Annotated in this window: 143 protein-coding genes, 5 tRNA genes, 2 rRNA genes, 1 other RNA gene, 2 pseudogenes and 1 riboswitch (1 of these 154 only partly in view); of the genes and pseudogenes, 21 read left to right on the top strand and 132 right to left on the bottom strand. The window is 43.8% G+C overall.

Translation table 11 applies throughout. The features are described from left to right. A protein-coding gene (locus tag HXT59_RS03290) for an InlB B-repeat-containing protein (RefSeq protein WP_421784096.1) crosses the window boundary here: on the bottom strand, positions 1–346 show its beginning. The gene continues 8,471 nt to the left of window position 1, outside the view; 346 of the gene's 8,817 nt are visible here — the first part of the coding sequence; the start codon lies at positions 344–346; the stop codon falls past the left edge of the window. A gap of 324 nt (positions 347–670) precedes the next feature. On the opposite strand from HXT59_RS03290, the gene ssrA reads away from it, so the two are divergent. Beyond that, positions 671–1,067: a transfer-messenger RNA gene (gene ssrA / locus HXT59_RS03285) on the top strand. Positions 1,068–1,134: 67 nt separating this feature from the next. Here the strand turns inward: ssrA and miaA are convergent. Next, complete coding sequence (gene miaA, locus HXT59_RS03280; RefSeq protein WP_421784094.1) at positions 1,135–2,148, bottom strand: tRNA (adenosine(37)-N6)-dimethylallyltransferase MiaA; 1,014 nt, start codon at positions 2,146–2,148, stop codon at positions 1,135–1,137. A 142-nt stretch (positions 2,149–2,290) separates the two neighbouring features. On the opposite strand from miaA, the gene HXT59_RS03275 reads away from it, so the two are divergent. After that, positions 2,291–3,100: a GTP pyrophosphokinase gene (locus HXT59_RS03275; protein ID WP_004108491.1), complete on the top strand. Its 810-nt coding sequence runs from the start codon at positions 2,291–2,293 to the stop codon at positions 3,098–3,100. A 184-nt stretch (positions 3,101–3,284) separates the two neighbouring features. Continuing rightward, positions 3,285–4,031 (top strand): Bax inhibitor-1/YccA family protein, encoded by a 747-nt coding sequence (locus HXT59_RS03270; protein ID WP_004108493.1) that lies wholly within the window; start codon positions 3,285–3,287, stop codon positions 4,029–4,031. 706 nt (positions 4,032–4,737) lie between these two features. Here the strand turns inward: HXT59_RS03270 and tuf are convergent. The 23 genes from tuf to HXT59_RS03155 all read right to left on the bottom strand — a co-directional run bounded on the left by tuf (position 4,738) and on the right by HXT59_RS03155 (position 34,830). Continuing rightward, positions 4,738–5,937 carry an elongation factor Tu gene (gene tuf, locus HXT59_RS03265; protein WP_004118785.1) on the bottom strand — a complete coding sequence of 400 codons (1,200 nt, stop codon included), beginning with the start codon at positions 5,935–5,937 and terminating at the stop codon, positions 4,738–4,740. Between the two features lie 168 nt (positions 5,938–6,105). Then, positions 6,106–8,235, bottom strand: a complete 2,130-nt coding sequence (fusA, locus tag HXT59_RS03260; protein WP_004107409.1) for an elongation factor G — start codon at positions 8,233–8,235, stop codon at positions 6,106–6,108. A gap of 42 nt (positions 8,236–8,277) precedes the next feature. Continuing rightward, positions 8,278–8,748 carry a 30S ribosomal protein S7 gene (rpsG, locus tag HXT59_RS03255; protein WP_012914396.1) on the bottom strand — a complete coding sequence of 157 codons (471 nt, stop codon included), beginning with the start codon at positions 8,746–8,748 and terminating at the stop codon, positions 8,278–8,280. A gap of 3 nt (positions 8,749–8,751) precedes the next feature. Then, complete coding sequence (rpsL, locus tag HXT59_RS03250; protein ID WP_003813881.1) at positions 8,752–9,123, bottom strand: 30S ribosomal protein S12; 372 nt, start codon at positions 9,121–9,123, stop codon at positions 8,752–8,754. Positions 9,124–9,390: 267 nt separating this feature from the next. Continuing rightward, positions 9,391–10,629 (bottom strand): cell division protein FtsQ/DivIB, encoded by a 1,239-nt coding sequence (locus HXT59_RS03245; RefSeq protein ID WP_004108502.1) that lies wholly within the window; start codon positions 10,627–10,629, stop codon positions 9,391–9,393. A 52-nt stretch (positions 10,630–10,681) separates the two neighbouring features. Continuing rightward, positions 10,682–12,244: a UDP-N-acetylmuramate--L-alanine ligase gene (gene murC / locus HXT59_RS03240; RefSeq protein ID WP_004108504.1), complete on the bottom strand. Its 1,563-nt coding sequence runs from the start codon at positions 12,242–12,244 to the stop codon at positions 10,682–10,684. Beyond that, on the bottom strand, positions 12,244–13,443 hold the full coding sequence (locus HXT59_RS03235) for a UDP-N-acetylglucosamine--N-acetylmuramyl-(pentapeptide) pyrophosphoryl-undecaprenol N-acetylglucosamine transferase (RefSeq protein WP_076003024.1): 1,200 nt from the start codon (positions 13,441–13,443) through the stop codon (positions 12,244–12,246). Before HXT59_RS03235 ends, murC begins: the two co-directional genes overlap by 1 nt. A gap of 50 nt (positions 13,444–13,493) precedes the next feature. Then, positions 13,494–14,705 (bottom strand): peptidoglycan glycosyltransferase FtsW, encoded by a 1,212-nt coding sequence (locus HXT59_RS03230; protein ID WP_233186349.1) that lies wholly within the window; start codon positions 14,703–14,705, stop codon positions 13,494–13,496. Positions 14,706–15,174: 469 nt separating this feature from the next. After that, the gene (gene murD, locus HXT59_RS03225) at positions 15,175–16,776 is read right to left on the bottom strand and encodes a UDP-N-acetylmuramoyl-L-alanine--D-glutamate ligase (RefSeq protein ID WP_102703203.1); all 1,602 of its coding nucleotides are present in this window, start codon (positions 16,774–16,776) and stop codon (positions 15,175–15,177) included. 24 nt (positions 16,777–16,800) lie between these two features. After that, positions 16,801–17,904: a phospho-N-acetylmuramoyl-pentapeptide-transferase gene (mraY, locus tag HXT59_RS03220; protein ID WP_004108513.1), complete on the bottom strand. Its 1,104-nt coding sequence runs from the start codon at positions 17,902–17,904 to the stop codon at positions 16,801–16,803. 78 nt (positions 17,905–17,982) lie between these two features. Further along, a complete protein-coding gene (locus HXT59_RS03215; protein ID WP_033888465.1) occupies positions 17,983–19,572 on the bottom strand; it encodes a UDP-N-acetylmuramoyl-tripeptide--D-alanyl-D-alanine ligase in 1,590 nt (529 codons plus the stop codon). Between the two features lie 91 nt (positions 19,573–19,663). Next, the gene (locus tag HXT59_RS03210; RefSeq protein WP_004108517.1) at positions 19,664–20,689 is read right to left on the bottom strand and encodes a hypothetical protein; all 1,026 of its coding nucleotides are present in this window, start codon (positions 20,687–20,689) and stop codon (positions 19,664–19,666) included. Between the two features lie 42 nt (positions 20,690–20,731). Beyond that, a complete protein-coding gene (locus HXT59_RS03205) occupies positions 20,732–22,573 on the bottom strand; it encodes a peptidoglycan D,D-transpeptidase FtsI family protein (protein ID WP_012914402.1) in 1,842 nt (613 codons plus the stop codon). Further along, on the bottom strand, positions 22,573–23,196 hold the full coding sequence (locus tag HXT59_RS03200; RefSeq protein WP_102703206.1) for a hypothetical protein: 624 nt from the start codon (positions 23,194–23,196) through the stop codon (positions 22,573–22,575). Before HXT59_RS03200 ends, HXT59_RS03205 begins: the two co-directional genes overlap by 1 nt. 1 nt (position 23,197) lies before the next feature. Beyond that, a complete protein-coding gene (gene rsmH / locus HXT59_RS03195; RefSeq protein ID WP_421784335.1) occupies positions 23,198–24,223 on the bottom strand; it encodes a 16S rRNA (cytosine(1402)-N(4))-methyltransferase RsmH in 1,026 nt (341 codons plus the stop codon). Between the two features lie 11 nt (positions 24,224–24,234). Continuing rightward, on the bottom strand, positions 24,235–25,047 hold the full coding sequence (gene mraZ / locus HXT59_RS03190) for a division/cell wall cluster transcriptional repressor MraZ (protein WP_004108525.1): 813 nt from the start codon (positions 25,045–25,047) through the stop codon (positions 24,235–24,237). Positions 25,048–25,594: 547 nt separating this feature from the next. After that, positions 25,595–26,932 (bottom strand): type I glutamate--ammonia ligase, encoded by a 1,338-nt coding sequence (glnA, locus tag HXT59_RS03185; RefSeq protein ID WP_004107357.1) that lies wholly within the window; start codon positions 26,930–26,932, stop codon positions 25,595–25,597. Between the two features lie 198 nt (positions 26,933–27,130). Further along, entirely contained in the window at positions 27,131–27,853 is a 723-nt protein-coding gene (locus HXT59_RS03180; RefSeq protein WP_004108527.1) for a hypothetical protein, read from the bottom strand. A gap of 82 nt (positions 27,854–27,935) precedes the next feature. Then, the gene (gene dnaE / locus HXT59_RS03175) at positions 27,936–31,502 is read right to left on the bottom strand and encodes a DNA polymerase III subunit alpha (RefSeq protein WP_012914404.1); all 3,567 of its coding nucleotides are present in this window, start codon (positions 31,500–31,502) and stop codon (positions 27,936–27,938) included. A 46-nt stretch (positions 31,503–31,548) separates the two neighbouring features. Further along, positions 31,549–32,487: an RluA family pseudouridine synthase gene (locus HXT59_RS03170; RefSeq protein ID WP_076003028.1), complete on the bottom strand. Its 939-nt coding sequence runs from the start codon at positions 32,485–32,487 to the stop codon at positions 31,549–31,551. Continuing rightward, on the bottom strand, positions 32,480–32,974 hold the full coding sequence (locus HXT59_RS03165; RefSeq protein WP_102703211.1) for a signal peptidase II: 495 nt from the start codon (positions 32,972–32,974) through the stop codon (positions 32,480–32,482). The genes HXT59_RS03170 and HXT59_RS03165 overlap by 8 nt, the downstream gene beginning before the upstream one ends. 96 nt (positions 32,975–33,070) lie before the next feature. Continuing rightward, a complete protein-coding gene (locus HXT59_RS03160) occupies positions 33,071–34,399 on the bottom strand; it encodes a DivIVA domain-containing protein (protein ID WP_103013822.1) in 1,329 nt (442 codons plus the stop codon). Positions 34,400–34,551: 152 nt separating this feature from the next. Next, positions 34,552–34,830: a YggT family protein gene (locus HXT59_RS03155; protein ID WP_012914408.1), complete on the bottom strand. Its 279-nt coding sequence runs from the start codon at positions 34,828–34,830 to the stop codon at positions 34,552–34,554. Positions 34,831–35,003: 173 nt separating this feature from the next. Between HXT59_RS03155 and galE the strand changes: the two genes are divergently transcribed. Next, positions 35,004–36,014 carry a UDP-glucose 4-epimerase GalE gene (gene galE / locus HXT59_RS03150; protein ID WP_004108540.1) on the top strand — a complete coding sequence of 337 codons (1,011 nt, stop codon included), beginning with the start codon at positions 35,004–35,006 and terminating at the stop codon, positions 36,012–36,014. Positions 36,015–36,062: 48 nt separating this feature from the next. Here galE and HXT59_RS03145 read toward each other — a convergent pair. The 6 genes from HXT59_RS03145 to nrdD all read right to left on the bottom strand — a co-directional run bounded on the left by HXT59_RS03145 (position 36,063) and on the right by nrdD (position 44,463). Beyond that, positions 36,063–36,135 (bottom strand) — tRNA-Phe (locus tag HXT59_RS03145). 43 nt (positions 36,136–36,178) lie between these two features. Next, positions 36,179–36,252: transfer RNA gene (locus HXT59_RS03140), tRNA-Asp, on the bottom strand. Between the two features lie 102 nt (positions 36,253–36,354). Beyond that, a complete protein-coding gene (locus tag HXT59_RS03135) occupies positions 36,355–38,406 on the bottom strand; it encodes an ABC transporter ATP-binding protein (RefSeq protein ID WP_004108541.1) in 2,052 nt (683 codons plus the stop codon). Between the two features lie 2 nt (positions 38,407–38,408). After that, positions 38,409–40,259 (bottom strand): ABC transporter ATP-binding protein, encoded by a 1,851-nt coding sequence (locus tag HXT59_RS03130; RefSeq protein ID WP_004108543.1) that lies wholly within the window; start codon positions 40,257–40,259, stop codon positions 38,409–38,411. Positions 40,260–41,117: 858 nt separating this feature from the next. Continuing rightward, positions 41,118–41,825 (bottom strand): anaerobic ribonucleoside-triphosphate reductase activating protein, encoded by a 708-nt coding sequence (gene nrdG / locus HXT59_RS03125; RefSeq protein ID WP_004108545.1) that lies wholly within the window; start codon positions 41,823–41,825, stop codon positions 41,118–41,120. A 220-nt stretch (positions 41,826–42,045) separates the two neighbouring features. Then, positions 42,046–44,463: an anaerobic ribonucleoside-triphosphate reductase gene (nrdD, locus tag HXT59_RS03120; RefSeq protein WP_004108547.1), complete on the bottom strand. Its 2,418-nt coding sequence runs from the start codon at positions 44,461–44,463 to the stop codon at positions 42,046–42,048. Positions 44,464–44,732: 269 nt separating this feature from the next. Here nrdD and HXT59_RS03115 point away from each other — a divergent pair, with 269 nt between their 5' ends. Further along, positions 44,733–45,155: a DUF3052 domain-containing protein gene (locus tag HXT59_RS03115; RefSeq protein ID WP_012914411.1), complete on the top strand. Its 423-nt coding sequence runs from the start codon at positions 44,733–44,735 to the stop codon at positions 45,153–45,155. A 380-nt stretch (positions 45,156–45,535) separates the two neighbouring features. Here the strand turns inward: HXT59_RS03115 and HXT59_RS03110 are convergent, their stop codons facing one another. From HXT59_RS03110 to HXT59_RS03055, 12 genes are all read right to left on the bottom strand, one after another. Beyond that, a complete protein-coding gene (locus HXT59_RS03110; protein ID WP_421784334.1) occupies positions 45,536–47,359 on the bottom strand; it encodes a DEAD/DEAH box helicase in 1,824 nt (607 codons plus the stop codon). A gap of 296 nt (positions 47,360–47,655) precedes the next feature. Next, the gene (gene ettA, locus HXT59_RS03105; RefSeq protein ID WP_004118724.1) at positions 47,656–49,332 is read right to left on the bottom strand and encodes an energy-dependent translational throttle protein EttA; all 1,677 of its coding nucleotides are present in this window, start codon (positions 49,330–49,332) and stop codon (positions 47,656–47,658) included. A 138-nt stretch (positions 49,333–49,470) separates the two neighbouring features. Further along, the gene (locus HXT59_RS03100) at positions 49,471–49,971 is read right to left on the bottom strand and encodes a DUF3180 domain-containing protein (protein WP_033888467.1); all 501 of its coding nucleotides are present in this window, start codon (positions 49,969–49,971) and stop codon (positions 49,471–49,473) included. Beyond that, positions 49,971–51,206: a hypothetical protein gene (locus HXT59_RS03095; RefSeq protein WP_012914414.1), complete on the bottom strand. Its 1,236-nt coding sequence runs from the start codon at positions 51,204–51,206 to the stop codon at positions 49,971–49,973. Before HXT59_RS03095 ends, HXT59_RS03100 begins: the two co-directional genes overlap by 1 nt. A 271-nt stretch (positions 51,207–51,477) precedes the next feature. Next, positions 51,478–53,787, bottom strand: coding sequence for an ATP-dependent zinc metalloprotease FtsH (gene ftsH, locus HXT59_RS03090; RefSeq protein WP_004108568.1), 2,310 nt, complete (start codon positions 53,785–53,787; stop codon positions 51,478–51,480). A gap of 61 nt (positions 53,788–53,848) precedes the next feature. Further along, positions 53,849–54,403 carry a hypoxanthine phosphoribosyltransferase gene (gene hpt / locus HXT59_RS03085; protein ID WP_033888468.1) on the bottom strand — a complete coding sequence of 185 codons (555 nt, stop codon included), beginning with the start codon at positions 54,401–54,403 and terminating at the stop codon, positions 53,849–53,851. Further along, a complete protein-coding gene (tilS, locus tag HXT59_RS03080) occupies positions 54,378–55,496 on the bottom strand; it encodes a tRNA lysidine(34) synthetase TilS (protein ID WP_004108574.1) in 1,119 nt (372 codons plus the stop codon). Before tilS ends, hpt begins: the two co-directional genes overlap by 26 nt. A 46-nt stretch (positions 55,497–55,542) precedes the next feature. Beyond that, positions 55,543–57,333 carry a D-alanyl-D-alanine carboxypeptidase gene (locus HXT59_RS03075; protein WP_004108576.1) on the bottom strand — a complete coding sequence of 597 codons (1,791 nt, stop codon included), beginning with the start codon at positions 57,331–57,333 and terminating at the stop codon, positions 55,543–55,545. Positions 57,334–57,407: 74 nt separating this feature from the next. Then, positions 57,408–59,060 carry a hypothetical protein gene (locus tag HXT59_RS03070; RefSeq protein WP_162863111.1) on the bottom strand — a complete coding sequence of 551 codons (1,653 nt, stop codon included), beginning with the start codon at positions 59,058–59,060 and terminating at the stop codon, positions 57,408–57,410. Positions 59,061–59,074: 14 nt separating this feature from the next. After that, on the bottom strand, positions 59,075–59,980 hold the full coding sequence (locus HXT59_RS03065) for an ABC transporter ATP-binding protein (RefSeq protein WP_116432019.1): 906 nt from the start codon (positions 59,978–59,980) through the stop codon (positions 59,075–59,077). 690 nt (positions 59,981–60,670) lie between these two features. After that, positions 60,671–61,897: a glycosyltransferase family 2 protein gene (locus HXT59_RS03060; protein WP_116432018.1), complete on the bottom strand. Its 1,227-nt coding sequence runs from the start codon at positions 61,895–61,897 to the stop codon at positions 60,671–60,673. Further along, positions 61,894–63,474, bottom strand: a complete 1,581-nt coding sequence (locus HXT59_RS03055; RefSeq protein ID WP_116431565.1) for an AI-2E family transporter — start codon at positions 63,472–63,474, stop codon at positions 61,894–61,896. The genes HXT59_RS03060 and HXT59_RS03055 overlap by 4 nt, the downstream gene beginning before the upstream one ends. Positions 63,475–63,745: 271 nt before the next feature. On the opposite strand from HXT59_RS03055, the gene glnA (HXT59_RS03050) reads away from it, so the two are divergent. Then, entirely contained in the window at positions 63,746–65,182 is a 1,437-nt protein-coding gene (glnA, locus tag HXT59_RS03050; RefSeq protein WP_004109385.1) for a type I glutamate--ammonia ligase, read from the top strand. 81 nt (positions 65,183–65,263) lie between these two features. Here glnA (HXT59_RS03050) and HXT59_RS03045 read toward each other — a convergent pair whose 3' ends face one another. The 16 genes from HXT59_RS03045 to HXT59_RS02970 all read right to left on the bottom strand — a co-directional run bounded on the left by HXT59_RS03045 (position 65,264) and on the right by HXT59_RS02970 (position 90,861). Further along, positions 65,264–65,905 carry an ABC transporter ATP-binding protein gene (locus HXT59_RS03045; RefSeq protein ID WP_415685116.1) on the bottom strand — a complete coding sequence of 214 codons (642 nt, stop codon included), beginning with the start codon at positions 65,903–65,905 and terminating at the stop codon, positions 65,264–65,266. Between the two features lie 120 nt (positions 65,906–66,025). Continuing rightward, on the bottom strand, positions 66,026–67,345 hold the full coding sequence (locus HXT59_RS03040) for an ABC transporter permease (RefSeq protein WP_421784089.1): 1,320 nt from the start codon (positions 67,343–67,345) through the stop codon (positions 66,026–66,028). A gap of 74 nt (positions 67,346–67,419) precedes the next feature. Further along, positions 67,420–68,790, bottom strand: a complete 1,371-nt coding sequence (locus HXT59_RS03035; protein WP_421784087.1) for an ABC transporter permease — start codon at positions 68,788–68,790, stop codon at positions 67,420–67,422. Between the two features lie 209 nt (positions 68,791–68,999). Further along, on the bottom strand, positions 69,000–69,290 hold the full coding sequence (locus HXT59_RS03030) for a hypothetical protein (RefSeq protein ID WP_004109367.1): 291 nt from the start codon (positions 69,288–69,290) through the stop codon (positions 69,000–69,002). Positions 69,291–69,402: 112 nt separating this feature from the next. Continuing rightward, entirely contained in the window at positions 69,403–69,810 is a 408-nt protein-coding gene (locus HXT59_RS03025; RefSeq protein WP_421784085.1) for a hypothetical protein, read from the bottom strand. Positions 69,811–70,282: 472 nt separating this feature from the next. Further along, entirely contained in the window at positions 70,283–70,705 is a 423-nt protein-coding gene (locus HXT59_RS03020) for a hypothetical protein (RefSeq protein ID WP_421784084.1), read from the bottom strand. A gap of 111 nt (positions 70,706–70,816) precedes the next feature. Then, the gene (locus HXT59_RS03015) at positions 70,817–71,260 is read right to left on the bottom strand and encodes a hypothetical protein (RefSeq protein WP_421784082.1); all 444 of its coding nucleotides are present in this window, start codon (positions 71,258–71,260) and stop codon (positions 70,817–70,819) included. Between the two features lie 130 nt (positions 71,261–71,390). Continuing rightward, positions 71,391–72,044, bottom strand: a complete 654-nt coding sequence (locus HXT59_RS03010; RefSeq protein WP_004107289.1) for a peptide deformylase — start codon at positions 72,042–72,044, stop codon at positions 71,391–71,393. 177 nt (positions 72,045–72,221) lie between these two features. Further along, positions 72,222–73,634, bottom strand: a complete 1,413-nt coding sequence (gene glmM, locus HXT59_RS03005) for a phosphoglucosamine mutase (protein ID WP_421777291.1) — start codon at positions 73,632–73,634, stop codon at positions 72,222–72,224. A gap of 337 nt (positions 73,635–73,971) precedes the next feature. Then, positions 73,972–76,587 carry an aminopeptidase N gene (gene pepN / locus HXT59_RS03000; protein ID WP_421784080.1) on the bottom strand — a complete coding sequence of 872 codons (2,616 nt, stop codon included), beginning with the start codon at positions 76,585–76,587 and terminating at the stop codon, positions 73,972–73,974. Between the two features lie 96 nt (positions 76,588–76,683). Then, positions 76,684–78,711, bottom strand: coding sequence for a ribonuclease J (locus tag HXT59_RS02995; RefSeq protein ID WP_102703229.1), 2,028 nt, complete (start codon positions 78,709–78,711; stop codon positions 76,684–76,686). A gap of 154 nt (positions 78,712–78,865) precedes the next feature. Beyond that, positions 78,866–80,260, bottom strand: coding sequence for an MFS transporter (locus HXT59_RS02990; protein ID WP_102703230.1), 1,395 nt, complete (start codon positions 80,258–80,260; stop codon positions 78,866–78,868). Between the two features lie 61 nt (positions 80,261–80,321). Further along, positions 80,322–81,008, bottom strand: a complete 687-nt coding sequence (locus HXT59_RS02985; RefSeq protein WP_102703231.1) for a GNAT family N-acetyltransferase — start codon at positions 81,006–81,008, stop codon at positions 80,322–80,324. A 181-nt stretch (positions 81,009–81,189) separates the two neighbouring features. Next, entirely contained in the window at positions 81,190–85,395 is a 4,206-nt protein-coding gene (locus HXT59_RS02980) for an ATP-dependent DNA helicase (protein ID WP_421784078.1), read from the bottom strand. A gap of 2 nt (positions 85,396–85,397) precedes the next feature. Then, a complete protein-coding gene (locus HXT59_RS02975) occupies positions 85,398–90,020 on the bottom strand; it encodes a PD-(D/E)XK nuclease family protein (protein WP_421784076.1) in 4,623 nt (1,540 codons plus the stop codon). Between the two features lie 43 nt (positions 90,021–90,063). Then, positions 90,064–90,861, bottom strand: coding sequence for a hypothetical protein (locus HXT59_RS02970; protein ID WP_421784074.1), 798 nt, complete (start codon positions 90,859–90,861; stop codon positions 90,064–90,066). A 348-nt stretch (positions 90,862–91,209) separates the two neighbouring features. Next, a riboswitch (TPP riboswitch) is annotated at positions 91,210–91,319 on the top strand. Here HXT59_RS02970 and thiM point away from each other — a divergent pair. Then, entirely contained in the window at positions 91,309–92,886 is a 1,578-nt protein-coding gene (thiM, locus tag HXT59_RS02965; RefSeq protein WP_033888471.1) for a hydroxyethylthiazole kinase, read from the top strand. Its footprint overlaps the riboswitch before it by 11 nt. A 94-nt stretch (positions 92,887–92,980) precedes the next feature. On the opposite strand, the gene thiD is transcribed toward thiM, so the two are convergent. The 5 genes from thiD to HXT59_RS02940 form a co-directional block, all read right to left on the bottom strand. Further along, entirely contained in the window at positions 92,981–93,934 is a 954-nt protein-coding gene (gene thiD / locus HXT59_RS02960) for a bifunctional hydroxymethylpyrimidine kinase/phosphomethylpyrimidine kinase (RefSeq protein WP_421784072.1), read from the bottom strand. Positions 93,935–94,203: 269 nt separating this feature from the next. After that, the gene (locus HXT59_RS02955) at positions 94,204–103,848 is read right to left on the bottom strand and encodes a hypothetical protein (RefSeq protein WP_421784070.1); all 9,645 of its coding nucleotides are present in this window, start codon (positions 103,846–103,848) and stop codon (positions 94,204–94,206) included. 111 nt (positions 103,849–103,959) lie between these two features. Beyond that, entirely contained in the window at positions 103,960–105,084 is a 1,125-nt protein-coding gene (locus HXT59_RS02950) for a class C sortase (protein WP_421784333.1), read from the bottom strand. A gap of 458 nt (positions 105,085–105,542) precedes the next feature. Next, positions 105,543–105,785: a hypothetical protein gene (locus HXT59_RS02945; protein ID WP_421784068.1), complete on the bottom strand. Its 243-nt coding sequence runs from the start codon at positions 105,783–105,785 to the stop codon at positions 105,543–105,545. Between the two features lie 139 nt (positions 105,786–105,924). Further along, the gene (locus tag HXT59_RS02940; protein ID WP_421784066.1) at positions 105,925–107,685 is read right to left on the bottom strand and encodes a SpaH/EbpB family LPXTG-anchored major pilin; all 1,761 of its coding nucleotides are present in this window, start codon (positions 107,683–107,685) and stop codon (positions 105,925–105,927) included. A gap of 363 nt (positions 107,686–108,048) precedes the next feature. Between HXT59_RS02940 and HXT59_RS02935 the strand changes: the two genes are divergently transcribed. Further along, complete coding sequence (locus HXT59_RS02935; protein ID WP_158245251.1) at positions 108,049–108,192, top strand: hypothetical protein; 144 nt, start codon at positions 108,049–108,051, stop codon at positions 108,190–108,192. A 231-nt stretch (positions 108,193–108,423) separates the two neighbouring features. Here the strand turns inward: HXT59_RS02935 and HXT59_RS02930 are convergent, their stop codons facing one another. From HXT59_RS02930 to rpoB, 5 genes are all read right to left on the bottom strand, one after another. Continuing rightward, on the bottom strand, positions 108,424–108,723 hold the full coding sequence (locus tag HXT59_RS02930) for a helix-turn-helix domain-containing protein (RefSeq protein ID WP_240318917.1): 300 nt from the start codon (positions 108,721–108,723) through the stop codon (positions 108,424–108,426). A 176-nt stretch (positions 108,724–108,899) separates the two neighbouring features. Further along, on the bottom strand, positions 108,900–109,256 hold the full coding sequence (locus HXT59_RS02925) for a type II toxin-antitoxin system RelE/ParE family toxin (protein ID WP_004109288.1): 357 nt from the start codon (positions 109,254–109,256) through the stop codon (positions 108,900–108,902). Positions 109,257–109,488: 232 nt separating this feature from the next. Beyond that, the gene (locus HXT59_RS02920; protein ID WP_421784064.1) at positions 109,489–110,523 is read right to left on the bottom strand and encodes an ORF6N domain-containing protein; all 1,035 of its coding nucleotides are present in this window, start codon (positions 110,521–110,523) and stop codon (positions 109,489–109,491) included. A 619-nt stretch (positions 110,524–111,142) separates the two neighbouring features. Then, positions 111,143–115,162 carry a DNA-directed RNA polymerase subunit beta' gene (locus HXT59_RS02915; protein ID WP_174182518.1) on the bottom strand — a complete coding sequence of 1,340 codons (4,020 nt, stop codon included), beginning with the start codon at positions 115,160–115,162 and terminating at the stop codon, positions 111,143–111,145. A 70-nt stretch (positions 115,163–115,232) separates the two neighbouring features. Continuing rightward, positions 115,233–118,781, bottom strand: coding sequence for a DNA-directed RNA polymerase subunit beta (gene rpoB / locus HXT59_RS02910; RefSeq protein ID WP_174182717.1), 3,549 nt, complete (start codon positions 118,779–118,781; stop codon positions 115,233–115,235). Positions 118,782–119,683: 902 nt separating this feature from the next. Between rpoB and HXT59_RS02905 the strand changes: the two genes are divergently transcribed. The 3 genes from HXT59_RS02905 (at position 119,684) to HXT59_RS02895 (ending at position 122,338) form a co-directional block, all read left to right on the top strand. Then, positions 119,684–120,385, top strand: a complete 702-nt coding sequence (locus tag HXT59_RS02905; RefSeq protein ID WP_004109264.1) for a tRNA (cytidine(34)-2'-O)-methyltransferase — start codon at positions 119,684–119,686, stop codon at positions 120,383–120,385. Positions 120,386–120,418: 33 nt separating this feature from the next. After that, entirely contained in the window at positions 120,419–121,414 is a 996-nt protein-coding gene (locus HXT59_RS02900) for an A/G-specific adenine glycosylase (RefSeq protein WP_421784062.1), read from the top strand. Positions 121,415–121,528: 114 nt separating this feature from the next. Then, positions 121,529–122,338: a peptide ABC transporter permease gene (locus HXT59_RS02895; protein WP_415693180.1), complete on the top strand. Its 810-nt coding sequence runs from the start codon at positions 121,529–121,531 to the stop codon at positions 122,336–122,338. 259 nt (positions 122,339–122,597) lie between these two features. Here HXT59_RS02895 and HXT59_RS02890 read toward each other — a convergent pair whose 3' ends face one another. From HXT59_RS02890 to HXT59_RS02875, 4 genes are all read right to left on the bottom strand, one after another. Next, complete coding sequence (locus HXT59_RS02890; RefSeq protein ID WP_174182516.1) at positions 122,598–123,962, bottom strand: DUF711 family protein; 1,365 nt, start codon at positions 123,960–123,962, stop codon at positions 122,598–122,600. A 38-nt stretch (positions 123,963–124,000) separates the two neighbouring features. After that, on the bottom strand, positions 124,001–124,339 hold the full coding sequence (locus tag HXT59_RS02885) for an ACT domain-containing protein (RefSeq protein ID WP_102155642.1): 339 nt from the start codon (positions 124,337–124,339) through the stop codon (positions 124,001–124,003). A gap of 131 nt (positions 124,340–124,470) precedes the next feature. After that, the gene (locus HXT59_RS02880) at positions 124,471–125,484 is read right to left on the bottom strand and encodes a ribose-phosphate diphosphokinase (RefSeq protein WP_012914450.1); all 1,014 of its coding nucleotides are present in this window, start codon (positions 125,482–125,484) and stop codon (positions 124,471–124,473) included. A gap of 117 nt (positions 125,485–125,601) precedes the next feature. Then, on the bottom strand, positions 125,602–126,678 hold the full coding sequence (locus HXT59_RS02875; RefSeq protein WP_415693179.1) for a DMT family transporter: 1,077 nt from the start codon (positions 126,676–126,678) through the stop codon (positions 125,602–125,604). A gap of 205 nt (positions 126,679–126,883) precedes the next feature. Between HXT59_RS02875 and rfbB the strand changes: the two genes are divergently transcribed. After that, the gene (rfbB, locus tag HXT59_RS02870) at positions 126,884–127,975 is read left to right on the top strand and encodes a dTDP-glucose 4,6-dehydratase (protein WP_421784059.1); all 1,092 of its coding nucleotides are present in this window, start codon (positions 126,884–126,886) and stop codon (positions 127,973–127,975) included. 133 nt (positions 127,976–128,108) lie between these two features. On the opposite strand, the gene HXT59_RS02865 is transcribed toward rfbB, so the two are convergent. From HXT59_RS02865 to HXT59_RS02815, 11 genes and pseudogenes are all read right to left on the bottom strand, one after another. Next, positions 128,109–128,193: transfer RNA gene (locus HXT59_RS02865), tRNA-Ser, on the bottom strand. Between the two features lie 276 nt (positions 128,194–128,469). Further along, a complete protein-coding gene (locus HXT59_RS02860; protein WP_421784057.1) occupies positions 128,470–129,711 on the bottom strand; it encodes a UDP-galactopyranose/dTDP-fucopyranose mutase family protein in 1,242 nt (413 codons plus the stop codon). Between the two features lie 106 nt (positions 129,712–129,817). Beyond that, positions 129,818–130,786 carry a glycosyltransferase family 2 protein gene (locus HXT59_RS02855; protein ID WP_004109239.1) on the bottom strand — a complete coding sequence of 323 codons (969 nt, stop codon included), beginning with the start codon at positions 130,784–130,786 and terminating at the stop codon, positions 129,818–129,820. Further along, complete coding sequence (locus HXT59_RS02850) at positions 130,786–132,525, bottom strand: glycosyltransferase (protein ID WP_421784055.1); 1,740 nt, start codon at positions 132,523–132,525, stop codon at positions 130,786–130,788. The genes HXT59_RS02855 and HXT59_RS02850 overlap by 1 nt, the downstream gene beginning before the upstream one ends. 77 nt (positions 132,526–132,602) lie before the next feature. Continuing rightward, positions 132,603–133,859: an ABC transporter ATP-binding protein gene (locus tag HXT59_RS02845; RefSeq protein ID WP_421784053.1), complete on the bottom strand. Its 1,257-nt coding sequence runs from the start codon at positions 133,857–133,859 to the stop codon at positions 132,603–132,605. Continuing rightward, complete coding sequence (locus tag HXT59_RS02840) at positions 133,859–134,713, bottom strand: ABC transporter permease (protein ID WP_421784051.1); 855 nt, start codon at positions 134,711–134,713, stop codon at positions 133,859–133,861. The genes HXT59_RS02845 and HXT59_RS02840 overlap by 1 nt, the downstream gene beginning before the upstream one ends. 14 nt (positions 134,714–134,727) lie before the next feature. Beyond that, complete coding sequence (locus tag HXT59_RS02835; protein WP_421777278.1) at positions 134,728–135,978, bottom strand: acyltransferase family protein; 1,251 nt, start codon at positions 135,976–135,978, stop codon at positions 134,728–134,730. 82 nt (positions 135,979–136,060) lie between these two features. Next, positions 136,061–138,364 carry a hypothetical protein gene (locus HXT59_RS02830; protein ID WP_248893512.1) on the bottom strand — a complete coding sequence of 768 codons (2,304 nt, stop codon included), beginning with the start codon at positions 138,362–138,364 and terminating at the stop codon, positions 136,061–136,063. Positions 138,365–138,448: 84 nt separating this feature from the next. Further along, complete coding sequence (locus HXT59_RS02825) at positions 138,449–139,603, bottom strand: LicD family protein (protein ID WP_421784048.1); 1,155 nt, start codon at positions 139,601–139,603, stop codon at positions 138,449–138,451. A gap of 100 nt (positions 139,604–139,703) precedes the next feature. Next, positions 139,704–140,642 (bottom strand): DMT family transporter, encoded by a 939-nt coding sequence (locus tag HXT59_RS02820; protein ID WP_421784046.1) that lies wholly within the window; start codon positions 140,640–140,642, stop codon positions 139,704–139,706. A 4-nt stretch (positions 140,643–140,646) separates the two neighbouring features. Continuing rightward, a pseudogene (locus HXT59_RS02815) lies at positions 140,647–142,506 on the bottom strand (phosphotransferase). A gap of 405 nt (positions 142,507–142,911) precedes the next feature. On the opposite strand from HXT59_RS02815, the gene HXT59_RS02810 reads away from it, so the two are divergent. Both HXT59_RS02810 and HXT59_RS02805 read left to right on the top strand, forming a co-directional pair. Next, positions 142,912–143,844 (top strand): glycosyltransferase family 2 protein, encoded by a 933-nt coding sequence (locus HXT59_RS02810; protein WP_012914461.1) that lies wholly within the window; start codon positions 142,912–142,914, stop codon positions 143,842–143,844. 93 nt (positions 143,845–143,937) lie between these two features. Then, complete coding sequence (locus HXT59_RS02805) at positions 143,938–146,034, top strand: hypothetical protein (RefSeq protein WP_415693095.1); 2,097 nt, start codon at positions 143,938–143,940, stop codon at positions 146,032–146,034. Here HXT59_RS02805 and HXT59_RS02800 read toward each other — a convergent pair. The 3 genes from HXT59_RS02800 to HXT59_RS02790 all read right to left on the bottom strand — a co-directional run bounded on the left by HXT59_RS02800 (position 146,020) and on the right by HXT59_RS02790 (position 148,846). Then, positions 146,020–148,032, bottom strand: coding sequence for a GH25 family lysozyme (locus tag HXT59_RS02800; RefSeq protein ID WP_415693096.1), 2,013 nt, complete (start codon positions 148,030–148,032; stop codon positions 146,020–146,022). The genes HXT59_RS02805 and HXT59_RS02800 overlap by 15 nt on opposite strands. A gap of 137 nt (positions 148,033–148,169) precedes the next feature. Further along, positions 148,170–148,243, bottom strand: a tRNA-Gly gene (locus tag HXT59_RS02795). 120 nt (positions 148,244–148,363) lie between these two features. Further along, a complete protein-coding gene (locus HXT59_RS02790; protein ID WP_004109204.1) occupies positions 148,364–148,846 on the bottom strand; it encodes a holo-ACP synthase in 483 nt (160 codons plus the stop codon). A gap of 560 nt (positions 148,847–149,406) precedes the next feature. Between HXT59_RS02790 and HXT59_RS02785 the strand changes: the two genes are divergently transcribed. After that, positions 149,407–158,604 carry a Rib/alpha-like domain-containing protein gene (locus HXT59_RS02785; protein WP_421784043.1) on the top strand — a complete coding sequence of 3,066 codons (9,198 nt, stop codon included), beginning with the start codon at positions 149,407–149,409 and terminating at the stop codon, positions 158,602–158,604. Positions 158,605–159,124: 520 nt separating this feature from the next. On the opposite strand, the gene HXT59_RS02780 is transcribed toward HXT59_RS02785, so the two are convergent. From HXT59_RS02780 to HXT59_RS02770, 3 genes are all read right to left on the bottom strand, one after another. Continuing rightward, positions 159,125–168,703 (bottom strand): fatty acid synthase subunit beta domain-containing protein, encoded by a 9,579-nt coding sequence (locus HXT59_RS02780; protein ID WP_421784041.1) that lies wholly within the window; start codon positions 168,701–168,703, stop codon positions 159,125–159,127. Positions 168,704–168,830: 127 nt separating this feature from the next. Continuing rightward, positions 168,831–170,477 carry an acyl-CoA carboxylase subunit beta gene (locus HXT59_RS02775; protein ID WP_004109195.1) on the bottom strand — a complete coding sequence of 549 codons (1,647 nt, stop codon included), beginning with the start codon at positions 170,475–170,477 and terminating at the stop codon, positions 168,831–168,833. Continuing rightward, entirely contained in the window at positions 170,474–172,387 is a 1,914-nt protein-coding gene (locus tag HXT59_RS02770; protein WP_004109191.1) for a biotin carboxylase N-terminal domain-containing protein, read from the bottom strand. The genes HXT59_RS02775 and HXT59_RS02770 overlap by 4 nt, the downstream gene beginning before the upstream one ends. A 205-nt stretch (positions 172,388–172,592) precedes the next feature. Between HXT59_RS02770 and HXT59_RS02765 the strand changes: the two genes are divergently transcribed. Next, positions 172,593–173,243 carry a biotin transporter BioY gene (locus tag HXT59_RS02765; protein WP_004109189.1) on the top strand — a complete coding sequence of 217 codons (651 nt, stop codon included), beginning with the start codon at positions 172,593–172,595 and terminating at the stop codon, positions 173,241–173,243. Positions 173,244–173,648: 405 nt separating this feature from the next. Here HXT59_RS02765 and HXT59_RS02760 read toward each other — a convergent pair whose 3' ends face one another. Continuing rightward, positions 173,649–174,551, bottom strand: a complete 903-nt coding sequence (locus HXT59_RS02760; RefSeq protein ID WP_421784039.1) for a biotin--[acetyl-CoA-carboxylase] ligase — start codon at positions 174,549–174,551, stop codon at positions 173,649–173,651. A gap of 102 nt (positions 174,552–174,653) precedes the next feature. Here HXT59_RS02760 and HXT59_RS02755 point away from each other — a divergent pair, with 102 nt between their 5' ends. Next, a complete protein-coding gene (locus HXT59_RS02755; protein WP_421784037.1) occupies positions 174,654–176,684 on the top strand; it encodes a DUF6020 family protein in 2,031 nt (676 codons plus the stop codon). A gap of 15 nt (positions 176,685–176,699) precedes the next feature. After that, on the top strand, positions 176,700–178,061 hold the full coding sequence (locus HXT59_RS02750; protein WP_004109186.1) for a PucR family transcriptional regulator: 1,362 nt from the start codon (positions 176,700–176,702) through the stop codon (positions 178,059–178,061). Between the two features lie 192 nt (positions 178,062–178,253). Here the strand turns inward: HXT59_RS02750 and HXT59_RS02745 are convergent, their stop codons facing one another. Next, on the bottom strand, positions 178,254–178,715 hold the full coding sequence (locus HXT59_RS02745) for a Panacea domain-containing protein (protein ID WP_012914471.1): 462 nt from the start codon (positions 178,713–178,715) through the stop codon (positions 178,254–178,256). Between the two features lie 46 nt (positions 178,716–178,761). On the opposite strand from HXT59_RS02745, the gene HXT59_RS02740 reads away from it, so the two are divergent. Both HXT59_RS02740 and HXT59_RS02735 read left to right on the top strand, forming a co-directional pair. Continuing rightward, complete coding sequence (locus HXT59_RS02740) at positions 178,762–179,235, top strand: RelA/SpoT domain-containing protein (RefSeq protein WP_219705471.1); 474 nt, start codon at positions 178,762–178,764, stop codon at positions 179,233–179,235. Positions 179,236–179,302: 67 nt separating this feature from the next. Then, a complete protein-coding gene (locus HXT59_RS02735) occupies positions 179,303–179,908 on the top strand; it encodes a hypothetical protein (RefSeq protein WP_012914472.1) in 606 nt (201 codons plus the stop codon). Between the two features lie 30 nt (positions 179,909–179,938). On the opposite strand, the gene HXT59_RS02730 is transcribed toward HXT59_RS02735, so the two are convergent. The 21 genes and pseudogenes from HXT59_RS02730 to HXT59_RS02630 all read right to left on the bottom strand — a co-directional run bounded on the left by HXT59_RS02730 (position 179,939) and on the right by HXT59_RS02630 (position 204,917). Continuing rightward, a complete protein-coding gene (locus HXT59_RS02730) occupies positions 179,939–180,445 on the bottom strand; it encodes a hypothetical protein (RefSeq protein WP_421784034.1) in 507 nt (168 codons plus the stop codon). A 475-nt stretch (positions 180,446–180,920) separates the two neighbouring features. Further along, positions 180,921–181,553, bottom strand: a complete 633-nt coding sequence (locus tag HXT59_RS02725) for a hypothetical protein (RefSeq protein ID WP_421784032.1) — start codon at positions 181,551–181,553, stop codon at positions 180,921–180,923. Positions 181,554–182,058: 505 nt separating this feature from the next. Beyond that, positions 182,059–182,667, bottom strand: coding sequence for a peptidase (locus HXT59_RS02720; protein ID WP_421784030.1), 609 nt, complete (start codon positions 182,665–182,667; stop codon positions 182,059–182,061). A gap of 858 nt (positions 182,668–183,525) precedes the next feature. Further along, positions 183,526–184,221: a 50S ribosomal protein L1 gene (rplA, locus tag HXT59_RS02715; protein WP_004106273.1), complete on the bottom strand. Its 696-nt coding sequence runs from the start codon at positions 184,219–184,221 to the stop codon at positions 183,526–183,528. A gap of 14 nt (positions 184,222–184,235) precedes the next feature. Further along, a complete protein-coding gene (gene rplK / locus HXT59_RS02710; protein WP_004118588.1) occupies positions 184,236–184,667 on the bottom strand; it encodes a 50S ribosomal protein L11 in 432 nt (143 codons plus the stop codon). A gap of 196 nt (positions 184,668–184,863) precedes the next feature. Then, complete coding sequence (locus HXT59_RS02705; protein ID WP_116440659.1) at positions 184,864–185,154, bottom strand: hypothetical protein; 291 nt, start codon at positions 185,152–185,154, stop codon at positions 184,864–184,866. A gap of 182 nt (positions 185,155–185,336) precedes the next feature. Then, positions 185,337–185,788, bottom strand: a pseudogene (locus tag HXT59_RS02700) (Panacea domain-containing protein). Between the two features lie 94 nt (positions 185,789–185,882). Beyond that, positions 185,883–186,902 (bottom strand): ORF6N domain-containing protein, encoded by a 1,020-nt coding sequence (locus tag HXT59_RS02695; protein ID WP_012914476.1) that lies wholly within the window; start codon positions 186,900–186,902, stop codon positions 185,883–185,885. Between the two features lie 346 nt (positions 186,903–187,248). Beyond that, on the bottom strand, positions 187,249–188,616 hold the full coding sequence (locus tag HXT59_RS02690) for an ATP-binding protein (protein ID WP_033888488.1): 1,368 nt from the start codon (positions 188,614–188,616) through the stop codon (positions 187,249–187,251). A gap of 186 nt (positions 188,617–188,802) precedes the next feature. Further along, positions 188,803–189,840: a class C sortase gene (locus HXT59_RS02685; protein ID WP_004109166.1), complete on the bottom strand. Its 1,038-nt coding sequence runs from the start codon at positions 189,838–189,840 to the stop codon at positions 188,803–188,805. A 153-nt stretch (positions 189,841–189,993) separates the two neighbouring features. Then, positions 189,994–191,838 carry a SpaH/EbpB family LPXTG-anchored major pilin gene (locus HXT59_RS02680; RefSeq protein ID WP_033888489.1) on the bottom strand — a complete coding sequence of 615 codons (1,845 nt, stop codon included), beginning with the start codon at positions 191,836–191,838 and terminating at the stop codon, positions 189,994–189,996. A gap of 245 nt (positions 191,839–192,083) precedes the next feature. Continuing rightward, a complete protein-coding gene (locus tag HXT59_RS02675; protein ID WP_421784027.1) occupies positions 192,084–194,567 on the bottom strand; it encodes a hypothetical protein in 2,484 nt (827 codons plus the stop codon). A gap of 395 nt (positions 194,568–194,962) precedes the next feature. Next, positions 194,963–195,859 (bottom strand): transcription termination/antitermination protein NusG, encoded by an 897-nt coding sequence (gene nusG / locus HXT59_RS02670; RefSeq protein ID WP_004109157.1) that lies wholly within the window; start codon positions 195,857–195,859, stop codon positions 194,963–194,965. Between the two features lie 41 nt (positions 195,860–195,900). Next, positions 195,901–196,128, bottom strand: a complete 228-nt coding sequence (gene secE / locus HXT59_RS02665; RefSeq protein ID WP_004106254.1) for a preprotein translocase subunit SecE — start codon at positions 196,126–196,128, stop codon at positions 195,901–195,903. A 36-nt stretch (positions 196,129–196,164) separates the two neighbouring features. Then, positions 196,165–196,240 (bottom strand) — tRNA-Trp (locus HXT59_RS02660). A gap of 158 nt (positions 196,241–196,398) precedes the next feature. Continuing rightward, positions 196,399–197,637: a pyridoxal phosphate-dependent aminotransferase gene (locus HXT59_RS02655; RefSeq protein WP_421784025.1), complete on the bottom strand. Its 1,239-nt coding sequence runs from the start codon at positions 197,635–197,637 to the stop codon at positions 196,399–196,401. Between the two features lie 229 nt (positions 197,638–197,866). Beyond that, positions 197,867–199,012 carry a glutamate 5-kinase gene (gene proB / locus HXT59_RS02650; protein WP_004109151.1) on the bottom strand — a complete coding sequence of 382 codons (1,146 nt, stop codon included), beginning with the start codon at positions 199,010–199,012 and terminating at the stop codon, positions 197,867–197,869. 25 nt (positions 199,013–199,037) lie between these two features. Further along, positions 199,038–200,720 (bottom strand): GTPase ObgE, encoded by a 1,683-nt coding sequence (obgE, locus tag HXT59_RS02645; protein WP_421784023.1) that lies wholly within the window; start codon positions 200,718–200,720, stop codon positions 199,038–199,040. 135 nt (positions 200,721–200,855) lie between these two features. After that, complete coding sequence (rpmA, locus tag HXT59_RS02640) at positions 200,856–201,107, bottom strand: 50S ribosomal protein L27 (protein ID WP_004106248.1); 252 nt, start codon at positions 201,105–201,107, stop codon at positions 200,856–200,858. Positions 201,108–201,140: 33 nt separating this feature from the next. After that, positions 201,141–201,449 (bottom strand): 50S ribosomal protein L21, encoded by a 309-nt coding sequence (rplU, locus tag HXT59_RS02635; protein ID WP_004111933.1) that lies wholly within the window; start codon positions 201,447–201,449, stop codon positions 201,141–201,143. 186 nt (positions 201,450–201,635) lie between these two features. Then, positions 201,636–204,917 (bottom strand): Rne/Rng family ribonuclease, encoded by a 3,282-nt coding sequence (locus tag HXT59_RS02630; RefSeq protein WP_421784021.1) that lies wholly within the window; start codon positions 204,915–204,917, stop codon positions 201,636–201,638. Between the two features lie 393 nt (positions 204,918–205,310). Here HXT59_RS02630 and HXT59_RS02625 point away from each other — a divergent pair, with 393 nt between their 5' ends. Next, complete coding sequence (locus HXT59_RS02625) at positions 205,311–206,252, top strand: AEC family transporter (protein WP_076003077.1); 942 nt, start codon at positions 205,311–205,313, stop codon at positions 206,250–206,252. Between the two features lie 47 nt (positions 206,253–206,299). Here HXT59_RS02625 and HXT59_RS02620 read toward each other — a convergent pair whose 3' ends face one another. The 19 genes from HXT59_RS02620 to HXT59_RS02530 all read right to left on the bottom strand — a co-directional run bounded on the left by HXT59_RS02620 (position 206,300) and on the right by HXT59_RS02530 (position 230,680). Next, a complete protein-coding gene (locus HXT59_RS02620) occupies positions 206,300–206,587 on the bottom strand; it encodes a toxin-antitoxin system antitoxin subunit (RefSeq protein WP_076003078.1) in 288 nt (95 codons plus the stop codon). 12 nt (positions 206,588–206,599) lie between these two features. Further along, positions 206,600–206,893 carry a hypothetical protein gene (locus tag HXT59_RS02615; protein WP_041160532.1) on the bottom strand — a complete coding sequence of 98 codons (294 nt, stop codon included), beginning with the start codon at positions 206,891–206,893 and terminating at the stop codon, positions 206,600–206,602. 330 nt (positions 206,894–207,223) lie between these two features. After that, positions 207,224–208,084, bottom strand: a complete 861-nt coding sequence (locus tag HXT59_RS02610; RefSeq protein ID WP_102155608.1) for a KilA-N domain-containing protein — start codon at positions 208,082–208,084, stop codon at positions 207,224–207,226. Between the two features lie 409 nt (positions 208,085–208,493). After that, positions 208,494–209,921 (bottom strand): Maf family nucleotide pyrophosphatase, encoded by a 1,428-nt coding sequence (locus HXT59_RS02605; protein ID WP_012914485.1) that lies wholly within the window; start codon positions 209,919–209,921, stop codon positions 208,494–208,496. A 33-nt stretch (positions 209,922–209,954) separates the two neighbouring features. After that, entirely contained in the window at positions 209,955–211,022 is a 1,068-nt protein-coding gene (thrB, locus tag HXT59_RS02600; protein WP_076003080.1) for a homoserine kinase, read from the bottom strand. Positions 211,023–211,041: 19 nt separating this feature from the next. Beyond that, positions 211,042–212,412 (bottom strand): homoserine dehydrogenase, encoded by a 1,371-nt coding sequence (locus HXT59_RS02595; protein WP_421784018.1) that lies wholly within the window; start codon positions 212,410–212,412, stop codon positions 211,042–211,044. 65 nt (positions 212,413–212,477) lie between these two features. Next, positions 212,478–213,479 carry a CPBP family intramembrane glutamic endopeptidase gene (locus HXT59_RS02590; protein WP_102703268.1) on the bottom strand — a complete coding sequence of 334 codons (1,002 nt, stop codon included), beginning with the start codon at positions 213,477–213,479 and terminating at the stop codon, positions 212,478–212,480. Between the two features lie 51 nt (positions 213,480–213,530). Next, entirely contained in the window at positions 213,531–214,673 is a 1,143-nt protein-coding gene (locus HXT59_RS02585; protein ID WP_116440651.1) for a D-alanine--D-alanine ligase family protein, read from the bottom strand. A 71-nt stretch (positions 214,674–214,744) separates the two neighbouring features. After that, positions 214,745–215,740, bottom strand: a complete 996-nt coding sequence (locus HXT59_RS02580; RefSeq protein WP_116440650.1) for an NAD(P)H-dependent glycerol-3-phosphate dehydrogenase — start codon at positions 215,738–215,740, stop codon at positions 214,745–214,747. Positions 215,741–215,881: 141 nt separating this feature from the next. Beyond that, the gene (locus HXT59_RS02575; RefSeq protein WP_064340516.1) at positions 215,882–216,766 is read right to left on the bottom strand and encodes a lysophospholipid acyltransferase family protein; all 885 of its coding nucleotides are present in this window, start codon (positions 216,764–216,766) and stop codon (positions 215,882–215,884) included. A 20-nt stretch (positions 216,767–216,786) separates the two neighbouring features. Beyond that, the gene (locus HXT59_RS02570) at positions 216,787–217,650 is read right to left on the bottom strand and encodes an anchored repeat-type ABC transporter permease subunit (RefSeq protein ID WP_064340515.1); all 864 of its coding nucleotides are present in this window, start codon (positions 217,648–217,650) and stop codon (positions 216,787–216,789) included. Then, positions 217,650–218,438: an anchored repeat-type ABC transporter ATP-binding subunit gene (locus tag HXT59_RS02565; protein WP_004109106.1), complete on the bottom strand. Its 789-nt coding sequence runs from the start codon at positions 218,436–218,438 to the stop codon at positions 217,650–217,652. Before HXT59_RS02565 ends, HXT59_RS02570 begins: the two co-directional genes overlap by 1 nt. A 20-nt stretch (positions 218,439–218,458) precedes the next feature. Further along, a complete protein-coding gene (locus HXT59_RS02560) occupies positions 218,459–220,207 on the bottom strand; it encodes an anchored repeat ABC transporter, substrate-binding protein (RefSeq protein ID WP_410309330.1) in 1,749 nt (582 codons plus the stop codon). Between the two features lie 18 nt (positions 220,208–220,225). After that, positions 220,226–222,379 carry a choice-of-anchor M domain-containing protein gene (locus HXT59_RS02555; protein WP_410309429.1) on the bottom strand — a complete coding sequence of 718 codons (2,154 nt, stop codon included), beginning with the start codon at positions 222,377–222,379 and terminating at the stop codon, positions 220,226–220,228. A 13-nt stretch (positions 222,380–222,392) separates the two neighbouring features. Beyond that, positions 222,393–223,592, bottom strand: coding sequence for a choice-of-anchor M domain-containing protein (locus HXT59_RS02550; protein ID WP_004109103.1), 1,200 nt, complete (start codon positions 223,590–223,592; stop codon positions 222,393–222,395). Between the two features lie 34 nt (positions 223,593–223,626). Continuing rightward, the gene (locus HXT59_RS02545) at positions 223,627–225,945 is read right to left on the bottom strand and encodes a choice-of-anchor M domain-containing protein (protein ID WP_421784016.1); all 2,319 of its coding nucleotides are present in this window, start codon (positions 225,943–225,945) and stop codon (positions 223,627–223,629) included. A 232-nt stretch (positions 225,946–226,177) separates the two neighbouring features. Continuing rightward, entirely contained in the window at positions 226,178–226,732 is a 555-nt protein-coding gene (locus tag HXT59_RS02540; protein WP_004118531.1) for a cysteine hydrolase family protein, read from the bottom strand. 593 nt (positions 226,733–227,325) lie between these two features. Continuing rightward, positions 227,326–227,442, bottom strand: a 5S ribosomal RNA gene (gene rrf, locus HXT59_RS02535). Between the two features lie 178 nt (positions 227,443–227,620). Then, positions 227,621–230,680: ribosomal RNA gene (locus HXT59_RS02530) — 23S ribosomal RNA — on the bottom strand. Positions 230,681–230,686 lie beyond the last annotated feature (6 nt).

Here is a 230,686-nt window from a genome sequence, read left to right as displayed (position 1 = left end):
CTTCACGCAACTTTTGCATTCGTGCATCATGGCGCGCAAGCTCTACAAACTTTTGAATTTGTGCACCCTTATTGAGTACGCCAGCACCCCACCGCTGCATATTCAATTCATCTACATCAGGCTTTACCTTTGCCCATTTTTGCGTCGTATTAGACGCATCGATAATATCTTTTTGAGTAGGCTGAAGCGCGGAAGCCACAACAGATGGAAGCATCATTGCCAAAGTTGAAGCAACAGCAACTCCAGCAACTCCCTTACGCAAAGCACGAGAACGCTTCACTGCATGAGCCTTACGAAGTGTTCTTCTTGGTGCCATATCACCATATAAATCTTTACGCTCTGCCATTATTTCTCCTCACTCCAACCATTTTCAAGTAAATCGCGCATACTTATAAATCTTCATATATATTATATATGAATACAGTATACGGGCATAAAATAAACATTTGTTATAATCTTTTATTCGTTACAAATCAACTACAACTCATATTTACACTTGGCAAATAAAATCACCTAACTAATAATATACTAATCAATACCCCCCCCCCAAAAAAAAATCATCCAAACGACTATGCCGTGAGGAATAAGTGCTCAAGCAGTTCGTCGCGTTAAAATATGATACAATGTAGAAACGTGTGCTCTAGAGCAACAATTGTTTGAAAAATCAAAAGGGGTCGATCGGTTTCGACGGCGATCTGTTCGCCGCGGGGAAGCGTGCCGAGAATGCGGAAGTCCACTCGTAAACGTCCTTTCGCAAAAGAATAAGTGCTAAATCTAATCGCACTGAGTTCGCTCTCGCTGCCTGAGCTTCGCGCCAGGATTAACCAGTGAGCAGCTGCTCCGTTCACCCACTCACGTCTTCGGAGTGGTGCTGAACGTCATGAGAAGACTTGCTTGAATTGCCGAGCTGCAGGGCAATTCAGGGACTTTTACTGTAGATATGCTCGCCATGAATTGTCTGCTATAACATGGGGGCAGAAAAACTGCCGTGCGGCCAGCAGACTACGCACGTAGAAGACCGAGGGTACGGTCACCGGACCGGGGTTCAATTCCCCGCGACTCCACAAACGCAATAACGCCACTGCTCACACAGTGGCGTTTTTGTAGTAAAACCCAATGTTTCCAAGATTTAAGTTAAGCTTCGAAAGCATCTCCGAGATGGTGCTGAGTAGCGTGCTCAGTAGCATCAGAACTATTGCAATCAAACTCCCCCGCATCCGCAGCATCAACAATCGCGAGCGCAGCTTCCGCAAGATCCGGTCGCAACGCGTCCAACCAGTGGATGCGAGCATCCCTACCAAACCAACCCATTTGTTTGCGTGCAAGTCGTCGAGTTTTTTGTGCAATATCCGCAAAAGCCTCATCCTCGCTCCACACGCCATCCAAATAATCCATAATCTGCTGGTAGCCAAGAGCACGAGATGCAGTCACACCCAATCGCCCTCGAATCGCGCGCACCTCATCCACAAAACCCTGCTCACGCATAATTTGCGTACGTAAATCCACGCGCTTATCTAAATCTTCACGACGCAAATCTAAGCCAATTTGCACGCAATCAATCACATACTTATACTTCGGAAGCGTTGCGGAATAAGGCTTTCCCGTAAGCTCAATCACTTCAAGCGCGCGAATTGTACGTCGCGGATTGCGCGCATCCATATGAGCCGCAGCAACCGGATCCTTTTGTTGCAACTCATCAAACAGCGCACTCGCTCCCTCTTTGCGCTCGCGCTCCTCCAAAGCTGCACGAATAGACTCATCCGTGCCTGGAAATGTAATATCATCCACAGCAGCACGAGCATACAATCCCGATCCTCCAACTAAAATCGGCCTCACACCACGCGATTGCAACTCACTAATACACTGTCTGGCCAAAACTTGAAATCGCGCAACCGTCATCGTTTCTTCAGGATCAATTATATCAAGCAAATGGTGTGGTACTTCCGCCTGCTCCTGCGCACTCGCCTTAGCCGTGCCAATATCCATGTAACGATACATTTGATACGCGTCTGCGTTGATGATTTCCGCACGAATCCTACGCTCAGCTAATTTTTTCGCAAGCGCAATACCAAGACTAGTTTTGCCTGAAGCCGTAGGACCAACCATTGAAATTACTTTAGGAATATTATCCTGCTTATTTTCAGACAAAATACACTCCTCGTCAAAATACTTTGCTAGATTTTGCTTGCGCTCAATTACCTAAGATATTTATATCACGCTTTGCAAAGAATATTACATTTACATACGCACTCCCAGACGTTTAGCAGTTTTTATAGTATTATTAAAAGACGTGATACTTGATCGCCATAACCGCGTAAACGCAGCAGAACTCTATGCGCGCCTTCATAGCAACGAAGCAGCTAATGAAAGCAGCAACGTTAGCAGCAATGTTGACAATACAAAAAACCAACAAAATTGCTCCCAATGCGGCAAAACTAATTCGCTTATGCTTCCTGAAGACCAAATCGACGAATTTGTAAACATGATGCAAATTTACGAAGGAGCAATGTACGAAATAAGTACAAAGCTCGAGATTCTAGATAGCGAATTTCAGGTGCGGTTCTCTCACGACCCAATTCATCACATGGAGCGTCGTCTTAAATCAGTACACTCAATTTTTGAGAAACTGCAAAGGCGTCATCTAGATATTTCCACACGCTCTATACGCGATAATCTTTTCGACGTAGCTGGAATTCGCGTAATTTGCAACTACTGCGACGATGTGTATTCTGTAGCGCAATATCTTTCTAAACAAACAGACATTCAAGTATTGCAAGTTAAGGATTATATTAAGAATCCAAAACCTAATGGATACCGCAGTTTGCACGTAATTTATGCAGTTCCTGTGTTCTTGTCTTCTGGAGCACACTACACGCCAGTTGAAGTGCAATTCCGAACTATTGCTATGGATTATTGGGCTAGTTTGGAGCACGCTTTAAGATACAAAGCCGGTTTGCCGGATGCAAAGTTGGCTGAGCACTCTCAAACTTTGCTCGATTGCGCGCATAGCTTGCAAAATATTGAAACACAAATGCAAGGTATTCACCGCGATATTAATGGTGCTCCTCAAGTTGAAGAAGCACCTAATAGTAAGGCATAATATAAATACGAAGCGCAAGCTTATGCCATATTAGGCGTAATCTTATGCAAGATTAAAACCAGCTTATTGTACGAACGTATAAATTATGCTGTATTTTTTTAGCATTTTCCCAGATGCTTTAATTATAATTATGTGAGAACGTTGTCTTGACAGCGTTTTATTTCATAGCTGTTAAGGAGAAATAATGACAAACTTTACTCAAGATTATTACAGAAGCGGTGCTCCTGAAGTTATTGACACTCAGGCAACATATGCTTTTGAAGAAGCAAAAAGAGTTTCAGTAGGACGCACTTATGGCGAAATGACGCTTGGATTGATTGTTACAACTCTTGTGGCACTGTTCACTCAGAGCGGTAATTTCTGGCTTAGATTTATGTTTGCAACCCGCGGATGGGGTTGGATAATGTTGGCAATTGCTCAGGTTGTGATAGCAGTTGTTCTTGGAACACGCTTAATGAAAATGAGTGAGACAACAGTACGAGTTTTGTTCTATGCTTATGCTGCTTTAACAGGATTTACTTTAAGCTCAGTCTTTCAAGTATTTAGCCTTGGATCTGTGGCATTAGTATTTGCTTTAACTGCAGGATTCTTCCTGTGCTTGACAATGCTTGCACTTACTACAAAAAAGGATTTGCTTAAAGCTGGTCCAATTTTAATGGTTGCATTACTTGTATTCGTTGTTGCGCAAATTATTATTTCGTTTATTGGGCAAGATACTGGAACAATGCGTCTTATGGCTGGAATTGGCATCGTTATTTTTGCAGGTTTAACAGCTTACGATGCTCAGCAAACTCGCGCATTACTTGCACAATATGAAAATCAGCCTGAAATGGTTAAGAAAGTATCTATTTTCTGCGCATTCCAGCTGTTCTTGGACTTCATTAACATGTTCATCTACTTGCTAGAGTTGCTTGGAGATAATAGAGATTAGCAATACTAAAACTAACATACGTGTGTTAGTTGCTTAGCTATTTAACCCTGCCAGATTAGTATTTGGCAGGGTTTTATTATGCTCTCTGTACTCCAAACGCGAACGCGTTAACAGTGCCGAGCGTTACTAACACCCATCTCTCACACACTTCTCAAATCACCTACCAGAGACACTAACGCAGAACACAAACTGCACCAGTGTCCCAAAACAAGCAAAATGAGACACTAACGCAGAACACAAACTGCACCAGTAACGAAAAAACAGTGGCGCTCACGTGGGTAACGCGCTCGCTTACGAAACTCGCGTTGGAAGTCCCCCGGACTTCCAACCTAAGCGAGTTTCCGCTCCGAGTTGCTTTCGCGCGCTAAATCGCAGCGCTCAAGCAGGTCGTCACGCCAACGTGAGCATCAAATCCCGCGATTGGAGCTCCAAACCCACCAAAACATTCCAAACAAGAGAACACTACCCCACTAATCTGCCCTGCCTTCGTCTTTATTGACGAAGGCAGACCTCGCTTGCGTTGAAAGCACACTGTGCTTTCAACCCTGAGCAAGCTCGGCGCTCTGAGTTGCTTTCGCGCGCTAAATCGCAGCGCTCAAGCAGGTCGTCGCGCTGATAAAACAAGCACATACAACAAAAGACCCCACGAGTTTCCTCGCGGGGTCTTTATTAAGCCTTAGCTAATATTTTTCAGTTAGAAAAAATACTAGGCAAGAATCTTGGTCACACGACCGGAACCAACGGTACGACCACCTTCACGAACTGCGAAGGTCAAGCCCTCTTCCATTGCGATTGCCTGGATCAACTCAACAGTGAAGGTTGCGTGATCGCCTGGCTGAACCATCTCAACGCCGTCTGGCAAGGTGATAACGCCGGTGACGTCGGTGGTGCGGAAGTAGAACTGTGGACGGTAGTTGGAGAAGAACGGCGAGTGACGGCCACCTTCGTCCTTGGTCAAGACGTAAACTTCGCCTTCGAACTTGGTGTGTGGGGTCACAGAACCTGGAGCAGCCACAACCTGACCACGCTCAACATCGGTACGGTTGATACCACGGAGAAGAAGACCAGTGTTATCGCCAGCCTCGGCCTCATCCATCTGCTTGTGGAAGGTCTCGATGGAGGTAACGGTGGTGGTCTGAGTTGGACGCAAACCAACGATCTCAACTGGGGTGTTGATTGGGAGCTTACCACGCTCAACACGACCGGTGACAACGGTACCACGACCGGAGATGGTGAACACATCTTCGATTGGCATCAAGAATGGCTTGTCAAGATCGTGAGTTGGGGTTGGGATGTACTCGTCAACAGCCTTCATGAGCTCCTTGACGGTCTCTACCCACTTCTCGTGATCTGGAGCGTCATCATGCAAAGCACCGTAAGCAGAGGTGCGGATGACTGGGCAGTCGCGATCGAAGCCGTTTTCTTCGAGGAGGTCACGAACCTCTTCTTCGACGAGGTCGATAAGTTCTGGATCATCAACCATATCGCACTTGTTCAAAGCAACGAGGATCTTCGGGACACCGACCTGCTTAGCGAGCAAAACGTGCTCACGGGTCTGAGCCATAGGACCATCGGTAGCAGCAACCACGAGGATTGCGCCATCCATCTGAGCAGCACCGGTGATCATGTTCTTCACGTAATCAGCGTGGCCTGGAGCGTCCACGTGAGCGTAGTGACGCTCAGCGGTCTGATACTCGATGTGTGCGATGTTAATGGTAATGCCGCGTTCCTTCTCTTCTGGAGCGGCATCAATCTGATCGAAGTCATACTGAGGGTTCAGATCTGGATACTCGCCATGCAGCACCTTAGAAATAGCCGCGGTCAAGGTAGTCTTACCGTGATCAACGTGACCAATGGTACCAATGTTAACATGCGGCTTAGTACGCTCGTACTTTTCCTTTGCCATGTGTTTGTCCTCCTGGACGTCTCGTAGTTTGCCTCACACATTTGTGAGAGGTCTTTCGCTACATATTACTGGGTTTCTGGGTTAGGTGCCACTTCGGTGCCAGAACCCAGTCAACGTAGGAAATTCTAGCGTTGACCGGGGACAGAAAACACCGAAGTAGCGTGCGCTTTATTCGCCGCGCTGAGCCTTAATAATCTCGTCCGAAACGGCCTTCGGGACCTCCGCGTAAGAGTCCATCTGCATGGTGAACATTGCGCGGCCCTGAGTCTTGGAACGAAGATCGCCAATGTAGCCGAACATTTCGCTCAGCGGCACCTTGGCGTCGATAACTTTCACGCCAGTGGCATCAGTCATAGACTGGATGTTACCGCGACGAGAGTTCAAATCGCCCATGACGTCGCCCATGTACTCTTCTGGAGTACGGACTTCGACAGCCATAATTGGTTCGAGAATTACCGGATTAGCCTTAGGAGCAGCTTCCTTGAAGCACATGGAACCTGCGATCTTGAAGGCCATTTCCGAAGAATCGACATCGTGAGTCTGACCGTCGGTGACGGTTGCCTTTACACCCACAACTGGGAAGCCAGCCAAAACGCCGGATTCCATAGCTTCCTGCACGCCTGCATCGATTGAAGGAATGAATTCCTTGGTGATGTGACCGCCGGTAACTTCGTTGACAAACTGGTAGGTTTCGCCAGATTCTGTGTCGAGAGGTTCGAAGTTCATCAAAACCTTTGCAAACTGACCAGAACCACCGGTCTGCTTCTTGTGAGTGTATTCCTGGTTCATAACAGCCTTACGAATCGTCTCACGGTAAGCAACCTGTGGCTTACCAACATTCGCTTCGACCTTGAACTCACGACGCATACGATCAACGATAATGTCAAGCTGAAGCTCGCCCATACCGGAAATCAAAGTCTGACCAGATTCCTCATCGGTCTTAACCTGGAATGTAGGATCCTCGTCAGAAAGCTTAGCCAAAGCCAAGCTCATCTTTTCCTGATCAGCCTTCGTCTTTGGCTCCACAGCAACCTCAATAACAGGATCTGGGAATGTCATGGATTCCAAAGAAATTGGGTTCTTTTCGTCGCACAAAGTATCACCAGTGCTGACGTTCTTCAAACCAACGAAGGTGTAGATGTTACCAGCTTCAGCTGAATCTACAGGATTTTCCTTATCAGCATGCATCTGGAAAATCTTACCAACGCGTTCCTTCTTGGACTTCGTGGAATCGTACACGGAATCGCCTGGCTTTACTTCGCCAGAGTAAACGCGCACAAACACGAGCTTGCCATAGAATGGATGGGTTGAAATCTTGAATACCAATGCTGCGAATGGATCTGTATTAACTGGCTTACGGTCAATTTCAACAGATTCGTCGCCTGGCTTGAAGCCCTTAATAGATGGAACATCTTCTGGGCTTGGGAGGAAGTCGACAACAGCATCCAGCATTGGCTGAACACCCTTATCCTTGAATGCAGAACCGCAAGTTACTGGGAATGCCTTACGCTCAATGGTAAGCTTACGGATACCAGCGCGCATTTCTTCTTCAGTAAGTTCGCCAGTTTCGAGGTACTTCTCAACCAGCTCATCGTCAGCTTCAGCAACCTGATCCATAAGTTCAGCACGATACTGTTCTGCACGTTCCTGCAAATCTTCAGGAATGTCAACGGTGTCATAGTGAGCACCCATATCGTCCTTAACGTCATTCCAGACGTAAGCCTTCATACGAATCAAGTCAACAACGCCAACGAAGTCGTTTTCAGCACCGATTGGAAGCTGAATAACGAGTGGAGTTGCACCGAGCTTCTCCTTGATGGTCTTGACGGAATAGTAGAAATCAGCGCCAAGCTTATCCATCTTATTGATGAAGCAGATACGTGGGACGCTATACTTATCAGCCTGACGCCACACGGTTTCAGACTGAGGTTCCACACCTTCCTTACCATCGAAAACTGCTACAGCACCATCGAGCACGCGAAGGGAACGTTCCACCTCAGCGGTGAAGTCCACGTGACCTGGGGTATCGATGATGTTGATCTGATAGCGGTCATCAACGTCATGAGTTTGACGCTTCCAGAAGCAGGTAGTTGCAGCAGACTGAATAGTAATACCGCGCTCCTGCTCCTGAGCCATGAAGTCCATGGTAGAAGCACCATCATGAGTTTCACCGATTTTGTAGTTCTTACCAGTGTAGTAAAGAATACGTTCGGTGGTAGTAGTCTTACCAGCATCAATGTGCGCCATGATGCCGATATTACGAACCATATTCAGGTCGTTAAGCACATCTTGTGCCATATTCTTATCCTTAGCTCTTTAAGATACCGATTATCTTGTGGATTACCAGCGATAGTGAGCAAAAGCCTTGTTTGCTTCTGCCATCTTGTGGGTATCCTCGCGGCGCTTCACGGAAGCACCCAAGCCATTGGAGGCATCGAGAATTTCGTTGGCCAAGCGCTCAGCCATAGTCTTTTCACGACGAGCGCGTGAGAAGTCAGTAAGCCAGCGGAGGGAAAGAGTGTTTGCGCGAGCAGGCTTAACTTCGACTGGAACCTGATAAGTTGCACCACCAACGCGGCGAGAACGAACCTCAAGATTTGGACGAATGTTATCAAGAGCGCGCTTCAATACAGAAACTGGCTCCTGCTCGGTCTTTGCCTTCACCTGCTCAAGAGCGGTGTAGACGATGTTTTCTGCGATGGACTTCTTACCATCGAGAAGGATTTTGTTAATCAACTGAGCCACGACGGTCGAGCCGTAGATTGGATCAGGAAGCAGTTGATGCTTTTTTGCAGGTCCTTTACGTGACATGTTTTACTTCGCCTTCTTTGCTCCATACAGGGAACGACCCTGCTTGCGGTCCTTGACACCCTGGGTATCTAATGCGCCACGCACGATGTGGTAACGCACACCTGGGAGATCCTTCACACGGCCACCACGCACGAGCACGATGGAGTGCTCCTGCAAGTTGTGACCTTCGCCTGGAATATAGGCGGTTACTTCAATACCAGAGCTGAGGCGCACACGAGCAACCTTACGAAGCGCGGAATTTGGCTTCTTAGGAGTGGTGGTGTATACACGGGTGCATACGCCACGACGCAGCGGGCTACCCTTCAAGGCCAAAGTCTTTGACTTTTTCGGCTTGGCCTGACGTCCTTTACGGACAAGTTGTTCAATCGTAGGCAACTTAAGTTCTCCGATTCATTGTTATCTTCTATTTGGTGAAAACCGCCACACTGCAGCACACCATAACCAAAGAATCGGTTAAAGAGTAAAAGCCACAGTCCACCGGCCCGATGGCCCTCGCGCCTCCAGCCACACATTACTGCGCGCTATCTTTGGCACTTGGGATATCCCAACCAACACGCCTATAACATAAGGCACGTTGTTGGCACACACAAATTGCTATTATACACCTAATCTTGACAATGCAATTAATAAAGTTTTAAAACCCTATTTAAGAATTGGACGCACAGGAGCAGACACATCTAAGCTGCGTTTATTGCCAATTTTACTAGGATCATCAATAATCTTGGCAACAATAGCTTTCTTTAACTCAATCTGAGACGAATTGCCCCATATGATAGTTTTTTTAACATCCCCTAATTCTGTTTCGACAGAATCTTGAGTTTTTGCACTAACTTTCGTAACTCTAGCTCGCAAAGATTCCGAAAGTGAACTAACAATTTTTACAGCTTCAAGTACCGCTCTATTATTCAAACTTCTTTGCACATTTGAAACTTCGATAACAGGTATTCCTTGCGTTGGAACTTGAGCTACGGCATTTAACACGCGACCTTTAGCGTCAACAGCAGTTAATTTATTGCTATCTCGAGTTTTGAGCATTGCTGCAGGACGTTGCGCATGTACAGAAACATGCAAACCATTAGGGAAATTCTTAGAAACTTTTGCTTCAGTTACACCAGGAATATCGTTAAGTTGGTTAATTACTTCTTGAGAAGAAACTAAAAATAGCGATTTACCAACCTGAGTTGACGCAATTGAAGCAATTTTTTGCTCACTCACCCACTCGTTAGAACCAGAAATACTTATATCGTTAGACTTAAGAAGAAAAACTGGCGAGAAGAATAAAAACCAAACAATCGCTGAAACAGAAGCAATCACTGCAAGAATTGCAAGAATTCGTTTAACAGTAAATTGCAAATAAGCAGATTTACGTTCTTTCAAACGCTCTCGAAAATTAATTATTCTAGGACGAGTAATCATTCCAAGAGAACCAGAAGTTTGACTTAAAGTTTTTCTTACAAAATCAAGCTTCGGCAAAAGTCTAGCGTCAACAAACTTACCTTGATGATTTTTTTCATTGATATCAGCTACTCGTATTTGCGATGTGTTTTGGCTGATTATATGCCTTTGAAAACGCTGGTCTTTGCGCAACGACGAAGCAGATCTAGGTTTAGAAATATGAATTTTTTCATCACGCGTTTTTTTGATACTAGATTTTTTTATATTAGATTTTCCGATATTAGATTTCGCACCACGAGCTACACCACTACGTAATTCATTATTAAGCAATTCAGCACTACGAGACGCACTGCTACGAGACGCAATGCTGCTGGATTTATTACTACGAGACTCTTCAGTACGCGCAATATTAAGACTTGAAACGGTACGACGATGCGAATTATTTGCATCAGCATCGTACGATTTGCTTGACCTCACGCGACCCATAATTACCTCTCGTAATAATCTATTTATATTTTAATCGCTTAATTTCAAAGCACTACAATGCTTCTAGCATAACAGACGTCATAGCAGTAATACTTCCTGCACCAACTGTAAGCAGCACATCACCAGATTTTGCACGCAAAGTCAGTTTCAACGCAGCTTCGCGCATATCGTCAACCGCTTCAATTTTTACATCAAGATTCTGCGATTTTGCAGCTTTAACAATAGTTTCAGCATTAATATTTGGAAAATCTTCCTGCTTTTCGCGAGCTGGGAAAATTCCTGTAACAATTACATCGTCTGCAAGAGCCAAAGATTTTGCAAACTCATTAGCAAAAGCCTGCGTTCTGGAGAACAAATGAGGCTGAAACAGCACGCGAAGAGTAGAAGAAGTGTACTTTCTTCGAGCAGCGCGCAATAATGCAGCTATTTCAGTTGGATGGTGAGCATAATCGTCCACAACTGTCACACCATCAACACATCCACGAATATCAAAACGACGAGACGCACCTCGGAAGCTTTCTGCACTACGAGCCGCATCTTCTGGATTCATACCGAGCAATACTGCAGCAACAATAGCTGCAGAAGCATTAAGCGCATTATGCAAACCTGGTATTAACAAGCTAACTTGCACCTTATTCGAACATTTAGCATGTTCATCCAAAATTTTTTCTGGCAATACAAGCGTAAACATTTCTCGACCACTTACAGCTTGCTCATTTTCATGCTCAATACTTGCGAACATAGCTAATTTTTGTACGCGCGAGCTGACTTTCATGCTCCAAGTATCCAAATTACCGTAAGCAATTGTTTTGTTTAAAATATTATCCGGCATAGCTTCAAGTACTTTTCTAGCACCTTCGTCTTCTGCACAAATTATTACGTTATTAATAGCATGACTTACGTGCTCAACAAATGCTTCTCTGTATCGTTCACTAGAGCCGTAATGATCCAAGTGATCTGCTTCAGCATTTGTTACGATTGCAATACTTGGGCTGTATTTTTCAAAACTTCCGTCAGATTCGTCAGCTTCAGCAACCATAACAATTCCATTGCCAGCATGACCACCGTCTAAAACTGTTCCGTCTGCGGCTTGAATAGATCCGCCGATTGCGTAGCTTGGATCAGCCAAATCGCCTGCTGCAGCCACAGTTAATATATGAGAAAGAAGTGAGCTAGTAGTTGTTTTACCATGCGCTCCAGCAACAGTCACGCCAGTTTTTGCAGATAATAATAACGCAAGAATATCGCTGCGATGAACAAGCTTTATGCCGCGCTCATGTGCTGCCATAATCTCCGGATTGCTCGGTTTAATAGCGCTTGAATACACGAGTACATCTGCATGCTCAACGTGTGAAGCACTTTGTCCAATTTCTACTTCAATACCTAATTCTTCCAAGCGTTGAGTGTGATCATTTGCTTCGCGATCACATCCACTTACGCTTACCCCCTCTTCATGCAACATTTCTGCCAGAACACTCATTCCAGCTCCACCAATACCAATAAAATGCACTCGACCTAATTTTGAAATTGTTTGCGAATCATCAAATGCTGATTTTACTGGGTTTAAATCAATATTATTATGAAATGAAGTTGTATTGCTATTAAGATTAGTCATTACTTTCTGCCTTCTTTTGCGATTTCAAGAATATGCTTCGCCATAACGTCTGCAGCATCACGAATACCATAATTCCAAGATTTAGTACGCATAGCTTGTAATTGCTTTTTGTTTTGCAATAAAGCTAATCCTTCATCTATAAACCACTTTGCATTGAAATCAGCATCATTTACCATTACTGCTCCCCCTGCATTTACTACAGGCTCAGCATTGAAACGCTGCTCGCCGTTGCCAATAGGCAATGGCACGTATACAGCAGGTAAGCCAAGTGCAGAAATTTCTGCAACCGTTCCAGCTCCTGCACGACATATAACTAAATCTGCACAAGCAAAAGCCCAATCAATACGCTCTAGATATTCTGCAATATGATAATCGCCACAGCCAGCATGCTCTGGTTTAATATCGTTTATTTGCGATTCGCCTACTTGCTTTGCAACTATATTTCGCACTTCTTCCGCTTTTGCGCGACCAGTTAAGTGAATTACTTGCGCATGTTTTAAAATATCTCCTGCTGCTGCAGCAACAGCTTGATTTATGCTTTTTGCACCCAAAGATCCGCCAGTAACAAGAATAATTGGACGTTTAGGGTCAACGCCAAGTTTTTGCGCACCTTCAACGCGAGCGGAATCATAATCTTTTTCTAATCTTTCACACAATTGAGAAATAGCAGGTCTAAGAGGTAAACCAACTCTTTCAACTTTGACACCTTTTCGTGTGCGCAAATCAGTATTCCCATAAACTGTTCCAACAGCATCAGCCCAACTTGCGCCCAAGCGATTTGCCATTCCAGATTTAGCATTCTGCTCGTGAATCACAATAGGAATATGCTGCGCATGAGCTTGAGAATATACTGGAGCAGAAGCATAGCCACCGAAGCCCACTACTATATCTGCTTTTCTAGCGGCTAGTATATTTCGCACTTTGCGTTTTTCGCGCATCCATCGAATTGGAAACTTAATTGCATCTAGATTTGGCTTACGCGGGAACGGCACTTTTTCTATAGTGTCAAGTTCGTACCCTGCATTCGGAACAAGACTTTTTTCCAAACCAACTTCTGTGCCAATTACACTAATTAACGCTTCAGGATTGAGCTTTTTAATAGCGTTTGCGACAGAAAGCAAAGGATTGACATGACCTGCAGTGCCCCCGCCTGCAAGAACAATATGCACTTCATGCTCAATAGCATTATCAAATTTCATTTCACTACCCTTGTTATAACTTTCATATTATAAAAAGTTGTAAATACTTACTACTTCGATATAGTAAGTTGCGGATTGGAACGCATAAGACCATCAGCTACGCCAATTGCGACCAAACACATAACAAGCGAAGAACCACCTGCGGACACAAACGGCATAGGCACTCCCATAACCGGAAGTATTTGCACAACAACAAGAATATTAACTAATCCTTGGCCTACAATCCACGTTGCAATACACATTAATGTGATTGAAATAAATTGCGATTTCGCTTTTAATGCTGAAGATAGTATGCACCAACCAATAATTACGTATAGCAAAATCACTGCTGCTGCAACCAAAAAGCCCATCTCTTCGCCAATAATAGCGAAAATAAAGTCATTGTGAGCGTAAGGCAAATAATTCCATTTTTCACGAGAGTTTCCGATGCCAACGCCTAATAGTCCACCAGAAGCCATTGCATATTGAGCGTGAATTGCTTGGAAACAAACGCCTTTAGCTGATTTTGCATCACATCCGTGCAAAGTAGCAAGAATACGTCGCATACGATTTTGGCTTGTTAAAACCAAAAGAGCAACCATTATGCAAGCAATAAATATGCTTCCAACAAGCCATTTTGTTGGGAATCCACCTAAGTAGAAAGCTATAAGTGCAATAAGAATAATAATTAAAGCAGTACCAAGATCCTTACCTGCAATAACAAGCAACAACGATACGCCAAGTCCTGCTGCTACAGGAATATACGCGCGCATTTGCACACGCTCATATGCTTGTTTTGCAGCAATCAAAGCTACTGGAAGCCAAATACATAATGCAAGTTTTGTAATTTCTGCAGGCTGCAAAGTCATAGGGCCGAAAGCAATCCAACCAGCATTACCATTAACTTCACGTCGTAAACCTGGAACAAATGTTAAGAACTGTGCAATAACAGAAATAATGTAAATAACAGCAACGTATCGTCTATAAACTGTAACTGGAAGTCGAGAAGCGAAAATATAGCCAATTAAGCCTAAAACGCAATACATTGTTTGGTTTACGCCTTGACCCCAAGGTGCAATTCCGTAGGTGATCATAGTTACTGAAGAACTAGAAAACACCATAAATAAGCCGAAAATCGACAGTATAACCACTGATACTCTCATGCCGTATAAGCACCACAGTGGGTTAGTTAAACTGCGCAAGCCAACGTATTTCTTTAATTCTGAATCTTGAGTTTTGCGCTCTAACGAGTTTTTTGAGTAGTCTTTTTTCGAGGAAAATATTCCAGATACAGTATGCGCTAATTTTGCGTATTTGATTGACTTTGCCGGCTTTGCTGTATTTGCTGGCTTTGCTGTATTTGCTGGCTTTACTGTATTTGCTGGTTTCGCTAGCTTTGCTGGTTTCGCTGGTTTCGCAGCTTTCGACTTCTTTACATCTTTTACAAATTTTACAGATTCATTTAAAGAAGAACCTACAGATTTGCCAACTTTAGTAACAGAACTACTTACGGACTTACTTACAGACTTTCCTACAGATTTGCCTAATTCCTTACCCGCTTTGCTTGCATACGCTCCTGCTTTGCTTACGGACTCGCCTACTTTACTTGCTGAAGTTCTAATAGATTTTTTAAAAGATTCAAATTTTTGCTTTTGGGAAGAATGAGAAGAATCTGAATCTGTTTCAATATGATCTTCCATAATAACTTCTGAGACTTTGCACGCTAATGAACGCAAAAACTTTTTAGGCTTATTACTGTTGAATACCATGATTATGCACCCATCGTTGAGATTCTTTAGCAAAACGATTGCCGCGATCGGCGTACGAAACAAATTGATCCATAGAGGCACAAGCAGGAGCAAGCAGAACAACATCACCAGGCTTAGCATAACGCCCAGCAGCTTCTACAGTTTGACGCATAACAGCCTCACCGAATGAAGAATCAGGATTTACAAGCGAAGTATTCTCAATATACTCACAAACTAAGTCATCAACGCAATCATATGATTTAGCGCAAGAACCATCTTGTGAAACAATAGTTACTGGAATGTGAGGAGCTGAACTGTGAAGAGCTTCAACAATTGGACGTTGATCTATTCCAATAACAACAACTGCTTTAATCACATGAAGTTGGTTTGCAATTAAATCTTCAAAATGACCACCTTTAGCTAAACCGCCAGCAATCCAAACAACCGAATTATTAGCAAAACTAGCTAAAGATGCACAAGCAGCATGAGCATTAGTTGCTTTAGAATCATCTACAAATCTAATACAATGCGAAGGATTTTCATCTTCAGACATCAAAGTCGCAACTGTTTGAATGCGATGACCTCCAGGAGCAAACTCGCGTAAAGCACGAACTGAAGAATCTACGTCACCAGTTAAACCTAAAGCTAACGCTAACGCAGTAAGAGCATCAGCTAATAAATGCGGATACACACTGCCATCAGGCTCGCACAGATGTTTTAGCTCACGCAATTCGACAATAGGTTTTAGAGTGCCTTTAGTTCCTCCAGCAACACCGCTGTTATCTACAATCCAACCATCTTTTACGCCAATTTCACCATCTTTAGGCTCTTCTAACGTAAAACCAATCTTTTTACAGCCATCAGCAACTTGTGCACAATCTGCCAATTTGCTTACACGCTCATCTTGAGCATTGTAAACCAAAGCTTTTTGCACATTATTAAATACTTTTGACTTGTCACGAGCGTACGCTTCCATGCCACCATGCCAATCTAAATGATCAGCAGCAATATTAGTAATAGCAGCACAATCAAGAGCTAAAGAATCAGTGAAATGCAATTGGAAAGAGCTTAATTCAACACATAAGGCATCATGCTCACATTCCAAAGCAGCATGTGACACAGACTTTCCAATATTTCCCACAGCTGGAGCATTTAATCCGCAAGCGGTTAGCATTGCAGAAGTCATTTCTGTAGTAGAAGTCTTACCATTTGTGCCAGTAACGCCAATCCAATAAGCAGGTTTATTCGTGCGCTGAGAAGGTACGCGCAAGCGCCATGCTAATTCAACTTCGCTCATTATTGGAATATTGCGCGATGCAGCTTCTTGCAAAAATGGCGTGCGAGGGTTAAATACTGGAGATGTAACAACAGCATCGATTTTAGACCAGTCTATTGCTGAAAAATCATGTATATCGGCATCAGGCTTATTTTCGTCTGCAGTCACAGGCTCAGATCCAACAGCGCACAAAACCTCAGCTGCGCCACGACCAGAAACTCCAAGACCTGCAACTAATACACGCTTAAAAGCAAATGCTTTATCGCTTGTGCACGACTTACAAGTAGATTCAGACGAAACAGATACTTCATTGCCATCGACAATATTCATATTGAAGCCTTCCAATTTTTGAAATTAAATAAGCAAGCCAGAATGCCCTGCCCAATCGGCGTAGAACATCATAAGTGCAGAAAGCACAAACATAAGCTCAATCATCCAGAATCGCACAACAACCTTAGTTTCCGTCCAGCCGAGCAATTCAAAATGATGATGAATAGGAGCCATTTTGAACACACGCTTATGCGTAGCTTTAAAGAATCCAACTTGAATAACGTCACTTGCAGCTTCCATTACAAATAATCCACCCAAAATCACAGCCAAAAACTCTGTGTGAGTTGCAATAGAAAGAGCTGCAAATAATCCGCCTAAAGCCAACGAACCAGTATCTCCCATAAATACTTGAGCAGGATTCGAATTAAACCACAAGAATCCAAAGCAAGCAACAGCAGCACAAACAGCAATAATAGTTAAATCGAGAGGATCAGAAACAGCGTAAGAGAATCCGAAATGACCGCCTCCGCGCACATGGTAGCTTTCCCAGAAAGCAATCAAAGCGTAACCAGCAAAAGCAATCATAGAAGATCCAGAAGCTAAACCATCAAGTCCATCAGTCAAGTTTACAGCGTTAGACCAAGCAGCAATAAGGAAATTAACCCAAACAATAAATACTACAATTCCTACACCGTTGCCGAGTATAGAAAAATCAAAAAATGGTTTTTCAATAAAACTCATTCCAGGTTGAGCGCTAGCAATACCAGATTGAGTTGGCAATAGCAATGACAAAAGCGCGTAAATACTTGCAAAAATAATTTGACCAGTAAACTTCGCATGTACAGAAAGACCAAGATTCTGCTTTTTACGAACCTTAGCAAAATCATCAATAAAGCCAAGCAAACCCATTGAAAGCATTGCAAACAGCACCAAAACAGCAGACCATGAAGGCGAGCGACCAACAGAAACATATCTATAAAGAGCAGAAGCAGCCCAACCTGCTACTACAGCAAAGTTAATAACAACACCGCCCATAGTTGGCGTACCGCGCTTTACTAAATGAGATTGTGGTCCATCTTGGCGAATGTACTGACCGTAGTGCAAACGATGCACTAAACGAATAAGCAAAGGCGTGCCAACAATCGTAACTACGAGCGACACCACAATTCCTACAATAAGCGCAATCACCGCTTAACCTCCGTTTACTGTTCCGTTTGCTATAATACTTAATTTATTAATTTCACACTTATATTGAGCATCGAGCAGTTAAATATTTGCCCAATGTTCAGCAAGCACACTCAAGCCTGAAGCATGAGAGCCTTTCAATAACACAACACTACTCGGATGCTCGGCCACAATTTTCCAAACAATATCATCAGCCTCATCCGCACTGTGCACAAAGTAGACTGCATCGTGAGAAGAAAGTAGTTTATTATTCCAAGAAGAACGTGCACCTTGAGCAATACAGTGAGCTAATTTATCTAAGTCAGAGTCCGTTTTTGAACCAACAGCAACAACTGCATCGACACTCGAATTTGCCACATATTCTCCAATATTTGTGTGCAATTCATCTTCGTTGCTGCCAAGCTCCAACATAGAACCAAGAACCGCTATACGGAAAGGTTTCGAAGATGCACTACAAGAATCATTTTCATAGGCGCACAAACCATCGATTCCTGCTTTCATAGAATCAGGATTTGCATTAAAGGAATCATCAATAAGTGTAAATTTCTCGTCATTCTTAGAAACTGTACTCAATTGCATGCGATGCGGGCTAATATGCGAAACTTTAGACAGCACAGAAGCAATATCATCTAAAGTCATTCCCAAATATCTAGCAACATTTGCTGCTGCAAGCGCATTCATAACATTATGCTCGCCTTGTATAGCAAGATGCACTTCAATATGATTCATTAGATCAGAAGAATTACTACGTTCAGTGGTAGTAAAAACTGCTTTACCAAAAGAATCTAACTTTATATTACTAGCTGAAAGTTGGTAGTCATCTTTACTAGCTGATTCCAGCAATCCGTTTTTAACATTTCTACCGAACCAGCGCACATGCTTATTTTCTACAAGACAAGACATTGCAGAAACTCGCTTATCGTCGGAATTTAATACTGCTATGCCATGTGGCAAAAGCCCACGCACAATCTCACTTTTTGCTTGCGCAATGCGCTCAACTGAGCCAAATTCACCTAAATGAGCCACACCAACTTTAAGCACTATTGCGAGATCCGGAGGAGCAATATGAGTTAAATTGGCAATTTCGCCAACATGATTAGCTCCCATTTCTGCTATTAAAAATCGAGTATTACTGCCAACTTGCAAAGCAGTAAGAGGCAAACCAATATTATTATTAAAAGATCCAACAGGAGCAACTGTTTCGCCTAGCGTGCTCAACAAAGCCTTCAACATATCTTTCGTTGTTGTTTTGCCAACGGAACCAGTAATACCAATAATAGTGAAAGGTTTGTTAAGATTGCGGCGAAGTTCCAAATTATGTTTAGCTAGCAAGCCCAGCGCTTCTATAGAATTATTCACAACTATTTGATTGAGATTAGTGCCTTCGACAACATGTTCAACAATAGCTACAACAGCTCCAGATTTTTCAGCATTCTTTACATAATCATGACCGTCAACATGTTCACCAACTATAGCTACGAACACAGAACCGTTACGGATTTGACGAGAATCACTAAAAACGGAATTTGCAACTAAATCTGTGTCACAACTATTAAACTCGTGTATTTCCCCATGAACAGCTTTAGCAATTTCGCTTATGCTCATAGGCATCATATCGGCATGATCTAAACTCTCAGCATTGCTGGCACACGAAGTTTCAACACAACTCATAACATCCTCCAAATTAGCCACATAATTAAAAGCTCTTAAACAAAACTCACGCAATTAATTTATTTGAAAACTCGAATGAAATCAGCATAATTCAGTGCAGTTCATGCGAAACTCGCAGCGCACTTTTAATAGTCCCACGACGAACACCAGCAGCTAACACCATTGCAATAGATAATGAAAGATGCCGCTGCACATCATTGCCACCAATTTGATCCGCTAATTCAGCTAATTCGTCAGACTCAGCCGATCTAGTAACACAATAAGCGTGCTCTCTTCCAGAAAAACCATAACGTTGACGCAACGCATAAAAACTCATGCCGGTTGCATATGCCGGGTAAAGCGGTGAAGAAGATGCCTTTGCACTAACTTTCACATTTGAGGCTGCATCTTTAGATTCAGAATTAGTATCAGAACTATCTTTAGACTTAGCATCAGATTGAGAATCAGACCCTGCGCCAGAATTGCTTTCATTCTGAGTTTGCTCAACGCCAAGAACATCAATACTGACGGATTGTAACGCGTTCTTAGCTAAAGTTGCAGAATTAAGTGCAATAACAACAGCTGCAGCACCATCTTCTGCACACACAGATAAAGCATGCTGTACATCTGCAATATTTAAAGGATATTGCAAAGACAATTCGCGCTGCAATGAAGTAGATCCAGCATCACTAATAACACCAACAGGATTACCTAACATATGCAAAAAATCAGCTAATCGCAAAACATTAGCATGGATCTCATCATCATCGTCACCAGCAATCGCAAATATTGCAACGCATGAAGAAGGATCTGCATTAATATCACAAGCAAGCTTGCCCAAAGCAACTGGATTAGCAGAAGAAACAAGCAAAGGCAGACCTAAATCTGCAGCCTCACCACGAAATTCTGGTGAAACTAATGCAGCATATGCCCCAGCATCACGTGCAGCTTCAAGCTGACGACGATCGATATGACCAATTGGCACAAATAATCCACCAGGACGCACATGACGCACATCATGAGCAATAGAAGTAATAGTTACCTCTGAAGCAAACGCAGGAACAACTTCAAAACCATAATTTTTTGCAGCAAAACCTAGCGTCACTCTAATTCTAGAGTATTCATCAACCGCACTCATTGCACACCCTACTTTATAGATAACAACATTGTAATGCGTACACTACCAATTCACAGGAACAGGATTTGTGCGTGGAGAAGAAGCTGGAATATCATACTTTTGCATTAAGAATTCTCCAATAGTTTTGAACAGTGGACCTGCAGTCATACCACCATAAATACCTTGTGGATCACGCAAAACAACTGTTATGACGAAGCGAGGATTATCCGCTGGTATAGCACCCGACCAGTCGCTGATTGTAGAGCTAAGTTTACCATCAGCGCCAGCAACTTCAGCTGTACCACTCTTTGCAGCAACACGATAACCATCGACACCAGCAAATCTGTGATAATGCTCACCAGAATTTTCCAAAGCATTCATCATTTGTGCAGCAACATTTTCATCCAAAACGCGCGTTCCTGCAGGACGAGGAGACTTCGTAACTCTACCATTAGAATCTATAACGGATTTAACTATTGACTGACGCAACCTAACGCCTTTATTTGCAATAGTTGCAATCGCATTAGTAAGCTGCAAAGCATTCACAGCATAACCCTGACCAAACAGAACGGTATCTTTCTTACGACCATCCCAAGCTTGAACGCTAGGAAGCAAGCCACAAGATTCTCCTTGCAAATTCAATCCCGAGTACTGACCAAGACCAAATTTATAAAGATACTCATAGCGTTTATCTATCGGATATTTTTCACCAGCCATAACCATACCGACGTTAGAAGATTCCGAAAGAATACCAGCTAATGTCCAACGCTCAACACCATGGCTAACAGCATCATGGAATGCTTGACCGTTCTTATTAAGAGTATTAGGAACAGCAAATTTATCAGTAAGCTTATGCGCACCAGTTTGTAACATTCCAGACATTGAGAAAGCTTTACCAATAGAACCAGGCTCAAAGGTTTGGCTTACAGCTCTAGAAACATTCACCTTAGCTTGCGTTGTTCCAGCTTTAATCTCATCAGTATCTTCCAAAGCAAGTATTTCGCCAGTACGAACATCTTGCACTATTGCAATACCCCAAGTTGCATGATATTTTTTCTTGCCATCAAGCAAAACTTTTTTAACATACCAATCGACATCGCTATCGATTGTGAGCTTAACATCACTTCCGTTGATTGCAGGCTTAGATTCAGTTACAGTACCAGGAATTTTCTCATTTCCTGCATTATTACCTTGATAACGCTGATATCCGTCCACGCCATTCAAAGTTGCATCTTTAGTAAATTCAAGACCAGTAACACCAACCTCACCTTTACGATCTTTAATATCTTTACGATTAACTTCATCGGCATTAGCAACAGCACCAATAACAGATCCAAGAATAGGTCCGCTTGAATATACTCGTTCACTACTGTTCTCTGCATAAATACACCCAGAAAGATTCAAATCGTCAATGGCACGTTTCATTGCAGGAGTCACGTTACGTTTCAATAAAACGTAACGACCAACGCCAGCCAGTTTTCCACCAAGTTCTACAGAACTCATGTGCAAAATCGGAGCAAGCAAACGGGCGACCGCCACAGCGCCCGTGCCTTCTACAGGCTTGCCATTAAGCATATGACAGTTATGCTCGGTTTGTTTTGTGCAAGGAGTCGGAACAAAAGCCTGAGCATTAAGTGGATCTCCAATAATATTAAATCGCTCAACACTTTGAGCCAACACAGCACCATTAGCATCAAGTATGCGCCCACGACGTGCAAGAATTGGTCGCACACGACTACGCTCAGCCTGAGCTGCTTGTGCAGTTGAGCGAGCATTAATAATCTGTATAAAACTTAGCTTTACTATTGCACCAACACCAATTAACGCAAAAACAATTGCAATTACGGTGCACTTACGCGCAAATATCTGCTGAGGAGCGAAACGTTGTTTGATTAAGTGGCGCATCAATGTTTCTCCTGTTTTGCTTTCTGTTGATATTGACGATTTTGTTGGTCTTGTTTTTGAGTTTTATTTGAGTTATTTGTTTGTTTTGAGTTATTAGTTTGTTTTGAGTTATCGGCTTGTTTTTCGTGCTTAGTTTTCTCAGAATGACTATGTTTTCGTTTTGCTGCATAATCACTCAAGTCAATAGAAATAGAACCTTGTTGCGGAACCATTCCCATTCGTTGCGCTCTTGCAGGAAGTTCAGATTCCAAAGTATCTAATTTCGCTTGACGAGCTTCCACATCCTGATGCAAACGAGAAATACGCATCTGTACTGCAGTTTGGTCGAAGGAAATCTCTGCCATTTGCGTACGCAAAAGAAGCGAAGTCAACAACGTAACAACCATAAAAATCACAATAATCATGCAATTCACAAGAGGTACTTTGCGCGTATTGCTCCATGTCATAACCTTGCTGAATCGTTCAAGCACAGCAGAAGATTTACGTTGAGATGGGTTAAACACCGAAGGAGCAGAATTATGTACGTATTCTTTACGAGTCGAATTATCTTTAGTACGACCAGCTGGAGCTGAAGCAGAAGACGCAGAAGAGCGCAAAACACGATTTTGCATGTTCAATACCATGTCAGCGACCTCCTTTTATAGCTTTACGACCAGCCGCCTCATCTTCAAGCCTTGGAATCCAACGCTCCGGGATAGGGCGGCATAATTCGACAGCGCGCAAACGAACTGAAGAAGATCTAGTGTTATGAACAATTTCTTCTTTAGAAGCTTTCATAGCTCCGCGAGTAAGAGCTTTAAAGAACGGCTGAGCATCATCAGGAATAACAGGCATGTTTGCAGGAACATCAACTGTTAATCCTTGATTCATAAAACGTTTTACAGCTGTATCTTCCAACGAATGATAAGATTCAACAACTAAGCGACCATGCTCACGAAGATGTAAAGCAATTTTAGGAAGAGTACGGCTCAATTTATCTAATTCACCGTTCACTTCAATACGCAAAGCTTGGAACACTCGTTTTGCTGGATTTCCAGTAGCGCGATGAGCTTTCGGAATTACAGAGTCAACTAAGCTAACCAACTGACCCGAAGTAGCAATAGGCTCCGTAGCACGAACTTCAACAATACGACGAGCAATAGGAGAAGCAAAACGTTCTTCACCATACTCTCGGAAAATTCTAGTTAATTCTCGAGAATCATAAGTAGCTAAAATCGTTGCGGCAGTAGTTGCTTGCGTCGTATCCATACGCATGTCAAGTGCTGTATCGTGAGAATAAGAAAAACCGCGATCAGTTTCGTCAATTTGCAAACTTGAAAGACCCAAATCCATAAAAGCAGCATCAATACGGTCAATGCTGTTTTCTTGTAGCACTTCATCAATCTCATCGAATGCTGCATGTGCAGGAATAAAACGATTCTCGAGACCTTCGCTGCGCATTCTTTGCGTTGCTAACGAAAGTGCTTCAGAATCACGATCAATACCAATAAGTGTTGCAAAAGGCGCAGCTTTAAGAAAAGCAGTCGCATGACCAGCAAGGCCTAAAGTGCAATCTACTACTATTGCGCCTTGGTGGTGCAAAGAAGGAGTAACTAAATCAACACAATCCTGCAATAATACCGGTGCGTGAATAGCTGTAATATCTTTCATAGCATCAGTCATCACATCACCGCCGGAAGTACATCGTCAGCAATATCTGCATAACCTTGCTCACGATCGGCAAGATATTCTTCCCAAGCAGACTTATTCCAAATCTCTGCACGCGTACCAACACCAATAACAACAATTTGATCGCCCAAATTGGCGTAATCTCTTAACATTGGCGGCACAACAATGCGTCCCTGCTTATCTGGCTCTTCATCAACAGCACCAGAAAGGAACACACGAAGATAATCGCGAGCTGACTTATTGCTCATAGATGTGCGCTGAATTTGCGTTGCCATACGCTGGAACTCAACCATAGGTAGCACGTAAACACAATGCTCCTGACCGCGAGCCATAACAAAACCAGTTCCGAGCTGAGAACGGAATTTTGCAGGAAGTGCAACACGACCTTTATCGTCAATTTTTGGAGTATAAGTGCCTAACAAAATAGGTGTTGCTGGATGAGTTGACACAGCTTCTTGATATTGAGAAGCATAAAAAGGTGCAACTGGCATAGCTGCAGCTTGTGCAGACGAATCAGCAGCGCCGGACGGAGTGGAGGTGAAAACCGGTGCTGGCATATATTGCTGCATTGCTGGCATAACAGTTGAAGGCATACCATAATAACCCTGAATTGACTGCTTAGACTGTACAGGTTGAACAGGCTGAACGTATTGCTGCTGAGACACTTGTGAATCTTGCATTTGCAGTGGCATCTGCGATTGCTGAGAAACATTTGAATCAGCAGCTTGTTGAGCCTGATTTATGGAATGCGAAGAGGAAGAATTGGCGTTATTGCGCGGTTGCTTATCAGCAGCACGACGTGCCATACTCCACCTCCTTAACTCAACATGTACTATGCCATTTACACGTTGTTCACCATTTTACCCCATTCCTCCCCAAAAATCCCCACTTTTTTACAAAATTTTTGATTTTTTTGAAGCAAACCACCAATAGAAAACAAAAGACCCTCACGCAGCGCGACGACCTGCCTGAGCGCTGCGATTTAGCGCGCGAAGGCAACTCGGAGCGCCGAGCTTGCTCAGAGTTGAAAGCACAGTGTGCTTTCACCGCAAGCGAGGTCTGCCTTCGTCTCGATTGACGAAGGCAGGGCAGAGTTACGTGGTTGCGCTTTAAAAACTAGGTTGTGGTTAGTGTGCGCGACGACCTGCCTGAGCGCTGACATTTAGCGCGAAGGCAACTCGGAGCGGAAACTCGCTAAAGTTGGAAGTCCAGTGGACTTCCAACGCGAGTTTCGTAAGCGAGCGCGTAATCCGCGCGAGCGCAATCTGCAGCAGTGTCCCGAAACATCAAACAAAAGGCCCTAACGCAGTACAGTTTCTGCGTTAAGGCCTCTAAAGTACAAAGTCACTCGCGTTACAAACGCGGCAAATACTTCTCAAGCTCAAAAGGCGTAACCTGACGACGGTACTCTTCCCACTCTTGATGCTTATTGCGCAAGAAGTACTCAAAAGCGTGTTCACCTAATACGCTTGCAACGAAGTCCGAGCGCTCCATAATCTTTAGTGCTTCATCCAAGGATTCCGGCAATGGCTGAATACCCATTGCTTGACGCTCAGCATCAGTAAGCTCCCAAACATCGTCGCTAGTTGGATCGCACAAAGTCATTTGCTTTTCAATACCATCCAAACCGGCAGCAAGAAGCACAGAGTAAGCAAGATACGGATTCGCCACAGGATCTAGCGCACGGAATTCCATTCGGCAAGAATTGCCTTTACCAGGCTTGTATTGCGGCACACGCAGAAGTGCAGAACGGTTGCTATGACCCCAGCAAACGTAGCTAGGAGCTTCCGCACCACCCCACAAACGCTTGTAAGAGTTCACATATTGATCAGTTACAGCGCAAATTTCTGAAGCATGATGCAAAATACCAGCCGCAAATTGACGCGCAATAAGAGACATATTAAATTCTTGACCTGCCTCATAAAAAGCGTTCGTGTCACCTTCGAACAAACTCAAATGCGTATGCATACCCGATCCAGGTTGATCAGTTAGCGGCTTTGGCATAAAGCTTGCATACATTCCGCGCTCAAGAGAAATTTCCTTAACTACAGTGCGGAAAGTCATAATATTGTCCGCGGTAGTAAGAGCATCTGCATAACGCAAGTCAATTTCGTTTTGACCAGGACCGCCCTCGTGATGCGAGTATTCTACAGAAATACCCATTTGCTCAAGCATACTAACTGCACTACGACGGAAATCCATAGCCGAACTTCTAGGAACGTGGTCAAAATAGCCACCCTCATCAATCGGCACAGGAGCTTTGGACCAATCATCTTGAGCTTCAAACAAATAAAACTCAATTTCCGGATGAACGTAGAAAGTAAATCCTTTTTCTTTCGCTTTTGCGAGCGCAGTCTTCAAAACGTGACGAGGGTCTCCCAGTGAAGGCTCTCCGTCTGGAGTTAGCACATCGCAGAACATGCGCGCTGTGCCTTCCGGACCTCCATGCCATGGAAGAATTTGGAACGTCGACGGATCCGGCTTCACAATCATATCGTCTTCTAGGACGCGAGTCATGCCTTCTATTGCTGAGCCGTCGAACCCTATTCCCTCTTCAAAAGCTGCTTCTAATTCAGCAGGGGCAATAGCAACGGATTTAAGCGTGCCTAAGACGTCCGTAAACCAGAGTCGAATAAAACGCACGTCTCGCTCTTCAACAGTACGTAGAGCAAACTCTTGTTGTCGATCCATAATAAACCCCTTGGGTATCATCCGGTTGTATGCATAGCCACGCACATATGCATATTCACGTGCAATTGTAGTGTATTATTTCGTATTGCGCTTCATATGTTGAGCTTATCTGCAATGAATTTACGTAATTGTAATGAAATTTCTACTTTCTAACGCAACTTCTTCAATTTAATATGCCAATTAATTGCTTAATTATTTTTACTTTCTTTTGCCATATTTTTGGAATAGCTCGTACGCGTTCGCATCGCTCAAATCGTCACTATTGAACATTTCTATATTTTGTTTCGAAATAGTTTCAACTGTTTCCATGCCAATAGCTAAATCTTCTACTGTACGCGACCACACAGCTAATGCCATAGGCGCAACTATTTCTTGCGGTTCGCAATTATATTCGTAAACTTTTGCAGTTAATTTATCAGCTCTATTTGTAATGAGCATAACATCCATTCCACGGAAGAAATCAACAAATTTTTGCACTGCTTCTTCCGGCTCATTGCCGTCCAAATTTTTTAATACTGCAACAGCACCTTGCTCTTCATCGAAGCATCGTGCTGAAACACTAGCCATTTTGCAAAAAGCAGCTAGTAACTGAGCAGGCTGCACATACGTAATCATTAACGCAACTTTTGCTTTATTTCCAAGCAAACCTTGCAAATCTTCTTCAAAATTAGCTTCTTCAATATTGCGCATAGCTTGATCAAGAAAATCATTTTCTTGATTATCGTCGCTTTTTTGGTTATTTTCTAAATTTTCGCTATTTAAATTTTCCTGCGACTCTTCTTTAAATTCACGTTCAAATCCAGCGAGCGCATTATCTAATTCCGCATCAGTAAAAGAAGTGCGCACAGAATCGTCATTGTTACGCTCACCATCATTTTTACGCTTATCGTCACTGTTACGCTCGTCACCGTTGTTTAACATATTCGTTATTTCCTCCTCTTTCAATGTAATTTCTTAAAGCATACCTAGTTTTATATTTTATCAAATCAGTAGTGCATATTTTCTACGCACTAGGCAAACAACTAGATCCAAAAACGATTTTCATTTCAGCAAACAAAGAAGTATCTCGCTTTACACGGAAACGATCTCCAAAAGTAAGAACTTGTGCCTTGCCAGTATCGTCGACAAGAGCCAAGCGCACTTCACAGCAGCCTGGATGTCGGCTCAAAATATTACTTAATTGCGCAACACGACCTTTATCTAGAACTTTACGAGGAATAACAACTGTTAAAGGTCTCTCATCCACTGATTCAAGAGTTGGTATTTCAAACTCTGTAGCACGCATGGAAACAGTTTCATCACGCACTTCAACTTGTCCACGAATACGCACAACTTGATCAATTGCAAGTTCTTGCGCTGAAGCTTCGTACACTTTGCCAAAGAACATGCATTGTATTGAACTTTCCATGTCTTCAACTGTGACAATCGCCCAAGCATTACCTTTTCGAGACACTCGCCTATCTACGCTCGTAACTAGGCCTGCAATAGTTACTTGCTGACCGTCGCTCATAGTTCTTGCTCTGTCGATCAGTTGAGCGATTGACATCTCACGTAAATCTGCCAAAACTGCAGACAATCCGCTTAGTGGATGATCAGAAACGTACAATCCAAGCATTTCTCGCTCAAAATTAAGCTTTGTCTTTTTATCCCACTCTTCAACATCAGGTACAGTAATTTGCATATCTCCCATACCGTTGTCGTCATCCGAGTCAGAAGACGAATCAAGATCAGCAAATAAATCAAACTGACCCTCTGCCTGCTTGCGCTTAAGCGCAATCACAGAATCAATTGCAGGATCACAAATTTGAAACAGCGCACGACGATTTGAATCAATAGAATCAAAAGCTCCAGCTTTAATAAGCGACTCTACTAAACGTCGATTAAGTGCACTAATAGGAACACGTTGTACAAAATCCATAAAGTTTACGAAACGTCCGCGCTCACCTTCACGCTCAGTAATAATATCGTTTACTGCTTTGTCTCCAACGTTACGAATAGCACCCAAACCAAAGCGCACAACATCTCCAACTGCAGAATACTCAAGAACAGACTCGTTTACATCAGGTTGCAAAACTTGAATACCCATGCGCCTTGCCTCGCCCAAGTACAGTGCAGTTTTGTCTTTATTCGTACGTTCGTTTTGAAGCAAAGCTGCCATAAATTCCACAGGATAATGCGTTTTTAGGTATGCAGTCCAGTAAGAAATCAAGCCATAAGCTGCAGAGTGAGCTTTATTAAACGCGTAACCAGAGAACGGAACCAAAACATCCCACACAGCTTGTGCAGCTTCTTCAGAATATCCGTGAGCTTTCATACCTTCAAAGAATGGCACCTGCTCTTTTGCCAGCACTTCCGGCTTTTTCTTGCCCATTGCTCGACGTAACACATCTGCTTTACCAAGACTGTATCCTGCTAAAATACGCGCTGCAGACTGCACCTGCTCCTGGTAAACAATCAAACCGTAAGTTTCGTCCAGAACTTCCTTTAACGGCTCAGCAACTTCTGGATGAATAGGGATAATATCTTGCAAACCATTCTTGCGCTTAGCATAATTCGTATGCGAATCCATATCCATAGGACCAGGCCTGTAAAGTGCAATCAAAGCCGAAATATCATTGAAATTATCCGGTTTCAAAGTACGTAGAAGCGCACGCATACCGTCGGAATCAAGCTGAAAAACGCCTAAAGTATCACCCCTAGAAAGCAGTTGATAAGTAGCTTTATCGTCTAACGGAATCTTAGTATAATCAATCGGATCCTTCCCATTATTTTCGATATTTCGCAAAGTATCGCGAATAACTGTCAAGTTGGAAAGACCCAAAAAGTCCATTTTTACAAGACCGAGCGTTTCACAAGTGTGATACTCAAAAGTTGTAGTAATAGTACCGTCAGTGCGCTCTAAAAGTGGCGAAGTGTTTGTGATTGGCTCCGAGCCCATGATTGTTGCACAAGCATGCACACCTGTTTGACGAATCAAACCTTCAATGCCCTTAGCTTCTTCCGTAATGCGATGAGTATCTGGATCCGTGTCGTACATTTCGCGAAACTCGCGCGCTTCAGCGTAACGCTTTGATTTTTCGTCGAAAATATCGTGCAAGCTCATATCTTTGCCGTTTTTAGCAGGAGGAAGAACCTTCGTAATTTTTTCGCCTACTGAAAACTCGTAGCCCATAATACGCGCAGAATCTTTAAGAGCTTGCTTCGTTTTAATAGTTCCGTAAATAACGCACTGAGCAACTTTATCTCTACCGTATTTTTCGCCCACGTATTCAAGAACTTTGGCCCTGCCATCCGGGTCAAAATCAACATCAATATCAGGCAAGGATACGCGCTCCGGGTTTAAGAAGCGTTCAAAAATCAGACCATGCTTCATAGGATCAAGCTCTGTGATGCCCATTGCGTACGCAACCATAGCGCCTGCAGCAGAACCACGACCAGGACCTACCATTACACCATGCGCTTTAGCCCAATTAATATAATCTGCAACAACTAAAAAGTATCCGCAGAATTGCATTTGGCAAATCACACCGCACTCGTAATCAGCCTGCTTTAAAACTTCCATTGGAATGTTGTTATTGTAACGACGCTCCAAACCTTCCTCGACTTTTTTAAGGAATAGCGAAGTCTCATCCCAACCTTCCGGGCAGTCAAATTGCGGCATAAAAGCGCCATCTTCGCCGTCGTCGAACATAACATTGCATCGACGAGCAATCTCAAGCGTGTTATCGCAAGCTTCTGGAAATTCTTTAAAAAGCTCACGCATTTGCTCAGCGGACTTCAAATAGTATCCTGAACCGTCAAACTTAAAACGGTCAGGATCGTCCAAGCGCGAGCCGGAATTAATGCAAAGCATAGCATCTTGCGCTTCACGATCTTCTTCATGAACGTAATGCAAATCGTTCGTTGCAAGAAGAGGTGCGTTAAGTTTTTTTGCAATTTCAAGCAAGTCTTTAGTTACGCGCGTTTCAATAGAAAGCCCGTGATTCATAAGCTCAATAAAGAAATTGTCACGCCCGAAAATATCTTGAAACTCTCCGGCTGCGCGTAAAGCCTCTTTGAACTGACCTAAACGAAGACGCGTCTGGATAATTCCAGAAGGACATCCTGAAGACGCAATTACACCTTTTGAGTAGGTTGAAAGCACGTCTTTATCCATACGTGGGTAGCGCATAACTCTACCCTCAAGATTCGCCACAGACGAAGCTTTAAGAAGATTTGTTAAGCCAGTATCGTTTTCCGCCCACAAAGTCATATGCGTAATTAAACCGCCGCCAGAAACGTCATCTGCACGCTGATCTTCCGTGCCCCAATGCACGCGACTTTTGTCTTGTCTTGCTGTTTCAGGAGTAACATACGCTTCTATGCCAATAATTGGCTTAATCCCAGCTTTTACAGCCGTACTCCACATTTCGTACGCGCCGTGCATGTTGCCATGATCCGTAATAGCTACAGCCGGCATGCCTAATTCTTTAGCGCGCGCTACTAAATCAGGTATTTTTGACGCACCATCTAGAAGTGAATAATGCGTGTGATTGTGCAAATGTACGAAGTTGGTTTCCGGCTGAGTCATAAAAGATATTCTATAAGCGAAAGTTGACTGAAAAAATGCAAAAACGTTACTTTAATAATGCTCGCATAGCTTCTAACGCGTGTTGCAAATCAAGAGGATAATGCGACTTAACCGTCACTGATTTACCTGTGCGAGGATGTGTAAAAGTAAGTTCCATAGAATGCAACCATTGACGTTGCAACCCAAGTTTTTGAGCCAAAACTGGGTTCGCTCCATACATTGAATCCCCAACCAAAGGGTGACCTATAGACGAAAAATGGACGCGTATTTGATGTGTACGACCAGTTTCCAAATTAACGCTTACTAACGTTGCTTGACTAAAACGCTCAAGCACATCCCAGTGCGTAACAGCAGGCTTGCCGTCAGAAGTAATAGTAAAACGAAAATCAGATACTTTTGCGCGACCTATAGGAGCATCAATAGTAGCTTTATCTTGCGCTAAATCTCCTTGAACAAGCGCATGATACGTTTTTTTAACGATATGCTTTGCAAACTGATTTTTCATTACTTCATAAGCAAAATCTGTTTTACAAACTAGCATTAATCCGCTTGTTCCAACGTCTAATCTGCTTACGATTCCTTTGCGCGATTCGTCGCACAGCGTTGTTTTTATATCTATTCCAACAGCTTCTAGGCATTCTGGAACTGTCGGCCCACTCCATCCCTTTGCTGCGTGAGAGACAACTCCAACAGGCTTATCTATTACAACAATATCGTCGTCGTTGTAAATAATTGGAATATTACATACAGAAGATTCATTATTTTGCTCTTCTTTTTGTTCTGCACTTTCTTTTTGATCGACAACAATCGTATCGCCATCTTGCAAAATGGAGGATTTTTGCGATTTTCTACCTAAGATTTTCGCTTGGTTACGCTCAATAAGAGATATCGCACTTGCACGCGAAACTCCCATTAGTTTTGATAAGCAAACATCAAATCTGCAGCCGGAAAACTGGCTTGTAACTTTAAAGCAAATATCACTCATCGGCATGCTCGAAAAGAGGAATCCCAATCAAAATAAGGCATACGACTGCGATTCCTGCAAACATAAGCTCAATATCTGCAACGTTCCCAACAGACCAACCGTAGTTTATAAAATCTACGACTTTGCCATTCAAAAAACCTTGAGCATATTGCGCTCTATCAATGAGGTTTCCAAAAGCTCCAGCAAACGCTAGAGCAAACGCAATAGTCCAATACAAAGATTTTGTGTGCTTAATAGCCGCTATCATGGCACCACAAGCAGCACAAGCTAATACGCTAATAACCCATGTAAAAGAAGAACCTAAGCCAAATGATGCTCCAGGATTTCGTACAAGAGTTAAAGAAAGCAAGTGCGGCACAAGCTCAATGTTTTTCCCGTCACTAAGCGTCGCCAAAGCCCAAAGTTTTGTTATGCGATCTAGCACAACACCAATAAAAACAATTAGTGCAAAAACGGCTACGCGAGTACGTAGCCGTTTCACACGCACATCCCTATGCGTCAATATTTATCCGATCTTTAGTAATTCAAATAGTATCGGCACAGTGCGCAACATTTTAAAATATCAGTTACGCACTGCTAAAAACTACTCTTGCTTACCAGATTCTTCACCCTGCTTGTTACCTAATGCAGCATAGGTATTTTCATCAGAAACTTGAGCAACCAACTGACCAAGGAAATCAGTCAAGCGAGTACGATATTCAGTTTCGAACTGCTTGAGACTCTGAATATTCCCTTCAATAACTTGAGTTTGCTTCTCAAGATTCTCACGTACCTGACGAGCATATGCATCAGCAGCTGTACGAGTTGTAGAATCATAGTCTGCAGCACGATGCTGTACTTCAGCTTCATACTGGTCAGCTTGATCGTGCGTCTGCTTAGAGTAATCATCAGCAGCTTGACGAACCTTACCAGAGTAAGCATCAGCTTCATTGTGAGCACGAGCAGCATAAGAATCAGCATCGCTGCGAGTACGAGTAGAGTAATCGTCAGCATCGGCATGAGTCTGCTTGCTGTACTCTTCAGCTTCAGAACGAGTACGTGCAGAATATTCATCCGCCTTAGCGACAGTTTCATTATAACGAGCTTGGCTCTCTTCAACAATTTGCTGAGCCTTAGCCTTGCCCTTATCTACATATTGATCATGCAATTGCATAGCAAGAGTCAACATTGCAGTTGCACGCTCTGGCTCAGAACCTTGTGCTTCTGCACCAGCACCAGCAATCTTTTGCAAGCTACCAGTTTCAGTATTTGGTTCCATTTTAGCAACCTGCTTTCGAAGCTGCTCTTCACGCTGACGAGACTCTTCCAACTGCTTGGAAAGTTCCTCAATCTTAGTGTTTTCTTGCTGAGTGACAACAAGCTGCTGGCGAACAGTTTCAAGCTCGCGACCCAAGTTTTCGCTACTTGCACGGAAGTCGTCACGCTCGCGAGTAACAGTTTCAAGCTCTTTTTGAACCTGCTTAGCATTGTCTGCTTGAGCAGTTTGAGCAGTTAACTGATCTACCTGCGCACCCAAACCATCTAACTGTTCCTTCAACTGCTGGTTTTGAGCAGTCAAAGCACGATTACTTTCTTCAGCTTCACGCAACTTAGTTGCAGTAGCTTCAAGTTGAGAAGCAGCTTCATTTGATTCACCCTGCTTCTTAGAAGCATCACGCAATGCCTCATTTTCTTTAGTTAAGGATTCTACCTTAGAAGTTAACTCAGCAATCTTCGTATTCAAACCCGCAACATCACGGCCAAGAGATTGCGTGGAAGCCCCTAGGCCCTGCACTGCCTGCTGACCGAGTGCTTCTATTGTTTCTGTAACCTGATCGAGAAACTCGTCGACCTCGTCAACGTCATAACCTCCCTTAAAACGTACAATTTGGAAGGTATGCTCTCGAATGTCCTTAGGCGTCAACAGAGTCATATGCTTTACACCTCGCTTTTTGGGCATAGCCCTTTGATATATATCTATTCGATGCTATCACGTCCGCAGAAAATTAGTGCGGTTAATACAAAAATTTATGCAACAAAACGCCGCTTTTATAAAAATTACGCGTTAAAAAACCATAAACTCATCTATAACCAAATTTGAAGAACGTATAGAGCAAAATATAAAAGCATATAACTTACGTCAATACTAATATTTCCACAACGAGTTGGCGGAATAAACTTGCGCAATACGCGTAATGGCGGTTCTGTTATGAAATAAATAATCCGTATTAGAAAATTAAAAGCACCTCTAGGACGCATACGAGGAACAAGCACAAATAACCAATCTGCAACCATTCGAATAATCATTATTATCAAATAAGCGCGTATAATCACACGTAATATAGATAACGCAACAAATATCATTCGAACATCACCTTACAAAATAATACAACTAACACATTCAAGTTAAGCATACGCTGCAGAATCAAAATGCGAGAATAACAGATGTTATGCAACAGATGCATATCATTAAACTTCAGTTTTACGAGATATAATCTCACTGATTGTATTGATATTATTCAAAAGGAAGGTCGACAATGACTGTTCTTGTTACAGGTGGATGCGGATACATTGGAGCACATGTAGTTCACGCTTTACATGAAACAAAGCAAAATGTCGTCGTCGTTGACGATTTAAGCTACGGAAAGCCTACAAGAATTGAAGGCGCACGTCTTTATGGTATGGATATCTCTTCTCCTGATGCAGGAAAGCGACTTGCGCAAATTATGAAAGATGAGCACGTCGATGCTGTAATTCACTTTGCTGCTAGAAAGCAAGTTGGAGAGTCCGTAGAAAAGCCACTTTGGTATTATCAACAGAATATTAACGGCATGCTTAATGTGCTTGAAGGCATGAAAGATAGCGGAGTTAAGAAGCTCGTATTTTCTTCTTCTGCAGCAACTTATGGAGTGCCTCCTGTTGAAGTTGTACCAGAAGATGTTGTGCCAATGTTGCCAATTAACCCTTATGGTCAAACCAAGCTTTTTGGCGAGTGGATGGCACGTGCTTGCGAGCACACATACGGAATTCGCTTCTGCGCACTGCGTTACTTCAACGTAGCTGGATGCGGTCCGGTGGAATTGGAAGATCCTGCGATTTTGAACTTAATCCCTATGCTTCTTGACAGACTACAGCGAGGAAAAGCACCTGCTATTTTTGGCGACGACTATCCTACTGCTGATGGCACTTGCATTCGCGACTATATTCACGTTTCTGATTTAGCAGACGCGCATATTGCGGCACTCACGTATTTGGATCGCGACGAGCGCAAGTACGATGCTTTTAACGTAGGAACTGGTAAGGGCACGTCTGTGCGCGAAATTGTTGACGAAGTGCGCAGAGTTACCGGTTTACCATTTAAAGAAACTGTTCTTGATCGCAGAGCTGGAGATCCTCCACAGCTTATTGGCAGCACGAAGCGAATTAACGAAGAAATGGGATGGCATGCTCGCTACGACGTTAAGGATATCGTAGAATCTGCTTGGGCAGCTTGGCAGGCAAATCCTGAGCATCATATTGATGTTGATTCGTGGAAGCAGCTTGACTAGCGAATAAAACAAAACGCGCGGCACAAATCGTGTCGCGCGTTTTTGTTGTGGCTCCGAGCGGGATCGATCCGCTGACCTAACGATTTTCAGTCGTTCGCTCTACCAACTGAGCTACAGAGCCATGACGAATAAAAAACCCGGCGAACCGGGTATTCTATTAATCGCGACCCCGGCCGGACTTGAACCGGTGACCTCCGCCGTGACAGGGCGGCGCTCTAACCAACTGAGCTACGGGGCCGTGGCTTTGTTCTCTCGAACAGCCGAGTCACTATCTTACAGAATCCTTAGCAAAATGCAAGTGCCGCGCGTGTTCGGCGTGTTGCCGCACAAAATCAAGCTATTATTCAAGCTCAACAGCTCCAGTGCAAAGCTGATAATACTCCCCACGTTTTGCCAATAATTCCTCATGTGAACCGCGCTCAATAATGCGACCGTGATCCAGCACCATAATCACATCAGCATTGCGCACTGTAGACAGTCTGTGAGCGATTACAAACACAGTACGCCTTTCCATCAAAGAATCCATTCCATGCTGAACTAACTCTTCAGTATGCGTGTCAATCGATGAAGTTGCTTCATCGAGAATCAACACAGGCGGATTTTCTACTGCAGCACGAGCAATAGAAATAAGCTGCTTCTGACCTTGAGAAAGCCCTTCACCACCATTGTTAAGCTGCGTATTGTATCCGTCAGGAAGATGAGAAATAAACGCGTCAGCATGAGCTAATTTTGCAGCTTGAATACAATCTTCGTCGCTAGCATCAAGATTTCCATAACGAATATTGTCCATTATTGTGCCTGTAAATAAATTCACATCTTGCAAAACAGTGCCAATAGCGTGGCGCAAATCCGTTTTGCAAATATCGCGCACGTCAATGCCATCATACAAAATTTGCCCATCATCGATGTCGTAAAAACGCGTAAGAAGGTTAGCAATAGTAGTTTTTCCAGCACCTGTAGCTCCAACAAGAGCAACTTTTTGACCAGGTTTTGCAAACCACGTAATATCGTGTAAAACAGGATGATTTTCTTTGTAACCAAACACAACATCCGTAAAACGCACGTCGCCTCGAAGCAAAGTATAGCGGCCATCCTTAGAAGTGCGAGCATCTCGCTTTGCATGGCACACAATCTCTTGAGCCATTTCACTTAAGTTTTGAGCGCGCTTTTTAGCTTTAGTACCATTATCTTGCTTTGATCTTTTCCAAGCCCAATAAATATTGCTTCCTTCAGATTGTTCATCTACTTCTTCAAGCACATCAAATGCTGATTTTTCTCCAAGATCTTCATCAGACTGAAGTACACGCACTTTAACTAATTGCACACTGCCAGAATCAAGTTCTGGCTTTTCATCAAGTAACTCAAAAATACGAGAAGCTCCTGCAAGAGCCATCATAAGTGCGTTAGCTTGCATTGTAATTTCGCCAATAGGGTTAATAAATGCGCGCGAAAGTGCCAGCAAAGATATAAGTGTACCCAATGTAAGAGTACTAGATCCAGCTAATCCCAGCGTTGGCAGACCTGCTGAAGCAGCCCACGCACCGAGTAAAGCAATTAATACATAAAGCAAATAGCTTGCATTACTAATAACAGGCATTACATTATTTGCATAAGAATTTGCACTTGCAGAAATTTTTTGCACTTTTTCTATGCAATTATCTAATTTTTCAATAGAATCTGCCTCATGATTAAAAATTTTAATCACTTTGCTGCCTGTTGCAGATTCTTCAACAAACTCATTTAGCTCACCTAATGCATGCTGGAATTGCTCAAATAGACTGCCAGATTTCTTTAGCATAAAACGCACTAAATAAAGCAATATTGCAGTAAATATAACTACAAAAACTGCAACCGGAAGCGATAGACACATAATAGATATAAACGCTGCCAAAATCGACATTAGCGCAGAAAAAGAGTCCGGAAATGCCCACGAAATTGCCTCACGAAGAACCTCAGTATCGTTTGTGTAACGGCTCATAATATCGCCGTAACCTTGAGAATCTAAGTAACGCAATGAAAGCTTCTGCTGATGCTTAAACATAGAATCTCGCAAATCACGCATAACACTTTCAGATATATTCGCAACAAGTCTGCTCCAAAGCCAAGAACAAAACACACCAACAGCGTAAACACTTGCCATCAGAATAATCATGCGAACAAGAGGCGTCCAATCCTGATTATGCTTACCGACAAGCGGAAGAATATACGAGTCCACAAGAGATTGCAAAAACACTGCACTTGCAGCTTGCACAATTGCGCTAACTATTATTGATGCAATAATTACGTAAATTTTAACTCGATACACCAGCACATAAGAGGCAAGTCTGCTAAGAGTTTCCCAACTAATAGCTGAATCATTTTTAGAAGAGTGAGCCGTTTTATTCTTAGCCATTGTTATTTAGCTCCTTCTTCTTTAGTTGCGCCAGTTATGCTACTTTTTTCTTGAGAAATCGCCATATTTCTGTAAAATTCACAAGACTTAAATAATTCATCATGCGAACCGTTAGCAACAACACGACCATCTTTAAGAACAACAATAATATCTGCATGTTCGATTGAAGATATGCGCTGAGCAACGATAATTTGCGTAGAATCAGGCATAAACTTTTTCAAGCCATCGCGAATTTTACTATCAGTTTTCATATCAACTGCACTCATCGAGTCGTCAAGGATTAAAATTTTCGGCTTCCTCAAAAGTGCGCGCGCAATGCACAAACGCTGTCGCTGACCACCGGAAACATTCTTACCGCCCTGATCAATATGCGTATTGTAGCCATCTGGTAAATCTTTAATAAACTCATCAGCACAAGCAATTTCGCAAGCTTGACGCAAATCATCATCGCTTGCTTCCGCTCTACCCCAGCGAAGATTTTCTGCAATTGTGCCACTAAACAAAATATTTTTTTGTAGAACAACGCCAACTTCTCCACGCAAACTAGAAGAATCATAATCGCGAATATCTTTTCCACCTACAAAAAGAGTGCCAGAAGTTACGTCATAAAGTCTTGCAATTAATTGCACTAAACTTGATTTTCCAGATCCCGTTGCACCAACAACACCAACAGTTGCTCCAGAAGGAATAGATATATTTATATCATGTAAAATTTCCTGTTCTGCTGGGGCAGATTCATCTGTATTATCTGATTGAGGATAGCGTAACGAAACATTTTCAAAACGCACAGAAGCGTCAGAAAGCTTTGTCAGCGGATGCTTGGAAACAACTTCAGTATTTCGAGATTGCAAAACATGTGAAATACGATGCATCGAAGCTCGAGCTGTTAACGACATTACAAAAACTGCAACTAAATTCGCTAAAGCAAACAAAATTTGCAAAGCATACACTACTAATGCAGCAAGATTTCCTGTTGTTAAACCAAAAGCAGGATTATTTCCCGAAGCCACAATTTCGTGCGAAGCCAACCACGCAATAAGTAGCATGCCAGAATAAAAACATAAGTTAAACAAAGGAATACTACAATTTAACACATACTCAGCTTTAATAAAATAATCATAGATTTTATGTGAAATACGCGTAAAACGACTTATTTCATAATCAGAACGCACATAAGACTTTACGACGCGAATATTATGCAAATTCTCGCCAACTCTATTATTCATCTCGTCAATCATTCGATAAATTCGAGAAAATGCTGGAGCAACTATACTAGCTCCAACAGCGCCAATTGCACCAATAATAGGCACGAATGAAAGAAAAACCCACGAGATAGCAGGGCTAATTGAAAAAGTAAACCACCAAGCAGTGATGATAATCATAACGCTGCGAACACCAGAGCGAATAATCATTTGGTAAGCAAATTGCACATTTGACACATCGCTAGTCATACGCGTAACAACAGTGCCGCTAGAAAACTTATCTAAATCAGAAAAACTTAAACTTTGTAAGCGTGAAAACATGTTGTGACGTAAATTTTTACCGAAACCAGCACTAGAATGCGCACAACAAATACCAGAAATAACGCCTGCAATCATTGCAATTGCAGCAAAAATAAGCAATTGCAAACCATAATATTGCACAGCTTCTTGAGAACGTGACATAATGCCAAAATCAATAAGATTTGACATTACTGTAGGAATCTCAATTTGCATAGCAGCTTCAACGAGAATAGTAACAACTGTTAAAACGCCAAGAAAACGGTACTTTTTTAAAGATAACAGAATCGTACGCAATGCGCGAGGAGAATTATTGCTAATTTTTCGTGAATTGTTCTTCGGCTTTTCTGCCATTGCATCCCTTCCCCTACATAACGTCATGTGTAGGTTTAATAATATCACTTCTTCAAATACATATTTGAATTATTGCGCATGGCGCATTTCCGTATTGAGTTACTTCATTACCAAATGCATAAATAGATGAATCTTTGACATAGTAGTATACAGACAAATCACATACGAAAAAGTGCTTCTACACATTCAAATTATAAACAACGATTGATTTCATCTTATAAAAAATTATATAATGAAAAGTGTATATTCGCATGTATAAAGAGGTACTGTCATGAATATAAAAAAGCTATTAATAGAATACTTACTTGCTCAGTAGCATTATCCATGTCTTTTTTACTATCATTGCAAGTTCAAGCCAACACCCAAGAAGAAACTTATGAGTAACACAAAGATAGTTGGCGCTGTAGCACAGCAGAAAGGCATTCGTGTCGACTTGCAGTGAGAATTTCCACATTAATATCAACAATTATGTGAGGAACAATATGAACAGCAAACACATAGTTCTACTGCCAATAACGCTGCTTTGTTATATTTCGTCAGCTATTTATTTCTTTAAACAATTGAAGGACTTAAAAGACGATAACACTTGTATTAATACTGTTAGTCTCACCATTCAAGCATTCGTCCTATTAATATTACTAATCTATCTTTTATATTTATGCAAAGAAAAAACATACCCAACTGTATATCGTTTAGTTACAGTATTTATGAGCATAGTTAGCATAATTCTTTTGACAGTTTGCAATACAGATGTTACTAGGTTAATTATATTTAGCTTAACATGTGTATATGTATGCATTCTTATAATCGTCCACAAACATTGTTAAATATATCGTATGAGTGGCGCATTCAATAGGATTACGAAGCGTCGCCTTCGCCTTGCGCGCGGTCTTTTCCGTAAATCGACGGAATAAAACGCTCCTGATCGTGAAGCTTTTCCCAGATTACAGGAGGATTTTGCGGATTTTCCAGAGACTTTGGCACATCGATAATTCGTTGATTACTAGAGCCACGAAATTGCAAAAGCGAATCGTGCAAATCTTTCATATAACGGCCGTCAACAAGAATATCAATGTAACGCAAAAGCTCAAGCTTATCAGGCGTCTCCCCTGGGCGCATAAGCTCTTCCCAAGTGTATCCAGTCCAACTCCAAATGTCTTTTGTATTGCCAAACTCTTTCCTAATACGCTTGCAAAGAGGCAGCAAAATGCCCGTATTAAGCAACGGCTCGCCGCCAAGAAGCGTTAAACCTTGCACATAAGGCTGCGCTAAATCTTCCATGATTTGATCTTCAAGCTTTTGAGTATAAGGATGACCTGCGCGAAAATCCCAAATCGACTCGTTATAGCACTCAACGCAATGGAACGGGCAGCCGGAAACGTAAAGCGAGCAACGAATTCCTTCGCCGTCTGTCATCAAAAAACGCTTATAATCGGCGATCATCCCCTGGCTCATGCGCTCACTAGACCACTGTCCTGCGCGAGGATTATTGGAAAGAGAGGTAGGAATCCACGGTCCACGATTCACATCTGCAGGCGCAAAATCGTGCAAACTCATGCGAGCCATATCCAACCCCCTTCCAAACCGAATAAACAACTAAAAAATAAACAACCAAATTTGCGAAAATAAAATAAATCCAGCCGTTAGAAAGTGCAATCACAAAATGCAATACATTTCTAACGGCCAGATTATCACCAAACAACAAACACAAGAAAAGCTATTGATTTAGCTAAATTATCTAGTCATACTTATTTTACTAAGTTTCAACATAGTAAATTAGCTAAGTTTATTTTGTTTCCTCATACCATTCACGAGACTCACCGTTGTTAAGAGTCACATGGCCAGTTTCGCCAGACATGTGCTTTACGCGGTGAGCGATTTCTTCGTGACGACCGTGAACCATTGGACGCTGAACAGGATTGCCCAAGTAACCGCAAGTACGCTTAGTCACATTGCACTTATCTGGGTCGCTGTTGCCGCACTCCGGGCAACGGAAGCCTTCTTTAGTCGGCTCAAAATCACCCTGGAATCCACAAACGAAGCAGTGATCGATTGGCGTATTCGTACCCAAGTAGCCGATGCCAATCTTGTAAGCGTAATCCCAAACAGCTTCCAAAGCCTTAGGATTTGCCTGCAAGCATGGGAACTCGCAGTAGTTAATAAAACCGCCGGAAGCAAGATACGGGAAGTCAACCTCGTAGCGAAGCTTCTCCATAGGAGTTGGCTGCAACCAAACCGGGTAATGGAAGGAATTAGTGTAGAAGTCGTGATCAGTTACGCCTTCAATGCGACCGAACTTCTGGCGATCCATGCGGTTAAAGCGGTCAGTCAAAGACTCAGCAGGAGTTGAGTAAACGGAATAATGGTAGCCTTCCGCCTTTGACCACTGCTGGCAAAGCTTATTCATGCGGCGAACCAAAGAAAGCGCAAATTCCTTGCCTTCCTCATTCCAGCTGTGATCTTGCATCCAATCCTTGCCGAAGAACACGGCCGTAGTTTCGTACAAACCAATGTAGCCAAGAGAAACAGTTGCGCGCTCATTACGGAACAACTGATCCACGCTTTCGTTAGCTTCCAAACGACCAAAAGCACCGTAACGGAACAGCGTTGGAGCATTTACAGGAGTTGCCTGCTTGCAACGCATAATACGGAATCGCAAAGCTTGGTGAGCTACTTCCATACGCTCGTCGAAAAGCTTCCAGAAGCGAGTCACATCGCCGTGAGATTCAAGAGCAATACGTGGCATGTTAACAGTTACAACGCCAAGATTCATACGGCCATCTTCAACGTCCTTGCCGGTCTTTGGATCAATCCAACCCTGAAGGAACGAACGGCAACCCATAGGAGCCTTGAAGGAGCCAGTAATCTTAACAATATTCTCGTAGAACACAACGTCTGGGTACATGCGCTTTGTAGAGCACTCAAGCGCAAGCTGCTTCAAATCGTAGTTCGGGTCGCCAGCGTCCGCGTTAACACCGTGCTTAATAGTAAACACAAGCTTAGGGAAGATTGCAGTATGACGATCTTTGCCGAGACCACGAATACGGTTAAGCAAAATAGCGCGCTGAATTTCACGAGCAAACCAAGAAGTACCCAAGCCAAAGCCAACAGTTACGAACGGAGTCTGACCGTTAGAAACGCGGTTAGAATTGATTTGATATTCCATTGTTTGCATAGCGTCGTAGATCGCCTTACGCGTCATAATCTTTGCGTAAACTTCACGGAGCTGATCCAACTCGCCCAAATTCTTATCAAAAGGAGTATCAGCAGGCAGTGGATCCCTGTCCAAGCAGTGGAGATTCTTAGGCTCCTGAGCCTTCAAGCCGTCAATCATATCTTTTGCGACTTGAATTGGCGTGGAATCAGGAATCATTGCGTGTGCCATAGCAAGATTCTTGTCGTAATCGCACTTAGCGTAAGGCTCAAGCATTTCGTCAGCGCGATTAACAGTCTGACCACCGTATTGCGCGCCAGCAATATCCTTAATAATTTGCGTAACCTGAGTTGCAGCAGTACCAATAGACTTTGGACTATCCATCATTGCATTACCAAGAGCAAATCCCTTAGCAAGCATATCGCCAAAATCAGGAAGCGAGCAGTTGCTCATGCAAGTAAATGGCGAATAATCAGCGTCATGGAAGTGAATATCACCCTTCATATGAGCGTTAGAAACTGCGTGAGGAAGCATAGAGAACGCAGAAGCTTTAGAAACAGCACCTGCAAGAAGATCACGCTGAGTTGCATAAACATTAGAATCCTTATTTGCGTTTTCACGAACAAGAGACTCATCACGATTTACAAGACGGTTAACAGCCTCGTTAATATCAGTAGCTTTAGCGCGGTCTATATCTCGGTTCAGTCGGTAGCTCGTGTAGCAACGAGCAACCTCATAAAGGTGATTTTCAATAAGACTATGCTCAACCAAGGTCTGAATATCTTCAATCTTCGCCGGGCCATTGTAACGATCTTGAATTTCAGCCTCAATATGATCAGAAATATTACGAATCAACTGCTCTTCTTGCGGACCGACTTCCTTGCCCAAATCCTTAAAAGCAGCCTTGATTGCCATAATGATATTCAGCGGATCAAAATCAACTACGCGACCATCGCGCTTTTCGACCTGCACGCGAGAAACTGGAATTTCAACTACATCATCCGTACAATTTTCTGCGCTTGTGACAGCAGTTTCTTCCAAAACCTGCATCGGTACAGACCTTTCTCAAACACTGTTCCTTCTAGCAAAATCTCTCGTTGCAAACATGGGAACTATTTCTAACAACTCGCTCTACTATAACCCAACTCATGCACAATATCTAGGGCAAGACGCAAAGATAACCACCTATATATAGTGATTTATGTCACAATCGCGATTTTTGCGGCGTGTCCTGGTGTGTCGTAATTGATAAACGATAAATTACTGAATACACGCCGTTAAATGTGCGCACTTCGTGACGCTTTGATATATTAAATCACGTGGAACAGATAGCTTTTCAGCATGCACAGGAATTCGGATTCCAACCAGGAGACATTGTCCAACAATGGCTCTGGGATGACGATGTTGACGAAACAATTTGCGAAAGCATCGAGAAACTTACCGGCGAAGAGTTGGTAGATGAGGATTACGACGCTGCTGTTGATGGTGTGATTATTTGGTGGCGCGACGGCGACGACGAAGATGAGCTCGCAGACACTATTATGGATGCCACAAATATGCTTGACAATGACGCTCCTATGTGGGTTCTTACTCCAAAACCAGGTCGCGAAGGTTCCCCAAGTTCTAGTACCGTTCAATCTGCAGCAAAAACAGCTGGCATGAACGCAGCCACTCCGTTAACCGTAAGCACTGACTGGAACGGCGTTCAACTGCGCGCATTTGGTAAAGGTCAATCTAAATAAGTATTTGCTAATTGGCTTAACTAGTTTAACCGACTGTTGACTTGCTTAACAGGCTGATTAACTGATTACTAAGTTGCTTATTGCTTGCCAACTTGCTACTTACTTTTGTAGTATTGCTGCTGTTTTGTCGAAAACACCAAACCAGTTGATGTTATGTATAAAACATAGGGCAATTCTGTCGAAAACACATAATCATTCGGCGAAATAGACAAAAATACAAGAATAACGCAAATAAAAAGCGCGAGGAGAAAAATATCACAGCCTTGCACCACAACAGACAAGAAAACTAAAGCGAAAACAAAAGCCGGAAAATCACTGGCGAATGTTATCAAAAGTAGTGAAAACGAAAACAAATGCTGTAAAACACACAGCATTTGTTTCTAAAACTCACGACCGAAGCGATGAACACGACTACCACGTTCGCCACGTTTACCGTGCCAACGACGTTCGCTGCGTTCACCGCGTTGCCCACGTACGCGCCCGCGTCCACCGCGTCCACGACCGCGACCTTTACGCTTCTGCTGCTCCGGCTCCGGCATACTCCAGCCTTCTTGAAGCTCGGCAGCTTCACCAACAATCTCATCTAGAACTGATGAAGAAGGACTCACATCCTCAGCTTTCGCATGAATTCCAGCCTTACGAAGCATCATATGAGCAGCGCGCTTCTGATTAGGAAGCACAAGAGTTACGACATCGCCTTCTTCACCAGCTCGAGCAGTGCGACCCGAACGATGCAAGAAAGACTTAGGATCCTCAGGAGGCTCAGTTTGCACAACTAATGCAACGTCGCTAATATCAATACCTCGCGCAGCAACGTCCGTAGCAACCAGCACGCGCACCAAGCCTTCAGCGAACACAGCCAAATGACGATCTCGCTGATTCTGCGACAAATTACCTTGCAAATCAACTGCAGGAATACCTTGCTGCACAAATTTTTTCGCCATATTCTTCGCTTGATATTTCGTGCGCGTAAAGAATATAGAACGTTTCTTTCCAGAAGCAAGCTTTCGCAAAACTTCGTATTTATCCCCTGCAGACACAGCAAAAATATGATGCGTCATAGTGTCAACTTGGCAATCAGCATCATCCACAGCATGAACAACAGCATTTGGAAGGAAACGCTCAACCAATGTAGAAACTTGCTTATCAAGCGTTGCAGAAAACAGCATGCGTTGACCATCTGGCGCAACTTGTTCAAGAAGTCTAGTAACAGCAGGAAGGAATCCCATATCCGCCATTTCATCTGCTTCATCAAGCACACTAACCATCACTTTTTCAAGCGTAAGTGCTCCCTGACGCAGCAAATCTTCCAAACGACCAGGGCAAGCAAGCACAATCTGCGCACCCTGCTTAAGTTGCGATACCTGACGCTGGTATCTCACACCTCCATACACTGTCACAGTACGCATGCCATAAGCTGTAGCAAGCGGCGCTATTACGTCATCAATTTGATGCACAAGCTCGCGAGTTGGAGCAAGAATTATTGCTCTAGGAGCAGGAATTTCACTAAACTCGCGTGACTTACGGTTTTTATCAGAATGAATTAAATCAACAAAATTCTCAGCTAAACGCGCAACAAGTGGAATAGAAAATGCTAATGTTTTACCACTTCCTGTGCGACCTCGCCCTAGGATATTTGCACCTTGTAATGAATCAGGAAGCGTTGCTTGCTGAATTGGGAATGCAGTAGTTTTCCCATCAGCACGCAACACTTCTACCAAGGGCTCTGGGACTCCAAGTTGCGCAAAAGTGACATCGTCACGGTAATTTTCACAAGATTCAATAGCAGAGTCTGGAATAATTGTTGCGTTATGAGAATCTTGATTTTGCTTTTTTGAAGTAGGACGCAAAGATATTGCAGAATTTTGTTTTGTATTATGAGATTTTGCAATATCATTTTTAACAACATTATTTTTATCAATATTATGCTTAGCAAAATTATTTTTAGCAAAATCTTGTTCAGCATCCGCAATAGCTACTTCTTCATAACGCAAAGCTTTTTCGCGCGCTTTTCGACGAGCTTTTTCTGCTTTGCGATTGCGCTCCCTGCGCGAATTGAACTCATGATTAGAACCGTGATTTTTATGACTACCCTGATATTCAAAAGGATTGCGTTTTTCAGCTGATTTCCTAGTATTTTTGACGTTCTTGGTATTCTTCGCGCCTCGCTTTTGGGCGAACGCAGCATGATGAGTATGCGGCACAATAGCCTTTCGTAAAATATGTGTATTCAAAATTTAAATTTCAAAACGTGAACTAATCGAGCCTAGCACACGCCTGGCACAATCACGGCAAATGTTGTCAAAAAAGCGCCAAGACGCTCGCACTATAAGTGCTCGCTTCTGAGCTTGCATGGAAAAAGTCCACTGGACTTTCCACGCAAGCTCACGCTCCGAGTTACTTTCGCACACTACGCTCCAAGCGCGAAAGCAGGTCGTCGCGCAAACGCCGGAAAAATCACCAGCAAATGTTTCCACCAAGAAATGAAAACAAAACTCAACTAGCGAGTGAGCTTACGGTGCAAGCGATGCGGACGAGCAGCTTCCTCACCCAAGCGCGCAATCTTATTTTCTTCGTAAGCTTGGAAGTTACCTTCGAACCAGTACCACTTTGCAGGATTCTCGTCGTCGCCTTCCCAAGCAAGAATATGCGTTGCAACTCGGTCGAGGAACCAGCGATCGTGCGAAACCACAACAGCGCAGCCTGGGAAATCAAGTAAAGCGTTTTCCAAGCTTTCCAAAGTCTCAACATCCAAATCGTTAGTAGGCTCATCGAGAAGAAGCAAGTTTCCACCCTGCTTAAGAGTCAAAGCCAAGTTCAAACGGTTACGCTCACCGCCGGAAAGCACACCAGTAAGCTTCTGCTGATCCGAACCTTTAAATCCAAAGCTTGCAACATATGCGCGAGTAGGAATCTCAACGCCTGCAACCTCAATAAAATCAAGTCCGCCGGAAACAGCTTCCCACAAGTTCTTATTAGGATCCAATCCTGCACGATTCTGATCCACGTAAGAAATCTTCACAGTATCGCCAACAATAAGCTCTCCGCCAGAAAGAGGCTCCAAGCCCACAATCGTCTTGAACAGCGTAGACTTACCAACGCCGTTTGGACCAATCACGCCAACAATACCGTTACGAGGCAGCGTAAACGACAAGTCGTCGATAAGTACACGGTCGCCAAAAGCCTTGTGAATATGCTTTGCTTCCAAAACTTGCGAGCCCAAACGTGGACCTGCTGGAATTTGAATTTCAGAGAAGTCAAGCTTCTTGGAATTACGTGCCTCTTGCTCCATTTGGTCGTAGCGTTCCAAACGAGCCTTGTTCTTAGCTTGGCGAGCTTTCGGCGAGCTACGCACCCAATCAAGCTCATTCTTCAAACGCTTAGCAAGCTTGGCATCCTTGGCACCCTGGATTTCCATACGCTTTGCTTTAGTTTCCAAATACGTTGAGTAATTTCCCTTATATGGATAAAGCTGACCACGGTCAACTTCGCAAATCCACTCCGCTACGTTATCCATAAAGTAGCGGTCGTGCGTAACAGCAATAACAGCACCCTCGTACTTGTGCAAGAACTGTTCAAGCCACAAAATAGATTCCGCATCCAAATGGTTAGTAGGCTCATCCAAAAGCAGCAAATCTGGAGCTTCAAGAAGAAGCTTACACAATGCAACTCGACGCCTTTCACCACCAGAGCACACAGAAACAGGCGAATCCGGATCTGGGCATTGCAAAGCATCCATAGCCTGCTCAAGCTGCGAATCCAAATCCCAACCGTTTGCAGCGTCAATTTCAGTCTGAAGCTTACCCATTTCTTCCATTAACGCATCAAAATCAGCGTCTGGATTAGCCATTTCTTCGCCGATTTGGTTAAAACGCGCCACTTTTTGCGCAATCTCACCAAAAGCCATCTTAATGTTTTCGCCAACCGTCTTAGTGTCATCAAGAGGTGGTTCCTGCTGCAAAATACCTACCGTATAGCCAGGAGTCAAAGAAGCTTCACCGTTGGTCACATTTTCCAAACCGGCCATAATTTTCAGCAGCGTCGACTTACCCATGCCGTTCGGACCCACAACACCAATTTTTGCGCCCGGAAGGAAGCTTAAAGTAACATCGTCGAGAATTACACGATCTCCGTACGATTTACGCGCCTTAATCATCTGATAGATAAATTCAGCCAAAGTAATATACCATCCTTACAAACGTTGAAATTCCAGCGTTTGTTGCAACTTGCGTAAAAAGCGTTTAATACTTTTACCTACTTAATTCAAGCAAGATGCAACTTACATAAAACTACGCAAACTAATAGCTAGCAAATACTAGCACGTTGCTGGCGTACGATTTGACTTATTGACAGACTCAGAATCATCTTCAGGCGGAATCTGGCAGAGCCACTCGCCCAAAATCCCAACGACCATATCAATAAAGCACACCAAGCCAGCAATAGAGCATTCACGCACAACAGAGTTATACAGAATTATTTCACTGTGTGGCAGACTCATTAACAACTGCCCAACGTACCAGCCAGACAAAATAGCACCTGCCATTCCCAATGCCTTAGACAGCATAAGAGCTGCAACAGCAAATTGAGAACTTACACGCTTCTTATTTTTATCTTTGTTAGCAACACTTTGATGAGTTTGCAACGCCATAACAAAAGTTATTAAGCCAGCAATCACCATAATTGCAACAACAACCCACGGAGCTCCTGCTAACGACATAGCACTAGACTCTGTTGACGACACTAGAAATGCGCCCAGCACAAAGCCAAACAGTAACCCTAGTACCAGATACCACCAAGGTGTGCGATACGCTTTCATTAACAACCATCCCCTATAAGCCATTGCTCTGAGTATACCCCAACAGTTTGAGCATCAAAAGCAAACGCTAATGAGTACGAAACTGAGTTGTCATCCAAAGCAGCATCCGACTCTATCTGCAGCCACGGCATAAGTTCAGGCGACTTAGGGTCAACCATCACCATTTCCGCTAGTTGTTGCGGCAATTTTTCTGCATCAACAGTTCTTGTATCAGCAGCAGAAGCACCATATGAACGCGTACCCAACACTCGCACAGTCACCTTATCTTTATACAAAGTAGCAACAGCGCGAAGCAAGCGAAGCAGTTCATACTCGTCACCGCCCGAAGACAGAATAAATACAGCCGCGTAATAATCACCTTCAAGCATATTGGCAACATATAGTGCCGATACGCCATCTACGCGAGATTCTCTATCCTGCTCAAGCATTGCAACTATTCTCAGCATAGCAGAACGCGTGTCTTGTTTCGCGACACCCTTCATAGAAATTACTGCAGTTGTCTGTAACGGAGTCGGACATATACGGAACAAAGGAGACTTAGTTTCTCTTTTAACAAGCTCACTGCCATAATTGACACTTTTAGATTCATCGACACAAGAGCACTCTGAATCTCCATTATTTTCATAATCATCCGCGAAAGAATTTGCGATATCAACGGCAGCTTTAGCAGCTGCAGCAGCGTCCTCGTCTTCTTTGCGCTGCTTTTCTTTTCTATCTTCCTCAATAAGAGAACGATAGTAATCTGCTATTTCGCCTTCCTCAAGATCGTCAACTGATACGCTTCCACTACGAACAGCAACATGCGCAAGAGAATCAGGAACTACATGCCGTTCCGAATAATTTAACTCTTCTCTAGAAACACTATTCAAAGTAACGCAAACATCGTCAACAGTGCTTTTCATGCCGTAATATTCGCTTCTTAAAGCAGCATGAACAGTAATATCAGCCTCACTGATTTGCCAAGTGTGCATAGCAGAATTTAAAACAGATTTAGCAATAAGTTCTAAAGCTATAGCAGGATGCTCCTCAATCTCGCTATCTTTTTCGCAACGTTTAAGCATAAAAGCAAGACGCTCAGCAATTTGAGGAATATCTATTGCGTTAGTCTCATCTCCGTCTAATGCATTACTCAAATTAACTTTTAAAACAGCATCTATGTAAATAGAAGAATATAATCCAATGACTATTGAGTCACCGCTTGGGCGAATACCCTTCAAACTTATGGTCGTATTCATAATTTCATCTTCTACTCTCTAATAAAAACAATTTAAAATTCCAATTATTCGTTTATTTATCTTTTACTCTTACCTATAATACGCAAAATTAATATCTCGATACATTGTACTCGATATAAATCAACATGCGTAATTTTTTGCATATAACACTAATTTTTATTATTAAATTCTTAGAAAAATAAAAATAAACGCTGACAGCAATAAATTATATTGTTATCAGCGTTTATTAATGATTGTATTTTATCTGCTTTTTAGCACTGTATTTACACTATTAAGCACCAAATTGAGTGCCGTCATTTTGATTAGTAGACGGATTAACTGGTGGCTTAACAGTTCCAATAACAGTTCGAGGAGCAGGTGCAGTAGTCTGAATAGACGTATCAACAGACATCTGATCAGACTGCTGGTTTTGTGAAGTTGCGTTATTGGAAGATTCAGAAAGTTCAGAAGCTTCACTCTGCTCATTCTTACCTTCAACGTTGCGCTTTAAACTTTCTGGAATTTCAACAGGAGGAAGATCAGAATCTGGTCTTCTATCGTCCGAAAGCCAAAGAGTACGCTCAGGAGCCTTACGAATCTTACTGAAGATTTCCTTAAGTTCCTTCTCGTTAAGAGTTTCCTTAGCGAGCAACTGACGAACCAGCTCATCTAATACGTCACGATTATTGTTAATAATCTCCCACGCTTCAGTATGAGCAGTTTCGATAAGCTTATGAACTTCTTCATCGATTACTTCAGCAGTACGATTCGAGAACTTACGAGGTTGCAAAGAATCGAGTGAACCGGAAGAATCTTCGTCAGTATCCATCCACTTAACAGCTCCAAGCTTCGCTGAGAAACCATATTCAACAACCATCTTACGAGCAATAGCAGTAGCTTTCTCAATGTCGTTAGAAGCACCAGTTGTTGGATCATGGAACACAACTTCCTCTGCTGTGCGTCCGCCCATAGCATATGCCATTTGATCCAGCAATTCGTTGCGAGACTGCGAGTAACGGTCGCTTGTTGGCATCACAGCAGTGTAGCCAAGTGCGTGACCTCGCGGCAAAATCGTTACTTTAGTAACAGGATCCGTGTGGTGCAACGCAGCAGCAACAAGCGCATGACCACCCTCATGGTAAGCAGTGTTACGCAATTCATCCAAAGCCATACCCTTAGACTTACGTCGAGGTCCTGCTTGAACACGATCAATTGCCTCATCAATAGCGCGATTATCGATATATTGAGCACCAGAGCGAGCGCAAAGCAACGCAGCTTCGTTAAGCACGTTAGCTAAGTCTGCACCAGTAAAACCAGGAGTGCGCACAGCAACCATATGAAGATCAACATCCGGCACAAAAGGCTTACCCTTAGCGTGAACCTTCAAAATTGCCTCGCGACCTTCCAAATCAGGAGCCTCAACAGCCACCTGACGGTCAAAACGACCAGGACGAAGAAGTGCGGAATCAAGCACATCTGGACGGTTTGTTGCGGCAATAATAATCAAATTAGTGTCGTTGTCGAAGCCGTCCATCTCAACAAGCAGCTGATTAAGTGTCTGCTCGCGCTCATCATGACCGCCAGTCATGCCACTTCCGCGGCGACGACCAACAGCATCAATCTCATCGATAAAGATGATGGCAGGAGCATTCTTCTTAGCTTCGTCAAAAAGTTCACGAACACGAGACGCGCCCAAGCCTACGAACATTTCCACGAAGTCAGAGCCAGCCATTGCATAGAACGGCACACCAGCTTCGCCTGCAATAGCACGAGCCAACAAAGTCTTACCAGTTCCTGGAGGACCATAAAGCAGCACACCGCGCGGAATGCGAGCACCCAAAGCCTTGTAGCGCGAAGGATCCTTCAAGAAGTCTTTAATCTCTTCAACTTCTTCAACAGCAGCTTGTTCGCCAGCAACGTCAGCAAACTTAGTTTTAGGAGTCTGACCTTCAAGCAGCTTGCCACGGCCACGTCCGCCACCCATGCCAAGCATACTTCCACCGGCACCGCCTATTCTGCTAAACATGAACCAAATCATGCCAAGGAAGAACAATATCGGAGCAAGCGAAGTAATCAAATACGAAATAATGCTAGATGACTGTAAGCTAGCAGTCCAGCCGTTAGAAGGCTTCGCCTTTTCGACTTCTTGTACAATTGACCTACCTTGTGCATACGCGTAGTAGAATTGCACATCCTTGCCAAAGTCACGCTTTTGCTTACTTCGTTTATCGAACTTCTTAAACGGACTATCAAGCGTAAGCTTAACTAACTGTTTATTGTCAATAATTTCCACATAACTTGCTTTATGAGATCGCACTAACTCAATACCATCCTGAGTATCGATAGTTTGCGATCCGTTATGAACAAACATTTGGAATCCGACAACTGAAAGCAACACAAGAAGCACAATCCACGTCCATGGCGACTGCCAGAAGGAACGACGATTGTTATGGTTGTTCTCGTTATTTTTATTATTCTTGCCCTGTTGACCGTTGTTTCGCTGATTCCTAGGGTTGCGTGGATTTAAAAACGGATTATTCCCGTTATTTCCACGCCCAGGACCGCCCATTGGGCCTTGCGGTGTCATAGGAGAAGCGCCCATGTAATAAGGCTCCTTTCAAACTCCTCAATTTATATAAAAATTCTGAATAGAATCTATAAAATCAAGCACCATACACTGATGGCTTTAATACCGCAATACTATTGAGATTGCGGTAGCGTTCGTCGTAGTCCATTCCGAAACCAACGACAAATGCATCAGGAATTTCAAAGCCCGAGTAGTCGATTTGTACGTCTACTTCGCGACGTGCAGGCTTACTGAGCAATGCAAAAACTTTTACACTTGCAGCACCACGACCTTTTAGCTCATCTACAAGCCAAGCTAGCGTGCGACCGGAATCAACAATGTCTTCTACAATAAGCACATCTCGACCACGCACATCAGTACTTAAATCTTCGCGAACAGTGATTTGTCCGCTAGTTTGAGTGCCACTGCCGTAACTAGACAAGCTCATAAAGTCCATTGATGCGTTAATGCTTAATTCTTGCGAAAATACAGCAAGAGTATTTACAGCACCTTTGAGAACTGCAACAAGCAAAACATTACTGTTTTTGTAATCTTCACTTACTTGTTTAGCGACTTCACGAATACGCTTCATAAGGTCTTCGTGGCTAATTAATTCATAGTCGATGTCATCTCGTATATCTGCAATTTGCATGTTCACTATCTTTGCATAAGCGAATGACGATATTGCGCGAGAGCCGAGTCGCTTCGTAATAATTTGGCAGCGAAAAAGGCTTCTGACCATGCCATTTTGTACATAGTTCGTCCACTGCCGATATGTGACTTGACGAGAAACGCAGACCAAGCTCGCTTAACGCACGCACTATAATTCGTTTACGAATTGATGGATGATATTGCGCTAACTTCTCAGCTTTTAACCTAACAGTTTTCGCATTTTTATCAAATTCCATCACTTGTGAACTAGCTTCGTCAACTTGAGAATTAATATAGTCAAGATCGTCTCTAGCTATTTCAGCTCCACGAGAAAGCAAAGTAACCATATTTGCATTAAAAAATCGCGAAATATAAGGCATTAACGTGTGTCTAACTCGAGATCTCAATGGATAATTTTCTGAAAGTTCCTCATTTTTCGAAATATCGTCACCATTTGTAGGATCATCCCACCATGAAATGCCTAAATCCTCGCAAATACCAGTAGTATCTTCTCTACTAAGCTTAATAAGAGGCCTTGCAAAAAGCACGTTTTGACGCAATGTCACTGCTTTCATGCCAGCAACTGCTTCTAAACCTGCAGAATCTTTTAGCCCCATCATTACAGTTTCTGCTTGATCATTTGCAGTATGAGCTAGAAGCACGGCTGCAGCTTGCTGCTTTTTAGCAACCTCAATAATTGCTTGATACCTAGCATTTCTAGCAGCAGACTCTTCGCCTTCTCCCGAATCTTCAACGTTCACAGATTGAATATACACGTACTTTTCATCTATTCCAGATTGCAAACAATGCTTAGCCGCAATATTAGCAATTTCAGTTGAGTGCGGCTGCAAATGGTGATCTACTATTACGACACCGCAACGAATACCCCTACTTGCGCACACAATCACGCTCAATGCTGTAAGTGCAAGAGAATCTCTACCTCCAGAGCACGCAATAAGAACCAAAGGAGCATCAACATCTGTCGCGTGATTGCCATGTTCGGAAAAACGCGCGTCTTGTGCGCATAATGAAAGTTCGTCAAAACAATGCTTGATTGCGCCAATTCCTGCGCGTATGCGAGAAGAATACACCATAGCTTCTAGTGTAGCGCGCCAATAACGCTAAATTGCAACTCATAAATCATAGTTTTGGCAATTCTGCCATAAACTTATTAATCGCTACGAACGCTCCCCAAATATCAGCTGGCTGGTTCGCAACAACAGCGAAAGTTAGCACTCCACCATTTTTCCTAGATACATTACCAACCATAGAAGTAACTTCACTTAAAGAACCAGTCTTTACGCGAAGCATGCCGGCAGAAGATTCATCCGCTAAACGCTTTCTTGCTGTTCCAACTAAACCAGGAAGAGACAATCCTTCAGCAGCTGCAGCACCTCCAGAATCGGCTTTAATATTAAGCACTTGTACTTGAGCTAGCGTTGTTGCGCGCAACCTTGATTTTGGAGACAAGCCTGAGCAATCAGACATGTGCAAACCACGTATATCGATATTGAGCTTGCGCAATCCCTCTTTTACTGCCTGAACTGCACCCTCCGGAGAGTTGGATTTGTGAGTTGCAAGCGCAGTCAAACGACCAAACTCTTCCGCCAATGTGTTGTCTGAAATACGAAGCGTATATGCCATTATTTCGTTTAATGGTGCAGAAGAAACTTGTGCAATTAAACGCGAATTAGATGATATTAACGATTGAGTTTCGCTTACTGGTATGACAAGATTTTCAGACTGTGCAGATTTATTTTCATTTTCAGAATCTTTATTGTTTTCAGAAGGATCATCTGCAGACGAGCCTGAACCGGATTTTTTTTCATCAGAAGCGGTTTTATTAGAATAATTACTTATAACTATTCCTTGTTTGCTTAATAATTTAGCAAAAACATGACCGACACTTAAAGCAGGATGAGGATCAGAAAGCGGAAAATCTGTCATAGCGTCAGCGTCAACACCTTGCACTGAAAGGTCACGCTGACGAGCATCATCTATAGCCAAAGATGACGTTTGAGCATAAAAGCGACGTTCAACATCTGTTTCATAAATCAAATCAGGAGCACGTTTTGCGCCAAACAATGAGTCATCAACAGCTAAAGAAACTGTGTGAATATTTTCAAGCTTCAACGCGTTGGCTGTTCTTCTCGCTAATGTCGTTAAACCTGCTCTGCCATTGACATGGTGCCAATCGTTTTCTCCAACACCAAGAAGCATGTCACCATTGCCGCGAAGCACAAGCTTTCTAGCATTCGTACTAGAAGCTCGTTCTGGTATACCGCCTGTTTTAGGCAACAAAAATACTTGAGTATCAAGAGTTGAACCCATGTCAAGAGTGCGAGAAGCTACGCTAGCAGTTAAAGTTTTAAGCGTTGACGCTGGCTCTCTTAAAGCATTTGGCTCATGTGAAGCAACTACTCGCCCATTAGCATCCATAATTACTGCTGAAGTGCTGCTGCTCATAGAAGCATCGGAAACCAACTCGTTAATAAGTTTTTGAGCTTGCGAATGATTTATTTCTTTACCATAAGTCACGCCTTTAGCTAGTGATTTAACTCGCAAAAGTGATTTAGGAGAAGAAACAGTTACAGCATAATGTTGTTTTCGCAACGTCAAAGGACCAGGAAGAATATCGTATACGTCAAGCAAAAAATAAGTAAAAATAATTGCTGCACTAACTATAACTGCTATAAATGCAATAAGCAATCGCCAACGAGAAGGATATTGGCTTCTTAAAACCATAGCAGCGTATTTACTTTTCTTCTGTGCGCTACTTGGTTTAATCTCACTGCTTGATTTAGATTCACTACTTAGTTTTTTTTCACTACTTGGTTTAGGCTCGATACTTTTGTTGGGTTCGCCGCTTTGCGCTGGCGTGCTCGCATTAGGAATATTTAAGGCATCGTTTAAGCCTTTATTACTTTCCATGCGAGCACACCTTTAAATCGATTGCAAATACCGCGCTTAACTATACATTGCGCTTGCAACAAAGCGTGCGTAAGTTACGCAGTAATAGACGCGAATCTGCGCAAGTTTTCTACAATGCGAATCATGCGCTTATCCATTACTTTGCCACCAAGAATCACGCCAACAACCAGCACAATCAAGCCGTTTACTACAAACAAAATGCTTGCAATCCACAGCAGTTGCGGCGCAAGAATCATAAACGCAATCGCAGCCGCAACCGAAGGAATCATGCAAACTACAGAAAGAAGCATAAAGCCTATAGCTGCAAAACTTCGCCCGCCAGCACTTCCTTGCGGCCTAGAAAATGGCTTTTCGATTGATGCCACAGGGTACATTGCAATGCACGAAGAAATTAAGCCAATGCCTATGGAAGCAAAAGCTATTCCAATTGGACAAAGAGTTTGGAACATAACTGCATTCACATTTTGCTGAACATTTGCTACAAAGAAAAGGAAAACGTAAACCCCTACTCCAATAATCGCAAAATAAACAGCGCAAATCACTGACCAAACTATTGCGTTCGCTAAGCGATCGTGCAAACCTTTTACTCCAATAATCGCATGCATAGTAAAAGCTGTGCCATCGTAAGCAATATTGTTTCCAACAACCATGCCCATAAGCAAAGCAGCATACATCATCCATCCAGAAACACCTAAGTTATCTGTTAGAGAATCAAATCCTTTAGCCTTAAAACTACTTCCTCCTGCAACTACCAGCATAAAAAGCGGCGCAATAAGCAAAAATAGCTGACGCATATCTCTTCTCATAACGCTAATAATTCGCGCAATAATCGCACCAACTGTGTTGTCTGGAACTGCTGCAAACAAGCCGATTCCCTTAGTTTTAACAACTGTTTTTTGCTCACCACGAAGCAACTTCGGCTCTAATTTTGCGCAAAATACAGAGATTGCAAAGCAAGCAGCAATCGTTACAACGCAAATAAGGAAGCGAATAGCAAGAGCAAGCCAATTGCCATTAATAGCATCAAGCGGCAAAGCCATAGCTGCACTTAATGGTGTAAAAGCGGACGCAGCACAGAAACTTGTGCCTAGCGCAATTCCATTTGGCGAAGGGCTATGCGTATTCATTGATGAAACAAAAATCATGTACGCTATAAAAATGGCAAAGTAAAAAATGTTTCTTGAACGCTTGTTTATTAAAATAGTATCTAAAATCTCAATAAGCATTTTGCTTAAAGACACGATTGTTGCAACGTAAAGCGGAGCTGCAATTACGCTGACTAAAACCGGCACAATTCCAAAGCTTCTGTACGCTAAAGACCACAAAGCAAGCGCGATTGTGCAGCTTACTGAAAGCGCTCCAAAAAGAGAGCCAAGAAGCATGCCAGCTTGCTGTTTTACGTAAGGAATGCCGTAAAGCGCAAAACTACGCGATTTTAGTGTTGTGTCGCTGCCAAACATAAACACGTTTATAAACAGCGTAAAAATTGACACAATCGACGCAACCATTATTGGAGCCAATTGGAATTCCTGCCAATTTTTAGTATCTGCAAGCATTCCTGGATTAATGTACTTGCCAGTTTCCCAGCCAGCAAAACCAAGAGCGCATATAAGCGCAAGTCCAAAAACAATTGCTATAGCAAAGCCAATTTTTTGCCAAATTGACTTTCGCATAACAGAAAAAGTAAGCGCCCAGCGAAGGCGAACCATGGTAAAAATCATAGACATTACGGTTTTCCCTTTTAAGCGTTGAGATTGGTGGAAGATGCAGGAGCGTTATCAGATTTGCCGCCGTTAAGCCAGTCGATGCGCGCAGCTGCGTGACGTCCGCCAACAAGCTCCATGAAGCGATCTTCAAGATTCTTGCCTTGAGCAACTTCTTCAAGAGAGCCAGCAGCCGCAACATGACCTTCGTTAATAATTGCCACGTGCGAGCACATTTTTTCAACCAATTCCATAACGTGCGAAGAAATAATCACCGTTCCGCCAGTAGAAACATACTCGGCGAGAATATCCTTCAAATTTGCGCTAGAAACAGGGTCCACTGCCTCAAAAGGCTCGTCCAACACAAGTACGCGAGGGCTGTGAATCATAGCTGTTGCAAGGCAAATTTTCTTCGTCATACCAGTTGAATAGTCCGAAACCATAGTGTTTGCGGCTTCTGTTAAGTCAAATGCAGAAAGCAAGTCGGTCGCGCGACGAACAGCCTCAGCGCGGCTCATCTCGCGAAGCATGCCAGCGTAAGTTAAAAGCTGAAGGCCAGTAATCGTCTTAAAAATCTCGTCGGCCTGAGGCATTAAACCGATTGCGCGCTTAGCACTATTTACGTCACTCCAAACGTCGTTGCCAAAAATCGAAGCTGAGCCAGCATCTGGCATAAGCAAGCCCGTAAGCATTTTAATCGTAGTGGTTTTGCCAGCACCGTTCGGGCCGACTAATCCATAGAAAGAGCCTGCTGGAATGCTCAACGAAAGATTATCTACAGCAACTTTCTTGCCAAAAGTCTTAACAAATCCGCTAATAGAAACCGCTGGAACATCTTCGTTAGTAGCGTCGTAAGTGTTTGCGCCAAAAACTGGAACGCTGCTAGCAAAAGTATTTCCGGACGGATACTCGGACGGATATTCAGACGGAATAGAATCTACCATAGAAACCTCGCAGTATACAGATAAACGCACGCATTGCACTACATTAATTGCGCAATCACACGCTTATATCAAGGCTTCTATTATCTCATACCCGCAATTTTTGCGCAATCGCAATGCCAGCACTATCCGCACGCTACCTTCATATTCGTGTGGTAGAGATTTGAGATTTTTCGCACTGATTGAATGTTTGCATGCTTATGAAGTTTTGCAGTTGTGCTCTGCAGACGTTGAGTATTTATTCATAGCGAACACTAGCATCATTGCTACTGCGCACGCCACACCAAACACCCCTACCACACTAAAAACAACTGTGGGTGAATTTACGAGTGAGGGGTGGTTGTTGCTTGGTCGAGCAATATAAAAGCGGAACGATAGTAATAATCTTGCTGACGAATACTATCTTTGAAAGAAAGTAACTAAAAAAACTAAACTTAACTGCGCAACCGCTAAGTCCAAATAAGGTATAAGAGCGGAGCGCTGTCCTCACGGCTAATCGCCGTTCGGCTGAGCTTGCACGGAAAGTCCACTGGACTTTCCGCCTGAGCAAGCTCACGCTCCGAATTGCTCTCGCGCGTACAATGCTACGCTCAAGCATGTCGTCGCGCTAGTAACACCCACCACTCACAGCCACTTCAGAAACACGCCAGTCAAACACCAGCCCAAAACTCGCACCACAATAAGCAAGAGCACTCAGCGACCAGTGTGCTGAATCGGCTTCCACTCGCTCTTTGAGAAAATAGCTTGGAACGCAATAGGCACGTACGAAAGCATAAAAATCGGGAAGCTAAGAGCGTACGCAAACAGCTCCTTATTCGTTGCACCAAGCTTATCGTGTTCAACTAAAATAGTGAGCGACACAAATATCATCATGCCTAAAACACTTGTAACAGTAGTTGTAATGAAGTTAATCATTGAATAGATTTGACTCATCCATGTTACAAATCCAAATGCAGCAAAAATAAACCCAAGTATTATTCTTGCAACAGCCAAAACCATAAATGGGAAAAGCATAAGCGTAAAATCAACCGACGAAAAATCTCTTTCGCGAATACCATGTCGAATAAGAGCTGCTCCATAGTAACGAAATACCTGCAAGAATCCCTTGCTCCAACGAAGACGCTGCCTCCAGCTCTGCCTAAACGACACAGGTTGTTCATCATACAATACTGCAGAACCGCAATATCCAACTTTGTCTCCGTGAAGAATAGCGTCCATAGTAAATTCAAGATCCTCAGTAAGAAGATGGAATTTCCATCCGCTATTTCTGTGCATAATCTCACGCGAGAACATGAATCCAGTTCCACCAGCATGGCAACTCGAACCGAATAGCATTCGAGAGTTGTTAGTAAATCGCGATTCTCGAATAAACCAAAGTGCAGAGCCAGAAGAAACCCAATTATCTGAAAGATTCACGGAATTACGATAGCTGGTTAAAATTTGATATCCTGCGTGGAAACCTTTATTCATTTCCTCAAAATAATGCGGATCAAGTTTATTGTCTGCATCGAAAACAAAGTATGCGTCATAAACTTTATCTGCACCAATTTTCATAATATGATCGAGAAGATAGCTGAGCGCATAACCTTTACCAATATGCTCTTTATCAAAACGTTCGACTACGTTGCATCCACAATTGCGACCAACTTGTGCAGTAGAATCAGTGCAATTATCTGCAACAAGCCAAATATCAATAAAATCTTGTCTATATGTTTGAGTTTGAATGCAATGAATAAGATTACCTATAACAGCTTCCTCATTGCGCGCAGAAATAAGCACAGCATAATGCTTATCCATTGGTGCTTCAGGAAAAACAATAGGCTTAGCGAATAAAGATGCAACAGCACAAACACCTTGATACACAACACCGCTTATGCCAATAAGTATTACTAGTACATCAAATATTGATAGAAGAATCATCGCTTCCATCCGCTCCGTGGATTATTTTTTACGTTACTTTTATTATTTTTTGTATTTTTTACTATTTTAGACTCGCCTACTTGCAATTTTGCTTTAGGAGAATCCTTATTTTCAGAATTTACTTTACGATTTGCAATATCTTTATTTACGGCATCTAATATTTCGCGCGAAATTGGCATTGTTGCCAATACGTCAGTTTGATCAGAATCGTTAGAAGAAACTTTGCTACCATTCGCATCGTCAGAGTCTGACACATAAGCTTGCTTATACCAATATAGAATATCCTCGTTCAGAGAAATGCGAGAGCTTGTGCCTTTCATTACACGATGAACACTTTCACTCATTGGATTCATGAACTTACGGCCAATCGCTTCAACGCAACGAACAATAATAGAAGTATGATCAGGGTGAGGATCGTTCATAAGCGGAGAAGAAACTAAACTATATTGCTTCGTGCATACTCTAAAAATTGCTTGCAAACTTGCAGTCACAGGCAAAGCCAAAAATGCTCCAAGAGCACCAAATACAGCGCCCATTACAAGAACTGAAATAAAAGCTACTGCAGGATTCAGATCCATAGTCTTCTCGGAAATCTTCGGCGAAATAACCATGTTCTCAATTTGCTGATAAATCGTAATAAAAATTAATGTTGCAACAGCCGCACCAAAACCATTGGAACCCCATGCAACCAAGATAGGCAAAGCTCCACCCAAATAGCCACCAATTGTAGGCACAAACTGCGAAACAATTCCGCAGAATAAGGATAGCGGAAGCCAATACGGTATATTCATCACAATAAGGAAAATTGCGGTACCCACTGCGTTAATCGCTGCCAAAATAATTCGCGAAAATAAGAAGCTCGAAATCTGCTCTTGAACAACTGACCAAATAAATAGGAAACGACGCTGAGATTGCGGATTCATCCAACGGCACATGCTACGACGCATAGCCGGACCTGCTGCAGAAATGTAATACGTAACCATAATAATGGTAAGTAAATCAAGCAGAACAGTCATCAATCCCCATGTTGTGTTAAGTGCTTGGCCAGCAAAATCAACAACCCAAGATGTTTGCACATGCTTCAAAATTTCCATGCCAAGCTGCTCAATATTAGGCATTTTAAAACCGGTATAGTGAAGCACAAAATTTGCAAATTGATTGTATAAATCAGGCAAGCCCATAACCATTGAAACAACCTGCTGAGCAAATAAATTACCAAACAAAGCAAGTAGCAAGCTAATTACAACAAGCAAGCCCGTTAGCGTAAAGCCAGAAGCAACTCCTCGCCTCCAACCATGCTTAATTAACCGAACAACAAGCGGTTCCATTGCGAGCGCAATAAAAATAGAAATCACAACATCGAAAACAATGAATGAAATGCTATTCCAAGCGAACCATAAGAAGATAGACACAAAAGTAATAATTGCAACGTAAATAAGTGCACGACCTAGCCAATCTGGCGGCCTTCTGTCATCGCCTTTGGCTGGGAAAAGTGAAGCTAAATCTAGCTTATTTTCACTTTCCTTAATATGCTCATGCATCTTATATTCATGCATTTCTTGCTCTTGGTAATTCATAGGTACTATTGTAACTGCGCGAACTGATGAATGCGAATTAGCGGCATGTAATGGTAACTATTTTTGTAATACTTAATAGTTACGCTATTTATTACTATTTATTACAATTTTCTACTATTTCCTACTAAACGATTGCAATTATGCGCATCTACGCAACTACACGTAACATTATGTAACACAAACGTAACGAGATATTCGAGTCGCTGAAATCCAAAATGGCATTCATAGTCATAAACTCATTACTGGGTTTTTTAAGAAAGGAATGGTGACCATGACCACTTTGCAAACTAAAGAAGATGCCGCAGCCCTTATTGAAAAGGAAGGCATTGAGTACGTATCCGTACGATTTACTGATTTAATTGGCGTTCAGCAGCACTTTACTGTTCCTGCTGACGAGTTCTTACACAGCGCTTTCACTGATGGAATGGCGTTCGATGGTTCTTCAATGCAAGGCTTCCAGGCTATTAACGAATCAGATATGAAGCTTATTCCAGATGTTGACACTGCTTATATTGACCCATTCCGTAAGCATAAGACTCTGAATGTTGCTTTCTCTATTGTTGACCCTGTAACAGATGAGCCATATTCTAGGGATCCTCGTCAAGTCGCTATTAAAGCAGAATCCTATTTGAAATCAACTGGCATTGCTGACACTGCAAGCTTTGCCCCTGAAGCTGAGTTCTTCATCTTTGACAAGGTGCGTTTTGCTAACGACATGCAGCGCTCCTTCTATGAGGTTGATTCTAACGAAGCTCCTTGGAATTCTGGCATCGACACTGAAGATGACGGTAGCAACAATATTGGTTTTAAGAATCGAGTAAAGCACGGCTACTTCCCTGTGCCACCAGTAGATCACAATCAGGATTTGCGCGATGACATGGTTTACAACTTGCAAAAAGTTGGTTTGATTCTTGAGCGTTCTCACCACGAAGTCGGCGGCGCAGGTCAGCAGGAAATCAACTACCGTTACAATACGCTTGTTCATGCTGGCGATGATTTGATGAAATACAAGTATGTGGTTCATGAAACTGCCGCTTTAGCTGGTAAGGCTGCAACATTTATGCCAAAGCCAATTGCTGGAGATAACGGCACTGGCATGCACTGCCATCAGTCGCTTTGGAAGGATGGCAAGCCATTGTTCTATGCGGAAACTGGCTACGCTCAACTTTCTGATATTGCACGTTGGTACATTGGCGGCTTGATTAAGCACGCTTCTTCTGTGCTTGCATTTACGAATCCTTCGCTTAACTCTTACCATCGCTTGGTTCCAGGATACGAAGCTCCAGTCAACTTGGTTTACTCTGCTCGTAACCGTTCTGCAGCTATTCGTATCCCTCTTGCTGGTACAGAACCTGCTGCTAAGCGTATTGAGTTCCGTGCACCGGATCCTTCATGCAACCCATTCTTAGCATTCTCCGCTCAGCTTATGGCAGGTTTGGATGGTGTTATTAACCATATTGAGCCTCCTGCCCCTGTTGATAAAGATTTGTACGAGCTTCCTCCAGAGGAGCATGACGGCATTAAGCAAGTTCCTTCTTCGCTTGGTGAAGCTTTGCAATCTTTGGAAGAGGATCACGACTTCCTTATGCAAGGCGACGTATTTACTAGCGACTTGATTGAAACTTGGCTGAATTTGAAGCATGAGGAAATGGATATGGCTCGCTTGGCTCCAACTCCACTCGAGTATGAGCTTTACTTCCACATCTAATTTGCAGCTAAGTTAAGATAAGCTAAGCTACTCTAACGAAAAAGCCGGCCCTACGATTTCGTGGGGTCGGCTTTTTGGCGCTCAAGCAGATTTTTGCGTTAGCTGTTTATTTTTTAGCACGTATTTTACATCAGCTTGAGAGGCGACCTTCGAATCATGAGTAACAACAATCACACATTTGCCATGCTCTCTAGCAGCATTTTTTAATATTGCAATAACTTCTTTAGTCGTTGCAGGGTCAAGACTTCCAGTAGGTTCATCAGCTAAAATTACCGGAGCAGAAGATACTAAAGCTCGTCCAATTGCAACACGCTGCTGTTGACCACCAGAAAGTTTAGTGACGTTACGATTTGCTTCTTCTTCAGTTAATCCAAGATCTATTAGCACTTGAACATCAGCATGTGAATTTACTAATCGCAAATTTTCTAATGGCGTCAAATAGTCAATAAGATTAAAATTCTGGAAAACAAGTGAAATATGTTTTTTGCGATGCTCAACATATCCTGTTTTTGCAATATTTTCACCGTTAAAAAGCACTTCGCCACTATACGGAGTATCTAATCCAGCTAAAAGTGAGAGCATAGTAGACTTTCCTGCTCCAGAAGCTCCCATAATACTGTACATTTTGCCAATTTCGAAATCTGCATTCACGTCATTTAGTACCGCAATATTTGCAGGTCCGTAAGTGTACTTCACATTTTTTAATTGCAATAAAGCCGACATAATAAGCTCCTTATTTTTACATAATTTAAATATGATTTATAAGATTTGTTTCATTTATACGATTGCGCTGTTTGTGATTGTGTTTTTAGTAGAAAATTCACATACGCAACTATATTTCTGCTAACTCATAGCACTTAGTATTTGCCGAGGCTTCTTTATTAATATTGGCAGCACTGCAACAAGTAATGCGACTATTGAAATAAGCAAACCAATAACAAAAGCAGCAAGAGTTTGCAACAATGGCAATACTGGCATACCATCCGCAATAAATGACGAATCAGCACTATGCAAAATCGCAGAACCAATAACGCCAGAAAAAGCAGCACCGAAGCCTAGCGAAATGACGAATGACACAATGTTGAGTATCGTTATTTCAACAAGCAATTGACTAACTATTATTGCTCTAGATAATCCAATAGACATAAGTACGCCAATCTCGTGCATACGTCCTCTAACCCAGAACACTAATACAAGTCCAAGCACTAAAATACCGACAAAACTTAGTGCCACAAAAATCATTCGCACAAGTTGTTGCACAGAGTTAACCGAGCTTATTACATCAGACAATTGCGAAGCATTCTGCTCTACATCCGCCCACTTGCCAGCAATACTTTTAGTCTCCCGTATTGCATTAGCTAATAAATCAGAACGCTCGACAACACAGCGCAAAACACCTCGCTTAGAAGAGCCAGCCAAAGACAACGCCGAACTTAAGTCAGTAAATATGCGATTTTCTGAAGTATCCGAAGGAAGTGCTCCTTTAGTTTGCAATTTGCCGGCAAAGATGCCAACAACACGAACTTTTACATTAAACCCCTGCTTAAGAATTATAGTAGAACCAATATTAAGATTATTCTTCTTAGCAAAATCACGATGCACTATTGCTCTACCAGAAGAACGATTAGTAATATGCTCACCCTGCTCTAAACGGTATAATCCCTCTTGAAAACCCTGAGACAATCGAGAATCTGTTGTGCCAGTAATTCCAGCAGCATGAGCCAAAACATCATCGTCTAGTCTTGGACCCTGCGCAGGAAGCACAAGTTGCTTTCCAACAGGCGTAGCTAAAACATCGCGCTCTTCCACTACAGTTTTTACGCCCGAAATCGCAGCAAATTTACGAATTTGACTAGAGTCAATTCCTTCATTCGCGGCCAAATCTTGTGGAATTGGAGAATTAGACGTAGCAACAGAATTAGAATTTGTATTACTTTGCTCTGGAAGAGTTTCACCTCGAGTTTTTGCTCGTACAGTAAAACCTAAACCAATACTGGATTGAATACGATCCCTAGCACCCTCAACAGAAGCACTGATACCAGCTTGTGAAACTAGCGCACTTAAAACAAGAGTCATAATCAGCACAATTATTGCGTTACGTCGAGGTTTGCGCAATATTGCAAGTTTCGCTCGAGCACATAAAGAAATTACTTCACCATTCATAATGTTACTCACTAACTTTTCAAATAACTTTCATACGACGAATTATGAAAACTATGCCGCCAAACAGCATAGTTTTACTTTTGCAATCCGAGGAGCTCACGAGGAGATTTGCATATAATTGGCAAATAAGACAACACAACTGCAATAACGATTACTGCACCAACAATTGTAGAAACTCCGATAAAACACTGAGCGTCTACTTGTACGCTAAGTGTTTCCAAAGTTTTTGTTGCCAAAGTTGATTCAAGATTTCCACCAGCTTGACCCATATTACTCAATTCACGGGCCGCTGATGATTGCACAGAGCCAAGAGCAACATTAGCCATCAACGGAGCTATAACTTTTGCAAAAAGGTAACCCACAATTAACGAAGGTATTGAAATAAGCACAATCTCAGCAAGATATTGACCAACTATAGATAATTTGCCAGTGCCAATTGCAACAAAAACACCAATTTCATTACGTCGCTCATTCATCCACAGCAAAAGCACTAATGCCAAAGCAATAATAGCGAATGATACAACAGCAATTGTTGTAACAGTCATTATTGAGCGCACTCCCTTTGCTGCTTTCAACAAACCAGAAACGAACTGATCGTCACGAGTTAGTTGATAGTTTTGCAAATCAATAGGCAATTTGGCAGCTTGCGCCATAATATTATCCGCATCCTCGCCGCGCTTTATTCTAAAACTTGCATCCTGATATATTTCTTTTCCAGGCTCATATTTGTATAATTCGCGAGTAGTTTGCAAATCCGTATACACGGTATTAGCTGTCAATTCCGCCCTAGTTGCGACTTGACGCTTATTTGCTCCGGCATAAATTCCAACAATACGAGTTTTTACTGTTGCTGTTGATTGTTGAATATTGTCAGCATCGTAAGGATTAGCGCGAAGCGTAAGAGTATCTCCTACATGTAATCCGTTAGCTTTAGCGAGATCTTCATGAATCAGTGATGCATGAACGTTATTAGCAATAAGATGCTTGCCTTTAGACATAGTTATTGCTTTTGTTTTAAAAGTATTTAAACCAGTAGAGTCATTCGTCCCTTCAATATTAACGGCATTTCCAAACTGCTGCTCGCGCTTTTGATCATAATCCTGAACGCCTGGAATTCTTGCCGCTTTAGCATTAACTAAATCCGCTGTTACATTTTGTCGAACAACGTAGGAAGCAATTCCATTTAATTTTGCAATTGCCTGTACATCTTTAGGTTTTACAGTTCCAGCTCCTCTAGGAGTTCCAGGGTTTATTTGAGGGTTATTTGCGAGCACAAAACTAGACTCTGCTTGCGCTTCAACTTTTTCTCCTTCTCTACCTGCAGCACTTGAAACTGCAGAAGTAGAAAATAACAATGTCGAAATAAGAAATACAATAATGAAAACTATCGCTGTTTTTATTCGTTTCCTCAGAATGTAGCGTATTGCACGAGAGATAAACGTCATCGACTACCTTTCTTCATTGAAAAATAACTTTATATAGTATGCGAACATACGATATGCCAGTATAGCATATACGCACTTATAATCGACATACGAAAAGCCGACCCTACGATTTTGCGGGGTCGGCTTTTTGTTACTAACACAGCATTCAGGCAGGTCGGAGTGCTGCACGAGTGTCCAAAGCGGCAACGAGTTTTATTTAATACTTATCCTTAGTAATATTGTTCTTGATATGTATTGTTCTCAAACTTAATATTTACGTCGTTGCCTTTGATTTTAAATGATCTGTTGATGTAGAATCTGCTTACAGAATTACCATCATGCCATTCGTCTTCGTTACTAGCCTGACGACGGAACTCTACAGTTTCTTCAAATCCTTCTGTAGAGAAACTTCCACTTTCTGGATCAATGGATGTAAGTTTAGGATATCCGTTAACACTTCTCTTAACATCTGAATATGAATAGTCGTAGGATGTAAAGAATCCTAAGTTCTTCTTACGCAAGGAGGTGCCAAAAACACAAATCTTTGCAGGGACTGCTGATCCATTTGATGCACTAATGCACTGCTTAATTTGCTTTTTAACAGCACTGGTAATTTTCTTCTCTAGCTTCTTGCTAGCACGTTAACTTTGATTTTTTAATCCTGTTTGGAATATCTAAATACATAATGTTTACACGAGGATACAGCTTATATGACTTAAATATAAGCCACTCAGTTTTAGGATAAGAGACTTGAAGCGACATTTTATTCTCTTTCCCATTAATTCTGTAGGAGACTACACTGGAATCAAAGCTAATGTTGGTAATTACTGGATTTTCAATACGATTTTTAGTTTTGCTGCTAACTTCATTAGTCAAAAGGATGCGAGAACCTTCTTGAATATCGTTAGGAGACCAGTCAACAAGTTTGCTTGCTTCTGTAAAGTTTCCGCTTTCCAGAGCGTTCACGTATTGTTTAATTGTAGCTTCTGGAGAATAAACATAGTTTTGAATTGCATAATATGCAGTACCAAGAGCTACCATTAAAAACTCCAATTATGATAAGGATGATTTTATTCTTTTTGCTCATCTTTACTGAAGCTATATTAGAGTTATTTGAAAAATTCGCGTTATTTACGTTATTTACGTTATTTGGCAAAACGGTGTTATTAGTTTGCGTCTGATACGTATTTACAGCAAACTGCTACGCTTGAGATTCATGCTGATTAAATTGCGCCATTGGCTGCTGTGTATTATCCTCTACTTTTGCGCCACAATTTGAGCACTACGTTGAGACACTATCTATAGGGCTTCCACATTGAGTGCAATTCATATTAACTCCTAATATTTCACAAAAGTGCTTAGCATATTATTCATACGCTAAGCACTTTTGAAATAAAATTTTTCCAAGTTATTTTTATTTTTAAGTTATTTTGCTAAACTGACGCAAATTTTACGAAAAACACTCTATTAAAAAGCTTTTATAGAATTATTTAATTAGATTAGCAAAATTCTTTTAGTGCAATAAAGCTCCGTATATTGCGGAAGAAATAGCACTTGTTACGATTCCCATAGTGACGCAGAATACGATAATAAGAATTATCGCAGCTACTAACACGTAAATAACCCACAACCATTCGCGATCTATCTTACGCGTGCATTCAGCGTGAGATACGAAGGAGAATGGAAGAAGCATTGTCAAGAATCCTGCAAAGATTTGCAAGAACACAGACGGAGTCGAAAGAGTAAGAATGCCAAGCAATGCTGCGCAAATCTGAATTGTTACAATCGGAACCATCTTCTGAGCGAACTGAACATGCAACTGGCTGGCAGACATTGGGTCACCAAACATCTTTGCACCAATCAAAGCCACAACGAATGTCATGTAAACGCTAATCATTGCTGCGAAGAAAGCGGCAATGAATACAGAAATAGGCATGGAAACTCGTGGAGCAGAAATAGAACGCTCCGACATTGACGAAAGTAAGTTAGTGCCAACTTTAGTAAAAGAGTTGAAAATGTTGGCACCAGATTGAACCGTGAAATAAGTTTAGATTGCAGATACAAGAGCGCTAATTACAAACACAAGCACAGCGTACAAGCTAGATACATGGTACTGCTGAGAAGGCTTCTTAATTGCGCTAATAAGCCAATGGAAGAAGTCCACCATCTGTTCAGAATTAATCTGATTCATTGGCTGAGTATAGTGAGGAGCACCTTGCATTGCTGGAGCCTGCTGCATCATCGGTTGAGCCGGTTGAGTTGGGTGAGTCATTTGCGGATTCTGCTGAACAAACATTGGCTGAGCTGGCTGCTGGGACACAGGTTGCATTGGCTGCATTGGTTGAGCCATTGGCTGAGCCTGAGACACAGGTTGTACAGGCTGAGCTACTGGTTGAGCTACTGGTTGAGCGGATTCAACATTATTACCGCAACCCTTACAGAACTTTGCGGAATCGTTGTTTGCTGTACCGCATTGAGAACAAACCTTCATTTGTCTCTCCTTTATTCAATGTAGTAAATACTCGCGTTTAAGCAGTAAATTACAAAAACACACATGAGTATTCTATTACTACTATTGAAATGCACAAAACGACACTGCAATAATTTTTAAAACTTTAAAATCATATTGCAAAACCGAGAGTGCGAGCAGCAGCTACAGGAACTGCTTCATCTGCCCAATAATCTTCAAGATTTTCGTCGGTAGAAAGTGAACGCATTTCCGCACGATCAATATAAAGTTCGCCGCGAAGATGATCAGTTTCGTGCTGGAAAATACGCGCAGGCCAACCATGCAAACGCTCGGAATGTTGTTTGCCGTCCTCATCCTGCCAAGTAGCCTGAATATCAAGCCAACGCTGACGTACAGCCTGATAGCCGGAAACACTTAAGCAACCTTCATAAAAACTACGAGTTTGCGTACCAATAGGCTCATAATGAGGATTAATAATAGCTCTAAACGGAAGCTCTGCAATGTCACGAGGATCGTCCTCATCATCACGAACATGATCTTCAATAACAGCAATAGCAAGACCAAGACCAATCTGTGGAGCAGCCAAACCTACGCCTGGAGCCTCCAGCATTGTGCTGTGCATAAGAGAAATAAGTTTTGTGAGAGTAGCACGTGTAAGCTGGCCGTCATATGCCACAGTGCGCTGGCGAAGAACAGGCTCACCTGCTTGCACAATCGGCAAAATGCCGTCTTCTGTAGCGGAATCAAGCAAGCGCTCAACAGCGCGACTGAGCTTAGTATCAACACTTGCGTGATGCGTAAACATAGGACTCCTTTTCACCGTTTTAAGTAACGCGCACAGTAACGCGAAAACATACAAAATCTATATGCTGCGAGCAGAATTTGAAAGCCGCACTAAAGATATAAGTGTATCAAAATTATTTGCGCACTGCTAGAGCCGACTGAAATGTAAGCAAATAGCAGGCGCAAAAAATAAGTAAGCTTATAGCTTCAGATTATCGACCACAACTTGAGCAAGACGAGCGCAAACCTCATCTGCCTGAGTTTGAGTTGCAGCCTCGCACATAACGCGCACAAGCGGCTCTGTGCCACTAGGACGCAAAAGCACGCGACCTGTATCTCCAAGAAGCTTCGATTCTTTCTCAACAGCTGCAAGCACAGCTGCGTTAGTTTTCGAAGCCATTTTATCTACATTTGGCACATTTACAAGAGCTTGCGGAAGCTGCGGGAAGTCTGCAGCCATTTGCGAAAGTTTCTTGCCTGAACGAACAACTTCACGGCACAAAGTCAAAGCAGTAAGCGTACCGTCACCGGTTGTTGCAAATTCGCGATTAATAACGTGACCAGACTGCTCGCCGCCGAGTGAATAATCATGCTTAAGCATTTCTTCAAGAACGTAGCGATCGCCGACGTTTGTTTGCACTGTTGAAATGCCCATATCTTTGAGCGCAAGCTTTAAGCCAAGATTGCTCATTACAGTTACAACAAGCGTATCGTGATTCAGCTTACCTTCAGCCTGCTTTGCGCGAGCAAGAATACCCATAATTTGATCGCCATTAACCATATTGCCGTTCTCGTCAACAGCTAAGCAGCGGTCGGCGTCACCGTCAAAAGCCACGCCTAAATCAGCCTTAGAAGCTTTAACCATGGCTTGCAGCTGCTCAGGATGAGTCGAGCCTGCGTGATCGTTAATATTGTAGCCGTCAGGAGAAGCGTTAATTACGATTACTTCCGCACCAGCGCGACGAAGAGCTTCAGGAGCAACAACAGAAGTAGCACCATTCGCGCAATCTGCTACAACACGTAAGCCTGCAAGAGGCTTTGGACGCGTAGTAGAACCATTGCTTAAAGGCGCAACAGCAGAAACTAAATGATCAATATACAAGTTAGTAGCTGTAGTAGTATCATGGCTGACTCGACCTACACCAGCACCAGTTGGACGCTCCCAATCTTGACCAAGCACAGTCTCAATCTCATCTTCCTTGCTATCTGGAAGCTTAAAACCTCCGCGCGCAAAGAATTTAATACCGTTATCTGGCATAGGATTATGCGACGCAGAAATAACAGCACCCATTTCAACGTTAAGCACGGAAGTGAGGAAAGCAACGCCAGGAGTTGGGATAATTCCAGCATCAATAACATCAAAACCGCCAGCACTCATGCCAGCAGCGAGAGCAGAAGCTAGAAAATCACCAGAAACACGCGTATCTCTGCCAATAAGCGCGCGACGGCGAGCGTGAGAGGAAGTCTCGCTTTCATTAGAGCTAGATGCAACCGGCGCGTGCTTATCCCCTAAAACGCGCACTGCAGCATCACCCAAATCTAACGCAAGTTGCGCTGTTAAATCTCGGTTCGCCAATCCACGCACACCGTCAGTACCAAACATTCTTGGCATAATAAAGCCTCTTTCACAAAAATCACTTCATCCTACGCGCAAGCAAACAACATCGCATACTAGCGCGTCACACACTGTTTGCCATCTTACTCGTAACATTACATAACGCGCTATAAAAAATTTCTCCGCACATGGTTGTGGTACAAAAGCCGGAAAAACTCCGGAAAATGTTCCACAAATTGGCCAACGCGCGCGCGGTTAACGCTCTCGCTGCTGAGCTTGCGTGGAAAGTCCACTGGACTTTCCACGCAAGCTCACGCGACGACCTGCTTTCGCGCGCACAATGCTGCGCGAAAGCAGATCGTCGCGCAAAACTCGCGCCACATTAATTAAGGCACTAGCGCAAGGAAGCGTTGTAATGCTGTACCTTAAGCGTGCGGCGAGAAGAATCAAGGCTGCCGAGCACCATGCGACGCAAAGCCTGATCCGCATCAGCATGAGCCTCAAGCCACTTTTCACCGTGCTTAACCAGCTCCTCAACCGGCGCATACACAGGATACAAGCCTTCGATCAAAGCTTCAGCCATGTGGAAGGTGCGGTTCTTCCAAATCCACTCAACTTCAGCAAAGTAGCGATCAACGTAAGGCTTAACCAAATCGCCTTTAGCAGTGCTTGCAAAGCCAGCAACCACAGCGCCCATTTGCATATTCGTCAAATCGAGATTACGCAAAGCCTGTTCAAAAGCCCAATCCTTAGCTTCTGCAGTTGAGCGAGCTGCACGAGCCTGGTAAGCGTATTCGCGATTCTCAGTCGTGTCGCGCTTTTGAAGTTCCGCGTCAATTCCAGCTTCGTCCAAAGCGTTCACACCTGCGAGCGCAATAAGAATGCTCCAGCGTAAGTCGTTGTCGATTCCCAAGCCTTCCAGATTCACGGAACCGTCAAGTAATCCGTTAGCTACGCGCAAGAACTCGGCATCTCCAACTTCGCCGTATCCAAGATAAGCCTTAACGAGCTGGAATTGCTCGTCGGAACCAGCCGAAGCTACCAAAGCCAACTGCCACAATTCGTGAGCAACATGTTTTGCAACTTCTGCTTGACGCTCTGGAACAACGTAGTGGCTTGCAGTTACTTTCACTTGACCAAGAGCATAGCGGAAAGTAGTTGATTCTCGCTCAGTTGCCAAAGCTTTAAGGCTGAGTTCCACAAAGCGTTCTGCTGGGAATTCTGCGTCGCGAGTCATATCCCACAATGCGAGCCAAATAAGCGAGCGAGTCAAAGAATCCTTGAAACGATACAAGTTTTCGGCAGCAAATTCAAGCGACTTTGCGTCAAAACGTAGCTTCGTGTAAGTTAAATCGTCGTCGTTTACAAGAATAAGCGCAGGCATTTTCTCGCCGCGCGCCTCAACAACTTCCGTCACTTCGCCGTCAACGTCAAGTTCGATTCGCTTTGTGCGCTTAATTTCACCAGTTGCTTCGTCTACATTGTAGAATCCAACAGCCAAACGGTGCGCGCGAAGAACAGGATGCTCAGCTGGCGCGCTCTGATGCAAACGCAAGGAAGCAATAGTGCCGTCACCTGCTTCTTCGACTTCAGTAGAAATCGTATTAATTCCAGCCTTTTCAAGCCATTGAGCACTCCAAGCCTTCAAATCGCGTCCGCTTGTAAGCTCTAACTCGTGCAACAAATCAGCCAAAGTTGCGTTGCTGTATGCATGCTTGCTCAAATAGTTGTGGATTCCTTCAAAGAACTTTTCGCGACCAACATACGCTACGAGTTGCTTCAATACAGAAGCACCCTTTGCATAAGTGATGCCGTCGAAGTTGACGGAAGTGTCATTCAAATCGTTGATTGGAGCCACGATTGGGTGCGTTGTTGGAAGCTGATCTTGATTAAGTGCCCAGCTTTTTTCGCCGGAATTGAAAGTGCTCCAAGCGTCGTGCCATTCAGTTGCTTCAGCAGTTGCAAGAGTAGAAGTGAATTCTGCGAAGGATTCGTTAAGCCACAAATCATTCCACCACTTCATGGTCACGTAGTCGCCGAACCACATGTGTGCAAGCTCATGCAAAACTGTTACAACGCGGCGCTCAGCATAAGCGTCCGTGACTTTGGATTCAAACACGTACTGGTCGCGAATCGTGACCATACCAATGTTTTCCATAGCTCCAGCGTTATATTCTGGAACGTAAATCTGATCGTACTTTGCGTACGGATACGGCACTCCCCAAGTCTTAGCGTAGAAAGCAAAACCTTTCTTCGTAATATCGAACAAGTAGTCAACGTCTTTTGCAAAAGCGTCTTTAAGTGCCTGACGGCAGTACATTGCCATTGGAACTACGCGACCGTCTTCATTGTTGTAAGTTGTGTGCCACTGCGCGTAAGGGCCTGCGCAGATAGCAGTTAAGTAGGAGCTCATCTTTGGAGTTGACTCGAATACCCAACGCTTCATGCCTTCTACAGCGCCATTTTCCAAAGTGCCTGCTTCAGTTTCGCGGCCTTCAATCGCAGTTTCGCTTTTAACTGGCATATTGGAAGTCACAATCCAACTTTCTGGAGCGTCCACCGTAAAGTCAAAAACAGCCTTTAAATCCGGCTGATCAAACACAGCATAAACGCGGCGAGCATCCGGCACTTCGAACTGAGTATACAAATAAACGTTTCCGTCGGAAGGATCCACGCTTCTGTGCAAACCTTCGCCCGTGTTGGAATACTGGCAGTTTGCTACAACTTCTACGGTATTATGCTCAAGCAAATTTGCAAGCTCAATTCGACTGTCTGCAAAAACTTTAGAAACGTCAAGAGCGGTACCGTTTAACACCACAGATTCTACGCTGTTTGCAATTAAATCGAGGAAGCTTGCGCTACCAGCTTTAGCATCGAACTCAATCTTCGTGCGCGAAGTAAAATCGCGTCCGCCTTTTCCTAAATCGAGCGCAACATCGTAGTGAATTGGCATTTGGATAGCGTCGAAACGCTCTTGAGCTTCTACGCGAGTCAGATTTGCTCCTGGCATATTTTGTACCTTCCTTATATTTTTCTTATTTTTGATTATATTTACGATTATTTTTAGCTATTTACAAATAATTGCGAATATTTTCTTTATTTTTGATTATTCTTGATTATTTTTTGCAATATCCGCAACTACCGGCACGAGCATAGGCTTCCTGCGCAAAGCGCGAGCAACCCAACTACCCAAAGTTCGTCGCATAATCTGCTGCAACTTATGAGTATCGTGCTCACCGCGCATCATCGCATCCTGCAACTGTTCAACAATTTGATGACGAACCTTCTCAAAATCAGCCTCGTCTTCAGCAACAGCATTCAAGAAAATCTTTGGACCAGAAACAACGTCAGCGTGCTCTGTATCAACTACAACAAAGCTCGATACGAAACCTTCCGTGCCCAAAATTCTGCGCTTTTCAAGCTCTTCATCTGTAAGCTCACCAACAGAATCACCATCAACATACACGTAACCGCATGGTACAGAACCAACAACTGCAGCATTGCCATGATACAAATCCACAACATCGCCGTCTTCAGCAAGCACAACGTTATTTGGTTCAACGCCAGTTTTTACTGCAATCAATCCGTTTGCAACCAAGTGACGATGCTCACCATGAATTGGCATGGCGCACTTTGGCTTCACAATGTTGTACAAGTACAGCAACTCGCCTTCATTGCAATGACCAGACACGTGAATTGCAGCGTTATCTTTGTTGATTACACGCGCACCCAACTGCACAAGCTTGTTAATAACCTTATAAACTTCGTGCTCATTTCCTGGAATAAGCGAACTTGCAAGAATAACAGTGTCGAACTCATTAACAGTAATATCTCGGTGATTGCCATCTGCAATACGCCCGAGTGCAGCCATAGGCTCGCCTTGTGAACCAGTGCACATGTATACGAGCTTGTCGTCTTGAACATCCTTGGCCTGCTTTAAGTCCACAACCGTGTTTTCAGGAATATGCAAGTAGCCTAAATCCGCAGCAATTGACATATTGCGAACCATCGAACGGCCAACGAACACAACTTTTCTGCCAAACTTGTGAGCTGCGTCAACCACTTGCTGCACGCGATGCACGTGGCTTGAGAAACTAGCAACAATAATCTTGCGCGTAGCTTCAGCAAAAGCGCGATCCAAAGCCGGACCAATCGAAGTTTCAGGCTTTACAAATCCTGGAACTTCAGCATTAGTGGAATCAGCCATAAGCAAATCTATGCCCTGCTCACCTAAGCGACCAAACTCAACTAAATCAGTAATACGATGGTCAAGAGGAAGCTGATCGAGCTTAATATCGCCAGTATCAATCAAAGTTCCAGCAGGCGTTTTAACACAAACAGCAAGCGCGTCCGGAATCGAGTGCGTCACCGTAATAAACTCAAGATTAAACGGACCTACTTTCATCTTATCGCGGCCTTCAACGCGAGTAAGTTTCGGCTCAATATGATGCTCCTGGCACTTTGCTTCAACAAAAGCCAAAGTAAGCTTAGAACCAATTAACGGAATGTCAGGACGCATTTTAAGAAGGTAAGGCACACCACCGATATGATCTTCGTGACCGTGCGTTAAAACCAATGCCTCAACTTTGTCTAAACGATCCTGAATGTAGTGAAAATCTGGGAGAATCAAATCAACGCCTGGCTGCTCTTCTTCTGGGAATAGCACACCGCAATCGATAAGCAAAATATGACCGTTATATTCAATTACGTTCATATTGCGGCCGATTTCACCCAAACCGCCAAGCGGTACGATTCGCATTGATCCTTTACGATACTTTGGCGGCGCAATAAGAGCACCTTCTCTTTGATCGTTAACTACAGGAGGAAGAACATTTCCTGTTCTACGAGTTGATGACTTTGCATTTTCTGTTTTAGTTTCTTTGTTGAATTTAGCTTTTTTAGTTGATTTAGTTTTAGCAGTTTTTACATCTTTAGTAGATACTGATTTAGTTGAAGTATCAGCAGACATTTTTTTATTCACTTTTTTCACCGACTGTCGAATTTGCTTAGACGACGCAGAAGATTCTTGGTTATTAAGAGAACGCATATTATCAGCGTCAGATTGCAACGCATCGCGTACTACTTCAGCAAGAATTTCCTCAGTACGTTCATCATATTCTATTTTCATATTCATCTCACTACATCTTGCGATATTGCGCACTTCTTTCTAGTGTACCGTTAGGACTCAACTCAGCTTTTGTCACTGAAGCGGCAGAAACTTTACGCAGCTGTAAAATTTCGGTCGGATTAAAGCGAGAAAACGGCAGAAACTTTACACACGTGCGCAGTTAATGTCGCTTTTTAAGCACCATTACAATAAACCAGCCAAGCGTGGCGATAGGTATAGCTGCCATTGTTGAGATCCATGGAACCATCATTCCGGCATGCGAATTCCACGAGTCGATTGCAGCTCCAGCAGCCATCGAGCCTAAAGAACAGCCAACAGCAGACGCAGTTGGTAGCCATGAAAGACCTTCCGTAAGCGATTCTTCAGGAACAGTTGCTTTCACAATAAGATTTCCAGTAGCAAAAATTGGCGAAACGCATAAGCCAGAAAGCACTTCAAAAACGCTCATAAACATAAGTCTGTCAATATTAAGACTCATAAGCATAAATCCGACAGTTAGAACAGTCAAAAATACAATCAGATGTGACCAATCAGAACCACGGAATTTATGCGATCCAAAAATAATCGCTCCCACAAGCGAACCACATGCAAACAATGCCAACTGCATACCAATGAAATGATCAAGCCCCTGAGCTTTCATTGCAGCTGTTACAGACACGTCAAATGCACTAAAACTCATATTAAATACAACAAACATGAGCACAAGCGGGATAATGCCGCGGTAAAGCAGCACGTTTTTACCGCGCTTTTTTGAGCGATGATTATGCAATTGCTTAAGACTAAATTTGTCTACAAATGAGCGTTTCGCTTCTTGCTTTTGAGATGCCACATAATCTTTGGAAATTTCATCTTCTTTTTGAGAAGCGATTAATACATCAACATCTTCAGCTGCAGCAGTTGGAACTTCCACTACTTTGAGCACAGCAGGTTGAGTATTTTTTAGAGAAAAGAACCAAGCTCCGCCCAATCCACTTGCAAATACTGGCACGAATAATTGCGAAACAGGGTGCACAGAAGTTGCTAACCACGCGGCTAAAATAGGTCCTAATATAAACACAATTTCATCGATACCAGATTCCAACGCATAAGCAACGTTTAATAAAGAATCGTCATCTTCTGCACGCAATGTATAAGCCCAACGAGTACGCACCAACGCGCCAAAAGCAAACTGAGTTACACCCATCACAATTGCTAACACAAAAAGCAAAACAAGAGGAACCTTAAATAAAGCTGCAAATGCAAAAGAAATCATAGCGATTACTTGTGCACTTAGCGCAATAACTCCAACTTTACGCTGACCAAAACGGTCAAAAAGCTTAGCATACACAGGAGTTACCGCAGCTTGTGCAAGCACATACGACGCAGACATTGCTCCAGCAATAGTCCAGTTGTTATACAAATGGTTTAATGCAAGAACAATCCCCAACGCAATCATAGACATTGGCAAACGCGCAATCGCGCCTGCTACACAAAACGCTTTAGCTCCATTAAATGAAAATAATCTAGAATATTGAGAAAATACCGATGCTTTCTTAGTTGCCGTTTGGGACGACATATATTTCTTTGCTCCTTTTTGTCAAGCAAGTCACGCAACGTTATACATTTGCATATTTTTATTAACGCGTTTTAGAACGAGCATTTGCTTGCTTTGAACGAACTCTCGGCTCACCTGAGTAAATATACAAGTCATCCACCAAAGATTTCACGTTCTTAGCTTCATAAGGATGATCCGAGCGCATAAAAGAAGCATCTCTTCTAAGCCCGTGATAATCATAAAAGCTTACGTCACACGCTGAATCAGTATGTAAATAGTAACGATTTACTCCGTTATTTCTTAGCATATGCATTGTTCGCTTCCACAAGCCTCCACCAACACCATGCCCACGAGCATCTGGAGAAACAAGGAAAAGCTCCAATTCCGCTTGAGTTAAATTATTGATATGAGATTTCGCTTCAAGTTTAGTTTCCAACGCGCGCATGCCGTACGCTTCTTCTAAAGCGAGAGCATAGTTTTTGTCACAATTTTCTTTCATTGTGGCTTCTTGCTCGCGAAGCATTCTCCCTACTTCTGGAAATAAAACAGGTGCGTCAAAAACTCGCGCCAAAAGCAGACCCATAAACTTACCATCTATTTCAGCAATAGTACCATGCGTTGAAGGTTCTAAGTAATGCAACACACATCTTCGAGAAAGACTTAACGAAGCATCTTTCCCAACTTTTTGCGCAATACCCCAAGTACGTTCATATTCTTTAACCATTGCATCAATATCACTGAGTTTTACAGAACGAAATTCAACAGTCATGATTCTTCCTTACTTCATACTCAAATCGATGTTGTGCGTATGCCCGCCCACACACACTGCACGAGGAATCTGCACGTTTTCGAAGTGATGCACGATGCGTTTCAATCGCGGCGCAAAATACGTTACAGCAAACAAAAATTGCAGCAAATAAATTGCGACAAAATGATTGCAATAGCAACATTTATGCGTCATCATCATCGAGGGAGATTAACGTGTCAGAGTGTAACTCGGCAAGGATCTCATCTTTCGTTTTTTGCTCGGCATGAATTTCCCGTTCACATTCATCCGATATGTTCACATAATAAAGGGTGGCATCGATAGCATCAAGCGGAACCTTAGTCATAAGAGACAAAAGCAGACGATACCAGTCAAGCTGGCCAAGTTTAAGCGCAATATCTTGCGGCTTGGTCGGTTTTCTACCAGTTTTCCAATCAACTATCGTGTACAATTTGCTTGGATCTTCTGGATTTAAACCACCTGCAAATATTGCGTCGATTTTGCCATTAATAATTTGATCGCCTAATTCTGGAACATGAGCTACAATCGGCTGCTCTGCTGCTATAGGACGGCGATGCGCCCATTTTGATGTTATTAAGCGCTGCTTCCATATCAACAATTTGCGCTCCGAAGATTTTGCATTTTGCGAAATATTCTCGCAAGTTTCAGCAACGTTCTCAACAGCATTCTCATCAACGTTTTCATCAACGTCATACTGAATAGAATTTTTATTCACGCAACCAGCTTTTACAAACTGTTCAGCCCAAGCATGAAAACGCGTTCCCAAATCAGAAGCAGGCGAAGAAACGCTAGGAATAGGGCGAATAATTGCCATCCATTCCTTCCGCAAACGCTTAGCATCCGCATCATTAAAATCTTCATTCGCGCGCGAATAATCATTACGAAACATAGCGCGTCTTTGCACAGCAGTCACATTGACATTTTCAACATTAGAAAGCTGCTCTGCTCTGTTTTTCAACTCTTGAATGTTGTGATACCAATCAATTTTCGGCATTAAATCTGCATCTTGTAGCAAAGCTTGAGCTTTGTAAAGCAAAGAATTATCTTTTGAAATACCAGAAATTTGATTACTCATTTTTGAATTTACAACGTCTTGCGCAGATTTTTGCAATACACTACGTATAGCTTCACTAGATGCACTCGGCCAAGATAATTGTTTCTCATTATCTTCAGTTGGAATAGTGCTTTCCTCGCTAAATAATTGCGCAAGTTGCGAAGCTGACTCCCCTACAACATAACCTACTTGATTTGAAGAATCTGAAACCTTAGCTGTGACCTGAACCGGAGATTCTTCAGATCCGCGCATTGAATCATACATTTCCTGCCAAAAAACAGAAGGTTTTTTAACTCTAGAAGTTGAAATATTTGAAGATTCATCTACAGAAGAAGCTGCACTATTGGCAAAATTTTCTTTATTCTCAACAACGCTCATAGCATTAGACTGGCTGCAAGTGAGCAATGCTGCGAATTTAGCACGCGTCAAAGCAACATACATAAGGTGACGCTCGTCAATATGCAAAGCGCGCCCACGCTCTTCGACTTGTGAAAGAGGCAATGTGCCAGTTTTCATCACAGCGTCATACACTTTGCTAGCTTCTGAAGGAATCGCTTCTACTGGAGCCTGCTCATGCTCATGGAATTTTTCTGCCAAATCAAACATTTCTCTAGCTCTTGATCCATAAACTTCTGCGTCGATATCGTCTACAGTTAACATATTTTTCAAAGATTTTTGAGGTTCCATGCTAGTTTCAAGATCAACATCGTGAGGGAATCTTGGCAATATGTTTGCATCCACTCTCATAGAAACAGGTACTTTTGCAGCAACTTCGAGCGTTGCGTATGCACTTTCCCTGTACACGCCACTTTGTTGCGTTGCTATTACGCGCAAATTATCGCCTTGATTACTTGGGAACGCGCCTTCATTAAGCCCAACTATCGCTACAGCAGGCCATTCCAAACCTTTCGATTGGTGAATAGTCATTAATACGACATCCGCAGCCTCATCCACTGAAGAAGGTTGATCGTTAATTTTGTCTATATTGAAAATCCAAGACATAAACCCATGCAAAGTAGGAGTTGTAAAATCGCTCATTTCTTGCAAATACGCGTCTGCTAGTAAACAAATAGAATCGACAGTAGAGTGCATATCGTCAAGAAGCGTTGCATTAGAGGAAGTATCATTCATAAGCGCACGAGATAGCGCAACGTCAATATCAACGTTAAGCGTTTCTACAGCAACGCGCATAATATCTTGCAAAGAACCAGATTGAGCACGTTGTATTGCATGAATCATTTGCCCTATTCTTAACACTGCTATATAAGCTTTAGAGCTTAAATTATTTTTTAGCTCAAAAAGCAAATTATTGTTATTGTTGTCGTTATTTTTTGCTTCTTCGCTTAGTTGCGTTTCGTATGCTTCAAGCAAAACATCCGCCACAAAAACTCCACCATGAATACTATTGGTTTGCGAAGCTTGAGATTGCTGTTCTCGAACAACTTGCGACCACTTAGAGCGAGGAGTTTCAGCGTTTACTAAACCTGCTTGCACTAAAGCACGAAAAACATATTCGATATTCTTTGATGTTGCAATATTAGCTATAGCAGCCAAATCGTCAGTATTAAGCGCAAAACGAGGAGTTGCAAGCAATCTCATCAAAGCTTGAGTATTTGTGTGATCTGCAACAACAGAAAGAAGAGCTAAAACATCTCGAATTTCTGGTTTTTCAAGCAATGCAGAATACCCAACAGTAAGAGTGCGTAAACCTGCTTTTTGTAATGCTTCTTCATATAACGGAATATTATTTTTGCTACGGAAAAGAACTGCAACTCGAGCAGATGCAGAATTAGTATCGTCGTTTTCAGATAGCGCATTATGTTTTACATATTTTACAAAACGCACAACGGCTTCTACTTCTTGATATTGCGTAGGCATATTTAACACACTAAAAGTACCTTTTGGTGCATTATCTAAGTATTGCAAGTTTTTCACTTCTACTTCTGTAGCAAGTGAACTACTATGGCGAAGCGCAGGCACTCGCAAAGGTTTCGTAATAGAATTTGCAGCTTTTAAAATAAGCTGCGAATTGCGTCGCGTTCTAGTAAGAGAAAACTCACTTGACTGGTCGATATTTAGTGCTTGCTCAAGCTTTCTGAAAGCTCCGGAACTAGCTCCTCTAAACGAGTAAATAGCTTGGAACGGATCACCTACTGCAGCAATATGCGTTTGTTGAGTAGTTAAAAAGTCTTGATTTTCGCTAGTTTTCGCAGCAACGCTAGCTTCTTCCACACCGTTAGTTTTTTTATGAAACAGCGTTGCAATCAGCATTGCTTGAGTTGTAGAAGTATCTTGATATTCATCAAGCAAAACTTGGCTGTATTGGCGGCGATACTGCTCTGCAATAGAAGGAAAATGCGTCACCAAACGGTATGCAGCAATAGTAAAATCGCTAAATTGCGCCATATTTGCGCGCTGCTTTGCTGCGTCAAAAGCCAAAACTAATTCAAGTAATACATTGCGCTTCTCAGCAGCTTCAAGCAAGTTATTACAAGATTCATAACACTTATTTTTTAATGTAATATTCAGGTATTCTACGTATTCTTTTCCGTAATTTTCGCACTTTTCGAAATATTTTTCATCTGAATCGTTTTTTCCGCGACGCAATTTAATAGAGCTAGGCTTTTTTGCAATTATTTCAGTAGTTTCAGCACAATTAATTGCTTTTTGCAAATGCTCAATCCAAGCGTTATTCCACTTTTGAATTTCTAAAACAGCTTTAGACGTGCTATCTATAGACTCTCCCCTGCTATTTATGCCAATCATCGAGCATGAAATATCTGCTGCGAGCGCAAGCACGTCGTCAATAAGCGCATCAAAACTATACCAAGACAGCACTTCCGCATGATTAGTAACATAATCGTTTACTAGCGGTTTTATTAATTCGCGCGCACCTGCATCGCTTAAAGGTTGCGTATTTTGATCAAATCCAACAAGCAAACCATATTGGCGCACAATTGACTGGAAAAAAGCATCGTATGTCATTACTTCTGGCTTCAAAAAGCCACTTGAAGATGCGGAATTTGCATTATTGATAAGCTTATTTATTTCGCTACTATGCTGACTTACAGCTTGAGCAACTCTTGCAAGCAGCTCAGAAGCTGCTTTATTAGTAAAAGTCAAACCCAAAATACTTTCAGGAGCAACTCCGCGCTCAATAAGGTCGATAACTCGACGAGTCATCGTATACGTTTTGCCGCTTCCAGCTCCTGCAACAATAATCATGTTCTTATTTGTTGGCGCTTGAATTGCTGCAGCTTGCTCCGCGCTATCGGTGTTCTTGCGAGTAAATTGCTTATTTGTTTTATCAATCATAACTACAACACCTCATATACAGTGTCTATACAACCTGCGCATGCTGGGCATACTTGTTTTCCGTTGCAATACTTTAAGTGTTCAGAAGTTGGGTGCGCAATAATCTTATGCGAACGAACTGCCGCAGCAGCATAGCAAACGCGCGAAATCATAGTAAGAGACCATTTTGCACTTTGGTTTAATGATGTAAACGACTGCCAAGCGCTTTCGCTTACATTTTCTGGACAATTCTTCGCAATATCGTCAAGATGCGGACAATCTAACAATCTTGCCATATTTTTGAATCCAACTCGTAACTCAAGCGGATTATTATTTAAAGCATTTTTTACGCAAAGCGGCGGCTGATACACGTTTTCAGCAACGTTATGATCTTGAGCAGGATAATCGTTCTTAGCAACGTGAAATAGAATACTTCGCGAAATAATCGGCGCATTCGACGCATCAATAAGAGGTTTCTCATCAGAAAAAAGTAAAGCAAGCTGGTAGCAAACTAGCTGCAAATCGTTAAAAACTTCGCTTGCTGTTAAAGGCTTTCCTGTTTTGTAGTCCAGTAAGCGAATATGCTCGGAACCATCTGAATTGATGCGCTTTTCCATGCGATCAATTCGACCGTGAATATGTACTTGCATATCTTCACTTGCGCCATCCGGCCATCCTCCAACTAAAGCACCCATCAATTCGTAGCAATCATGCGTAGTAACGGTTTGCAAATTTGCATTCTTAAAAGTATTGTTCAATACGCGAGCAATATCATTAAATCCAAAATGCGCGCTTGTTTGCAATTCGCAATACGCTTGTTGCAATCTACCTATGCTACTTTCTAAAGATTTTTCGCTTTTTGTAAGAGATTCTAATATGCCGTTTTCTGACTTTTTTGAGTTAAGCGCATATGTTGATTGATCGTAAGAAGTGACAAAATATTGCGCAATTGCATGTAACGCACGTTTAATATTCTTCTCACGCGCAAGAGCCGAATAATGCTCCTTACTATCTCGAATATCTGCAAGTTCAGGCGCAATACTTAGGTAATACTTTTCCATAAGATTTGCGATTGCGTTACTGCGGCGCACAAGCGGAGAGTAGGGAGAATAGTCGGCTGAATTATTCGCAACTTCGGCTGAATTATTCGCTGTTTCAGTTTCATCAACTTCAGTTTCATCAACTCCAGTTTCTGGCATATCGTAATGCTGATTTTCGCTTGCCCATCTTGCAGTTTCGTGAATGAGCGTGCCAAAATACGTTGCTGCACTGCCGGGTTGAGGACCTAAAAGCTGACGATTTAGCAATCCGCACACAGGGCATGCCCACAAACTATCTACAGCTGAAGGAGACAAGCTTACAACAGAACTAGCTTTTTTAGCAGAGCCAGCTTTTTCATTGTTTTTTTCATTGTCTTTTTCAACAGAAGATTTTTTATCAACATAGTCATCGACATCGCTCATAAAATCCCACTCAAAAGGATCAGCGCAAAATACTCCATTTTCTTTAAGTAATTGCAACGTTTGAGCAGCGTCAATAATCGCATTTCTAGACTTACTATTCTCACTATTGGAACTATTTGCAATATCGGGACTACTTGCATTACCTGCATTATCTGCACTACATGCACTATTGCCAAACTCTTCTTTCATAGAAGAAGCACGCAAAATTTGCGAACGAGCAGCACACACTAGTCCACGAGCATCCATATCTAAACCAGCAAAAGGTGTAGTAAATTCCGTAAAAGGCGTGCGCGAATTTTCATTATTGTAGTATCTTTCAGGCAAATAATAATAAAGAAAGTCGCTTGGCACAGCACTATCGCTATATTGCGCGCTTATATATAAACGCTCTGTTGCGCGCGTAATAGCTAACAAAAAACTGCGCTGTTCCGAAGCAAAAACTGCAGATTTATCATTATTCGAAAGAAGTGACGCATTCACAGTCAATTTAGAAGCAGAAATCTTAGAATGTAAAATAATATTCGCTAAACTTTCTGCGCCAAACATAGTGCTACGAGAAGCAAGATTTGGCCACACACGTTGTTGCAAAGTAGGCATCCACACAAGATTCCAATGTTTTCCAACAGAACCAGCAGGAGTAGTAAGCGTTACAGCATCTGGAACAGGTGCTACTTTAGCAAGAGAATCAGCTTCAATTTCCATGCCACGAACTTGAGCTATAAAATCTGCAATACTTACAACATTTTCTTGTCTAAAAGTATCGTCAAACGTATTCATTGAAGAAATATCAGAAGAAACATATGAAGAAACATAATCAAAAAGACGCATTGCAGCATCCAAGCGATCGTTAGCTCGATAACCTTCCGAATTATGCTGTAAAGACATACGCTGCCAACGCTCAGCAACATGACAAATATTCCAAGCCTCACCAAGAGCGTATTGAGCATTACTCAAATCAGGATTATTGCGCATACGAGAAGCGAGAATTTGCACGTTTTTCCACAGTTTTACAAAAGCTGCAACGTGCGGATTTCGAGGAGCCATATTCTGCAATATTTGCAACACTGTAGAATCATCATCTATAGAACGTGCAACATCTGCTACACAAAGCAAATAGCACGCATCGAGAGATAATGGCATAAGATCATTTGAACTGCCATCAATACGACTATTATCAACCAAAATTTGAGATTCAACGTACGCTTTGCTTTGCGCATCATGAAGCGAATTTTGCAACAAATCCCAGTTATGAACAAGATTTTGCAAAGGAGCATTAGATTCAAAGTTCTTGTTCTTTTCACCATTTTGCTCAATTAAAACAGCCGAAAGAGAAGAAAGAGAACGCATAAGCAAATCTACAGAATATAACTTCGCAGGTATTTCAACGTCTAAATCACCGTAAAATCCAGAATCACTTTTAGTAATCGCGGAAAGCGGACTATCCATAATATTCTGAACTCGCAAACGCACCCACGAAGCCAAATTTTGCAAACTTCTACCATGTTTTACTTGCTCAACAATTCCAGAAAAACCGTGCTGCGCAAATTGAGCAAGTTCAATAAGCGCAAATAAACCTTGCACAAATGGCTCATCTTTTAATGGGCGAGTCACTGACGAGTATCGCACAGGAACCCCAGAAGCGCGAAGCTGCTCGCCAAAAAGACGAACAGTAGAATTGTCGTGCGCAATTAACGCCATATCGCTCCACTTGCGCTTATTATTTACGTGAGATTGCTTCATTTGCCAAATAACAGCATCTAATTCCTCGCGCTGTGAACGATATAACGCTGTAAAAACAGTGTCGTCTGAGTTGAGATGAGAATTTTGGAGGGTTTCTATAGGCTCAATCGGTAAGGAGCCTACAAATTTTGGCATTTTCCAAGGGCGATTTGGGAGCGCAACATCTGTTTTATATTGCGAAGTAAGCGAAAGAGAAACGCGTGAAGCGAGCAATTCACGCATCGAAGGTGCTTGGGTATAATTTGCAAAAGTTGGATCTGCAGAATAATTTTTAGAAAAATCGGCAGAATCGTCGGAAGAATTTTCGCAAGAATCAGCAAAACCCGTATATTCTAAAGTTTGCTCAGCAGCATTCAACTCATCCAAAGCTGCAGAAATTGCATAATCCGGGTACGCTCCTCTAAACGATTGCACAGATTCATCCGGATTCGCAAGCAAAACTAAACGCGTGCCAATCTTCGACAAAGTCTCAATAAAACTCAAACCAGCCAAAGTAATATCTTGATAATCATCGACTACAAGAAGAGCTGGAATTTCAGAAGAGTTTACTAAACCATGCTCTCCTAATTCGCGCGCAGATTTTGCACCCTCAACCAACAGTTGCGAAGCGTCAAGTCGGAAAGAAGATTTATAAGTGTCGGCAATTATTTTTCGATATTCAGCTCGCAAAGCAAACGCCAAACGCCATTGAGTTAATCTACGTTTAATAAGCACAGACGTTTGTAAAATATCACTATTATTGGCGTAAGATTGCTCGTCACTAAGAGCGCGAAGAACTGAATTTTCGCTTTCAAAATCGCTAATACCAAGCTCATCTAAACGAGCGAGCATATCGCGCAATTGATGCATAAAAGCGTTGTTAATATCGAATCTATCTGCCAAAAATTCTGGAGACGAAGAAGTTGATTGAGCAACCGGAGTTACGGAAGGCGCAGAAGGCACTGAAGCGGCGGAAACTGCGCAAGTTAATGGAATAACCCATTGAGACGTTTCAAAATAATCCTTAAAAAGCGCGCATATATTGCAATCACCATTATCTCCACGCATAACATGCTCAATGTGTGCGCGCAAAACTTTACGAAGCAAAGAATCCTGCTCAGCACCATTTAGCAGCTTAGGCGAAGGATTATTCTTTAACTTACAGCAAGCAGAAATGATAGTAAAAGCTAAAGAAGCCAAAGTGCCAACTGGACGAGACTGCTTACTTACACCAATTTGGCGAATAATAATATTGTCAATTTTTGAAGCAAGAACACGATTTTGCACAGCCATCGCAGTAACATTATGCGACCAACGCTTATAGCCGGAAATTGCTGCGCGCACAGCAAACTGCGTTTTACCAGTATTCGGCGCACCATACACAAGCAACGCATTAGTCACATTGCCAGAAGAATTGCGTAACGTACCGTCAAATAATGCTTGTAATGCAGTATCCTCACTCATACGTTTAATTCTAGCAATTAGGCAATAGTGGCGCGCAACAATACTATTCTTTTAATATTGCACGAGCGCGAGCATCCTTAAGCGCAAGAAATACACTGCCGACACCAATAAAAATAAGAGTAAACACAATTAACAAATACGCAACTCCAACACCCAAAGTAGTGGCATTAAAAGTTTGCGGTGCGAAGCCGAACCAGCCGGCAGGAGCACCATAATTGAGGAAATTATAAGGCGCGCGCATTGCATGAACACCCCAACGAACACCAGCAAACTCGCTAAGCATAGCAGCATAAGCAACATAAGCAAGAGGCGGAACAGTAGAAACATACAAATGTGCGCGAGTAGAGCGGAAACGATAATCAAAAAACACAAAATCAGCGATTGCAAGAAGCGGCGCAACTGCGTGAACGCAAAGGCTGCTGCATCCGTTATTCATGTAAGCGCCAACGAAACCAAGCTTATTGGTAGGTGCTAAGAAACACAGGTACAAAGTGAATGTGACAGCAATTGAGATGGTCATCATGAATTTGAAAATGTACCAAGCGTTGGATTTTGAGTCGAACCATGCGCAAGATGCTGCGGAATCTTGCTGCGCTGCTGAATCTACAGAATTACGAGCACGCATAAACGCAGCTGTATCAAGCAAAAGCGATCCAGCAAGAGCTACGCAAATCATCAGGTTAGAAAGATTCGTAAAATAAGTGAAGGTCATCAAGCCTTCCCACGAAGCAGCCATACCATAAACAGATGCGATGATTGCAATCGCACGTATTGCTGTGCGCGTCGCGTATTCGCGCGCTGTGAGCGGAGTCTTTTGTTCTAGCATGGAATCGTTTGCCATGTTATCTCGCTTTCGTAACTTCTATAATCTACTTATTGTTTACTTATATTTATGTTTACCATACTTATGGTTACACAGTTGCAAGCGAAAATATGTAGAAGAAGTTGCAAAAATGCGGCGCGATTTTTGTAGATTCCTGCAAGTGCTGCGAAACGTCGGGAATTTTCCAGCAAATGCTCCACGAAACTACCAACCAGAGACACGAACGCAGAACACAAACTGCACCAGTGTCCCAAAACAAGCAAAATCAGACACTCACGCAGAAACCCATCTGCATCAGTGTCCCAAAACAAGCAAAATCAGACACTCACGCAGAAGAAAGTAAGTCACGAACAAAAGATATAGTCGAAGGATGGTTCGGAGTGCGCATTTGCCGCAAAATCGCGGGCGGCGCTGAGATTACATCCGTAAAACCTGATCTAGATAGTGCTAGCGAAGGGAAACATTATGACAACATGCAACACTGAAAAAACAACTAACTGCAACGAAGCAAACGAATACTGCACAAGCTCAACAACGCAAGTCGACACATGCTTCTCTGTACGCGCACGCCGCCGCATGTTTCTTAACGACGTGCGTCAATGCATCGAACGCGTGCGCACACAGCAGCCACTCACCCATTGCATCACGAACGTAATCGTGCAAGACATTACAGCCAACGCACTACTCGCTGCAGGAGCGTCGCCGATTATGGTAACCGACCCAGAAGAAGCGCATGCACTTGCGCAAATTGCCACAGGCGTGCTCATAAACGTTGGCACATTCCATCAGCCAGAAACTTCCGAATACATGCGCGCAGCTGTTGAAGGATGCGAAAAAGCCGATACTCCGTGGGTACTTGACCCGGTTGGAATCGGCGTTCCAGCACTTGCTCCACGCGCGCGCTTTATACACGAAATTATTAAGCACCACCCTACCGTAATTCGCGCAAACGCTTCCGAAATAATGGCACTTGCAGGCAAAGAAAGCAACGGCAAAGGTGTGGATTCTCACGATAACGTGAACGATGCTCTTCAAGCCGCGCGCGAATTAGCAAAAAAGTACGGCTCAGTAGTGGCAATTTCTGGCGAAAAAGACGCGATTTACGCTCACGGTTGCTTAGCTCGCGTAACCGGCGGACATAAAACTATGACTAAAGTAGTTGGAACCGGTTGCGCTTTGGGAGCGTTGGTTGCAGCATACGTTGGCGCAAACCCAGAACGTCCGCTCGCAGCAACTGTTGCAGCACACGTGCACGCAGCAGCGGCTGGAACTTGGGCAGCTCGTCAAACCACAGCTCCCGGCACTTTCCGCACACTGTGGATGGATGCGCTTTCAACTCTTAGCGTAAACGACATGTTTAGTTTGACAAATATTGAGTTTACGGTGGAGCCTGTTGATTGGACACTGTATTTGGTAACGGATCCGCGCATGGGAAATCGCCCGGAAGAAGAAGTTGCAGTAGAGTCAGTTGAAGGCGGAGTTACAGTTGTGCAATTGCGCGATAAGTATTCCGACGACGCTGAAATTTCAGCAAAGGCGAAGAAGTTGCGTCATGCGCTTATTGATTCTGAGCACGGCGATGTGCCTGTATTCATAGACGATCATGTTGATTGCGCAGCTCAGCTTGGTTTCAACTTGCACGTTGGGCAAAAGGATACGCCGTTTGTTGAGGCGCGAAAAGCGATGCCGGCAGAGTGGATGGTTGGGCTTTCTTGCGCTCGACCGGATTTGATGGAGAAAGCTTACCGCGAGTGCAAAGAAAATGACGTTCCGCTGCCGGATGTGATTGGCATTGGTGCAGCTTTTGAAACGCATACGAAAGCGCACGACGTGCCGCCGTTGGGAGTTGACGGAGTGAACGAAGTGGCGAAAGTTGCGCACTCTATGGGCGTAAAAACGTTGGCAATTGGCGGAATTCACGAGAACACAGTGTTCCCTATTCGAGGTCTTGAGCTTGACGGAGTTTGCACAGTGTCGGCGCTTATGTGCGCTGAGGATGCTGGGAAAGTTGCGCGCGAGCTTAAAAGCGTGATTACTGAGTAAATCGGACGCTCCGAGTTGCTTTCGCGCGCACTGTGCTGCGCTCAAGCATGTCGTCGCGCCAACGCGAGACAACGCTCGCACTATAAGCGCGCGCTCACGCAGTTTGCCGCAAGATTCGTACGGAGTGGTTTACAGGTCCATGACCGCGCTCGCCGCCGCGCCCAACATGTAATTCACTTCCAGCCGCAATCGCCTCTCGAAGCCACGCCGTTGACCATTCAAGTGCGCAAAGTACAGTATCGTGATCGCTCAAATTCTTTTCCTCGCGCAAAGCAAGCCCAATTTTCGTAGCAAGCGCAGAAGAAAGCGAGCAACCAGTTCCGTGAGTTGTGCTTGTTTCAACTCGTTCGCTTGGTACGTGCCGCGCGTCACCATCCGGGAAAACCGCAGTATTTCCAACGTCTTCGCTAGTTAAGTGCCCACCTTTTACGATTACAACAACACTGTTTTTTGCAGCCAACTTGCGCGCCTGGTTGCAAGCTTCCTCAAAGTTTTCCGCAACGCGCGATTCGCACAAAGCCGCCAATTCCGGCACGTTTGGCGTCACTACATCAACGCAGCTTATAAAGTTTCGCATCGCATTTTCAGCACTCGCCTCAAGCAAGCGCTTCCCGGAAGTTGATATCATCACCGGGTCTAGAACACTTACAGGAACCGGGTTATCGCACATCCAGTCTCGCAATGCTTCAATATATTCTGTGCATCCAAGCATGCCGATTTTTAGTGCGTCAACTGTAACGTCGTCGTACACGCATGAAAGTTGAGTGCGGAAAAAGCTTACTGGCGGCGTGAATACTTCGCGCACTTCGCACGTGTTTTGCGCAACCAAATTAGTTGGTATGCACATGCCATAACCGCCTGCCGCCATAATTGACTTGAGATCTGCCTGTATTCCGGCTCCACCTGTTGGGTCTGTGCCAGCTATGCTTAGCACGCGCGGAATGATTGGGTCTGATTGCTGCATAGGCGATTGCGAAAGCTGTATAGGCGATTGCGCGGACGATTGCGCATGCTGCAAGTCATGCTGTTTGCTTGATACTAGCGTCATACTTTTATTATATTGCGTCGCCGGCAAGTTTGGACTTACGCATGCTGCAACGCTCGCGCTAGTGCGCTCGCTTGCTAAACTCGCGTTGTAAGCACACTGTGCTTCCAACCTAAGCGAGTTTCCGCTCCGAGTTGCCTTCGCGCGCTACGCTTTAAGCGCTCAGGCAGATCGTCGCGCACGCAGAAAACGTACTGCGCGAGTGTCCGAAAAATGGTCAGCGAGCGCAAAAGGGGGACTTACATACCACTCAAGTAGTGCTCGCTTATTCATCACAGCCTAGGCCACTTGAACTTTGACTTGAGTTTGAAGAACGGCTTGCCGCTTCGAAGCACTTCTGCAGAAGCGTCGCAATGCTTGCTGTCAGTGAGTGCGCCGAATCCGTGACCACTAAGAACCGACCCAAGCCATCCGCGCCTACCGAACGCGCCGGATGCCAAGAACAACGCCAACAGCACGCCAAATATGAAGCTGAACCATATTGCAGCTTGACCGCCGCTGTAAGGCAGAGCAACCGGACGAACCAAGTAACCAAAGCTGAAGTATCCAACTAAGTGGCCTCTGTTACCGTTATCACCAAAGCCGTCGCTTTCATTGCTGGACTTATCTTTTGCACGTCCGTACAAAGCGTACTCAACTCCGTCACCGTCAGTCTTTAACTTCTTGAACGCCGCAGTATCCACGGAGCCATCTTTGCCCATTATTGACTTACAGCTGTCAAAATCAGTTGCGCCGCCAGCCTTCTTGACTTTGCATGCAACCAGGCTAAAGTTGCTGAGATCACCGAAACTGTCGTAATCGTCGTGGACATCCGCAAACAGAGTCTTTCCACTCTCCTTGCTTTGAGACTTCGAAACTTTTCCGTCCTTGTATTCTACAGGATTACCCTTAACCGTGAGCTTAGCGTAGTCCTTCTCCTCCATCGTTACAACGTAAGGATTATTAGCATCCGCGTGACCACTGAGAAGCGATCCTGCAGTTGCAGCAAAAGTTGGCTTAACGTTATCAACAGGCACCAGGTACACAGGCATTACGAATTCGTAGTTGGCATCGTTATTCCAGCCGCCTTCTTTGCCTCGCGTTTTATGAGTATCTCCAACCCAGCTATCGCCATATGTCATAATAACCGACAAACCATTATCTGGATTCTTAAGAACCTTATGACCAATTAAGTCAGATCCAATACTGCCAGACCTACCCCATGCGCCAATATTAGCGAAGTCGGTAAGCGAAAGACCAGTATTACTACTTTCAGACGTTACGCCAGAGCTATTAGGAATAGAATATCCACCGCCGGTACCACCCTTTGAAATCATATCTATGACGTTTACATACCAAGTTTCTTCAGTAGTACCACCATTGTCGTTATCAGCGCCGTTAGCAGCAGAAGCAGCACCAGACCTATGGTCTTCAGACGGATTATACGTATAGAAGTGCGTATTCCAATCAAAGCTGAAGCCGTTTCGACCTTTCTCACCATCAACCTTATCGCTACCTCTTACTTCTGGCAGCAAGGATGGCTGACAATCAGCAAACGCCCATTGACTTCCATCAACATAGTTTCCACACTCGTTTGCTGGGTGCAAAGTACTGTTACGCTTAAGCTTCAACGCATATTGCAAATCATTAAGCGTAAAGTTGCGCTTAGTTGAAGCATTATACAGATACAGAAGAGACTTCTTATCTTTCGAAAGAACGAATCCTGGATCATACGAACGCCCAGCTACGCGCAGAGCCTTACTATTATCTTTAGTTTCTTCGAAGCTGGTAGGCGCATCAGCTAAGTAGTCTGCAGCACCCTTACTATCGCCACCATGCTCACTATCTACGTTTTCAGGCGCGCGCAATCGCACAAATCGCGTAATCTTATTTTCTCGCGGATTTGGCACAAGCACGCGGCTTCTCCAGCCTCGAGTCATAACAGCCACGTCTTGTATATTTCCTACTTTGCGGTCACCATAATTAGGCGGATTCAAAGGCTTATGGTCATCGTCCATAGCACTATAGTCATACTTCCTAAAAGTCACCATAGTTCTACCAGGATCTAGCCTTGGATCCTCATTCGTAACGATTTCGCTATCGTTTTGAAGCCAAATTCCCTTCTTTGGTTCGCCCGCAAAGTTGTTTTCGCTGCGCAAATCCATTCGTATTGCGCGCTCCTCGTGACCGCTTAGCAGCATTGGGTGTATTTGCACTATTTGACGCTTCATAGTAACACCGAAGTACACGCAGTCGGACGGCTTCTTCAAACCAGACCAGTTGTCTGCGCTCCAGTAATCCGGACGGCATACTTCGCTAGGCTTTTCTTTTGCGTAAGCCATTGGCAGCACGTCAAGAGTATCTTCTGAACTAGCGTCGTCTTTGTAGGAGTTTTTATCTTTTGCAGCGCGACCTTTTGCATTTTTACCTTTTGCAGCACGCGTATTTCCGCTGTTTCTGCTATTTCCGCCGCTTCGATTACTTCCGCCGCTTCTTGCAGTCTTATTTCCGTCCCTATTAGGCGAATCATCGGAAAGATCTTCAGGGCTTCTAACACCAGGCATATACGTCCATGGGCCAACTTCAAGACGGCTGCGTGCTCGAACCACGCTTCCTGGAGCTAGGTAACCACTAGGGAATGTTATAACAGCATTACCCTTATCATCTTGATTAAGCGTTACTTCATTCGGCTTGGAAGTACCAGCGCATACACTCCACGATTTATCCCAGCACACGGAAATTGTTTTACCAATGCTGGTTTCCAAGTTAGTCTCATTTGAGTTTGCAGCAGAGCCAAAAAGACCATTACTAGTAACAGGCTTTTCAAGCTCTGAAGCAGGGTGATAGTAAACTACCATTCTTTTAGCTCCATAGCCTGATTTCACGACAACTTTATAATCGCGGTTTTGTGAAGAACCATCTTTGCTGAGCCAGTCATCATACTTTGCAAATTCATTGCTTCTACCATCGTACGCAACAACAGATGGTTTCACCATGTCTGTCCACGTAGCCTTAAAGCATCCAACAACAGTTTTTGCACTTTGCTTTCCAGCACTATCCGTAGTTTCAGCATACATTGTAAATACAGTTTGCTTATTTACACTTGGATTTTCTAAATCTGTGCTTCTGTATTTTTCAACAAACCTTCTAAGCAAATGTTTATTTGTAACGCTGTTACTAACAAACTTCACCATCGGACTAGAAGTTTTACCACTAGAATCCTGAATATTATTCGCTTGAATATACACATTCAGATTATTAACCAGCACTTTACTGTTTATACTATTCGGGCACAAAGTGACGTATTGCTTATTAAATATACCGCCATGTTTCCACTCTCTTGTGCATTTGCCAGATTCGTAAGCATTGAAATCATCGTCTAGTTTTAATGCTGCAGGTAAATTAATCGTTGCATTATCAGCTTCATACCAAGCTTTATTACCTGCATAAATTTTCTTATCAAGAGTAATAACATCATCATCAACTGTATTGCAGTTATTCACATCGCCGTTAATCATGCATTTTCCGTGAATATCCCATGGCTTACCGTCCCACTCCTGATAACTCTTCGCACTAATCGTCGGCTTCTCATTATCAACCGGCATAAACCACACGTTTATCACGTTCGTTGTGTTATCTGGCGTCTTACTAGGCTCACGAAGCAGAAGATCGTTCGTAACCTGACCATTATTCACATAAAGTTGCGCATGCATGAATGGCCTGTTATTTGCGTATCCCTCAGGCTTCGAAGTACCTTCACCGTACGCGTCGTAGTCGTTCATAGTGTCAACATCAATATTCTTAGTTATAATGTCGCCAATATTTTCGCCGTCTGCTTGACCGTTCAAATCTTCACCGCCAGGCATAAGGAAGTCCTTGTGAATAGCATATTCACTAACATACTTATCTTCGCCAGCATGCTGACTACCCTTATTTTCAATAAGCTTATCTGTAATATGTACTTCACTTCCGTTTTTCATATTTACAGAAGCATTGTAAGAGAATGAAGAAGAATCCATAATAAATTCTTTAGGCGTGTACTTCACTAAATTAAGCTTATTTCGCCACTGACACTTACCTTCTTGCGCAACACCGTTATGAGCAGCAATAGACGCAGCGCATGTATTGTCACGCACAGCGTAACCTAATCCACCAGCAACAGCCATAGGGTACGAACCATTCCATGCATCAAATTGCTTATTATCCGCCGCACTCATAGGAGTTAGCGAAGGCTGCGGCTTACTTTCCTCTTGCGTATTTATGTTCGGCGTACCTTTTACAAGCTTTAGCACATCCTGAAGGTTTAACGCCTTACCATTGCCGCCCTTACGGTATGAGTTTATGTTCCACTTGTACACAAAGTATTGCGTGCCAAACTTCTGATTTCCATGCAAGCCGTTTTGCAGCCCGTCAAATCCAGGATCGTTTCGCCCGTCAACACTTTTCTTGTTGTTGTCTACTAATCCCCACGTATAGTCCTTGCGCATATCAACGAAGCGCGTCACCTTATGCTCAATCGGGTTAAGCGTAGTCTCGTCATCAGCTTCCAACTTTTGGAAAGAAAGAGTCTTTATAGCGTACAGCATTTCGTTAAGTTTATGTTTCTCATCTAGCTTGCCAATACCAGTAACGCCATCTAAGCACAGCTTCCACTGATAATCCGTCTTCGATTCGCATGAATATTGAGGCTTATCGTCACCATAAGCATACTTTGCTTGAGTAGTTTTCGGCTTAAAGCCACTGTCGTACTGGTCGTAAGTATCGTACTTCTTTTGCCCTTTAACGCCAATTTCTTCCTTGCGGTAACCGAAAATTCGCTCGTTACGCTTATCGTGTCTCATCCAAGAAAGCATTGCCACGATTTCGTTATTATTAAGCTCAAACGGGTTCACTTGCACTAAGCCGTTTGGCCACGCAATATCGAGCGGAAGCGGGTCAGATTCTTCGTAATCCTGAAGATTGCCTGGCTCCATAAGCTTCCAAAGTTTATCTTGACGCCAATCTGGATTATTTTCCGGCACAGAGTAAGTGTCTACGTAAATTCTGGAACCAATTTCTGCAAAGTATTCCGGAATCGTAATATTTCCAGTTACAGGATCAAAAGTAATTTCGCATTTATCGCCGCCGTTAGCAGTGCAACCCTTGATATGATCTCCAAGCTTTGCTGTAAGAATGCGCTTACTAAATTCTTTACGCCAATCATCGTTACTTTTCGCAGTTTTTTTAGCAGAACGATCTTCTCCTTCAGCATCTCGATCCTGACCCTTAGATTCTTCTGACTTAGCATCTTCAGAATCCTTGACGTTCTTAGAGTCCTTGCTATCGTTACTGCCTTTATTATCTTTGCTTGCGCTACCGTTTTCTGCAGTATTAGCAGAATCACTCTGCTTGTTACCATCACTTACTTCAGGTTTTTGTACTTCAGATTTCTGAGTATTCGCATTTTTAGAAGAATCACCTTCGTTTAGCACAGCAAATCTTACTTTACTGCGCTTTCCAGGAGCATTGCGCTTCTTAGAATTCTTCTTAGAACTATTCTTAGCTGTCTTATTCTTAGAACTCTTCTTAGTATCCTTCTTAGTCGCTTTAGAAATCTTCAAAGAAGCAGGCTTGTTGCTAGTTTGAGGCTTATTAGCTTGCTCATCCTGCTCATCCTGCTGATTTTGGGTAGAGTTCTCCCTTGGTTTGGCATTATCAGTTTTTTCGCTATCAGCTTTAGCTTTATTGTCAACTTTCGCCTTACCGTCAGCCGACTTGCCGTCAGCCGACTTGCCGTCAGCTGCCTTGTCATCAACTGCATCTCTGTCCTCTAAAGCAGCTCTATCCTCAGCAGCTCTAGACCCATCCGGGCTTGCAGCATCATTATTGTGATTAAAAGTATTAACCTGATGCCAAAGATCAGTCTTCTTATTACCGTCTCGCTGAATAACAATGCCGTAGCAACTGCCATCATTTGGACACAGCTTATCGTAGTTATGATCCTTCCTAGGCTTTTCCTTACCGCGCGCCCAAATCCTAACCATAATCGAGCGCACGCGCTTATCTTCATCCCAAGGATTCACTCGCCCAACATAATGTCCATTCGGCTTCTTATCCCACCAAACGTTTGGCAAACCATAACCAGGAGATACAATAATCAGCTTAATTTTCTTTATTACGGAATTACCTGCAGCATCCCAACCATGGAATATCAAATCATGCACACCGTGATTTCTATTCTGATCGCCCACTAATACTGTAGGAGAACCATCATCTTTAGAATTTTTGCTGTTAGTAACCCAGCCAACTTGATCCGTCTTACTATCAAATTCACCATTTTTATGAATGAATTGATCGTAGCTTATTGTAGTAAAATCGCCGCAACCGCGAGTATCGCAATCATTCTTTTTGTCACGCGGAGTGGTAATCATATCGAAATCATTGCGCACAACAACTTTTTTACTATCAAAGAATCTCTTATTTTTATCGTTAGTAAAGTAGTCGGTAGCTTCCTGCGGCTTTACGCCAAGCAAAATCCTCTTATCGTCATGACCTTTAACCCAGAACTTAATTTTGCTATTAACAGGAATCTTCAAACCATCAGCTGGAGCATCAACAGGATTTCCATTATTCACGCTCACTTTTACATCCAACGTTGGCTTCTCGTAATCAACATACGGGAATACAACAGGTATAACAGTAGTCGAGTTATCCCAGAACGTAATCTTTACGTACTTTACAAACACGTAATTTGGCAAAACTTTAGGATTCTTGCCATCTTGCAGCTGAGCACTATACTTGTTGCGCATCCAAGTTCTGTAAATACGCTTGATTTTAGCCAAGACTTTGTCTTGCAAGTCTTTCTTTACAGGATCTCCAGGCTTCAACTCCTTACCGTCATCGCCCGTCTTAGGAGCATCTTTTACAAACCAAACATTACGCTTAGTAGCATTTTGCGCTTTAGGCCAGCATTCAGGCATGCTGTCTTCACGATCCTCACCCATAGCTGCACGATCGTTGTTTGCAGCGGAATTATCGTCACTATCTATGGATCTAAATGAAATAGAAGACCTAGACTGACCGTTAATTTTATCCTTGTATTCGTCAAGAATCTTAGAATGACCGCAAGGATTTACAACGCTAACAATAGGCACTTTAGCAGCAACGCTTAAATCAGCATCCTGAAGAGTGTTCGAGCGAGGCTCATCACCCCACTTATTCGTCCACTCAGCTTTATAAACAGCAAGATTCTTAAGCGGAGTATTAGAATCTCCATCCGGATTATTAGTCAAATAGTTAGCATCAAGCGGATAATCGTTTGTCTTAGAGCCCTTCTTCTGCTTTATGGAACCATACCTATGCCTTGAACCATACTCATCTTTATTAACAGGCGGGAACAAGTTAGGATCGAAAGCCATTACCTGCCTATACAAATCAGAACGCTTGCCAACAAAATTCACAAACCCAGCATTATTATCACGATTATCAATAATAAGAGGATTAGGAAGCGGCTGATCGTAAGAATAATACTTAGGAGTCTTGTTATTTTCGTCATATTCCTCAGTTTGCAAAGGCTTAAACACGTCTGCTTGCGTAATAACCATATACCACAAATCCTGAGTTTCACTCATATGATACGTTCTATCGTTATATCTAAGCTCAAGCTTATGCCTACCAGGCTCTGAATCCTTCGTATTATGGTCGTTCATACCTGGATTACGGAACCACTGATTGCCTCGAGCATAGCCGTTATTCGGGGAATAATAATCAGGCAATAAGCGTATATCTTGGTTCTCGTTCATAAGATATGAAGTTCCCAAAGGCTGATTTACTATTCCAAGCAACACACTAGAGAATGAAATATGCCTGTGCTCAAGATAATTACCACTGTCACTGTTATACGGTCCTAAACCAGTACCCTTAAGGAAGTGGTATCTAGGAGCCTGAATATCCATAATTCGCGGCGCACCATACCACTGCTGATGCATTACAGTGTACATGTAGAAGTTAGCGTCACGACCAAAATTAGTCATGGAATATTTACTGGCTTTAGTAACACCAAACGGGTCAGTAGCACCATAAAAACCTTTGCTCTGTCTCTTACCATAGTAAGATCCTGCAGCGTAGAAGAATGAAAAGTTTTCGCAACCCGTGCCATCACCCACGTTATTAGAAGAGCAATATGAGTTGTTTTTAGTCGTAGAAGTTGTAGTAGTGAAGTGAATCTTATACGTATAAGCAATCTCGCCAGACTTAATATTATTCACAAAACTAAATACGCGCTGCGTGTCATCTTTTATAGATCTATAAAGATTTTGCACGAGAGCAACATAAGCAGGACTATAGCCTCTGTTATAGCTTCCTTCAACTTTAGGAACAACTTTAAGATCGCCTTCATCCAAAGCACCATAGCTACTGGATCTAATGCAGTCCAAACCTTGACCATCACGGCACCAACCAATAGCGTCAGAACTACCCAAATCCTCAGTTGTTACAGCATCCGGAAGGATCCTAGAATAATTGCCATTCTTACTGTCGTCAGTGCCGCGCATCTTATTCCAAGCTGCGACTAAGTCATCTCCAGAATCAAAATCGTTACCGTCAGTTTTAATGCTGCATAAACCGTTAGGATTATCCCACGAGAATGAGCAGGTTTCGCGAGGAGGATTATTATTGCCTTGATTCTTCTTATACAAAGCAGTAGCTTCCCTGCCACTGTAAAGAACACGCTGAATATACTGCCTTCCGCCTTCGCTACCCTTGTCTAGAATCTGACCTTTTGGAATCGTAAAGTAATCAAGAGCAGCACCAGCGCCTTGAGTGCGGCCGCCAGCGTTAAAAATAATATCCCACACGAAGCCGCCACCGGAAAGCTTAGGGGTGCGCTTTACAAACACGAAATCTGCAGTGTCATCTATAGGCAAGTTAATTCTGTCGACGCCGGAACCCTTATAGTTAAAGGCCATGTTGCGTAAACGACCCATAATAAAAGTGCCCTTAGGATACGGAGTGAAGTAAGTTGCGCCGTAATGATCCGTGCCAGAAGGATCTTCAGGTACAGAACCGTTTTCGTAGTGGCCGCGAGGTCTCGTTGCTGCACTAGCAAATTGGTCGCTAGATTCCAAGTTGTATCCAAGGCTATTAACATCCAAATCGTGACCGTTCGTAGCGCGCAAACCAGCACCATCGCCGTCAGTAGTAATGCATGCGCCTAAAGCGTAATCCTTGTTACATCCAGGGCGATACACTTCGTAAGATTCACGAGCTGAGTAATTCTTAGCGTCGCGGTTTTGCGCTTTTGCTCTTTCTTCTTCTGCAGCGCGCTCAAAAAGTGACTTTGGTTGAGATCCGAACGGAGAACCAAATGGAGAATCAAATTGAGAAGCAAACGGAGAAGCAAACGGAGAAGCAAACGGCACGCCTGCGCCAGAGCCTGCAGAAGGATTAAAAGATCGAGAGAGTAGATTCCCTGAATCTACAGATCCTTGTGAATTGTCGAAACTCTGTAACGCAGAAGACTGAGATGATGCAGATAAGTCTGGATTAGAGTCTGGATTATTAGAATTAGAGTTAGAATCAGACTTTGGATCAGACTTTGTGGAATTATTTGCGGAATTATTAGCACTATCCAAAGCAACTGCGGTTTCAGCAGTAATGCAAATAGGTAGCAACATTGCTACCGAAAGAGAACAAACAAGAACAGTTTTAAGAGCAGTGGCAAAAGAGCTACTGAACGCACGATATGCAAAAACAGACTCGCGTTTAGATGAGCGTTTATTCACGCAATTAGCTATACGATCATCCAAACGATTAGACACACGACTAGCTAAACGCTCAGCCGCGCACTTAGCCACACGGTACATATTCTGAGTCGTACGTTTAGCTACACGAGTTGCGCATTGAGTCAATTGACCTATACGAACAAGAACGTTTAGCATAATCGTCCAAATACTCTTCATTGTTTCCACCTGTTTTGCATTGTTTTAAACTGCTTTGCGTCGCCCCCACGGCACCACAAGTTTGTTATTAAGTTTTTCTATTAAGTTTTGTTATTGCCTATAAGCAATCGCTCATAAACCAAGGATGCTTATAAGCCAGTCGAAAGTCTTTTCGCCGTGACCACTCCGCTTGCGTTTCTTGCGCAAACTAGACTTTTTGACTTTCGTCCGTTTTTTCGGACGATTTTTAATCGCCTTAGCTTCCTCGAGCACAAGATCCGCACTGCTTACCGTGCTAGTCGATGAGCTTTCTGCACTTATGTCGTCACTAGTAGCAGCAGACGCATCCGCAGCAGCATCGCTCTTTTCAGTTTTCTTTTTCTTCTTTACAGGCAAACCAGCCCACCAAATGTAGCCGCCAACAATACACAAGCTTCCAAAGCAAGCAACAATCCACCACGGGAATCGCGGCACATCAGGCTTTTTACCTCGAAGTGCTTTGTCTGCCGCAGGCGTTGGCACCACGCGTTCACCAGTAACCAAAATGCGCTGCGTGTTAATGCCAAGCGGCGTACAAGTAATCAGCGTCATCAAATCCTTACCAGGAACGGCTGCAATCTTCTTCGTCTCATCAGGGTTTACAACGATCTTGTCAACAACCTTGTAGGTAAGAATCTCGTCGAAAACCTCAATCGTAAAAGTATCACCTTTTCCAACTTCATCCAGCCTGGTGAACATTTCCGCACTTGCCAAACCGCGATGCCCAGTAATCACAGAGCGCGTCCCCTTGCCGCCAACCGGAAGCGAAGTTCCACGCAAATGACCAAGACCCTTAAGCAACGTGGCATCCTCTGTGCCGTGATACACAGGCAAATCAAGATCAATTTTTTTGATTCGCAAACGAGCCATCAACCCGTCGTCGTTCACTTTCAACTGATCCCAATAATCCTGACTAGCATCCGACGTTTCGCCATGCGAAGTTGGAATATTCGTATTCGCTTCGTAAATAGCACCCGACGAAAGCTTACTGTTATACTCACGAGCGCGGCGGAGCTGCTCATGCGGAGCAGGAACCGCGTGTGTAATAAGCTTCGCATACTCTGCAGCAACTTCCGACATGTGGTATTGGCTTAGCCACATGGCGGCGTGCGGGTAAATAAGCGACGCAAACGACGCAAGCAACAGCAAAGCAGGGACTATGCAGGACTTAGAGAAGTGCCAGTTTTTGGCGTTGTTGCGCGAGTTTATTTTCGATATTCTTTGGTATCGTCTATGAGTTTTGGCTGATGTTCTTGTTCTTTGGGCTTGACGAGACTGGAAAATTTGTGTTTGCGCAAGCTCCCGTCCTTCGTCGCTTTGGCTGTTAAAGGCTTTACTGTCTGCTTTGTTCTTAAAAGAACGTAGCTTCCTCAGTCCTCTTTTATTGCTGAACACAATTTTTCCAGCCTCTCAACATACTAAACAACAACACAAAACTCATAGACTCGTGCAAAAGTTACGCAACTGCGTGGTTTACTAAGTGCAACTAGAGTCGCACAATTAAGCTGCGGATGGGTTGGTGGTGAGTGTGTTTGATGTGATGTGCGCAGTAGCAATGACGCTAGTGTTCTTTAAGCAATAAATACTCAACGTCCGCAGAGCATTAATGTTAAAGTTCGCTAATCGATAAATAATCGCCGTTAGCAAAGCACTGGCGCAAAGCTACAGAAGCAACTTCAGCAGAGCAAAACTACAAAGCTACAAAACCACTTTTCGCAGAAGCACTGGCGCAAAGCTTCAGAATCTTCGTTTGCAAAGCAATGATGCAAAGCTTCGGGAACTTTGACGGAAAATATCCGGCGTTTGTTGTCGTTTTTGCTGTTTTTGACCACAAACGCCATGTAATTTTCCGGCAATTGTTGTCGTTTTTGCGTTGTTTGGGAACATTTGCCGGAGAATTTCTTGCGTTTGCGCTCCAACCTGACTGCGCAACTAATCCGCTCAAACCGGTTGCACAGCTTGTTTCGAAACCAAACTATGCAACCGGTTTGAGCAGATCAGCTGAACAATCATCCAAGCCACTCAGCCAACTAAGTCACTCAGCCAGCCGATTGAGTTTTACTCCTGTTCCTGCTCCTTGCGACGCTTCATCACAATGTAGAAGAGCGTGCCAGCGATGCCAACAATGCCGCAAACCGTCAAAATCACCAAGCCGCGAGCACCAGTCATAGGCAAGTTGCCAAGAATCTTGTCGAGAGAAGTAGACTTCTTGTTGTTAATCTTCAATGTGTTAGCTGAATTGTCAGCACCAGCAGTGAGATTCACACAATGAAGCTTGTTAGCAAGTTCAAATCCATCTGGAGCCTTAGTTTCAACTGCGCAATAAACGTGCGAAACATTAGCACCATTACCAACGAAGAAGGAGTCAGAAGCTTTACCTTTATCATCAGTTGCAGTCATTGTACGAACATGTCCGCCGGTCTTTACTAAATCACTTCCAGCAGCGTCAACTGTCTTACCTTTAAGGTCATCTACAGTTTTACCTGGAGCAGCTTCATAGACATTAAAGATTGCACCCTGCAAAGGTTTACCATTGTCCTTATTGTCGTTATCACTCAATCCAACCTTATCAATGGTGAGCTTAGCGAAATTAGTGGTATCTCCACCTTCGTGAGGATGATTTGGGTCTTCATCACATGGTTTTTGCTTAGTTGGAATACAGCCTGGAGTTTTACCTCCCTCGCCGGTTGCAACTCCATCCACATCAGTGTTTATGTAGTTCTTAATATTTCCAGGAGCAATAACTGTTGTTACAACTGTTGCTGTAAGTTTACCGCCAACTTTGGCAGAAGCCTTAGTTAAACCAGTTGTAGTTAGCTTAACGCGAATCCACTTAACGTTCTTGAGGTTCTCAGATTTAGCTAAGTTTACCTTATCTGGATTATTACCAATTGAAGAGTATCCTTCAACTTCATAATCCGTCGTCTCTAAAGTATCAGAGGCGTTGCCATCTTTATCAGTAACCTTCACATTCTTAACACTGCTATAGTTCAAGAAGTCTGTGTTAATCGGGTCAGTGAAGGAAACATTTGTATAGGTTTTGCCACCATCTTTAATAGCGGTGAGCGGGATGGAAATATCCCAACCCATAGTCGTCGTAGTGCCATCAATGAATGGCTTGTTTGGAGCAGTCTGAGCTTTCTTCTCTACCTTGCTGGTGCTAACGTCGTTTTTTGGATAAATCTTTAAATTGTAAATCCAAGTATGAGTCTGCGTATCTGGAAGAGGAACCGTTACAAGGAATGGGTTAACTTGCTTAGTAACCTTAATAGGTTTCCCATCTTTCTTAGGCGCACTATTAGCCAAGTCTTCTTCTACCAAGTACAAGCCGTACGTAGCACCAAGATTGAATGTTGTAGAACCATCTGTACCAGTCTCTTGTTCTACAACGTCAGCTTTTGCTTCAGAAGCCTTCAATCCTGCATCTTGCAAAGCCTTAGCAGCAGTCTTATTCTCAACATTTAAATCTTTGATAGCTGTCCAACCAGTTGTCTTGGACAAATCAATCTTGTTGCCATTAGTATCAACAATTGGAGTAATCTTGAACTTCACGCCTGAAATTGGTTTTTGTGCATCTGGAATTTTCTGCTCTTTACCATTATTCCTAACAGAACCCTCAGGACCTTCATACTTGTAAATGGTAATAGAGGTAGCCTGACCAGATTTAATATTCGCGGTATTTTCACCTTGAGTAGGAGTATTAGAAGCCGACTCACCACCAGCCCACGCTATGGATCCAGCGATGCAGCAGGTACCGAGCGTGCAGGAGGCAGCTACGAGTGCCACCGCGCGTTTTAACTTTGAAGCCTGTAGACGCATATTTCCTCTCTTCAATAAGTAAACTAATCGTCTTACATCTTTATTTAGGCTCAACAGCAGGTTACAAGCTAAACAAAAGGTTATGACATACTGACAATTATGTCGTTATGACATACTGACAATTGCATTGACGACAGCATCAGTGCAAACACACAGATGCGAACGCAGAAATACAACTGCAAACTTTCATCATTTAGCTATTCTTCGCAAATTGTGCGATAACGCTCAACCGTGAGTACATATAATATTAATCGATATTTAGACGAAAAATGAGATGTAGTATAACACAGTCAAATGTTTATGTTTCTGAGCATCTACCCCCCCCCCCGGTACAAAAATCGTTGAAAAACAACGGATTTGGGGGTGACAAATAACCAGCTCTTTTTGTTTTTTGCGTTTTTTATTTTTTCTCAAAACCCAAACCATCGGCGTGTCGCATTGCCCTTGCTTGAAGCTGCATTGCGTGCTTCAAGCAAGCTCAATGCGGTAGCGCTTGCTGAGGGTTGAAAGCACGGTGTGCTTTCAACGCAAGCGAGGTCTACCTTCGTCTCGATTGACGAAGGCAGGACAGGTTCGTGTGGCTGTGCTTTAGAAATTATGTTGTGCTTTACGCACAACCGCGCGCACGATTGTGCTTTCTTTATATTCCTAACGAAAAGTCAACCTGTCGGAATTTCCAACAAGTTCGTTTGGAAAGTACAAGGCAAGTTGAGCGCTAAATCGCAGCGCTAAAACACGTCAACGCGCATTCGGCACAAACTCAATCCTGCAAGTCGCATTCAAAGCATTTGCAATACGATTCAAAAGCGCAATAGTCGGATTCCTCGAACCATTTTCCAACCTGCTAATATCCGACTGACTTATACCCGTCTTCTCCGACAGCTCAGCCTGAGTCAAACCAGCCCTTTTTCTCGCCATCACAAGCGACATAGTCAAGTCTCTTTCCGGCTGAAGCGCATCATACTCTTTCTTGAACTCGGGATCCTTCATAAGCTCGTCCGTGAGTTCATGCAAATCATTCATTCGCGTTTCCTGCACTGCGCGCGCTCCCTGCACTGCGCGCATTCGCCGCAACTCTTGCTTTCTCTGCATTACTCGTGTTCCCCGCACTACGTGCATCTCCTGCACTGCGCACGATCGCAGCAACTCTTGCTTTCTCTGCATTACTCGCGTTCCTCGCACTACGCACGTTCCCTGCAACTCTTGCTTTTCCATCACAAGCCCATCTTTCTATTAAAATATTCAGCCCTTCTCTGCATAGCGACCAATATTTCACTACGCGGAGTTTTCTGCTGCTTTTTAACGAATCCGTTGGTGGCAACAATGATCTTATCCGCATCAAAAAAGTATAAAATACGCACTATGTTGCTACCTAAAATAGTGCGAAGCTCAAAAATATGGTTGCCAACATGCTTACTAAGCGGTTCCCTCGCATCGTTTCCCAACATCTCCAAGCGATGCAAATCAGAAACCACCTTCGCGCGCAACTTGACATCTAAACTTTTAATAAACTCGCGTACTGGCTTATCACCATCCTTATCACTGTAAAAAATCACATCAAACAATTCCACAACCCCCTGCTTATGTTATATATAGCATAATCGCTTGTATACATCTTGTCAAAACAAGCAACCAGAGACCATAACGCAGAAACAGTACTGCGCCAGTGTCCGAAGGTAGGCAAAATCAGACACTAACGCAGAACACACGCGCTCTCTAATTTGCAGTAATTAAAAAGACGATAGATTTTCGCTTCTACCGCCTTTTAAAGTTCATACAACTTCCTACTTTGCTCTTTGTGTATTAAATTTTCAAATTCTTATTGTTTAACATTCCAGCAAACATTGCATGATACATATCCTTCGACGATTCTTCTATCCTGGTAATACTTGATATTTTATTTCCCGCATCCTTTGATGATGCTCCACAAAGATAAAAGGCCTCATTTTCTGTCCCAAAGTCTATTGCAATATATCTATCATGGTATTTTTTATCGGATACCTTCAGATTCAGGTCTATATTAGGATAATCTTTTCTAAAATCATCTAAAATATTTTTTGTAAGCATATCTTTATTTCTTACATTATCGCTAAAAACTATGATTTGTATGTTATCTCTTGCAGCCCTTAAAAGTTCCAAAGTTTTAAGCCCTATATAGTTATCTATAACATAAATGCTTTTCTTTGCTGACTTATATATTTTTGTATAGGCAACATCTGCTTCTATCTTATCTCCATTCAGCAAAAGAAAATGCTTGTAGGTGTTACTATCTATAAAATTATCCATTACCTTTTTCAAATCTTCTTTTGTTGCCAAGGTGCTAATTTTATCGTTTATATTTGCTATTTCTTTTGAATGCTGCATTATATCATTTGTATTTTGACTTGTTTGCAATAACAGTTGCGTCATTTCTTTTGGACTAAGAAAGTCTCTATTTTCAACAATGAAGTCTTTCATCTGCTTAAACATTCGTATTAAAGCCTTGCTCTGTTTAACTGCCAGTTCTCCCCTTAATACAGTCATAAGCATATAGATGCCCTGTTCCGTAAAGGCGTAAGGTTTGTATTTAATATTACTGCCTCTGCCTTGCGCTTTGTTCAAGGTCGCAAAATGCGACCTTGAAAGTTCAGATACTTCCTCATCGGTTAATTGGAACATAAAATCGTCATCAAATTTTTCAATATTCCTTTTAACCTGTTCGTTAAATCTTTTTGTAGAATATCCATAAATCTCAGCTAAATCCGAATCAAGCATAACTTTTTGATTTCTTATATAGTAAATCTTACTTTTAAGTGTAGTTTCATCTATTATCACAATCTCTTTCTTCTCTTCTGCCATAATGCCCCAACATTATCTAAATATCTTTCCCAATACGCCACGTACTGCGTAACTTTTACTGCGTAACTTTTTTAAATCAACTGCGCCAGCAACAAATAAACAACATCGTGCGTAGATTTATTAGTTTTTGAGCTGAATTAATAGGTAGGATGCATCTATGCTCTATTTCAGCGTCTCTTATCATACGTATTGTTTCATTGTTAGTTTTAGGCATACTACTGAGATTATTTGAGGACACTATGCCTACGCAATAAATTTATAGCATTGTGGATAGAAGGTATTTAAGTACGATTCATGCGTTACTCGCGCAGCGCGACGACCTGCCTGAGCGCTGCGATTTAGCGCGCTAAGGCAACTCGGAGCGGAAACTCGCTCAAGCTGGAAGTCCAGTGGACTTCCAACGCGAGTTTCGTAGGCGAGTGCGTTACTCGCGCAGAACACGTACTGCAAGAAGAACGAAAAAACAGTAGAGAGCGTTACTCGCGCAGAACGCACACTGCAAGAAGAACGAAAAAACGGCATTATACGTTATTAACGCAGAAAGCATACTGTGCCAGTAACAAAATGGAGCTTCAAGCCCGAAAGCTTGAAGCTCCATTTTTATATCAGATTAGCGCAATCACTCAGCTTCGTCGCCGTAATCACCCTGACCACCCTGATCATCAAGGAAGTCATCTGGATTAAAGTCGTCGCCGAGCTTCATGTCACCAAAATCAATGTTGGAGAAGTCAACATCGCCCATATCGCTCTCACCGAAGTTCGAAGGCGTGCTATCTGCACCGCCCAAACCAAAGTTCGGATAAATAGAGTCGCGCACCTGAGGATCTGGCTCCACACTAGCATTGCGGTAACGTGCCAAACCGGTACCAGCTGGGATGAGCTTACCGATAATCACGTTCTCCTTCAAGCCCTTAAGGTCATCTTCCTTCTGGCTCAAGGCGGCCTCAGTAAGCACGCGCGTAGTCTCCTGGAACGATGCTGCAGAAAGCCAAGAATCCGTAGCCAACGAAGCCTTGGTAATACCCATAAGCTCTGGTCGACCAGCAGCAGGCTTGCCACCGTTCTTTACAGCAGCCAAGTTTGCCTCGCGGAACTTTGCTTGATCCACAAGCTCACCTGGAAGAAGATCCGTATCGCCAGAATCGATCACCGTAATACGGCGAAGCATCTGGTGCACAATAACTTCAATATGCTTATCGTGAATATCAACGCCCTGAGAACGGTAAACGTTGTGAACTTCTTCCACAATATTCACCTGAGCCGCACGCGGACCAAGGATTCGAAGAATCTTCTTAGGATCCACAGAACCTTCAATCAGCTGCGTACCAACGTCAACATGCTCGCCATCCTTTACCAGCATTGGCGCACGACGCGTCACTGGGTAAACGATTGGCTCAACGGTTGTGTCGTCTGGAGTCAAAGTCACCTGACGGCCATGGTCAGTATCCTCAACCTTCACAACGCCTGGGAACTCAGCGATTGGAGCCTCGCCCTTAGGAGTACGAGCCTCGAAAAGCTCCGTAACACGAGGAAGACCCTGAGTAATATCAGAAGCCGAAGCGACGCCACCAGAGTGGAAGGAACGAAGCGTAAGCTGCGTACCAGGCTCACCAATGGACTGTGCTGCCACAATACCAACAGCCTCACCAACATCCACAAGTCGGCTCGTAGCCAAGGACCAGCCGTAGCACTTTGCGCAAACGCCACGCTTGGATTCGCAAGTAAGCACAGAACGCGCCTTAACTTCCTCAACGCCGTGCGCAACCAAATCACGCAAAACATCCATAGAAAGCGCATCTCCACACTTTGCCAAAACTGTAGTGCCGTCAGCAGGATCGAGAACATCTGCAGCAAGCAAGCGCGAGTATGGACCGCCATCAGCAGCCTTAACAAGCGTCAAATTGCCGTTTTCGTCGCGATCAGCAATCTTCATCATAAGACCGCGCTTAGTGCCACAATCTTCTTCGCGAACGATTACTTCCTGCGAAACGTCCACAAGACGACGAGTCAAGTAGCCAGATTCTGCCGTACGAAGTGCGGTATCTGCCAGGCCCTTACGAGCACCGTGCTGGGAGATGAAGTACTCCAACACGGACAAGCCGTCGCGGTAGTTTGACTTAACAGGTCGAGGAATAATCTCGCCCTTAGGGTTTGCCACGAGGCCTCGCATACCAGCAATCTGGCGAATCTGCATCCAGTTACCACGTGCGCCTGACTGAACCATGATGTTCACGTTGTTGTCGTCGTGGAAGTTTTCGCGCATTGCGTCTGCAACCTTGTCGGTGCATTCAGTCCACAAGTTGATCAACTCTTGACGACGTTCTTCGTCGGTAAGAAGACCCATATCGTACTGGGAGTTGATTTTTGCAGCCTGATCCTCGTAATCTTGCGCGATTTGTTCGCGATTTGGAGGAAGCACAATGTCGGAGAATGCCATTGTTACGCCAGACCAAGGAGCACGAGTAAAGCCGAGATCCTTCAAAGCGTCGAGTGTTGCCGCAACTTGAGCTGTAGAATAGCGGGTTGCGATTTCGTCGACAATCTTAGAAAGTACGCCCTTTGGCACCTGCTCGTTTACGAACGGATAGTCGACTGGCAAAGTTCCGTTGAACAAAATGCGTCCGCAAGAAGTTGCAAACAGTACAGTTCCGTCCTTAAAACGCTCTTCGCGCACAACGTCCGGGCTGCCTGGCTCAGGGTCAACAACCTTAAGCTCAGCAGGCTCCCAATTCTTTGGCAATACGAAGTCTGCAGGAACTCGAATCAGCACCTTAGCTTGCATGTCAATCTCATGCTTGTCGAGAGCCATTTCAGCTTCAGCAAGCGAGGAGAAGATTCGGCCTTGACCCTTGGCTCCGTCAATTACGGTAGACAAGTAGTAAAGACCCAGAATCATATCCTGAGAAGGCATTGTAACGGTGTGACCGTCTGCTGGCTTCAAGATATTGTCGGAAGCCATCATCAAAGTGCGTGCTTCGGCTTGAGCTTCTGCAGAAAGCGGAAGATGCACTGCCATCTGGTCACCATCGAAGTCTGCGTTGAATGCTGCGCAGGCAAGTGGTGGCAGGTGGATTGCTTTACCTTCAACCAAAATTGGCTCGAATGCCTGAATACCCAAGCGGTGAAGTGTAGGTGCGCGGTTAAGAAGCACAGGATGCTCGGAAATAACTTCCTCCAAGACGCCCCAAACTTCGGAGTCGCCGCGATCTACCAAACGCTTTGCGCTCTTCATATTCTGAGCGAAGCCCTGATCTACCAAACGCTTAATAACGAACGGCTTAAACAGCTCCAATGCCATTGGCTTTGGCAAACCGCACTGATGCATGCGAAGGCTTGGGCCAACGACGATTACGGAACGGCCGGAGTAATCAACACGCTTACCGAGCAAGTTCTGACGGAATCGGCCTTGCTTACCCTTAAGCATGTCGGAAAGCGACTTTAATGGTCGGTTGGATGCGCCGGTTACTGGGCGTCCGCGGCGACCGTTGTCGAAGAGCGAATCGACTGCTTCCTGAAGCATGCGCTTTTCGTTATTAAGCATGATTTCAGGAGCACCGAGCTCAATAAGTCGCTTCAAACGGTTGTTACGGTTGATTACGCGACGGTACAAATCGTTTAAATCGGAAGTTGCAAAACGACCACCATCGAGCTGAACCATTGGTCGCAAATCTGGTGGGATTACTGGAATTACGTCCAAAACCATAGCTTCTGGCTTGTTTCCAGTAGTCAAGAATGCGTTTACAACCTTCAGTCGCTTCAAAGCGCGAGCCTTGCGCTGACCGGTTCCGTTGTCGATTTCTGCGCGAAGCTCCTCTGCGGCAGACTTCAAATCGAAGTCCTGCAAACGCTTCTTAATAGCTTCAGCACCCATGCAGCCTTCGAAGTAGTCGCCGTAGCGATCTTCCATCTCGCGCCACAAGTCAACGTCGCCTTCCATGTCTCCGGCACGCAAGCCCTTGAAGCGGTCGAATACTGCGTTCAAACGCTGAATCTGCTCGTCGTAACGAGTGCGAATAGCAGACATTTCGCGTTCTGCACTAGCGCGCAGCTTAGATTTTGCAGCACCTTTGCTTTCGCCAGATTCTTCCAGCTCGTGCAAGTCTTCTTCAACTTTCTTTGCGCGCGCTTCAATTTCGTTATCGCGGCGCTTGCGAAGGTTGCCGATTTCGGTATCGAATTCGTCTTGCAAATCTGGAAGATCTTGGTGACGCTGCTCTTCGTCGACTTTCGTAACCATGTAGGCTGCGAAGTAGATTACTTTTTCAAGATCCTTAGGTGCAATGTCGAGCAAGTAGCCCAAACGGCTTGGCACACCCTTGAAGAACCAAATGTGCGTTACCGGAGCTGCAAGCTCAATATGACCCATGCGTTCGCGGCGAACACGACTGCGGGTAACTTCTACGCCGCATCGCTCGCACACGATTCCCTTAAAGCGCACGCGCTTATATTTGCCGCACGCGCACTCCCAGTCGCGAGTTGGACCGAAAATCTGCTCACCGAACAGACCGTCCTTCTCTGGCTTTAGGGTACGGTAATTAATGGTTTCTGGCTTCTTTACTTCGCCGTGGCTCCAGCTACGGATATCTTCGGCGGTGGCCAGTCCAATCCTCAGTTTGTCAAATGCGTTGACGTCCAGCACTCTTATCGTCCTGTCTCATGAAATTGTTTTCTAATGTTTCTTAATTTCTTAAAGTGTGTTCGTTACCGAATCACTGGTATTCAGGTTCAACAGCAATCTGATCTTCCTTGGCGGACGAATCTGGTCGAGCGCCAATATTGAAGCCAAGATTGTCGGAAGATGAAACTGGGTCGTCCTCTTCATCCTTCATGTCGATTGCAACGCCTTCAGCGTTCAACACTTCAACATTAAGGGAAAGCGACTGCATTTCCTTAAGCAACACCTTGAAGGATTCAGGAATGCCAGCTGGTGGCAGGTTATCGCCCTTGACGATAGCACCATACACGCGCACGCGACCGTCGACGTCATCAGACTTCGTAGTCATCATTTCGTGCAATGTGTAAGCAGCACCATAAGCCTCGAGCGCCCACACTTCCATTTCGCCGAAGCGCTGACCGCCGAACTGAGCCTTACCACCCAACGGCTGCTGGGTAATCATGGAGTAAGGACCAGTGGAACGTGCGTGAATCTTATCATCAACCAAGTGATGCAGCTTCAAAATGTACATGTAGCCCACAGAAATTGGCTTCGGGAATGGCTCGCCAGTGCGACCGTCGAATAAGGTTGCCTTACCGTCGGAGCCAACAAGCTTGTCACCATCGCGATTTGCGAGTGTTGTAGAAAGCAAGCCCTTCAAAGTTTCTGGGCGCACGCCGTCGAATACTGGGGTTGCAACTGGAGTGCATGGATCGCCATGCTCAGCACCTTGCGGAACGTACTTCTTCCAAGCTGCTTCCAAATCTGGATCCAAGTTAATATCCCAGCCAGCGTGAGCAATCCAACCCAAGTGAAGCTCGAGCACCTGGCCTAAGTTCATTCGAGAAGGCACGCCCAACGGGTTAAGCATGATGTCAACTGGAGTACCATCAGCCAAGAATGGCATATCTTCTTCTGGCAAAATGCGGGAAATAACACCCTTGTTGCCGTGGCGGCCGGAAAGCTTATCACCTTGCGTAATCTTACGATGCTGAGCAATGTAAACGCGAATCATTTGGTTCACGCCGTTTGGAAGCTCGTCACCGTCGTCTTCAGCGTCTTCACGAGTGATTTCCTTAACTGCAATCACAGTACCAGTCTCGCCGTGTGGCACGCGCAAAGAAGTATCGCGCACTTCGCGGCTCTTTTCGCCGAAGATTGCGCGGAGCAAACGCTCTTCTGGAGTAAGCTCGGTTTCGCCCTTAGGAGTTACCTTACCAACCAAAATATCGCCGGCTTCAACTTCAGCACCGATGCGAATAATGCCGCGCTCGTCAAGATTTGCAATCGCATCTTCACCAACGTTTGGAAGATCGCGAGTAATCTCTTCGGAACCAAGCTTAGTTTCACGAGCGTCGATTTCGTACTCTTCAATATGAATAGAAGAAAGCGTATCATCTTGCACAAGACGCTGGGAAATAATCACAGCATCCTCGTAGTTGTAACCGTTCCAAGGCATGAATGCAACGAGCAAATTCTTACCCAATGCAAGTTCGCCCTTTTCGGTTGCAGGACCGTCTGCCAAAACAGTACCAGCTTCAACACGCTCGCCATCTTTAATAAGCGGCACTTGGTTGTAGCAAGTAGTCTGGTTAGAACGCTGGAACTTTGAAAGCTTGTAGCTGGACTGAGTTCCATCGTCGTTCATAACGCGAATAATATCTGCAGAAACGTAAGTTACTACGCCCGGCTTTTCAGCTAAGATTACGTCGCCAGAATCAACTGCTGCACGCCATTCAGAGCCGGTACCAACAAGTGGTCGCTCCGACTTAATAAGCGGCACAGCCTGACGCTGCATGTTCGTACCCATCAATGCGCGGTGACCTTCATCGTGCTCCAAGAATGGAATCAAGGAAGCACCAAGGGAAACCATCTGACGTGGGGAAACATCCATGTAATCTACAGTGCTTACAGGCACATCGACTGCTTCTTCTTCGTCCACGCGAGCAAGTGCTTGAGTGCCAACGAAGTTGCCGTTTTCGTCGAGTTCCTGGTTTGCTTGAGCAATAACGTGCTCGGCTTCGCGGTCTGCAGTCATGTATTCAACTTCGTTAGTTACGTGACCATTCACAACCTTGCGGTATGGGGTTTCGATGAAGCCGAATGGGTTGATGCGTCCGAAGGTTGCCAAAGAACCGATAAGACCGATGTTTGGACCTTCTGGGGATTCGATTGGGCACATACGTCCGAAGTGGGATGGGTGCACGTCTCGAACTTCCATAGAAGCGCGATCGCGAGAAAGACCACCAGGACCAAGTGCGGAAAGACGACGCTTGTTCGTAACTCCTGCCAAAGGATTGTTTTGATCCATAAACTGGCTGAGCTGGGAAGTTCCGAAGAATTCCTTAATAGTTGCGTTTACTGGACGAATGTTAATCAAGGACTGAGGAGTAATTGCCTCTGCATCCTGAGTTGTCATACGTTCGCGCACAACGCGCTCCATGCGGCTTAAGCCGGTACGAAGCTGATTCTGCACAAGCTCGCCAACCTGACGAATACGACGGTTGCCGAAATGATCGATATCGTCAACGTCAACGCGCAACTGCACGTCTTGACCGTCGCGCTTACCTGGGAAGGTCTTTTCGCCGGAATGCAACGTTACCAAGTACTTAATAGTTGCGATAATATCTTCGCGGTTCAAGCTACGATCGCTGTAATCTGCTTCAATACCGAGCTTGCGGTTGATCTTATAGCGACCAACGCGAGCCAAATCGTAACGCTTTGTGTTGAAGTAGAAGGAATCGAGAAGGTTGCGACCAGCTTCTGGAGTTGCAGTATCTGCAGGGCGAATCTTACGGTACAAATCGGTAAGTGCATCGTCTTGCGTTTCGATAGGCTCTTTTGCGAGCGCATCCAAAACAAGTGGGTATCCTTGGAAAGCATCGGCAATTTCGTCTTTCGTCATGCCAATAGCCATAAGGAATACGATTGCAGACTGCTTACGCTTGCGGTCAACGCGAACGCCTAAAACGTCACGCTTGTCGATCTCAAATTCCAGCCATGCACCACGGCTTGGAATAATCTTCGCACCGAAAACATCCTTGTCGGAAGTGCGATCCTGCGTGCGATCAAAATACACGCCTGGAGAGCGCACAAGCTGCGAAACAATTACTCGCTCGGTGCCGCCAATAATAAAAGTACCGTGTGGAGTTTGAAGTGGAAAATCACCCATGAAAACAGTTTGGCTCTTAATTTCACCAGTTTCGCCGTTTTCAAACTCAGCATTCACATAAAGTGGAGCAGAATAGGTGTAATCCTTTTCCTTGCACTCGAGCACAGTGTGGCGTGGCTCTTCAAAGTATGGATCAGAGAATGTGAGACTCATTGTCTCAGCAAAGTTCTCAATTGGGGAAATCTCCTGGAAGACTTCGTCGAGACCAGAAACATGAGGCACGGTGTGAGTTCCGTTTGCTTCATCTTCTGCAACGCGCTTCTTCCAGCGTTCAGAACCGATCAACCAATCAAAGCTGTCGGTTTGCACGCCGAGGAGGTATGGCACATCAATAGGCTCACAAATGGAGCCAAAATTCACACGATCTGACGCTTTATGCAACTTAATATCATGTTCGTCAGCACGTGCGATGACTTTCGTGGTGCTCGTCATAGCTTGTTCAGCAGCCAATGGACGTTCCTTTATCACTCGCTAGTTAACTATTTAATCTTTGAAAAACTAAAGAAAATCGCGGCAAACGAAACTGCCAAATAAGCAAGTTGCGATGCGCGGGCGCCTTCTTCGGTTCCATGAGCATGCCCGCTATATGACACACCTTACACAGAACCTCTACTTTACCAAAAACTAAAGACTTCCTTATTAATAAAAAAGTCCGCTCTAGCGCTTGCAATTTCTGGGATGCTTAATATTCTCTACTTCAGTGGAACGAATATTCGTGTGGTGAGATTTGAGATTTTTCGCACTGAGCGCGGCGAACGTCAGAGCCGCAGGCTGCTGATTCACCAAGCGAAGAAGAAAAATCGAAAAATCTCTGCGATAAGGCACGGTTATTAACGATTAAACACGCAGAGTTTGGGGGATTTCTCTACGAGCACTAAAAGAGGACTGCGCATTGACTTGCCGGAGCGCTTAAAGCGTAGCGCGCGGAGGCACTTCAATGCGGAAACTCGCTAAAGTTGGAAGTCCAGTGGACTTCCAACGCGAGTTTCGCAAGCGAGCGTAATAAAACGCGAGCTTATCGTTAAAAAAGTTTAAGAATAAAGCGCCCGAAAGAACGCTCACGCGCAAAGCGCGCTCGCTACTGAGCTTGCGTTGAAAGCACACCGTGCTTTCAACTTGAGCAAGCTCACGCTCCGAGTTGCTTTCGCGAGCACAATGCTGCGCTCAAGCATGTCGTCGCGCTAGTAACACCCACCACTCACAGCCACTTCAGAAACACACCAGCCAAACACCAGCTAAAACTCGCGCCACATTAAACTATACAAGTTGCGAGTAAACTAAATACGTTACGATTACGAAGTTACGTAAAGATACTTAAAAAGCTAAGGAATAGCATGAATAACAGCGAGAATACGCAAGAAGCAGCAGCCAAAACCAAAAAGCAAACCGAAGCACAAACCGAAGCACACAAAGCAGCAGCAAGCCGCGTAGAGCAAATGTACGAGTACGGCTACCGCAAATCAAATTATGGCCCAGACGAGCTTGTAACCGACGCTCACGGAAATCCAATTAGCGTTATGGACGCAATGCTCAGCGCCGACGACGCAGCGCGCGCAGAAACGCACACTCCTCACCTTTGCTTCTACTCCCCTCGTATTCCAGGAAATACAGGTTCCGCAATTCGACTTTGCGCTGTAACTGGCACTATTTTGCACTTGGTTGAGCCGCTTGGTTTTAATTTGCACGATACTAAATTACGTCGCGCAGGCTTGGATTATCACGATATGGCTCACGTTGTTTTGCACCCAAATTTTGAGAATTTAGTTGAGTCAATGCCAAATTCGCGAATTATTGCGTTTACTGCGAATGCTACGAAACTTTACACTGAAATTGAATATAAACCGAACGATATTCTGCTTTTTGGACCAGAACCAGGAGATATTCCTGATCCAATGGATGTTATGGCAGGCCCGCACGTGGCAGAGCAGGTGCGTCTTCCTATGCGCCCGTCACTTCGTAGTTTGAATCTTACAAATTGCGCTTCTATTGCAGTGTATGAAGCGTGGAGACAACTCGGTTTTACAGGCGGAAAGTAATCACAAAAGTATACGACGTTTACATAATTAAGCATGCAACAAGATTCACAATCTCTCCCCGAAGAACATCTCACCGAAGAAACTTCTCAGCCATTGCGCGAATTGGCAACACTTACGCGCGATAATGTTGCACTTTTTTGGCATAGTTGCGCACGCGATTTGCCTTGGAGGTTTGGGCACACTACCCCTTGGGGTGTGCTTGTGTGTGAAGTAATGAGCCAGCAAACGCAAATGAGCCGTGTTGTACCCTATTGGCTCACTTGGATGCAAACTTGGCCAGATGCACAATCACTAGCTCACGCTACGAGTGCTGAAATTATTACAGCTTGGGGTCGCCTCGGCTACCCTCGACGCGCGTTACGTTTACAATCTTGTGCTCAAGTTGTAGCAACAAGATATCGCAATAAGCTGCCATGCACCTATGAAGAACTTATTGCCTTGCCAGGTGTAGGCGATTACACAGCAAGTGCAATACTCAGCTTTGCTTATGGCAAGCACATTGCGGTGATTGATACAAATATTCGCCGCGTACTTATGCGCGCTTTTACTGGAACTGAATCGCATGGTGGCAGCACAACGCAATCTGACCGCGAGCTTGCTGCCGCAGTATTGCCAGAAGATAATCATGTTACTACTGCCACTGCTAACGCTACTAACACCACCAACACTACCTGCACTTCATCCGTTTGGAATCAGGCAATTATGGAAATTGGTGCTACCATTTGCACAGCACGATCTCCGCAATGCACTGCATGTCCTTTGCAAACATGGTGCCGTTTCAAAGCTGCTGGATTTCCAGGTCTTGGCCGCCATACCCGCCCCCAGCAGCATTTTGCCGGCACTAATCGGCAAGTGCGCGGCATTATTTTGCAGGCATTGCGTGAAGCACATAAAAAACAGCAGGTATTGCAACGTTGCGAGATCAACAATTTATGGTCGAATCAAACACAACTTGGCGAATGCATTGCTTCGCTCAATCATGACAGTCTTATCACTATATTGCCAGATGGCACTTTAGCACTACCTTAAGTAACTAACTCATTACGCTGCTTTTGTAACTCTTTAATTAACAGCTTAATTACTTTGTATGTGAGCCTACCTTGTGTAGTGAGTACAGTTCATCTCATCGACTTATGTATTACAATGGTAAATATGTCAATGCCAACTACGTCACCACGTGAGCCGCATCGCAATGCGAGCGCAACATCGGTTCGCAACCCGATGCGCAAACCCGTGCGTAAGACCGTACGTAACATGAGCGCAGCAAAACGAAGAATGTATCGTCGTCGCAGAATTGTTGTCGGTATTGCTTTGTTGCTTTTGATTATGTTGGCAATATTTTGTGTTATTAGCTTGAGCAAGGGTATTGCCGCTATTAGTAAAGCGATTGCTGGTCATGAAGTTACCATTGTTCGTCATTCAGTGCCAGACCCCCGTCCTGTTGGATTAACACCTCATTGCACTGATAAAGATATTCGTCTTGAGCTTTCTACTAAGTCACAAACTGTTCCTATGGGCGGTAGTGTTGAGTTGACAGAACGATTTGTGTACGAAGGAAACTCTTCTTGCCTTATTGACGCATCGGATATGAATGCTGTTCTAACTATTAATAGTAGTGAAGAAGTTACGCAAGGTAAGCAAGAAACTAAAGATAATAAAAAGAAAGATAATAAAGACAACAAAGACTTTAAAGACACAAGTAAGAGCGTTGACTACTTATCACATGCAGTATGGCGATCTGATAGTTGTGACACTGCATTAAAGCCGCTGCTTATGGCGAAGGGTGATCATTTCGAAAAGAAAATCACTTGGAATACCAATACTACCGTCGGAAAAGGCTGTGTTGCAGATGACGATTTACCGAAGGTGGATCGCGGCACATACGTTGCGCGGCTTGAGCATAAGCGCGTGCCAGGGCTTCACAGCGAGCCAGTGATCATTAATGTGCAGTAGGATTTATGCGTGCGACGACCTGCCTGAGCGCTGCGCTCGTTTTTGTGGACTTATGTGGGGTGTAAGTCCCCAATTGCGCGCATGTTCTCCGGCATTTGCGCTGACGACTGCACCAGTAACGAAAAAACGGTGACGCTCGCGCGGGTAACGCGCTCGCTACGAAACTCGCGTTGGAAGTCCCCCGGACTTCCAACTTAAGCGAGTTTCCGCTTTGAAGGAGCTTGAAATCCTGTGATTTCAAGCTCGGTCAAAGCGCACGCTAATTCTTGAAGCTGTGTACCGGGGCAGGAATACGTCCACCGCGAGTTACGAAAGCTTCGCAACTTGTTTGGTTTACTGGCACAATCGGCGCATATCCCATTAATCCGCCGAAGTTCGCCATTTCGCCTACACCTTTTCCAATTACTGGAATAATTCGCACAGCGGTAGTTTTTTGATTAATCATACCAATTGCAGATTCATCCGCGATCATGCCAGAAATCGTTGCAGCGGAAGTGTTTCCAGGAATTGCAATCATGTCAAGACCGACTGAGCAAACGCATGTCATTGCTTCAAGCTTTTCAATAGTCAAGCAGCCAGACTTTGCAGCAGCAATCATATTTGCATCTTCCGAAACGGGTATAAACGCTCCAGAAAGACCGCCAACATAGCTACTTGCCATAATGCCGCCCTTCTTAACTTGATCGTTTAACATAGCGAGCGCTGCAGTTGTGCCGGGAGCACCAACCTGATCCAAACCGATTTTCTCAAGCACTTCGCCAACAGAATCGCCAACTGCAGGAGTTGGAGCAAGCGACAAGTCTATAATTCCAAACGGCACACCAAGCCTACGAGAAGCCTCTTGCGCAACCAACTGACCTACACGAGTAATCTTAAACGCAGTGCGCTTAATAGTTTCGCATAGAAAAGCAAAGTCTTTTCCTCTAGCAGCATCGAGTGCACTCGAAACAACGCCAGGACCAGACACGCCAACATTAATCACAGCATCGCCTTCAGTTACACCATGGAAGCCGCCTGCCATGAACGGATTGTCGTCCGGAGCATTGCAAAAAGCCACGAATTTAACGCAACCGTAAGAATCGTTTTCAGCTGTAGCTTCAGCGATCTTTTTAATCGTGCGTCCGAGCAACTCTACGCAATCCATATCTATACCGGTTCGTGTTGAGCCAACGTTCACGGAAGAGCACACAATTTCTGTCTCACTTAAGGCTTGCGGAAGCGACTCAATAAGCATGCGGTCTGCTGCAGTCATCGACTTTGCTGGAAGCGCAGAATACCCACCAATTAAATCAACTCCAACAGTGTGTGCTGCTCTGTCTAATGCGTGCGCAATTTGCACAAAATCTTCAGGCTTTTTACAAGATGACGCTCCAACAAGCGAAATCGGAGTTACAGTAATTCGCTTGTTTACAATTGGAATTCCGTAGTCGCGCGAAATATCGTTGCCGGTTTTAACGAGATCTTTCGCAAGACGTGTGATTTTTGCTTCAACTTTACAACAAACGTCCTGCACGTTTTCGCAAGCGCAATCTAGTAGGTTAATTCCCATGGTGATTGTGCGAACGTCGAGCTGTTCTTGCTCAATCATCGAATTAGTTTCGCTTACTTCCATTAGGTTGAGCATTATGTACTTCCTTACGTTTACTTAGATTGCTACGGATTTTAGATTCTGTGCATTGCAGTAAAAATATTGCTACGCTGGCAGCGAATACGCACGCCAATTTCGTCTCCTAGCGTTTCTAATCCTGCAGCAAAATTGCCAAATTCGCAATCAACAGTAGACACGTCAACAATCATCATCATGTTGAAGAATCCGTCGACAATTGTTTGAGAAATATTCAAAATATTTACATTATGCTCGGCAGCATGTGAAGTAACTTTTGCAATAATACCAACGGTATCGCAGCCGACAACGGTAATAATCGCCCTGAAAGCATCAGATTGCAACGCTTCTTGCGATTCATTATTTTCTGCAACTGCTGTTGTGTTATTGGCGACCATATTTGCCTCCTGCCGTTTTGAACCCGTATGTTAATGCATAAAGTTTATGCATTAACGCGAATTATGCGGTTATTTGTTTTAATTTTACACATCATGCGTTTTTATGCGCTTTATGCGCTTTTATACATTTTTTATGCGTAAATATTATGCTGCTTCATATCTTCCGGAAGTGCGTTGCGAAGCGACACAAGCGATCCAGAGCGGAACACGGAACGAATGCCAGCAGCAAGAAGCGGCGCAATCGAAAGAACCGTCATATTATCAAGACGCTTCTCTTCAGGCACAGGAACTGTATCCGTCACAATGATCTCGCGAACTCCAGCAGCTTTCAAACGCTCAACAGCAGGTCCAGAAAGCAAAGCATGCGTTGCAACCAAAGTAACAGATTTTGCTCCAGCCTCACGCAAAGTACGTACAGCTTCGCAAATAGTGCCAGCAGTATCGATCATATCGTCTACAACAATGCAATCGCGTCCTTTAATCTCACCAATGATGCCGTGAGCTTCAGCATGGTTAGGGCGCGTAATATCGCGCGTTTTATGAATAAAAGCAAGAGGTAAATCTCCGAGTTTTGCAGCCCATTGCTCAGAGACTTTGATGCGACCAGCATCAGGAGACACAATAGTTGCATTATCGAGCTTCATAGAGTTTCGCACATAATCAATAAGCACAGGCATCGCAGTCAAATGGTCAACAGGCCCGTCAAAGAAACCCTGCTCCTGAGTTGCGTGCATGTCAACAGTCAAAATGCGCGTGGCACCAGCAGCGCGGAATAAGTCAAACATGAGTCGAGCAGTAATAGGCTCACGTCCCTGATGCTTCTTATCTTGGCGAGAATATCCAAAGAACGGTGCAACCACGTTAATACTGCGAGCAGATGCGCGTCGCAAAGAATCGACCATAAGCAGCTGTTCCATAATCCAATTATTAATAGGATTCGTGTGTGCCTGAAGCACAAACACATCCGAACCACGAACAGGCTGAGTAAAGCGCACATACATTTCGCCATTCGCAAAATCGTAGGCAGTAGTCTCAAGCACATCAATACCAAGATACTGTGCAGTCTCATTAGCAAGTTCTGGGTATGCGCGACCCGTAACTAACATCATCTGCTTTTTTGGATTGCCTTCAAGAATTGTTGACATAATTGCCTTCCCGTTTGCAAACTGGTGTTGCGCGACATAGTCGCTTTCTATTTTAGCAGCTTGTGCGCCTCGTACGACACAACAAGCGTTTTATTTTAGCGCGTTACTTTAAAATCATTAAGAACTACGCTTGCAAAGCAAAATCATCATTACGAAAATAAGCCCGAATCCCACAAAATCTGCCCATGAAAAAACAGCTCCAGTAAACATAACAGCAGTAATTGCAGCAGTAACAGGCTCGCTAGCTCCAAGCAAAGTGCCACGAACAGAACCTACTCGCATAATGCCCTCTAAGAACAGCCAATATGCTCCAAAAGTTCCAGCAATAACAGTAAAAGCAAAAAGCAGCATAGCGCGCAAATCTAATGCAGGCATCGTTTCCCACGGTCGCACAAACGGGAGCATAATACAACCAGAAATAATAAACGTAATGCCATTAACAGTCAGATTTCCCCATTTTGCAATCAATTTCACAGGCATAATAGCAAGCGCCGCTGTAGACGCAGCATCTGCAAGACCCCAAAGCAAACCCATAACAGGCAAAGATAGTGAAGAAAGATTACCACCTGTAGCCATTAAAGCAGTTCCTGCAAAAGCGAGCACAACTCCAATAGTTTCGCGCATAGTTGGCACGCGGCGAGTGTGGAAACACACATAAACCAAAACAAACAGTAAGTTAAGGCTTTGAAGCACAGTAGCAGTGCCAGAATTAGTCCAATCAATAGTACATAAATACGAAACTTGCGTAAGAAGAACGCACACAATTCCCGTAATAGCCATTGAAATCCACGTGCGACCAGTTTTCACAGCACCACTTAACTGCTTAGGAGTGCAAGCTGCAGCAGTAATGACAAATAATATGCCAGCAGCAATTTGACGAACGCAAGCGATTTGCAAAGGAGATACGCGATACGTCGACATGAGGATTTTCGAAACTGTTGCATTTGCACCCCAAAATGCGCCACCTAAAAGAGTTAAAAATATTCCTACAAGAATAGCGTTTGTAGAATGATTTAACGCTGGATTAGGTTTATTTGGAGTACCTTCGATTGCTTTTGCTGCAGATTTTGATGTGTCAAAAGTCTTTGAACCTGTTGATTGCAATTTTGAAGATTGTTGCTTTTTTGTTGAAGAGGAATCAATATTTGATGAATCCAAATCATGCGCACTGCTACGCCAAGAAAACTTAACCATTATTAGATTCACCTCGCATCCCCAAAACAAGCAAACATGCAGTAATTATTGCACATCTACTCAACTAATTTGCTGGTAAACAACACTTTAGAAAAACATACTCTACTTGCACACACGAAAGAAATGTATAGTATTAAAAAATTACAATTCAAAATGCGCATATTAAACAATAAAATCAACGCACTAGCCGTATGAAGGCGGTAACATGCATAACTACGCATCAAGCAGTAATACTTTTCAACCACACCACATTTTAGTTACTGGCGGCGCAGGCTTTATTGGATCTAATTTTGTGCATTACATAGCTAAACATCATACAACGGTTGCTGTTACGGTACTTGATTTGCTTACTTACGCTGGAAATATGGCAAATCTTTACGACTTACCTCAAGATTTTGCAAACAACCGATACGCTTTTATTCGCGGAGATATTCGAGACGAAAATATAGTTGATCAACTATTAGATCCGCATAATCCAATTAAAACTGCAGAAGGAACAACACTTCCTGCTATAGACGCAATCGTAAATTTTGCTGCAGAATCACACAACGATAATGCAATCGAGTTTTCTGACCCGTTTATAAGCACAAATATTTTAGGAACGCATACACTCATTAAATTTGCACACAAATATAATATTCGCTTCCATCAAGTAAGTACCGATGAAGTTTACGGAGATTTTCCTATTGGCAGCGTGCTTAAATTCGACGAGTCAAGCCCATATTGTCCATCTAGTCCATATTCTGCAAGCAAAGCTGCAGGCGACCTCTTGGTAAAAGCATGGTGTAGAACTTACGGTTTGCGCGCAACTATTTCGAATAGCAGCAATAATTACGGGCCACGACAGCATATTGAAAAGTTTATTCCTCGCCAAATTACAAACATTATGTGCAATATGCCAGCAAAATTGTACGGCGTAGGAGATTCGATACGCGATTGGATTCACGTTGAAGATAATTGCGACGCAATATGGCACGTTCTAACGCGTGGAACAATCGGTGAAACATATAATATTGGTGCCAACTGTGAAATTAACAACATAAATATTTTGCGGATTTTGATGCAGATAATGGGCGTGCCAGAAACAAATATAACGTATGTAAATCCCAGAATAGGCGAGGATAGGCGTTACGCACTAGATACTACGAAAATTCGAACACAATTAAAATGGGAGCCTAAACACGATAATTTGAAGCAAGAATTGCAAGAAACAATATCGTGGTACGACTCTCACGCTGATTTATGGAAGCCTATTAAAGCGCAAGTCGAGCAGCATTACACTGAATTAGGACACTGAATTTGGGTGACGAAATTGCGCTCGACGACCTGCCTGAGTGATTAGAGTGTAACATGCGCGACGTCGGGTAAGCGGCAATCGGGTTTTCGGCATGAAAAAAGGGCTTCTAGCGATTGGCTAGAAACCCTAGGCGCGGAGAATACGAGATTCGAACTCGTGAGGCTGTTACACCAACACGCTTTCCAAGCGTGCGCCATAGACCACTAGGCGAATTCTCCAAACTGCTAACTTAGCAATCAAACTGCTTGCCAAGCAAACAACTTAAATAGAATACCACGAATCGCGGATATTGCAAACTCGCGCGCGCCGACAACCTTTTGGGGACACTCGCGCAGATTGCGTTCTGCATTAGGGTCGAATTTTGCTTGTTTTGGGACACTCGCGCAGTCAGCAAACTGCATCCGTGTCCCTGATTGCCGTTTTAGCGCGCGCTCAGGTTACGTGCTTTCAGGTTACGCGCGCGGCGGCTAATCGCAAGAAGCCCACCAAACCACCTAAGCCAGCAACGGTGCTACTTGAGATTCGTAAGCGCGCAAAGCCATGTCGATTACGTTGTGCATGTCGTAATAGCTGTAAGTTCCCAAGCGACCGCCGAAAACTGTGCGAGGCTCAGCCGCAGCAAGCTCCGCATAGCGCGCGTACAAGGCTTTATCTGCATCAGTATTCACAGGATAGTAAGGCTCATCGTCGCGAGTTGCAGCGCGAGAATACTCCTGCCACACTACAGTTTCCCCAGCTTTCACGCTTTTGCCCGGCACGAAAGTTGCGCAATCGTCAGCATCGCCACTAGTCTCTCCACCAACTTCCTCGCGCTCTGGATTAAAGTTCTTAAACTCAATCGCGCGCGTAAACGGCACATCAGCATCCGAATAGTTCATGACTGGGCAGCCAAAGTGGTCGCTCTCCTCGTAACGCACTTCCTTAAAGTCCACAGTGCGCCACTTCAACTCGCCGAGCGCATAGTCAAAATACCTATCAACCGGACCGGTATAAACAACCGGCACTCCAGCCTCCGCCAACGCGCGCTTATTAAACGGCTGCGACTCGTCGAAAAAGTCTACACCAAGCGAAACGTGAATACGCGGATCGTCAATCATGCGCTGCATCCAAGCTGTGTAGCCGTCCGTTGGCAAGCCTTCCCAAGTGTCTTTAAAATAGCGATTATTGTAGTTAAATCGCACAGGCAAGCGTTTAATAATTCCAGCAGGAAGCTCGGAAGGATCCGTCTGCCACTGCTTTGCCGTGTAGTTTTTAATAAACGCTTCATAAAGCGGACGACCAATTAAGCTAATGCCCTTATCGTTCAAATTTTGCGGATCTTTGCCAGCCAACTCCCCCGCTTGGCTTGCAATCAAAGCCTTTGCTTCCTCTGGCGTGTAGTGCGCGTGGAAGAACTGGTTAATTGTACCCAAGTTGATTGGCAACGGGTAAACTTCGCCGTCATGAGTTGCATACACGCGATGCACGTAGTTAGTAAACGACGTAAAACGGTTCACATAATCCCACACGCGCTTATTGCTTGTGTGAAAAAGATGCGCACCGTACTTGTGAATTTCGATTCCTGTGCGCTCGTCAAAATACGAGTAAGCATTTCCACCGATGTGATTTCGAACGTCAATAATTTCAACGCGAGCGCCCGTATGCTCCACTGCTTGCTGAGCTACAGTTAAGCCGAACAATCCTGCTCCAACAACTACTAAATCTGGGTAAGTTGCTGATTTTGCTTTTTCGTACATTTTATTCCTTTATAAGATACGTCTATACGTCTATTTTGAAATTATGCTTTATATATTCCCGTTATTAAGCTATTCCAGTTATTAACCTAGCATTTCGCTTGTTGCGCTACTTATTTTTAGGAAAATCAACTTTTGGATTAAATCTAATCGCTTTTAGCATTTGACCAATCATTTTGCGGCGCAACTTTCTCTCAACATGCCCTCTTCGCATTTGACGAACTACATTTGCGCAGAAAAGCAAGTATTTTGCCTTACCTTCGTGATGCAAACGGTAAGATGCTTGATTACGCACGCCGTATGCGAATTTCCAAGCATTCTTTTTGTCAATCATTGTAAAGTTCACACCCTTGTTTGCTCCCATATCATGCATAATTACACTATCGAGAACCTGCACGCCCGGGCATACACGCGTAATACGAAGTGTATATTCGGCATCATCGAACCAAATAAAGTATTCTTTAAATGGCAATCCGTACTTTTCTATAACCCAACGAGGAATAAGCACCGACACAAACGAACAGCTTGTAACCATAACGAGATTGTTAAATCCTTTAGCAATAAGCCTTCCCCAATCCCACGTTGGTACTGGATTGTTCATTTCGCATATTGATCCATCAACAAACTTAACCATTGAGCAAGCATACGGAACATCCGCACCAAGCTCACCTACGGCAGCATTAAATCCATCTAGAAGCTTTTCCAAAGCTTGTGGCTGAGGGTAGCCATCGTCGTCAAAAATCCACACGAAATCTGCGCCAAGCTCGTAGCCTTTACGCATACCAGCACTAAAGCCACCTGCACCGCCAACGTTTTCTGGCAAATTTACAACAGTAAGATTTACTCGATTCCCCAAATGACCATTCGCAAAATCGCGAGTGTACTCTTGCAAATATTTATCTGTGCCATCAGTTGAAGCATTGTTAACAATGATTAGTTGATTTGGAAGTCGCGTTTGAGATTCTAACGAAGCCAATACGGTTTTTAGTTTCTCTAACCTGTTAAAAGTTACTACAACAGCCGCAACATTAACGCTATCTTTTGATTTATTAGCATTCACTACTTGAGCATTTGACATTACTTGCTCCATTCTTCAAATAACTTAGTAAATAACGTTTCTGCAGATTCGAGTTTTGCGAAATTGCGCAATTTTTCAACTTCTTCTTTTAACAATAATGAACGATATGAATCATTCTCCATAATCTTAAACAATTCCTTTACAGACGCTTTAACAAAACTAGAAGTCATTCTTGGCAATAACGCACTTTTTGCTATAACAGTTTTTTGCGATCCAACATCCGATGAAATTACTGGAACTCCATTAGAAAGCGCTTCAATAGTTGTAAGCGTAATACCCTCGTTTACAGAGCTAATAAGTAGCACGTCCGCATCATCATACGTTTTTTGAGCTGAAATTTTCATAGATCTGCGCTCAATAACGTTTTCGAGACCATACCTAGATATAAGTCCTGAAACAAATGTGTCTAATTCGCCATCTCCATGCAAAATAAAGTGGAATTTTCCTGGATATTTTTTGTTTAAAGCTTTTGCAACAAGAACAAACGCTTCTGGACGTTTTTGTCTTGCAATTCTTCCCACAAAAGCAACATTCAGAACATTTTTATTTTTTCTCGGCGATACGCAATCGTTTCCAATTCCAGCAGTAAGACCAATAAGTGGAGCGTCAACAATCTTGGAAGATTCAATACCATGCACATCATGTAACCAATTTTCAAGTTGTGGAGAAATAACATGGTGCAAATCAATCCACTTATCGTGTGTTACAGCTTCGTGCGGGTATCCTCCACAATTTATGTATTCAACAATATGCAACGAATCAATAATATGTGTTTCTGGGAAGAATTGTTTAACCCACCAAATATGGTCGTAAAGCCATTGGCAATGGTGTATTGCTATTGCTTTAATGTCAAATTGCTCAAACAAAGATCTTAAAAGTGGAACATCCGCCCAATATTCTCTAATTGGTGGAGTAAGTGGTAACACAAGAACATCATCACAGAAATCTTTTGTAATCCACGGCTGGTGACCGTCTCTATCTGTGATAACAATTGGCACAAAACCAGCTTTTTTAGCAAGTTTTATTGTTTCTACAGCCCATCTTTCTGCACCACCAGCTTGCAGCCAATGCAAACCTATAATAATAGCTTTTTTAGCTCCTTCAACTCTTTTAGCAGGAGAAATACAGTCCAATTTAGCATCTTTTATACTTGATAAATCCCAATTTTCTTGTTTTGCAATTTCTCTTTGGTGAGCATTTGCAACATAATCAAACTTCTTTTTATTCCAAGGACAATACTCTTCAACAGCTTTCTTCGAATCACACTCGCGTTTTTTGCGCATTACTTCCCTAACAATATCAAACATAGAAGGTGCGTGTAATTCACACTCTTTGTAAATGTGCTGCTTTAACGTATCAGAAGCCCAGTGAGACATCACATCATCGTCAGTTGCGTCATCTGGTGTCAGCAACAAATACCTAACGTCATTATCTTTAAATAGCTTGCCTTCATTCCAAAATTCTTTTGTGTATTCGCTATTAGTTTTAACAGTTGATTGAGCGCTAAAAGTTGCGATTGGTTTCAATCCTTCGTTTTTTGTACATGCACCGTCAAAAACTGAGAAATCAGCTAAACGAGGATACTGCCATTTTTGACCCATGTAAACTTGATATTGCAAAGTTCTAGACGGTGCAGTTAGTGAATGATAGTTTATAGCGCCCAAAATAAGCCTGCGTTGACGCTCGCTTAAGGATTCTATATAAGCTTTTGCATTAACATCTAGATTAAAGAAATTCATTACCAAAACACCCTTAATTTTAGCTTGTTTTTGTTATAAGTCTTTGTTAAACACGTGTAAGCTAACTACAAATAAAGCTAGCATTTATAATGCTTTAAGCAAGTGAAAGTCATTGCATTGTCATTTAAGAGCGCATACTCACGGTTTCGACTATCTCTTACAGCAAACATGCACGAATTACTGTCGTTAGTAAACGCAACCATATCTGTTAATTCAGGATCAGTTTTGCTTCTAGTACGAAGAGAGGCAACAAGCTTAAATTCGCCATTATTTAAGATTTTAAGAGGCACTTCAAATTCAACTTTTTGGCGTCCTATTCCTTCGAGCTCAATTTTATCTGCTCCAGAATCATACGTGATTCCTCCACGTTTTATGTCGTGCATTGCTACAGCTATAAAATATTTTCCAGGCTCATTGAATTCATATTCAATAGCAAAACGGAATTTTTCTTTACAATTAAGCAACTGCTTACTCAAAGGAACAATGCGCATAAATGGCACTCGCTCATTCAAGCCAACAGCATAACTATCTTCACTTTCTCCGCCATTTTGGCTAGAAAGATTTTCTAGAGTGTAACGATTTGCAACATCGTCTTTATCTCCGTTAACAATCACTTCGCCATTCTTAATAAGAACAGCTTTATTGCAATAACGCTTTACTGCGTTCATATCGTGCGTAACAAGAATAACTGTTTTGTTAGCATCTTTTTTGACTTTTGCAAAATATTCATCGCATTTTCTTTGAAAAGCTTCATCTCCAACTGCAAGAACTTCATCAAGTACGAGAATATCTCCCTGAGCTTGAATTGCAACTGAAAATGCAAGACGCACTTGCATACCAGAAGAGTAGTTTTTAAGCTTTTGATCCATAAACTCTTCAAGTTCTGCAAAATGCACTATATCGTCATACATTTTTTCGATTTGTGCGCGCGTAAAACCGAGTAGTGCTCCGTTTAAAAATACGTTTTCGCGACCGGTAAGCTCTGGATTAAACCCAACGCCCAACTCAATAAATGGCACTAATTTGCCATTTACGCTTATTCTGCCAGAATCTGGAACGTAGATTCCAGAAATAAGCTTAAGCAAAGTGGACTTTCCACTTCCATTGCGGCCAACTATGCCAAAGAAGTCGCCTTTGCGCACTGTAAAATTAATATCGCGCAGAACGTGCTGTTCTTTGTAGCCTTTGATACCACGCGTCCAATTAATAAACGCTTGTTTCAAACCGCTTGCTTGCTCAGTTGGTAGCTTAAAGTATTTGCCTACGTGTTCTACTGAAAGTACGACTGGTTGCAACTCTTCTTTTTCAGTATTTGTCAACTCAATCTCGCTCATTACATCACCTCAGCAAACTTACGATTGCACTTGCGGAACACTGCGACGCCGAGCACACACAAGATTACGGTTAATACTACCGGAACCATCATCAGCAAAGGAGACCCTACTAAATTCCACACAGTAGGCTGAGTAAGAGGTGCTACAAGATTGTGGCGCAAATCTTGAATACACTGTGCAATAGGGTTAAGTAACTGCACTTTTGCAATAACCGTTCCCCATCTTCCTAAAGAATTATTACCAATCACCATGCTTAGAGGGTAAATGATTGGCATTGCGTAAAACAGCACTTGTTGCACCACGTCCCACAAGTGCGCAATGTCGCGAAAATACACGTACATAGTTGCTAGCAGCAGCGTTACGCCTAATGCTAATGCGTACAACTGTATACAATTCAAAGGAACTAATAGCACCCACCACGTAAATTGCACGCCTGAGCAGATGGCGAAAATGATTACTACCACAAGATTTATTGCAAAACTGATTAACGCGCCAACAGTTGCCGAAACCACCACAATATAGTTAGGAAAATGGATTTTACGCAGCAAATCTCCACGGTCTACCACCGCACGTAAACCAATCGAAGTAGCCTCGCCAAAGAACTGCCATGCGCTAATGCCAAGCAAAAGCACAACTGGATAGGTGGGCGTGCCATCCGACATTCGCAAAAACTTTGCAAACACTGCATACATTACGCAAAACAGCATGAGCGGTCGCAAAACCGACCACGCAACTCCCAAGAAAGACCCTTGGTAGCGCAATTTGAAATCAGTTTTCACCAGCTCTTTAAGAACCACCCACGAATAGTGGTATCTTGCGCGCAACTTATCTACAATGTTTTTCACAAGATACATAGTTTATCAGTTACTTACTCCATTTTGGATTGCGAATCCGTTTTGTGCACAGAACATACGCAATTGGCGACATGCTCCAAAGTTAGCGCAATTCGGTTGGAAATTGGTTTGATAACGAGATCTATTACAACTGCAACAACTGAAAGTGCTGCGTACGTACAAATTAAAGTAATTGCGTAAAGTAGCACTATGAGTGCGCTTGAGGAAGTTGTAGGAAGCATCCACGCCACGAACGTCCACAACGCTATGAAAATAAACATGTGCTCGTGAAGAAGGTATACTCCGAAAGTTGCTTTGGAAACGCGCAAAATTACGGTTCTTGCTAGTCCTTTAATTCGCAGCATATTTATTCGGTGTACGAGAATGAAAATACACATTGCAATAATCATTGGCAGTATTCCAATGCCGCCGTGGACCTGCTGATCCCACGTAAGAACTCGCACAAACTTATTCCCGGACGAAGCAACATAGTCGAAAGCGAGCATAAGAACAGTAGATATTGCTACGCACGCACAAAGTCGCTTCGTAGTAAGTTTTTTTATTCCGCTACCGTACTGCGCAATAAAAGCTCCGGCTAAATATCCAAAAATTGCGTAAATAATATCGTTCCAAGTATAATTTTTGCCAAAATATAGCGGAATAAGTGAGATTGACGCAAGAAGTACCAGCAGCATAGCATGATTGCGCTGAGTCATGTGACTTATAAGAATGTTGATAAAAGGCATGAACATGAGCATGATTAAGTACGCGCTCATGAACCAATAGCTTCGGTAAGTAAATGGCGTCACATTCCATAACAGCGTGTAGACAAGTTCTTTTCCGTGAAGTAAGTTGCTCAAATTTTCCGGAAGTAAGCCAAAGCAGTCTGCTACGAAGGTTACTGCCAGCACGATAATGCAGTAGAAGAACATTTGCGCCCACGCTGCAAAAACGCGTCGGTAGCGGAAGGTTTTGCGACATAAAAAGTAGCCGGAAATAATAAAGAAGGTTGAGACACCAACTTGACCGTATTGTACGACTAAGAATTTAAGTGCTGAACGCAAGCCTGGAGCCGGCAAAAGTTCCATATTGAAACTGTGCTCGCGAATGTTCAAATGTATGATCATGTGGCAGGCCACAATCATAAGCATTGCAATAATTCGCAAGACTTCAACTTGCAGGTCTTTTTGTGTGCCATTTTGCAGGTCTTTGGTCGATTGTAATACCGCTTGAGCTTGTGCAGAAGACGCTACTTTTTGCGCTGATTGTTTCTGTTCTACTACCATATTTTCTTCTTCAAAATTTTTTTATTCAAATTATCTGAATTGTAATTTACTAATAGTAACCAAATTGCAACTGATTCGTCTGTTACGTAAGTGGCGAGAACCAGGATTCGATACTTCTGTATATACTCGGCCTAGTGCCTTGAAGGTCTGAGTATCGTCCGTTGGCAAGGAGGTTTAAGGAACACAAGCCCACGCTGGAAATCACCAGAATAATCAAAACTTTGTGCATTAACTTAAAGTTGGCTTTAGAAGGCGGCTCCTCGCCTGTTTCGTTGACGCAACCAGAAGGAACGTCAACCGTGTGCACGCAAGACGAGACTTTGTCTACAAGACTTGCAATCACCATAATTGCACACAACGCTAGCAGCCAGCCGAAATCACTAAAGTACCTGCTGGAAATTCCTACTACTTCCGCATCTAATACCATAAGCAGTATCGACAATGTTAAGCCGAGCGTAAAGAATCCAGCAAGCTGCTTTTTGCGTAATTGTTGCTTTACTACCGGGTACAGTACTACGGCTGCGCATACAGGAGAGTAAGCGAGTAGGCCGCCAAAGAATGGCTCCATAATGATTTGCCCGTGGAACATTGACGGCAGCACGGATTGTTCCATAAACGGAAAAACTGGCGTAATAGTAATAGGCTGGAACAGGTACATCCATACTCCCCATGGGATTCGCGCCCAAGAGTAGGAGCGGTGAACCATGTCAAAACCGGTGAGATTGTAGGTTGCACCAAAATCGAGTGGAGAACCGAAACGCGCGTAGTTGTACCAGCAGGCGGCTAAGCCTATAAGAATCATTGGTGCGATTACGCATATAGTATTGATTACGCTGCTTCGTTTGAAGGCAAAAAATAGACGGTACTTTACGATTTCTTCCTTAAAAAGTACGAAAGCAAACAGTGACGCCAGAATAAATTGCGGTCTACACCATAGGTTTAGTGCAATACATACTGCTCCCAGAATGAGTAGCGACTTCCGTAAGTACGGGGTTTCAGAAAGAGTATCTTGAGTAGTTCGCGCTTGTAGCCACAATCCCAGTCCTAAGCAGGTGAAACACAATGATGACAGCATAGGAAGCGAGTAGATTTGCGGCAGATACGCCTGAATTAGCACTCCGCTGGACATGAGCATAACGAGATGCGACAGCACAAGGAAGCCGAAGGATCGCTTTGGGAAGAAGCGTCGAAGTAATTGCACCATAAGATAGATAGAAGCAATTGCGAAAGCGACAGCAAAGAAGGCGACGGCGTAATCTGTGCGCAAATCGTGGCCGGTAAGTACTTTGAACGGCACAAAAAGTAACAGTGCAGGAAGTGCGCCGAAGTAAGTAAAGTAGTGGCTTCCGTGGAACGCATAATCCCAGTAAGTTGGTTGACCAGTTTTTATCGACATGGCGTAGCGCGCGCCTGCATCGTAAGGGTTGCTCATATTCGGCAGCCAGTCAGGAACCGGCAGATCCAAGTACAGGTGACCTTTGAGCAGACTGTTCGCGAGGTGATTGTACTGGTTGGCGTCACATATAAAGCCGCCGTTATTACACACACCAGCTGTAAACATGTGTTGAGTACCAGTAACTTTCGTTACTCCAATAAGTATTGCGCACTGCACTAGCATTAACGCAACAAGCCACAACTGCTGCTTGCGCACACGCAAATCAAGTGCTTCTTTATAAATGCGCGAACGCGGAGCCAACGCGTATATCGCGTAAGCAATCAGCAACAACATCACGACACGAATAAGTGAAATATGTAACGGTCTACGCTGGTTCAACGCAAGATTAGCAATTGTAAAAGAATCGCCTTTCTGAAGCTTCGTACTCAAACGCAAGCCCGCAACTTTATCAACCGCATGCACGCGCACATACTTCGTATCGTTCACATTCGACGTAACTGGCTGAGACGCAACTTGAATATAGGAAGTACTATTGCCGCCATCCAACACATACACAGCAATATCGAGTGTGCGAGTGTGAGGCGAGCGCGTATCGACGTAAATGTTATTTATTTGAGAAGGCTGAGCGTAATGCAATTGTATGTATTGATCGTTTTTGCCGGTAACTGTGTACACGTCGCCGTGACGCGTCAAACCTGCACCGGTTGAAACTCTCTGAACAGGAGTTGGCTTGAATCCTGACGATTCGATTGCCGGAAAGTTGAACCATACAAGTTCCAGCAGAAGCACAATAATAAGCGGCATAATTAGCGATATGCGTCGTAAAACAGAACGCGTAGCGCGAGCACAATCGCGACTGCACTGTATCGCACTGCTTATTGCACCACTTATTGTGCTACTTACTGCATTACCCGCCATCGTTACGTTTCTTTCTGCCGCCACATCATTTACAGCAGTCGCATTACCGTTACTATTGCTCGTATCGCCCATATGCACACCTGTTAATTCCTTCGTACTATTGCCATTCTTAACGTTACTGTTTTGTAGAGTTACCGTTTTGTAGCGTTACATAACTCACTCAAGTCTGCCACAATCGATCGCATACGGATTTGAACGAATATCCTGCTCGATTACATCGTCAGTATGGCTGCTATGCAACGATTCACAGTCGACATGACGGAAGTGCGTAATAATATCCGACGGCAGCTGATAAATATCACCATACACGCGTTCCAAAATATCTTCCGATAACTGCGGTATAGCAACAGAAAAATCTTCAAAAGTTGCCATTTTTACTGGAAACATTTCGGCACATCGTGCAATATACAAATTCTCAGCATCAACATTATCCAAACCGTACACCACGTTGCGCGCGCAAGACTTACTCACCACAAGCCCCTGGTTTACAGCCTTCTTTTGGAAACTCTGAAAAATCTGTTCAATCTCCGCAGTATATTCGCCGCCCTGCTCAACATAACCGCGGTCAAGCCATGTGTTGAAAAAAGTCTGCGAACGCAACTCTTGCTGCAAATCCTTACGCAAAGACACAAAACTCTGCTGCTGTTCAGGCGTCAAATCAGGCGCGTAATCGTAGAAGAAAATATCCAAAAAACAAGGATTACTATTATTCGCGTAACGGAACCGCAACTGACGGCAGCACACGTACGGATCGTACACGAGCACCGCACGGTAGCGCGCGCACAACGCGGCATCCTCGCGCAACATCGTTAACAGCTTATCGATATCCTCTCGCATCATACCCAAGTCAACATCGTCATCCCAAGGAATAAACCCACGATGACGTACGCAACCGAGCAGCGTACCAAAATCAGCCCAATACTGAAGATTATGCTGCTGCGCAATCTGCGCAAACTCGCTCAGCAGCGACGCGCAACCACGTTGTATAACGCGCATAGAACCTGTAGCTTTCGGCAAACTACGGAAGAAACGCTTATGCGCATCCACGCTACTTTCGCCATCTTTCCTATAGTTTGACCAAGCCATAATCGAAGACTGCTCACGATTCGTCAAAATCTCCGCACGCAACGACTTCTCAACGTTATACTGCCCAACCTCAAGATGAGCGCAGCGAGCGTCGACACATTCTTGCAATCGAGAAATTTGCGTTTGAATAATGCTCAGCTGCTCGCGCATTTCCACAATAGAGCGTTTTGACGAAGGGAGTCTGCCTATTATCCAACTCACTATGCGACGTAACTGCGAAACCATAAGTTCATTACTCCCTCATTATTTAAAAACATACTTGCTATAGCGTACTGCTATAAACTGTTGCCACAATGCAATACAGGTTTATCATACTCCGTTGCGATTATTTTTCGGAAGCCACCACTACCGTCCCCGCAATTATCACCACGCAACAAACCCACGCAATAAGCGGCGGAATCGTTTGAGAAAGTAACGCTGCTGCAATCATGCTCCACACCGCGTACGTAATATTTCCAGCCATAGCGCGCGTCGCACCAACCTGAGCAATACCGCGGTAGTAGCACAAGTAGGAAGCAGCACCAAGTAACGCTATAAATATAGCTAACGCAATAAAGCCGGCTGATTGCATAATCTTTACGCTAAAAACCGGCAGTATCGTACACAACGGCACAATGAGTAAGGCGTACGACAGTGCGGAAACAGTTTCGCGCACGTGCAGCATTACTTCGTCGTCCACGCTTTGCTTTCTGGTAGCCCACGCGCAAGCAACGGCTTCACTTCCCCAACCAATAACACTGAAAATAGCCGCAATCAAACCTAAGACTATGCTGCCTGGAGAGAAGACAGTTGCGGTTGAAGATTCCACGCAAGAACAGTAGCCAAGCACTCCTACCGCAATAAGCGTTACAGCAAAAGCACAATATTTCAACGCACTTAAGCGTTCGCGCAACACAATAGAAGAAAGCACTATGCCAAAAGCCGGGTACAGTGCGGAAATCGCAGCAGCATAACCGGCACCAATATTGCTTGCCGCAATAGCGTAACCGGTCATACCAATTGGGCCTCCAAGAAGCGAACTCAACACAATAGGCACAATCAATTTCGTACGTTTGCAAAGAGCAACAGTTTCGCGCAACTTTGAACGACAAGCCATATAAATCCACAATATTACAGCGCACACAACGTCGTGAACGCAAGCGCCCACAACGCCCACATACCATATTGCAGAAGGTGTTAAACCATGAACAGATAACGCAACCAATACCGCAAGCAAAGCAGTATCAAGTCCCCAAAGCAGTCCGCTTATTAAGGAATATTTCATAAAATCACACCTTTGCTACAGAGCCTGCAGACCCGTCACAACCAGCAGATTCAGAGGATTCAGCGGATACGGCACCATATTCGCTCGAAACGCGGTCGACATAACGTTTCGCATAACGGTAATACAAATAACGACAGTCACCTACAGGCTCCCCCTCAGCCTCTTTTACCAACGACCACAAATACCAACACCACCCCGCAAAACCAACGTACGCCATGCAATGACGACGCTCAGCACAAGTAGGATTGCGCTCAAAATACTCCACTAGAACCGCGTCAAATTCCTGCTTATTAAGTGCGTCAGACACGCACAACGTACCCAAATCCTGCGCATAATCCGACATCCCCGCATACTCCCAATCAATCAGATGGTAGCGTCCAGAAACATCCACAAGCACATTCGCACCCAATATATCGTTGTGCGCCAAGCAAATTTTTTGGCAAGCATCTTTACTCACGCACTCATGCAAACAATCAACCTTATGAAGCAAAGCGTCAGCACCCTCAGGCAACGCAACACGGCGAGCGCACAAATCGCGCAAATAACGCTGAGATTCCTCATAAAAATCGAACCGTCTACTCACCGTAGCGCCACTGTTGTGAAGCTTACGAATCAGACGCATACCTTCGCGCAAATCGCAAGAATCGTGAAAATCAGCGGTACGACAACCTTTCAAAAAATGCGAAATTTTCCAGCCGTACTTCGGATCATCAGCAACCAACGTACCGTCCAAACCAAGGCGCTGCGCCGCACTCAAAGCCTCATCCTCAGCCTGGCGATTCACCAACACATCCGTGCCAACCCCTGGATGACGGTACACATACTCGTTAGAACCAACCGTAAAATGGCAAGAAAGATTCGTCAAACCATTTTTCAACGGGTAAACGTCGCGAATATCCGACTTTTTGCAACCAAGCACCTTAACGATGCGGTCAAAAACTTCACTGTCAACATTTTCCAAAAACAGCGGATCAAACTCGCGAAGTTCATCTAACGAATCGAACTCGTGAATAATCGGCGGATCGTAGCGGCGCATGCACATATCAAGCTCATCTAAATGCTCAATCAAAATATCTTCCCACAGCTTGCCAGCAGTCTGCGGCAAATCATATTCCGCACGCAAAATTCGCACAAACTTAGCCGAAAATTCGCTGTCAAAATACACGTGACCAATCATGTACCACGCATCACTGCCACCAATAGTTACCGAAGTAATGCGATCGTGCGCACCTACACTCATACACCACTCTTTAGTGCGGCCCTGCTGATATTGCGCAGAATAGTAAGCCTTCCACACGTATGGTTCAAAAGGATTTTCGTCGAAATAATTGTCAGAAGAACAAATATACGTGTTACTTAAAAGGTGAGCAACAGCCATGATTGAACTGTTGTTGTTGCGCTCACGATATTCCTTATTTGGCACGATTTTTACGCAAAAATCGCTTTTAGTAAACTTGTCTTCCAAATAGAAGAAACGTTCCTGCTTGTAGCCAACCACCACGCTAATATCGTTAATTCCCGCCTCTTGTAATTGACGAATTTGTCGTTCAATAAGCACTTCGCCGCGCACAGTGAGTAAACCTTTTGGCAATTCGTACGAAATTGGGGAAAAGCGGGAGGAAAGGCCGGCTGCCATGATTACCGCATTGTGGACGCGATGCGGTTCGAGTGCGGTAAGACCTTTTGATGTAACTTCACCATTAACAACAAACCCATGCTAAATAGCATCGCGTAACGCACTATTGACTGTGCCTAATGAAAGCTTCGTATGCTCAGCTATAGTACGTTGATTACTTCCTGACAAACGTTGCAATGCTGATATTACAGCAAATTCGTTATGAGTTAATGCTGAATATGCTTCCATAACAGTGTCTCCATGCACTAATCGAGGTGCATAATGATGACTCTATACATTTTGTTGCATTAGTATAGTATGCACAAAGGTGTTCAAAAATAATTATTATTAGTTTATTTTGAACATTTGACACTATTTGCAGCATACACTTTTATATGTATTGCATGCCACCATAACTATTCTTAATACTCACATTCATTACATAACTTGAAAAAATTACATAACACTTGCCACACAGTATAGCAGACTATATGCGCAAGTACTACGCACAGTACTGCACACTGCCACATAAACGCAAATAGATTGTTGCACTACAATCCACAACAATAGGTAAGATAACAGTGATATGCACATAGTATAAGAACATTACTGCTCATTCCATGCGCACCATTCGCCATTATGAAGGGACATATTATGACTTCTGTCGCAGTGCTGCTGCCGTGCTATAACGAGGCAATCACCATTGAAAAAGTTGTTAAAGACTTTAAGGCGGCACTTCCAGAAGCAACGATATACGTGTACGACAACAACTCAACGGACAATACTGCAAAAATAGCCAAAGAAGCAGGTGCTGTAGTTCGCAAAGAACCTAGACAAGGCAAAGGCAATGTGATTCGTGCAATGTTCCAAGACATAGACGCAGATGTTTACGTAATGGCAGACGGCGACGACACATATCCCGCTGAAGCGGCACCAAACATGGTCGCCAAAGTTATTGAAGGCTACGACATGGTTATTGGCGACCGTCTAAGTTCTACGTATTTCCAAGAGAATAAGCGACCATTCCACAATTTTGGAAATCGTTTAGTTAGAGGCGCAATCAACACGCTTTTCCACGCAAAAGTAACTGATATTATGACAGGCTATCGCGCTTTTTCTTTTTCATTCGTAAAGACTTATCCTGTACTTTCGCGCGGATTTGAAGTTGAAACAGAAATGACTATTCATTCACTCAACAACAATATAAAACTGTACGAAATGCCAATTCAGTATCGTGACCGTCCAGAAGGATCAGTTAGCAAGCTAGACACAGTTGGAGACGGTATTCGAGTGCTTTCAACCATTTTTCACATGATTCGCGAATACAAACCAATGCCTTTCTTTGGAACACTTGGCGTAATAATAACACTGTGCGGAGTAGGAGCATGCATGCTTCCATTCATAGAATTTTGGCGCACACACCTAGTAACACGCTTCCCTACTCTAATTGGTGCTGTAATGCTAATTATTACAGGATTACTATTCTTTATTTCCGGAATTATTCTTGAGATTTTAGCCAAAAATGAGCGCAAACGTTTTATAGAACAAGTAAACCTTTTTGATTACATAAAAAGAAATAGAAAGTAGCAACCTGTGCGAGCCGTCATAAAAAACAATCTTAAACTAAAAACTTATTTGCCATATATAGTGTGCTTTGTTATAAGCGGACTAATAACACTAATGTTTTTTAGTAACTTATTTCAAGCATCCGAATTAGGATTTAAAACACAAAGCATAAATTTAAGCACAGTAAAAGAAGTAAAAGCTGAACAAGCAGAAGACTCTACAAACGCAAGCCGTGATGAAATATATGCAAAATACAAAAATGACGGCGTACATATATCTAAAAATGGCGCAGATGTAGAATTCACAAACTTAAACACGTACAGCAAAACATTAGAGATTTCGCTACAACAAACAAAACCAGTTTATTACGTAACTGGAAGCGTAGAATTAGAAGACTTTGGTGTAGCTCCTGGATACGCTTTAGCTAGCCAATTTAAAATAACAACAGGAAAATTTAATACGACTAAAGTACGTTTAGAAAGTCACGGAAAACTAAACAAAATAAAATTACACTTTAATGAAACGCCAAACGGAATCGTTGTTAAAAATATAACAATTAATCCAAAATACAAGTTGCACATAAACTATGGAAAATGGGCTATATTATTCGTTTTTGGATCCGCGATTATAACTATACGTAAGAAAAAATGGCACAAAATAGCCTATATTCAAGGAGATCGAGCTCAAACCATAATTTTTTGGGCTTTGTGCGCAATAGTAACCGGATTCTCACTGTATATTTGGCTCCGATTAAACACTTATAATCGAATACGCGTTCCACTCTCCTACGATAAATACGATTTTATAGACGGAAACCCATATACAGAGCAGTTAAAAGCCTGGAAACAAGGATCGCTATCTTTGCTACAAGACCCACCAAATGGCTTATTGCATTCAACAAACCCATTTAGCATTGGCAAAAGAATGCAATTAGTGCGCGAGGGAACTCCTGCAATATGGGATGTTGTGCTGCATAATGGCAAATATTATTGCTACTTTGGAATAGTACCGTTTATTTTAACTTATTTGCCGTTTAACGCTTTGTTCCCAGCTTGGATGCCGAGTGCAATAATGGTAACAACATTATTTGCAGCAATTACAATACCAGCATTATTTGCATTGTGGAAAGAAATAATAACATTCTTTGAAATACGAATAAACTACTGCTCAATGCTGCTTATAGGAGCAGCCTTACCATTTGGGTGCCTTGTTTTTTATCTGCAAGCATCTGCATCGATTTACTACATGCCTATGGTAAGCGCAATGCTATTTGGAACACTATTTGTGTATGCATCACTAAAAGCTGTAAGACTTAAAAACAGCGTTGCACAATACGCCCTATTTGCTTTAGCTGGATTAAGCTTAGCTTTGCAATGCGGTTGTAGACCAAATTCTTGCATTTCCACAGTTGCGTTTATAGCTCCACTGTTTATTGCTTTACTGCTTAACAACTCCAGAAGCGTAGTAAATAAAGTATCTGCAGCTTTAAGCTTCCTAACTCCTGCAATAGCTGGGTTTGCCGGAATCTTAGTATATAACTACTTGCGTTTTGGTTCATTCTTTAACTTTGGTAACAAAGAACAATTAACAAATTTTGACTTGCGATTTAATCGTATAGCATTTGACCCTCTAAAAATCAAAGACTTGTTAATAAACTTCTTTATAAAGCCACCAAGCATAGATACGGAATTCCCGTATATTACAATAAACAGCTCAAACATTTCGGATTATGGAAATAGTTTCTTTAATCACATGACATTTGGTCTGCTATCAATACCACTTATTTGGGGCATTTTCTTAATAAGACGCAAGTACATGCAAAAAATCGAATACATAATGTGCTTAAGCGGAATAACATTCTCGATTATGTTAATCTACGTAAACTACTGCTTAGGCGGCAGCCTTTACCGTTATTATTGCGATTCAATAATAATTCTTATGATTATTGCATCTATTGGTTTTGCTAGAAGAAATTGCTCAGCTAATCAAGATGCGCAGTTGCAATTAGATAAAGAAAATGCATGCAACAATATCGAATTGAATAGGAACCAAATGTCTACTCAAACTCTAATCGTTGCATGCACTACATTAACGATAGTATTAGGATTCTTGCTTGTATTTGCAAATCACACAGAAGCTGCGAATGAAATACAATACACGAATCCAGATGCTTTTATTGCATGGAGCCAAATGCTATCAGTGGGCTTCTAACACAACATTCTGGCACTTTTGATGCCATAAGCCATTGCCATCATTGTGTTCATCTTCAATAGGCGCGCCGACCTTCTTAAAGTCACCGCGCGCATAATAATCCTTGCGAAGATTGAACATGATAACGAACTTCTTGTCTGTGCCATGCGTCCAAACATCACCATTCTGGCAACGCTGACGCCACCAGCCAGCACCCAAATTCTCCTCATCAGCAACAGGAGCACCAAGCCAACCAGCACCGCGATGCCTATAGTAAGAATCACGAAGAGCAAACATGATAACAAACTTCTTATCCTTACCATGCGTCCAAACATCACCATTCTGACAACGCTGACGCCACCAGCCACCGCCCATGTTTTCCTCTTCGGCAACAGGAGCACCAAGCCAAGCAGCACCACGATGTCCTTGGTAAGAGTCGCGTAACTCAAACTGAATCACGTACTTAATGTCTCTGCCATGCGTCCAGACGTCGCCGTGCTGGCAGTGCTGACGCCACCAGCCTGCGCCCAAGTTTTCCTCGTCGGAAATAGGAGCGCCAAGTCGCGAATAGCTTCCGTGCTTATAGTAGGAGTCGCGCAATTCGTACTGGATTACATACTTCTTATCTCGGCCTTGCGTAAACACATCGCCGTGCTGGCAGTGCTGACGCCACCAGCCTGCGCCCAAGTTTTCCTCGTCGGAAATAGGAGCGCCTAGACGAGTGAATCCGCCATGCTTGTAGTAGGAGTCACGCAATTCGTACTGGATTACATACTTCTTATCTCGACCCTGCGTAAACACATCGCCGTGCTGGCAACGCTGACGCCACCAGCCAGCACCCATATTCTCCTCTTGCGCAACAGGAGCACCAAGGCGAGCGTAGCCACCGTGACCGTAGTAGGAGTCGCGCAATTCGTACTGAAGAATAAAGCTTTTATCTCCGTTGGTCCACAGATCACGGCGATTTGCCTTCTTGCTTACTTTCCAGCCGTCTCCAACATCTTGCGAAGAATTCGCACTGGTGTTGGTAATCGTATTACCAAACTCAGAAACACCATTGATTTCGCCGCCACCAGCCATGCCGAATGCGTTCAAATCGACGCGACCATCAATTCCGTCAACGCTGCCGTCGGAAGTGTACTGCCATCCGCGCAATGCTGTAGAAATAGGGAAGCCTACGCGAGAACCGTAGCTAGCAACCCAGCTTGTACGCTCGTGAATATACTGAGAATTTAATGGTCCTCTCAAATAATTTGCATAAGAGTAAACGCCGAGCTTATGGTAGCCTGCAGAAACTAACTGATTCCACCAGGAAGCAACAATATCCTGGTAAACGTATGGTGATGTTGGTGGTTTATGACCACTCCAGCTCCACTTTTCCAAATCGTAATAAACAGGATACGTTAAATCGTCAGGGCTTACTCCAGCACCCTTCAAAAGCTTCACAATATCGGCACCCTCAGCGGCACCATCTTCAGCTTTTTCAGCATAAGAGTACATGTAAATACCAAACGGAATACCAAGACGCTTACATTCGCTAATATTGCGCAAAGCTTGCTTATCGTAACCGTTATCCCAACCGTAGCTAATACGAATAATCGCACCATCTACGCCAGAAGATTTTACAGCTTCCCAATCAATTTCTTTTTGATGCTCAGAAACATCAATAACCGCCTTAGCGTTATTAACGAACACATCATCATTTCCATCAATAAAAGCCGTAGTGCCATCAGCATCACTCCAATGCGCACCATACTCATTATCAATAAACGAGCTTTGATACACAGTGCCAGAATGTGATTGAATAATAGGCTTAACAACACTTTTGGTATGCACATTGGTATGCACATTAGCACGCACATTTGCATGCACATGTTCAATCGATGAAGATTTTTGCGGCGCAACGACATTCATAGTGAAAGCAGTAGCAGCCGACACTAATCCAGCTAATACACGTACGATAATCTGTCCCACGAGTCCTCCAGACATGTTTTTTACGTGTCTCTCCGCTATTACCATAGCAATAGCACCCTAATAGCAAGCATAAATTCAATGAAAATGTGAAAATAATATGCAAAACATGTGATTTTCACAAAAAACTGAAATAAATAAACCATTAAAAAGAAAATTGCAAAACGTAAAGCAAAAATAAAAAATGGAGCGGACGACGGGAATCGGACCCGCGTAATCAGTTTGGAAGACTGAGACTCTACCATTGAGCTACGTCCGCAATTACGCACCATATTTGCACGAAATATTCACGCACAAATATCGACTCGTTCAAGTATACAGATGCTTGTGACATCGACACAAGTGCACAAAACATATTTTTCTTATAATGTAGCTTTTCTTATAAGACTTCAAGCATTACAACAGCTGATGCAAAAGCTGAATTATCGTCTAATAATCCGTCATGACTAAGCGAAATATGCCAACGAATATTATCTATGTGCTCACTACTATCTACACACTCGCTGGACGCACTGAAAAGCGATTTTACAAGTTGCGAATGCACATCTGAGCTGAGAATAATGCGTGGGCAACCATGGGAATCGTTAAGAATCTCAATACTCGCCCATGGCATGTTATCCAGAGTATATGGATAAGGGTTATTTATTGTGCATAACGCCTCGGACCACGCTTTAATCACAGCTTCTTTGCCAGCCCAGCGTGCTGCAATATGTAAAGCTCTCTCATCATTCTTCACTTGCGCACGAAGATCACATTGTCGAAGCTCTCGCACAGAAAACAGCGCACGCCAACCATTGCCATCCTGCATCTGTTCAGCAAACTGCGCAACGTTTACCAAGTCGTGCCCTATTCCTGCAATCATACGCACCTACTTTTAACACACATACCTACTTTTTATGTTCTACTCAAAAACACTATATAAAATCTTGTATAAAATATATTTAAATCAACAATCACTTACGCGCTTTTACTGCAGTAGCAAACGCCGAAAAAGTCACCGGCAAATGTTTTCCAAAACTACAAAACCGCAACAAACACCAGAAAATTACGCACGCGACAAATTGCTTAAGCATGTGCACAAGAAACGCTACAAGCGTGATTAATTCATATACGAATAAATTACTATAAAACGATAAACTTTTAGATAATTTTAAATAATTCGTCGTTATGACAATATTTTATACATAGAGCACCCCCCCCCCCGGCAGAAAATTTTAAAGTTGTTATATATCTAACAATAAAAAAATTATATAAACTTTAATAAAATACTGTATAATATTATGAATTATGTGTATGCGCATAAATATTTATGCCAGTATTCGTTATGAAAAAATAACGAATAAGTATAGAAAAAATGGACATAAGTTTAGAATAAAACGCACTCATAGAAGTAAAAGTTAAAACCAAAACAAGGGGAATACTATGGCAAATAACACTCGCAAAAAGCTCTCTAGCAAAAAAGCTACGAGCGCATTTGCAAACACATGCGCATATTACGCAGCAAAAACGAACGCAACTTCCGCGTCTGCTACCATGCGCAAGGTGTCATTGAGCACACTTGCCACAGTTCTTACTGCCGCCACTTGCTTAGGCGGTCAGCCAATCCTCGCATCCTCTAATATTCTTCTTCCTCCAACTACGGCAGCTTTTGCGCAAGAAGTGCGTAGCGCAGACACTACTACTCCTTGGTTGCACACGCCAAATATTCTTGAGTTCCAGAGGTATCGCTTTGCTAACAGCAATGGAAACACTGGTTCAACAGCCGATTTAGGTGAATACGATAACACCACCAAGAAATCGGATATGTACGCACATCTTGAAAAGAACGGAAACGACCAATACCTAGTCTTCGATGTGTTCTTTAACAACGATGGTAAATCTATGGTCACCCATTCTACACAACACCAATATATGTGGCAGATTCCTTATGCAATTGCAGATTTAAATAGTAACGGTTCTTACAAAGGTGACACATTAAGCAATGTTTCCTTTGATTTCTATAAACGCAATCAAGCTAATCCACAAATGACAAATGCTGTTCTTTCACGCGACATTAGCTTGTTCGAAAAAGATAATAGTAAATCATTTGTTACTGGTTTCTTAGGAAGAGATAATGATCACAATGGTTCTATCTATTTGTATACCTTAGGTATACGTATGGGAGCCAGCAACAGACAAGATTTGAATGCTACTTTCCACAACAATGCAGGCGACGGAGTCATTAGCAATGCTACAACACTGAAAGGTGTTTACAGTAAGTACAGTTATGGCATTGGTTTAAGAACCACAAACGTCAACTACGCAGTACACATGCATTGCAAAGTAAAATTACGTCAAGGAGTCACTCTTGAGGACATTCAAGATGCTTATACATTAGCAAATACGAGTAGTTATGGAACTACTACTAACTCCGCATATACATTTATTTCTGGTCGCGAGCGCTGGAGTGAACCAAATCTTAAGCGCACAAAAAGCGATAAAATCCCTCCAAAGCTGTATTTGAACGGCAAGGAGATTGGCGATAAAGACAACAACAGCATAACCGTATATCAGGGAGATATTCCTACAATCACTTTCGGCACATCAGATGACAGCGGAAAGGTTAATAGCTTCTCAGTTAACGGTCTTCCTAACGGTAAGGGCGATGTCACTGAAAACAGTAATGGCATGGAAGCAACTGAAGCTAAGCATCACAACCATGTTGTTAGTAGAATTAAGTTTGAATATAAGAACGGCAATACGCCAGCAAATACTGACTACACGGTTACTGTCTCTGCAACCGACGCTTCTGGAAACAAAGTAGAAAAGAAAGTTACAGTACATCTTAAGAACCTGAACCAGAAGTACAAAGAACCAACTGCTACACCAATTACTGTTGATTGGGGGCATAAGCTTACTGAAGATGATTTAAAACCTCACGTTACTGGCATTAAGGGCGGCGGTAAGCTTGTTTTTAATGACTTCCCACAAACCAACATTCCAAAAGAATACTTTAATGGAAAAGATACTCTCCAAAACAACGCATCTGCAAAAGTTGTATACTCCGACAATTCATATCATGTTGTTACGATTCCTGTAAACATTAGGAAACCACTCGCTTTGCAACACAAGAGCGAGCTGAAAGATCACGAAGTTAAAGTAAATGTTGGCGACACTCTTACTAAAACAGGAAACAAGGTTGACGCTAAGAAATATCTCGGCTTAACAGATAACGAAGTTAAAAATAAGAAAATCAAGAGCGCAGAGTGGGTTAATGGCGAACCTTCCACAGATGTTGCCGGAAAGAAAACTTACACTGCTAAAGTCACGTTTAACGACGGCAGTACTGCGGAAGAAAAGGTTACTTTTACAGTTAAGCCTAAGAAACCTACAATTGAGACTGATTTGACTGGTGTTGCAGGCGTAAAGGGCAAGGAAGTTGTAGTTGATGCTGGTCCTGGCACAGCTGGAAGCACTGTAACGCTTAAAGATAGCAAGGGCAATCAAATTGGAACTGGAAAAGTTGGCAACGATGGCAAAGTTACGATTACAGTTGCTAACGGCATTCCTGAAGGAAATATTACTGCAGTAACTACTACTGCAGATTCCGTAAGTTCTGAAGAAAGCGACGCTAAAAACGCTAGTAAAGACAATACTGCTCCAACACTTACTGGTCCTAATAGCGTTACAGTAAAAGTTGGCGAAGATCTTAAGATTAATCTTATTGCAAAAGATGATGTAAAGATTGAGTCTATTGACACAGCAACAGCAACTACAGCATTTTCTGGAACTGATTTCAATAAAATTATTGCTAACATGTCTCGTGCAAAAACTGCCTACACGAAGAATACTAATACAGAAAAAGAGTTTACGTACAGCTTCTCCGGCTTTAAGCCTGAAGAAGTTGGCACTTATACTCTTACGTTCTCCGCAACTGATGCTGCTGGTAACAAAGTAGAAAAAACTGTGGCTGTAAAAGTGGAGAAAAAAGAAGACATTAAGTCAAAGAATATTACTGTTGACTTAGGTCACCAGCTAGACGACAAAGATGCAAAGAAAGCTATTGCCAATAGTCGTAAGCTTCCAAAAGGAACTACGTTTGCTTGGGCAAAGAATGGCAAACCGGACACTTCCACTGTTGGCAAAGAAAAGCATGGAAACGTTATTGTAACTATTCCTACTAACGACAAAAATCACCCACGCGTTGAAACTGTTGACGTTAAGGTAACTGTTAGGGATAACGAAAGTCCTAAAGTTGCGATTCAGCAAAAGGACGAAGGTGGTACATATAACACCATTAATGGCACATATCCAGATGGTCCAAAACACGCACAAGTATTCACTATAACTACGTACCGCGGCGATAAGAACGATATTAAGATTACTTCAACAGACAACAGTGGCAACGTTACAACTCTTACTTTAACGCCTAAAACTCCAGGCGAGACAGAAAAAGCTCCTACTGGAACTGGCACAGATACAGATCCTAAGACTTTGATGCTTGATGGCACTACTCCGCTCAACACTGAGCCTATCACATATACACGTACCTTAATGGCGGTGGATCCTTCGGGCAATACTACTGAAGTTACTGTGAAGTTTATTGTTAAAACACAGTCCGAGAAATATGGTGAAGTTAAAAACAATCCTGTGACGTACAACATGAGCGACGGCACAAAGCATCCAGATCCTAAGAGCGGTATTAATGCAGATGATCTAAAGAAACTACCTAGCGACGCTACTTACTCTTGGATTAAGGAGCCTGATTGGAATAAGCCTGGCGAGCAGAAAGATGCTAAAGTTCGCATAACATTTAAGGATGGCTCAACTAAAGACGTTACTACAACCGTTACCGTTAAGGACAATATTGCGCCTGTTATTAACACACCTAGTACCAATAAGGCAAAGAGAGCAGATACCGATAAAACACCTGAATACTACCAGTTCAAGGTGCATAAGGGCAAGCAGTTCAGCATTGATATCAACGCTTATGACAACAGCGGAAAGATTAAGAGTGCGGAATTTGGTTCGGCTTTGCCTAAGGAAATAACTGGCAGCAAGATTAGTATCACTGATAAAGATAAGAATTCTGCGGAAAAGCCTGCAAAAATTACTATTACAGGTACTGCTAATCGCGCTAATAATACGAATCCTGATGCAAACAAGTGGTCTCGTGATCTTGTTGTTAAAGACGAAGCTGGCAATACGTCCAAGATAAAGGTTCAGATTTCCGTATACACGGATGCTGAAGAACACAATGCCACTGCCAAGCAAGTCGATAATCCTAAGGATAACAACGCAATTACCAACGCGATTACCATAACAAAATATGACAATCCAAATACGCCAATCAAAAAAGACGGCATAACATTTGATGTTGGCAATATTCCTACTAAGAATGGAAATTACACTATTCCTGTAACAATTCATTACCCAGATAAGTCAACAGAAAAAGTGGAAGTTCCTGTAAAAATTCAGAAAGATTCAAACGATTTTGAGCCTGAAGGCAAAACAATTGAAGTGTCTTGGCACTCTAGTGCGGAAGAATTGAAGAAAAAGGTTACGTCCTTTGGTGACAACAACGGTCTTAAGTGGAAAAGTACAACAAAACCCGACGATAAAAATAAGCCAACGGTAACTATCGTAAACAACAGTTCCGTTCCAAGCACCGATAAACCTGGCGAGAGCCAAGTACAAGTTAAGGTTACGTATTCGGATGGATCTAGTGACGTTGCAACAGTAACTGTTAAGGTGCTGAATCCACAAAGCGAAACTTATACGCCAGAAGGTCAAACGATTAAGGTTGACTACAGTAAGACGAAGAATAATGATATATCCAGCAAGATTACTGATATTGGCACTGGTAATGGCATTAAGCTAAAGAAGAATGGCGAAACTGCAGAGCTTACAAAGCTTCCAGATGGTGCAAGTATTGCTATTGATGACGAGGCTAAGACTGTTCCAGATGGCACTCAGCCTGGCGATTTCAATATTCCTGTAACCATTACATATAAGGATGGCTCTAAGAGCCATGCAACGGTAACCGTTAAGGTTGGCGAGCCTCAGAATAAGAAGTATGAGCCAAATAAGCCTGATGGGATCAACGTTGGATATGGTAAAACCAAACCTTCTGATGATGACATCATTGCTAAAGTCAAGTTTGACGATAACAACAAACCACCAACTGGTACAACAATTACTGTTGATAAAGATCAAACATCTATCGACACTAAGACTCCTGGAACCGTAAACGTTAAGGTTACTGTTAAGTATCCTGACGGTTCTGAGGATCACGTGGAAGTTCCTGTAACAGTTGGCAATCCAGATAACGAGACCTACAAGCCAAGTGCAGAAGCTATCAACAAGAAGCGCGGAGCGGAAGCACCTACTGCTGATGACATTAAGAATGCTGTAAAGATTCCTACGGTTGATGGTAAAACTCCAGATAAGAACAAAACAACAGTAGAACTTGTAGATTCAAAGGCTCCTCTTCCAACTACAGATAAGACTGGCACAACTAACGTACCCGTTAAGGTCACCTACCCAGATGGTTCCAGCACTGTTGTGCAAGTGCCTGTAGTAGTTACAGATACCGATGCCACTGCGAACACTCCTGCAGTTGACCCTGTGGAAGAGCCGTATGGCACCAGCAGAGACAAGACCAAGGAAGCTGTTAAGAAGGCTGTAACTGTTCCTGATTGGCCAAAAGATTCAAAGAAACAGCCAACAGTCACTATCACAAGCACCGATAAGGATATTCCAGACGGCAATACACCTGGCACCTATCATGTAAATGTAGATGTTCAATATCCTGACAAAACTGTTGATAAAGTTACTGTTGATGTGACTATTAAGAACAAGCAGTCGGATACTTTCGAGCCAACAGCAAAGCCTGTTGTTAAGCCGTATGGCACTCCTGTAAACCCTGTTGACGTAACAGGCAGTGTAACTGTTCCTCATTGGCCAGAAGCAGACAAGAGTCAGCTAAAGATTGAGTTGAACGATCCTAACCAGACTTTGCCAGATGGTAAGACTCCTAAAACCGTAAACGTTAAGGTTAAAGTCACCTACCCAGATGGCACGACTGACATTGTTGATGTTCCAGTAACTATTAGCAACAAGCAGTCTGAACTTTACCCACCTAAGGCAGATAATCTTGAAAAAGATAATGGTCAAAAGCCTTCGAACGACGAAATTATCGGCAAAGTAAGTGTTCCTACCTGGCCAACGAACGAAACAAATAAGCCAACTTACTCTATTGCTGATGGCGATAAGTCTAAGATCCCTAATGGAGATAAGGCTGGCAAGTTTGAAGTGCCTGTAACAGTTACGTATCCGGATGGATCAACAACTGTTATCAACGTGCCTGTAACTATCAAGGCTCCAACTGCTACAGCTAAAGTTGTGACTGTGCCAAAGGGCGTGGAGCCTAAGCCAGAGGACAGCATTGTCAATAAGGATAAGTTCCCTAATGGCACTAAGTTCGAGTGGGATAACAACGGAAAACCAGACACATCTAAGGAAGGTAACAGCGTAAAAGGCAAAGTAAAGATTACTATTCCTGGATCTGATACTCCTCAAGAAGTTGAAGTAAAGGTTAACGTTGTTGACCCAAGTGCATCTGAAGTCAACGTGCCACAGGGCAAGGATTTGCCAGAAGCTAAGGATGTTATTAAGGATTCTCACGATACTAGTAAGTTCCCTAATGGCACTACGTTCGAGTGGAAACCTGAAGATAAACCAGATACTAACAATCCTGGCGCAAAGAATGGCAAGATTATTGTTACCCTCCCAGGTCAATCCCCTGTAGAAGTGCCTGTAACAGTGAACGTTTTGCCAAAGCCAGAAGCGAATGTTGTGAACGTTCCACAAAATGGCACACTGCCAGAAGCTAAAGATGCTATTAAGGATTCTAGCGATAAGAGTAAGTTCCCTAATGGCACTACGTTCGAGTGGGAAGACAGTGACAAACCAACTACAGATACCGTTGGAGAAAAGACAGGCGGTAAAGTAAAAGTCACCATTCCAGGCGTAAATGGCAAGTCTGGTTATACGATTGATGTTCCTGTAACAGTGAACGTAAACCCTGTGCCTATCGCGAAGGAAACCACCGTCCCACAGAACAGCAATCCTGATCCTAAGAACAGCATTGATAACAACAACAAACTCCCTAAGGGAACCACATTCGAGTGGAAGAAAGATGCTGCTCCAAAGACCGACAAGCCAGGCACTGCTAGTGGAACAGTGATTGTCAAGATTCCAGGGCAAGCACCTCAAGAAGTGCCAGTAACAATTACTGTGACACCAGCACCTGTTGCAAACGACGTAACTGTGTTGCAAAAGAAGAATGGTGACACAACTGACACTACCCCTAAGCCAGAGGATGTTATTAAGAATCATAAGGATCTACCTAAGGATGCTAGTATTTCTTGGAAGAAGAAGCCTGATACCTCAAAGACTGGCAACCAACCAGGCGTTGTGACCGTTAAGGTGCCAGGCGAGCCAGATATTGACATTCCAGTCAACGTGCTCGTTGTGCCAAATCCAGTTGGCAAGAAGGTAAGCGTGCCACAAAATGGCAATTTGCCGGATCCAAAAGACATGATTGCCAATAATGGTGAGTTACCTACCGGAACCACATTCAAGTGGTCAACCGACATAAACGGTACACCATCAACCTCTAACACTGGTGAGCAAACTGGCACTGTTGTTGTAAATATTCCAGGTATCGCACCTGTGAATGTACCAGTAACAGTAAACGTTGTGGCACAAAACAAGCCATTTATTAATGGTAGCAAAGCAGAAAACACACCAGATAAGTCTGATAAGACAACTATTACTGGTAAAACTCAGCCAGGAAACACAGTAACTGTCAAAGACAATGGCGGTAATACTGTTGGTACTGGAGATGCCAACAAAGACGGAAACTTCACTATCGAAATCGATAAGAAGGATCCTGGCACAACACTCAAGCTTGTTCCAAGCAAGGGTGGAGTTGATGGTGACGCAACTACTGTAACCGTCACAGCTAAGCCACAAAAGCCAACGATTACGGTACCAACCGACAACCAGAAGAACGACGGAAACGTAACTGTAACTCCGCCAACTGATGACACAACGGTTGTGAAAATTGAAATCAATGCTAAGCCAAATTCAATCAATGGTCCAGAACAGCCAGTTCGCACAATTATTGCTAAGAAGGATAACGATGGTAAGTGGAAGATTGACGGAGACGCTCCAGAAGGCGTAATCGTTAATCCAGATACTGGCGTTGTTACTATTCCAACAAAGAATTTGGAAGACGGCAGCACTATTACTGCAGTATCTAAGAACAAGACGGACAAACCATCTGATCCTGCTACTGCTGTAACTGGCTTTAAGACTCCACAGATTAGTGAGCAAACGCTAAAAGACAATCCAGATGATTCTACTAAACAAATCATCACTGGAAAGACTCTTCCGGGCGCAACAGTAACTGTTACCGACAAAGATGGAAAGCAAATCGGAACTGGTACTGCAGATGCTCATGGCGACTTCACTATTACTATCGACAAGCAAAAGCCTGGTGCCATCGTCACCCTCACACCAACCAACGGTAAGGGTGATGGTGCAAAGACAGGCGATAGCGTAAATATTACTGTCAGCGGAAATATAACTAAGCCAAAGATTGACACTCCAGCCGAGGGTGGCGCTAGCGTGACGCCTGATCTCACGGATACGCGCGTGAACAAGGTTGTAGTTACTTACACTCCAGAAGGCAGTGAAACAACCGCAACGATTACTGTTGTTGCTGAAGGCGACAAGCATGAGTGGAAGATTGACGGAGACGCTCCAGAAGGCGTAACCGTTGATCCGCAAACTGGCGTTGTTACGATTCCAGCAGACAAGATTAAGCACGGTAGCACTATTACTGCGCAATCAGAAGACAGTAGCGATAAGACTGGCAAGAGCAAGTCAGAAGTGGTAACTGCTAAAGTTGGCGAAGAGGAGAAGCCTGCACCAGAACCAACACCAACGCCTGCGGGTGAGCCGACTATACTCACGCCACAAGATGGTGTTGAGCAAGGTTCCGCAACTGTTACCCCACCAGCAGACGCTGATACTCTCGAAATCACGTATACTCCAGAAGGCGATACAACGACTCCTGTAACAATTACCGTGAAGAAAGATAAGAATGGTAACTGGACTATTAACGGTAACACTCCAACCGGCGTGACTGTTGATCCTAAGACTGGTAAAGTCACCATCCCTGCAACCCAAATCAAGGATGGTAGTACGATTACCGCGCAAGCCAAGAAGAATGGTCAACCATCCAACACGGCAAACGGTAAAGTCGGAAACAACCCAACCAAGAAACCAGAACCAACACCTGCACCGACCCCTGCTCCAACCCCAGAACATGAATCTGGTTCTCATGATTCTGATGAACACACTGGCAACAGTGAAAACAACAGGAATAAGAGCAATAACACTCAGTTACAAGCTCCTAAGTCTCCTGCACGTCACTCCTCCGGCCAGGTTGCGCAATCAAAGTTAACCAATACAGGCTCTGCAATTGCTGCAGCAGGCGCTGTTGCTGCACTCGCAGCCGCAATAGGTGCTGCACTCGCAGTCATTATTCGCAGGAAGAAGCGCGACTAAACGTTGGTGTTGCAACAAATATTAAAATTGAATAAATAATATACATATGCTCCGTGATAAAAGGGTTCGCAAAATTTACGACAACTCTTCAACCACGGAGCATTGTTATATCTGTAGTAAATCTGTAGAGCTATAGGCCATAGAGGCATAGACTATAGAGACATAGACTACAGAGGTATAGGTGCGATACATAGATGCCATTAAATGATCTGGGTACTGGTAGCGAGATAGCACACCACTGCGATAATGACAGCGTACTTGACATTAAGTAATATCAGGCGACATACGCAATGCTACACGTACTAAATATGGCATACTGAACTACAGAGCTACTTACGTGATTGTTAACGCAACTCCAATCGCCTTACATTTTTCCTGCAAATGTGGTCAAATAAAGCCAGAGCGAAAACAAATGCCGGGAATATTCACAGCAAATGTTTCCGCTCTGGTTTCGCACTTATTTCAATGCGTCAATACATCCGCAATTAAGCATCGATACATTAGCAGCTAAAGCAGCGACTCAGCAGTAGTATCCGTTCGCATTAAGGCGAGCTTCAGGATTAAGTAACATCGCCTTTTCTGCTTCGTGACCATCGTAGCGAGTGCCATCCGGAAGGCGCGTGCCATCCTTCAGCAAGTGACGATTCTCAACAGGCTCGAACAGTACAGATCGACCCATCATGCCTTCCTCAAATCGCCTCTGGCCCGCAGCCAAACGCGCATTCGCCTTGGTACGCCAATTCTTAAGCACATTAACACCTGCGCTAGCAGCTACAGCAGCTTCAAAAGCACCAGGATGAACCAATGCCACAAATCCGCTAACATGACCGAAGCCGAGCGAAGTTGCGAGAGCAGCCTTCACTGCACAAGAACCTGCACCATCGCCAATGCGCATCGGCTCACGCAACCAAACCATGTGGTCGTCGCGCGCAAGCTTAGGATCCACGCAGTCAAGTGATGCGTTTCCAGGGATTACGCCACTTCTAAACAGTTGAGTCAAACCGTTGATTTGGAAGATGCACGCGCCGCCCTTTGCATGTCCAGTCAGCGTCTTTTGGCTGATTACGAACAGCGGATTTCCGTCCGTGCGTCCGATTGCGTGCGCAAGAGTATTGTGCAGCTCAGATTCGTTCGGATCGTTTGCATTCGTAGACGTATCATGCTTAGAAACCACAGCAATATCGTCCGGAGTAACGCCGAGAGCTGCCAAATCACGCACGAGCTTAGACTTAGCTCCACCCATGCCCGCAGCCAAAGCACCCAAGCCCGGAGCAGGAATAGAAGTGTGAATGCCATCAGCGTAGGAGTGAATGAAACCAACCACACCAGCAACAGGCAAGCCAAGCTTCAAAGCAATATCGCCGCGCGTAACCAAAATCGTACCGCCGCCTTGTGCTTCAAGGAAGCCTCCACGTCTGCGATCGTTTGCGCGAGAGAAGAATCGTGGATTGATGCCCTTCGCATACATTTCTTCGCTATTGGCAGTTGCGTTCATATTGCCGAAGCCAACTACGGATTCCACACCGATATCGTCAATTGCGCCAGTTACTACGAAGTCAGCTTTGCCGAGAGCAATCTTGTCGACGCCTTCTTCGAGCGAAACCGCTGCAGTTGCGCATGCAGACACCGGCTGAACCATATTTCCGTAGCCGCCGATATAGGTTTGCATTACGTGAGCTGCAACAACGTTTGGAAGCGCCTCTTGCAATACGTCCGTAGGAATTTCGTGGTTAAGGAAGCGATCCAAATACAGTTTTCGCATTGAACTCATGCCGCCGAAACCGGTTCCTTGCGTGGAAGCAACCATTGACGGATGCACAGATTGCAAAATCTCCGAAGGCGTGAAACCAGCAGAAATATAAGCGTCTACAGTTGTGACAATATTCCACAGCGCAATCGTGTCAACACTTCCAACCATTGAAGCTGGAATACCCCACTTCAGCGGATCGAAGCCCTTAGGGAATTGTCCACCGACGGTTCTGGTCATTGCAGCCCTACGCGGCACGCGAATCATAGAACCTGCCTTGCGCGTAACAGTCCATTCGCCAGATTCTGCATCGCGAGCAATCTCAGTATGCGATTCGTCAAGTGCCACGTATTCGCGCGCAATTGTTTCTGTTGGAACGCTGAAACTCACGTCGTGATCAAGGAAGATTTCTGCTTCTTCTTCGTTTGCTCCATCCTTGTAATCGCCGCCCATACCGGTTTCGAATGGTCGAATACCGGAACGTGCTACTACTTCATCGCGATATTTCTCTGCAATATCTTCTTCTGGAACAAGCGTGCCGTCCGCATCATACCAGCCTGGCTTTGGCGAATCCTGCCAAGTAAGCAAGCCCATATTCCAAGCCAATTCCAGTACTGCTCCTGCAGAAAGCTCCACGGAACCGTCTTCACGAATTCCAAGTTCTGCTTCGAAACGAGTACGTCCGGAACCCCATGGTCCAAGCTCGCCAACGGAGACGATCACAATTTCGTCTTCTGGACGCGCTGTTACGTTCTTCCAATCAGCCAAGTTGACTCGCGGCTGAGTTGGCACGTAAGGAGTTGGAAGTGCTTTGTTGGTTGATTTAGCAGAAGATTCTGCAGCTTCTTCTACAGCTTCCACCGCTTCTTCCGCAACTTCAGCACGCTTCTGATCTTCCAACGCTTCTGCACGAAGCGCGTTCAAATCAAGAGGCTCCTTGCCTAATCCGCCCGTAAAATCAACATCCAAAGGCGCAATTGCTGCCTGCTCTCGCGCTTCCTTCGTGCACAAATCGAGCAAACGATCTGCCATTTCTTGCGTAGAGTAGGTAGTTAATCCGTGACGCTCAACTACAGCCACAAGCGGATCATTTCCGCCCATTAAGCCGGTTCCACGCACCCATCCAATCTTAGGATGCGCGAAAGTCACGCGATCCGACCACACGCTTTCCGCATGCGCACGGTTCACAATCGCGTCGAAAGCACTCTTGACTTCGCCGTAAGCACCGTCGCCGCCGAACATACCGCGGTTTGGAGAGCCAGGTAACACAACGTGCATACGATGTTGTACATCTGTATCTGCTCCAATCTGCGCAAATCCAGCGATTGCACGCTCCACTCCCCACAGCATTAAGCGCGATTGCGATTCAAAAAGCGAACCAGAATCAGACAAAGTACCGTGAACTGGAGGAGCTGCAAACGGGAAGAACATGCTCGGCTCATAAGCAGGCTTCAAAATAGTAGTAGTTGCGCCACTTACTTTCTTTGAAACCGTGCCAACCCACTTTACAAGCGCATCGACATCGCGATAACTAGACAAGTTTGCTGGCACAAGCCACAACTTTGCGCCCATTTGAGCGTTTTCGCGATACGCTTTCTTCGCCCAAGACTTAACGCTCGGCTTGAAACTGTGCGAAGTTGCAATAACCGTAGCTCCACCCTTAAGCAAACCCGTTACTACGCGAGCAGCAATCGAGTTAGGAGCAACGCCTGTAACTACTGCAACTTCTCCTGCAAAACGAGTTGCTTGAGCAGTATCGGCGTTGTTTTGTGCAAGTTTAGTGCGAGAATCGCGAGCAATACCATTAAATATTGTTGCAAGATTGTTTAATTCGCGAGATTTAGAAAGACTTGCAAACCACTCAGCTTCCGAAGCTACTGCTTCCCCGGCACCGAGGAAACTACCAAAATCATTTAAGATTTCAGAAACTTCATTTACCTGAATATCAACATTCTTTCCGGCATACTTGTAGTACAAGCGAGCAACGTCTTCGCGAGCCGAAGCCCAGCGGTCGTCGAAAAGAATCGCTTTTCGCTCATCAAATCGAGGAGCCACTTGCTTTGGCCAATCCGCACCTAATTCTGCTTCAACAGCAGCTACAACAGCAGCATTTTCGTCACTTTCAGTTTCTGCTTTAGGAGCTTCAACACCAAGCTTTGCTAGCACAAACTTAGCAGTTGCAGCAAGTACGCCGTCTGCGCCAACAACTTGCTGCGCAAAAGCGTCAAGAGCTGCAGAATCAACAACAGCACCACCGGCTGCGCCAGCAGCGCCAGGCCGAGAAACGCTAACGCCGTGAGCTTGTGCAACTTGCGCAATTGCTGCGTCGATTAAAGCGTCAGCTGCAGCAGTATTCTTTGCAGGATCAGTTGAAAGTTGCGCAAGATTTTCACCGCGCACGCTAACACCTTCACGCGTTTGCAAAACCAAAGCCGCAAGCACGTGCGCACGCCAGCCTTCGCCAAGCTGCCAGACTTCCGAAATACGCTTGTCAATTTGCGCTGGCTTCACACCTGCTGCACCGAAAAGTGCACGCAAACGTTCGCGCACAATATCGGAAAGCACTGCACCAAAAGCCTTATAGCGCGGAGCAACCGAATCAACTAACTTTTTAAGCGCACTCATTGGAGCTTCTGCAGCACCGTCCACGCTAGCCACGCCAAGCTCGGAACTAATATCCATAAGAAGCTGGTTTCTGCGCGAAGATACGCCGTTTGTAAGCGTATCAGTTGTGTCAGTGTCGCCGATTTGGTCAAGACGGATTTTTGCACTATACGCAATCAGCATTGAGATTGCGTCGGATGCTTTGAATGGCAAGTCTGCTACAGGTCCGCTTGCTGCTGCGTTAGCAACTTGAGCAGAAGGAGCAGCCGCAGGAGCAGCAGAGACAACATTTGCGGCAGGAGCTGCAGGAGCAGCAGCTGCATCAGCAGTGCTACTTACTTCTTGACTATCTTCCTCAGTAAACACTTCAGGCACAAGCGAATCCGTGTCAGTCATATAAACGCGACCTTCGTCACGACCAACGTTGTAAACAGTCACTTTTTCGCCACTAAACTCCGGCAAAGCAAGAGTTTTAGCGCCAAGATTTGCCAAAGTTGGCGCGTTTCCTAAACCAACTTCAACGTACTCTTCAACGCCAAGACCGCCGCGAGCGCGATCGGCAAACATAAGAGCCTGCGTTTCAATCCAACGAACTGGAGAAGCGAACTGCCATGAAAGAAGCTCCGTAAGAAGCAATCTACCGAGCTTCTGCTCATCCTCTGCATAAGATTTCCACGTAGTTTCATCTTCCAAAGCTGCTTCAATGCGCTCAGATGGCACAACATCCAAAATCTTTTGTGCAAATTCTCGCGTAAGCTCAAACGGGCAAGCCACGAGGTTTGGAATGTAACGGTCTACAAGCACAGAGTAATCAATATGCTTCGGCAGCAGCGAATCGAGCTTGTCGCGGAATTCCGGCACACCCTTTCGAAGAATTCGAGAGTGGAACGGCACGTCAATTCCTGGAACAAACATGAATGGAGGCTTACCACCATACTCCTTAGCGCGCTTAGAAGCGTCTGCAGCCAATGCCTTCAAGCCTTTAATAGTTCCAGCAATTGCGTACTGCTGACCTGCCAAGTTGTAGTTTACAATTTGCAAGAATTCGCCAGTAGCCTTGGAAATGCCATTAACGTAAGCGTTCACACCTTCGTCTGACACTCCAAACTGGTTTGGTCGAAGCGCACCCATGCGGTAGTTCGAGCGACCTTGCGCATCGCGTTCAATCAAGTGATGCATTGTAGATCCGCGGTGGAACACCAATTCAAGCACAGTTTCGAGTGGAATAATTTGCGCGAAGGAGCTCAAAGCATTGTATTCTCCAAGCGAGTGTCCTGCAAAGTAAGCAGGCCAAATATCGCATCCTGCTTCACGCAAACGCGCGGTTTGCGCAAAGGCAACTGTTGCGAGCGCAACTTGCGTAAATTGTGTTAAATTAAGCAATCCTTCAGGATGGTGATAAGTTACGCCGTGAGCAGTAAGCTCCTTTGGATTATCGCGCACGACTGCGAGGATTGAGAATCCAAGCTTTTCGCGAGTAAGCTTGTCTGCTCGCTCCCAAGTATCGCGCACAGCAGGCGACTTTGCGCGCTCATCCAGCGACATTCCTTGTTTTTGGATACCCTGACCTGGGTATACGAATGCTGCACGTGGAGCGCGAGTAAGCGCGCTTGCTTTAGACACGATTTGCCCATCAACTCTGCACGTAACTTCCAAAGCAAGTCCGCCGCGACGAACTTTTCCAACGCGCTCAACTGTGATTTCTACTTCGTCATCAAGTTGAACCATGCCGTACATGTTGTATGACCAGCCAATAAGCTCGTAGCGAGCACCTTTTTCATCAACTGCTTGAGCCACATGTTGAGCTGTTGCAGAAAGCCACATACCGTGTACCAAAGGAGCAGAAAGCCCAGAAATTGCAGCACCTCGCTTAGAAGTGTGGATTGGGTTGAAATCTCCAGAAGTACGCGCAAAAGCGGTCATATCGTGAGGAGCGCGAACTACTACTCTGCGCAAAGCTCTGCGAGGCGTGTCTTCAATTTCGTATCCGTGCAATCCTGCAGCTTCGCCATATTGCGCAGCTGGAGCAGGAAGCGCGTTGCTGAAGCTTCGTCCACGAATAGCAAAACGCTCAGTTTCGTGAGCAAGTCGCGTGCCGTCAGCTGCAGTATGCACTACGTGAATAGTTACCACGCGTCCAGAAGCGGATTCTGCATACGGCTCAGCCCAGCCTAGTAAATTAATTCGCTTATCAACATACTTGCGGAAATCTTCGGCATCGACGTCAAGCTCTACTAAATGATCTAGGTGAACAGCGTTAAGCAGACCCTCAATAATCGGGTAACCATCAACCATTACGGAACCCAAAGCCGAGTAAATAGTTGGCCAAGCAGGGCCTACTAACGCGTCTGGCACAATGCGAGAAGCAAGCAATCCATCTGGAAGTCTTCCAGCAGTAGCAGACTCGTGGTCAATTCCAAGATTTCTCGAGAAAGTATAGGAAGAATGAACCAATCCAAATGGGAAATCTCTATAACCTTCTGCAAGCAAATCTTCCGGCAATTTTGCCAAACTGCCATCTTCTTTTACTGTTTCAACCTTAGGCATAGCATCAAGCACATCGCCAGTAATCGCTGTATTTCCAATACCTGCGGTTGCTGCAAGCATTTCGTACACGTGCTTTGGCAAGCGCTCGCGGTCAACTACTGGTATGCTTCCAGCTTGACTTGCATCAACAGTTAGCGGAATTACAATATCTCGTACCGCGTGCTTGCGTTTTAGCGAGTTTGCAGCGTTTTTTGTAGAGTGTTTAGCAGCATTCTGTGCTTCCTGATTTTCTTGATTATCCCAGAATGTATCTAGCTTAATATCTAAATCAAGCGAAATTACGTCATTATTACTAGAAGTTACTGTAATTACGTAATTTTCGTCTCCTAAAGACGTTCCGTAAGCAGGGTTTGCAGTTACATGACCAACCCAAGAAATATTCGGGCATGCGCGCACGTAAGCTTCAACGTTTTTAGCATCAGCAATCTGACTAAAAGCAGATTTTGAAGACTTGCTTGCAGCATTTTCCTTATTTTCTGCTTCTACTCCAGTTTCCGAGCCAAATTCTGCACGATTGAGCATAGCTGCTTCAAAACGTCCCAGAATATCGGCAATCGGCTCATCCATAGTCGTAATTCCAGCCACGGAAATCGGTCCTGGAATTACGCGCACAGCGTCTGCTGAGTAACGCGAATCTTCCGACTGCCAAAGCTGATCTTGACCCCACCAACGCAACAAATCGTTGTCAATAACTGGCACGAATGGCATTGGCTTAGGATATTCGCGCACCAAAGTTGGGAACCAAGAGGCATCCATTGGCACAACGTTCATCTCGCGAGCTTGAGGCAACGCGTCAATCAGCGTATATAAAGCAGCTTGAGGGTGCTTAGAAACTTCTTCGATAGAAGGCAGAATAGAAGTAAATTCGCCTGAATCTTGATTAATTAAACGCGCTTCAATACGCTGCAACAAATGCATGTAGCGATCTACGTAAGTCGGATCCACCCAAGGGTATGCCAAATCTAGGAAACGTTGAGCAAATTGTGCGTAAGTCATGCTTTCTACGTCACCAAAATATGGTTTTGCAGTAGAGTTAAGTGCTTCGATTACTTCATCGCGACGCACTTCAAGCTCTTCAGGATGTTTCATCATATGAACGAGCAATCGACCGCAGCGAGCAGAAGCGTTTTCTAACTCGTAAATATCTGCGTGCAAATGGCTTAAACCACTCGTCACACCGCCAATCACTTTGCCAGAAGGCACCCAACGCTCACCCAAAGGTGCGAACGGATCCTCATCAAAACCTTCAATGCTGGAAGATTTCGGCATCGCAATACCCGGAGTTTCCACAAGCATACGCTTTACTTCAGGGCTTGTATGCGCTTCTTTTGCTGTCATTGCAGCTGTGCCAATCATTACAGCATCAACTGGCATATTTGGCAAACCGTATTCATTCGCCCATTCGCCAGAAATGTAGTCTGCAGCACGCTCAGGAGTGCCAATACCACCGCCTGCAACAAGCACCAAATTTTCGCATTCGCGCACTTGCGCGTAAGTTGTCATAAGCAAATCGTCAAGAGATTCCCACGAATGGTGACCACCTGCAGCACCGCCCTCAACCTGTACAATAATCGTGGCTGGAGCAACAGCCTTAGCAATTCGCACAACTTGACGAATTTGGTCAACTGTTCCAGGCTTAAACGTTACGTAAGGGAATCCATCAGCTTGTAAAGATGCTACTAATTCCTTGGCTTCGTCAAGTTCTGGAATGCCAGCAGAAATAACTACACCATCAATAGGAGCTCCCGACTGCCTCTTTTTTGGCACGATTCGCTTCGAACCAAATTGCAAATTCCACAGGTAGCGATCCATAAACATGGCGTTAAATTCGATAGTTGCGCCTTCGCGAAGCTGATTTTCAAGCGACTTCATATGACGATCGAAAACTTCTGCAGTTACTTGACCGCCGCCAGCAAGCTCAGCCCAGTAGCCTGCATTTGCTGCTGCAGCAACGATTTCCGGCTCTACTGTCGTTGGTGTCATTCCTGCAAGAAGCACAGGAGCTTTGCCTGTAAGCTTGCTAAATTTGGTAAGCACTTTGCGTCCTGCAGGCGTGTCGATTACTCGAGGAGCAAAATCAGCCCAGCAGCCCATACGCTCTGGCTCAGAAGCAGAGTCAGCTGTTGAAAGCTCAGCGCGAGAGCGCAAGGTAGCAGCCTCTACTATTCCAGCACTGGTTCCTTGCACAAGCACTCCAGTAAGCTTTCCGAGCACTTCGCTAGGACCCATGTCTAAAATCCAAAGCGAGCGCGCGTCGTTTTGCTCCAAAACTTCACCAATTTGCGTAGCCCAATCAACAGGAGTTACAAGCACTGCATCCGCCAATTCGCGAGCAACTGTAGTGTTTAAACCAGCCTCATTTGCCCACTCTACTACCTGCTCAACTGCAGATTGAAGCATTGGCGAATGGAATGGAACTGTAACATCCAAATATTCAGCAACTGGCGCAAATACAGCTCCACCGCGAACTTTCATTTCGCGCAATTTTTTCGAACGTTTTGTTTCTTTTTGCGCTTCGTTTGCAACAGCTTCCATATCTTCCGGGTATCCTGCAATAACCACGTGATTGTAAGCGTTTTTAACAGCAATTGACACTTCACCGCGCGTGCGCTCTACGCGTGAAATTAACGCTTCTGCCTGCTTTTTAGTAACTCCTTTAAGTGACAGCATTGGCGTGTGCTCGCCGTCACCAGTAATTTCAAGCATTCGAGATTCACGATCTCCTGCAGCTCCAATTAAGTAGGCAATTGCAAGTAATTCTTCGATTTGCGCGCGAGCTTTCTGCCAAGACTTTGCTTTTATGCGAGCTTTTACCATTTCTGCTGCGATTACGCCTTGAGAATGACCCAAAATTGCGCACGGCTTGTTTACTTCAAAGTTGTATCCAAGATTTGTTAAGTCGCGCACTGCACCGAACTGTGCAAGCGTAATTCCAGGCACACTAAGAAGCGCGTTTGCAGCGTTAATATGCTTATTTTCTAGCGCGTCAAACACGTTTATGTCGCCGCCTGCATTTGCTAAAAGCTCAGAATAAATTGGCGATAGCAAAGCTTTTGCGCCTGCTTCGTACTCGTGAAGTTCTGCGTTTAATTCTTCGTCTGAATCAAGCTCGCGCAAAGCTTCAACCCACGGAGTTGACTGACCGGCAAACACGAGTGCGTGCGGATTATTAGCGAGTTGGTCGAAAAAGTATGTTGTCATGATGTTTCCTTCTCGTTGATTTGGATAAGTTTTATAAATTCTGTAAGTTTTGTAAGGTTTATAAGTTTTGTAAGTTCTATAGTTTTTAGTTATAAGTTTGATAATCCCTATAATTTTTATAAATCACTTACATTGGCTGATTCCCGTGATGCTTTCCAGTTCTGGAAACTCGCTTTTTACTTCGCAAAAGCTTCAATGAGCCAGCAATCATATCGCGAGTCTGCTCCGGGTCAATCATTGCGTCAATCTGACCAGTTTCCAACGAAAGATTTGCGTTCACAGTAGTCGCCTCATACTCGTCAACCAGCTGTTTTCTAAGAGCCGCAACGTCTTGCCCACGCTCTTTAGCTTTTTGCAAATCTTTACGATGAATAATATTTACAGCACCTTGCGCACCCAAAACCGCAATCTGGCTGGTTGGCCACGCGTAATTTACGTCCGCGCCCATCGACTTGGAACCCATAACGATATAAGCCCCACCGAAAGCTTTGCGCAAAATCACCGTAACCAGCGGAACTTGCGCGTTCGCGTACGCATAAATCACTTTCGCACCTCGGCGAATAATTCCTGCGTGCTCTTGATCTGAACCAGGCTTGTAACCTGGAGTATCAACCAAAGTCACCACAGGCAAATTAAACGCGTCGCACAATCGCACAAATCGCGCGACTTTTTCGGAAGAATTTACATCCAAAATACCAGCGTTCACCTTCGGCTGATTTGCTACGATTCCAACAGGATGCCCCTCAATGCAAGCAAAACCAACCACTGCAGACGCAGCGTACAATTCCTGCACTTGCACGAACTCACCGTAGTCAACTATTCTGCGAATCACGTCGAGCACATCGTAAGGCTGACGGTCGTTATCCGGCACAATATTCACCAACTCGCGCGCAGTTTCGCGATCCGCGCGCGTTGCAGCGTAGGCAAAAGTTGGAGGCTCTACCTCACAGCTAGATGGCAAATAAGCCAAAACTGTGCGCGCGTAGTCGATTGCGTCAGCTTCATCCTCTCCCAAATAGTGAGCGACACCGGAAGTTGCGTTATGCACAAGACCGCCGCCCAAATCGTCCATGCTAATAGCCTCGCCGGTTGCAGCTTTAACAACATCCGGACCAGTTACGAACATATTTGAGTGCTCGCGAGTCATAATAATCAAATCTGTTAACGCAGGGCAATACACAGCACCGCCAGCGCAAGGACCTAGAATAATTGAGATTTGCGGAATCAAGCCGCTCGCTTCGCAAGTTTTTTTGAAGATACGCCCGTATTGCATAAGCGCGCTCACGCCTTCTTGAATGCGAGCGCCGCCGGAATCAATTACGGCAACAACTGGCACGCGAAGTTCAACAGCCATATCTAAAAGATGGCAGATTTTCTCGCCCTCAGCTTTGCCTAAAGTTCCACCGCGCACAGAAAAGTCTTGTGCGTAAACTGCAACTTTTCTGCCATAAACTTCGCCAAAGCCGGTGATTACAGCGCATCCGGCAACGTCGTTATTTATGTCACCGCCGTTAAAACGTCCGATTTCCACGAATGAGCCGGTGTCAAAAAGCAAGTCAAGACGCTCGCGAGCAGTGCTTTTACCTTTTGCGTGCTGACGCTCTAAAGCTTTTTGTTCTGCGTCACGAGCAAGTTGTGCTGCGTGCTGAACTGCAGCTTTTCCGCGACGAGGCTGCAAGTTTGTATCGTCAGCAGAGCTATTAACAGAAGAGTTATTAACTATTTTCGCTGAAGTTTCAGAGATTTCAGACTTTTCTTTTGCTAAAGTACTCATTTCTGCTCTCCTTCCGGCTTTTCAGAAGACTTTTCAGAAGATTCAGAAGACTTATCTGCGCTCTTATCCGCGCTTTTATCTCCAGCAAGATCAATCGTCACAAGCTTTGCACCCGATTCCACGCCGTCACCAGGACCCACAAAAATTCCAGTAACAGTACCAGCTGCAGGAGCGTAAACGTAATTTTCCATCTTCATAGACTCAAGCACCACAAGCAAATCACCCTTGGCAACCTGCTGACCTTCAGCCACATTCACGCGCGTAATAACAGCTTGCATAGGTGCTGCGATTACGCCAGGAATCTGCTTTTGTTCTTCAGATTTGTGAGTACTTCCGCGAAGCGAACGTCCACGCAAAGGCTGCGAAGCTCTAGAAACGCTACGAACTCGCGCAGAGCCGGTCAAATTGTCAACAATATCTTGCGGAATCGTAAGCTTTACGCGCTTATTATCAACCTCAATAATGAAGGATTCCATTGCAGGCTGCTTATTTTCGGATTCATCCGCAGACTTTCCAGAAACAAGCGAAGCCGGCTGGCCACCCAAAGAAGCTGCAGGAACGCGGTTCAAATACTTGCGTTCCATCCACTTAGTAGACACGTCAAAACTGTGATTTTCCGCAGTAAACTCAGGGTCGTTAAAAATCTGCTCAAAAAGTTTTGCTGGAGTTGGCACGCCCTCAATACAAAGTTCCTTCAAAGCGCGACGCACACGAGCGACAGCAGTTTCACGACTTTGCGCAGTAATAATAAGTTTGCCCATCATCGAATCGAATTTTGGCGAAATATTATCGCCAACTTCAACACCAAAATCGACGCGAATACCAGGACCGGAAGGCCACTTTATTTTCGTCAAAGTGCCGGAACTTGGAGTCAAATTCGTAGCAGGATCTTCCGAAGTAATGCGAAGCTCGAAGCTGTGTCCGCGAGGTTCTGGATCCTTAATCAACTCGCCGCCGTCAGCAATATTGAGCTGTTCTCGCACTAAATCAAGTCCACTAACTTCCTCACTAACCGTGTGCTCAACTTGCAATCGCGGATTAACTTCCAAGAAGTAGACTTTATGCTGAGAAGTCACCATATATTCGCACGTGCCAAGACCAACGTAATCAACAGCTTCAAATAGGTTACGAGAATATCTGTAAAGCTGATCCTTTTCATCGTCAGTCAAGAACGGTGCAGGAGCTTCCTCAACCAGCTTTTGGTTTCGGCGCTGCACCGAGCAATCGCGCGTGGAATATACGGTGAAATTTCCGTGAGCGTCGCGGCCGCACTGCGTTTCTACGTGGCGAGCTTTATCAATAAAACGCTCAATAAAATATTCGTCTAAGTCGCCGCCCTGAAGAGCGTCGTGATTCATATAAAAGCCTCGCAACTCGTCATCGTTACGAACGACTGTAATTCCGCGTCCGCCGCCGCCATCCGTGCGCTTCATCATCACTGGATAGCCGTGAGTTTGCGCAAAAGTTAAAAGTTCTCGAATATCTTTCACAGGCTCCGAAATTCCTGGAACTGGCGGCACTTTCGCGCGAACTGCCACGCGACGAGCCGTAATCTTATCTCCCAAATCAATAAGCGCTTCCGGACGAGGACCAATCCAAATAACCCCAGCATCGTTAACTTTTTTCGCAAAAGACGCAACTTCCGAAAGGAAACCGTAACCCGGATGCACAGCATCCGTGCCGCTTCTTTTAATAATGTCAAGAATCGCATCTTCGTTTAAATAAGTATCGCGATATGTGTCTCCGGAAAGTGCGTACGCTTCGTCTGCCATTTCTACAAACTGCGCGTTGCGATCAGTCGGTGCATAAATAGCAACGGTAGAAATGCCCATTTCGTGAGCCGTGCGAATAACTCGCAAGGCAATTTCACCGCGGTTTGCGATGAGGATTTTTTTGATATTCGTAACCATACGTTACAAGATATTAGAAAAGTTGCGTTTACGGATGAGTCGACATACACAAAAGCTAGAGCAAAATTTTGTACACTTCTCCAATGCACATGATTTTTATAACACGTAATGTGATTAGCGAAACGGAAAACAACCGGCAAAACCGTTTAATTGACAACCTATTAGCTGCAAACGGCAAACCGGAAATAACCAAAAGAAGGTTTTCATGACTAACATAAATCAAAATAATGCAACAACAGCATCAGCAAATTCAAACGTTGCGAATAAGTTGAAAGTAGCTGCAGCATGGCTTGCAAAGCCAGCGCTTCTCACTGTGCTTTTGGCTCTTTCTACTATGGCAGGCGCAATTTATCTTCCTATTACTCCTGTGCCTATTACGTTGCAAACTCTTGTTTTGTGCATTATTGGTTTAACGTTGAGCTGGCGCGAAGGCGTAGCTTCTGTGGTTATGTATCTTGCTGTTGGCGCAGCAGGTTTGCCTGTGTTTGCTGGCTTTAAGGGCGGCTGGGCTGTTTTTGTTGGCCCTACTGCAGGATTCTTAGCCGGTTTCATTTTTGGCGTTGCTGCAACCGCAGCTTTGAAGCGCGTATTTGACGTAGCTCTTGACGCAATGATGCCAGAAAACTCCTTCAAGAAGACTTTCGCACGCTTCTGCACTTACTCTGTAGCTTCTATAATCGGCACGATCGTGATTTACGCATTCGGCATTTTCGGCCAAAGCTACCTAACTGGCATGCCACTTTCAACTGCCGCCGCAACCTTGATTATCTTCATGATTGGCGATTTGATTAAGGCTTTTGTTGCGAGCGCAGCTTGCTCCGGCTTGTACAACGCACTTAACAAAAAGCGCGCGTAGCGGAAACGTTATATTGCAGAAAAACGGCATTTCCTTTACACGACTGTAAAAGGGAATGCCGTTTTGTATAAGATTGCCGCGCACTTGCTCTTTGACTGAGATAACTAGCAAACAGCTGACGCTTGCGCTTTAAGCGCTCGCTGTTGAGCTTGCACGGAAAGTCCACTGGACTTTCCGTGCAAGCTCGGCGCTCCGAATTGCTTTCGCGCGCTAAATCGCAGCGCTCAAGCAGGTCGTCAGCGCACACTAGTCACAACCTAGTTTCTAAAGCACAACTACACTAACCTGCCCTGCCTGCGTCTTTATTGACGCAGGCAGACCTCGCTTGCGTTGAAAGCACACCGTGCTTTCAACCCTGAGCAAGCTCGGCGCTCCGAATTGCTTTCGCGCGCTAAATCGCAGCGCTCAAGCAGGTCGTCGCGCTTCATACGCAACTGCGTGCACATCGCCGCTTTTTACCACAATCTCCTCGCCAGATGCCTCACGAATCGTAAGCGACGCATCTTCTCCAAGCCGCACAGCAGTTCCTGTCACCACGCTTCCGTCAACTGGATGCACGTTAACTTCGCGCCCAAGAGTCCAACACACACCATTTACTTCTTGAAGCAAATCTGCAGCGTTGCTTGGATAATCGCGCATAAAATCACCAAGTCTAGAACGCAATCCAGTAACGATTTTCGCAGCAATCGTATCACGCAATTCTTTAGCTTCCGGCAAATCAGTCATATGCATTTGCAGCGAAGTTGCCATTTTAATTGGCAGCACTTCTTTAGGCACATACAAGTTCAATCCGATTCCAAAAATTACTCCAACAACATCATCTTTGCTTGGATCAGCTACAATTTCTGTTAATATTCCGCCTTCTTTACAATCGTGCAAAAACACGTCGTTAGGCCATTTAAGTTTTATCGCGCAAGCATCACCGTGCATCGGCGAGCTTCCGCACTCTTTAAACGTTTCTAGAAGTGCGTCACGCGCTGCAAGCCCTGCAATAATAGGCAGCCAGCCATTGTGACTTGCGTCCATAACAATTGACTTCGGCAGCAACGTTACGAATGAAACTAAAAAGCTTTCTCCCGCACGGCTTACCCACGCACGCCCTAATCGTCCTCTTCCTGCTGTTTGCTCGTCTGCCACAATCGCAACTATTGCTGGCTTTCCGTCATCTCGCGCGATTATTTCGCCTTTTTGTATCATTTCTCGCGCAATATTTTGCGTAGAATCTGTAATTGCGAAATATTTTACCAGATCTGCTACTTCTGAGGTCTGCGGCATCAATGCCACACTTTGCGAAGAAAAAATAGTCATATGTATAATTTACATCAGATTATATTTTTGCGCGCGTCATTGCATGTTTTGCGCGCAATAGCAAACAAAGTAGCTGAGCATCAATTAAGCAGGTGTTAACACATGGAGCGCATACTTCGCAAAACGCAGTACGAAAAGCCGCGCAAATTGCGTGCAGTTGTAGCACGTTTTTTAGATTACACTCTTGCTGCTTTGCTATGCTTTGTACTTGCTTTTTGCACTAGCTTGGGACCAATTTTCCGCAGTCAAGATATTAAAGTTCATTTAGGATCAATCGCTGATTTTTCGTTGGTTAATGCTTTTATTTTCGTTGCTGCCTTCATAATATACGCATTAATACTGACTGCGCTTATTTACTACGGTAAAAATAAAAAGTTTTTGCCTAAATATCAACGTTTTACGAAATTAATAAAATCAATTGCGTTAAGAAAAAATAGCGAAAATAAAAAACAGTCAAAATTACAAAAATTTACTACTAAACACACTATTTTCCGCAATATTTCGCATTTTCTTTTAAAATTTGCAAAACTATTTTTTAATTGCGCTAAATGGTTCATTAACCACTCCACTCGCAACAGAAGAAACCTACTTCTTACTTTTTTCGTGGGCTGGATTTGGGTTCCAGTTACGTTACTTGCCGCATACGGTGCAGATATATGCTCGCAAATTCGTGAGTACAGTTGGACTTGGAATAAAATTACAGGCTTAGATCAGCCTTATATCGGCTTCTTTAGCTTTGTCCCAATGGATATTTACCCAACTGCGCACTACTTGTGGCCAACTTATCCAACTTATTTAACAAATCAGCACAACATTGTTCTAACTGTTATTTATGGCGCAACAACAGCAGTCTCCAGATACTTTACCGACTCAAACGACGCTGGAATTGTAGTTCTTGCCTTTGCACAATTTGTATTTGCAGCATGGTGCGTTTCTGCAACAGCACACCGCTTCTTAAACAAACCTTGGCTTGATGCAGAATCTAGCTCAACAAATTGCAGCACAACAACTTTTGCAAGATTCGTTATTCTGCTTATGTTTTTACTTAATCCGCTTGTGTTGTGCTCAACTATTGCGCTTACAAAATCTCCGCTTTTTGCGTTCGCTTTTGTTTGGTGGTTTGGTATAAATTACGAGTTAACTAATTGCTATCATGCGAAGGACACTAAAAATACACCTAGCACAAAGCCAAATGCGCAAAAGCCTAGACTTCACACTGTTTTGGAATTAATTGTTTCAGTGTGCGTAATGCTTATTGCTGCAAAATACGCTTGGTATATTCTGGTTGTTCAATTCGTGCTTTTGATTATTTTTGAGCGCAAACGCTGGCGTTTGTGGGTTTGCGGAATTTTGCTTCCAATCGTTGTGATTCACGGCTCGTTAATTATGCTTATTTCGAGCGGTGCTATTATTAGCGGCGATCCTATTGAGAGTCGCGGCATTCAGTTACAACAAATTGCACGTATAGCTAAGCTCGATCCGCATAGCATACCGCGTAGTGCAAAGCGCATTATTGCACCAATTTTTAATCTGGATCAAACTGCAGAAGCATACAAACCTTATGACGCAGACCCTGTGAAATCTTCCGGATTGCAGTCTAAAAAAGTGAGTTATCGTTGGCGATACGTTACTAAAGATAATATTCGTAAATTAGATTTCGCTTGGTGGCAAATGATTACGCATAGTCCACTCGTTGCAACTGACGCTTTTCTTGCGAAGACTTACGGATACTTTGATATTTTTGACCGCCCGTATGTTGGGCCAGAATATTACATAGACACTGACAGCATACACAAATCTGATTGGATTAAATATTGGAATCCTAAGTGGCGAACTAAATTTGCAGAAGATATTAGCACGTTTAGTGATATTCCTGTTTTAAGTTGGCCAATTCACGGAAATACTTTCGTTATTTTTACACTACTTATTGGTGTTGCAGAAATTATTCTTCGCCGTTGGCGCACATTGTTATGGCACATTCCACTTGCCTTGCTGGTTGGAGTTATGATTCTTGCTCCAGCTAATAATTTTGAGCGACACATGCTACCGTTAGCTTTTGTTTTCTGCTTTGTAGCACTTACTTTTTGGCGAGATACTTTTACTCAATCGCGCTATAATAGTAGAGAATGTTAGGATCAAAGGCATAAGATGGACGAGAAGAATACACCTCAGTTTGCGCAAGATAGCAGCGCTGCTTCTTCTGTTATGTCCGAAGAAAATTATGAAGATAAACTTGCAGGAAACAGCTTACTTAGTAACGATTTTCTTTCGATACTAGCAAGCGTACAGGCAGCAGAAAAGCACGCGGAGGATTCTAATATTGCCAATTCTCTTGAAAATCAACAGTTAAACAAAACGCAAGTAAACGCTGTATCAAATGATCAAGAAAGCTCTTCTACAGCAAAGCAATCTAAAGCAGAGCAAGAAAACGAAGAAAAGCACAAACACCACTTGTGGCATCGTCTTTCATCAAATCAAAGTCGTTCGAGTCATTCAAGTCAATCTTCTGAAAATACTAAAGGTAATAATTCACCGAGTTTTACTCCATTGCCCAGCGCGCAAAAATCAACTAGCTCGGAACCGCTTAGAATTTTCGACAATCGTGATGGCCAAGTTTTTGACGCGGCGATGCGCTTGCAATTACACTCGATTATTGCCACGTGTTTAATGAATGGTATTGCAGACGCTCGTATTGACGCTTTCATGCATTTACTTCAATGGTCAGATTCGCCAAAAGTTATTGTTATTGCAGGAACTTTCGGCACTGCAATTAAGCCAGATGACGGACCAAATCGCAAGCCAGCACCAGATATTCCACCTGATAACACTGACACTTTGCGTCGAAATATTTGGCCACAGCTTGGTAGTTGCAATGCGTATGATGCAATAGTTGAGCGCACACAAAGTAGTGCTTTGCAGCGCATTACGGGAGCTTGGCAAAAAACGCAAGCACTGATATCAGCATCTACGAAAAATTCTTCTACTTTTGCAGCGCCTTCTCATATTATTCTGCTTGCTGTGCGCGAAAATCCTAGCGATCAGGCTTTAGAGAAGCTGTGCAAAGTTTTTGAGAATTCTCATAAGACGATTTGTGTTAGCAGCATGGTTGAAGGCGTTGAGCAGATTTCTTCCGCTCTTACTGCTACTCTTGCCGCGATTGCTGTTGCTCCAGCAGTAAAGCATTTGCCGCAAATCATTCACACAGATGATTTGCTTCCAGAACGAGCGCTTATTGGCGATGCCACAGCTTTTGATACTCTTTACAACAAGGTGTATCAAAGTTTGGCTCCTTACAATCATGACGATCCGACTCTGGAAACTATTGACATGTTCTTACGCTTTGGTGGAGCTCTTGACCAAACAGCACACGAACTTAATGTGCATCCAAATACTGTTCGTTACCGTTTACGTAAAGTTGCGCAAACTACAGGATGGGATGCTACGGATCCGCGCGCCGCTTATGTACTGCAAACAGCTATAACAATTGGCAGAATTCGTGATTCGCACTAAAACGAAGTGCACGACAATAAAGACGCGCGGCCTAAACTACTCGCGCGCGTGATGTTTAGACCGGATTTTCTTGCGTAGGCGACCTAAACTACTCACGCACGTGCTGTTTTGGTCGCTTAGACAACGCATAAGTAGAAGTGTATTACATATCGAAAATGCAGCTCTTACTGCACATCTCCTACTACGCAGCGCTTACCGCAAAAAATTATGAGTTGAATAGTAATCTTTCAAAGAATCTTTAGTAATTTTTTGAACGCATATTGCCGAACTATTAGTAGCATCATAAGCATTCTTCCATGGATCTTCACTATGTGTCATAGCACTCAAATCACTACCAGAATATCCAGCAAACTTTTCGCATACCTTTTCCACAAGAATCTTTTGGACATCTGTTAAAGAATTATCCTGAAGCTTCTCAGTATTGGGAATTACAAGCTCACCTTTACGAATCAAAAACTTCCCACGATGCAATGCAAATAATTCCGGGCAAACAGGACCATTCCTCCATGCCTGAAAATCCTCGTTAAATAACGGATGCCCAGTAGCAGCCAAAGAATACGCTTGCGAATAGTAAGCTAGCTTCTGCAGCTTCATAGTGGTAATAGTTCCAGTAATATCAAGGATGTACGATGCCACGTTAAAGATTGTTGTCATACGCACCTCCCTTTTATAAAACATACAAGTTATATATTATATTCGTATGACGATAATTAGCCGAAAGCAAGCTAACGCAGCTGGCGAAATACTTAAGGAATTGAGAGATCAGCAAAACTCAGAAGAGTATGGCAAGCAGATATCCATCCTCAACACATGGCGCCATCAGCATGAAGAACCAGCACAAATCTTTTTCAAAAAACTTGTTGGAATCATAAATAAGTACCCAGACGCAATGGCTACGTATCGTCTTAAACGCAAAGAATCAATACTTAAAAAGTTATACCGCAGCAATGGAAATTTTGAGCTTGGTGCAATAGATGACATTGCAGGGTGTAGGGCGATTGTAAATTCTGTGAGTGAAGTTTACAAAGTTTATGATGAAATTCTTAATCTTAAAGAAGCTGGGGAAATCGATATTAAGAAAACGAAAGACTATATAAAAAATCCAGAAGAATCCGGATACAGGTCACTGCACGTAATCGTAAAACAAACATTAAACCAAGAAAAAAATAGATAGACAATATAGGATTGAACTACAAATACGAACCAAGCTTCAACACTATTGGTCAACAGCAGTAGAAGCTATGAGTGAGATAGATAATGTAGAATACAAAGATCCTACTTTGATAAGTGAAGGTAATACTCGAATACAATCTTGCTTACAATTCTTCAAAGTAATCTCTAAGTTATTTGATTGCTGTGAAAATGATGATGATTCTTGCAGTGAGTCTAAGAAAAAACTCGCAAATTCAGTGCGGACAAACAATGATTTTAAAGAAATTATTGAAGATCTTAAAGCTGCGCGCAATAGTGTAACTATTAATATGCAAAAAAATAGTACACAAGGCGGCGAAGGGCTTTACCTATTGGAGTTATCGCGAGAAACGCAAGAATTAACCATACATTCATACACTATGGATTGTGTAGAAAAAGCCATAACGAATTATAACAGCAAAGAAAATAGCAGCATAAACGGTGAAGATAACAAAATTCAGGATGCAGAAATCGATAACAGTAGTGTAAATAAAAACTTAACAGTTAATAAGTCAAGTGCTCAAACATCAGATATAACTGACTTGAACAGCGTACTTATTTATGCACAAAACGAAGAACAGCTAAACGATACTTACCCTAATTACTTATATAACATAGAAAAATTCATTGAAAAAGTAGAAGAACTTATTAATTAATCAATGAATGAATGAAAATTGGGATAATAATCATGAATTCTTATTCACCTGTGTGTTATCTTCGCAGTCAAATATATTCTTTATGCATGATGAGATGGTATTCTGCTTACTTTGAAAAAGATTACATACAATAATGAAAATAACAGATAAAATAATAAACCTGTAAAATCCTAACCACATATGTTCTGTAATAATTTCATTATTTGGCAATTTTGTACCACCACTAACATTGGAGCAATCATAAATCCAATTTAATAATTCTGATAAATACTCAGAAAGTTTCAAAGATAAATACAACATTGCTTCAAAAACTACTGCCATAATATTAATGACAATCAATTTATATTTATTACTATCTGAATCTTCTATTTTTATATCAAATATCCCTTTACATAGAATCTGTAAATTTTCCAATTTAAGCAAAAATACAATGCATGCTATTATCAAAGCGACTATTGTCCAATTAGACTCATTTAAAAACCCTAAAAGTGTAAACAATACTGACAAAACATAAATCAAGAATTTTGAATTTTTCAAGAAAGATTTAATGCTTTTGCACACTAAAAAGAAGAATGGTATAAACCATAGAATGAACATTGCTAGCGATTTATAACATTCCGACAACCAATTAATTGCATCATAATAAATATATGCAGAAATACAAAGATATAGATAAACCTGAATAGAAGGTATTAGAAATAGAATTTTATTGTTCTTAAATTTTAAATAAATAAGAAACAATAAAAATAGTATTAAGTACACTACACAAACATTAACAATAGAATATATTCGCTTTGAGTGTTCAATATTACCATAAAAAAGGGATATTGTAAAAACCAGTAAAAGCACAGATAACATCATTAAAAGCACGTGTGTCACTAATATGCAATTCCTAAGACTGTTAAAAAAGGAATATAATTTATCTTTTAAATTAAGCATTTCAAACCCGCTTTTAGTAAGTGCAATATCTGCGTACTACAATGACAACGCAATTAACTTTGTCATAATTGACTTATTCATTAATGGAAACTTTGTTATTAATTCTCACAAATTGTATATCTTCTATTTCAAAATAATATTTAACCTTTTTCTTCATTTTCTTTATAAGACACGAAATTTTTTCTTTATCAATCGACTCCGACTGCATATCATCTTTACTAATTAAATCTTTCACCATAATGTGACTACCCCATTGTCGAGCACCTGGATTTACTTGTTTAGCTTCCGCTAATATCGATTCTTTATATTCCACACAAATATTACTAACTATAAAATTAATCTTATTAGTAAATACAACTTCAATAGTCTTATATCTAAGCGTCCCACCATGCCCTGCAATAGTTTTTCCAGGATTTAATCTAAACGCACAGCTCTGTGCAACTTTTAATAACCTATCCCTACGTTTCTTCTCATATATCTCTTGTTTTTCAGTATCGCTTGCAACTTGTAGTCCAGCAAATATTAACGCACCCCCTGCAAAAATACCACTAACCCATTCACCAATCGCAGAAACCCATTGCGCTGCAGTATCATCCCAGTGAAAACAAATAGCAGCTATTACCAATACCAACGAAGCAATTAAAATCATAAATCCAAAAACAACAAATACAGCAAAATAACGAATACACAATTTATCAACCTTCATACAATAACTATACGCCAACACAATTTATATAATCAATAGGAAGAATTGTTCACTTAAGAGGTTATAGGCCAGTAAATAAAAAATCGGGCGACGCATAAATGCATCGCCCGCAAAACTTTCGTTTTCAAATCGTATTTAATAAGTTACTATGCTTACTGTACATTATGCACAATCTCTTTACACATACGAAAAAGGGCTTGGAGACTGATGCCCCTAGTAGCACCAAACCCAAGCCCTTTAACAAAACCGACTCGTTTCCCTAACAAACAAGCCAGCCAAACACTCAACAGTCACGCCCCCGAAAACCAGCGCACAACACTACCGTGAAGAAAGAGATTTGGCAAAACAGTAGAATCATGCAAAAGCCCGAAAGCAAACCCGCCACAAAACACTAAACAGCATTCGCAGCACGTTGAGTGAAAGATTTAACAAGTGAGCGCACCATACTCACATACAGTGCGCTCACAAATCATTAAACAATCAACACACTTAATGTGCTAAAAGCTTAGTGACGGATCTTGCGAAGAGCAACACCCATGCCAGCAAGCACAGAAGCAGCAACAGCAGCCAAAGCTACAGCAGCACCGGTCTTAGCCAATGGAGCAGCCTTCTTCTCGGAAGACTTCTTAGCTTCAGACTTCTTATCAGACTTCTTGTCGTTAGCCTTGTCATCAACCTTCTGACCATGACGCTTGAGGTAGTCAGCGACAGCTTTGCACTCGAGAGCATCTTCACCGTAAAGCTTCACACACTTCTTGTAATCCGTGTCCATATTGCCAAATGGAGTATGCTCATACTTATCTTTCTCGTCAGCAGCAACCTTAGCAGCCTTCTCAGCATTCAAACGATCAGCAAGAGCACCAGGGTCCTCAGTCTCATAGAGCCAATTATCATCATCGTTAGCAGTCTGATCATTCTTTGGAGCAGTCTGATCATTCTTTGGAGCAGTCTGATCATTCTTTGGAGTAGTCTGATCATTCTTTGGAGTAGTCTGATCAGTCTTTGGAGTAGTCTGATCACCGGCACCCTCAGCGAAAGCTGGAGCCGCGAAAGCGAGACCGGAAAGCAAAGTTGCGCCAGCAGCGAATGCGGCGATAGCCTTCTTATTCAACATAATATTTTCCTTTCTTCTTCTCCACCACGCTTAAAACACATGGTGAAAAACATAAACCCACAAAATCAATCTCTTGTGGATAACTTTCAGATAGAGCATCTAGCTGAAAGCTGTTATTAACATACCCCCCCCCCGTTCGAAAAAGTCAAGAGCAGACGCACAACTCATTAACAGAAAACATTTATATTTTTACGGAAATATTTCAGTCAAACTATTTTTAAGAATAAAAAATACAGTATTATGCGTTACTTTTCGTAAAAATATCAATTTCAAGGTTTTTAAAGATTTTTCCCAGAAAACTCTCAGAAAACTCTTGAATACTCCCCCAACCAGCCGCAAAACCGTTGCAATATAGCCACTCTTGTGCGACACGCCGAAACTACATTTGCGTAAGCGCGACCGAATTCCCAATGCAATACCACACAAATCTACCCTGCCTTCGTCTTTACTGACTCAGGCAGTCCTCGCTTGCGTTGAAAGTCCACTGGACTTTCAACTTTGAGCAAGCTCGGCACTCCGAATTGCTTTCGTGCGCGCAATGCTACACTCAAGCAGGCCGTCGCGCCGCAAAACGTTGCAAAACAGCCATTCCTGGACGACACGCCGCGCGCCTACATGCGCCGCGAACTCTCTAGAGGCGTAACCTCTCCCATCACCTATTCGTTATTAATGCAGATAGCGTACTGCGCCAGTAACGCAAAACATCAATTATTCGTTATTAACGCAGAAATGCAGTAACGCAAGTAACAAAAACGCTGAAAACATGACTCAAAAGAGTACATTTTCAGCGTTTATAAGTTCTAAACTTAATTTACTACTTACCAGCCATGCTTTCGCATAAGCTACGCAGGCAATAAATCAGGCAGCAATGCTGGCGATATCAACTGGAACACCAGGAGCCATCGTAGAAGTCACAGTTACCTTAGTAATGTAACGACCCTTGATGGTGCTTGGCTTCAAGCGGCGGATTTCGTCTGCGACAGCCTTGAAGTTCTCTTCAAGAGCCTTAGCATCGAAGGAGAGCTTGCCGAAGAGGAAGGACAGGTTGCCCTGGCGATCCACGCGGAACTCAATCTTACCGCCCTTAATATCAGCAACAGCCTTGGCTACATCCATAGTCACGGTGCCAGTCTTTGGGTTTGGCATCAAGCTACGAGGACCGAGAACACGACCCAAGCGACCAACCTTACCCATCATGTCTGGGGTTGCAACGACTGCATCGAAGTCAAGGAAGCCACCGGCAACCTTTTCGATAAGCTCGTCATCACCAACAATGTCGGCGCCAGCTTCTTGGGCCTCAGTAGCCTTTGGGCCACGAGCGAACACCAAAACCTTAGCGGTTTTACCGGTGCCGTTTGGCAAGTTAACTACGCCACGAACCAACTGATCAGCCTTGCGAGGATCCACGTTAAGGCGCATAACAGCCTCAACGGACTCGTCGAAAGCGTGCTTTGGCATGCTCTGCAACAAAGCGATAGCTTCAGCTGGGGTGTACAGGTTATTGCGGTCGATCTTCTCAGCCGCTTCACGATACTTCTTAGAACGCTTAGCCATTTCTACACTCCCTTTCAGTCGGTAACGGTAATACCCATCGAGCGAGCGGTGCCCGCGATGATCTTCATACCGGCCTCGACGTCACGTGCGGAGAGGTCAGGCATCTTAATTTCGGCGATCTCGCGCACCTGAGCCTTGGTCACAGAACCAACCTTGTGAGTCAATGGATTCTCGGTGCCCTTCTGAATGCCAGCAGCCTTAAGCAACAAAGCAGCGGCTGGTGGGGTCTTCAAAATGAAGGTGAAGGAACGATCTTCGTAAACGGTAATCTCAACTGGGACGATCTGGCCCATCTTGTCCTTCGTCTGGTCGTTATACGCCTTGCAGAAGTCCATGATGTTCACGCCGTGGGAGCCTAATGCTGGACCCAGTGGTGGGGCTGGATTTGCCTTACCAGCCTGAATCTCGAGCTTAATAAGCGCGGAGACTTTCTTTTTCGGAGCCATAATATGGTTCTTCTTTCTTGTACAAGCGGTTCAAACGGTTGTTGCAAACGCTGGTATAAAGCCGTTTTGCAGCTTCCTCCCGCATCTTGTATTGCTGTGCTGTGCTAGCGGATTCCTCCTCCAGTCACAAGCCTTCCTATTATGCCACATCTTCGCGACACGCATCATTACGAAAACTGCGGCTATTTTTACATAGCTATTTTTGCGTAACTATCTCACTAGATAATTCGTTAAGTATAGCGTTTCTAGTCCACGCACTTACAGTCATCTTTCTACGCTTCGCATCGGCTTCGATTAAATGCCAAACGGTATCACTTAACCTAACAGTACGCGGTTTCAACGGCTGAGTTTCATCTTCCCAAGCTCTTCCGGCAAACTGTGTAATAGTGGCACCAGAAAAATTATCTTCTGCTTCCTCAGCCCACTTATCAACAATATCGTCCGTAATAACGAATCCGTTTTCCGCAGTATACGTATCCCTAGTCATCTCGCATCCCTTATCTCTTGTAAAAATCCCTTTGTAAGACGATTTGCATGAATTATAAGTATTGCGTTGTTTTCAAGCTACCATATCATGCTTTACTTCTATGCTCTTAATACAAACTCCACAAATCTCGAGCAACGCTATAACTAACTCAGAGCAAATAAGAGAACAAGAGAATATCACATTTACTTAAGCAAATTATGAACTGAACAGTACTCTTTCAAAGAATCCTTAGTAATTTTTTGAACGCATATTGCCGAACTATTAGTAGCATCATAAGCATTCTTCCATGGATCCTCACGATGTGTCATAGCACTCAAATCACTACCAGAACACTCAGCAAACTTTTTGCACACTTTTTCCACAAGAAGCTTTTGACCATCTGTTAAAGAATCATCATTCAACTTATCAGTGCTAGGAAGCACAAGCTCCCCTTTACGAATCAAAAACTTACCGCGATGCAATGCAAATAATTCTGGGCAAACAGGACCATTTCTCCATGCCTGAAAATCCTCGTTAAATAATGGATATCCAGTAAATACGCTTGCGAATAGTAAGCTAACTTCTGAAGCTTCATAGTAGTAATAGTTCCAGCAATATCAAGGATGTACGATGCCACGTTAAAGATTGTTGTCATACGCACCTCCCTTTGCGCAACTACATTTGCGCAACAGCAAAAGTTGGAAGTCTACTTCCAAGTTGAGCGCAAAACACTAGAACATTATAAAATGTTAAAACTCTAACTCAGGATTCTTTAACAACTCATCAAACATCGCATGATACAAGCGCAAATTCAAAGACTCTATTCGCGTAATAGTCGAAATTTTGCCGCCAGCATCTTTCGACGAAGCGCCACAAACGTAAACAGCCTCATCATCCGTTCCATAATCTATAACCACATACCTATCGTGATACTTTCTGCCAGCAGTCTTAAACTTCAAATCAACACCAGGACAATCGCTTACAAAATCACCCAACATGCTTTCCGTAAGCATATTCTTGCTCCTAGCGTTATCACTAAAAACTACGATTTCAACCCCTTCACCAGCAAACCGTAATAGTTCCAATGTTTTAAGACCAATATAATTATCAACAACGTAAATGCTTTTCTTAGCTGATTTATATATTTTGCAATACGCAAGATCCGCTTCTATTTTATTGCCGTCCATAAGAAGAAAATGTTTATACGAATCTGGATTAATAAAATTATCCATTACCTTATTAAAATCTTCCTTCGTTGCCATTTGAGATTTTATTTCCGCTATATCATTAGTATTCTGATTCGTTTGAATCGCAAGCTTAGCTAATTCCTTCGCGCCAATAAAATCCTTATTTTCAACAATATAATCCTTCATTTGCTTAAAGGTTCTAATAAGCGCTTTCGACTGAATTATGGCAAGTTCGCCTCTTAACACAGTCATGAGCATATAAATACCTTGCTCCGTAAAAGCATATGGAAGCTTTCTGCGACCACCCCAACTTGATGTAGAATTTTTCGACATCAAGTTTTTGAACTCATCAGCAGTTAGCTGAAACATAAAGTCATCATCAAACTTTTCTATGTTATTTTTTACCTGCTCGTTGAATCTTGCCGTAGTATACCCATATATTTCAGCAAGCTCAAAATCAAGCATGACTTTTTGATTACGAATGTTGTAGATTTTCTCTTTTATTGTTTCAGCGTCTATTATCATTCCAACAGACGCGTTTTTAGAGTCAGCGATAATTAGATTTTTATTCCCCTCTACCATAAGATCACTCCTAAAAAATGTGCGTAAAACCTAGCGCTGTACAACAAAAACTACATTTCTAACACAAAACCCATGAATCGCAAGCAATCAGGGTTATTCCCAAAAATCAATCACAAGCCATAAAACATCTAACAACTAGCAAAACTAGCATGCATCAGCGCATAAATATAATTCTATAAGATTCCACAAATAAAAAGCAACAAAAAAATCGGTTTTAATACAAACACACAGCACATTTATGTAGTGCGCTTGTACCTGATTTACGGCATGTCATGCCAAATCAGCCAAACGGCTAAGCCGTGAGGAATAAGTGCACTACATAGCAGCGCGAAGGCAGGTCGGAACGCTACACCAATCCACACATATAAAGTGGTAATATTACGAGATTCAAATCTTTTCTAACGCTAAGCTGTTTAGGAGCAAATACATAACTAGTTCCAATTCTTTTTGAAAACTTGTTCTTAAATTTATCAAGAGAAACTGTTTTAAACACATTCCCAGATTTAACTTCAATAGGAGATATACGCATTTTGCCAGCAGAATCCTGAAAAGCTTTAGAAATCAAAAAATCTATTTCCATAGTATTTTCCGAATTTTCTTTGTCTCTATTTGAATAGAAGAATAGGCGATGTCCAGATGCTATTAGCTGTTGCGCAACAACGTTTTCAACTAGCATTCCTTCATTAATTGAGATTTTTCCAAATAAAATTTCTTTATACAGATCATTAGACGCAATACTACTATCTGAAAGTATCATAGAAGTCAACAAACCGGTATCAGCCATATAACATTTTACTAACGCATCATCTGCATTAAGATTCAATCCCACATTTGGATCTGTAGATTTGTAGCAATTATTTGTAATACTCGCATCCGAAAGCCAAAAAAACGCATCCTTATAGTCACGCATACGAGCATTCTTACCTAAGGAAGTAATCCTATATCTTTTTTCATGTCTGGAAAGCTGTGCTGGTATTCCATCAAACACAGACATAACTTTCATTTCATAACCTTTTGCAAACTTTGCAGCATCCTGCCTATAGAGCGAAAGAATACGACGCTTAACCCTATCTACTCGAGCAAAATCTCTCGAATCAACATATTCATTTACAGACTGCGGCATGCCACCAACTAGCATATATTCTCTAAAAAGTCGCATCGCTTTTTTATGTAAAACATCTGGCAAAGGATTTAACTCATCAAATGAATCTTTAATAACTTTCGATAGATTTTCTTCTCCAAAAGCCCACAAAAATTCTTCAAAATCAAGAGGATACATGCGTTCTTCTTGTTCTTCAGATGGAATCAATATTGTTTCAACATTGTGTTTAATAGACAATAACGAGCCAGTCTCTATATAGTCGTATCTGCCATCTGCAACTAGTTGTTTTACAAATTCTCTAGCCTGTGGGAAAAATTGCACTTCGTCAAAAACCATTACCGATTCACGGTTATAAAGTTTCACACCATATAGTGCAGATATGTATGTAAAGAAAGTGCTTAAATCTGAACGATAATCTTCAAATAGCCGAAGCGCATCTTTTGATGCTTGCGAAAAATCAATAAGAATATAAGACTTGTATTCGTTTCTTGCAAACTCTTCAACTATAGTACTTTTCCCAACTCTTCGAGCACCTGTTACTAAAAGCGCTGTTGAACCGCGATCAGCATTCTTCCAATCGAGCATTTTTTGATAAAATTTTCGCCTTAACATATAACACCACTCTTAATTACCACAAAACCGTTGAAAATACTATTGTTTTATAGTATATATTTCACGAAAATCAATGTCAATTTATGCTAAATTTTCACGAAATCAGGGGTAAATATATGCCGAATTTTCACGAAAATCAAGGTGTTATTTCTCTAAATCTTCGCGACACGCTGCATTACAGCAATTCTAAGCAGTTATATGTTTGGCATGAGCAAGTGAAGCAGCACGGCGGTGGCGCTTGCGAACCGCGGCAATAATCATCGTCGTAAGAATCACAGCGCAACCAATAAGCGCGAGCACAAACATCGTCATCCAAAGCGGCCACTGCAACTTATCGCCCGGCACGGAAACAGGATCCGGCAGCACGCGATAGCCTGTCACCAGCAATCTCTGCGTATTAACACCATACGGCGTACAGGTAAGCAGCGTCGCCAGATCACGCCCATTCTCGCGTTGAAGTAACCTAATATCATGCGGATCGACCACGCTAATGCGGAATACCCTGTAACGCAGCGTCTCCCCCTGCACGTCAAAGTAGAAGAAATCACCCTTCTTCAACTCCACTAAATCATCAAACATGGTCGCATTTGGCAAACCCGTATGCGCCGTCACAACAGCGTGACGCGTTTTACCCCCAACCGGCAAATCTGTGCCATACAAGTGTCCAGCGCCATACGCCAAAACCTCCTGCGAACTACCGTGGTAAATCGGCAGCTTAACGCCAATCTTCGGGATTTTCACAATACCCATAATCCCCATCGGCTCATCCAGCTGCTTCGCATACTCCTTATACTCCGGCGTCTTCATATAATCCGTCGTGCCATTGTACGGATCAGCCGTAATAATCGACTTGTGGCGCGCATTATAACGACGAGCCGCGTTCAAAATCTTCTCGCGAGCACTCGCAATCTGCTTACGATTCAAACGATCATACGCGGTAGAAATCTCCTTCGACACCTTGTTATTCCACAACGTTGACGCAACCGGGTACGTGAAGCACAAAATTGCTGCAAGTGCGAGGGCAATTGGCTCGAGAGTGCGGCGGAGTTTGGATTTGGGTTTTTTAGCGGGTTTTGTTGCAGTTGCGGAGGCTGCGGTTTGCGCTGCTGTGGAGGCTGGTGTTGTTTCGGTTGCGGAAGCGACGGGTTTTGCTTGAGCGACGGGTTTTGCTTTGAGTTGCTTGAAGAAAGCATATACTTTAACAACAGCGTCGTTTAATTTCATGCTTCTTCCTTGTAACGTTTATACACGTAAATTTTGTTTCAAATTACGCGTGAAAACACACGTTTTTAGAGCAAGTGAGTCTAGGATTTTAGTTCAGTAAACCCTAGACTCACACTTTGCTATTAGACTACAAGACCAGCTTTAGAAAGCGGATCAGGCGTTCTGCTGCTGTTCCTCTTCTTTGCGATTGCGCATGTAGAGGAACACGCTTGCTGCAATCAAGCCTATGCCAGCAAGCGCAAACAGAATCACGCCAGCAGCACCAGTTGCAGGAAGATTGAACCAGAACTTGTTACCGCCTTTTTCACCATGCAATGGAATGTTAGGGAATTCCAAAGTATCAGGATTATCGTTGGTAGTTGTATCCTTAACAGTTATTTCCTTAACCACAGGAGACAAAGCAAATCCTTCAGGAGCCTTAACCTCAACAACATACAGCGTTGAACCAGCTTCAGCCTTGTAAGGATTAGAGAATTTACCGCCTTCAACAGTAGTTTCATCAAATGCAGAAGCGGCCTTGCAAGGACTATCTTCCGCATCTACTGCTGTATTTTCCTTAAGAGACTTGGTGCACAAATCTGCTTTATTTTTGTCGGTAAATATCTTGAATTCAGCACCAGAAAGCTTTTTACTCTCATCTTCAGAATTGTACTTATCAACCTGCAAATAACCAAACTTGACTGTAGGCTTACTGCCATCAACATTAGGAATTATAGGATTCGGTGCAGTAGTACCCTCATCATGAGCTGGGAAGAAGCCAGACTTATTAGTAATAGTCTTATCTGTAGTAGAATCCTTGAAGGCTTTACTTATGTCAAACGCAAGCTCAACCTCAACTTGAGGAGCCTCAGATCCAGCAGCAACGTTATTCAACTTAGAAGCAATTTTCTTCAAACCTGCTTCAGTGAACTTCACAAGAATGCGAGTGTGACCAGCAGCAAGACCTTTAGTATCTCCAGCTGTAGTAATCTCAGCATTATCAGAATTAGCCATTGCAGTAACGGTGTAGTCGTTGTTCTCACCCTTAGTAAAGGTAGAATCACTACCTGTACCGAACTTTACAGACTGCACAGCAGCATCAAGTCCCTGATTATTAGGTTCTGTAAACGCTGAGGTTGGAGCATCATCGAATATCGCGTAATCCGTGAGATTCTTCTCAGTCAAATCCTTGTCAATCTTAGTCTTGTTCACCTTCGCGGTAATTGTGTAGTAAATTTTATCTTTTACACCAGCAAAAATGTGAGATTTATCAACATTCTTCTTAATTGCAGAAGAAAGATCAATATTCTTTGGCTTAACTACAGGATTATACTCATACACAGTTGTGGTCTTGCCATTATCAGTCTTCTGTTCAATCAAAGGCAAAGTCATGTAGAAACTACTGAAATCGTAAGCACCATAACCATCAGGAACCTTCTCAACAATCTTATACAAACCAACAGCAAGATTATTAAGTGTAGACTTACCATCCTTGTCTGTAGCAGTCATATTGTGCACATCAGTTCTAGTTCCAAGAGTTACAACTCCAGCTTCTTCCGGATGAGCGTTTAGCTTAGAAACAATACCAGCAATCTTCTGCCAAGAATCATACTGAGCAAGATTCAAAGTAACATCATTAGTTCCTTCCTTAATGGATGCAACTTTAGTTACAGTGAAACTAACATCTTTAAGAGGTTCAAAACCAGCAGGGCAAGATGTATCTTGCGTTTTGCCTGTCTCATTAGATGCGGACGCATTAGCAGTACTAGACGAAGCAACGGTAGTAGTAGTTGTAGAGACATCCTTTTTCTTGCACTTAACAATAGTTAAACTACCGGTTGTCGGAGCTTCACTCTCCCATGGAGCCTTAGGACCCATTTTAACAGAAGGTTGTGGAACACCCGGCTTACTACTAGCCCACGCAACTCCAGCCACAGTTACAGCGCCAGCGACGCACAGCGTGCCAGCCATCGCAAGCGACGCAACCGCCGCCACGAATTTATTAGTGAACTTTTTCATGTTCACTCCTTTCGTATGCCGTTTTACGGCAAGTAGAGAATTAGTTTGCATTGATAATGCTCTTGACGAGTAGAGTTTTAAAATTTTTGGCATTTACCTTGTGTTATCACGCTCCCGAATCCCGAAAGACTGCGCAATAAAACAATACGCAATAAAACAATGCGCGAAACAGGAAGGCTTGATGCGCAAATGCGTACGTAGTCGCCTTATGCGAAGCACAGCGAGTAAATGCATATACAACTGCTTCATACGTGATTGCATAAGCCTCGCCGCCTTCCAAAAATTAATTTGCGAGCGCGCTCACTTTGACTTACCACAAAGCCAGCAGCCAGCAGATTTACCAACAGAGCGGCAAGAATACCGAGCTGCAAATTCCAACTCTGCCCGCCCGTGTGCGGCAAAGTAAAATTACTCACCGAATGAATATTGAACGTAAAAGCAGCAAAATCCTTATGTTCTTTAAAAGATGCTGGAGCAGCAGTTAGAGCAGATTTTATTGAATCAGGAGTTAGACTGTCAGCCTTAGTATTTTTTATTGCATCATCAAACGTAGTGAGTGCTTTAGGCTTCAACGCGTACACAACGCACTGGTAATCGTCAACCTTAGTCGGCTTTATGCTCACTTCCTTATCAGTTCGCGCAGCCACTTTTTTACTTGGATCACCCGACTCGCAAGTCGTCTCCCCTTCTTTACTAGAGTTACACGCATTTTGCTTCGTATCCTCAGGCACACTCAACACCAGACCTGCAGGACTACTGCTCCAAGTCTTGTATTCAAGAGCAGCAGCAGGTTGCGTCGATTCAGAAGGCTGCTCAGATTGCGAGCCAGTACCGCTAGTACCTCTACTTGAGTCACTTAGAGCAGAACCACTTTCAGCAGAGCCATTATCCCCAGTAGAAGTACCACTACCAGCATTATTCTTCTTCTCGCCTTTCGAGCACAGCACGCGCAACGTAATCTTTTTCGTGCTATCCGCCGCAGAAGTAGCATCAACAAACGGCTTAAGCTCCATACCGAGCATCGCAGAAATATTGTTATTGCTGCTAGTCAACGCCGCTGGCAACGGACCCGTGCCGTTTTTAAACGGATACACTTTCAGCGTAAGATCATTATCACTAATTTTTGGCTTTGGCGGCTTACTCGACTTCACTTCAATCGTAACTGACTTATAATCCCAGTCAACGCCTTGCTTAATAGACGAACTATCCCACTCACTACTGTCAACAATATTTTGTTCTGGATTTTCACTAGTAAACAGGGACTTCCTATATTCATCATTCACAATTTTTTCGTTAAACACTTTTGCCAATTTAGACGATTGTGGCTCTTTATGAGTTGATGAGTCTTGTTTTAAGTCAACATCCTTAATAGCAAACACTTTGCACTCAAAAGTGCCAACCTCTTTAGGCGTGCCACTAATCCAGCTTTGAGATTCCTCAGTATAAGGATCACTCTCATACACAGCAGAATCAGCTGCAACTTGAGGAGGTCTAGGTCTGTCCTGATTTTCCATATGCTTGAACTGAGTCTGCGTAACTAAACTCAAACCATTAACACTGTCTAACGTATAACTATCAGCATTATCACCACTACCCTCTTTATGGCAAATCATACGGTGATAGATAGAACCAGGCTTATCTGTCGATTTCGATTCAATAAAAAGCTTATTAATAGGATTGTAAACGTCTTTATTATCATCACTGACGACAGTACCTACGTTAGGAGTTGAACCTTTAGACTTTGGTTTTATAGTAATTTTATTACCACTTATAGGAGTATTATCCTTCTTATTCACAAAATCGTATAAGCTCAGCGATAAATCATCGGGCTGAGCCTTAGGCAAATCATCCTTAGCAAGTATCGCTTTAATCCTAGTGCTGGATTTAGAACCACCTGGATAATGTATTACAACATAAAACCTATATGTATTAGCTACTAACCATTTGCTCGCAAAAAAACGTATAGAACCATCGCTATTTTTCGTAGATTTAGCAGTGTAGCTATCATTCTCACCCTTGAAAAAAGCATACTTTACGGAATCATTATTTTTACTATACTCTTCCAACCCAAGCCACACGCCAGCAGGTAATGTTTGCTGCACTTTACCTGCAACTTTTATTGTTGGAATAATAATCTGAGGAACCCTATTATAAGGCTCGCCATTCTTACTTTTAATGTTTATTGTTTTATTACCATAAGTAATGCTGTAGCATTTTTCAGGAGCCTTATACCTTTTATTATTCTTACACGCTTCCGGAAGTTCAGGCTTTTCATTCGCGCCTCTGTCAGTGCCTTTAACAGCTTCCGCAGAATCAGCAGCTTTATTTTTAGCATCTTTAACGTTTTTCTTTACATCAGAATCAGTCGACTTAGCCTTATCAACACCATTGTTACTATCAGACTTCTGCCGCTTAACAGACTGCGATTCCTTATTATCTTTATTTAAAGTACTTGAAGTATCAGTATTTTTCTTATTAGGCTCAGTAGTATTATTAGATTCACTCTGCTCAGACTGCTTATTCGATTCACCATCGTTTTTAGTAGAACCAGCCTTCGCACCCTCAGCCTTCTCAGTAGAAGTAGCACTTTCGCCAGCACTCAACGCATAAGTTGGAGCAATCACAAAAGTAGCAAGCAATATTGCAATCGCCACAAAAAAAGCAAATAACGAACGGCGAATTGAGCGCACTAGTCGAAGGAAACGGCTAAATATATGCGAATTAAACATATACACCTACCTTCTAATTCGCCCTCTTATATCATAATGTCGTTATTACAACGGCACTGAAAAACTCGAATTCTCGCTAAAATTCTCTGCTAAAAACGCTCTTCCCAAACACTCAGCACTATACCCCCCCCCCCACGCCTATTTGCAAGCCAAACTAAATATTTGGAAATATTTATTATTTACATTGATAAAAGCACTGTAATTGCAAGAAAATTTAGGATTATTTCCCCATTTTACGGCGTGTCGTAGTAAATAAGCGAACTAACTAAAACGAAAAACCAAGCAAAACCAAAAAAACTAAACTAAACAAAAACTAAACAAAAAAACCGGAGTGCAATACGCACCCCGGTTTGTAAAATCTACAAAAGCTAGCTACAAAAGCCTAGGCTTTCAGCTCAAACAATCGGCTCAACTTGGTTAAACCCAAGCTCCACAGGAGTTTCACGTCCAAAGATGGAAACCAACACCGTAAGCTTCTGAGTTGTAGGCTCCACGTCCGAAACCACAGCTGCCATCGTTGAGAATGGACCATCAGTAACTGTTACCTGATCGCCAACCTTGTAAGCAACCTCAACCTTACGCTTACGTGCTGCAGCCGGCTTATCGCCAGCATTCTTCAAAGCTTCAGAAGCAATCATCGGAGCCATCATTGACACAACTTCCTTGCGGCTCAATGGTGCAGGCTCTCTAGAAGGACCAACGAAACCAGTCACGCCTTCAGTCTCGCGCACAATGCGGCGAGCGTTCTCATCCGGCCACATGCGAATCAACACATATCCTGGCACACGCACGCGGGTAATAACCTTCTTACCCTTTTCCGTATGCTTCTCGACTTCTTCCATAGGAACTTCAATCTGGAAAATCTTATCTTCCAAACCAAAGTTCTGCACGCGGGATTCAACGTTAGTTTTTACGCGCTTTTCGTAACCAGAATACGTGTGAAGAACGTACCACTTGCCTTCCAAAGTGCGAAGTTTCTTAGAAAATTCTGCTACAGCGATTGCGCCGGCATCAGTTGGGTCGGCTTCGTTCGCATCGTCAGCATCAGTAGTTTCATCAGCATCGCTAGTTTCGTCAGTTTCGTTAGAAACATCAGCAACACTGTCAGCAGCAGCGCCATCAGCTACATCAGCTGCAACATCAGCAGATTCCTCATCCACATCAGCTTCAACAGACTCGCTAGAAGCAGCAGCTTCATCATTCACAGCTGACTCGTTTGCTTCGTCAGCATCATGAGAAGCAAAAGCCTCATCAGCTTCACTCGCTTCTTCGAAATTGAATTCATCAGTCATCTTGCATACACCTTCAAAATTTCAACTCAGCCAATTTCAACTCAGCCGAACAGCCACATTACGGACTTACCCAAACCGAAGTCCATGCAGGTGACGAAAGCCATCAAAAATACAACAAATATGAAAACTGCAGACGACCAAGCAAACAACTCTTTGCCATGAGGTGCAATAACCTTGCGCGTCTCGTCAATAGTTTGCTTAACGAACATGCCAATACGCACGAACAAGTTATGCTTTACTGCTTTCTTAGTACTGCGTGCCTGCGCCATGCTTGAATCCTTCGTGTAAAAACTTGAACAAAAAACTGGCAGGGACGGCGGGACTCGAACCCACAACCTACGGTTTTGGAGACCGTTGCGCTACCAATTGCGCCACATCCCTAAGGTGAACTTGCTCATCATACCCCAAAAGGAACGAAATAGCAAACCGCCAGATAGACATACTATCTCATGGGCATGATTTCGTTATATCGTCACACAAAAAGCGAGTGTCGCATTGTGCAACGGCAAGCAAGTTCTTATTTTGCAATACATACTTGCTTAAGCTTCAACCCACTTCTTCATGCGACGCATGCCCTCAGCAAGCTGGTCGTCAGCAAGAGCGCAAGAGAATCGCAAATAGCCAGGAGCACCAAAAGCTTCTCCCGGAACCGCAGCAACATGCGCTTCGTCAAGCAACATTTCAGCAAATCGAGAAGAAGTATGCGGCAGTTCGCGCTTCCCGCCAAGCGGACGCTCAAGCAACGCCTCAATGTTAGCAAACGCGTAAAAAGCGCCGTGAGGAAGAGGGCAAGTAACGCCGTCAATATTGTTCAACGCTTCCACAATTGCTTTGCGTCTAGCATCAAAAGCCTCACGCATAGTGGCGACCACATCCAGCGAACCGCCGACTGCAGCAATTGCTGCGCGCTGCGAAATATTAGAAACATTAGAAGTCATATGGCTTTGAAGCTTAATTGCAGCTTTAGCAACATCTTCCGGCGCCACCATCCAGCCAACACGCCAGCCAGGCATTGCGTAAGTTTTAGCAACACCATTCAAAATCAGCAGCTGCTCGCGAATTTCCGGCACCTCGACGCCAATATACGAAGTCGAAATGCCGTCGTAATGCAAGTGCTCGTAAATCTCATCAGAAATAACCCAAATATGGTGTTTTACAGCCCACTCGCCGATTGCGCGAATAGTTTGCGCGCTCCAAATAGCACCTGTAGGATTCGAAGGCGAAGTTACGATAATTGCGCGCGTGCGTGAAGTGCGAGCGGACTCAATTGTCTCAACATCTGGCTCAAAACCGCGATCTGCACCTGCCAAAACCGGCACAGGCACGCCGCCTGCAAGCTTTACTGCTTCCGGATAACTCGTCCAATACGGAGCTGGAATAATAACTTCGTCGCCATCATTTAAAAGAATTTGGCAAGCTTCGTACACAGCTTGCTTTCCGCCGTTTGTAACTACGACTTGATTCGAGGAAACTTCGTAGCCGGAATCTCGCTGCACTTTACGAGCAATTGCTTCTCTAAGCTCAGATAAACCTGCAGTAGCAGTATAACGATAGTTGCGCGGATCTTTACACGCTTGTGTTGCAGCATCAACAATGTAAGAAGGAGTAGGAAAATCTGGCTCTCCTGCACCAAAGCTTACGACGTCAATTCCGTCAGCTTTCATAGCTTTTGCTTTGCCGTCGACTGCAAGCGTTGCGCTTGGGGCTACTCGGTTTATGCGCTCGCTTAATACGCGCCAATCTTCTTGTGCGGAAGTATCTACCATATTCTCTGCCATGGTTTCTAGTGTAACGCAAGCCGCGAAACGACAAATCTGCCGCAAATTTATACGGAGTTTGCGCGATTCACAACAGATAACCCTCCAAACACGAGACAAGTCACCCTCGTTTGGAGCAAAACACAACCCAAAACCAGCTAAACACGAGACAAACACCCCACATTTGGAGCTCAGAGCGCGAATAATGAGCATCTGCCGGAAATCTTCCGGAATTTGGAGCTGCAGCTAATTACACAAGCACGAGATTGTCGCGGTGCACAACCGGATGCGCATACTGACGGCCGAGTGATTCTTCAAGCTCATCGCTCGTACGCCCCATAATCTCCGGAATTTCCTCCGCGTCAAAAGCCACTAAACCCTTAGCCAAATGGTTACCCTGCTCATCGTCAATCCACACAGGATCCGTCGCCGAAAACTCGCCGCGCACACCAACAATACCAGCCGCAAGAAGGCTCGCACGTCCGCCGCGCACAGCTTTAGCAGCACCAGAATCAACCACCAAAGTTCCGTGCGGATTAGACGCAAACCCAATCCAAAGTCGCCTAGAAGAATCGCGCGTATGCACCGGCGCAAACACAGTGCCAACAGCATCTCCAGCCAGTGCCGGACCAGCATTTCCAGCGCAAGTAAGCACGGTTGGAATACCCGAAACTGCCGCCACATGCGCGGCTTCCAGCTTCGTCACCATACCCCCAGTACCTACACCCGAAACGCTTGCGCCAACTTTCACTTCTTCTAAAGCACGCGTCACATCTGGCACAAAGCTCACTCGTTTTGCGCCAGGTTCGCTAGGCGGCGCAGTATAAAGCGAATCCACATCTGTAAGCAGCACAAGCGCTTCTGCACGCACAATATTCGCAACTAATGCTGCAAGTCTGTCGTTGTCACCGAATCGAATTTCGTTGCTAGAAAGCGCATCATTTTCGTTTACGATTGGAATTACGCCAAGTTCAAGAAGCCGCAGCATTGTGCGCTGAGCGTTACGGTAGCGAGACGGCGAAATAGTAACGTCCGCAGTAAGAAGCATTTGCCCGACTCTGAAACCAAATTGCGAAAATGCTGCTTCGTATTGAGCCATAAGCAATCCTTGACCAACTGAAGCTGTTGCCTGCTGAGTTGGCACATCTTTAGGACGCTCATTAAAGCCGAGCAAACCAAATCCAGCTGCAATTGCACCAGAAGACACAAGCACAATGCGAGCACCTTGCATTTGCGCGTGACTTATTGCAGTCACAAGAGCGCGCAACTTTTGCACATCCAGCTGCCCAGACGCGCTCGTAAGTGAGCTTGAGCCAACTTTTACAACGATTGTGCGCGCCTCACGAATTGAACACCGAACCCCATCTTCGGTAAGCTCAATTTCTGGATTATTCATAAGATTCCCCTTGACCTTGATTTTTCTAGTTTTTCTGCTCTTCTCCACGACCAAACAAACTATTTTCATCATGGCGATCGTCATCCACAGAAGGATCCGCCCAGTGACCCGACTTTCGCTCAGCCATCATCGCGTCTCGAACTGCGCTCTTTGCATCCATCATGCTGTGATAATCTCGTCTACGCTCAGCATTCGTGCGCCTTGCTCCGCGAGGATCGTTCGCTTCGATTCGCAAATCCTTGCCACGCGCACCCAAGTTAGCGCCGTCCAATCCTTCTGCACCGGCAGCGATACTTGGATCCCAGTCGAAGCAAACCATATGATTCCTAGTGCCAATACGAATTTCGTCTCCTGGACGCGCGCCCTTCTTGCGCAATTCATCCTCAACGCCAAGCTTTGCCAAGCGATCCGCCAAATAACCAACGGCTTCGTCGTTGTCGAAATTCGTTTGTATAACCCAGCGCTCAGGTTTTGCGCCAGTAACAGTGAACCAAAAATCACCATTTCTGTCTTCCTCGCGCTTAATTTCAAAGTCTGCACTATTTCCACGTCCATCATCGCGGCGACGACGCAAAGCTGAAGTCTGCTGCTCAAGAGGCTGGATGACAACACGCTCTTCTTCTCGTGCTGCTTCCTCGGCAGCGAGCTTCTCGCGCATCTTTTCAACCAATCGTCCAAGCGCAAAACCGAGCTCTTTCAAGCCTTCGTGAGACGCGGTAGAAATCTCAAATACAGTCAATCCCATTTTCTCAAATTCACCGCGTACAAAATCAGCCAATTCTTTAGCTTCAGGCACATCGACTTTATTTAGCACAATAATGCGCGGACGCTCTGGAATTGGGATTGCACCCAACGGAAGCTCAAGCTTATCAGCGTATTGCGCAAGCTCATGCTCAAGAGCGTGGTAATCGCTAATTGGATCGCGATTTGGCTCCAGCGTTGCGCAATCGATTACATGCGCAATAATTTCTGTGCGCTCAATATGACGCAAAAACTCAAGACCTAAGCCTTTTCCTTCGGAAGCTCCTGGAATTAAGCCTGGAACGTCTGCAATTGTGTAGCGATAGTTGCCGAAGCTTACAACACCTAGGTTTGGCACCAAAGTAGTAAACGGATAGTCAGCAATTTTCGGCTTAGCTGCACTAATTGAAGCAACTAAGCTTGATTTTCCTGCAGAAGGGAATCCAACTAAAGCTACGTCTGCGATAGACTTGAGTTCCAAAATTACATCGCGTTCTTCGCCAGGCTCGCCTAAAAGCGCGAATCCTGGGGCACGACGAGTTTTGTTTGCGAGTGCTGCGTTGCCAAGACCGCCGGCACCCCCCTGCGCCACAACGAATTTGTCTCCAACATGTTGCAAATCCGCCAAAACTTCGCCAGGTCGCTTTTGAGAGCCTGCGACACCGCGTGCTGTAAAAACAACAGTTCCAACAGGCACTGGAAGCACTAAGTCTGCACCTTTTGAACCGTCTTTAGTGTCACCTAAGCCCATCGTACCGTTTTCTGCAGTGCGGTGAGGCATGAAGCGGTAGTCAAGTAAGCTGTTTGCGTTACGATCAGCTACAAAAATAACGGAACCACCGTCACCGCCATTACCGCCATTTGGACCTGCTAATGGCTTGTACTTTTCGCGACGAACTCCGGCAGATCCGTTTCCACCATCTCCGCCTTTTACATGCACTGTTACGCGGTCTACAAAATCACTCATACTGCTACCTTACTCGAAGATAAACACTTAAATTCTCGGGAACATGCGAGAACAAAAAAGCCGCACCGAACGGGGGTGCGGCTTAAACGTTTTATTGTCGACTTATTGTCGAATCTGTTTAGGCTTAGCTAAGATTCAGGCGGTAACAACGTCAACAACCTTGCGGTCGCGACGAATACCGAACTTCACATTGCCGTCCACCAAAGCGTACAGCGTGTGATCCTTGCCCAAAGCAACGTTCTGACCTGCGTGGAACTTAGTGCCGCGCTGACGAACGATAATGTTGCCAGCCACTACAGCTTCACCGCCAAACTTCTTAACACCAAGATATTGCGCTTGTGAGTCGCGACCGTTGCGCGAGCTAGACGCACCCTTCTTATGTGCCATCTCACTGTCCTTTCAGGTTTATAACACCGTCAATCAGGCGATGGCCGTGATCTTGACGAGAGTCAACTTCTGACGATGACCCTTGCGACGAGCCACACCAGTCTTGTTCTTATACTTCATAATGCTAATCTTTGGACCTTTGGCTTCGTCGTTCAAGACTTCTGCCTTCACCGTGATCTTAGCAAGATCCTTGGCACTCAAGGTTACCTTAGCACCGTCAACAACGAGCGCGACCGGGAATTCCACGGTATCGCCCTTCTTTGCATCGAGACGGTTCACGAGAATGGCGTCGCCAACCTCGACCTTCTCTTGATGGCCACCGGCCTTCACAATCGCGTACATAATTCGTTCCTTAGCTCAATTGAAAGCTTACTTTTGCCTTGCGCACAGCAAAACACGCGCGGCAAGACACCGACTATCAAAAATACACCTACCCATGTACTAACGTCAAGTCGCTAGATTCATGAGTCAATGCAGACAATATTCAATATTGTACTCAAGGCATATACTTAGTCACTATTCAGAGGCTCAATCATCACTTTCTGTAGTTTCTTGCATAATTTCCTGCGTATTATCTTGCGCAGTTTCCTGCATAGTTTCTTGCGTAGGTTGCTCCGCAGTATACTCAGCAATCTCTTGCGTAGTATCCTCTAAATTATTTTCAACTAATTCTTCAGAAGTTTTATCCACTTCACTAGTTTCCGCGGTTTCGCCAGCATCCACAACTTCGCTAGTTTCATCCGCCTTAGAAGATACAGACTCTTCATCAGAATTCAAAAAATTGCTATACTGCGTTTCTTCTTCAGATTTATGAGCTGCGTCAGTAATTACAGACGCGGCAGCTATACGCGCTAACTTAGCTCTCACTTCCGCACTAGAACCCTGCTGCTTAACAGGCGCAGGCTGTTCCGTTGCGCTTCCGTGACCATACTTGTTTGTTTTAACAAAAGGATCTCCGCCCTTAAGCGCGTAAGGATCTGCATATTCCGAAGAAACAGTAGGCTCATCGTGCAAAATAAACCCACGTCCCTTGCACGTTGGACACTCTTCAGAGAACGCTTCAACTAAGCCTTGACCAACGCGTTTACGCGTCATTTGCACAAGACCAAGAGACGTAACTTCAGCAACTTGATGCTTCGTGCGATCCCTAGCCAAGCATTCCAAAAGCCTACGCAAAACTAAATCGCGGTTCGCTGGCATAACCATATCGACATAATCGATCATGACCATGCCACCAATATCGCGCAAACGAAGCTGGCGCGCAATCTCTTCAGAAGCCTCCAAATTACAACGAGTAACCGTTTCTTCCAAAGACTTACCACGCCCAATAAATCGTCCAGTATTCACATCGATCGTAGTCATTGCTTCCGTACGGTCAATCACGATAGAGCCACCAGCCGGCAAATAAACCTGACGCTCCATACCCTTACGAAGTTGACTATCAATCTGCCACTTATCGAAAACGTCCTTGCCTTCATGCTCAGCAGGATCCCAATATTCAACCTTGCTGCGCAAATCTGGAGCCATCATCTCAAGATATTCATCAATTCGCTGACGCACTCCCTCGCCTTCAACAATAAGCTTTTGGAAGTCATCGTTGAAAATATCGCGCACAACACGAATTGCCACATCAGGCTCACCCTGTAACAGCTTAGGGCGCTTTCCATGCAAGTATTCTTCGCGCTTAGCTTCAATGCGCTCCCACTGCTTAACAAGCGAATCTAAATCTTTTTCAATCGACTCCTCGCTTGCGCCGTCAGCAGCAGTACGAATAATAACGCCCATATCTTTTGGTGCAATCTTCGACACAATAGCACGCAAACGCGAGCGCTCTCGATCCGAAAGCTTGCGACTCACACCGGTCATGCCGCCAGATGGCACAAGCACTAAGAAACGCCCTGCAAGAGTTACTTGCGAAGTCAATCGAGCACCCTTATGCCCAATTGGATCCTTAGTAACCTGCACAAGCACAGGATCACCAGACTTAAACGCAAGCTCAATCCTACGAGGCTGACCTTCAAGACGAGCCATATCCCAATTAACTTCGCCTGCATAAAGCACGCCATTCCTGGCTTGACCAATATCTACGAATGCCGCTTCCATGCTTGGAAGCACGTTTTGAATGCGCCCAAGATAAATATTTCCAACAGTAGCAACTTCTTGAATATCAGAAACATAATGTTCTACAAGAATATTGTCTTCAATAACGGAAATTTGCGTGTGGCGATCGCGCTCACGAACAACCATTAATCGTTCAACATTTTCGCGACGAGCAAGGAAATCTTGCTCCATAAGAAGGTTCTGACGGCTACGCTCACGTCTATTATCTCTACGTCGTTGGCGCTTTGCCTCAAGTCGCGTAGAGCCTTCAATATCCGTAATTTCGTCTATATACTGCTGCTTGCGCGAGCGGCGAGAAGTTAAGTCATCCTCGTTCGCATTAGTGTAGTCGGATGACTCTTCCTGAGAAGACGCGGAATTTGCGTCATCGGAGGATTTAGAACGGCGGCGACGACGGCGACGCGTATAAAGAGTTTCTTCCTCATCTTGCTCACGAAGTTCTTCTGGATCTGGAATTAAATCGCGATCTTCTTGAGAAACTTCATCTATTCTTGCGCGTTTTGTGTGAGAATTCGCGTCATCGTCAAGATCGTTAGAAATATCGATGTCAAAATCGCGACTTTCGTTGCGACTTTCATTTCGATCAGTGCGAGAGCTACGACGGCGACGACGGCGACGCGTAATCATTATTTCATCGTCATCGTTGCCATTATTTGCATTATAATCGTCGTTTATACCTCTGTTCTCGCCTTCGTCACTGCTATTGCGGCTATCTCTGTTATCTCTGCTATTGCTACCGCCTCTGCTGTCTACTGCACCATTTTCATTTCGAACGTCATCATCATTAGAAATGTTATTCGACATATTGCGACGATTAGAACGCCTATTTGAAGTATTTTCCGCAGATAAAATATCGCTAACATCAAGAGTTTCATCGATGCGCGTATCAATGGGAGCATAAACAATATTGTCGTATGCAAGATCCTCTTCAATTTGCTCAACTTCAGCTGCAGCACGTCGCTCAACAGCATTCAATCTGCGAGAACGGCGAGAACGCTGGCTTTTGCGAGTTTTTTCATCGCGATCATCTTGCGAATCCTGAAAATTCTTAGCGTACTCAGAATCTTGAGAATACATAGAATGACTTGTTTCACGCGATGTTTCACGACTATTCCCTCTGCCACTATCACGCTTTATTTCGCTTGAATTCTCACGTCTTTCAGAACGTGACTTGCGTTCGCTACTATCACGGCTATCATGACTATCGCGACTATCACGGCTATCGCGGCCGTTGCGGCTGTTGCGCCTTCCGCGAGAAATATCACGTAAATCATCACGCAAATCATCATTCAAGACATCACGCGAGTTGTCACGCAAGTCATTACGAGAACTGCTGCTTTCTTCACTACGATTGTTCACTACCTTAGGAAGAACTGGCTCCTGGAATAGGAGCGAAGTTATCGGGCGCGATTTAACAACATGCGGCTCAGAATCCTTCGTACTAGAATCCTCAACTTTTAGTTCCATTGCTTCTCCAGCCGCACCGGCACCACGAGTAACTCGTCGACCGCGACGGCGACGCGTAACGCCAGAGCTTTGCTGCAAAGTATCGCCGGCAGCTATATTACTTTTCGCAAAATCTGTAGATTGCATTATTCCGGACATTTCCGCAGAAGTAGCGGTTTTAGACACAGTTCTACTATTTTCAGCTTCAAATTCATTGAAGCGTTCTCTTATTATTCTGGGCACTATGCTCCTCACGAGACGCTGCATCGTCTCGCATCCCTGGCTTTAAGTTGAGCACGCACGTGCGCGAGCCACCCCAAAGCTCTTTACAAAGTCTAGCTGCGCGACAGCGGACGCCAGCCTCGGAAAACGCTCACGAGGGGATCGACGCCATCGATTGCCTGGCGGCTTGCAGTGCCACCGCTCTCTAGTATGCCATATTGCCGAGTCAAATATATGACTCGTTGAATATTAAAATTTGCATCGCTGTTTTAAGCCAATTAGCAGTTACTAAAAATTCCAATAATTTCAAACTCATCCATAACGCACATAAAAGTTGCGTATCTCTCCTATAGTTACAACATAGGTTCGCACGCATGCAATTTGCGTGCAATTAACGAATTTTGGAGGCAAGAAATGGGCTTAATCAGCGCAATGCAAGGCTTTTGCGTAATTGGCATTGTTATTGCTGCAGGCTACGTTACTGCTCGCATGCGCGTTGGCGGTTCACAGGCTCAAATGGTCCTAAATCGCGTAAGTTTTTTCGTTTCCAGCCCTTGCTTAATGTTTGCAATACTTTCTAAAGAGCCTATTTTTGAGATTTTTCACTCTTCGATTTTTGTTGCATTCTTTTCTGCAATGATTGTTGGAGTTGCGTTCGTGCTGCTTAATCGCTTTTGCTTCCATCTTCCTGCAGCCGACTGCACTATAGGTGCTCTCAATTCTCTTTATTTAAATTCAAACAATATTGGCTTGCCGGTTGCGACTTATATTTTGGGAAATCCTGCGCTTGTTGCTCCGATTTTAGTTATGCAACAGGCTGTATTTACTCCTGTTGGTTTGACGGTTCTCGACATTACAACTACTGGAAAATGTTCGCTTAAACGCATCGCTCAGCAGCCTTTAAAACAGCCACTTTTAATTGGTTCGCTTGGTGGAATTATTATTTCTGCAATTTCCGCAAAAGTTGGCTACTTCCCTGTTCCTAATTTTCTTTACGATCCAATTAAGATGATTGGCGATTCTGCAGTTCCAATGATTTTAATGGCTTTTGGAATGTCGCTTTACGGAAGCAAACCTTTACGAAAAGATTCCAATCGCGCTGCTATTGCCACTGTTGCTGTGCTAAAAAATCTTATTATGCCTGCAATTGCATTTTTGCTAGCTTATTTTGTTATGGGTTTTCGCGGGGCAACTTTGTACGCGTGCGTTGTGCTGGCTGCGCTTCCAACCGGTCAAAACGTTTACAATTATGCTGCGCGCTACAACGTCGGCTTAAGTTTTGCGCGCGACGGCATACTGTTTTCTACTGTCACTAGCCCAATTTGCATAGCAGTAATCGCCGCTATTTTGGGGTGATTAATCCGCGCGCAATCGTAGAACTTTGTAATCACAACACTTTGTAATCATCTTGCTTTTTGAGCAAGAAGCAGTTTGCATGCTTCGCGCACAACGTCCCCAACTTTCACACCCTGCTTATCGGCAGAAGCCTTTAGAGCATCAGCATCTTCAGCAGATATACGAAAAGTTATAGGCAACATAGCTTCTTTGTAAAGAGGCGGTCTGCCGAGCGGCTTTTTAATACGCAAATTACCAGCTTTACCGTGATATTTGCCTTTTTCAGCATCACTTTCCCATTTATCAAGCATTTCATCAGTGACATCAATGCCACCTTCACCACGAAAATTAGCCATAATCACTCCTACCTATCTTCTACCAAAAATTTGTCTAATTTCTTCTTGACTAAATCCCATTTCAGCAAGAAACTTTTTAGTTGCAGGCACTACATGAAAAATAATCCATTCCCCATCTTCGCCCTTATATGCAATAAGTTCCGTAATAACTCCGCGAGAATCCCAAGCAAGTGAAAGCATCTGACTAGGCTCATATTCACCTTGCCTGGGAAGCTCTCTACAAGATGAGTTCCACATATTTATTACTTCAGTTTCGCTGAACCAAGGTCGTTTTCGAATAACTCTAGGATGCACTAAAACCTTCATAAATATTATCTCCCAACTCTCAATACTTTCGTATACGAAATATTATCACATTGTGCCAGAGATTATCAAAATATGGCTAATCGAACTAATAAAAGCATGCAAAAAGCCTAATGCAAATTGGCAAAAGTTGGAAGTCTGCTTTCAGATTCCGCAAAACTAACTCATACTTGGAAGTCTACTTCCAAATTGAAGCTACCTTTGCGCAGCTATCTTTGCACAGCTAACGAGTCGAGGCAAGAGAATCAAGACACGCGCGGAAACTGTACTGCACACGTACCAGAATACGGGGTAAATATCAGCATTAAGTGCAGAATTAAAAAGTGATTAGACTCAATTTTTTAGCACGGAATCCAAACTCTTTATTCCAGGATTATTCAAATTCTCAAGAGATAAAATCTGCGTTCGCGCCAAATTTCTAAGTTCCGCCATTCGATCAGCCTGTGGCAAACCCTTAGAGATCAAAACAGCGTTATAGCTTTCCATATTCGCCAATACCAAAAGCTCATTAATACTCGCCTCGTCTCGAATGTTGCCTTTTGACTTAAGATTTGCGTCTCTCCATTGCTTAGCAGTCTTATTAAACAATGCAACATTTAACAAATCTGCTTCATTTGCATACTTATACATCAACTGCTCAGAAGTCAAATCCTTCAACAAATATTCTTTAATAGCATCCGTATGAATCTTGTAATTAATCTTCGAAATCTCACGGTTCAAATTCCAATTCAACGAAAGCCTGGAACCCTCATCAGATTTAAGTCTTTGATAATCTTTGATAATATATAGTTCAAATTCTGCTGAGATCCAAGCCGCAAACTTAAATGCTATATCTTTATGAGCGTAAGTTCCGCCATTCTTACCAGATTTGGAAACTATGCCAATAGCATTTGTTGATTCTACCCATCTTTTAGAAGATAAAGTAAAAGCATTAGAACCAGCCTCATTCTTAAAGGAGTCGAATTCGACCCCTTTAAAATTAGGATTGTTAATACTCTCCCACAATCCCAAGAACTCAATAGTATTCTTCACTCTCAGCCAGTTTTTAACAACATCTTTAGGCTCTTCTTTGTTTTTATATCTCGCAATATCGGTTAAACTAACGTAATCATTCCTAAAATCTTCCGTATAAACCTGAATTGTAAAGCCTTTTGCTGTAATAATATCTTTTTTAATATTTGATGCATTAGACATAATTGCCCCCTAATATTTACGCAAATTTACGCAATTAGTTGCTTTATTTGATTTGTTTACTTTATTTCTATGCGCTTAACACAAAACCCATGAATCACAAGCAAAATTACAAAATCAAGCACAAGCCACAAAACATCTAACAACTAGCAGAAAACTAGCATGCACCAGCGCATAAGTAGTATTTTATAAGATTTCATAGATTAAAAGCAACGCAAACACGTAGATAAAATAAAAAAGTTAAGTCCCAAAACAATACTCTAAATAAAATTTCGCAAGTTGGAAGTCTACTTCCAAGTTTAGTGCAAAATGGCAAAAGTTGGAAGTCTACTTCCAAATTCCGCAAAACTAACTCATACTTAGAAGTCTACTTCCAAATTGAAGCTATCTTTGCGCACTTACCTTTGCGCAACTAGCGAATCGAGGCAAGAGAATCGAGACGAGCGCGGAACGACGGCCAATCAGTGCGCATTGCCGTAAGCAGCTTCAGCTTAGGCACGTCGTCAATCGGCATCCACTTAATTTCCATACTCTCGTCGTCGTGCGCGCAAGGATCCACACTATGCCCCGGCTTTTCAAACGCAAAAACCGTTGTATAACACCAATTTCCATGATCTTCGCGGTAAGCTCCAACAACTTCAATATCTCCCGAAGTGATATTTGCTTCCTCGAAAGACTCACGCAACGCGCCCTCAATCGCGCTTTCTCCGTCGGAAATTGCGCCACCAGGGATGCCCCAAGTGCCACCTTCAGCGCTCCAAAGAGCACGATGTTGCATCACAACGTGCGTCACGCGACCAGTTTCAGCATCTCGCCTAGCAAGCAGCACTCCAGCAGCTCCGTTATGACCCCAATGTCTGCGGCCACAATCGCAATGCACCCAGCCATCTCCCGGCTGATGCACATTTTCTTTAGGCACTTCCGTGGAAGTCGGATCATTCTTTTCGCCAGTTTCTTCCAAGCTTTCCTTATTCCACAAATCCGGCCAAGCGTATCCAAGCTCCGAAACCATTTGTCTCAGCAGCGGCAAGCTGATTCCAAGAACACCGTGAGGATCTCCATTAATGCTTTCAATAAAAGCTCCGCCAAAACCTTCTAACGTAAAGGATCCTGCCACTTCCAGAGGCTCACCAGTTGCTACATACGCGCGAATTTCCGCGTCATTCATTTGCGCAAAAGTTACGCTTGCATGACTTGTTTTGCAAATAGTTTTGCCGGTTTTTGCGTCGATTAAGCAGTGACCAGTCCACAATTGTCCCGTTTTTCCACTCATCTGCTTGATTCTCTCAAATGCCACTTCAGGAGTATGCGGCTTTCCGTAGCACTCACCATCGAGTAAGAACATGGAATCGCAGCCAACAATCAGCACACCGCTACAATCATGAGAAGATTTACTCGTATATGCAAAATCGTGAATATCGAAAGTTTTTGTAGGAACAGTAACGCCTGAAAAATCGCGAGTTTGCGCCGTATCTACGTTATGCGTTACGTCTGATTGCGAATCGCTTGCTAAAGCATTACCAGCAGATTCAGAAGATTCAGATCCCGCAGGTTCAGCTTCCAGCGGATACCCCACAACTAAATCGCCACTAGCCGAAGCAGCCGCATCCGCCACACACTTCCACGCATGGTACACAGCTTGAGCTTTTGCACGAGCCAAAATAGAAACTCGCTGCTCAACGTTCAACTGCTCAACGCTCGTACCTCGCTCACTAGCGGCATCACGCAAAGCCGCCGGCTCATCCACTTCGCTTACGTGAATTACCGGAATCACGCCAGCGGCCGCCAAAACAGCCCTACGCGCTGGAGACTGTGAGGCCAAAATCAACGAAACTGTCATACCTTACCCTTCCCTTTTACAACTTCACATAGGTTATTCGCGAGTTATTGCAACGCCAATAGAATCAACCTGCACATGCAAAACACGCCAGCCAGCACGCGAAAGCCACGGCTCAGCAATCGCGTCGATTTTTTGAACCGCACTCTTATTGCACTCAGCGTCTCCTGCATAAAATACAGCAACGCACGATCCTGCTCCCGAAATCGCTGCAGCAAAACCATGCTCGCGCAACGTTTCCACTAGCTTCCATGAATCTTTCATAAGATTTGCACGATACGGTTGATGAAGAGCATCTTGAGTTGCTGCAAAAAGTAACGCATTTCTCGAAATATCAGATTTTATTGTGCCTAATTCATTTTCAGAATCGCTATTTAACTCACCAAAAGCAACCGGTAGCATTGCAACTCGCGACACGTTAAATATTGCGTCACCATACGGCACTTTTGCTGGAAGCGCGCGCCTAGCAAGCTCTGTAGAAAGCTCGAAATCAGGAACAAATACAGACACGGAAATATCTTGCGAAACTTTGTATCGCACAGTATGAAAACCGGTAGAAAGCGGAGTTTCACAATCTCCAGCCACGCGCACAGAACCTTTGCCTTCCCCAGCATCAAGCTTCCAGCTCATCGTTAAACCGCCAAAAACTGCAGGAGCAACATTGTCTGGATGACCTTCAATTGCGGCCGCGATTTCGAAAATTGCTTCGCGATTAAGCTCACCTTCGTGCGCAAAAGCCCAAGCAGCAGCAACTGCAGCAACAATCGCTTCTGCAGAAGAGCCCATACCGCGCGCTTGCGGAATCCGATTATGCGCTTCTAACGTAAATCGCAAGTTTGGCAGACCAAATATTTTGCAAGCTTTGCGAAAAGTCGCTACAACTAGATGCGTTTCATCTTTTGGAAGCGTATCCTCGCCTTCGCCGTGAATAATTACGCGCACGTTTCCAGCATAATCAAGCGAATTTTTAGAATGATTATCATCCAGAGTAAAAACTAAAGAATCCGCATAATCAAGCGCAATACCGGCTGTATCAAAACCAGAACCAAGATTTGCGCTAGTCGCTGGCACGCGCACGGAAACACTGTTACACACTGGCTTCATACGACCACCTGCAGCTTCTCTACTGTATAACGCGCAAAACTAGCGGCTTTCCACACACAACATCCAACTTCTGCAAATCCTCACAAATAGCTTGAACTGCAGCTTCCGAACATTCGCGCACAAGCACGCGCACACTGCCAGGTCCACCAAGACCGCACTGTGGGCAATCCGAATCAGCTTCAGTTTGCGCATACTTAGCTTGGCACGCCGAAGCCAAACGTTCAGCTGCAACGCCATGATCTACAAAAACATCCATAACTTCGCTGCACAAAGCCAAAGAAGTATCTTCCATATTGCAACGAATCACAAAATCCGCTCTAGTCTGCTCGCTAGAAGCCGGCACATACTTGTTATACATTGGCACGCCAAAACCTGCGCATCCACGCACAAGATTTCGAGCAGCACTAACAACATCTCCAACAACAGCACTTGCAGTTGGAGCACCGCCGGCACCGCGTCCGTAGAACATCAAATCGTCCGCAGCCTGCGCCTTCACAAACACAGCATTAAAACTGCCGTGAACCGACGCCAAAGGGTGCTCCGCACCAACAAGCGCCGGATACACATTAACACTTACTCCGCCATCCGATTTTGACTTACCATCGCAATGCCTTTCGACTGCTGCAAGTAGCTTAATTACACGCTTTTCCGCGCTCGCTGCAGCAATATCTTCAGCAGTAATCGCGCTAATTCCTTCAACGGATACATCGTCAATACTTACTGGCATTTGGAATGCAAGAGTTGCAAGAATCGCAGCTTTATTTGCAGCATCGAAACCTTCAACATCTCCGGTCGGATCTGCCTCAGCATAACCCTTTTCTTGAGCCGCGTGCAAAACCAAATCAAAATCAAGTCCGCGCACAGTCATTTCGTCAAGAATATAGTTGGTAGTTCCGTTTACAATTCCGAAAATTTGCGTAATTTTGTCACCAATAAGCGACTCTCGAAGCGGTCGAACAATAGGAATCGCTCCCGCTACAGCCGCCTCAAAGTACAAGTCAACTCCGTGACTTTCTGCACACTCGTATAATTCCGGACCAAACTTCGCAAGCAACGCTTTATTTGCAGTAACAACAGATTTTCCGTGGCATAGCGCACTTTTTACAAAAGTATGAGCCGGCTCAAGTCCGCCAATAAGCTCGACTATAATATCAATGTCTTCGCGAGCGCACAAAGAGGCAGTGTCTGTAGTTAGCAAATCACGCTTAATCCAAGGCGCATCAACTTCTTCCGGGCGTAAGCATGCAACTGCTGCAAGCTCAATTTCAGCGCCAGTTCGCTTCTTAAGCTCATTGAACTGTTCAACTATTAGTCGCGCTGTTTGAGACCCAACAGTTCCAGCCCCAAGTAGGCCTACGCGAATAGTTTTAGTCGACTGATTGCTTTGCATAACTTTCGCCTCCTTCGTTGATTTATTTTATATTTTATTTTTATGCGATTATTTTTTACTCGCTTTTACACAAATAACATTAGCAAATTAAGAAGTATTGAAATAATCAAAAATGCTATTACTCCAACAGTTCCGTACAATGCTTTGTTGCCAGCTTTATTCGGAAGTTCTTGCGGAGCATTGAAGAATACAAGATACTTGCGGCGGCGAACTAGCAAAACCACGCCTACTATAAGCATGGCAATCATAAACATCCCATAAATTCCAGCTAGAATAAAACCGGTTGGCAGTCTAGTTAATTCCTGACGAGACATCTTTTCTACGTCAATCATATTTCCGCTTGCATCAACCAGCTGCTTTTCCAACCACATTGCAACTATGCTTCCTTGGAAATTCACAATCATATGAAGAAATATGCTGTAGCTCAACTTGGACGTACGAATATAAATGTAGCCAAAAACAAGTCCAAGTCCAAATGCGTAGAAGAATTGGAAAATGTTCATATGGAAAAGCGCGAAAGCAAGTGCAGAAAATACAATAGCTCGCTTTTCTCCGTACGCGCGCAAACGAGAAAGCAGCTGTTTTCTAAAAAGCCATTCTTCCACAATTGGCGCAAGAATTACCACGAATATGAAGGTTTCCCACATATTTCCCGCTGCAATAGTGTCTGATACGCGATTTTCTGCTTTGCCACCGCTAAGAACTGTTGCTAGGAAAACGCCAACTATATTACCAATGTACATAATCGGTATGCACACAGCAAAGAATCCGCCAAATTGGCTAAATTTCATAGAGAATTGTCGGGTTTTTGCCGCAGGGACAGTGCGCATAATAAGCATTGCGATTGGTAAAGCGACTAAACACTGCGAAATATCCGACACAAGTAATGTGTTAAGAGAGTCGCTTAGCATGCTCTTAGGCACAAACTGTGAAGAAAGAACTCCAAGAACATAGGCAACAGCAATCCAAACTACGAGGAATACGCATAAAGACATGCCAATAGTTCCTTGACGTTTGCGCGCTAACAAATAAGTGTCGTCGCGCCATGAATTTTGCAAATCTTGCATACTTATTCCTTTTTATTGCTGCTTTTTGTTTCTGCTTTACAGTTGATTAAATTATTTCAAAACGCCTTCAATAAGCTTTGTGATTAAATCGTTGTAGCTTATTCCAGTTGCTTCCCAAGCTTTTGGATACATGGAGATTGGCGTAAATCCAGGCATCGTGTTGATTTCGTTAAGAATTACGCGACCATCTTTAGTTACAAAAGAATCTACGCGACTTAGTCCCCGCCCATCTGCCGCTTTGAACGCTGCAAGCGCCGTTTTGCGAACGCGCTCTAAAGTTTCCGCTGGCAAGTTTGCTGGAACTTCAACGTGCGAAGCTGCGGAATCCATGTATTTGCTGTCAAAATCGTAGAACTGGTCTTCACCAGCCTCGCGCTTGTCTAGCACAACTTCTCCAGGCCAGCTTGCTTTCGGTTCTTCGCCGTCGCGAGCTGCAAGAACCGCGCACTCAATTTCTCGTGCATCAATTCCCTGCTCTACCAACACTCGCCAATCGTGCTCTGAAGCCTCAAAAATAGCTTCTGCTAAGGCTTTAGCATCGCGCGATTCAACTTTTGTAACTCCAAAACTGGAACCTGCGCGGCTTGGCTTTACAAAAAGCGGATACTCGAGTTTTGCTGCTTCAACTTGAGTAAGAATTTCTTCTGCGTATGCATCAAAGCGATTTTCCGCGTCGCTTGCAAACTTGCGCGCATCAAGTGCAATTCCAGGAGCAACATTAATTCCGGCAGCTTTAAACAGTTGCTTTGCATAGTATTTATCCATGCACGCAGCCGAAGCCAACACTCCACAACCAACGTATGGAACTTGCATCATTTCTAGCAAGCCTTGCAAAGTGCCATCTTCACCGTTCGGACCGTGAAGAACTGGGAAAACAGCGTCAATATGACCCAAACTTGTAAGTGTACCGTCATTTTCGCGGGCTAAAAATCCGTCTGCGCCTTTGGCAGGGTCTAGCACAACATCGCGCGTTCCAGCAGTTTTTGTTATTACCGGAAGCTCTCCTTCTTCCATACGGAAGTTTCGCGGATCTTCGCCGCCAACAATCCATTCGCCTTGTTTTGTGATTGCGATCCGCACAATGTCAAAACGATTTTCGTCTACAGCACTGAGCACTCCAGCAGCAGATATGCAAGAAATCGAATGTTCGTCTGCCTTACCGCCATACAAGAACACTACACGCTTTTTCGTCATTTTTTTCCTTTATATATTTTGAATTATTCTAATTATTTTGGACTAGTTTTGATTATTTTCGCAAACGCTACTTACTCTTCGCAAACGTCGTCGTCGAAAAGCATTGCGAGCATTTCTTGGCAGGAAATTCCTTCTTCAAGCACGCGAGCCATTGCACTTGCAAGCGGAGTTGCAACACCCAAACGCTTGCCCATTGCAACTACTGCGCTTGTGGTTGGCACGCCTTCTGCAACACCATTGCTCACGGCAGTTGCTTCTTCAACGCTCATGCCTTTTCCAAGATTTGCACCGAAAGTATAGTTGCGGCTTAGAGGAGATCCACAAGTTGCAACTAAATCACCAAAGCCAGCAAGACCTGCAAAAGTGCGCGAATCCGCGCCTTCTGCTACGCCCAATGCCGTCAATTCTGCCAAACCGCGCGTTTCAATCATAGCCGCCGTGTTTTCGCCATATCCTGCACCTCGAGCCATACCAACTGCGAGCGCAACCACGTTTTTAAGCGAGCCACACATTTCTACGCCGATTACGTCTGTTGACACAAATGCTTTAAAGTAGCTGTTTGAGCATGCTTTTGCAACTACTTCTGCCTGAGATTTTTCTGCGCAAGCAACTACTGCTGCAGCCGGGTGGCGAGATGCAACTTCCTTGCTCAAGTTTGGTCCGGAAAGTGCAGCAAAACGGTTACGCGGTAAGTTCAAAGCTTCGCACACAACTTCATCCATACGTTTGCCGGTTGTGCGCTCAATGCCTTTCATCAGCGAAACAACGATCGCATTTTGTGGAATCAAACCCACAAAACCTTCCAACGCAACGCGAGCAAACTGTGCCGCAATCGCCACGACTACAATATCCGCATTTGCAACAGCCTCTGCTCGGTCCCCAGTTGCAGTCATGTTTTCTGGAAGTTTTTCTACGCTAGGCAGACGCACGCCATTATGATGATGATCGCGAATTCCTTCAACAATTTCTGGCTCTATTGCCCACATTGTCACTTGATTTCCTGCATCCGCAAGTACTTGTCCAAACGCAGTTCCCCAAGCACCAGCACCCAACACCGTAATGTTCATGTTTTACGTCCTGCCTTTCGGTTGTGAGTTTTATAAGCTACTGTATAGCTATTTATTTGTAATCACACTATTACATAATTCTACACATGCCGCTTTACGGGATTTTTAAAAGATACTTTATTTTATTCTTCTGTATATTTTTTATTCTTCCGTAACGCGTTTCATCTGCCTGTAATCAAAGTATCCTGCAGGAGATTTTTCTCCACGAATTTCTTCCATAATCTGCGTCATACGCACACGCACGCGACGAGCCAACTCTTCAGCAGATTCAAGAGGAGGTAGCTCTCCCCAATTTTCACTCCCCTTTAGCAAGTCAGCATAATCAAGTTGAGTATCGTAGCACATTACAACATTTTTCTTTGGCCATGGCCACCAGTGGTTAATGCTTGCCGCGCCCCATGTAACCGCGCAAAATAGCGGAATCTGATGTCCGAGTCTGCGCGATGCTTCGAGAGCAATTATACCAATTCCGGGCTTCATGCTCATAGGCCATTTTTTAGGATCGCGCGTAACTGTTCCTTCAGGCCATACACTTAAAGGTCTGCCATTGGTGAGGATTTTAATAGATTCTTCTTCTATTTCTCGCGCTTTTCCGCTTCTGCGAGGAACCGGCTGCATGCCTACAAGCTGGAACCATTTGCCTAAGATTGGCCAGTGAGCGAGTTCCGCTTTTGCCATGTAGCGCGGACGACGACCTTGGTGGAATAGTGCAGTCATAGGTATGAAAACATCAAACATCGTCACGTGTGTGCAAGCTGTAATAAACACGCCTTCTTCTGGCACGTTTTCCAATCCCCACGCCTTTACTTTGCAGCGCGAACGCAATACGCGCGACGTTCCTTCGAGCAGTCTTTCGGCGGCTTTAGGATTTTGCGCGTCAATTTCTACCTGATTTGGCTTGCGTTTTCCTGTCGGATAGTAATACGTTGGGTCAACTAAATTGTGTTTACTTGCTAAAAGCTTTACTTGCTCATCACTGAGTGGTTTTACTGCACTTCTTGGCGAAGGTTTTCCTTTTGATACCATGCTTTCTATTGTGCAGCATGCTATAAACCTACGCTACGACCTACTTTTGCAATCAACCCATGTTTAGGAGAGCACGCCCAAGCGAGCACAAAGAGAGCGGTTGCTACGAGCACAATTGTTCCGCCCGTTGCCGTATCAAAGCTCCACGAAATATACATTCCAACAATCGAAGAAACGCAACCAATAACAGGAGCTAAAACCATCATCCTAGATAGCCGATCAGTAAGCAGTCGCGCAGTTGCAGCAGGAGTCACAAGCAGAGCAAGCACAAGCACGTTTCCAATAATTTGCACGGAAACAACTACAGCGATAGCCACTAACACGTACAACATTCCATCTAGCCATGCAACCGGCAATCCCATTGCGCGCGAAGTTTCTCGATCCATCGATACGCACACAAGCTCTTTGTGGAACATGCATAATATAGCCAAAATAATCAAACCAGTAATAGCAACAACAGCAATATCTGAATCAGGAATACCTGTAATCGAGCCAAACAAGAAGGATTCCAAGGATCCAGCGTAGCCAGATGCTTTAGAAATAATCACAATTCCAAGAGCGAAAGCAGATACGAAAAATACGCCAATAAATGAGTCTTCGCGAAGCCTACGGTTTTGGCTAAAAATAGATACGATTAGCGCGGTTGCAACTCCTGCGAGTGCTCCTCCAAATAGCAGATTTCCTTGCAATACGAAGGCTATAGCAAGTCCTGGGAATACTGAGTGAGCTACAGCATCTCCGATAAACGCCATTCCTCTAAGTACTACGTAGCATCCAACTACACCGCAAATTACGCTAGAAAGGCACGCTACAATAAGTGCTTTTAGCAAAAACCAAAGGTCTGGATTTGTTAAATCTTGTATAAATTCTATTGGAGATAACATTACTCTTTCACCACACTTTCCTTACCAATTACGCGCTCAACTGCTTTAATAAGCGGATTTTGCGGAGCTACGTGGAAGGTTCGTACCCACTGTTCTGTTTGCAAATTTTGCGGATCGTCGTCACCCACAATAGTGCCATCAAATAGCATTATTCTCGAGCATGAGTTAATTGAGCCAATAATATCGTGTGAGCTCATGAGAATTGCTTCACCAGAAGCAGACAATTTTAAGAACAAATCGGTAAGCAGCTCCTGAGTAGGCATATCAAGTCCAGTAAACGGTTCGTCTAGCAAAAGTAAACGCGGCTCTCCAGCCAATGCTCGCGCAACAAGAACGCGTTGCCGCTGACCTCCAGAAAGTTCACCAATCGTGCGATCTTGGAAATCAGCCATTCCTGTGCGTTCAAGCGAGTTTAATGCAATCTCGTAATCTTCTTTTTTAGCGCGACGAACGTAACCAATATGACGAATCCTACCCATCATCACTACATCTAAAACAGAAAGTGGGAAATCCCACGCAATATCGTGACGTTGAGGCACGTATCCAACGTAAGATACGCGAGAATTAAGTTTTGCACCTTCCATATGAGGAGCACGCACTTCGAGTTTTCCAGTATGCGGAATCAAACCCATAATTGCACGAAATAGCGTTGTTTTACCGGCACCGTTTGCACCAAGTAATCCCACGAATTCGCCACTATTAATGGTAAAAGAAACGTCTTTTACAACAGCGCGATTCCCGTACGAAATATTCAAATTTTGTGCGCAAATTACTGCATTTTCTTCCATATTTATTACCTTTAACACTTTCACTTCAAACATTTCGCTAAAGAATCCGCGTTAGCTCGCATCATATCCGCGTAAGTTCGCACATTCGCGTCGAAAGCGTCACCATAAATTGGACAAACTTTCACATGCGCTTCAGATGCAAGCTCTTTAAGCACAGACGAGCGCGAAATTAAATTTGGCTCTAAAAACACTGCAGGGATTTCCAAGTCGTGTAAAATTTGCGAAAGCCTACGCCTATCTTGCACGCTCGGTTCGCTTGAAGGATTGATTGTTACAAATCCCGCAATATTTACGCCATAAGCTTTACCTAAGTATGCAAAAGCGTCATGCGTTGTAACCAAGTTGCGACGCTCTTTTGGAATTGACGCAACTTTTTTACGCATATAAGCGTCTACGTCGAGAAGTTTATTAATATATCGATCCGCATTTGCGCGATATTTGCGAGCATTTTTAGGATCGACTTCGCACAAGCGGTCAGCTATTGTGCGCACATAAGCAATTCCGTTTTTCACTGACTGCCATAAATGCGGATCAATATCTCCGTGAACATGTTTTCCAAGAACAGCTTGAGGAAGTTGATAAATTTTCTGCCTTGCAAATCCAAGGAATCTATAGCCTTGTTCAGCTGGAATTTCTTTTAAAGCATTAGTCGGCACTTCTACTACTACGTCTCGCGGCTCATAGTATACGCGCTTTGGCGCAACTGACCGCTTTTCTTGCAAAGTGTCAACTCTGTACAAAAATCCGCGTTTAGCTAAATCGTAAGCCAAATCTGCATGACCTTGATTCAAAACTACGCTAGCTCCACGCTTTTTCGCTAATTTCTGCGCGTTAATGCCAACAGCAAAACGCATAGTTGCGTTTCCTAAACTTGCAACTCTTTCGTTTTGAGCATTGAGCATATCTGCGTGAAAACCGAGAGTGTATTCTCCTGGCTTACTAAAAGCCCAACTTAAATGCGTGTGCGCGTCCGCAGGCAAATCCACATGATCTTCATCGTTAATTCCGTTTGCTGAATTAACGTAAGTTTCTACGCTTCCAAAAGTGCCAGTAAGGTAAGCAAAAAGCGAACCAGGACCGGTTACTTTAGTTGCAGTTAAGCGGATCCTGTCCGAACGCTTCATGTTGTATGCTTTTGGCTTTATTACAGTAGCGCGTCCTTCTTTCGTTACAGTTGAAGGCGCGTTTGATTGTGAAGATTGAGAAACCTGAGAAGACTGCGACTTATCAGATTTCTCTTGAGATTTTTGTTGCTCTCTAGCACCTTTAGTTTCCTTAACCTGCTGCAAAGTTTGACGTTCTGTAGCAAGACCAAGCCAAATAGTGTCCAACGACACATCTTCGACCATTGGAATAATATCCGCCGCATGTTTCACGCTTTCTTCAGCAAGTTGCACATTTGGCACGCCTTTTCGCAAATTTGCGTCTAAAGCAGTAATAACACCATGCTCCTCAAGCATCATGTAATTACTAAAAGCCACATCCGCATACACAACGTCTCGAATTGAACGCAATCGCGGCTCGTAAGAGTGCGGATCTGCATTATCAGGCACGATTGAACTCACATTTGCGGCATCCCCTGCTACATTCGCCACCATATCGCGCAAAACGCCTGTAGTTGTAACTACATTAATGCGACCATCGCGATGTCCTGCACGATTCCCGTTAGCACTACCACAAGCAGAAAGCGGCAAAATAAGCGCAACGGCTGCAATTACAGCAAGCGAAGAGAACAAAGTTTGCTTTACTTTTTTGGGCTTACGAATCACCCTTACACACTCCTACTACTAATAGCGCAACAGCCAGTTGAAGTTAATAAGTCCGCGCTTGTACAGATACCAAATTCCTGCACCCAAAACGCCAAGCACAGCAATAATTCCACCAGCAAGAAGCGAATAAGCAAGTAAAGGATTTCGCTTAAATAATCCTGTTACACCTTTTGCTTCAGACTTCGCAACATCGTCATTATCGTTCAATTTCTGTCGGTACAAACTTTTAGCGAGTCTCTTGTTACTAATTTTTGAAACAAGACCTTTATGCTTTTTAGCTTTTCTTGGCAATTGTTTTCCAGAGTGTGAATTGTTCAATCCTAAACCACGACCAACAAAAGGATTTCCGCCACCAACGGCACCGTTTCCATGACCGCCATTATTTCCGCCTAAACGAGGCAAATCAGTAGGTTTTGCTGGATTCTGAGGTGTAGAAGAACCATCCTTTTTCCCAGTACTTTCGCCGCCGTCAGCATACCCCATTGGTGTTTCTTGTGGATCTACACCAACAGCAACATGAATATTGCGAGTTACTGTAGAATTTCCGTCGGAAGCTTGGAATTGCAATGTGTAATATCCCGGTTCGTCGAAATCCCAATTCGCATGAGCATGCGTATTTGCAGGTATCGTATAATCTGTTGCTCCTTGAGTGGAGAAAATCTCTTGATCTCCACCGCCCAAACCGCCAAACATCCAAACGCGTACGTTTCCAGGACCTTCAACTCCTGTTAGGCTCAATTGAGTTGGCTTATGCGGATTCATAGACTGATTATTCCAACCCATCCATGGCACACCATCAATTTGTGTTTGCGGTATACGATACACGCCGTTAGTTTTACCAGCATCACCAACTGCGAATACAACTGTATCCGGGTCTCTAAAGACGTGGCTTCCTGTCACATCTTCTTGCACAGCCATATCAACTTTATTTGAATCGCCAGTATATACAGCAATATCAACGTGACCGTGGTCTATAACAAGCTTGTCGCCCTTGATGTCTTTGAACTTTGTCACAGCAGATTGCTGACTTTGAGAAACTTGCTTTCCGCTTTTAGCGTTATGTTCCCCATGAATAAGACCACCATTATTACTTCCAAAAAGTCCTTGTTGTTGCATTTTTGCTCCAGGCCATGGAGTCACATACACAGTGTTGTTGTTACCGTTAATGAAGAAAGATCCGTTACTTTGTTGCACATTAATGCTGTGATCCTCACTTTGAGAATCGTCATCATCATCTGAATCTTCTTCGTCGTCTTCACCATCTTCATCACCATCAAAAGATGCGCCATCATAATCAGCAAAATCGCCAGCTGTTACATCATGATTAGTTACATGGAATGTATAAGTCTGCTCAGAACTTTGCTCCTCGTCACCAACGGTAGCAGTAGCCTTCATTTTTAACTTATACACACCAGGACGGTTAAAAGACCAATACATGTGCGAATGCTTGCCACCAGTCTCAGTAATGTCAACATCTTTCGGCCAGTTTTCAGCAGAGCCGAGCATTTTCTCATAATCGTCACCGCTGCGACTGTACATAAAAACTTCGCCGTTGTGGGGGGCTTCGATACCAGTTAATGACAGTTTGACTGTTGGATTAACTTTTGTAGAACCAGCTCCCTCATATAACGGTCTAGTATCTAAACCAGGCCATAATGCACCAGTATTTCCAGCTCCAGATTGATCAAAGAACCAGACTACACCTTCGCGAGTTGTTGCGTAGATTTCTTTTATTATCGGATCGTTCTCATCTTTGGAAAACTGCATGATATTTTTAGAGCCGACTTCAAAAATAAGCCGATTCGTATCGTAACGAGTGCCATTATGATCTTCATTTTCAAACGCATCACCCAAGGTACCTAATACCATGCGGTTATTTGTAGTATCAAAGAAAGTTGCAAAAACGTCAGTATGACCTTTATACGCATGGCACATTGCAACTTTACTATCAGCCGCAGGTTGTGAAGCAGTTTTATCTAAGCGAGCAGCTGCACACGCTTTAAAATTGGCTTGCTTTATTGCGTCAAAATCTTTAGAAGATTTCTTTCCGCTTACAACAGTTGCGTCACTGCCATTGTCAGCAAAAGCCGTGGGAGTTCCCATCATCATGCCACACAAGCACACGCCCACCAACAAAGCGCGAGATAATTTCTTTATACTATTACGAACCATTTTCGTCACACCATTATTTCCACTGAGTGCCATCAGATTGCACATTGTCTGATTGAGAATATTGAGAATTATTAATTGGTGACATTACTGTCGTTTCTTGATCACGCACTAGATTTGGCAAGGTATTGTCACCATTTGCATTATTCACAGAATTTGCATTGTTTGCATACTGTTGATTAGCTTGTGCAGAAACTTGCTTAGCAAGCGCAAGATTTCGTGCTTTCTTGCTTTTAACTACAGCTATTAGTACAAAAATCACAATAATTACGGCAATAATAGCCACAAAAATACCTACAATTTGAAGAACTAAAGCTGTATCGTCACTTTTTTCAGATACTTTGTGAGAATGCTTATGCTTGTTGTGAAGGAGTTCGTGATGATGATTAGCTTCATCTTTTTCGGATTCATCGTTATCTTCTTCATCTTGACCCTCTTCGTCGCCCTCGTTGCCACTTGCTCCAGCAGCACCCGCACCTAAAGCAGCATTAGGATCGGTATTATCTCCAACCGCAAAATTAAGAACACGCGTATCGCTTACTGCGCGTCCATTTTTAAGCTTTCCTGAAAAAGTAAGCTTCACATGATAAATTCCAGGCTTAGAAAACACCCAATTCACGTGAGTATGAGCGTTGGCTTCAATCCAGCTGTTTTGCGGATATCCTTTAGTACTATCCCAAAGTTGCTGTGGATTGTTGTTGCCATTTTCTAAGTAAACATGCAGTTTACCCGGGCCGCTTACTCCTTCAAGAGAAAGGTTTGCACCGCGATCGAGCTCGTTAAGCACGCCACCTTCCTGCGTATTCCAACCAAGCCACGGCACATCAGGATTTTGAGTTTGTGGAATTACGTAAAGCTTGGTTCCAGGCTTTTCGCCAATAAAACTGTAGGCAGCATCATCAGGCATAGGAATTATTGAATTGCCACCTAATTTAAATACCACATTTTCTGGGTCTCGCCACACTGGTTCGTCACCAGTATCATCACGAATCTTCAATTTCCATTTGCCGTCGATTAGCGTTGGTCCAAAATCAGCATGACCTGCTTGAATCATAACTGGCTGATTGCCTTCATTAGCATAAGCAGTTTCCTGCATTGGATTTGGTGCACATAAAGATGCAACCAAAGTTACTAAAGAAAATATGAGCGCAAGCAGCGCAGTAGAATATACATGCTTTCGTTTTACTTGCAATGTTTCATTTTGTTTGTAATTCATTATTTAAACTTTCTAGTAATAATACGAATACCATTTACAACAATTTCAATTTAGAACGTATCAATGCTCCGCATGCGCCAGTTATTGTGCATAAGCCGACGCTCGCACCTGAAGCTGCAACCGCAACCCACTTAGTCGAGGAACCATCACCTTTTGTATCATCTGAATCATCTTCATACGCTTCATCAGATTCTTCGTTGTATTGCCTTGCACCTTGCAAAGCATGACGTTCAGTATTCTTAACAAAATCAGAGTTATTGACAGAACTATTTTTAGACTTATTGCCAGAATTATTATCTGTTCTTACGAAATTACGAATAGTCTGTCCACTTTTCTTAGAGCTCTTGTTCTTAGTATGAGTTCCGCCAGAAGTTCGTCGCGATGAATTATGTAACGATGTTCCGCTTGAATTTTCTGTTCTTGTAAAAGAACTAGAACCAGAACTAGCACCACTTTGCGTATTATTTTTAGAATTATTCTTACGATTAGTGCGGTTAGTCTTATTGCGATTCTTCTTTGTGCGCTTGAATTTTCTGTTGGATTTCTTAAAGAAATTAGATTCGAATTGGAATCCACCATTAGAACTAGATCCAAATAGTCCCGAATTTGCAGTGCCGCCGAATACACCTTTCAAAAAGTTCTTTCCACCAACAAAATGCTTAGTCTTATTTTTGCGCTTATTACGACGCTTCTCATGGTGCTTTTTCCCGTGAGAGTTCTCATCATCTTCAGAATCAGAACCACTTTGATCATCATCGCCATCATGGTTATGAGAGTGAGGAACACCTTTCATCTCAATAACATAATCGCAAAACTCATCAAACATTTTATTACGGTAAAGTTCACCGTTCTTTAAAACTAAGGAAGGACGAATCGTTGCACCTTGCATTGACGCATCAAGTTTTAGCTCCAACTTGCTGTTCATGGCACCAGGAATGCGCTTAAATTCGCTTTCTCCTTCCTTTTTTATCAACCAAACATAATCTTTGACTATGGAAGTTACTGGACTTGTCGGATCGTCAATTGGCGCACCGGTAACACCGTCGGTTGCAACATGAGGGTTAAGCAATACTGTTTTCGCGTGTAAAGTATCCCCTGGTTTGAAACGCTTATAAGGAGCAATTGCTTTTACTACAGGATGTCCGTCAGCACCGTGATCTTCAACGGCGATGGTTGCAGACGCAGTATCTTTGCCAACTTGCGTTTCACCTTCAGTTGCGTGAGCATACACTTTCATCTTGTTCATTGCAGGCTCAGCTGGAAGCTGCAATCTCTCAGCAAAAAGAGTGGTTCCATACGCGTCAGGACCTTCGTCAGCACGCACATATCTCCACTCAATACGAGCGCCCTTTGGTTTGTTAACTACTTTTAAGTCTAAACCACCATAACCTTCGTATGAATGATAATGCGGATGAGGTCCGGAATCACGAATATTGCCGATGCGCATATCGCCGCCATCGTCTTTATCCGTGTCTTTATGATCTTTGGAAGCTTCGTGCGCTTCTTCATCATCGTCAGGATTAATAAAATCACCGCGACGGTGCAAATCAAGCGTTTCCGTAATGCCAGAAGCAGGTACTTCGCCTGAATATGTATCTTCTACTTCAAAAGTGTATTCTGCAGGTTCGGTTGTGATCTGCTTTTTAGTGTTTTTATTTGTAATAGTTGCTGCCACTTTTAGTTTGTAAATGCCAGGTTGAGTAAATCCCCAGTTTGCATGCACGTGGCCAGCCGTATGTTGGTGAATTACGCCAGGTAACATAAATCGACTGCCATCAGTATCAGGTTCGTCGTCTAAATCATTCTCTTCAAATGATAATTTCTTCGAATTTTTTCCAATGCCATCGGTAGTCCAAAGCAGAATGCGCCCGTTCATTGGTCCAGTAACTTGCTGAATTGCAATATCTGCTGTTGCATCATCTGCGTGAGATGCGCCAACTAAAGATGCAGCATAACCTGTGTCCCAACCCGGGAAAAGAGGGTTTCCTTTTTGATTTCCGGAACTATCGAGATAGTAGTATTCAGTAGCGAGAGCAGGAAGTTGCGATTTTGTAGTGTACGTGCTTTTAGCTACGCGCAACGTAGTGTTTTCAGGCTTTAAGAAAGTAGCAGCGTCTTTTTCGACGGCCATAATGAATTTACCATTGTATTGAATTGGGTAAAACACGTCTGTATGGCCATGACTTAGCACTTCCTTTTTTGTAGGATTGTATTTTTCGCCAAGATTACTATTTTCTAATGCAACTGCCGGTAAAGCTGCACTAAATCCTGATGCAAGCACCGCAAACGCAAGCACCACAACGCCGCACATCGCGAACGCGCGTTTTACCATATTCTTAATGACCTGAGTCATATTACTGTTTCGCTCTCTACACTTCATCTTCTCTATTTCGCCTATTCGCGCTCTTCTTTCACGAATGACTATTGAAGATATCTTTACAACGTCTATCAATAATAATAATGATTCTCATTAATAGTCAAGTCGACACTCCGAATAAACAAAAACGCTGGTAGTTTAGAGCAACCAGCGTCTATTATTCTCAATAACTATTGAATACTTATTTAAATATTTTTAGCTAAAATTCTCAGCCTTCTACAATATCCGCATTAAGGCAAGTCTTAAAATGACGCAAAGCCCATTCGTGACCTGCAGGATCAAAGCTTGCAACGGCATCCTTGTGAACCACAATCTTGAATCCAAGATTATACGCATCGACAGCAGTGTGAAGCACGCAAATATCCGTGCAAACTCCCACCAAATGCAGCTCTTCAATGTGACGTTCGCGAAGCTTAATCAGCAAATCCGTGCCATTAAACGAAGAGTAGCGAGTTTTATGAATGTAATAAACGTTGCTTTTATCTTTATTTGCTTCGTAAAAATCACCAAGCGTGCCATATAACTTCTGGCCGTGAGTTCCTGCGATATTGTGAGGTGGGAAAAGCTTAGTTTCAGGATGATACGGATCGTTCAAATGGTGCGTATCAATCGCAAAAACCACGAACTCACCAGCGTCAAGAAATTCCTGCGAAATCTCAGTAATACGCTTCTCGAGCTTTTGCGCAGGCTCGCCCACAGTAAGAGAGCCATCGCTTGCCACAAAATCATTCGTATAATCAATGTTAATAAGGGCTTTATTCATACCTACTCCTTGTATGAAATTTACAGAATAATCGCAAATAGCATTACTGCTAACAGCATTATTGCAAATAGCTCTACTGCAATAGTATAATCGCTTTAGTTACAATATTCCGCATTCTTAATTGCTTGATTTTATTTCAATTGATAGCCCAATTATCAACTCAATTGCTGGCCCAATTGCAATCGGCGCAATACCTTAATATTCAAAGAATACTCAAAGCTCATTTGCTTCTGCACCGACTATCATCATTTAATCACTACCTTGCGGCAAATGATGCTACAAAACGTTTGCCGGGGATTTTTCGTTACTGGTGCAGTACGGTTTCTGCGCGCATGTCTCTGTTGTCTGTTTTTAACTACATTTGCCGTAAGTTTTCCTCGCGTTTGCGCGGCGACCTGCTTGAGCGCAGCATTGCGCGCGCGAAAGCAATTCGGAGCGTGAGCTTGCTCAGACGGAAAGTCCAGTGGACTTTCCGTGCAAGCTCAGCAGTGAGCGCTTATAGCGCGAGCGTTGTCCAGAGTTTGGAGGATTACAAAAACAGTAGTATACGAAAATAAAAAAGCGGGGAGTGAAAACTCCCCGCTAGAAAAATAATGCGGCAGCGTGCTAGTCTCCCACACCCTATCGAGTGCAGTACCCTCGCCGTGTCAGGCCTTAGCTTCCGGGTTCGGAATGGGACCGGGCGTCTCACCTGAGCCATGACCACCGCAAAACTAGATTATACACTCACGAGCTGTGAGTGGCAACACGTGGCGGTTTGGGAACCGGACATGAACGCGAATAAAAACTCTCTTACCAACTGATCGTTAAGCAAAACATTCAGTACTCATTAACGCTAGAAGAATAATACTCACAGAAACTCACCCTCCCCACTCACAAAAGTGAGGAAGAATGTCACCATCGCCCGTTAGTACTAGTCAGCTCCACCCCTTACAGGGCTTCCACATCTAGCCTATCAACCACGTGTTCTACATGGGGGCTCACACACTAAAGTGCAAGGAATGCTTATCTTGGAGCAGGCTTCCCGCTTAGATGCTTTCAGCGGTTATCCCTTCCGAACGTAGCTAACCGGCAGCGCCACTGGCGTGACGACCGGCATACCAGAGGTTCGTCCACCCAGGTCCTCTCGTACTATGGGCAGGTCTCCTCAACATTCCAACGAGCGCAGAGGATAGAGACCAAACTGTCTCACGACGTTCTGAACCCAGCTCGCGTGCCGCTTTAATCGGCGAACAGCCGAACCCTTGGGACCTGCTCCAGCCCCAGGATGCGACGAGCCGACATCGAGGTGCCAAACCATCCCGTCGATATGGACTCTTGGGAATGATCAGCCTGTTATCCCCGGGGTACCTTTTATCCGTTGAGCGATGCCACGTCCGTACGCCGGCACCGGATCACTATCTCCGACTTTCGTCCCTGCTCGACCCGTCAGTCTCACAGTCAAGCCCGCTTGTGCGATTACACTCAACACCCGATTGCCAACCGGGCTGAGCGGACCATTGAGCGCCTCCGTTACTCTTTAGGAGGCAACCGCCCCAGTTAAACTACCCGCCAGGCACTGTCCCTGACACGGATAACGTGTCGAGGTTAGACGCCAGATATGGAAAGAGCGGTATTTCACCTGTCGACTCCACGCAAGCTAGCGCCCACGCTTCACAGCCTCCCGCCTATGCTACACGATCCACACCTAACGACAATACCAAGGTATAGTAAAGGTCCCGGGGTCTTTTCGTCCTTCTGCGCTTAACGAGCATCTTTACTCGTACTGCAATTTCGCCGGGCTCCTGGCCGAGACAGTGGGGAAGTCGTTACGCCATTCGTGCAGGTCGGAACTTACCCGACAAGGAATTTCGCTACCTTAGGATGGTTATAGTTACCACCGCCGTTTACCGGGGCTTAAATTCACCGCTTCACCGAAGCTAACGGATCCTCTTAACCTTCCGGCACCGGGCAGGCGTCAGAGCGTATACAGCGGCTTACGCCTTCGCACGCTCCTGTGTTTTTGGTAAACAGTCGCTACCCCCTAGCTTGTGCCACCCCCAACAGCTCCGCTTGTAAAAAACATCACCATCAGGGGTCTCCCTTATGCCGAAGGCACGGGAGTAATTTGCCGAGTTCCTTGGCCAGGATTCGCCCGATCGCTTCGGTATACTCTACCAGACCACCAGTGTCGGTTTAGGGTACGAGCGGAATCACACCTCACGTTGAAGCTTTTCTTGGCAAGCAGGATCACCGGAATCAGCCTTACAGCCTACCCATCACGCCTCAGCTTTAACATCCCCCGGATTTACCTAGGAGACAGCCCACACGCTTAGCCACGGAAAACCACCTCCGCAGCCGGCTACCTACCCGCGTCACTCCCACGCTAACCTACTACCGATACAGTCCCAACACAAACCAGCCAACAACCCCGAAAGGCAATCAACCAGCAAATGAAGGTTAGTACTCTCAGATTCAGTTCGAACGGTGTAACACCGGTACGGGAATATCAACCCGTTCATCCATTCGACTACGCCTGTCGGCCTCGCCTTAGGACTCGACTCACCCGGGGACGACGAACGTGGCCCCGGAACCCTTAGTCATTCAGCGGACGGGATTCACACCCGTCTCTCGCTACTCATGTCTGCATTCTCACTCCTGTAAAGTCCACGACAAGTTCACACTGCCGCTTCACCCCATACAGGACGCTCTCCTACCCCGCATGAAACAAATCATGCAGCCGCGTCTTCGGTGGCGTGCTTAAGCCCCGCTACATTGTCGGCGCGGAACCACTAGACCAGTGAGCTGTTACGCACTCTTTCAAGGATGGCTGCTTCTGAGCCAACCTCCTGGCTGTCTATGCGACTCCACATCCTTTCCCACTTAGCACGCGCTTCGGGACCTTAGACGACGATCAGGGCTGTTTCCCTTTTGACGACGGAGCTTATCCCCCGCCGACTCACTGCCGTGATAAACCTAACAGGTATTCGGAGTTTGGCTGCTATTGGTACCCGGTATGGGCCCGCAAGCATCCAGTAGCTCTACCCCCTGTAAGCAATAACACGACGCTGCACCTAAATGCATTTCGGAGAGAACCAGCTATCACGGAATTTGATTGGCCTTTCACCCCTAACCCCAAGTCATCCCCCCAGTTTTCAACCTAGGTGGGTTCGGTCCTCCACACGGTCTTACCCGCGCTTCAACCTGCTCAGGGCTAGATCATCCCGCTTCGGGTCCAGGACATGCGACTCAAACGCCTTTTAAAACTCGCTTTCGCTACGGCTCCCCCACCCGGGTTAGCCTCGCCACATACCACTGACTCGCAGACTCATTTTTCGATAGGCACGCCGTCACCCCACAAAGAAGGCTCCGACGGATTGTAAGCGCACGGTTTCAGGAACTATTTCACTCCCCTCCCGGGGTGCTTTTCACCTTTCCCTCACGGTACTAGTACACTATCGGTCAGACAGGAATACTTAGGCTTACCCAACGGTCTGGGCAGATTCACGCGGGATTCCACGAGTCCCGCGCTACTTGGGAATAAACATAAAGAGACATCGCACGACAAGCTACGGGGCCATCACCCTCTACGGCTGGGAATTCAATCCCATTCACCTAGCACGACATTTTATCACTCTCCTCAACCCCGTCAGAGGCTGAACAGTCCATCCCACGACCCCGAATGCGCAACACCTGACGGCTATCACACGCACCCGGTTTAGCCTGATCCGCTTTCGCTCGCCACTACTCACGGAGTATCCTTTCCTGCAGGTACTGAGATGTTTCACTTCCCTGCGTACCCCCCACAAAAACTGTGGTGACCACTCATAACAGTGGCCGGGTCTCCCCATTCGGAAATCCTCGGATCAAAGCCCACTCGGCAGCTCCCCGAGGCATATCGCAGCCCGTCACGTCCTTCATCGGTCCTGTCTACCAAGGCATCCACCATACGCCCTTACCAGTGACAAACACTAA

Source organism: Gardnerella sp. KA01001, from assembly GCF_049244025.1.
Classification (GTDB): domain Bacteria; phylum Actinomycetota; class Actinomycetes; order Actinomycetales; family Bifidobacteriaceae; genus Bifidobacterium; species Bifidobacterium swidsinskii.
This window is presented reverse-complemented; position numbering and strand designations above follow the sequence as displayed.

Excerpts from the sequence above, each read along its gene's own strand:
- HXT59_RS03270 (WP_004108493.1), top strand. The coding sequence starts at position 3,285 with ATGACAAACTTTACTCAAGATTATTACAGAAGCGGTGCTCCTGAAGTT.
- tuf (WP_004118785.1), bottom strand. The coding sequence starts at position 5,937 with ATGGCAAAGGAAAAGTACGAGCGTACTAAGCCGCATGTTAACATTGGT.
- fusA (WP_004107409.1), bottom strand. The coding sequence starts at position 8,235 with ATGGCACAAGATGTGCTTAACGACCTGAATATGGTTCGTAATATCGGC.
- rpsG (WP_012914396.1), bottom strand. The coding sequence starts at position 8,748 with ATGTCACGTAAAGGACCTGCAAAAAAGCATCAACTGCTTCCTGATCCA.
- HXT59_RS03245 (WP_004108502.1), bottom strand. The coding sequence starts at position 10,629 with ATGGGTCGCGTGAGGTCAAGCAAATCGTACGATGCTGATGCAAATAAT.
- murC (WP_004108504.1), bottom strand. The coding sequence starts at position 12,244 with ATGACTAATCTTAATAGCAATACAACTTCATTTCATAATAATATTGAT.
- HXT59_RS03235 (WP_076003024.1), bottom strand. The coding sequence starts at position 13,443 with ATGAAATTTGATAATGCTATTGAGCATGAAGTGCATATTGTTCTTGCA.
- murD (WP_102703203.1), bottom strand. The coding sequence starts at position 16,776 with ATGAATATTGTCGATGGCAATGAAGTATCTGTTTCGTCTGAATCTACT.
- HXT59_RS03215 (WP_033888465.1), bottom strand. The coding sequence starts at position 19,572 with ATGAGTTGTGTTGAAACTTCGTGTGCCAGCAATGCTGAGAGTTTAGAT.
- HXT59_RS03210 (WP_004108517.1), bottom strand. The coding sequence starts at position 20,689 with ATGAGTGCGGTTGATGAATACTCTAGAATTAGAGTGACGCTAGGTTTT.
- HXT59_RS03205 (WP_012914402.1), bottom strand. The coding sequence starts at position 22,573 with ATGCGCCACTTAATCAAACAACGTTTCGCTCCTCAGCAGATATTTGCG.
- HXT59_RS03200 (WP_102703206.1), bottom strand. The coding sequence starts at position 23,196 with ATGGTATTGAACATGCAAAATCGTGTTTTGCGCTCTTCTGCGTCTTCT.
- rsmH (WP_421784335.1), bottom strand. The coding sequence starts at position 24,223 with ATGAAAGATATTACAGCTATTCACGCACCGGTATTATTGCAGGATTGT.
- mraZ (WP_004108525.1), bottom strand. The coding sequence starts at position 25,047 with ATGGCACGTCGTGCTGCTGATAAGCAACCGCGCAATAACGCCAATTCT.
- glnA (WP_004107357.1), bottom strand. The coding sequence starts at position 26,932 with ATGGATCGACAACAAGAGTTTGCTCTACGTACTGTTGAAGAGCGAGAC.
- HXT59_RS03180 (WP_004108527.1), bottom strand. The coding sequence starts at position 27,853 with ATGTTAAACAACGGTGACGAGCGTAACAGTGACGATAAGCGTAAAAAT.
- dnaE (WP_012914404.1), bottom strand. The coding sequence starts at position 31,502 with ATGACTCAGCCGGAAACCAACTTCGTACATTTGCACAATCACACGCAT.
- HXT59_RS03170 (WP_076003028.1), bottom strand. The coding sequence starts at position 32,487 with ATGAGTGATATTTGCTTTAAAGTTACAAGCCAGTTTTCCGGCTGCAGA.
- HXT59_RS03160 (WP_103013822.1), bottom strand. The coding sequence starts at position 34,399 with ATGACTCTGTTGACGCCTAAGGACATTCGAGAGCATACCTTCCAAATT.
- HXT59_RS03155 (WP_012914408.1), bottom strand. The coding sequence starts at position 34,830 with ATGATATTTGTTGCGTTATCTATATTACGTGTGATTATACGCGCTTAT.
- galE (WP_004108540.1), top strand. The coding sequence starts at position 35,004 with ATGACTGTTCTTGTTACAGGTGGATGCGGATACATTGGAGCACATGTA.
- HXT59_RS03135 (WP_004108541.1), bottom strand. The coding sequence starts at position 38,406 with ATGGCTAAGAATAAAACGGCTCACTCTTCTAAAAATGATTCAGCTATT.
- HXT59_RS03130 (WP_004108543.1), bottom strand. The coding sequence starts at position 40,259 with ATGGCAGAAAAGCCGAAGAACAATTCACGAAAAATTAGCAATAATTCT.
- nrdG (WP_004108545.1), bottom strand. The coding sequence starts at position 41,825 with ATGGCTCGCATGAGTTTGCACGATTTTGCGCCTGCAGATGTGAATCGT.
- nrdD (WP_004108547.1), bottom strand. The coding sequence starts at position 44,463 with ATGCAGGTTTTGGAAGAAACTGCTGTCACAAGCGCAGAAAATTGTACG.
- HXT59_RS03100 (WP_033888467.1), bottom strand. The coding sequence starts at position 49,971 with ATGAAAGCGTATCGCACACCTTGGTGGTATCTGGTACTAGGGTTACTG.
- HXT59_RS03095 (WP_012914414.1), bottom strand. The coding sequence starts at position 51,206 with ATGAATACGACCATAAGTTTGAAGGGTATTCGCCCAAGCGGTGACTCA.
- ftsH (WP_004108568.1), bottom strand. The coding sequence starts at position 53,787 with ATGGGCGCTTCTCCTATGACACCGCAAGGCCCAATGGGCGGTCCTGGG.
- hpt (WP_033888468.1), bottom strand. The coding sequence starts at position 54,403 with ATGCAAATTGCAGATATACGAGATGACATCGACTATGAATTAATTAGC.
- tilS (WP_004108574.1), bottom strand. The coding sequence starts at position 55,496 with ATGGTGTATTCTTCTCGCATACGCGCAGGAATTGGCGCAATCAAGCAT.
- HXT59_RS03075 (WP_004108576.1), bottom strand. The coding sequence starts at position 57,333 with ATGGAAAGTAATAAAGGCTTAAACGATGCCTTAAATATTCCTAATGCG.
- HXT59_RS03070 (WP_162863111.1), bottom strand. The coding sequence starts at position 59,060 with ATGTCTATGATTTTTACCATGGTTCGCCTTCGCTGGGCGCTTACTTTT.
- HXT59_RS03065 (WP_116432019.1), bottom strand. The coding sequence starts at position 59,980 with ATGGTAGATTCTATTCCGTCTGAATATCCGTCCGAGTATCCGTCCGGA.
- HXT59_RS03060 (WP_116432018.1), bottom strand. The coding sequence starts at position 61,897 with ATGATTCTTCTATCAATATTTGATGTACTAGTAATACTTATTGGCATA.
- HXT59_RS03055 (WP_116431565.1), bottom strand. The coding sequence starts at position 63,474 with ATGAATTACCAAGAGCAAGAAATGCATGAATATAAGATGCATGAGCAT.
- glnA (WP_004109385.1), top strand. The coding sequence starts at position 63,746 with ATGACCACTTTGCAAACTAAAGAAGATGCCGCAGCCCTTATTGAAAAG.
- HXT59_RS03045 (WP_415685116.1), bottom strand. The coding sequence starts at position 65,905 with ATGTCGGCTTTATTGCAATTAAAAAATGTGAAGTACACTTACGGACCT.
- HXT59_RS03040 (WP_421784089.1), bottom strand. The coding sequence starts at position 67,345 with ATGAATGGTGAAGTAATTTCTTTATGTGCTCGAGCGAAACTTGCAATA.
- HXT59_RS03035 (WP_421784087.1), bottom strand. The coding sequence starts at position 68,790 with ATGACGTTTATCTCTCGTGCAATACGCTACATTCTGAGGAAACGAATA.
- HXT59_RS03025 (WP_421784085.1), bottom strand. The coding sequence starts at position 69,810 with ATGGTAGCTCTTGGTACTGCATATTATGCAATTCAAAACTATGTTTAT.
- HXT59_RS03020 (WP_421784084.1), bottom strand. The coding sequence starts at position 70,705 with ATGCCTATTTCTGTATTCATTGCCGCTTTCTTCGCAGCAATGATTAGC.
- HXT59_RS03015 (WP_421784082.1), bottom strand. The coding sequence starts at position 71,260 with ATGAAGGTTTGTTCTCAATGCGGTACAGCAAACAACGATTCCGCAAAG.
- HXT59_RS03010 (WP_004107289.1), bottom strand. The coding sequence starts at position 72,044 with ATGTTTACGCATCACGCAAGTGTTGATACTAAGCTCAGTCGCGCTGTT.
- glmM (WP_421777291.1), bottom strand. The coding sequence starts at position 73,634 with ATGCCAAGAATGTTTGGTACTGACGGTGTGCGTGGATTGGCGAACCGA.
- pepN (WP_421784080.1), bottom strand. The coding sequence starts at position 76,587 with ATGCCAGGAGCAAATCTGACTCGCGTAGAAGCTCAAGAGCGTTTCGAC.
- HXT59_RS02995 (WP_102703229.1), bottom strand. The coding sequence starts at position 78,711 with ATGAATATGAAAATAGAATATGATGAACGTACTGAGGAAATTCTTGCT.
- HXT59_RS02990 (WP_102703230.1), bottom strand. The coding sequence starts at position 80,260 with ATGTCGTCCCAAACGGCAACTAAGAAAGCATCGGTATTTTCTCAATAT.
- HXT59_RS02985 (WP_102703231.1), bottom strand. The coding sequence starts at position 81,008 with ATGACTGTTGAATTTCGTTCTGTAAAACTCAGTGATATTGATGCAATG.
- HXT59_RS02980 (WP_421784078.1), bottom strand. The coding sequence starts at position 85,395 with ATGATTGATAAAACAAATAAGCAATTTACTCGCAAGAACACCGATAGC.
- HXT59_RS02975 (WP_421784076.1), bottom strand. The coding sequence starts at position 90,020 with ATGAGTGAGGATACTGCATTACAAGCATTATTTGACGGTACGTTACGC.
- HXT59_RS02970 (WP_421784074.1), bottom strand. The coding sequence starts at position 90,861 with ATGGCAAACGATTCCATGCTAGAACAAAAGACTCCGCTCACAGCGCGC.
- thiM (WP_033888471.1), top strand. The coding sequence starts at position 91,309 with ATGACAACATGCAACACTGAAAAAACAACTAACTGCAACGAAGCAAAC.
- thiD (WP_421784072.1), bottom strand. The coding sequence starts at position 93,934 with ATGACGCTAGTATCAAGCAAACAGCATGACTTGCAGCATGCGCAATCG.
- HXT59_RS02955 (WP_421784070.1), bottom strand. The coding sequence starts at position 103,848 with ATGAAGAGTATTTGGACGATTATGCTAAACGTTCTTGTTCGTATAGGT.
- HXT59_RS02940 (WP_421784066.1), bottom strand. The coding sequence starts at position 107,685 with ATGCGTCTACAGGCTTCAAAGTTAAAACGCGCGGTGGCACTCGTAGCT.
- HXT59_RS02920 (WP_421784064.1), bottom strand. The coding sequence starts at position 110,523 with ATGGCAGAAGAGAAGAAAGAGATTGTGATAATAGATGAAACTACACTT.
- rpoB (WP_174182717.1), bottom strand. The coding sequence starts at position 118,781 with ATGACGAGCACCACGAAAGTCATCGCACGTGCTGACGAACATGATATT.
- HXT59_RS02905 (WP_004109264.1), top strand. The coding sequence starts at position 119,684 with ATGAATAACAGCGAGAATACGCAAGAAGCAGCAGCCAAAACCAAAAAG.
- HXT59_RS02900 (WP_421784062.1), top strand. The coding sequence starts at position 120,419 with ATGCAACAAGATTCACAATCTCTCCCCGAAGAACATCTCACCGAAGAA.
- HXT59_RS02895 (WP_415693180.1), top strand. The coding sequence starts at position 121,529 with ATGGTAAATATGTCAATGCCAACTACGTCACCACGTGAGCCGCATCGC.
- HXT59_RS02890 (WP_174182516.1), bottom strand. The coding sequence starts at position 123,962 with ATGCTCAACCTAATGGAAGTAAGCGAAACTAATTCGATGATTGAGCAA.
- HXT59_RS02885 (WP_102155642.1), bottom strand. The coding sequence starts at position 124,339 with ATGGTCGCCAATAACACAACAGCAGTTGCAGAAAATAATGAATCGCAA.
- HXT59_RS02880 (WP_012914450.1), bottom strand. The coding sequence starts at position 125,484 with ATGTCAACAATTCTTGAAGGCAATCCAAAAAAGCAGATGATGTTAGTT.
- HXT59_RS02875 (WP_415693179.1), bottom strand. The coding sequence starts at position 126,678 with ATGGTTAAGTTTTCTTGGCGTAGCAGTGCGCATGATTTGGATTCATCA.
- rfbB (WP_421784059.1), top strand. The coding sequence starts at position 126,884 with ATGCATAACTACGCATCAAGCAGTAATACTTTTCAACCACACCACATT.
- HXT59_RS02860 (WP_421784057.1), bottom strand. The coding sequence starts at position 129,711 with ATGTACGAAAAAGCAAAATCAGCAACTTACCCAGATTTAGTAGTTGTT.
- HXT59_RS02855 (WP_004109239.1), bottom strand. The coding sequence starts at position 130,786 with ATGTCAAATGCTCAAGTAGTGAATGCTAATAAATCAAAAGATAGCGTT.
- HXT59_RS02850 (WP_421784055.1), bottom strand. The coding sequence starts at position 132,525 with ATGAATTTCTTTAATCTAGATGTTAATGCAAAAGCTTATATAGAATCC.
- HXT59_RS02845 (WP_421784053.1), bottom strand. The coding sequence starts at position 133,859 with ATGAGCGAGATTGAGTTGACAAATACTGAAAAAGAAGAGTTGCAACCA.
- HXT59_RS02840 (WP_421784051.1), bottom strand. The coding sequence starts at position 134,713 with ATGTATCTTGTGAAAAACATTGTAGATAAGTTGCGCGCAAGATACCAC.
- HXT59_RS02835 (WP_421777278.1), bottom strand. The coding sequence starts at position 135,978 with ATGGTAGTAGAACAGAAACAATCAGCGCAAAAAGTAGCGTCTTCTGCA.
- HXT59_RS02830 (WP_248893512.1), bottom strand. The coding sequence starts at position 138,364 with ATGGGCGATACGAGCAATAGTAACGGTAATGCGACTGCTGTAAATGAT.
- HXT59_RS02825 (WP_421784048.1), bottom strand. The coding sequence starts at position 139,603 with ATGGTTTCGCAGTTACGTCGCATAGTGAGTTGGATAATAGGCAGACTC.
- HXT59_RS02820 (WP_421784046.1), bottom strand. The coding sequence starts at position 140,642 with ATGAAATATTCCTTAATAAGCGGACTGCTTTGGGGACTTGATACTGCT.
- HXT59_RS02810 (WP_012914461.1), top strand. The coding sequence starts at position 142,912 with ATGACTTCTGTCGCAGTGCTGCTGCCGTGCTATAACGAGGCAATCACC.
- HXT59_RS02805 (WP_415693095.1), top strand. The coding sequence starts at position 143,938 with ATGTTTTTTAGTAACTTATTTCAAGCATCCGAATTAGGATTTAAAACA.
- HXT59_RS02800 (WP_415693096.1), bottom strand. The coding sequence starts at position 148,032 with ATGGTAATAGCGGAGAGACACGTAAAAAACATGTCTGGAGGACTCGTG.
- HXT59_RS02790 (WP_004109204.1), bottom strand. The coding sequence starts at position 148,846 with ATGATTGCAGGAATAGGGCACGACTTGGTAAACGTTGCGCAGTTTGCT.
- HXT59_RS02785 (WP_421784043.1), top strand. The coding sequence starts at position 149,407 with ATGGCAAATAACACTCGCAAAAAGCTCTCTAGCAAAAAAGCTACGAGC.
- HXT59_RS02780 (WP_421784041.1), bottom strand. The coding sequence starts at position 168,703 with ATGACAACATACTTTTTCGACCAACTCGCTAATAATCCGCACGCACTC.
- HXT59_RS02775 (WP_004109195.1), bottom strand. The coding sequence starts at position 170,477 with ATGAGTACTTTAGCAAAAGAAAAGTCTGAAATCTCTGAAACTTCAGCG.
- HXT59_RS02770 (WP_004109191.1), bottom strand. The coding sequence starts at position 172,387 with ATGGTTACGAATATCAAAAAAATCCTCATCGCAAACCGCGGTGAAATT.
- HXT59_RS02765 (WP_004109189.1), top strand. The coding sequence starts at position 172,593 with ATGACTAACATAAATCAAAATAATGCAACAACAGCATCAGCAAATTCA.
- HXT59_RS02760 (WP_421784039.1), bottom strand. The coding sequence starts at position 174,551 with ATGACTATTTTTTCTTCGCAAAGTGTGGCATTGATGCCGCAGACCTCA.
- HXT59_RS02755 (WP_421784037.1), top strand. The coding sequence starts at position 174,654 with ATGGAGCGCATACTTCGCAAAACGCAGTACGAAAAGCCGCGCAAATTG.
- HXT59_RS02750 (WP_004109186.1), top strand. The coding sequence starts at position 176,700 with ATGGACGAGAAGAATACACCTCAGTTTGCGCAAGATAGCAGCGCTGCT.
- HXT59_RS02745 (WP_012914471.1), bottom strand. The coding sequence starts at position 178,715 with ATGACAACAATCTTTAACGTGGCATCGTACATCCTTGATATTACTGGA.
- HXT59_RS02740 (WP_219705471.1), top strand. The coding sequence starts at position 178,762 with ATGACGATAATTAGCCGAAAGCAAGCTAACGCAGCTGGCGAAATACTT.
- HXT59_RS02735 (WP_012914472.1), top strand. The coding sequence starts at position 179,303 with ATGAGTGAGATAGATAATGTAGAATACAAAGATCCTACTTTGATAAGT.
- HXT59_RS02725 (WP_421784032.1), bottom strand. The coding sequence starts at position 181,553 with ATGAAGGTTGATAAATTGTGTATTCGTTATTTTGCTGTATTTGTTGTT.
- HXT59_RS02720 (WP_421784030.1), bottom strand. The coding sequence starts at position 182,667 with ATGTTGAATAAGAAGGCTATCGCCGCATTCGCTGCTGGCGCAACTTTG.
- rplA (WP_004106273.1), bottom strand. The coding sequence starts at position 184,221 with ATGGCTAAGCGTTCTAAGAAGTATCGTGAAGCGGCTGAGAAGATCGAC.
- rplK (WP_004118588.1), bottom strand. The coding sequence starts at position 184,667 with ATGGCTCCGAAAAAGAAAGTCTCCGCGCTTATTAAGCTCGAGATTCAG.
- HXT59_RS02705 (WP_116440659.1), bottom strand. The coding sequence starts at position 185,154 with ATGACTAGGGATACGTATACTGCGGAAAACGGATTCGTTATTACGGAC.
- HXT59_RS02695 (WP_012914476.1), bottom strand. The coding sequence starts at position 186,902 with ATGGTAGAGGGGAATAAAAATCTAATTATCGCTGACTCTAAAAACGCG.
- HXT59_RS02690 (WP_033888488.1), bottom strand. The coding sequence starts at position 188,616 with ATGTTAAGGCGAAAATTTTATCAAAAAATGCTCGATTGGAAGAATGCT.
- HXT59_RS02685 (WP_004109166.1), bottom strand. The coding sequence starts at position 189,840 with ATGAAATTAAACGACGCTGTTGTTAAAGTATATGCTTTCTTCAAGCAA.
- HXT59_RS02680 (WP_033888489.1), bottom strand. The coding sequence starts at position 191,838 with ATGAAAAAGTTCACTAATAAATTCGTGGCGGCGGTTGCGTCGCTTGCG.
- HXT59_RS02675 (WP_421784027.1), bottom strand. The coding sequence starts at position 194,567 with ATGTTTAATTCGCATATATTTAGCCGTTTCCTTCGACTAGTGCGCTCA.
- nusG (WP_004109157.1), bottom strand. The coding sequence starts at position 195,859 with ATGACTGATGAATTCAATTTCGAAGAAGCGAGTGAAGCTGATGAGGCT.
- secE (WP_004106254.1), bottom strand. The coding sequence starts at position 196,128 with ATGGCGCAGGCACGCAGTACTAAGAAAGCAGTAAAGCATAACTTGTTC.
- HXT59_RS02655 (WP_421784025.1), bottom strand. The coding sequence starts at position 197,637 with ATGGCAGAGAATATGGTAGATACTTCCGCACAAGAAGATTGGCGCGTA.
- proB (WP_004109151.1), bottom strand. The coding sequence starts at position 199,012 with ATGAATAATCCAGAAATTGAGCTTACCGAAGATGGGGTTCGGTGTTCA.
- obgE (WP_421784023.1), bottom strand. The coding sequence starts at position 200,720 with ATGAGTGATTTTGTAGACCGCGTAACAGTGCATGTAAAAGGCGGAGAT.
- rpmA (WP_004106248.1), bottom strand. The coding sequence starts at position 201,107 with ATGGCACATAAGAAGGGTGCGTCTAGCTCGCGCAACGGTCGCGACTCA.
- rplU (WP_004111933.1), bottom strand. The coding sequence starts at position 201,449 with ATGTACGCGATTGTGAAGGCCGGTGGCCATCAAGAGAAGGTCGAGGTT.
- HXT59_RS02625 (WP_076003077.1), top strand. The coding sequence starts at position 205,311 with ATGGGCTTAATCAGCGCAATGCAAGGCTTTTGCGTAATTGGCATTGTT.
- HXT59_RS02620 (WP_076003078.1), bottom strand. The coding sequence starts at position 206,587 with ATGGCTAATTTTCGTGGTGAAGGTGGCATTGATGTCACTGATGAAATG.
- HXT59_RS02615 (WP_041160532.1), bottom strand. The coding sequence starts at position 206,893 with ATGAAGGTTTTAGTGCATCCTAGAGTTATTCGAAAACGACCTTGGTTC.
- HXT59_RS02610 (WP_102155608.1), bottom strand. The coding sequence starts at position 208,084 with ATGTCTAATGCATCAAATATTAAAAAAGATATTATTACAGCAAAAGGC.
- HXT59_RS02605 (WP_012914485.1), bottom strand. The coding sequence starts at position 209,921 with ATGACAGTTTCGTTGATTTTGGCCTCACAGTCTCCAGCGCGTAGGGCT.
- thrB (WP_076003080.1), bottom strand. The coding sequence starts at position 211,022 with ATGAAGCCAGTGTGTAACAGTGTTTCCGTGCGCGTGCCAGCGACTAGC.
- HXT59_RS02595 (WP_421784018.1), bottom strand. The coding sequence starts at position 212,412 with ATGCAAAGCAATCAGTCGACTAAAACTATTCGCGTAGGCCTACTTGGG.
- HXT59_RS02590 (WP_102703268.1), bottom strand. The coding sequence starts at position 213,479 with ATGCAAGATTTGCAAAATTCATGGCGCGACGACACTTATTTGTTAGCG.
- HXT59_RS02585 (WP_116440651.1), bottom strand. The coding sequence starts at position 214,673 with ATGACGAAAAAGCGTGTAGTGTTCTTGTATGGCGGTAAGGCAGACGAA.
- HXT59_RS02580 (WP_116440650.1), bottom strand. The coding sequence starts at position 215,740 with ATGAACATTACGGTGTTGGGTGCTGGTGCTTGGGGAACTGCGTTTGGA.
- HXT59_RS02575 (WP_064340516.1), bottom strand. The coding sequence starts at position 216,766 with ATGGTATCAAAAGGAAAACCTTCGCCAAGAAGTGCAGTAAAACCACTC.
- HXT59_RS02570 (WP_064340515.1), bottom strand. The coding sequence starts at position 217,650 with ATGTTATCTCCAATAGAATTTATACAAGATTTAACAAATCCAGACCTT.
- HXT59_RS02565 (WP_004109106.1), bottom strand. The coding sequence starts at position 218,438 with ATGGAAGAAAATGCAGTAATTTGCGCACAAAATTTGAATATTTCGTAC.
- HXT59_RS02555 (WP_410309429.1), bottom strand. The coding sequence starts at position 222,379 with ATGGTTCGTAATAGTATAAAGAAATTATCTCGCGCTTTGTTGGTGGGC.
- HXT59_RS02550 (WP_004109103.1), bottom strand. The coding sequence starts at position 223,592 with ATGAATTACAAACAAAATGAAACATTGCAAGTAAAACGAAAGCATGTA.
- HXT59_RS02545 (WP_421784016.1), bottom strand. The coding sequence starts at position 225,945 with ATGACTCAGGTCATTAAGAATATGGTAAAACGCGCGTTCGCGATGTGC.
- HXT59_RS02540 (WP_004118531.1), bottom strand. The coding sequence starts at position 226,732 with ATGAATAAAGCCCTTATTAACATTGATTATACGAATGATTTTGTGGCA.